This is a genomic window from Streptomyces coelicoflavus (assembly GCF_003112555.1).
Lineage (GTDB): Bacteria > Actinomycetota > Actinomycetes > Streptomycetales > Streptomycetaceae > Streptomyces > Streptomyces coelicoflavus.
Map to the genome: position 1 here is coordinate 1 of NZ_BEWB01000007.1, position 222,111 is coordinate 222,111.

217 protein-coding genes and 2 pseudogenes (1 of these 219 only partly in view) are annotated in these 222,111 nt (G+C 73.5%); 108 read left to right on the forward strand and 111 right to left on the reverse strand.

Annotated elements, in window-relative coordinates; translation table 11 throughout:
- Window positions 1–737, reverse strand: a pseudogene (locus Sco07f_RS17545) (tyrosine-type recombinase/integrase); the annotation flags it as partial.
- A gap of 183 nt (window positions 738–920) precedes the next feature.
- On the opposite strand from Sco07f_RS17545, the pseudogene Sco07f_RS17550 reads away from it, so the two are divergent.
- Window positions 921–1,091: pseudogene (locus Sco07f_RS17550) on the forward strand (pirin family protein); the annotation flags it as partial.
- A 212-nt stretch (window positions 1,092–1,303) separates the two neighbouring features.
- Here Sco07f_RS17550 and Sco07f_RS17555 read toward each other — a convergent pair.
- The 4 genes from Sco07f_RS17555 to Sco07f_RS17570 all read right to left on the reverse strand — a co-directional run bounded on the left by Sco07f_RS17555 (window position 1,304) and on the right by Sco07f_RS17570 (window position 4,768).
- Window positions 1,304–2,404, reverse strand: a complete 1,101-nt coding sequence (locus Sco07f_RS17555; RefSeq protein WP_108988371.1) for an ABC transporter ATP-binding protein — start codon at window positions 2,402–2,404, stop codon at window positions 1,304–1,306.
- The gene (locus tag Sco07f_RS17560) at window positions 2,401–3,267 is read right to left on the reverse strand and encodes an ABC transporter permease (RefSeq protein WP_108988372.1); all 867 of its coding nucleotides are present in this window, start codon (window positions 3,265–3,267) and stop codon (window positions 2,401–2,403) included. The genes Sco07f_RS17555 and Sco07f_RS17560 overlap by 4 nt, the downstream gene beginning before the upstream one ends.
- Complete coding sequence (gene modA, locus Sco07f_RS17565; RefSeq protein WP_108988373.1) at window positions 3,264–4,097, reverse strand: molybdate ABC transporter substrate-binding protein; 834 nt, start codon at window positions 4,095–4,097, stop codon at window positions 3,264–3,266. The genes Sco07f_RS17560 and modA overlap by 4 nt, the downstream gene beginning before the upstream one ends.
- A gap of 272 nt (window positions 4,098–4,369) precedes the next feature.
- Entirely contained in the window at window positions 4,370–4,768 is a 399-nt protein-coding gene (locus Sco07f_RS17570; RefSeq protein WP_007387333.1) for a hypothetical protein, read from the reverse strand.
- 239 nt (window positions 4,769–5,007) lie between these two features.
- Here Sco07f_RS17570 and Sco07f_RS17575 point away from each other — a divergent pair, with 239 nt between their 5' ends.
- A complete protein-coding gene (locus Sco07f_RS17575; RefSeq protein WP_108988374.1) occupies window positions 5,008–5,640 on the forward strand; it encodes a bifunctional 4-hydroxy-2-oxoglutarate aldolase/2-dehydro-3-deoxy-phosphogluconate aldolase in 633 nt (210 codons plus the stop codon).
- Complete coding sequence (locus Sco07f_RS17580; RefSeq protein WP_108988375.1) at window positions 5,637–6,692, forward strand: sugar kinase; 1,056 nt, start codon at window positions 5,637–5,639, stop codon at window positions 6,690–6,692. Before Sco07f_RS17575 ends, Sco07f_RS17580 begins: the two co-directional genes overlap by 4 nt.
- Here the strand turns inward: Sco07f_RS17580 and Sco07f_RS17585 are convergent.
- Both Sco07f_RS17585 and Sco07f_RS17590 read right to left on the reverse strand, forming a co-directional pair.
- Window positions 6,674–7,342 carry a fascin domain-containing protein gene (locus Sco07f_RS17585; protein ID WP_007389300.1) on the reverse strand — a complete coding sequence of 223 codons (669 nt, stop codon included), beginning with the start codon at window positions 7,340–7,342 and terminating at the stop codon, window positions 6,674–6,676. The two genes, Sco07f_RS17580 and Sco07f_RS17585, sit on opposite strands and share 19 nt — an antisense overlap.
- A 334-nt stretch (window positions 7,343–7,676) precedes the next feature.
- On the reverse strand, window positions 7,677–8,102 hold the full coding sequence (locus tag Sco07f_RS17590; RefSeq protein ID WP_007389301.1) for a hypothetical protein: 426 nt from the start codon (window positions 8,100–8,102) through the stop codon (window positions 7,677–7,679).
- Window positions 8,103–8,357: 255 nt separating this feature from the next.
- Between Sco07f_RS17590 and Sco07f_RS17595 the strand changes: the two genes are divergently transcribed.
- Entirely contained in the window at window positions 8,358–9,401 is a 1,044-nt protein-coding gene (locus Sco07f_RS17595) for a LacI family DNA-binding transcriptional regulator (protein WP_007389304.1), read from the forward strand.
- A gap of 73 nt (window positions 9,402–9,474) precedes the next feature.
- Here Sco07f_RS17595 and Sco07f_RS17600 read toward each other — a convergent pair whose 3' ends face one another.
- The 4 genes from Sco07f_RS17600 to Sco07f_RS17615 form a co-directional block, all read right to left on the reverse strand.
- Window positions 9,475–10,362: a carbohydrate ABC transporter permease gene (locus Sco07f_RS17600; protein WP_054101260.1), complete on the reverse strand. Its 888-nt coding sequence runs from the start codon at window positions 10,360–10,362 to the stop codon at window positions 9,475–9,477.
- The gene (locus Sco07f_RS17605) at window positions 10,352–11,314 is read right to left on the reverse strand and encodes a carbohydrate ABC transporter permease (protein WP_007389317.1); all 963 of its coding nucleotides are present in this window, start codon (window positions 11,312–11,314) and stop codon (window positions 10,352–10,354) included. Before Sco07f_RS17605 ends, Sco07f_RS17600 begins: the two co-directional genes overlap by 11 nt.
- Window positions 11,311–12,690 carry an ABC transporter substrate-binding protein gene (locus Sco07f_RS17610; RefSeq protein WP_108988376.1) on the reverse strand — a complete coding sequence of 460 codons (1,380 nt, stop codon included), beginning with the start codon at window positions 12,688–12,690 and terminating at the stop codon, window positions 11,311–11,313. The genes Sco07f_RS17605 and Sco07f_RS17610 overlap by 4 nt, the downstream gene beginning before the upstream one ends.
- Window positions 12,691–12,764: 74 nt before the next feature.
- On the reverse strand, window positions 12,765–13,856 hold the full coding sequence (locus tag Sco07f_RS17615; protein ID WP_108988377.1) for a glycoside hydrolase family 172 protein: 1,092 nt from the start codon (window positions 13,854–13,856) through the stop codon (window positions 12,765–12,767).
- A 283-nt stretch (window positions 13,857–14,139) separates the two neighbouring features.
- Here Sco07f_RS17615 and Sco07f_RS17620 point away from each other — a divergent pair, with 283 nt between their 5' ends.
- From Sco07f_RS17620 to Sco07f_RS17635, 4 genes are all read left to right on the forward strand, one after another.
- The gene (locus tag Sco07f_RS17620; RefSeq protein ID WP_087792735.1) at window positions 14,140–15,618 is read left to right on the forward strand and encodes an FGGY-family carbohydrate kinase; all 1,479 of its coding nucleotides are present in this window, start codon (window positions 14,140–14,142) and stop codon (window positions 15,616–15,618) included.
- A gap of 137 nt (window positions 15,619–15,755) precedes the next feature.
- Window positions 15,756–17,414 (forward strand): fucose isomerase, encoded by a 1,659-nt coding sequence (locus Sco07f_RS17625; RefSeq protein WP_108988378.1) that lies wholly within the window; start codon window positions 15,756–15,758, stop codon window positions 17,412–17,414.
- Between the two features lie 9 nt (window positions 17,415–17,423).
- On the forward strand, window positions 17,424–18,425 hold the full coding sequence (locus Sco07f_RS17630) for an NADPH:quinone reductase (protein WP_108988379.1): 1,002 nt from the start codon (window positions 17,424–17,426) through the stop codon (window positions 18,423–18,425).
- 84 nt (window positions 18,426–18,509) lie between these two features.
- The gene (locus Sco07f_RS17635; RefSeq protein ID WP_108988380.1) at window positions 18,510–18,968 is read left to right on the forward strand and encodes a VOC family protein; all 459 of its coding nucleotides are present in this window, start codon (window positions 18,510–18,512) and stop codon (window positions 18,966–18,968) included.
- 54 nt (window positions 18,969–19,022) lie between these two features.
- On the opposite strand, the gene Sco07f_RS17640 is transcribed toward Sco07f_RS17635, so the two are convergent.
- Window positions 19,023–19,826 carry a thioesterase family protein gene (locus tag Sco07f_RS17640; RefSeq protein WP_087788508.1) on the reverse strand — a complete coding sequence of 268 codons (804 nt, stop codon included), beginning with the start codon at window positions 19,824–19,826 and terminating at the stop codon, window positions 19,023–19,025.
- A gap of 182 nt (window positions 19,827–20,008) precedes the next feature.
- On the opposite strand from Sco07f_RS17640, the gene Sco07f_RS17645 reads away from it, so the two are divergent.
- Genes Sco07f_RS17645 through Sco07f_RS17655 form a run of 3 tightly spaced genes read left to right on the forward strand, consistent with a single transcriptional unit; the run spans window position 20,009 to window position 21,011 of the window.
- The gene (locus Sco07f_RS17645; RefSeq protein ID WP_108988381.1) at window positions 20,009–20,239 is read left to right on the forward strand and encodes a hypervirulence associated TUDOR domain-containing protein; all 231 of its coding nucleotides are present in this window, start codon (window positions 20,009–20,011) and stop codon (window positions 20,237–20,239) included.
- 6 nt (window positions 20,240–20,245) lie between these two features.
- Window positions 20,246–20,587: a DUF3140 domain-containing protein gene (locus Sco07f_RS17650; RefSeq protein WP_108988382.1), complete on the forward strand. Its 342-nt coding sequence runs from the start codon at window positions 20,246–20,248 to the stop codon at window positions 20,585–20,587.
- Window positions 20,580–21,011, forward strand: a complete 432-nt coding sequence (locus Sco07f_RS17655) for a hypothetical protein (RefSeq protein WP_108988383.1) — start codon at window positions 20,580–20,582, stop codon at window positions 21,009–21,011. Before Sco07f_RS17650 ends, Sco07f_RS17655 begins: the two co-directional genes overlap by 8 nt.
- 25 nt (window positions 21,012–21,036) lie before the next feature.
- Here Sco07f_RS17655 and Sco07f_RS17660 read toward each other — a convergent pair whose 3' ends face one another.
- The gene (locus Sco07f_RS17660) at window positions 21,037–22,413 is read right to left on the reverse strand and encodes a cryptochrome/photolyase family protein (RefSeq protein ID WP_108988384.1); all 1,377 of its coding nucleotides are present in this window, start codon (window positions 22,411–22,413) and stop codon (window positions 21,037–21,039) included.
- 553 nt (window positions 22,414–22,966) lie between these two features.
- The gene (locus Sco07f_RS17665; protein WP_108988385.1) at window positions 22,967–24,529 is read right to left on the reverse strand and encodes an SDR family oxidoreductase; all 1,563 of its coding nucleotides are present in this window, start codon (window positions 24,527–24,529) and stop codon (window positions 22,967–22,969) included.
- A 104-nt stretch (window positions 24,530–24,633) separates the two neighbouring features.
- Here Sco07f_RS17665 and Sco07f_RS17670 point away from each other — a divergent pair, with 104 nt between their 5' ends.
- Window positions 24,634–25,140, forward strand: a complete 507-nt coding sequence (locus Sco07f_RS17670; RefSeq protein WP_007389314.1) for a MarR family winged helix-turn-helix transcriptional regulator — start codon at window positions 24,634–24,636, stop codon at window positions 25,138–25,140.
- Between the two features lie 139 nt (window positions 25,141–25,279).
- The gene (locus tag Sco07f_RS17675) at window positions 25,280–27,394 is read left to right on the forward strand and encodes an MMPL family transporter (RefSeq protein ID WP_108988386.1); all 2,115 of its coding nucleotides are present in this window, start codon (window positions 25,280–25,282) and stop codon (window positions 27,392–27,394) included.
- A 54-nt stretch (window positions 27,395–27,448) separates the two neighbouring features.
- Here the strand turns inward: Sco07f_RS17675 and Sco07f_RS17680 are convergent, their stop codons facing one another.
- Both Sco07f_RS17680 and Sco07f_RS17685 read right to left on the reverse strand, forming a co-directional pair.
- Entirely contained in the window at window positions 27,449–27,874 is a 426-nt protein-coding gene (locus Sco07f_RS17680) for a PPOX class F420-dependent oxidoreductase (protein ID WP_087788502.1), read from the reverse strand.
- A 115-nt stretch (window positions 27,875–27,989) separates the two neighbouring features.
- On the reverse strand, window positions 27,990–28,202 hold the full coding sequence (locus Sco07f_RS17685) for a hypothetical protein (protein WP_087788501.1): 213 nt from the start codon (window positions 28,200–28,202) through the stop codon (window positions 27,990–27,992).
- Between the two features lie 214 nt (window positions 28,203–28,416).
- Between Sco07f_RS17685 and Sco07f_RS17690 the strand changes: the two genes are divergently transcribed.
- From Sco07f_RS17690 to Sco07f_RS17720, 7 genes are all read left to right on the forward strand, one after another.
- Complete coding sequence (locus tag Sco07f_RS17690; RefSeq protein WP_054101248.1) at window positions 28,417–29,418, forward strand: mechanosensitive ion channel family protein; 1,002 nt, start codon at window positions 28,417–28,419, stop codon at window positions 29,416–29,418.
- 139 nt (window positions 29,419–29,557) lie between these two features.
- The gene (locus Sco07f_RS17695) at window positions 29,558–30,208 is read left to right on the forward strand and encodes a class I SAM-dependent methyltransferase (RefSeq protein WP_108988387.1); all 651 of its coding nucleotides are present in this window, start codon (window positions 29,558–29,560) and stop codon (window positions 30,206–30,208) included.
- A 97-nt stretch (window positions 30,209–30,305) separates the two neighbouring features.
- Window positions 30,306–30,494: a hypothetical protein gene (locus tag Sco07f_RS17700; RefSeq protein ID WP_007390169.1), complete on the forward strand. Its 189-nt coding sequence runs from the start codon at window positions 30,306–30,308 to the stop codon at window positions 30,492–30,494.
- 20 nt (window positions 30,495–30,514) lie between these two features.
- On the forward strand, window positions 30,515–31,222 hold the full coding sequence (locus Sco07f_RS17705; RefSeq protein WP_108988388.1) for a hypothetical protein: 708 nt from the start codon (window positions 30,515–30,517) through the stop codon (window positions 31,220–31,222).
- Between the two features lie 41 nt (window positions 31,223–31,263).
- Window positions 31,264–32,241 (forward strand): DUF6895 family protein, encoded by a 978-nt coding sequence (locus Sco07f_RS17710; RefSeq protein WP_108988621.1) that lies wholly within the window; start codon window positions 31,264–31,266, stop codon window positions 32,239–32,241.
- Window positions 32,238–33,158 (forward strand): DUF6895 family protein, encoded by a 921-nt coding sequence (locus tag Sco07f_RS17715; protein WP_108988389.1) that lies wholly within the window; start codon window positions 32,238–32,240, stop codon window positions 33,156–33,158. The genes Sco07f_RS17710 and Sco07f_RS17715 overlap by 4 nt, the downstream gene beginning before the upstream one ends.
- Window positions 33,155–34,246 carry a serine hydrolase domain-containing protein gene (locus Sco07f_RS17720; protein ID WP_054101245.1) on the forward strand — a complete coding sequence of 364 codons (1,092 nt, stop codon included), beginning with the start codon at window positions 33,155–33,157 and terminating at the stop codon, window positions 34,244–34,246. The genes Sco07f_RS17715 and Sco07f_RS17720 overlap by 4 nt, the downstream gene beginning before the upstream one ends.
- 68 nt (window positions 34,247–34,314) lie before the next feature.
- On the opposite strand, the gene Sco07f_RS17725 is transcribed toward Sco07f_RS17720, so the two are convergent.
- The gene (locus Sco07f_RS17725) at window positions 34,315–35,691 is read right to left on the reverse strand and encodes an alpha-lytic protease prodomain-containing protein (protein ID WP_087788497.1); all 1,377 of its coding nucleotides are present in this window, start codon (window positions 35,689–35,691) and stop codon (window positions 34,315–34,317) included.
- Between the two features lie 199 nt (window positions 35,692–35,890).
- The gene (locus Sco07f_RS17730) at window positions 35,891–37,552 is read right to left on the reverse strand and encodes an alkaline phosphatase D family protein (RefSeq protein WP_108988390.1); all 1,662 of its coding nucleotides are present in this window, start codon (window positions 37,550–37,552) and stop codon (window positions 35,891–35,893) included.
- A 146-nt stretch (window positions 37,553–37,698) separates the two neighbouring features.
- Between Sco07f_RS17730 and Sco07f_RS17735 the strand changes: the two genes are divergently transcribed.
- Window positions 37,699–38,004 carry a hypothetical protein gene (locus Sco07f_RS17735; RefSeq protein WP_167468151.1) on the forward strand — a complete coding sequence of 102 codons (306 nt, stop codon included), beginning with the start codon at window positions 37,699–37,701 and terminating at the stop codon, window positions 38,002–38,004.
- Window positions 38,005–38,046: 42 nt separating this feature from the next.
- On the opposite strand, the gene Sco07f_RS17740 is transcribed toward Sco07f_RS17735, so the two are convergent.
- On the reverse strand, window positions 38,047–38,847 hold the full coding sequence (locus Sco07f_RS17740) for a class I SAM-dependent DNA methyltransferase (protein ID WP_108988392.1): 801 nt from the start codon (window positions 38,845–38,847) through the stop codon (window positions 38,047–38,049).
- Window positions 38,848–39,045: 198 nt separating this feature from the next.
- On the opposite strand from Sco07f_RS17740, the gene Sco07f_RS17745 reads away from it, so the two are divergent.
- The 3 genes from Sco07f_RS17745 to Sco07f_RS17755 all read left to right on the forward strand — a co-directional run bounded on the left by Sco07f_RS17745 (window position 39,046) and on the right by Sco07f_RS17755 (window position 41,151).
- The gene (locus Sco07f_RS17745; RefSeq protein ID WP_087788493.1) at window positions 39,046–39,726 is read left to right on the forward strand and encodes a helix-turn-helix transcriptional regulator; all 681 of its coding nucleotides are present in this window, start codon (window positions 39,046–39,048) and stop codon (window positions 39,724–39,726) included.
- An 8-nt stretch (window positions 39,727–39,734) separates the two neighbouring features.
- Window positions 39,735–40,712: a threonine/serine dehydratase family protein gene (locus Sco07f_RS17750; RefSeq protein ID WP_108988393.1), complete on the forward strand. Its 978-nt coding sequence runs from the start codon at window positions 39,735–39,737 to the stop codon at window positions 40,710–40,712.
- A gap of 79 nt (window positions 40,713–40,791) precedes the next feature.
- Window positions 40,792–41,151, forward strand: coding sequence for a cupin domain-containing protein (locus Sco07f_RS17755; RefSeq protein ID WP_007389344.1), 360 nt, complete (start codon window positions 40,792–40,794; stop codon window positions 41,149–41,151).
- Between the two features lie 73 nt (window positions 41,152–41,224).
- On the opposite strand, the gene Sco07f_RS17760 is transcribed toward Sco07f_RS17755, so the two are convergent.
- The 8 genes from Sco07f_RS17760 to rhaI form a co-directional block, all read right to left on the reverse strand.
- Window positions 41,225–42,535 (reverse strand): FtsX-like permease family protein, encoded by a 1,311-nt coding sequence (locus tag Sco07f_RS17760; RefSeq protein WP_108988394.1) that lies wholly within the window; start codon window positions 42,533–42,535, stop codon window positions 41,225–41,227.
- Window positions 42,536–42,538: 3 nt separating this feature from the next.
- The gene (locus tag Sco07f_RS17765; protein WP_007389335.1) at window positions 42,539–43,330 is read right to left on the reverse strand and encodes an ABC transporter ATP-binding protein; all 792 of its coding nucleotides are present in this window, start codon (window positions 43,328–43,330) and stop codon (window positions 42,539–42,541) included.
- Window positions 43,331–43,450: 120 nt separating this feature from the next.
- Window positions 43,451–44,098, reverse strand: coding sequence for a LutC/YkgG family protein (locus Sco07f_RS17770; protein ID WP_087788489.1), 648 nt, complete (start codon window positions 44,096–44,098; stop codon window positions 43,451–43,453).
- On the reverse strand, window positions 44,095–45,573 hold the full coding sequence (locus Sco07f_RS17775; RefSeq protein ID WP_007389337.1) for a lactate utilization protein B: 1,479 nt from the start codon (window positions 45,571–45,573) through the stop codon (window positions 44,095–44,097). The genes Sco07f_RS17770 and Sco07f_RS17775 overlap by 4 nt, the downstream gene beginning before the upstream one ends.
- Window positions 45,570–46,325 (reverse strand): (Fe-S)-binding protein, encoded by a 756-nt coding sequence (locus Sco07f_RS17780; protein ID WP_007389338.1) that lies wholly within the window; start codon window positions 46,323–46,325, stop codon window positions 45,570–45,572. Before Sco07f_RS17780 ends, Sco07f_RS17775 begins: the two co-directional genes overlap by 4 nt.
- Before the next feature lie 79 nt (window positions 46,326–46,404).
- Window positions 46,405–47,859 carry a rhamnulokinase gene (locus Sco07f_RS17785; protein WP_108988395.1) on the reverse strand — a complete coding sequence of 485 codons (1,455 nt, stop codon included), beginning with the start codon at window positions 47,857–47,859 and terminating at the stop codon, window positions 46,405–46,407.
- Window positions 47,856–49,895, reverse strand: a complete 2,040-nt coding sequence (locus Sco07f_RS17790) for a bifunctional aldolase/short-chain dehydrogenase (protein ID WP_108988396.1) — start codon at window positions 49,893–49,895, stop codon at window positions 47,856–47,858. Before Sco07f_RS17790 ends, Sco07f_RS17785 begins: the two co-directional genes overlap by 4 nt.
- 142 nt (window positions 49,896–50,037) lie before the next feature.
- Entirely contained in the window at window positions 50,038–51,198 is a 1,161-nt protein-coding gene (gene rhaI / locus Sco07f_RS17795) for an L-rhamnose isomerase (protein WP_108988397.1), read from the reverse strand.
- A 277-nt stretch (window positions 51,199–51,475) separates the two neighbouring features.
- Between rhaI and Sco07f_RS17800 the strand changes: the two genes are divergently transcribed.
- The 10 genes from Sco07f_RS17800 to Sco07f_RS17845 all read left to right on the forward strand — a co-directional run bounded on the left by Sco07f_RS17800 (window position 51,476) and on the right by Sco07f_RS17845 (window position 61,748).
- Window positions 51,476–52,993 (forward strand): sugar ABC transporter ATP-binding protein, encoded by a 1,518-nt coding sequence (locus Sco07f_RS17800; RefSeq protein ID WP_108988398.1) that lies wholly within the window; start codon window positions 51,476–51,478, stop codon window positions 52,991–52,993.
- Window positions 52,990–54,030 (forward strand): ABC transporter permease, encoded by a 1,041-nt coding sequence (locus Sco07f_RS17805; RefSeq protein ID WP_108988399.1) that lies wholly within the window; start codon window positions 52,990–52,992, stop codon window positions 54,028–54,030. Before Sco07f_RS17800 ends, Sco07f_RS17805 begins: the two co-directional genes overlap by 4 nt.
- Entirely contained in the window at window positions 54,023–55,036 is a 1,014-nt protein-coding gene (locus Sco07f_RS17810) for an ABC transporter permease (RefSeq protein ID WP_054101233.1), read from the forward strand. The genes Sco07f_RS17805 and Sco07f_RS17810 overlap by 8 nt, the downstream gene beginning before the upstream one ends.
- Before the next feature lie 40 nt (window positions 55,037–55,076).
- The gene (rhaS, locus tag Sco07f_RS17815; RefSeq protein ID WP_007389348.1) at window positions 55,077–56,159 is read left to right on the forward strand and encodes a rhamnose ABC transporter substrate-binding protein; all 1,083 of its coding nucleotides are present in this window, start codon (window positions 55,077–55,079) and stop codon (window positions 56,157–56,159) included.
- 60 nt (window positions 56,160–56,219) lie between these two features.
- Window positions 56,220–56,540 carry an L-rhamnose mutarotase gene (locus tag Sco07f_RS17820; protein WP_054101232.1) on the forward strand — a complete coding sequence of 107 codons (321 nt, stop codon included), beginning with the start codon at window positions 56,220–56,222 and terminating at the stop codon, window positions 56,538–56,540.
- Between the two features lie 87 nt (window positions 56,541–56,627).
- Window positions 56,628–57,653 (forward strand): LacI family DNA-binding transcriptional regulator, encoded by a 1,026-nt coding sequence (locus Sco07f_RS17825; RefSeq protein WP_108988400.1) that lies wholly within the window; start codon window positions 56,628–56,630, stop codon window positions 57,651–57,653.
- A 127-nt stretch (window positions 57,654–57,780) separates the two neighbouring features.
- Window positions 57,781–59,082, forward strand: coding sequence for an alpha/beta fold hydrolase (locus Sco07f_RS17830; protein WP_108988401.1), 1,302 nt, complete (start codon window positions 57,781–57,783; stop codon window positions 59,080–59,082).
- A gap of 55 nt (window positions 59,083–59,137) precedes the next feature.
- On the forward strand, window positions 59,138–59,881 hold the full coding sequence (locus tag Sco07f_RS17835; protein ID WP_007389327.1) for a PIG-L deacetylase family protein: 744 nt from the start codon (window positions 59,138–59,140) through the stop codon (window positions 59,879–59,881).
- Window positions 59,882–59,939: 58 nt separating this feature from the next.
- Window positions 59,940–60,842, forward strand: a complete 903-nt coding sequence (locus tag Sco07f_RS17840; RefSeq protein WP_244942067.1) for a sigma-70 family RNA polymerase sigma factor — start codon at window positions 59,940–59,942, stop codon at window positions 60,840–60,842.
- Between the two features lie 57 nt (window positions 60,843–60,899).
- Window positions 60,900–61,748 carry a pentapeptide repeat-containing protein gene (locus tag Sco07f_RS17845; RefSeq protein ID WP_007389329.1) on the forward strand — a complete coding sequence of 283 codons (849 nt, stop codon included), beginning with the start codon at window positions 60,900–60,902 and terminating at the stop codon, window positions 61,746–61,748.
- On the opposite strand, the gene Sco07f_RS17850 is transcribed toward Sco07f_RS17845, so the two are convergent.
- The gene (locus tag Sco07f_RS17850) at window positions 61,710–63,284 is read right to left on the reverse strand and encodes a cytochrome P450 (RefSeq protein ID WP_108988403.1); all 1,575 of its coding nucleotides are present in this window, start codon (window positions 63,282–63,284) and stop codon (window positions 61,710–61,712) included. The two genes, Sco07f_RS17845 and Sco07f_RS17850, sit on opposite strands and share 39 nt — an antisense overlap.
- Window positions 63,285–63,406: 122 nt before the next feature.
- Here Sco07f_RS17850 and Sco07f_RS17855 point away from each other — a divergent pair, with 122 nt between their 5' ends.
- Together Sco07f_RS17855 and Sco07f_RS17860 are read left to right on the forward strand one after the other, a co-directional pair.
- A complete protein-coding gene (locus Sco07f_RS17855; protein ID WP_007389330.1) occupies window positions 63,407–64,015 on the forward strand; it encodes a TetR/AcrR family transcriptional regulator in 609 nt (202 codons plus the stop codon).
- 108 nt (window positions 64,016–64,123) lie between these two features.
- Window positions 64,124–64,849 carry a DUF2470 domain-containing protein gene (locus tag Sco07f_RS17860; RefSeq protein WP_054101225.1) on the forward strand — a complete coding sequence of 242 codons (726 nt, stop codon included), beginning with the start codon at window positions 64,124–64,126 and terminating at the stop codon, window positions 64,847–64,849.
- On the opposite strand, the gene Sco07f_RS17865 is transcribed toward Sco07f_RS17860, so the two are convergent.
- From Sco07f_RS17865 to Sco07f_RS17880, 4 genes are all read right to left on the reverse strand, one after another.
- Entirely contained in the window at window positions 64,817–66,052 is a 1,236-nt protein-coding gene (locus tag Sco07f_RS17865) for a lactonase family protein (protein WP_087788481.1), read from the reverse strand. The genes Sco07f_RS17860 and Sco07f_RS17865 overlap by 33 nt on opposite strands.
- Before the next feature lie 30 nt (window positions 66,053–66,082).
- Window positions 66,083–67,135: a hypothetical protein gene (locus Sco07f_RS17870; protein WP_108988404.1), complete on the reverse strand. Its 1,053-nt coding sequence runs from the start codon at window positions 67,133–67,135 to the stop codon at window positions 66,083–66,085.
- Window positions 67,136–67,174: 39 nt separating this feature from the next.
- Window positions 67,175–68,431 carry an FUSC family protein gene (locus Sco07f_RS17875; protein ID WP_174855379.1) on the reverse strand — a complete coding sequence of 419 codons (1,257 nt, stop codon included), beginning with the start codon at window positions 68,429–68,431 and terminating at the stop codon, window positions 67,175–67,177.
- 105 nt (window positions 68,432–68,536) lie between these two features.
- Complete coding sequence (locus Sco07f_RS17880) at window positions 68,537–69,031, reverse strand: FBP domain-containing protein (protein WP_087788478.1); 495 nt, start codon at window positions 69,029–69,031, stop codon at window positions 68,537–68,539.
- Window positions 69,032–69,291: 260 nt separating this feature from the next.
- On the opposite strand from Sco07f_RS17880, the gene Sco07f_RS17885 reads away from it, so the two are divergent.
- Window positions 69,292–70,581, forward strand: a complete 1,290-nt coding sequence (locus Sco07f_RS17885; protein ID WP_087788477.1) for an ROK family transcriptional regulator — start codon at window positions 69,292–69,294, stop codon at window positions 70,579–70,581.
- 103 nt (window positions 70,582–70,684) lie between these two features.
- Window positions 70,685–70,993: a hypothetical protein gene (locus Sco07f_RS17890; RefSeq protein WP_087788476.1), complete on the forward strand. Its 309-nt coding sequence runs from the start codon at window positions 70,685–70,687 to the stop codon at window positions 70,991–70,993.
- 31 nt (window positions 70,994–71,024) lie between these two features.
- On the opposite strand, the gene Sco07f_RS17895 is transcribed toward Sco07f_RS17890, so the two are convergent.
- From Sco07f_RS17895 to Sco07f_RS17910, 4 genes are all read right to left on the reverse strand, one after another.
- A complete protein-coding gene (locus Sco07f_RS17895) occupies window positions 71,025–72,056 on the reverse strand; it encodes an SDR family oxidoreductase (RefSeq protein WP_007389363.1) in 1,032 nt (343 codons plus the stop codon).
- Between the two features lie 298 nt (window positions 72,057–72,354).
- The gene (locus tag Sco07f_RS17900; protein ID WP_174855380.1) at window positions 72,355–73,554 is read right to left on the reverse strand and encodes an FUSC family protein; all 1,200 of its coding nucleotides are present in this window, start codon (window positions 73,552–73,554) and stop codon (window positions 72,355–72,357) included.
- A gap of 76 nt (window positions 73,555–73,630) precedes the next feature.
- Window positions 73,631–74,287 (reverse strand): HAD family hydrolase, encoded by a 657-nt coding sequence (locus tag Sco07f_RS17905; RefSeq protein WP_054101219.1) that lies wholly within the window; start codon window positions 74,285–74,287, stop codon window positions 73,631–73,633.
- 51 nt (window positions 74,288–74,338) lie between these two features.
- Complete coding sequence (locus Sco07f_RS17910; protein ID WP_174855392.1) at window positions 74,339–75,370, reverse strand: PHP domain-containing protein; 1,032 nt, start codon at window positions 75,368–75,370, stop codon at window positions 74,339–74,341.
- 164 nt (window positions 75,371–75,534) lie between these two features.
- Here Sco07f_RS17910 and Sco07f_RS17915 point away from each other — a divergent pair, with 164 nt between their 5' ends.
- Window positions 75,535–75,771, forward strand: a complete 237-nt coding sequence (locus Sco07f_RS17915) for a hypothetical protein (RefSeq protein WP_007389380.1) — start codon at window positions 75,535–75,537, stop codon at window positions 75,769–75,771.
- 34 nt (window positions 75,772–75,805) lie between these two features.
- Here Sco07f_RS17915 and Sco07f_RS17920 read toward each other — a convergent pair whose 3' ends face one another.
- A complete protein-coding gene (locus tag Sco07f_RS17920) occupies window positions 75,806–77,071 on the reverse strand; it encodes a glycoside hydrolase family 16 protein (RefSeq protein WP_087788473.1) in 1,266 nt (421 codons plus the stop codon).
- Window positions 77,072–77,210: 139 nt separating this feature from the next.
- Entirely contained in the window at window positions 77,211–77,750 is a 540-nt protein-coding gene (locus Sco07f_RS17925) for a VanZ family protein (RefSeq protein WP_087788472.1), read from the reverse strand.
- Window positions 77,751–78,019: 269 nt separating this feature from the next.
- On the opposite strand from Sco07f_RS17925, the gene Sco07f_RS17930 reads away from it, so the two are divergent.
- Window positions 78,020–78,226, forward strand: a complete 207-nt coding sequence (locus Sco07f_RS17930) for a hypothetical protein (protein ID WP_108988406.1) — start codon at window positions 78,020–78,022, stop codon at window positions 78,224–78,226.
- Between the two features lie 25 nt (window positions 78,227–78,251).
- Here Sco07f_RS17930 and Sco07f_RS17935 read toward each other — a convergent pair whose 3' ends face one another.
- Window positions 78,252–78,935, reverse strand: coding sequence for a DUF4230 domain-containing protein (locus Sco07f_RS17935; RefSeq protein ID WP_108988407.1), 684 nt, complete (start codon window positions 78,933–78,935; stop codon window positions 78,252–78,254).
- Window positions 78,936–79,041: 106 nt separating this feature from the next.
- Window positions 79,042–80,910, reverse strand: coding sequence for a tetracycline resistance ribosomal protection protein Otr(A) (otr(A), locus tag Sco07f_RS17940; RefSeq protein WP_108988408.1), 1,869 nt, complete (start codon window positions 80,908–80,910; stop codon window positions 79,042–79,044).
- A 200-nt stretch (window positions 80,911–81,110) separates the two neighbouring features.
- On the opposite strand from otr(A), the gene Sco07f_RS17945 reads away from it, so the two are divergent.
- The gene (locus tag Sco07f_RS17945) at window positions 81,111–82,064 is read left to right on the forward strand and encodes a ribose-phosphate diphosphokinase (protein ID WP_007389382.1); all 954 of its coding nucleotides are present in this window, start codon (window positions 81,111–81,113) and stop codon (window positions 82,062–82,064) included.
- On the opposite strand, the gene Sco07f_RS17950 is transcribed toward Sco07f_RS17945, so the two are convergent.
- Together Sco07f_RS17950 and Sco07f_RS17955 are read right to left on the reverse strand one after the other, a co-directional pair.
- Window positions 82,030–82,416, reverse strand: coding sequence for an anti-sigma factor antagonist (locus tag Sco07f_RS17950; protein WP_054101214.1), 387 nt, complete (start codon window positions 82,414–82,416; stop codon window positions 82,030–82,032). The two genes, Sco07f_RS17945 and Sco07f_RS17950, sit on opposite strands and share 35 nt — an antisense overlap.
- A gap of 186 nt (window positions 82,417–82,602) precedes the next feature.
- Window positions 82,603–83,544 (reverse strand): NADP-dependent oxidoreductase, encoded by a 942-nt coding sequence (locus Sco07f_RS17955; protein ID WP_054101213.1) that lies wholly within the window; start codon window positions 83,542–83,544, stop codon window positions 82,603–82,605.
- Window positions 83,545–83,752: 208 nt separating this feature from the next.
- Between Sco07f_RS17955 and Sco07f_RS17960 the strand changes: the two genes are divergently transcribed.
- The gene (locus Sco07f_RS17960; protein ID WP_007389383.1) at window positions 83,753–84,148 is read left to right on the forward strand and encodes a VOC family protein; all 396 of its coding nucleotides are present in this window, start codon (window positions 83,753–83,755) and stop codon (window positions 84,146–84,148) included.
- 46 nt (window positions 84,149–84,194) lie between these two features.
- On the opposite strand, the gene Sco07f_RS17965 is transcribed toward Sco07f_RS17960, so the two are convergent.
- Together Sco07f_RS17965 and Sco07f_RS17970 are read right to left on the reverse strand one after the other, a co-directional pair.
- Window positions 84,195–84,506, reverse strand: a complete 312-nt coding sequence (locus Sco07f_RS17965; RefSeq protein WP_007389373.1) for a DUF4235 domain-containing protein — start codon at window positions 84,504–84,506, stop codon at window positions 84,195–84,197.
- Window positions 84,507–84,565: 59 nt separating this feature from the next.
- Complete coding sequence (locus tag Sco07f_RS17970; RefSeq protein ID WP_054101211.1) at window positions 84,566–85,591, reverse strand: glutathione S-transferase family protein; 1,026 nt, start codon at window positions 85,589–85,591, stop codon at window positions 84,566–84,568.
- 123 nt (window positions 85,592–85,714) lie between these two features.
- Between Sco07f_RS17970 and Sco07f_RS17975 the strand changes: the two genes are divergently transcribed.
- Window positions 85,715–86,731 carry a cation diffusion facilitator family transporter gene (locus Sco07f_RS17975; protein WP_108988409.1) on the forward strand — a complete coding sequence of 339 codons (1,017 nt, stop codon included), beginning with the start codon at window positions 85,715–85,717 and terminating at the stop codon, window positions 86,729–86,731.
- Window positions 86,732–86,795: 64 nt separating this feature from the next.
- Here the strand turns inward: Sco07f_RS17975 and Sco07f_RS17980 are convergent, their stop codons facing one another.
- Complete coding sequence (locus Sco07f_RS17980; protein WP_007389375.1) at window positions 86,796–87,245, reverse strand: nitroreductase family deazaflavin-dependent oxidoreductase; 450 nt, start codon at window positions 87,243–87,245, stop codon at window positions 86,796–86,798.
- A 311-nt stretch (window positions 87,246–87,556) separates the two neighbouring features.
- Between Sco07f_RS17980 and Sco07f_RS17985 the strand changes: the two genes are divergently transcribed.
- Together Sco07f_RS17985 and Sco07f_RS17990 are read left to right on the forward strand one after the other, a co-directional pair.
- Window positions 87,557–88,777 (forward strand): cytochrome P450, encoded by a 1,221-nt coding sequence (locus tag Sco07f_RS17985; RefSeq protein WP_108988410.1) that lies wholly within the window; start codon window positions 87,557–87,559, stop codon window positions 88,775–88,777.
- Between the two features lie 11 nt (window positions 88,778–88,788).
- Entirely contained in the window at window positions 88,789–88,989 is a 201-nt protein-coding gene (locus Sco07f_RS17990) for a ferredoxin (protein ID WP_007389386.1), read from the forward strand.
- Here Sco07f_RS17990 and Sco07f_RS17995 read toward each other — a convergent pair.
- Window positions 88,964–89,542 carry a TetR/AcrR family transcriptional regulator gene (locus Sco07f_RS17995; protein WP_108988411.1) on the reverse strand — a complete coding sequence of 193 codons (579 nt, stop codon included), beginning with the start codon at window positions 89,540–89,542 and terminating at the stop codon, window positions 88,964–88,966. The genes Sco07f_RS17990 and Sco07f_RS17995 overlap by 26 nt on opposite strands.
- A gap of 96 nt (window positions 89,543–89,638) precedes the next feature.
- Here Sco07f_RS17995 and Sco07f_RS18000 point away from each other — a divergent pair, with 96 nt between their 5' ends.
- The 3 genes from Sco07f_RS18000 (at window position 89,639) to Sco07f_RS18010 (ending at window position 91,681) form a co-directional block, all read left to right on the forward strand.
- Entirely contained in the window at window positions 89,639–90,076 is a 438-nt protein-coding gene (locus Sco07f_RS18000; protein ID WP_108988412.1) for a nuclear transport factor 2 family protein, read from the forward strand.
- A gap of 9 nt (window positions 90,077–90,085) precedes the next feature.
- Entirely contained in the window at window positions 90,086–90,634 is a 549-nt protein-coding gene (locus Sco07f_RS18005; protein ID WP_108988413.1) for a flavoprotein, read from the forward strand.
- Window positions 90,635–90,712: 78 nt separating this feature from the next.
- Window positions 90,713–91,681 (forward strand): aldo/keto reductase, encoded by a 969-nt coding sequence (locus tag Sco07f_RS18010; protein WP_108988414.1) that lies wholly within the window; start codon window positions 90,713–90,715, stop codon window positions 91,679–91,681.
- A 47-nt stretch (window positions 91,682–91,728) separates the two neighbouring features.
- On the opposite strand, the gene Sco07f_RS18015 is transcribed toward Sco07f_RS18010, so the two are convergent.
- Both Sco07f_RS18015 and Sco07f_RS18020 read right to left on the reverse strand, forming a co-directional pair.
- Window positions 91,729–92,397, reverse strand: a complete 669-nt coding sequence (locus Sco07f_RS18015) for a DUF4232 domain-containing protein (RefSeq protein ID WP_108988415.1) — start codon at window positions 92,395–92,397, stop codon at window positions 91,729–91,731.
- A gap of 152 nt (window positions 92,398–92,549) precedes the next feature.
- The gene (locus Sco07f_RS18020; protein WP_054101205.1) at window positions 92,550–94,931 is read right to left on the reverse strand and encodes a SpoIIE family protein phosphatase; all 2,382 of its coding nucleotides are present in this window, start codon (window positions 94,929–94,931) and stop codon (window positions 92,550–92,552) included.
- A 271-nt stretch (window positions 94,932–95,202) separates the two neighbouring features.
- Here Sco07f_RS18020 and Sco07f_RS18025 point away from each other — a divergent pair, with 271 nt between their 5' ends.
- From Sco07f_RS18025 to Sco07f_RS18035, 3 genes are all read left to right on the forward strand, one after another.
- On the forward strand, window positions 95,203–98,289 hold the full coding sequence (locus tag Sco07f_RS18025) for a glycoside hydrolase family 2 TIM barrel-domain containing protein (RefSeq protein ID WP_108988416.1): 3,087 nt from the start codon (window positions 95,203–95,205) through the stop codon (window positions 98,287–98,289).
- Window positions 98,290–98,456: 167 nt separating this feature from the next.
- Window positions 98,457–100,700: a cellulase gene (locus Sco07f_RS18030; RefSeq protein ID WP_054101203.1), complete on the forward strand. Its 2,244-nt coding sequence runs from the start codon at window positions 98,457–98,459 to the stop codon at window positions 100,698–100,700.
- Between the two features lie 369 nt (window positions 100,701–101,069).
- On the forward strand, window positions 101,070–102,671 hold the full coding sequence (locus Sco07f_RS18035; protein ID WP_108988417.1) for an RICIN domain-containing protein: 1,602 nt from the start codon (window positions 101,070–101,072) through the stop codon (window positions 102,669–102,671).
- A gap of 43 nt (window positions 102,672–102,714) precedes the next feature.
- Here the strand turns inward: Sco07f_RS18035 and Sco07f_RS18040 are convergent, their stop codons facing one another.
- A complete protein-coding gene (locus tag Sco07f_RS18040; RefSeq protein ID WP_108988418.1) occupies window positions 102,715–103,884 on the reverse strand; it encodes a lactate 2-monooxygenase in 1,170 nt (389 codons plus the stop codon).
- 359 nt (window positions 103,885–104,243) lie between these two features.
- On the opposite strand from Sco07f_RS18040, the gene Sco07f_RS18045 reads away from it, so the two are divergent.
- Window positions 104,244–104,678: a protease inhibitor gene (locus tag Sco07f_RS18045; RefSeq protein ID WP_087788454.1), complete on the forward strand. Its 435-nt coding sequence runs from the start codon at window positions 104,244–104,246 to the stop codon at window positions 104,676–104,678.
- A 144-nt stretch (window positions 104,679–104,822) separates the two neighbouring features.
- Here the strand turns inward: Sco07f_RS18045 and Sco07f_RS18050 are convergent, their stop codons facing one another.
- The 9 genes from Sco07f_RS18050 to Sco07f_RS18090 form a co-directional block, all read right to left on the reverse strand.
- Entirely contained in the window at window positions 104,823–105,020 is a 198-nt protein-coding gene (locus Sco07f_RS18050; RefSeq protein WP_054101373.1) for a CDGSH iron-sulfur domain-containing protein, read from the reverse strand.
- Window positions 105,021–105,141: 121 nt separating this feature from the next.
- A complete protein-coding gene (locus Sco07f_RS18055; protein WP_174855381.1) occupies window positions 105,142–105,786 on the reverse strand; it encodes a HemK2/MTQ2 family protein methyltransferase in 645 nt (214 codons plus the stop codon).
- A 30-nt stretch (window positions 105,787–105,816) separates the two neighbouring features.
- Entirely contained in the window at window positions 105,817–106,848 is a 1,032-nt protein-coding gene (locus Sco07f_RS18060) for an iron-containing redox enzyme family protein (RefSeq protein ID WP_007389392.1), read from the reverse strand.
- Between the two features lie 54 nt (window positions 106,849–106,902).
- Window positions 106,903–107,082 carry a hypothetical protein gene (locus Sco07f_RS18065; protein ID WP_007389393.1) on the reverse strand — a complete coding sequence of 60 codons (180 nt, stop codon included), beginning with the start codon at window positions 107,080–107,082 and terminating at the stop codon, window positions 106,903–106,905.
- A gap of 68 nt (window positions 107,083–107,150) precedes the next feature.
- Entirely contained in the window at window positions 107,151–108,161 is a 1,011-nt protein-coding gene (locus tag Sco07f_RS18070; RefSeq protein WP_108988420.1) for a Ppx/GppA family phosphatase, read from the reverse strand.
- A gap of 30 nt (window positions 108,162–108,191) precedes the next feature.
- Window positions 108,192–111,014, reverse strand: a complete 2,823-nt coding sequence (locus Sco07f_RS18075; protein WP_108988421.1) for an NHLP bacteriocin export ABC transporter permease/ATPase subunit — start codon at window positions 111,012–111,014, stop codon at window positions 108,192–108,194.
- A 1-nt stretch (window position 111,015) separates the two neighbouring features.
- Window positions 111,016–113,235 (reverse strand): NHLP family bacteriocin export ABC transporter peptidase/permease/ATPase subunit, encoded by a 2,220-nt coding sequence (locus Sco07f_RS18080; RefSeq protein WP_108988422.1) that lies wholly within the window; start codon window positions 113,233–113,235, stop codon window positions 111,016–111,018.
- Window positions 113,232–114,038, reverse strand: a complete 807-nt coding sequence (locus Sco07f_RS18085) for an HlyD family efflux transporter periplasmic adaptor subunit (protein WP_164141583.1) — start codon at window positions 114,036–114,038, stop codon at window positions 113,232–113,234. The genes Sco07f_RS18080 and Sco07f_RS18085 overlap by 4 nt, the downstream gene beginning before the upstream one ends.
- 170 nt (window positions 114,039–114,208) lie before the next feature.
- A complete protein-coding gene (locus Sco07f_RS18090; protein ID WP_007389398.1) occupies window positions 114,209–114,424 on the reverse strand; it encodes a hypothetical protein in 216 nt (71 codons plus the stop codon).
- Between the two features lie 606 nt (window positions 114,425–115,030).
- Between Sco07f_RS18090 and Sco07f_RS18095 the strand changes: the two genes are divergently transcribed.
- From Sco07f_RS18095 to Sco07f_RS18120, 6 genes are all read left to right on the forward strand, one after another.
- Window positions 115,031–116,323, forward strand: coding sequence for a S1 family peptidase (locus Sco07f_RS18095; protein WP_108988423.1), 1,293 nt, complete (start codon window positions 115,031–115,033; stop codon window positions 116,321–116,323).
- Between the two features lie 191 nt (window positions 116,324–116,514).
- Complete coding sequence (locus tag Sco07f_RS18100) at window positions 116,515–119,001, forward strand: SpoIIE family protein phosphatase (RefSeq protein WP_108988424.1); 2,487 nt, start codon at window positions 116,515–116,517, stop codon at window positions 118,999–119,001.
- A gap of 118 nt (window positions 119,002–119,119) precedes the next feature.
- Window positions 119,120–119,539: a CBS domain-containing protein gene (locus Sco07f_RS18105; RefSeq protein WP_108988425.1), complete on the forward strand. Its 420-nt coding sequence runs from the start codon at window positions 119,120–119,122 to the stop codon at window positions 119,537–119,539.
- Window positions 119,540–119,658: 119 nt separating this feature from the next.
- The gene (locus tag Sco07f_RS18110) at window positions 119,659–119,838 is read left to right on the forward strand and encodes a hypothetical protein (protein ID WP_007389406.1); all 180 of its coding nucleotides are present in this window, start codon (window positions 119,659–119,661) and stop codon (window positions 119,836–119,838) included.
- 184 nt (window positions 119,839–120,022) lie between these two features.
- The gene (gene rfbB / locus Sco07f_RS18115; RefSeq protein WP_108988426.1) at window positions 120,023–120,997 is read left to right on the forward strand and encodes a dTDP-glucose 4,6-dehydratase; all 975 of its coding nucleotides are present in this window, start codon (window positions 120,023–120,025) and stop codon (window positions 120,995–120,997) included.
- Between the two features lie 74 nt (window positions 120,998–121,071).
- On the forward strand, window positions 121,072–121,572 hold the full coding sequence (locus Sco07f_RS18120; RefSeq protein ID WP_007389408.1) for a metallophosphoesterase family protein: 501 nt from the start codon (window positions 121,072–121,074) through the stop codon (window positions 121,570–121,572).
- A gap of 242 nt (window positions 121,573–121,814) precedes the next feature.
- On the opposite strand, the gene Sco07f_RS18125 is transcribed toward Sco07f_RS18120, so the two are convergent.
- Window positions 121,815–123,068 (reverse strand): YncE family protein, encoded by a 1,254-nt coding sequence (locus tag Sco07f_RS18125; RefSeq protein WP_054101194.1) that lies wholly within the window; start codon window positions 123,066–123,068, stop codon window positions 121,815–121,817.
- Between the two features lie 212 nt (window positions 123,069–123,280).
- Here Sco07f_RS18125 and Sco07f_RS18130 point away from each other — a divergent pair, with 212 nt between their 5' ends.
- Complete coding sequence (locus tag Sco07f_RS18130; protein ID WP_108988427.1) at window positions 123,281–123,940, forward strand: TetR/AcrR family transcriptional regulator; 660 nt, start codon at window positions 123,281–123,283, stop codon at window positions 123,938–123,940.
- Between the two features lie 64 nt (window positions 123,941–124,004).
- On the opposite strand, the gene Sco07f_RS18135 is transcribed toward Sco07f_RS18130, so the two are convergent.
- A complete protein-coding gene (locus tag Sco07f_RS18135) occupies window positions 124,005–124,370 on the reverse strand; it encodes a nuclear transport factor 2 family protein (RefSeq protein WP_054101193.1) in 366 nt (121 codons plus the stop codon).
- A gap of 181 nt (window positions 124,371–124,551) precedes the next feature.
- Here Sco07f_RS18135 and Sco07f_RS18140 point away from each other — a divergent pair, with 181 nt between their 5' ends.
- Window positions 124,552–124,836 carry a hypothetical protein gene (locus Sco07f_RS18140; RefSeq protein WP_087788444.1) on the forward strand — a complete coding sequence of 95 codons (285 nt, stop codon included), beginning with the start codon at window positions 124,552–124,554 and terminating at the stop codon, window positions 124,834–124,836.
- A 6-nt stretch (window positions 124,837–124,842) separates the two neighbouring features.
- Here Sco07f_RS18140 and Sco07f_RS18145 read toward each other — a convergent pair whose 3' ends face one another.
- On the reverse strand, window positions 124,843–126,597 hold the full coding sequence (locus Sco07f_RS18145) for an ABC transporter ATP-binding protein (protein ID WP_108988428.1): 1,755 nt from the start codon (window positions 126,595–126,597) through the stop codon (window positions 124,843–124,845).
- Window positions 126,598–126,797: 200 nt separating this feature from the next.
- Here Sco07f_RS18145 and Sco07f_RS18150 point away from each other — a divergent pair, with 200 nt between their 5' ends.
- The 3 genes from Sco07f_RS18150 (at window position 126,798) to Sco07f_RS18160 (ending at window position 129,596) form a co-directional block, all read left to right on the forward strand.
- A complete protein-coding gene (locus tag Sco07f_RS18150; protein ID WP_007389411.1) occupies window positions 126,798–127,886 on the forward strand; it encodes an S-(hydroxymethyl)mycothiol dehydrogenase in 1,089 nt (362 codons plus the stop codon).
- Complete coding sequence (locus Sco07f_RS18155) at window positions 127,886–128,515, forward strand: MBL fold metallo-hydrolase (RefSeq protein WP_007389412.1); 630 nt, start codon at window positions 127,886–127,888, stop codon at window positions 128,513–128,515. The genes Sco07f_RS18150 and Sco07f_RS18155 overlap by 1 nt, the downstream gene beginning before the upstream one ends.
- A 154-nt stretch (window positions 128,516–128,669) precedes the next feature.
- Window positions 128,670–129,596: an SDR family oxidoreductase gene (locus tag Sco07f_RS18160; protein ID WP_007389413.1), complete on the forward strand. Its 927-nt coding sequence runs from the start codon at window positions 128,670–128,672 to the stop codon at window positions 129,594–129,596.
- Here the strand turns inward: Sco07f_RS18160 and Sco07f_RS18165 are convergent.
- Window positions 129,580–130,119 carry a hypothetical protein gene (locus Sco07f_RS18165; RefSeq protein ID WP_007389403.1) on the reverse strand — a complete coding sequence of 180 codons (540 nt, stop codon included), beginning with the start codon at window positions 130,117–130,119 and terminating at the stop codon, window positions 129,580–129,582. The two genes, Sco07f_RS18160 and Sco07f_RS18165, sit on opposite strands and share 17 nt — an antisense overlap.
- A 50-nt stretch (window positions 130,120–130,169) precedes the next feature.
- Between Sco07f_RS18165 and Sco07f_RS18170 the strand changes: the two genes are divergently transcribed.
- The 3 genes from Sco07f_RS18170 to Sco07f_RS18180 all read left to right on the forward strand — a co-directional run bounded on the left by Sco07f_RS18170 (window position 130,170) and on the right by Sco07f_RS18180 (window position 132,211).
- Entirely contained in the window at window positions 130,170–130,970 is an 801-nt protein-coding gene (locus Sco07f_RS18170) for an SDR family NAD(P)-dependent oxidoreductase (protein ID WP_108988429.1), read from the forward strand.
- Between the two features lie 163 nt (window positions 130,971–131,133).
- Window positions 131,134–131,829, forward strand: a complete 696-nt coding sequence (locus Sco07f_RS18175) for a L,D-transpeptidase family protein (protein WP_007389415.1) — start codon at window positions 131,134–131,136, stop codon at window positions 131,827–131,829.
- 196 nt (window positions 131,830–132,025) lie between these two features.
- Complete coding sequence (locus Sco07f_RS18180; RefSeq protein ID WP_007389416.1) at window positions 132,026–132,211, forward strand: hypothetical protein; 186 nt, start codon at window positions 132,026–132,028, stop codon at window positions 132,209–132,211.
- Between the two features lie 69 nt (window positions 132,212–132,280).
- On the opposite strand, the gene Sco07f_RS18185 is transcribed toward Sco07f_RS18180, so the two are convergent.
- A complete protein-coding gene (locus Sco07f_RS18185; protein ID WP_108988430.1) occupies window positions 132,281–133,639 on the reverse strand; it encodes a S1 family peptidase in 1,359 nt (452 codons plus the stop codon).
- A gap of 151 nt (window positions 133,640–133,790) precedes the next feature.
- On the opposite strand from Sco07f_RS18185, the gene Sco07f_RS18190 reads away from it, so the two are divergent.
- The gene (locus Sco07f_RS18190) at window positions 133,791–134,972 is read left to right on the forward strand and encodes a MalY/PatB family protein (protein WP_007390292.1); all 1,182 of its coding nucleotides are present in this window, start codon (window positions 133,791–133,793) and stop codon (window positions 134,970–134,972) included.
- A 114-nt stretch (window positions 134,973–135,086) separates the two neighbouring features.
- A complete protein-coding gene (locus tag Sco07f_RS18195) occupies window positions 135,087–135,494 on the forward strand; it encodes a PPOX class F420-dependent oxidoreductase (RefSeq protein WP_087788438.1) in 408 nt (135 codons plus the stop codon).
- A 7-nt stretch (window positions 135,495–135,501) separates the two neighbouring features.
- Here the strand turns inward: Sco07f_RS18195 and Sco07f_RS18200 are convergent, their stop codons facing one another.
- A complete protein-coding gene (locus tag Sco07f_RS18200; protein WP_007389417.1) occupies window positions 135,502–135,924 on the reverse strand; it encodes a Zn-ribbon domain-containing OB-fold protein in 423 nt (140 codons plus the stop codon).
- Between the two features lie 142 nt (window positions 135,925–136,066).
- The gene (locus Sco07f_RS18205) at window positions 136,067–136,792 is read right to left on the reverse strand and encodes a TetR family transcriptional regulator (RefSeq protein ID WP_108988431.1); all 726 of its coding nucleotides are present in this window, start codon (window positions 136,790–136,792) and stop codon (window positions 136,067–136,069) included.
- 130 nt (window positions 136,793–136,922) lie between these two features.
- Here Sco07f_RS18205 and Sco07f_RS18210 point away from each other — a divergent pair, with 130 nt between their 5' ends.
- Both Sco07f_RS18210 and Sco07f_RS18215 read left to right on the forward strand, forming a co-directional pair.
- Window positions 136,923–137,756: an ATP-grasp domain-containing protein gene (locus tag Sco07f_RS18210; protein WP_174855382.1), complete on the forward strand. Its 834-nt coding sequence runs from the start codon at window positions 136,923–136,925 to the stop codon at window positions 137,754–137,756.
- A 35-nt stretch (window positions 137,757–137,791) separates the two neighbouring features.
- On the forward strand, window positions 137,792–138,283 hold the full coding sequence (locus tag Sco07f_RS18215; RefSeq protein WP_108988433.1) for a flavin reductase family protein: 492 nt from the start codon (window positions 137,792–137,794) through the stop codon (window positions 138,281–138,283).
- A 14-nt stretch (window positions 138,284–138,297) separates the two neighbouring features.
- Here Sco07f_RS18215 and Sco07f_RS18220 read toward each other — a convergent pair whose 3' ends face one another.
- Entirely contained in the window at window positions 138,298–138,681 is a 384-nt protein-coding gene (locus Sco07f_RS18220) for a hypothetical protein (protein WP_174855383.1), read from the reverse strand.
- Between the two features lie 344 nt (window positions 138,682–139,025).
- Window positions 139,026–139,943, reverse strand: coding sequence for a MurR/RpiR family transcriptional regulator (locus Sco07f_RS18225; RefSeq protein WP_054101186.1), 918 nt, complete (start codon window positions 139,941–139,943; stop codon window positions 139,026–139,028).
- A gap of 204 nt (window positions 139,944–140,147) precedes the next feature.
- Between Sco07f_RS18225 and Sco07f_RS40145 the strand changes: the two genes are divergently transcribed.
- The gene (locus tag Sco07f_RS40145; RefSeq protein WP_167468136.1) at window positions 140,148–140,318 is read left to right on the forward strand and encodes a hypothetical protein; all 171 of its coding nucleotides are present in this window, start codon (window positions 140,148–140,150) and stop codon (window positions 140,316–140,318) included.
- A 5-nt stretch (window positions 140,319–140,323) separates the two neighbouring features.
- On the opposite strand, the gene Sco07f_RS18230 is transcribed toward Sco07f_RS40145, so the two are convergent.
- The gene (locus tag Sco07f_RS18230; RefSeq protein ID WP_108988434.1) at window positions 140,324–141,022 is read right to left on the reverse strand and encodes a nucleoside/nucleotide kinase family protein; all 699 of its coding nucleotides are present in this window, start codon (window positions 141,020–141,022) and stop codon (window positions 140,324–140,326) included.
- 53 nt (window positions 141,023–141,075) lie between these two features.
- On the opposite strand from Sco07f_RS18230, the gene Sco07f_RS18235 reads away from it, so the two are divergent.
- The 4 genes from Sco07f_RS18235 to Sco07f_RS18250 all read left to right on the forward strand — a co-directional run bounded on the left by Sco07f_RS18235 (window position 141,076) and on the right by Sco07f_RS18250 (window position 146,383).
- Window positions 141,076–141,816, forward strand: coding sequence for a beta-phosphoglucomutase family hydrolase (locus tag Sco07f_RS18235; protein WP_108988435.1), 741 nt, complete (start codon window positions 141,076–141,078; stop codon window positions 141,814–141,816).
- Complete coding sequence (locus Sco07f_RS18240) at window positions 141,813–144,191, forward strand: glycoside hydrolase family 65 protein (protein WP_087788432.1); 2,379 nt, start codon at window positions 141,813–141,815, stop codon at window positions 144,189–144,191. Before Sco07f_RS18235 ends, Sco07f_RS18240 begins: the two co-directional genes overlap by 4 nt.
- A gap of 147 nt (window positions 144,192–144,338) precedes the next feature.
- Window positions 144,339–145,832, forward strand: a complete 1,494-nt coding sequence (locus Sco07f_RS18245) for a hypothetical protein (protein ID WP_108988436.1) — start codon at window positions 144,339–144,341, stop codon at window positions 145,830–145,832.
- Window positions 145,833–145,906: 74 nt separating this feature from the next.
- Complete coding sequence (locus tag Sco07f_RS18250; RefSeq protein WP_007389433.1) at window positions 145,907–146,383, forward strand: DUF5709 domain-containing protein; 477 nt, start codon at window positions 145,907–145,909, stop codon at window positions 146,381–146,383.
- A 62-nt stretch (window positions 146,384–146,445) separates the two neighbouring features.
- Here the strand turns inward: Sco07f_RS18250 and Sco07f_RS18255 are convergent, their stop codons facing one another.
- The 3 genes from Sco07f_RS18255 to Sco07f_RS18265 form a co-directional block, all read right to left on the reverse strand.
- On the reverse strand, window positions 146,446–146,667 hold the full coding sequence (locus tag Sco07f_RS18255; protein WP_007389427.1) for a hypothetical protein: 222 nt from the start codon (window positions 146,665–146,667) through the stop codon (window positions 146,446–146,448).
- Window positions 146,668–146,813: 146 nt separating this feature from the next.
- Window positions 146,814–147,923: a PP2C family protein-serine/threonine phosphatase gene (locus Sco07f_RS18260; RefSeq protein WP_007389428.1), complete on the reverse strand. Its 1,110-nt coding sequence runs from the start codon at window positions 147,921–147,923 to the stop codon at window positions 146,814–146,816.
- An 80-nt stretch (window positions 147,924–148,003) separates the two neighbouring features.
- The gene (locus Sco07f_RS18265) at window positions 148,004–149,209 is read right to left on the reverse strand and encodes a glycoside hydrolase family 64 protein (RefSeq protein WP_087788430.1); all 1,206 of its coding nucleotides are present in this window, start codon (window positions 149,207–149,209) and stop codon (window positions 148,004–148,006) included.
- A 384-nt stretch (window positions 149,210–149,593) separates the two neighbouring features.
- Here Sco07f_RS18265 and Sco07f_RS18270 point away from each other — a divergent pair, with 384 nt between their 5' ends.
- Both Sco07f_RS18270 and Sco07f_RS18275 read left to right on the forward strand, forming a co-directional pair.
- On the forward strand, window positions 149,594–150,493 hold the full coding sequence (locus tag Sco07f_RS18270) for a GNAT family N-acetyltransferase (RefSeq protein WP_108988437.1): 900 nt from the start codon (window positions 149,594–149,596) through the stop codon (window positions 150,491–150,493).
- 106 nt (window positions 150,494–150,599) lie between these two features.
- The gene (locus tag Sco07f_RS18275; RefSeq protein ID WP_054101179.1) at window positions 150,600–150,962 is read left to right on the forward strand and encodes a hypothetical protein; all 363 of its coding nucleotides are present in this window, start codon (window positions 150,600–150,602) and stop codon (window positions 150,960–150,962) included.
- Window positions 150,963–150,966: 4 nt separating this feature from the next.
- On the opposite strand, the gene Sco07f_RS18280 is transcribed toward Sco07f_RS18275, so the two are convergent.
- Window positions 150,967–151,854, reverse strand: coding sequence for a Gfo/Idh/MocA family protein (locus Sco07f_RS18280; protein ID WP_108988438.1), 888 nt, complete (start codon window positions 151,852–151,854; stop codon window positions 150,967–150,969).
- Between the two features lie 381 nt (window positions 151,855–152,235).
- Between Sco07f_RS18280 and Sco07f_RS18285 the strand changes: the two genes are divergently transcribed.
- The 8 genes from Sco07f_RS18285 to Sco07f_RS18320 all read left to right on the forward strand — a co-directional run bounded on the left by Sco07f_RS18285 (window position 152,236) and on the right by Sco07f_RS18320 (window position 162,560).
- On the forward strand, window positions 152,236–155,049 hold the full coding sequence (locus Sco07f_RS18285; protein ID WP_108988439.1) for a LuxR C-terminal-related transcriptional regulator: 2,814 nt from the start codon (window positions 152,236–152,238) through the stop codon (window positions 155,047–155,049).
- A 120-nt stretch (window positions 155,050–155,169) separates the two neighbouring features.
- Complete coding sequence (locus tag Sco07f_RS18290; RefSeq protein ID WP_108988440.1) at window positions 155,170–156,453, forward strand: PucR family transcriptional regulator; 1,284 nt, start codon at window positions 155,170–155,172, stop codon at window positions 156,451–156,453.
- A gap of 217 nt (window positions 156,454–156,670) precedes the next feature.
- Complete coding sequence (locus Sco07f_RS18295; RefSeq protein WP_108988441.1) at window positions 156,671–157,462, forward strand: ABC transporter ATP-binding protein; 792 nt, start codon at window positions 156,671–156,673, stop codon at window positions 157,460–157,462.
- Window positions 157,459–158,268: an ABC transporter ATP-binding protein gene (locus Sco07f_RS18300; RefSeq protein WP_108988442.1), complete on the forward strand. Its 810-nt coding sequence runs from the start codon at window positions 157,459–157,461 to the stop codon at window positions 158,266–158,268. Before Sco07f_RS18295 ends, Sco07f_RS18300 begins: the two co-directional genes overlap by 4 nt.
- Window positions 158,265–159,164, forward strand: coding sequence for a branched-chain amino acid ABC transporter permease (locus tag Sco07f_RS18305; protein WP_007389447.1), 900 nt, complete (start codon window positions 158,265–158,267; stop codon window positions 159,162–159,164). Before Sco07f_RS18300 ends, Sco07f_RS18305 begins: the two co-directional genes overlap by 4 nt.
- Window positions 159,157–160,317 (forward strand): branched-chain amino acid ABC transporter permease, encoded by a 1,161-nt coding sequence (locus tag Sco07f_RS18310; RefSeq protein ID WP_108988443.1) that lies wholly within the window; start codon window positions 159,157–159,159, stop codon window positions 160,315–160,317. The genes Sco07f_RS18305 and Sco07f_RS18310 overlap by 8 nt, the downstream gene beginning before the upstream one ends.
- Window positions 160,314–161,594: an ABC transporter substrate-binding protein gene (locus tag Sco07f_RS18315; RefSeq protein WP_007389449.1), complete on the forward strand. Its 1,281-nt coding sequence runs from the start codon at window positions 160,314–160,316 to the stop codon at window positions 161,592–161,594. The genes Sco07f_RS18310 and Sco07f_RS18315 overlap by 4 nt, the downstream gene beginning before the upstream one ends.
- Before the next feature lie 147 nt (window positions 161,595–161,741).
- Window positions 161,742–162,560 (forward strand): SAM-dependent methyltransferase, encoded by an 819-nt coding sequence (locus Sco07f_RS18320; protein ID WP_007389450.1) that lies wholly within the window; start codon window positions 161,742–161,744, stop codon window positions 162,558–162,560.
- 109 nt (window positions 162,561–162,669) lie between these two features.
- Here the strand turns inward: Sco07f_RS18320 and Sco07f_RS18325 are convergent, their stop codons facing one another.
- Window positions 162,670–163,593, reverse strand: coding sequence for a helix-turn-helix domain-containing protein (locus tag Sco07f_RS18325; protein WP_108988444.1), 924 nt, complete (start codon window positions 163,591–163,593; stop codon window positions 162,670–162,672).
- Between the two features lie 193 nt (window positions 163,594–163,786).
- Complete coding sequence (locus Sco07f_RS18330) at window positions 163,787–164,014, reverse strand: DUF397 domain-containing protein (RefSeq protein ID WP_007389444.1); 228 nt, start codon at window positions 164,012–164,014, stop codon at window positions 163,787–163,789.
- Window positions 164,015–164,300: 286 nt separating this feature from the next.
- Here Sco07f_RS18330 and Sco07f_RS18335 point away from each other — a divergent pair, with 286 nt between their 5' ends.
- The 6 genes from Sco07f_RS18335 (at window position 164,301) to Sco07f_RS18360 (ending at window position 168,690) form a co-directional block, all read left to right on the forward strand.
- Window positions 164,301–164,774, forward strand: a complete 474-nt coding sequence (locus Sco07f_RS18335; RefSeq protein WP_239109794.1) for an ATP-binding protein — start codon at window positions 164,301–164,303, stop codon at window positions 164,772–164,774.
- 28 nt (window positions 164,775–164,802) lie between these two features.
- Complete coding sequence (locus Sco07f_RS18340) at window positions 164,803–165,351, forward strand: hypothetical protein (RefSeq protein ID WP_007389452.1); 549 nt, start codon at window positions 164,803–164,805, stop codon at window positions 165,349–165,351.
- A 160-nt stretch (window positions 165,352–165,511) separates the two neighbouring features.
- On the forward strand, window positions 165,512–167,281 hold the full coding sequence (locus Sco07f_RS18345; protein WP_108988445.1) for an ABC transporter ATP-binding protein: 1,770 nt from the start codon (window positions 165,512–165,514) through the stop codon (window positions 167,279–167,281).
- Between the two features lie 134 nt (window positions 167,282–167,415).
- The gene (locus Sco07f_RS18350; RefSeq protein WP_167468137.1) at window positions 167,416–167,676 is read left to right on the forward strand and encodes a DUF5133 domain-containing protein; all 261 of its coding nucleotides are present in this window, start codon (window positions 167,416–167,418) and stop codon (window positions 167,674–167,676) included.
- A 204-nt stretch (window positions 167,677–167,880) separates the two neighbouring features.
- Entirely contained in the window at window positions 167,881–168,366 is a 486-nt protein-coding gene (locus Sco07f_RS18355; protein ID WP_108988447.1) for a hypothetical protein, read from the forward strand.
- A 108-nt stretch (window positions 168,367–168,474) separates the two neighbouring features.
- The gene (locus Sco07f_RS18360) at window positions 168,475–168,690 is read left to right on the forward strand and encodes a hypothetical protein (RefSeq protein ID WP_054101167.1); all 216 of its coding nucleotides are present in this window, start codon (window positions 168,475–168,477) and stop codon (window positions 168,688–168,690) included.
- A 44-nt stretch (window positions 168,691–168,734) separates the two neighbouring features.
- On the opposite strand, the gene tgmB is transcribed toward Sco07f_RS18360, so the two are convergent.
- From tgmB to Sco07f_RS18375, 3 genes are all read right to left on the reverse strand, one after another.
- Window positions 168,735–169,724 (reverse strand): ATP-grasp ribosomal peptide maturase, encoded by a 990-nt coding sequence (gene tgmB, locus Sco07f_RS18365; RefSeq protein WP_108988448.1) that lies wholly within the window; start codon window positions 169,722–169,724, stop codon window positions 168,735–168,737.
- Between the two features lie 16 nt (window positions 169,725–169,740).
- Window positions 169,741–169,932, reverse strand: coding sequence for a putative ATP-grasp-modified RiPP (gene tgmA / locus Sco07f_RS18370; RefSeq protein WP_003978169.1), 192 nt, complete (start codon window positions 169,930–169,932; stop codon window positions 169,741–169,743).
- Window positions 169,933–170,050: 118 nt separating this feature from the next.
- Window positions 170,051–170,371 (reverse strand): DUF1232 domain-containing protein, encoded by a 321-nt coding sequence (locus Sco07f_RS18375; RefSeq protein WP_054101165.1) that lies wholly within the window; start codon window positions 170,369–170,371, stop codon window positions 170,051–170,053.
- A gap of 203 nt (window positions 170,372–170,574) precedes the next feature.
- Here Sco07f_RS18375 and Sco07f_RS40610 point away from each other — a divergent pair, with 203 nt between their 5' ends.
- Window positions 170,575–172,128, forward strand: a complete 1,554-nt coding sequence (locus Sco07f_RS40610; RefSeq protein ID WP_108988449.1) for a hypothetical protein — start codon at window positions 170,575–170,577, stop codon at window positions 172,126–172,128.
- 76 nt (window positions 172,129–172,204) lie between these two features.
- Here Sco07f_RS40610 and Sco07f_RS18385 read toward each other — a convergent pair whose 3' ends face one another.
- The 4 genes from Sco07f_RS18385 to Sco07f_RS18400 all read right to left on the reverse strand — a co-directional run bounded on the left by Sco07f_RS18385 (window position 172,205) and on the right by Sco07f_RS18400 (window position 177,292).
- On the reverse strand, window positions 172,205–174,334 hold the full coding sequence (locus Sco07f_RS18385; RefSeq protein ID WP_108988450.1) for a xanthine dehydrogenase family protein molybdopterin-binding subunit: 2,130 nt from the start codon (window positions 174,332–174,334) through the stop codon (window positions 172,205–172,207).
- A gap of 29 nt (window positions 174,335–174,363) precedes the next feature.
- Window positions 174,364–175,356, reverse strand: coding sequence for an FAD binding domain-containing protein (locus tag Sco07f_RS18390; RefSeq protein ID WP_108988451.1), 993 nt, complete (start codon window positions 175,354–175,356; stop codon window positions 174,364–174,366).
- A complete protein-coding gene (locus Sco07f_RS18395; protein ID WP_167468138.1) occupies window positions 175,353–175,916 on the reverse strand; it encodes a (2Fe-2S)-binding protein in 564 nt (187 codons plus the stop codon). Before Sco07f_RS18395 ends, Sco07f_RS18390 begins: the two co-directional genes overlap by 4 nt.
- Before the next feature lie 212 nt (window positions 175,917–176,128).
- The gene (locus Sco07f_RS18400) at window positions 176,129–177,292 is read right to left on the reverse strand and encodes a hypothetical protein (RefSeq protein WP_108988453.1); all 1,164 of its coding nucleotides are present in this window, start codon (window positions 177,290–177,292) and stop codon (window positions 176,129–176,131) included.
- Window positions 177,293–177,482: 190 nt separating this feature from the next.
- Between Sco07f_RS18400 and Sco07f_RS18405 the strand changes: the two genes are divergently transcribed.
- A complete protein-coding gene (locus Sco07f_RS18405) occupies window positions 177,483–178,277 on the forward strand; it encodes an SDR family NAD(P)-dependent oxidoreductase (protein WP_007389482.1) in 795 nt (264 codons plus the stop codon).
- 14 nt (window positions 178,278–178,291) lie between these two features.
- Here the strand turns inward: Sco07f_RS18405 and Sco07f_RS18410 are convergent, their stop codons facing one another.
- Window positions 178,292–179,362: a YihY/virulence factor BrkB family protein gene (locus Sco07f_RS18410; RefSeq protein ID WP_087788414.1), complete on the reverse strand. Its 1,071-nt coding sequence runs from the start codon at window positions 179,360–179,362 to the stop codon at window positions 178,292–178,294.
- Window positions 179,363–179,547: 185 nt separating this feature from the next.
- Between Sco07f_RS18410 and Sco07f_RS18415 the strand changes: the two genes are divergently transcribed.
- Genes Sco07f_RS18415 through Sco07f_RS18430 form a run of 4 tightly spaced genes read left to right on the forward strand, consistent with a single transcriptional unit; the run spans window position 179,548 to window position 181,727 of the window.
- A complete protein-coding gene (locus Sco07f_RS18415) occupies window positions 179,548–179,955 on the forward strand; it encodes a hypothetical protein (protein ID WP_007389483.1) in 408 nt (135 codons plus the stop codon).
- Window positions 179,952–180,737, forward strand: coding sequence for a hypothetical protein (locus Sco07f_RS18420; protein ID WP_174855384.1), 786 nt, complete (start codon window positions 179,952–179,954; stop codon window positions 180,735–180,737). The genes Sco07f_RS18415 and Sco07f_RS18420 overlap by 4 nt, the downstream gene beginning before the upstream one ends.
- Before the next feature lie 38 nt (window positions 180,738–180,775).
- Window positions 180,776–181,300, forward strand: a complete 525-nt coding sequence (locus Sco07f_RS18425) for a roadblock/LC7 domain-containing protein (protein ID WP_054101161.1) — start codon at window positions 180,776–180,778, stop codon at window positions 181,298–181,300.
- Window positions 181,301–181,352: 52 nt separating this feature from the next.
- On the forward strand, window positions 181,353–181,727 hold the full coding sequence (locus Sco07f_RS18430; protein WP_054101160.1) for a roadblock/LC7 domain-containing protein: 375 nt from the start codon (window positions 181,353–181,355) through the stop codon (window positions 181,725–181,727).
- Window positions 181,728–181,793: 66 nt separating this feature from the next.
- Here Sco07f_RS18430 and Sco07f_RS18435 read toward each other — a convergent pair whose 3' ends face one another.
- On the reverse strand, window positions 181,794–183,158 hold the full coding sequence (locus Sco07f_RS18435) for an FAD-dependent oxidoreductase (RefSeq protein ID WP_054101159.1): 1,365 nt from the start codon (window positions 183,156–183,158) through the stop codon (window positions 181,794–181,796).
- A 252-nt stretch (window positions 183,159–183,410) separates the two neighbouring features.
- On the opposite strand from Sco07f_RS18435, the gene Sco07f_RS18440 reads away from it, so the two are divergent.
- Window positions 183,411–184,880, forward strand: coding sequence for an MFS transporter (locus tag Sco07f_RS18440; protein ID WP_108988454.1), 1,470 nt, complete (start codon window positions 183,411–183,413; stop codon window positions 184,878–184,880).
- Between the two features lie 23 nt (window positions 184,881–184,903).
- Here Sco07f_RS18440 and Sco07f_RS18445 read toward each other — a convergent pair whose 3' ends face one another.
- Window positions 184,904–185,050 (reverse strand): hypothetical protein, encoded by a 147-nt coding sequence (locus tag Sco07f_RS18445; RefSeq protein ID WP_007389477.1) that lies wholly within the window; start codon window positions 185,048–185,050, stop codon window positions 184,904–184,906.
- Between the two features lie 154 nt (window positions 185,051–185,204).
- Here Sco07f_RS18445 and Sco07f_RS18450 point away from each other — a divergent pair, with 154 nt between their 5' ends.
- Window positions 185,205–185,378, forward strand: a complete 174-nt coding sequence (locus tag Sco07f_RS18450) for a CsbD family protein (protein ID WP_007389488.1) — start codon at window positions 185,205–185,207, stop codon at window positions 185,376–185,378.
- Between the two features lie 117 nt (window positions 185,379–185,495).
- Here the strand turns inward: Sco07f_RS18450 and csnA are convergent, their stop codons facing one another.
- The 3 genes from csnA to Sco07f_RS18465 all read right to left on the reverse strand — a co-directional run bounded on the left by csnA (window position 185,496) and on the right by Sco07f_RS18465 (window position 191,988).
- The gene (gene csnA, locus Sco07f_RS18455; protein ID WP_007389478.1) at window positions 185,496–186,338 is read right to left on the reverse strand and encodes a chitosanase CsnA; all 843 of its coding nucleotides are present in this window, start codon (window positions 186,336–186,338) and stop codon (window positions 185,496–185,498) included.
- A gap of 163 nt (window positions 186,339–186,501) precedes the next feature.
- Window positions 186,502–189,249 (reverse strand): SpoIIE family protein phosphatase, encoded by a 2,748-nt coding sequence (locus Sco07f_RS18460; protein WP_174855385.1) that lies wholly within the window; start codon window positions 189,247–189,249, stop codon window positions 186,502–186,504.
- A 120-nt stretch (window positions 189,250–189,369) separates the two neighbouring features.
- A complete protein-coding gene (locus tag Sco07f_RS18465) occupies window positions 189,370–191,988 on the reverse strand; it encodes a SpoIIE family protein phosphatase (protein WP_167468140.1) in 2,619 nt (872 codons plus the stop codon).
- A gap of 257 nt (window positions 191,989–192,245) precedes the next feature.
- Here Sco07f_RS18465 and Sco07f_RS18470 point away from each other — a divergent pair, with 257 nt between their 5' ends.
- Window positions 192,246–192,527, forward strand: a complete 282-nt coding sequence (locus Sco07f_RS18470) for a hypothetical protein (RefSeq protein ID WP_244942070.1) — start codon at window positions 192,246–192,248, stop codon at window positions 192,525–192,527.
- A 154-nt stretch (window positions 192,528–192,681) separates the two neighbouring features.
- Window positions 192,682–193,110: an ATP-binding protein gene (locus tag Sco07f_RS18475; protein ID WP_108988624.1), complete on the forward strand. Its 429-nt coding sequence runs from the start codon at window positions 192,682–192,684 to the stop codon at window positions 193,108–193,110.
- Between the two features lie 5 nt (window positions 193,111–193,115).
- Here the strand turns inward: Sco07f_RS18475 and Sco07f_RS18480 are convergent, their stop codons facing one another.
- Window positions 193,116–193,481 carry an STAS domain-containing protein gene (locus tag Sco07f_RS18480; RefSeq protein ID WP_087788410.1) on the reverse strand — a complete coding sequence of 122 codons (366 nt, stop codon included), beginning with the start codon at window positions 193,479–193,481 and terminating at the stop codon, window positions 193,116–193,118.
- A 172-nt stretch (window positions 193,482–193,653) separates the two neighbouring features.
- On the opposite strand from Sco07f_RS18480, the gene Sco07f_RS18485 reads away from it, so the two are divergent.
- On the forward strand, window positions 193,654–193,932 hold the full coding sequence (locus tag Sco07f_RS18485; protein WP_244942076.1) for a hypothetical protein: 279 nt from the start codon (window positions 193,654–193,656) through the stop codon (window positions 193,930–193,932).
- Window positions 193,933–194,058: 126 nt separating this feature from the next.
- On the opposite strand, the gene Sco07f_RS18490 is transcribed toward Sco07f_RS18485, so the two are convergent.
- Together Sco07f_RS18490 and Sco07f_RS18495 are read right to left on the reverse strand one after the other, a co-directional pair.
- A complete protein-coding gene (locus Sco07f_RS18490) occupies window positions 194,059–195,660 on the reverse strand; it encodes a glycerol-3-phosphate dehydrogenase/oxidase (protein ID WP_108988458.1) in 1,602 nt (533 codons plus the stop codon).
- Window positions 195,657–196,274, reverse strand: coding sequence for a TetR/AcrR family transcriptional regulator (locus Sco07f_RS18495; RefSeq protein WP_087788407.1), 618 nt, complete (start codon window positions 196,272–196,274; stop codon window positions 195,657–195,659). Before Sco07f_RS18495 ends, Sco07f_RS18490 begins: the two co-directional genes overlap by 4 nt.
- A 71-nt stretch (window positions 196,275–196,345) precedes the next feature.
- Between Sco07f_RS18495 and Sco07f_RS18500 the strand changes: the two genes are divergently transcribed.
- Both Sco07f_RS18500 and Sco07f_RS18505 read left to right on the forward strand, forming a co-directional pair.
- On the forward strand, window positions 196,346–197,944 hold the full coding sequence (locus tag Sco07f_RS18500; RefSeq protein ID WP_167468141.1) for an FAD-binding oxidoreductase: 1,599 nt from the start codon (window positions 196,346–196,348) through the stop codon (window positions 197,942–197,944).
- A gap of 72 nt (window positions 197,945–198,016) precedes the next feature.
- Entirely contained in the window at window positions 198,017–198,898 is an 882-nt protein-coding gene (locus tag Sco07f_RS18505; protein ID WP_108988459.1) for a diacylglycerol kinase family protein, read from the forward strand.
- 55 nt (window positions 198,899–198,953) lie between these two features.
- Here Sco07f_RS18505 and catB read toward each other — a convergent pair whose 3' ends face one another.
- From catB to Sco07f_RS18610, 21 genes are all read right to left on the reverse strand, one after another.
- The gene (catB, locus tag Sco07f_RS18510) at window positions 198,954–201,233 is read right to left on the reverse strand and encodes a catalase CatB (protein WP_108988461.1); all 2,280 of its coding nucleotides are present in this window, start codon (window positions 201,231–201,233) and stop codon (window positions 198,954–198,956) included.
- A 134-nt stretch (window positions 201,234–201,367) separates the two neighbouring features.
- Complete coding sequence (locus Sco07f_RS18515; RefSeq protein WP_108988463.1) at window positions 201,368–201,595, reverse strand: hypothetical protein; 228 nt, start codon at window positions 201,593–201,595, stop codon at window positions 201,368–201,370.
- A gap of 154 nt (window positions 201,596–201,749) precedes the next feature.
- Complete coding sequence (locus tag Sco07f_RS18520; RefSeq protein WP_108988464.1) at window positions 201,750–203,645, reverse strand: DUF2264 domain-containing protein; 1,896 nt, start codon at window positions 203,643–203,645, stop codon at window positions 201,750–201,752.
- Complete coding sequence (locus tag Sco07f_RS18525; RefSeq protein ID WP_108988466.1) at window positions 203,642–204,673, reverse strand: hydroxyacid dehydrogenase; 1,032 nt, start codon at window positions 204,671–204,673, stop codon at window positions 203,642–203,644. Before Sco07f_RS18525 ends, Sco07f_RS18520 begins: the two co-directional genes overlap by 4 nt.
- Entirely contained in the window at window positions 204,670–205,533 is an 864-nt protein-coding gene (locus Sco07f_RS18530) for a carbohydrate ABC transporter permease (protein WP_108988468.1), read from the reverse strand. The genes Sco07f_RS18525 and Sco07f_RS18530 overlap by 4 nt, the downstream gene beginning before the upstream one ends.
- The gene (locus Sco07f_RS18535) at window positions 205,530–206,516 is read right to left on the reverse strand and encodes a carbohydrate ABC transporter permease (RefSeq protein ID WP_108988470.1); all 987 of its coding nucleotides are present in this window, start codon (window positions 206,514–206,516) and stop codon (window positions 205,530–205,532) included. The genes Sco07f_RS18530 and Sco07f_RS18535 overlap by 4 nt, the downstream gene beginning before the upstream one ends.
- Window positions 206,517–206,542: 26 nt before the next feature.
- A complete protein-coding gene (locus tag Sco07f_RS18540; protein ID WP_108988472.1) occupies window positions 206,543–207,874 on the reverse strand; it encodes an ABC transporter substrate-binding protein in 1,332 nt (443 codons plus the stop codon).
- Window positions 207,875–207,999: 125 nt separating this feature from the next.
- Window positions 208,000–209,106 carry a substrate-binding domain-containing protein gene (locus Sco07f_RS18545; RefSeq protein ID WP_087788401.1) on the reverse strand — a complete coding sequence of 369 codons (1,107 nt, stop codon included), beginning with the start codon at window positions 209,104–209,106 and terminating at the stop codon, window positions 208,000–208,002.
- 107 nt (window positions 209,107–209,213) lie between these two features.
- Window positions 209,214–209,525 carry a gas vesicle protein K gene (locus Sco07f_RS18550; RefSeq protein ID WP_108988473.1) on the reverse strand — a complete coding sequence of 104 codons (312 nt, stop codon included), beginning with the start codon at window positions 209,523–209,525 and terminating at the stop codon, window positions 209,214–209,216.
- Entirely contained in the window at window positions 209,522–209,770 is a 249-nt protein-coding gene (locus tag Sco07f_RS18555; protein WP_016325204.1) for a gas vesicle protein, read from the reverse strand. The genes Sco07f_RS18550 and Sco07f_RS18555 overlap by 4 nt, the downstream gene beginning before the upstream one ends.
- A complete protein-coding gene (locus Sco07f_RS18560; protein WP_108988475.1) occupies window positions 209,767–210,615 on the reverse strand; it encodes a GvpL/GvpF family gas vesicle protein in 849 nt (282 codons plus the stop codon). Before Sco07f_RS18560 ends, Sco07f_RS18555 begins: the two co-directional genes overlap by 4 nt.
- Entirely contained in the window at window positions 210,612–210,956 is a 345-nt protein-coding gene (locus Sco07f_RS18565; protein WP_042822897.1) for a gas vesicle protein, read from the reverse strand. The genes Sco07f_RS18560 and Sco07f_RS18565 overlap by 4 nt, the downstream gene beginning before the upstream one ends.
- Window positions 210,957–210,980: 24 nt before the next feature.
- A complete protein-coding gene (locus Sco07f_RS18570) occupies window positions 210,981–211,865 on the reverse strand; it encodes an SRPBCC family protein (protein ID WP_108988477.1) in 885 nt (294 codons plus the stop codon).
- Window positions 211,862–212,422 carry a hypothetical protein gene (locus Sco07f_RS18575; protein ID WP_108988478.1) on the reverse strand — a complete coding sequence of 187 codons (561 nt, stop codon included), beginning with the start codon at window positions 212,420–212,422 and terminating at the stop codon, window positions 211,862–211,864. Before Sco07f_RS18575 ends, Sco07f_RS18570 begins: the two co-directional genes overlap by 4 nt.
- Complete coding sequence (locus Sco07f_RS18580) at window positions 212,419–212,697, reverse strand: gas vesicle protein GvpG (RefSeq protein WP_007389500.1); 279 nt, start codon at window positions 212,695–212,697, stop codon at window positions 212,419–212,421. Before Sco07f_RS18580 ends, Sco07f_RS18575 begins: the two co-directional genes overlap by 4 nt.
- 4 nt (window positions 212,698–212,701) lie before the next feature.
- Window positions 212,702–213,490 carry a GvpL/GvpF family gas vesicle protein gene (locus Sco07f_RS18585; protein WP_108988480.1) on the reverse strand — a complete coding sequence of 263 codons (789 nt, stop codon included), beginning with the start codon at window positions 213,488–213,490 and terminating at the stop codon, window positions 212,702–212,704.
- Window positions 213,487–214,014, reverse strand: coding sequence for a gas vesicle structural protein GvpA (locus Sco07f_RS18590; RefSeq protein WP_108988482.1), 528 nt, complete (start codon window positions 214,012–214,014; stop codon window positions 213,487–213,489). Before Sco07f_RS18590 ends, Sco07f_RS18585 begins: the two co-directional genes overlap by 4 nt.
- Before the next feature lie 36 nt (window positions 214,015–214,050).
- On the reverse strand, window positions 214,051–214,368 hold the full coding sequence (locus Sco07f_RS18595) for a gas vesicle protein GvpO (protein ID WP_108988484.1): 318 nt from the start codon (window positions 214,366–214,368) through the stop codon (window positions 214,051–214,053).
- 43 nt (window positions 214,369–214,411) lie between these two features.
- Window positions 214,412–215,065: a class I SAM-dependent methyltransferase gene (locus tag Sco07f_RS18600; protein WP_007389502.1), complete on the reverse strand. Its 654-nt coding sequence runs from the start codon at window positions 215,063–215,065 to the stop codon at window positions 214,412–214,414.
- A gap of 99 nt (window positions 215,066–215,164) precedes the next feature.
- On the reverse strand, window positions 215,165–215,980 hold the full coding sequence (locus Sco07f_RS18605; RefSeq protein ID WP_108988486.1) for an SDR family NAD(P)-dependent oxidoreductase: 816 nt from the start codon (window positions 215,978–215,980) through the stop codon (window positions 215,165–215,167).
- A gap of 70 nt (window positions 215,981–216,050) precedes the next feature.
- Complete coding sequence (locus Sco07f_RS18610; RefSeq protein WP_108988488.1) at window positions 216,051–216,698, reverse strand: TetR/AcrR family transcriptional regulator; 648 nt, start codon at window positions 216,696–216,698, stop codon at window positions 216,051–216,053.
- 114 nt (window positions 216,699–216,812) lie between these two features.
- On the opposite strand from Sco07f_RS18610, the gene Sco07f_RS18615 reads away from it, so the two are divergent.
- The 4 genes from Sco07f_RS18615 to Sco07f_RS18630 all read left to right on the forward strand — a co-directional run.
- Window positions 216,813–217,826, forward strand: coding sequence for a zinc-binding dehydrogenase (locus tag Sco07f_RS18615; protein WP_108988490.1), 1,014 nt, complete (start codon window positions 216,813–216,815; stop codon window positions 217,824–217,826).
- Between the two features lie 196 nt (window positions 217,827–218,022).
- Entirely contained in the window at window positions 218,023–220,059 is a 2,037-nt protein-coding gene (locus tag Sco07f_RS18620; protein ID WP_167468154.1) for a DUF1996 domain-containing protein, read from the forward strand.
- 239 nt (window positions 220,060–220,298) lie between these two features.
- Window positions 220,299–220,985, forward strand: a complete 687-nt coding sequence (locus Sco07f_RS18625) for a lytic polysaccharide monooxygenase auxiliary activity family 9 protein (protein WP_108988491.1) — start codon at window positions 220,299–220,301, stop codon at window positions 220,983–220,985.
- Window positions 220,986–221,118: 133 nt separating this feature from the next.
- A protein-coding gene (locus Sco07f_RS18630; RefSeq protein WP_108988493.1) for a tetratricopeptide repeat protein crosses the window boundary here: on the forward strand, window positions 221,119–222,111 show its 5' portion. Its footprint extends 705 nt past the window's final position; 993 of the gene's 1,698 nt are visible here — the first part of the coding sequence; the start codon lies at window positions 221,119–221,121; its stop codon lies beyond the right edge, outside the window.

Here is a 222,111-nt window from a genome sequence, read left to right on the forward strand (position 1 = left end):
TACCACTCGATGGTCTGGCGCACCCGTGCGGGCAGGGGCACGTCGCGGTATTCTCCCGGCTTGCGGTGCTTGAGCCGCTCGTACTGGCAGGTGGTCCGGTTGACCTGCTCGGTGATGCGGTAGACGTCGTCGGCGACGATGTTGTTGACGTTGACCGCGAATGCTTCGCCGTTGCGCATGCCGCAGCCGCTCATCAGGTCGGCGACCAGCAGGAAGCTGTCGTCGCCGGCGGTGCGTATCTGCCCCAGCTGTTCGGGTGAGGGGATCACCACCCGCTTGGGGTCGTACTGCGGCGGCTTGATCCCGGCGACCGGGTTGTCGTCGAACAGGCCCAGCCGGTTCGCGTCCAGCAGGATCGCCTTCAGCTTGTCGAAGCAATTGGCCTGCGCGGCCAGGCCGACGCCGTTGCGTTCCAGGGCCTGGAGGAAGCCCTCGACGACCTTGTGGTCGAAGGTGTTCACCCGCCGGCTGCCCAGCAGCGGCAGCAAATGAATGTTCAACAGCGACTCCAGGTGCACCACCGACGCCGGGCCGAGATCCCGCTGGCCGGCCTTCCACTCGACGGCGTACTCCTTGAACCGCATCGCCCCGTACTTCGCGACCCGGTCCGCCTTCGCCTGCCCCCGCGGCGCAGACTTCCTCGCGTTGTAGACCTCCGTCAAACGCGCGATCGCCTTGTCCTGGGTCGCAAACCCGGACTCCTTCACCTGCTTCCCGGCCGCCGACCGATACCGCACCTTGTACGCGTGCGGACACTTCGACCACCGCGACCGCGGATGCTCACACTCCTTGAAAAACGAACCCATCCCACGAACCAAGCCAGTGGCACTCACGGTTGCTGACCCTCCAGGACCGATGACGACAGTTTGCTCACCGTCGGCGATCCGGAACGCCGCTGACCTGCGCAAAGGTGTGCAGGATTAGCTATGTTCTGGAACTGGATCGGACGCTCCCAGGAGGAGATCGTGCAGGCCCGCCGGGACTGGATGGAAGGGACACGGTTCGGCGAGGTGAAGGGCTACGACGGGGCTCCACTGCCCGCCCCGGCGCTGCCGGCGGTGCCGTTGAAACCGCGAGGGAGGACGCGTTGACCTGCGGTGATGCGCCGGTTCTGCCGGCCGCTGGGGGACGGGTGGTCAGCTGTCCGCATTGCTTTTGACTCCCCTCTCGGCAAGCTCCTGAACAACTGGCTGACCTCAGGCTTGGCCGGAGGCCGCGTCTGGCGAGAAGGGCAACGCTTGCACCCGTCACGTCACATGCAAAGCCAAACGGGGACGACGTCCTACTCGTTCTGCCCGCCCGCTCAGTCGCGGTAGGCGTGGGTCTGCGTGGCCTTGACCGTGGCCCAGACGGTGGCGCCGGGGTGCAGGCCGAGTTCCGCGGCGGCGAGCGTGGTCAGGTCGGCGACGAGGGGGAGTTCGCCGGTGAGGTCCGCGCGGATCTGGTCGCCGTGGGTCTCGAGGCCCGCGACCTCGCAGTGCCAGACGTTGCGGGCGCTGGAGCCGGTGGGGCGGTCCCGGTGCAGGGTGACGGCGCTGGGCGGGAAGGCGACGAAGACCGGCCCGGTCAGTTCCTCGGTGGTCGTGATGGCGGGCCCGTCGTCGAGCCGTACCGCGTGGCCCTCGGCGCGGCCTCGGTAGAGGTTGAGGCCGACCAGGTGGGCGATGTAGTCGGTCCGCGGGCGGCGGGCGATGTGGGAGGGGGCGCCCTCCTGGACGACGTGTCCGTCCTCCACGACGACGAGGTGGTCGGCGAGGACCATGGCGTCCAGGGGGTCGTGCGTGACGAGTACGGCGACGGCCTCGAAGTCGGCCAGGTGGTGACGGAGTTGAGCGCGGACCTCGAGGCGGGTGCGGGCGTCGAGAGCGGCCAGCGGCTCGTCGAGGAGCAGCAGCCGGGGATGGGTGGCCAGGGCGCGGGCGAGGGCGACGCGCTGGGCCTGGCCGCCGGAGAGCCGGCGCGGTTTGGTGGCCGCGTGCTCGGCGAGACCCAGGCGTTCCAGCCACGCGGCGGCCTGTGCCCGCGCCTGCGCCTTGGCCGTGCCCCGGCAGCGTGGTCCGAAGGCGACGTTGTCGAGCGCGGTCAGGTGGGGGAAGAGTAGGTAGTCCTGGAAGACGACCCCGACCGGCCGGGACTCCGGCGGTGTACGGTCCAGCTCCACGCCGTCGAGCCGCAGGTGACCGTCCGTGAGGGGCACGAGGCCGGCCAGGGCGCGCAGGGCGGTGGTCTTGCCGGCGCCGTTGGGGCCGAGCAGCGCGACGACGTCGCCGGGTGCGGCGGTCAGCGCCACGTCGAGGCGGAAGCCGCCCCGCTCGACGACGAGCCGCGCGTCGAGGCCCCCGCCGGGCTCCGCGTCCCCGGCGGCCTGGTTCGTCTGCCCGGTGTTCTTCCCGGTGTCGGTCATGAGGTGGTCATCCAGCGGTCGCGCAGGCCGGCGAGTACGGCGATGGACACGGCCAGCAGGACCAGGCTGAGGGCGACGGCCGCCTGTGGGTCGCTCTGGAGGGCGAGGTAGACGGCCAGCGGCATGGTCTGGGTGCGGCCGGGGAAGTTGCCCGCGAAGGTGATCGTCGCCCCGAACTCGCCGAGCGCCCTGGCCCAGGCCAGGACGGCGCCGGCGGCGATGCCGGGCGCGATCAGGGGCAGCGTGACCCGGCGGAACGCGGTGAAGCGGGAGGCGCCGAGGGTGGTGGCCGCCTCCTCGTAGCGGGGGTCGGCGGCGCGCAGGGTGCCCTCGACGCTGATGACGAGGAACGGCATCGCCACGAACGCCTCCGCGAGGATCACCCCGGTGGTGGTGAACGGCAGCGTGATCCCGAACCACGAGTCCAGCCACTGCCCGACCACTCCGTTGCGGCCCAGCGCCATGAGCAGGGCGACACCGCCCACCACCGGCGGCAGCACCAGCGGCAGCGTCACCAGGGCCCGGACGAGACCGCGTCCCGGGAACTCCACCCGGGCCAGCAGCCAGGCCAGCGGGACGCCGATCACCATGCTCACCGCGGTCGCCGCCGTGGCGCAGATCAGCGACAGCCGCAGCGCCTGCCACACCTCGTCGCTGGTCAGCAGCTCCGGCATGCTCGACCAGGGGGCCCGGACCAGCAGCGCGAGGAGGGGGAGGACCAGGAAGACCAGGCCGATCAACGCGGGTACGAGCAGGGGCAGGGGAGCCCCGCCGCGCAGCCGGGTCCTCGACCGGACGCGGCGGCGCCACGGCCCGCCCGTGCGGGGGCCGGTGGCGGCACCGGACTTGAGCGGAGCGGTCACGGCGCGGTGAACCCGGCCTCGGTCAGGACCTGCCGGCCCTCGGCGGACCGCACCAGCTCGATGAACGCCCTGCCGGCGTCGGCGTTGGGGGCGTCCTTGAGCAGGGTGATCGGGTAGTCGTTGACGGCATCGGCCGACTCGGGGAACTCCACACCCTCCACCTTGTCACCGGCCGCCTGCACATCCGTCCTGTAGACGACCGCGGCGTCGGCCTCCTTGAGAACCACCTTGTTGAGCGCCGACTTCACGTCCTCCTCGTAGGAGACCGGAGTGAGCTTCAGGTCCGCGGCGGTCAGCGCCTTCTGGGCCGCCGCGCCGCACGGCACCGTCCTGTCGCACAGCACCACCTTCAGATCGTCCCCGGTGAGGTCCTTCAACGAGGCGATCTTGTCCGGGTTGCCGGGCGGGGTCGCGATCTCCAGCCGGTTGCGGACGAAGGTGGCCGGCGTGCCGGCGGCGGCATCGGCGTCCGTGACGACCTTCATGGTCCTGGGGCTGGCGGAGGCGAACACGTCGGCCGGTGCCCCGCTGGTGATACCCGCGGCGAGCGAATCGCTGCCGCCGAAGTTGAAGACGACCTCGGTGCCGGGGTGCCGCTCCTCGAAGTCCTTGCCCAGCTTGGTGAAGCTCTCGGTCAGCGAGGCCGCGGCGAACACGTTCACGGTCCCGGACGGCTTGTCCGGACCGCCTGCCGACGAGGCGCCGGACCCACCGCCGGAGTCCCCGTCCGAGGAGGAGCAGGCGCTCAGGGCCAGCAGCGCGGCGGCACCCGCGCCGGTCAGCCGCAGCATCCGGCGGGTCCGGCCGGTCCATCGCGCGCAACGGGTCATCACGGGTCCACTCCCTCGAGGTCCTCAACGGACGTACGCAGAGCATAGTGCCGCAGATGCGAGGCGAAAGTCTCCTGTCGCTTCGCATGAGCCGGATCTTGGATCCCATTGCATCGCATGTGCGTTTGTACGGTCAGGAGTGTCGGTCAGGAGTGTCGGTCAGGGTGTCGGTCGGGGGCTCGCGGGGCCCGAAGCGGACGTCCGACCGGTCCGCAACGCACGGCCGACCGGCCCGGCGGGTGAGCCGGACCGGTCGGTCCTCTTGCGTCGGATCAGTGGTGACCGTGCGGCCGCAGCCACTGCGGCCGGTGTCCGGCCGGGCGGCGGTGACCGGCCGGCTCGTTCCCCGCGGAGGTGCTGCCCCCTTCCTCCAGGCGGCCGGCCAGCACGTCACGCTCGGCGGTGGCCTGCCTGGCGGTCTCGCGGTCCCTGCGGCGCTTCTTGCCGCGGTGGCGCGCCAGCACCGTCCCGGCCAAGAGCATCCACATGCCCAGGCCGAAGATCAGGGTCAGGGCGATACCGCCGAGAAACGCCCCGAGGGTACTGATCGTGAAGGGGTCGCTCCCCAGCAGGGTCACGGTGTAGTCCGGACCGCCGGACAGGTTGTACGCGATCAGCAGGCCTGCGAAGGCGGCAGCGCCCGCCATGAGCAGGAGGCCCAGCACCAGCATGTCTCTCACCTCGTCGCACGTGGATGTCCTCCAACCGGGTCACCATCAGGAATGGGGCAAAACGCCCAACCTGGTTGCGATGCCGTCCAGGACGACAGGGCCGCCGCCACCCTCCGCGTCGGTGCCCCACCGGCCCCGGCCTCCGGACCGGGCGCGGTGGCGTTCTACCCTGGCCGCCGAGTGCCGCTGGGCGCCGACCGACCCGTAACCCCCGATCCCCCGGAGAAGGAGCCTCGCCCGTGGATCTGCGAGCCACCCTCGCCGCCCACCGCCTCGTCGCCATCGTGCGCGGGGACGACGCCGACGCCGCGCTGCGCACCGTACTGACCCTGGCCGAGGAGGGCGTGGAACTCATCGAGGTGTCGCTGACCGGCAAGGACGCCCTGCTGGTCATCGAACGGGCCAGAGCCGCCCTCGGACCCGGCCGGCCCCTGGGCGCCGGCACGGTCCTCACCGCCGACGACGCCGTGGCCGCCCACCGCGCCGGCGCCGACTTCGCCGTCACACCGGGCCTGGGGGAGGGCGTCGTGGCGGCCCGCGAGCAGGGCATGCCCGTCCTGGCCGGCGTCATGACCCCCACCGACGTGATCACCGCACGCACCCTCGGCGCCACCGCGCTGAAGATCTTCCCGGCGGCCCAGGCCGGTGGGCCCGCCTACGTCAAGGCCCTGCGCGGGCCCTTCCCGCACGAGATCCTCGTGCCCGTCGGCGGTGTCGACGAGGCCGCTGCCCGCGCCCACCTGGCGGCCGGCGCGACCGCGGTCGGCGTCGGTTCCCCGCTGATCGGCGACGCCGCGGACGGAGGCAGCCTCGACGCCCTCCGCGCCCGCGCCCGCGCCTTCCGCGCCGCCGTGGGGGAGGTCCGGCCGTGACCGGCGTGCGGCCCGTGTCCGAGGGCCACGACGCCACGGTGAGCGGCCGCGAGACCGCCGCCGATCCGGCCACGAGCCCCTGGCGGCCGCCGCGCGGACCCGTCGTGTGCCTCGGGGAGACCATGGCGGCCATGGCCCCGGCGCCGCCGCACTCGCTGGACGGCACGGAGTCACTGCTCGTGTCGGTGGCGGGGGCCGAGTCGAACGTGGCCATGTACCTCGCGGACCTTGGCCTGCCCGTCTCCTGGCTCTCGGCCGTCGGCGACGACGCGCTCGGCCGGCGGGTCCGGGCGGCCGTCGGACGGGCGGGCGTGGACGTCTCCGGTGTGCGCACCGACCCGGCACGGCCGACCGGCCTGCTCCTGAAGGACCCCGGCGCCGCCGGCACCCGCGTGCACTACTACCGCCGGGGCTCCGCGGCGTCGGCCCTCGGTCCCGACGTCCTGGACGACGAACGGTTCGACGGGGCCGCCCTCCTCCACCTGACCGGGGTCACCCCGGCCCTGTCCCCGTCCTGCCGGGCCCTGGTCGAACGGGCCCTGGACACCCCGCCGCGACGGCGCGCCCACGCCGTCAGCTTCGACGTCAACCACCGCCCCTCGCTGTGGCCCCCGGACACGGCCCCCGAGGTGCTCCGGGACCTCGCCGACCGTGCCGACATCGTCTTCGTCGGCCTGGACGAGGCCCAGGACCTGTGGGGCGCCGGCCTGACCGAGGCGGACGTCCGCGGGCTGCTGGGCCGCCCGCGGGTCCTCGTCGTCAAGGACGGCGGGCGGGGAGCCACCGCGTTCACCGAGCAGGAGGTGTGCACCGTGCCCGCCCTGGCCACGGAGGTCGTGGAGCCGGTCGGCGCGGGCGACGCGTTCGCCGCAGGCTTCCTCGCGGGACTGTGGCGCGGCACGGACCTCACCCGGGCCCTGCGCCTGGGTCACATCACCGCGGCCTCCGCGCTGAAGGTCGTGGGGGACCACGGACCCCTGCCCGACGAGGGCACCGTCGGTGCCCTGCTGGCCCTCGCCGAGCAGGACTGGCGTCAGGCGCCGATGTCGTAGAGCACGAACTGCTCCCACGAGCCCGAGACCTCGGCGGAGCGGGCGCGCAGCGCGTACTGGAGCGAGCCCGTGTAGCTGTTCTCCGTGGTCACGAAGAGGCCGTTCAGGGTGGACTGGAGCGCCCAGCGGTCAAGCGTCTCGTTGTAGTAGAGGACGAACCGCTCCCAGCCGCCCGCGCTCGTGGAGCGGGCGCGCAGAACGTTCTGGGCGCTGCCGGTGTAGTTCTTCTCCACCGCCACGTAGCGGTTGTTCGCCAGGGACCGCAGCGCGTACGTCTCGGTGGTCTCGTCCCACTCGAAGGCGTAGCTCTCCCAGGAGCCGCCGAACTCGGTCGAACGGGCACGCTGGACACCGGTGTTCGGCTCGGCGTAGTTCTTCTCGGTGGCCACGAAACGGTTGTTGCTGACCGACTGCACGGCCAGCAGCTCGGGCTCGGCGGCCGCGGTGGCGTCCCCGGCGGCGAGCGGGGCCCGACGGGCGTCCTTCTCCCCGGTGATCCGCGCCAGAGCGGTGGCGTCCACCGCCTCCCAGCCGGCCGGGACGGCCGCCGGCCGGTCGGCTTCGGGCGCCGCGACGGCGGTGGGAACGGTCAGCGCGGAGGCTGCCAGCAGGGCGCTCAGGGACAGCAGGACGGAGGTCGTACGTCGCACGGGAAATCCTCGGCTTTCGTCACACGGATACCGGGGCGGCGGGACGAGAATCCCGCGGGAATGGCAACCGGACATGACGGCGTCACCCCCGAATTTCTCCGCACCCCCCACAAGGCCGCGGTCGGCACCCCTCCCCGGGTGCCTCGGCAGCCGCCGCGCCGAATCGGCGAAGCGACTTCAGCATAGTGATGTTGAAGTGCGGACGGATACCGTTCCGCCCGCGATCGAGCGCTTCCGAACCGGAATTGCTCGGCATTACGGATTCCGTGGTCCGCCGTTAATTTCCCGGCAACGCGCCGTTACCGCGGCGGGCCGCCGCACCGGTCGGACGGGCTCAGCACGCCCTGCGCGTGGCTCCGTCGACGACGAACCCGACCCCGATGCCGAGCATCCAGGTGTCCTTCGCCAGGGCCGTACCCTCCTGGGTCGGGCGCAGGCTGCCTTCCTCGCGCATGCCCGGCGTGCGCAGGTACAGACCCACCAGCGCGGCCGAGAACGCGGTCAGGCCGATGCCCGCCACAGCCGTCGGAACGACCGGCAGAAGGAGTGCGGCGCCCAGCGTGATCTCACCCGCGGAAAGCAGTCGGAGGAAAGCCGTCGGCTGCATTCTGCCGAGGAACGGATATGTGTTCTTCGCCATTCCGTGCATCATGGCGGCGGTCTGCTCATCGGCTCCGCGCTTGCTCAGGCCGGAATTGAGAATGAAGGCCCCGGTGGCCAGTCGCGGGGCGACATGCCTGAGTTCGACGGGCAGACGCATGGGAACTCCTTGCGGTGTTTTCTGGGAACGGGCTCAGGCTACGGCGCGCGCCCACCCCGCGCAGTGCGGGCGTACAGGGTCTGCTCCGTTCGGGGCACGATGCTGTCCCGTCGCACAGGCGTCGCACGGGCGTCGCACAGGCCGTCGCACCCGCCGGGTTCCGGCAGGGCTCCGGCAGGGCGCGGGCGCCCCGTCTGCCGCTCGCCCGCTCCGGCAAAGGGTGAAATCCTTTTCAGACGCAGGTAGGGTGAGCAGGTGGACCTTACGCACAGTGAGAGGGCGCGGACGCAGGTGGTGACCATCCAGGACGTGGCGCGAGCCGCCGGAGTATCCCCGGCGACCGTCTCACGGGTCTTCAACGGCGGCAATGTCACCCCGGCACGGGCCCAGTCCGTGCAACAGGCGGCGGCGGCGCTCGGCTTCGCGCCCAACCGCCTCGCCCGGTCGCTGCGCAAACAGCGGTCCAGCGTGATCGCGCTGCTCATCCCGGACATCGAGAACCCGTTCTTCACCTCGCTCGCACGGGGCGTCGAGGACGCCGCGCAGCGCACCAGTCTCTCGGTGGTGCTGTGCAACTCCGACGAGGACACCGAGAAGGAGCGCCGCTACCTGGAGGTCGCGCTCGGCGAGCAGATGGCCGGCGTGATCGTGGCGGCGGCCTCCCAGGACGAGACGGACCTCGGCCCCCTGATCGCCCGGGGCGTCCCCGTCGTCGCCGTCGACCGCCGCCCCCGGGACGCGGAGGTGGACGCGGTCCGCCTCGACGACCGCCACGGCGGCGAGGCCGCCACCCGGCACCTGCTGCGGGCCGGGTACCGCAGGATCGCCTGCATCACCGGACCCCAGGGCGCCTCGACCTCCGAGGAGCGCCTGGCCGGCCACCGGGAGGCGCTGCGGGCGGCGGGTCCGGGCCGGGGCACGGACGACACCTACGTCCGCCACGCCGACTTCCGGGTCGAAGGGGGCCGGGCCGCGATGCGCGACCTCCTGTCGCTGCCCGAGCCGCCGGACGCCGTGTTCGTCGCCAACAACCTCATGACCATCGGCGTGCTCGACGCCCTGCGCGAGGCCGGGCTCACCCCGCCCGGCACCGGTGTCCTCTCCTTCGGCGACGTCCCGTGGGCCTCGCTGGTGCGGCCGTCCCTGTCGGCCGTGGAGCTGCCCTCGTACGAGCTGGGGCGTACGGCGGCCGACCTGCTGTTGCAGCGGATCGAGGGCGGCGCCGCGCCCCTGCAGACCGTGGTGCTGCGCACGACGCTCCAGGTCCGGGAGAGCACCGGCGGCCCGGCCGGCCGGTGAGGACACGGGAGCGGCGCCGCACCGGTCCCCTCGGCCGGTGCGGCGCCGCCCGGCACCGATGGAGTGTGTCCCGCTACTTGATGCCCGACGTCTTGATCGACTCGACGATCTGCCGCTGGAAGACGAAGAAGAGGATCAGCATGGGCAGCGCGGCCACCGTCGCCGCCGCCAGGATGTAGTTCCAGTTCGACGTGTACTGCGTCTGGAACGAGGCGATGCCCAGCTGGACCACCGTCAGGTCCTGGTCGCTGGTGGCGACCAGCGGCCAGACGAAGGCGTTCCAGTTGGCGAGGAAGAAGAAGATCGCCAGCGCGGAGAGGATCGGCCGGGACATCGGCAGCACGATGTTCCAGTAGACCCGCCAGTGGCCGCACCCGTCGATGACGGCCGCCTCCTCCAGCTCCTTGGGCAGCCCCAGGTAGAACTGGCGCAGCAGGAAGATGCCGAAGGCGTTGAAGATCGCCGGGATGATGAGGCCGGCGTAGCTGTCCAGCAGGCCCAGCTCGCGGGCGACCATGAACAGCGGGATCAGCACAACGGGCGCGGTGACCAGCAGGGTCGCGAAGATCGCGCCGAAGAGCTTCTCGCGGCCCGGGAAGCGCAGCCGGGCCAGGGCGTAGGCGGCCATCGAGTGGAAGAACAGGGCCGCGATCGTGATCACCGCGGAGATGAAGAAGCTGTTCCACAGGTAGCGCGCGAAGGGCACCTCCGTGAAGACGTACACGAAGTTGTCGAAGGTGAAGTCCGTCGGGATCAGCTTGCCGTCGGTGACGGTCTCGCGTGTCTTGAAGGACGACGTGAGCATCCACAGGACGGGCAGGACGCTGATCACGGACAGGACGACGGCCAGCGCGGTCAGCCCGGCGCGCGGGGTCAGCGGCCGGCGCCGGCCCGCCTCGGTGCCGGACCGTCCGGGGCCGCCGGGGCCGCCGGTCCCGGTCGTCAGGGTGTCACTGGCCATCGTCGAACCTCCCGCCTCTCGTGAACTTGAAGATCACCGCGGAGACGGCGACCATGATCAGCACCAGGAACGAGCCCATGGCCGACGCGTAGCCGTACTCACCGAACCCGAAGGCCTGCTGGTAGATGTAGAAGATCGCCAGCGACGTGCCGTTGGCGGGCCCGCCGTTGGTCAGGACGAAGATCAGGTCGAGGCCGCCGGTGATGGCCGCGACCGTGGACATCATCAGGACGAAGAAGCTGGTCGGGCGCAGCAGCGGCCAGGTGATGGAGCGGAACTGCCGCCACGGACCGGCGCCGTCGAGCTTCGCGGCCTCGTAGTACTCCTGGGGGATCTCCTGGAGACCCGACAGGAAGATGATCATGTAGTAGCCCATCATCACCCACACCATGACCGCGATGACGCAGCCGAGGGCGAGCGAGGGGCTGCCGAGCCAGGACTCGCCGTCCAGGCCGGCCGCCCGCATGGCCCGGTTGACCGCGCCGGTCTGCTCGTCCAGCAGGAACTTCCACAGCACGCCGACCACCACGAGGCTGATGACGTACGGCAGGAAGAGCGCCGTGCGGTAGACGCCCATGCCGGGCAGCTTCTGCTTGACCAGCAGGCCGAGGCCGAGGCTCACGCAGAACAGCACGGGCACGAGGATCACCACGTACAGGCCGGTGATCTTCATGGAGTCCCAGAAGAGCGGGTCGTTCATCATGCGCTCGTAGTTGCCGAGCCCGATCCACTCGTAGCTGCCGAAGCCGCTGACCTGGAAGAAGCTCAGCGCGACGGACAACACCATCGGGACGGCGACGAAGACCAGCAGCCCCAGGACGTCGGGGGCCAGGAAGAGCGCGGCGGCCAGCCACTCGCGGTGCCTGCGGCTGAGCCCGGGGCCTCTGGTCGAGGCCGGTGCCTGCGCCGGGGCCGCGGCGGCCCGGCGCTCCTTCGCGGCGACGCTGCTCATATCAGGCTCGCCCCCTTGTAGCTCTTGGTGTACGCGTCGATGGACCGGGTGGCCCGCTCGATCTCGCTCTCCACGCCGCGGCCGGCGAGCATGGTGCCCTGGATGGCGTCGGAGATCGCCTTGTAGACCACCGGGGGATAGCGCGGTTCGGCACGGCCCCCGGGGAAGATCTCGTCCTTGAAGCGGCGCATCACCTCGGCGTCGTAGCCGCCCTTGGCGGCGCCGCGCTCCAGGGCGCTGGCGCGGGGCGCCACGTCGGTCTTGGCCCGGACGCACCAGTCGACCATCCGGTCGATGGAGTCGTCCTTCATGGACCCGAGGGCCCAGACGCAGAACTCGGCCGCGACCTCGGGATTGCGGCCCTGCGCGTTGGCGCAGAAGGACCAGCCGCCCAGCGCGGTGACGTAGTCGCCGCCCGGGGGAGTGGGGAGCTTGAAGACGCCGTACGGGTAGTCGGGCGCGAACGCCTTGAAGCTGGCGACGTTCCAGATGCCCTGCTGCCACATGCCGACGTTGCCGCCCTTGAAGCCGCCGATCACGTCGCCCGCGGCGGGCACGGTGCGCGGGGCGATGCCGTGGCGCACGGCGTCCTGCCACAGCGTGAGGGCCTGACGGGTGCCCTTGGAGTCGAAGGCGACGCCGCCGCGCTCGTCCAGGACGTCGCCGCCGCCCTGCCACATCCACGGGTACCAGGTGAAGTTCTGGTAGTAGCCCGGGTTGGTCTCGAAGACGAGCCCGGCCGTGGTGCGGGAGCCCAGCTTGTCGCCGATGTCGAGCATCTGGTCCCAGGTGGTGGGGATGTCGGCCTCGGACAGGCCGGCCTTCTCCCACAGGCCCTGGGAGTAGAACATCGCCAGCGGCTCGACCTCCATGGGGAGGGCGTAGACCTTGCCGTCGACCTTGCGGCTGTCCAGGGCGGAGCCGAAGTCCTCGACGGCCGCCTTCTCCATGTGCGGGGTGAGGTCCTCCAGGACGCCCCCGTTGTAGTACCGCAGGAAGTCGCCGGGGGAGAGCATGAAGATGTCCGGGCCCTCGCCGGTGGCGAAGGCGGACGGCAGCTTGAAGCCGTTGAGGTAGGTGGGCTGCGGCAGGTAGACGAGGTCGATCTGCTGCTTGTGGGTGGCGTTCCACTTCCCGACCATGTCGGTGAACCACTTGGACTGCGCGTTGATCGCCGGGTCGGGCGAGCGCTGGGGTCCGTAGAAGTTCCAGAACTGGAGGTTGCCGCCCTTCGCCCGGGCCGTGCCGCAACCGGTGAGCAGGGCCGGGGCCGCGACCGCCGCGCCGGTGCCCGCCATGGCGGTGAGGAAGCGGCGGCGTGAGGTGCCGGCCGGGGACGGAGCCGGGTGCCCGGCTTCATTGCCGTGCTGGAGCATGCGTGCGCTCCTGTCGGGGTGGGATGGAGTCGGAGGTGGGACGCTGTGGGGGCGTGGGGAGAGGACGTGCGGGGTCAGTCGACCTCGAGCGTGAGCAGGTCCGGAGCGGCCGGACGGGACGCGCAGGCGGGTGCGTCCAGGTAGAACAGCGAGGTGCTCGCGATGTCGTCGCTGGTGTGCCGGTAGCGGTGCGGCAGCCCGTTGCCCTGGCCCGGACCGATGCCGAGGCTCTGCACGGTGACGCTCAGGTCCTCCGCGAAACGGACGGGGTCCAGGACGTGCCAGCGGTACATCCCGAACCGCTGCTGGCTGCGGTACAGCCCGTCCGGGCGCAGGATCTGGTTCAGACCGAGATACGGGGTGGTGTACGCGGTGTAGCCCTGCCCGGGGACGTCGAAGTTCCAGGCGCCGCCGAAGTAGTCCTCGGTGCCGGTGCCGCAGATCGTCGGGTACTCGTCGTCGCCGTCGAGATAGAACTTCAGCTCGCCCTCGCCCCACCAGCCGGGGCTGTTGACGCCCCACGCCAGGTACGTGCCCACGTAGCTGCCGGCGCCGGTGACGCCGTCGAGCAGGGTGTGCACCTCGCCGAACGGCACGGGGTGGCTGCGGCGCCACTGGGCGTGGAAGTAGGAGGCGTCCTCCTCGACCTCGTCCAGTTCGTAGTCCACCTGGTAGTACAGCGTGACCTTCTCGGCGGTCAGGTTCTCCAGGGTGATGCGCGCCTTGCGGCGGAAGGGCATCGGCCAGTACGCGTTGAAGCCGCCGTTGGGGTTGGCCGCGACGGGCACGGAGGAGACCTGGCTGAAGACGTTCCAGCCGTTGCAGAAGAAGTCGCCGAGCGGGACCTCCACGGCCGGGGTCTCCTCCCCCTCCCAGTACATCCGCAGCAGGGTGCCGCGCCAGGCGCCGTGCGGATCGGTGGTGCACCACAGGTGACGGATGGTGCCGGGGCCCTCGATGTCCGCGAGCACCGCCGTCTCGCCGGCGGCGATGTCGATGCTGGGGGAGATCTTCCAGCCCGGTCCGAGACGGCTCGCCGCCACGGCTCCGGTGCCCTCCGTGGCCCGGCCGCCGCCGGCCCTGGCGCCGGTGAAGTTCTCGGCGCTGATGGAGCGGCTCACGGCGCGCGTCCTGCGGGAGATGCCGTCGAGTCCAAAGGTCGTCATCGTGTCTTGCCCTCAAGGTGGAGTTGCGGAGCGCGCCGTGGGCCCGAGGGGGCGTCGTGGGCGCGGGGAGGACGGTACGCCGTCTTCGTGACGCCGTTCCGTTCCTGCATCCCTGAAATCCATTTCACCGAAACGTAGAGCGGCCTCCAAGGGGTGTCAAGAGGTGAGACGCCTGCGCGTTTCCGCGCCGCGTCCACCCCCTTTGACCCGGCCTTCTGCGGACAAGTCGCGTCATGTGCGCGCTCCCTTGACGCTGAAATCGATTTCTGCGAACGTGCTCGCCATGCCTCGCAACGCAGTCATCGGTGTGGACATCGGCACCTCGAGCAGCAAGGGCGTACTCGTCGGCCTCGACGGCACCCTGATCCGCTCGGCCGTACGGGAGCACACCCCCGCCAGGCCGGGTCCCGGCCGCTTCGAGATGGACGCCGCCGTCTGGTGGGACGAGTTCACCGCCCTCGCCCGCGAACTGGCCGCCCCCGGCGACGTCACCGTGACCGCCGTCGGCGTCAGCGGCATGGGGCCGTGCGTCCTGCTGACCGACGAACACGACACGCCGCTGCGCCCCGCCATCCTCTACGGCGTGGACACCCGCTCGGTCCGCCAGATCGAGCGCATCGAGGCCGGGCTCGGCGCGGACGAGATCATCCGCCGGGGCGGATCCGCCCTCACCACCCAGGCGGCCGGGCCCAAGATCGCCTGGATCGCCGACGAGGAGCCCGAGCACTACGCCCGCGCCCGCCGTCTCTACATGCCCAGCTCCTGGCTGGTCCGCAGGCTCACCGGCGCCTACGTCCTCGACCACCACTCGGCCAGCCAGTGCACGCCGCTCTACGACACCCATGCCCGCCAGTGGTACGCCCCCTGGGCCGCCGAGGTCGCCCCCGGCATCGAACTGCCGCCGCTGCGCTGGTCCGGCGAGACCGCGGGCACCCTCACTCCGGATGCCGCCCGGGAGACCGGCCTGCCCGCCGGCATCCCCGTCACCACCGGCACGATCGACGCCTGGGCGGAGGCCCTGAGCGTGGGCGCCCAGGGTACCGGCGACCTGATGCTGATGTACGGCACCACCATGTTCCTCGTCCACACCGTCCCGGAGCCCCTCACGAGCGAGTCCCTGTGGGGTACGGTCGGCGCCCTGCCCGGCACCCGCAACCTGGCCGGCGGCATGGCCACCTCCGGAGCGGTCACCAACTGGCTGCGGGACCTGTTCGCCGACGAGGACCACGCCGGCCTCACCCGCCGGGCGGCCGAGTCGGGGCCCGGCGCCAACGGCCTGCTGATGCTGCCGTACTTCTCCGGTGAACGCACGCCGGTCATGGACCCGGACGCCCGCGGCGTGATCGCCGGCCTGACGCTCTCCCACACCCGCGGCGACCTCTACCGGGCGGCCCTGGAGGCCACCGGCTTCGGCGTCCGGCACAACATCGAGGTGATCGAGGCGGCCGGCGGCGACATCCGCCGCGTGGTCGCCGTCGGCGGCGGCACGCAGGGCGACCTGTGGACGCAGATCGTCTCCGACATCACCGGCCGCCCGCAGGAGCTTCGCACCACCACCATCGGCGCGAGCTACGGCGGTGCGCTGCTGGCCGCCGGGCTCGTCCAGGACGTCTGTGTCGACGACTGGAACCCGGTGCGCGCCACGGTGACACCACGCCCCGAACACACCCGGCGCTACGACGACCTCTACGCCCTCTACCGGCGCCTCTACCCGGACACCTCGGACGTCGTCCACACCCTGGCGACGTTGCAGGACCGCTGACCGGCCGCCCCGCCGACCCACCCCTTCCGGGCACCGGCCGACTGCCCCGGGCCGTCGACCGGCCGCCCGGGCGCCGGGCACGACCCGCTCGGCCCCGCCGGCCCCCGCCGGCCGCACGCACAACCTACGGAGACCGCATGACCGCGTACACCCTGCCCGTGCTCCACGAGCCGCCGGCCGCCGAGCCGGCCACCGTCTACACCGTGACCAGCGGCGATCTCCGCCCCGCCGCCAACACCACGTGCTGGCCCACCCAGGAGAAGCTGGAGAAGGACCTCGCCGCCGCCGTCACCGCCCTCGGCCGGCAGGTGCGCCGCGGCCACCCGGTGGACGAGGCCAAGGGCCACGGGTTCATCGACAGCCAGCGCGCCGGCATCGAGGTCTTCAAGAACCTGCCCAAGGACGCCCCGCTGATCGTCGTCGAGGCCGTCTGGCAGTACAGCCACCACGTTCTCGCCGGGCTGCGCAGCCACCGGGGCCCGATTCTGGTCGTGGCGAACTGGAGCGGCGAGTTCCCGGGCCTGGTCGGCCTGCTGGGCCTGGCCGGCAGCCTCACCAAGGCGGGCGTCGACTACTCGGTGCTGTGGAGCCCCGACTTCACCGACGACTGGGCGCGCGAGGGCCTGCGCACCTGGCTGGAGACGGGCACCCTCACCCACGACACCGGCCACGTCCGGCCCCTGCCCCCGCTGCCCGAGGACGCCGAGACCGAACTGGGCACGGCCCTCGCCCGGCAGCTGCGCGCGGAGAAGGCGATCATCGGCGTCTTCGACGAGGGCTGCATGGGCATGTACAACGCCATCATCGACGACGAGTTCCTCAACCCCCTCGGGATCTACAAGGAACGCCTCTCGCAGAGCGCCCTGGTCGCGGAGATGAACAAGGTCTCCGACGAGGAGGCCCAGGCCGTCCGCACCTGGCTCGACGACGCCGGGATGACCTTCCACACCGGCACGGACGAGGCCACCGAACTCACCGACGCCCAGCTGCTCAGCCAGTTCAAGATGTACATCGCCGCGCTGCGCATCTCCGACGACTTCGGACTCGACGCGGTCGGCATCCAGTACCAGCAGGGCCTCAAGGACACCGTCCCTGCCAGCGACCTCGCCGAGGGCCTGCTCAACAACGTCCAGCGCCCGCCGGTGCGCAGCCGCGACGGTGCCCGCGAGCTGTACGCCGGCGCGCCGCTGCCGCACTTCAACGAGGTCGACGAGGGCGTCGCCGTCGACTCCCTGGTCACCAACCGCATCTGGACGGCGATGGGCCTCGACCCGGCGACCACGCTGCACGACATCCGCTGGGGCGAGGAGTACGACGGCCGGTTCGTCTGGGTCTTCGAGATCTCCGGCTCCGTCCCCGCCTCCCACCACGGCGGCTACGACAAGTCGTACAGCATGCGGCAGCCGCCGATGTTCTTCCCGCTCGGCGGCGGCACCCTCAGCGGTGTCTCCAAGCCCGGCGAGATCGTCTGGTCGCGCGTCTTCCTGATGGACGGCCGCCTCCACGTCGACCTCGGCCGCGCGAGCGCCGTCGAGCTGCCCGAGGAGGAGACGCGGCGCCGGCTGGACGCCACCAACCCGCAGTGGCCGATCATGCACGCGGTCCTGCACGGCGTCACCCGCGACCAGTTCATGGCCCGCCACCGCGCCAACCACCTCAACGTCGCCTACGCACCCGACGCGGCCACCGCCGACCGGGCGCTGCGCGCCAAGGCCGCCCTCTTCGCCGAGCTGGGCGTCGAGGTGCACCTGTGCGGGGACGTGGCGCTGCGGGACGCGGTACCGGACGGTTCGTAGCATGCACTCATGAACGGCACACTCCCCGACACGATGCGGGCGGCGTACATCGACGCCGTCGGACCGGCCGACGCCGTCCGGTACGGAGAACTCCCCGTGCCGGCCGTGGGACCCACGGACGTGCTCGTGCGGGTGGCGGCCGTCGCGGTGAACCCCGTGGACACCTTCGTGCGGTCCGGTGCGTACGCCACACCCCTCCCGACGCCCTTCGTCGTCGGCCGCGACCTGGTGGGCGAGGTCGCCGCGGCCGGGCCCGGCGTCGCCGGCTTCGGCGTCGGGCAGCGGGTGTGGTGCAACAGCCTCGGCCACGACGGCCGGCAGGGTTCCTTCGCCCGGTACGCGACGGTCGCCGCCGAACGCCTCTACGCGGCGCCGCCCGGTGTGGACACGGACCACCTCGTGGCGGCCGCCCACCCGGCGGCCTCCGCCTGGGTCGCACTCTTCCGGCACGGACGGCTGAGGGCGGGGGAGACCGTGTACGTCGGGGGCGGCGCCGGGAACGTGGGCGGTGCCGCCGTGGCCCTGGCCTCCCGGGCCGGGGCCCGTGTGGTCGCCACGGCGCGTGCGGAGGACGCCGGGACGGTGCGGGAGCTGGGCGCGGCCGAGGTCCTGGACCACCACGCCCCCGATCTCGCCGAGCGCGTGCGCCGGGCCGCTCCCGACGGCTACGACGTGCACCTGGACACGTCCGGGCACGGGGTGCTCGCCGACGCCGTGGACTCGCTGGCGCAAGGCGGGCGGCTGGTCGCGATGGTGGGCCTGGGCACCGGGCCCGCCGCCCTGCCGTTGAGCCGGCTCTACACCAGGGACGCGAGCATCGTCGGCTTCGCCATCAGCAACGCCACGACCGCCGACCTCGCCGAGGCGGCGCGGGGCGTCGTGGGCGTCCTCACCGGCACATCGTGGCGCCCGCGCATCGCCGACCGGCTGCCGCTGTCGATGACGGCCGAGGCCCACCGCAGGCTGGAGGCCGGCGAGGTGCGGGGGCGTCTCGTCCTCACGCCCTCTTGATCGTCTTTCCGGTCGGCCGGGCGCGGTCCATGATGGGCAGGTCGGAGAAACCGAAACCCGTCACAAGAGCGTGGGGGTCCAGGAATGCGCCGTGAAGACCTGCCGGCACCCGAAACGGGGCTGCTGCTCACCCACTTCCTCACCGTGGCCGACGTGCCGCGCTCGCGTGCCTTCTACTCCGAGGTGCTCGGCGGCGAGGTCGTGCTCGACGAGAACCCGTGCATCGTCAGGCTCGCGAACAGCTGGCTCATCATGAACCCGGGCGGCGGACCGACGCCCGACAAACCCGACGTCACCCTGCGCCCGCCGGACGATCCCGGCACGGCGACGAACTTCCTCAACATCCGGGTCGCCGACATCGAGCGCTGCCACCGCGAGTGGAGCGCGCTCGGCGCCGAGTTCCTCACCCCGCCGATCGACCGGAAGGCCGAACTCCGGTGCTATCTGCGCGACCCGGACGGCTACCTCATCGAGGTCGGCCAGGCCACCGGGCTGCTGGAGGGCATCCTCGCCGATCCGCCCGCGGGTCCGGGCCGGGGCTGACGCGTCCGGCGCGGGCACAGCGGGGCAGCAGGGCAGCTGGCCCAGCAGGGCGGCTCAGGGCTGCGGACGGACGGTCAGCAACTGCTGGGCGTGGCCTACGGGTCCGTCCAGGTCGTGCAGCACGGTGCTGGTGATGCCCTGCCCGGTGGGCCCGAAGACGACGGTGGTGTCCAGGCCGGTCCAGCGGCCCCGCGGGGCACGGTGCAGGTGCAGGGTCAGATCGACGTTCGGGAACATCCACTCCCGGGGCGACTGGCGCACCGCGATGCCGTTGGCCGTGTCGACCAGCGCGACGTAGGAGGCCAGTGGGCTCGCGCTCTCCCCGGCGACCAGATCGAGGCCGGTGGAGACCCAGGCGGTGGTGCGGCCGGGGGAGGGCGGGGCGAGCGGGCGTACGTCCAGGGAGGCGATGTAGCCGCCGGGCCACTCGGACTCCATCGGCCAGCGGGCGAGCGTGTCCGGCGCGGTGAGCCGGTCGGCGCCGCCCCCGGCGACGGCGCTCGTGTCCCCGTCCGCCAGCAGCCATGCCCTGGCCCGCGCCACCGACCGGTCCGCCATCAGCACGGTCGCCTCGACCAGCTCGATGGTGCGTCCCGGACGTATCGTCTCCACCCGTATCTCGCACTCGTCGAGGGCCGGGCGGCCCAGGATGTCGAAACTGATCCGGCTCAGTGACATGTCCGCCACGCCGGGACGGCCCGCCAGATGACGGTCGACGGCGTGCACGATCAGCCCCCCGAGCGGACTGAAGTGCTGTTCGTCCCGGCTCCACGCGCCGCCCGCGTGCGGGGTGGGCTTGTAGCGGTGCTCGTCGATCCGCTCGTAGTAGCTGTCCGGGGTCGCTGTGCTGGTGTTCAACGGGCTGCTCCTGGAACGACGGCGGTGCGGGGGCGGCGGGGGCGGGCCGGGACGGCGGCGCCGGGGCCGCGACCAGGATAGTTCGGCGGCGAATCGGACCCGGGCCCGAGTGGGGCGCCCTCGGCTGGGAACCCAGACGGTCCGAGGAGACCGAGGGGGAGCGCAGGCGAAGGAGCAGCGCGATGGCGAAGGACCGCGACGACGGCGAGCGCCTGAGGAAGGGCGACAAGGTCACCTGGAGCAGCCACGGCTCCCGCACCGAGGGCGAGGTGGAGAAGAAGATCACCGAGCGCACCGAGGCGGCGGGCCGCACCGTGGACGCCTCCTCCGACGACCCGCAGTACCAGGTCCGCAGCGACAGGTCGGGCAGGTCGGCGGTGCACAAGCCGTCCGCGCTGAAGAAGAAGAAGTGAGGTGACATGGACGGCGACGAGCAGGACGAGACCCGGGACGCGTTCCACGAGCTGGTGAACATGACACCGGCCGAGCTGGACAAGTGGCTCGACACCGACGAGTCCCGGGACGCCGGGCACCACCAGGACGGCGGCGAGTCCGTCGGGCACGCCTCCGGCCGCCGGATCGTCGGGATCCTGCGGAAGAAGGAGGGCGACCTCACCGACGACGACTACGAGCACATGCGGAAGGTCGTCGGGTACGTCCGCCGGCACCTGGCCCAGCGTCCGTCGGGCGACGTCCGGGACACCCGGTGGCGGCATTCGCTGATGAACTGGGGCCACGACCCCCTGGAGCGCCATGGATGACGACGCGCACCGGCGTCCCGAGGGCGTGAGCGACGCGACGGTCGAGGCCCTCGGGTCGCTGTCCAAGGCGCTGGAGACGACCGAGTGCGCCCGCGGCCACCTGTTCGCCTTCCACCAGTTCACCGGGTCGGCGGACTTCGAGCTCGACCGCGCGGTCCGGCTGCTGCGCGCCGCCGGACACGAGGACTGGGCGGAACGCGTCCGCACCGAGATCCTGGGCCGCAACGTCATCCCGGGCCACTGGACGTTCCAGATCGTCGAGGCGTACGACCGGACGTACTACCAGGCGTTCCGGGACCTGGAGCGAGACGCGGTGGCGCACCTCGCCGGGGGCCGCGGCCACCTGTACGAGGCGGAGCTGAAGGAGGCCCGACGGACCCGGAACCACCCGGACCACACGTCCCGCCCCGACAGCCCCGCCTGACGGCGGCGCGCGGCGCGTCCGGGGCTCAGTCGCGGCCCCGGGCCCGCTTGAAGCGGTCCAGACCCTCGGCGAGATCGACGATCGGGTCCGGACAGGCGCCGTACCCGGACCGCTCCTCCTTGGGCAACCGCCACGGCTCGTGCACGGAGCGGCCCTCCAGGCCGGCCAGCTCGGGTACCCAGCGCCGGACGTACGCCCCGTCGGGATCGAAGCGCCGCGCCTGGGTCGTGGGGTTGAGGACACGGTGCGGGCGGGTGTCGGTGCCGGTGCCCGCGGCCCACTGCCAGTTGAGCTGGTTGTTGGCCACGTCGCCGTCGGCGAGCAGCTCCAGGAAGTGCCGGGCGCCGACCCGCCAGTCCACGTACAGCGTCTTGGTGAGGAAGCTCGCGACGAGCAGGCGGCCGCGGTTGTGCATCCAGCCCTCGTGCCGCAGCTGGCGCATCGCGGCGTCCACGATCGGGTAGCCCGTGCGCCCCTCCTTCCACGCCGCGACGTCCGCCTCGGCCGCCGCCCCGGTGCGCCAGTGGTCGTGCCGGGTGCGGTAGTCGGCGGCCGCGGCGTGCGGGCGGGCGGCCAGCACCTGGTGGTGGAAGTCCCGCCAGGCCAGCTGCCGTACGAACGCCTCGGCGCCCGGGCCGCCCCTGCCGCGGGCCCGGTGGACCAGTTCGACGGGGGAGAGGGCGCCGAAGTGCAGGTCGGGGGAGAGCCGGGACGTCGCGTCCCCTGCCAGGTCGTCGTGGTGGTCCGCGTAGCCCGTGACGCCGCCGCGCAGCCAGGCCGTCATCCGCTTCCTGGCCTGCCGCTCCCCGCCGGCCGGCAGCCCCGGGGACAGTCCCGTCAGGCCCTTGCGGCCGGGCAGCCGCTCCGAGCCGACGCCGTCCGGGACCCGGACCCGGCGCGGGGCGGCCAGCGGCTCGCGGACGGAGTGCTCGCCCCAACGCCGGAAGTACGGTGTGAAGACCGCGAAGTGGTCGGAGGAGGCCGGGGTGACGGACCCCGGGGCCAGCACGGTCGTCACGGCGTCGTGGACGTGCAGCCGGCAGCCGCGCGCCTCGAGCGCGGAGCGCAGGAGTTCCTCGCGCCGGTGCGCGTGCGCGCTGACGTCGGCCGCCACGTGCACCTCGTCGGCCTCCGCCTCCCCGACCACCGCACACACCTGTCCGACCAGGTCGCCGGAGCGGACGACGAGCCGTCCGCCCCGGTCGCGCAGGCCCGCGTCCAGGTCCCGCAGGCAGTCGGCGAGCAGGGCGAGCCGGTTGGGCGCGGCGAAGCCGGCGGCGTCCACGGCACGGTCGCGGACGAACAGCGGCACCACGGCGGCGGACCGGTCGAGGGCCGCACGCAGCGGCGGATGGTCGTGCAGCCGCAGATCGCGGGTGAACAGGACGACCGACGTGGTCATGGCGCTCCTCGCAGCGGGTCCGGGCGACGCTACCGGACCACGCGACGCCCTCCCCGGGGACGCGCGGGACGCCGCCGCGCCGGGGAAGGACGGGAGGCGGGAAGGACGGACGGATACGACCGCGCGCTGCCCCCTGCCGGGCGACAGGCGACCCAGGGGGCCAGGCCCGCCGCGCCCTCGCTGCCGGTCCGGAGGCCGGGAAGCAGCGGCGGTCCGGGGCGAGGCGTGGGCGGGCGGCCCGGCCGGGCGGGTTCGGCGTTGCGCCGGTCCGGCGCATCGGACGGTGTCCGGGGGGCGTCGGCCCAGTACGGGCGCGCGGGGCGGAGCGGTGCGGCGCACCCGGACGGGACGCGGGCGCCCGCTCCTGGGTAGGGCGGTGGTGGTGGGCAGGTTCAGTGGCGGGGTGCCGTGACCCGGCCGGGCGGGCTGGGGAGGAGGCGGCGGTGCCGGTCGAGGCTGGGGCCGGGGCCGGGACCGCGAACGGTCACCCGGTACGGGGGTACAGGGCACCGGCCCGGGGCGACGGCGGCCCGGCGCGCGGTGTGCCGGTCGCTCACGGGGCAGGGGCGCCGTGGCCCCCGTCGGAGCCGCGCGGAGCGTGTGCGGCGGCGCGGGCGATGTTGCGGGCCATGCCGCCGAACACCACGGCGTGGAAGGGCGACACGCTCCACCAGTACGCCTGGCCCGCCAGTCCGTGGGGGTGGAACAGCGCCCGCTGGCGGTACCGCGTCCGCCCGGCGTCATCGGTCTCGGCGTGCATCTCCAGCCAGGCCAGCCCCGGCAGCCGCATCTCCGCGCGCAGCCGCAGCAGCCGGCCGGGGACGATCTCCTCCACCCGCCAGAAGTCCAGCGAGTCGCCGACCCGCAGCCGCGCGGCGTCCCGGCGGCCCCGGCGCAGGCCCACCCCGCCGGCCAGCCGGTCCAGCCACCCCCGTACCGCCCAGGCCAGGGGGAAGGAGTACCAGCCGTTGTCGCCGCCGATGCCCTCGATCACCCGCCACAGCGCGTCGGGCGGCGCGTCGACCGTCAGTGCGCGGTGGTCGGTGTAGAGGCTGCCGCCCGCCCAGTCGGGGTCGGTGGGCAGCGGATCGCTGGGCGCCCCCGGCACGGACGCGGACGACCAGCGGGTGCTGACCCGGGCCTCCCGCACCCGTTGCAGGGCGAGGCGCAGCGCCTCGTCGAAGCCGAGCGGGTATCCCGGCGGTGGCGGCACGTACCGGACGATGTCGTTCTCGCGGCACACCACCTCGTGCCGCAGCGACTCGGTGAGCGGGCGCGCGATGGCCGCCGGGACCGGTGTGACCAGCCCGACCCAGTGGCTGGACAGCCCGGGGGAGAGCATCGGCACCGGCAGGATCAGCCGCCGGGGCAGCTCGGCGACCTCCGCGTAGCGGACCATCATGTCGCGGTAGGTGAGGACGTCGGGCCCGCCGATGTCGAACGCCCGGGACACCTCGGCCGGCATGGTCGCGCTGCCGGCCAGGGCGCGCAGCACGTCCCGGACGGCGACCGGCTGGATCCGGGTGTGGACCCAGCTGGGCGTGACCATCACCGGCAGCCGCTCGGTGAGGTAGCGCAGCATCTCGAAGGAGGCCGACCCGGAGCCGATGACGACCGCCGCCCGCAGCACGGTCGTGGGCACGCCCGAGGCCAGCAGGATGCGGCCGACCTCGGCGCGGGAGCGCAGGTGCGGTGACAGGTCCCGTTCCGGCACCCCGGCCGGGGTCAGGCCGCCCAGATAGACGATGCGCCGCACCCCCGCCGCCTCGGCCCGCTCGGCGAAGGTGCGCGCCGCCCGCCGGTCGGTCTCCTCGAAGTCGTCGCCGCTGCCGAGCGCGTGCACCAGGTAGTAGGCGACGTCGACGCCCTTCATCGCCGCCGCCACCGAGTCGGCGTCCGTGACGTCCCCGCGCACCACCTCCGCCCTCCCCGCCCACGGATGGTCGCGCAGCTTGTGGGGGGAGCGGGCCAGGCACCGCACCCGGTGCCCGGCGTCGAGCAGTTCCGGCACGAGGCGGCCCCCGATGTACCCCGTCGCGCCGGTGACCAGGCAGCGCAGCCCCGCTCCGCCGCTCTCGTCGCTCGTCCGGTCGGGTCGTTCGCTTCCCTGGCTCATGGGGCTCCGTTGCTCGCGGGACAGTCGTCACCGTCACCCCTTCCCCCGGACGGGCCGCGGTGGACGCGTCCCGGCCCAGGTCGACCCTTCTATACGCTGATCGCGTGGCGACAGCGAACCAGCGCGGACAGCACGCGCACGAGCGGAGGACCGGCCCCGGCACCGAGGCGAGCGACCTGCACGTGCTCGCCGCACAGCTGCGGCGGATGAACGGCGAGATCAACCGTCTCGTGCACGGCTTCGCCGGCAGCCACGGCCTGCACGCCACGGACGTCCAGGCGCTCGCCGCGATCCTGGACGCGCGCGAGCCCATGACCCCCGGGCGGCTGCGCGAGCACCTGGGGCTGACCTCGGGTGCGGTGACGGCGTGCGTGGACCGGCTGGAGCGCGCGGGGCACGTGCGCCGGGTCCGGGAGAGCACCGACCGCAGGGTCGTCCACCTGCGCTACGTGCCCGAGGCCAAGGAGGCGGCCCGGCGGTACTTCCTGCCGCTGGCCGAGGCCGCCGCCGCCACCCGCTCGCGCTTCGACGACGACGAACTCGCGGTCGTGGTGCGCTTCCTGACGGCGATGAACGAGGACCTGCGGCTCGTGCGGTCGGACGAGCGCTGAGCATCACGGCGGTACCGCATACGGGGGAGTGACGGGGGCACACGCGGTGTGTCACGAGGGGAAAGTAACTCAATCATTGAGATTGTCTATGATCGAGTCACTTTCCCGTCGCCCCCGCAGCCCTGGAGACCCGCCACCGATGTCCACCCCCTCCCGACGGGCCCGTTGGCTCGTCCCCGCCGTTCTGCTCCTGATCTGGCTCGGCATCGGCGGAGCGCTCGGGCCGTACGCCGGAAAGCTCGGCGAGGTCGCCACCAACGACCGGGCCGCCTTCCTGCCCCGCAGCGCGGAGTCCACGCAGGTCATCGACGCCCAGAAGGCCTTCCAGCAGGACGAGACGCTCCCGGTGATCGTCGTGTGGACCGCCGACGGCGGCGGCTCCGTCACGGGCCACCGGTCCGCGGCCACCCGCTCCCTGACACCGCTGGAGGGCGAGCCGGGCGTAGTCGGCCAGGCGTCGCCCGCGCTGCCCTCCGAGGACGGCGAAGCCCTCCAGGCCGTCGTACAGGTCGAACCGGACCTCGGCGACGCGCTGCCCGACGTGCTGGCGCGGATCGGCGACGCGGCCGAACGGGTGCCCGGCACGCAGGCGCAGCTGGCCGGTCCCGCGGCCTCCCAGGCGGACCTCTCCGACGCCTTCTCCGGCATCGACGGGCTGCTGCTGGGCGTCGCGCTGATCACGGTGCTGGTGATCCTGCTGCTGGTCTACCGCAGCGTCCTGCTGCCCCTCGTCATCATCCTGGGCGCCGTCTTCGCCCTGGGCCTGGCCTGCGCGATCGTCTACGCGCTGGCCGAGCACGACGTCGTACGCGTGGACGGACAGGTCCAGGGCATCCTGTCCATCCTGGTCATCGGCGCCGCCACCGACTACGCGCTGCTGCTCACCGCCCGCTTCCGCGAGGAACTGGCCCGCCACCCGGACCGCTTCACCGCCGTACGCGCCGCCCTGCGGGCCTCCTGGAGTGCCGTCGTGGCCAGCGCGGCGACCGTCGCCCTCGCCCTGCTGGCGCTGCTGCTCAGCGACCTGACCAACAACCGCGCGCTCGGCCCCGTCGGCGCCATCGGCATCGTCTGCGCCGTGCTGAGCACGCTCACCTTCCTGCCCGCCGTCCTGGTCCTGCTCGGCCGGGCCGCGTACTGGCCCGCGAAGCCCGTACCGGCCGGCGATCCGGAGGCGGCCGGCGGACACCGGCTGTGGCACCGCGTCGCCGCACGGGTGGACCGGGCCCCGCGCCGCATCTGGGCGATCTCGCTGGCCGCGCTGCTCGCCTGCGCCGCCTTCGCGCCGACCCTGACCTCCAAGGGCGTGCCCCTGGACGAGATCTTCGTGAACGACACCCCGTCGGTCGCCGCGCAGCAGACCCTGGCCCGGCACTTCCCCGGCGGTTCCGGAAATCCGGCGGTGATCATCGCCGAGGCCGACCGTCTCGACCCGGTCCTCGCGGCCGCCCGCGACACCCGCGGCGTCGCCTCCGCCGCCGCGGTGACCGCCTCCGGACGTCCCGGCGGGGGTGAGCCCAAGGTGGTCGACGGACGGGTGCGGATCGACGCGACGCTCGAGGCGCCGGCCGACAGCGACGCCGCCAAGAGCGCCGTGGCCCGCCTCAGGACGGCCGTCCACGAGGTACCCGGCGCGGACGCCCTCGTCGGCGGCTACACCGCCCAGCAGTACGACACCCAGCGCACCGCCGAGCACGACCGCACGCTCATCGTGCCCGTGGTCCTCGCCATCATCCTGGTCATCCTGATCGCCCTGCTGCGCTCGCTGCTGATGCCGGTGCTGCTGGTGGCGACCGTGGCGCTGAACTTCGTGGCCACCCTGGGCGTCTCCGAGCTGGTCTTCACCCACGTCTTCGGCTTCAGCGGCACGGACGCCTCCGTCCCGCTGTACGGCTTCGTCTTCCTGGTCGCGCTCGGCGTGGACTACAACATCTTCCTCATGTCCCGGGTGCGGCAGGAGTCCCTGCACCACGGGGTGCGGGAGGGCATCCTGCGCGGTCTGACGGCCACCGGCGGCGTGATCACCTCGGCCGGGGTCGTCCTCGCCGCCACCTTCGCCGCGCTCGGGGTGATCCCCCTCGCCTTCCTGGTGCAGATCGCGTTCATCGTGGCCTTCGGCGTCCTGCTGGACACGCTGGTGGTGCGCTCGCTGCTGGTCCCGGCGCTCGCCCGCGACATCGGCGCCGTCGCCTGGTGGCCGGGGAGGCTCGGGCGCCGGACCGGGGCGGGCAGGGGCGACACCCCCGTGAGGTGACGCTCCCGTGAGGTGACGCCCTCGTGAGGGGTGACGCCCCGCCCGCCGGGCGCGTCACGCGTCCGGACGTCCCGCCGGGGGCCGCACCGTGCCGAGGAAACGCCGTACGGCGATCTCGATGACGACCCGCTCCGGATTCGCCCGGGGCTGCCGGTAGCGGGCGGCGTACCGGGACTCCGCGTCGCGGACCGCCGCGGCGTCGTCCCGTACGGACGCGACGCCCTCCAGCGTGGACCAGTACCTGCCCTCCACCTGGCCCACGGCGACGACCGCTCCGGGTGCCCGCCGCACGTTGCGGGCCTTCGTGGTGTCCCGGCTCGTGATGACCCGCGCGGTGCGGGTGGCGTGGTCGTACGTCACCCCGACCGGGACCAGGTGCGGCGTCCCGTCGGCCCGCGGCGTCGACAGGAAGCAGATCCGGCGCTCCTGCCAGAACCGGACGAACTCGTCGTCCGCGTCGTGCCGTTCCCCGGTGTCCATCCGCTCTCCTCACCCGCGCAGCCTGCGTTCCCTCCGGAACAGCATCGCCCGGCGGGCCGGACGCCCGCTCGGCGGGGTCCGGGCGGTGGGCTCCGGAGGGCGGCGGCGGCCCGGTTCAGGCGGCGTCCCGGTCGGCCGCGTGGGCCTCGCCCGGTTCCGGGCGCGGGCCGGGGGAGCGGTGGTCCCGGCCGCCGGGGAGCAGGCGCAGATGCCGCCGTCGCGCGTGCCGGGGCGGCCCGGGATCACCGAACAGCCGGTCCTCCAGGTACGTCATGGTGAACAGCAACAGCCCCAGCCCGGGCAGTAGTAGGACGGCAACGGTAACCACGCCGCAAGTCCCCCTCCGCTGTGGACGACTCCCTGCGGGTGCCCCGGCCGGGCCCGGTGATGAGGAGGCCGGGAGTGAAGATGCCGCAACCGTCGGACATAAGGGGCAACCGGCGGAACGGGTGACACGTGCGCGGGGTCATGTTCGTGTCGCGCGTGGGTAGGGGGCTCCCTCGGCAGACAAGTCGTCCCCGAGGAACGGAGCAGCCGAGCCGATGTCGCACACCCTCCCGCCCGCCGAACCGGCGACCACCCCGCAACTGGCGGCCTCGTGGTCGGACTGGATCGGCGACCACACCACGTCACTGATCGGGATACCGCTGCGCATCGCGCTCATCGTCGTGATCCTGCTCGTGCTGCGCATGGTGGCGAAGCGGGCGATCACCCGGGTCGTCCAGCGGGTCCTGGAACCGTCGGCGGGCGAGACCGAACGCAGCCGCCCCCGCAGGCAGGCCCGCGGCGCCGCCGTCCTGCACCGAGACCGGTCCCGGGCCCGGCAGCGCCGCGAACAACGGGCCCGCACCATCGGCTCGGTGCTCAGCAGCGCCGTGACCATCGTGCTCTTCATGGTGGGCGTGGCCATGGTCCTCGACCAGGTCGGCATCGCCCTCGGCCCGCTGCTGGCCAGTGCGGGGGTGGTCGGCCTGGCCATCGGTTTCGGTGCCCAGAGCCTGGTCGCGGACTACCTGTCCGGGCTGCTCATCATGGTCGAGGACCAGTACGGCGTCGGCGACTCGGTCGACCTCGGCGAGGCCGTCGGCGAGGTGGAGCACGTCGGCCTGCGCCTGACCCATGTGCGCGACCTCAACGGCGGCCTGTGGCACATCCGCAACGGCGAGATCCTGCGCGTCCGCAACGACAGCCAGGAGTGGGCCCGCGCCGTCCTGGACGTCGCCGTGTCCCACGACGCGAACCTCGACACCGTCTACCGCGTCCTGGAGGACGCCGGCCGCGCGCTGCGCGAGGAGCCGGACTTCGCGGACGTCCTGCTCGAGGACCCGGCGGTGTGGGGCGTGCAGTCCCTGGACGCCGACGGGATGCTGGTGCGCCTCGCGGTCAAGACCGTGCCGCTCCAGCAGTGGGGCGTCACCCGGGAGCTGCGCCGCCGGGTCAAGGAGGCGCTGGACGAAGCGGGCGTCGAGATCCCCTTCCCGCGGCGGACGGTGTGGCTGCGGACCGAGGACCCGCAGGACGAGAAGCAGGCCCTGACGCGCTGAGGGGCCGGCCGCTGGCACCGGGATTTGCCGGACCGGCAAACATCTTTGGCGCCTCCCGACCCGCCGGGGCAGCCTGCACGCGGGGCGCGCGACCGTCGCGCCCCGCGTGCAGACGACCGCGCCCGCCTCAGGAGGCACCATGACCGACATCCCCGCGCCGGCCCCCGCCGCGGAGTTCTGGGAAGCCCGCTACCGCGACACCGGCCGCGTCTGGAGCGGGCGCCCCAACGAGTTGCTGGTCCACGAGGCGGGCGACCTCGCCCCGGGCACCGCGCTCGACCTCGGCTGCGGCGAAGGGGCGGACGCCGTGTGGCTGGCCTCGCGCGGCTGGCGGGTCACCGGCGCCGACATCTCCGCCACCGCCCTCGCGCGCGCCGCCGGACACGCCGCCGAGGCCGGGGTCGGCGACCGCGTCGCCTGGGAACGCCACGAGCTGGGCCCCTCGTTCCCGGCGGGCTCCTTCGACCTGGTGAGCGCCCACTACCTGCAGTCCCCGGCCGAGCTCGACCAGCAGGCGGTGCTGCGCGCCGCCGCGGGGGCCGTGGCTCCCGGCGGCACCCTGCTGATCGTGATGCACGCCGGCTGGCCCTCGTGGCAGACCGAGCCGCCCTTCGACGCCGTCTTCCCCACCCTGGACGGCCTCCTCGCCGAACTCGCCCTGCCCGAGGGGGAGTGGAGCGTCGAGACCCGCCGTACCGCCCGGCGGCCGAGCGTCTCGCCCGAGGGGGTCGAGGGCTTCCGCGAGGACCATGTGTGGTGCCTGAGGCGAGACGCCGTTTTTGTTGAATGAGTTACCTCTCGAGAAATTTGTGATGGAAGGCATGTTCTGGGACTTATCGGACACCCTTGGGTGTGAAGGCCTTTGGCTACCAGAGGGAGATGGTGAAATGCCTTCCAAGGACAAGGTGCTCGAGGAAGTCACCCGCACCGAGAACATCGACATCGACGCGGCACTCGACCCCGCCGAGCCCGACGGAGTCTTCCGCGACAGCCGCGAGTGCGCCGCGCTCGCCCTGCAGTCCGGAGGTACCAACCTCCTGCTCTCGCCGCCGACCCCGCGCCCGAAGAAGGGCTGACGGACCGACGGGAGAATCAGATGGAGCAGTCGAGCACATCGGCCCTCCTGCAGGGAACGGTGCTTGACCTCGCTTCCGACGTGGTCTCCGCTCTTCGGAGCGGAGACCACGTGCGAGCGGGGAGCACCCTGACGGGAGGCGGCGCCGGTGAGGGCGTCGCGCGTGCCGCGGTACGTGTCCTGGGCGCCGACACCCTGCTGCCCAGCGTCCTGCTGGGCGTTCCGCCCGGCCCCGGACAACTCGCCGTGTTCAAGGACGCGGTGGCGGCCCACCCGCCGCGCGACGACGCGGCACCCGCCGTCGTGTGGAGCCACTGGGCCATGACCCGCGCCCTGCGCCGGACCGGACCGTCCCCGGACGGCCCGCCCTCCGACGGCACGGGCGCCGAACCCGACGCCCGCTGGCTCGACGGCGCCGGCTGGCAGTTCCTGACCCACCAGCTCGCCGTCCTCGCCCCGCTCGCGCTTCCTGGCGAGGAGTGCGCCGTGACCCGCGTGGCGCGGGGCCGGCCCGTGGACGTCGCCCGCGGCTTCGTACGGGCGGTGCGCCGCCGCGACTGGCAGCAGGCGGCCGGGGCCGGGCGCTGGCTCACACTCCTGGACGGGGTGCCCGACACCCTCGGACTCGAGGCCGGGCTGGACTTCGTACGCCTCATGGGCGGCTCCGACCCGCGGGTGGCCCTCCAGCTGGAGGCGGCACGGCTGATGCCGGCCGCAGTCCTCCTGTGAGCGGCCGGGACGCGAGCGTGCGCGACGCGCGCGTCCGTGACGTGAGCGTCCGCGGCGTCGAGGAGGCCGCGCTGGCCTGGGTGTGGGCCCACCGCGACCGCTTCGCGCTCGGCGAGGACGCGCTGGCGGCCGACGGCCAGGTCAACCGGACGTGGAAACCCCTGGGCGAGCTGACCCAGGTCTGCGCCTCCGTGGCCCGGTGCACCCCGCCGGACGACCCGCTGCACACCCGCGTGAGCGAACTGCTGGACTTCGCCTGGCAGCAGACCCACCGCGGCGAGCTCTTCCCGCTCATGCAGTCGCTGGAGCCCTTCGCCACCTACCCGCTGGAGGTGTACGCGGCCTTCGCCTCGGCCGGACTGCGGCACCCCGGCTACGAGGCGTCCGCCGCGGTGGTGGCCCGCACCCGCGGCTGGCGGCTGACCGAGCAGTACCCCACCCGCCGCCTCGGCGTGCTCGAGGCGGAGCGGCGCAGCGGCATCCCCCCGCACGGCGGAGTGCCGCAGGCGACGGACCGCACCTGGCTGGGCGGCCTGCCGGAACCCTGGACCTTCGAACGCGCGGCCGGTTACGCGCTCACCCACGTCGTGTTCCACCTCACCGACTGGGGAAGCACCGCACGGGGCGTGCCGGCCGACCTCGCGGAGTACCTGCTGCACTGGCTGCCGCCCTGGCTGGACACCTGCCTGGACGCCCGGATGTACGACCTGAGCTGCGAGCTGCTCGCGGTCGCGGCGAGCCTGCCGCGCCCCCCGGAGCAGGCACTCCTGGAGGACGCCTGGCAGCGTGTCGCGGCCGCCCAGAGAGGCTCCGGCGCGATCCCCGAGGAGGGCGCCGCCCAGGACGCCGCCGGACCGGATCCGGGACCGGACCCCTACGACTTCACCGACTGCTACCACTCCACCCTGATGGCCGCGTTCGCGGCGGCCCTCACCACGGCGGCGACGGCACCCCCACCGGACGTACGGCACGCCGCACCCCTCGGCGGACAGCACGCCGGACAAGGAGCGCCGGGATGACGGACACCCGCCTGATCCACCGCGTCGGAGCCGGTGCCCTGGAGTGGCTGTGGGCCCACCGTGACGGATTCCGCCTCGAACCGGACGTGGACCCCGAGATCGGCTTCCTGGAACGCTTCAAGCCGATCGGCGAACTCGCCCTGATCTGCAAGGTGCTCTTCCGCGAGGGCGTCGCCGGCTCCAGGCAGGCCCAGCTCGCGCGCCAACTGCTCGACCACACCTGGCGGGAGACCCTCGACGGGGGGCGCATGCTGGTGCGCGGGCAGCGCGTCGAGCCCTTCTCGCCCGCTCCCTTCGAGGTCTACCTGCCGTTCAAGGAGCTGGGCTACAGCCAGCCCGAGATCGAACACGCCACGGTCCTCAACCACCGGCTGGACAGCTGGGCCCGGTTCCCGGTGACCCCCACCCGCCGCCTCGGCCTGTCCGCCTTCCAGCGCCGCTTCGGCCTGTCCGCCCGGCCGCCCGAGGCCGACCTGGTCGCCACCACCTGGCTCGCCGGCACCCCCGAGCCGTGGACGGTCGAGGGCCACACCGCGTACGACATCACGCACACCGTCTTCCACCTCACCGACTGGGGCGAGAACCCGGGCGGGCTGCCGCCCGACGTCGCCGACTACCTCGCCACCTGGCTACCGGTCTGGATCGACGACTGGCTCGACCTCGAGCGCTGGGACCTGCTCGGCGAACTCCTCGTCGTGGACGCCTGCCTGCCCCGGCCCACCCTCGACGAGGCCGCCTGGCGGGGCTTCGCCGCCGCGCAGCAGCCCGACGGCGCCATGCCCGCCGTACGCACGATGCCCGAGGGCACACCCGACGCGGTGTTCGACGTGGTCTACCACCCGACCCTGGTCGCCGCCTTCGCCTCCCTGCTCGCCACCTCCCGCGCCCTCTCCGAGCTGGCGCACTCCGCGTCATGACGGGCCGTCGCTCGCCCTGGCCGGACGTCGCCGCCGACGAAGACGCCCCGGACGCGGCCGCCCCGCCGGAGTTGGCACCGGCCGACGAGGCGGCGCTGCGCGAGCGGCTGGCCGGGGCGGTGGCGGCCTCCGACGCCCCCGACGTCGTCTTCGCCGTGTCCCGGCACGGCCGACGCACCCTGTGCAGCGGCGGTACCGCCCCGCCCCCCGACGTCCCCCGCGAGGACCTGCGCTACGAGACCGGGTCGGCGTCCAAGACGTTCACCGCGCTGCTGCTCACGCGCCTGATCCGGCGCGGCGTGCTCACCGGCGGCGAGACGGCCGCCGGCTGCCTGGCCCCCGGCACGAAGGCCGGCCCGCACCCCGTCACGCTCGCCCACCTCATCACCCACACCTCGGGACTGCCCGCCCTGCCGGCCGACTTCGTGCGCCGGGGCCTGCCCGCCTGGCGCACCAACCCGTACGCCCGGTACTCCGCCGAGCGGCTGACCGACACCTTCCTGCGCCACACCCCCAGGCACCGCCCCGGAACCCGCTGGCACTACTCCAACTACGGCGTCTCCGTGCTCGGCCACGCCGTCGCCGCGACCGTCGGCACCGCCTGGGAGGACCTGATCACCGGGCAGGTGCTGCGGGCCCTCGGCCTCAGCGGTACGGCCCTGCGCGCCGAGGGCCCGGGGACCGACGCGGTGGGTCACCGCAAGGACGGCCGCACCCCCGTCCCGGCCTTCGACGCGGGCGGCTTCCAGGCGGCGGGAGCCGTCCGGTCCACCCCGAACGACCTGCTCACCTTTCTCGAGGCCCACCTGGACCCGGCCCGCTCACCGGCCGCCGGCGCGCTGCGGGCGGTGCGGGTGCCGGTGCTGCGGCGGGGTGCGGGCCACCGGCACGTGCACACCGTGGGGTGGTTCCGGCACCCCACGGACGGCGGGCCGATGTACTTCCACAGCGGCGCCACGCTGGGCCAGCAGGCGTTCCTGGGCTTCCGGCCCGACACGGACACCGCCCTGGCCGCGGTGTGCACCCGGCGGTTCCGCGCCCGGGACCCGTTCATCGCCACCGCCTACGCGCTCCTCGCGGAGGGATAGGGACACGCGTGGGCGCGGGGCCGCGTCGAGCGGCCCCGCGCCGGGCGCCGGAAGAAGCCCTCCGTCCGTCAGACCCGCTGCCACAGGGCCGGCGTGCTCGCCGGTGAGCCGGCGCCCTGTGCCTGGTGGCTCTGGAGACAGCGGTACCGCACACCGTCGAAGGACACGGTGGTGCCGACCTGGTAGACCCGGCCCGCGGCCCACGCGTCCGCCGCCGCGTTGTCCTGCGGCGCGGGTGTCCCGGACGCGGCGGAGGTGGTCTTCAGCGTGAGGCCGAAGTCGCTGAGCAGCGGATTGATCGGCTGGTAGAAGGTCGTCCCGCCGTTCGTGCAGTCGCCCGAACCGCCGGACGTGGTGCCCTGCGCCTGGGTGCCCGACACGAAGGGGCCGCCGGAGTCGCCGGGCTCGGCGCACACCGTCGTCTGCGTCAGCCCGTCGACGGTGCCCTCCGGGTAGGTGACGCTCGTGTCGTGCTGCTGGACCGTCCCGCAGTGCCAGCCGGTGGTCGAGCCGGAACGGCACACCGAGGCCCCCACGAGCGCCTCCACCGACCCGGCGATCTGGATCTTCTCGCCGTCCTGCGCCTTGACGTCCGGCGTCGCGGTCCAGTCGGAGTTGACACCCACCCAGGCCATGTCCTTGCCGGGGAAGGTCGAGGCCTGGAAGGTGCCCTGGGCGGCCTCGTTGAACCCGGTGGTGGTGGCGCCCGGGTCGCCGCAGTGCCCGGCCGTGGCGAAGCCCTGCTGGTCGTCCTTGGTGACGGAGAAGCCGATGGAGCAGCGGGCCTGGCCGTCGATGTAGTAGGCGTCTCCGCCGACCAGGTCCTCCAGCACCCGGGGCTGGTCCGGCGAGACGCGGACGGCCACGTCCCGGCCCGACACCCCGGAGGCCGCGAGGAACGCGGTCGCGGCCGACTCGCTGGTGGCCTGGACGGTGACCCGGTTGGTCTTCACGTCGACGTACCAGACCGGCGTCTGCCGGGTCCGGGTCCGCACGGCGGCGGCGTCCAGCTTCTCCTTGACCGCGCGCAGCTCGGCCAGGTTCCTGCCGACGACGGCCGCCTCGGCGCCCTGTGCCTCGATGGCCGCGGTGTCCGCGGCGTCGGTGGTGGCGACGGTCAGCTCGGCCGAGGTCGCGCCGCTCACCCAGGCCCCGGCGAAGCGGTCGCCCAGCGTGTTGCGCAGCATGCCCGCGCGGGTGCCCGCCTCCGCCTCGTTGACCAGCCGGGCCGCCGCCTGTCCCGGCGCCAGCCGCAGGTCGCGCTCCATCGCGCTCAGCATGCGCGCCGGGGCCGCGGCGGCGTCGGGCGTGCGGGCCACGGCGGGCCGAGGTGCCGGGGCGGGCGGCGGTGCGGCCGACGCGGCCGAGGGGAGTGCGGTCAGGACCAGGGCGCCGAGCGCGGTGAGGGCTGCGCGGCGGCTGCGCGCGGCATGTCTGCCGACCATGCGATGTGCCTCCTTCGAGTGCTGTGCGAGACAGCGGTGTTCGGTGGGCGCACCGTGGGTCACGGTGCGCCGGCGGCGAAGTCACAGGCCTTGCCGCAAAGATCCGCGGCGATGCCCGGCCCGGGTCCGTTTCGCGCTATGGGGGACGCCGTGGGTGGCATGTGCAGTACGCGGACGCCCCGCGGCGGCGCGGCCGGGATCAGGCGGGTTTCAGTCCCGGCTCGCCCGCCTCGGTGACGAAGGACGCGGCGGTGGTGACGGGAGCGCCGGGCGCGCTGATGGCGGAGACCGTCCTGAAGTCCAGGTGGGCCGCCTCGCGGCCGAGTTCGGCCCGGACGTAGCCGCGCTTGCCGTTGTAGAACTTCATGTGCGGGTTGGCCCGCATGTACAGGTCCCAGTTGGCGGGTTTCTCCACGCCGTCCCGGCCGCTGGCCACCGAGGTGCAGGTGACCTCGGTGCCGACGGTGGCGGACGCCGGGTCGTCGAAGTCCTCCTTGACGTCGAGCGCGTAGCCCACGTGCACGTCGCCGGTGAGGATCAGCCAGTTGTCGACCCCGGCGGCCTTCGCCCCGGCGACCACCCGGTCGCGCGAGGCCCGGTAGCCGTCCCAGGCGTCCATGGAGAGCGCGGCGTCGGCGGTCGTGTCGAACTTGCGCTGCGAGAAGCACACCTGCTGGGGCATCACGTTCCACAGGGCGGTCGAGCCCTTCCAGCCGTCGAGCAGCCACTGCTCCTGCGCGGCGCCGGTGATGGTGCGCGCCGGGTCGTCCGACTCGGCCCCCGGGGCGTGCGGCCGGTCGTCGTAGGCCTGGTCGGAGCGGTACTGGCGGGTGTCGAGGATGTCGAACTGGGCGAGCGCGCCCCAGTGCAGCCGGCGGTACAGCCGGGCGTCGGGGCCCTGCGGCAGCTGGGCGGCGCGCAGCGGCTGGTTCTCCCAGTACGCGCGGTACGCGGCGGCCCGGCGCAGCAGGAACTCGGACGGCGGGATGTCGTTCTCCGGGGTGCTGCCCGCGTAGTTGTTCTCCGTCTCGTGGTCGTCCCAGGCGACGACGAACGGATGCCGGGCGTGCGCGGCCCGCAGGTCCTCGTCGGTCTTGTACAGCGAGTAGCGCAGGCGGTAGTCCGCGAGGGTCATCGTCTCCCGGTTGAACACGTCGGGCAGCGTGACATCGGTGTAGTGGCGCTCTCCGCCCGCGGAGTTCACCGCGTACTCGTACAGGTAGTCACCGAGGTGGAACACCACGTCCACGTCGTCCTGGGCGACATGGCGGAGCACGGTGTAGTAGCCGTCCATGTAGGCCTGGCAGGCGACCGCCGCGAGCTTCAGCGACGAGACGGCGCCGTCCGCCGCGGGCGCGGTGCGGGTGCGGCCCGCCGGGCTGAGCCAGGCCCCGGCGCGGAACCGGTAGTAGTAGACCGTCCCGGGGAGCAGACCCTTCACGTCGACGTGGACGCTGTGGTTGTACTCGGCGTGGGCGTCGGCGGTGCCCCGGAAGAGGACACCCGCGAAGTACTCGTCCAGGGCCACCTCCCACTCGACCGTGACCCGCTCCGTGCCCATCCCGCCGTCCTCCAGGAACGGTTCGGGCGCCAGCCTGGTCCACAGCAGCACCGAGTCCGGCAGCGGATCACCGGAGGCGACCCCGAGGGTGAAGGGGTCCTTGCTGATCCGGGCGGAGCGTTCGGGGGCCGCGACCGCGCCGCGGGCCGGCAGGTTGGTGGTGAAGGCGAGGGCGGCGGCAGCCGCGGTCACGGTGAGGAAGCGCCGGCGGCCGAGGTGCCGGACGGCGGCGCCCATCACGGCGTCGTGCGGGGAGAAGGCGTGCTCGGCCAGTGCGCTGGGACGGCCCGTGGGCGCCATCTGGTTGTCCTCTCGTACAACGGGGCGATGCGCGGACCCCGCATGCTAAGCAGACAAAACGCTTTAAACGGGCAGGGCTTGCGGAGTGATCACACAGGAGGAGGTACGCGCGTGTGGGCGCGGCACCCGCGGGGCACCCGGAGGCCATGGCCAGGACACGGCGCTACGACGTGGCGGCCTCCGGCCGCCGGTGGGACGAGGACGACGGCCGTTGGCTGCCGGCCGGCGAGGTGCACGCGTGGGAACAGGGCAGGAACGAGACGGTGTGCGGGCTGTCGCTCCACCGCTCGCGGCTCTCCCGGTTCGCCGGAGTCACCTGGACCGACGTGCTGCCGGAGTCCGGCGGCGCCGCCGACGCCGTCCGCCGGGTCTGTCCCCGCTGCGCCGCCGCGGCCGGCCGCCGGGGAGCGGACTCCCGGCCCACCTGGCGACGCGTCGACCCGCGCCCGTAGGGGCCGGACGCGCGGTCCGGCCCCTGATCGCGGTCGGGCGGCCTACGCGGGCAGCGGCGAGCGGCTCACCCGGATCTTGGACTGGCCGTGCGGCCGCTTCTCCCAGTCCTCCATGAACCGCGCGTGCAGACCGTGCTGGGCGGCGAGCGTGAGCAGGGTGTCCGTGCGGTAGTAGAAGTCCTCGCGGAGCACCTGGTGCTCGGTGCCCTCCGTCCGGTCGAAGGTGAAGTCGAAGAACCCCGTGTCGGTCAGGACGCGGCCGACGTGCGCGAGGCACTCGTCGATGACGCCCAGCGGCGAGTGCGAGAAGACGCTGTGCGCGTGGACGACGTCGAAGTGGCCGTCGGGCAGGAACTCCAGCCGCAGGTCCCCGGTGATGGTCAGGTGGGGCAGCTTCGCCTGGAGCCCGCGCTCGGTCAGGGTCTGCTTGGCGGCGATCAGGATGTCCGGCGAGATGTCGACGCCGTAGTAGTGACCGGTGTCGAGGTGCTCGATGAACCGCCAGCCGCCGCGCAGGTTGCCGCAGCCGATGTCGAGCATGCGGTGCCCGGGGCGCAGCCCGTGCTCGACCAGGTAGTCGAACTGCATCTGTCCGAGCGCCAGCCAGCGGTCGTGGGTCCGGCTGCCGACCGCGGCCTCGGGGTTGCGCCGGGTGTCGGAGGCCATCACCGCCCGGTAGTAGCCGACGTGATCGCGGTGCTTGATCCGCAGCCACGCGTCGCGTCCGGCCCGGCGGACGTAGGGGCCGACGCGCCCGGGGTGGCGCAGCGCGTACCCGGCCTTGTGGGTGAGCGCGGCGCGGTTGTCGCGCAGCTTCTTGGGGGACTTGGCGTCCTTGGGCATGGGGGACGACCTCCGTACGAGTGACTCGGACACTGGTGGGCCTCGTAGTAGCGGGAGACATACCCCTGCCGGGTCGTGCCCTCCCGCAACTCCCGGCCGGAGGGGGAGGCGCACTCCGGCAGAACCTGCCCCCGTCGATGCCGAGCAGTGTCGAACTTGGACTTCTGGTCCAGAGGCTGGACGTGTAGTCTGAGTGAGATGAACGAACCCGCACTGGACGCCGAACGCGACGCCGTCCTCGCCGCACTGCGCCCCGTCGTCGACGGGATCGCCGCGACGTTCGGACCGGTCTGCGAGGCGGTGCTCCACGACTACCGGCACCCCGAGCACTCGGTCGTGGCCGTCGCCGGATCCGTGACCGGACGGACGGTGGGCGGCGCGATGAGCGAGATCGGCATGCGCGTGCTGGCCCGCGGCGACGAGGCACGCGACGAGCTGAACTACGTCACGCGCACGGCCGAGGGCAAGCTGCTCAAGTCCTCCACCATGGTGCTGCGCGACTCCACGGGTGCCGTCTTCGGTGCCCTGTGCGTCAACCTGGACGTCACGGCCGTCGACCGGGCCCACGCCCTGCTCGGAGCCCTCGCCGGCACCGCCCGGACCCCCGCCGAAGTCCCGGCGACCACCTTCGGCGACGACATCGACGCCGTGGTCGACGCCATCGTGGACGACCACCCGCTGCGCCGGGACACCAGCTGGGCGGCGCTGGACCGCGAGCGGCGCCTGGAGCTGTTCCGCGACCTCGACGGGCGCGGTGTGTTCGCCGTACGCCGCTCGGTCGAGCACGTCGCCGCCCGGCTCGGCATCTCCCGCGCCTCCGCCTACCACTACCTCTCCCAGGCCCGCGCCGTCCCCGGCCCGGCCGCCGACACCCCCTGAGGACCCCCGTGCCGACCACCACCCCGCCCGTCACCCTCGACGACGTCCGCTCGGCCGCCGCCCGCATCGAGGGCGTCGCACACCGCACCCCCGTGCTTCGCTCGCGCACCCTGGACGCCCTCGTCGGCGCCGAGGTCCTCCTCAAGTGCGAGAACCTCCAGCGGGTCGGCGCCTTCAAGTTCCGAGGCGCCTACAACGCGGCCTCCCGTCTCACGCCGGAGCAGCTGGCCCGGGGCATCGCCGCCTACTCCTCGGGCAACCACGCCCAGGCCGTCGCCCTCGCCGCACGCGAGCTGGGCACCACCGCCGTGATCGTCATGCCCGAGGACGCGCCGCCCTCCAAACGGGACGCCACCGCCGGCTACGGCGCCGAGATCGTCACCTACGACCGCTACACCGGCGACCGCGCGACCATCGCCGAGGCCCTGGCCGCCGACCGGGGCCTGACCCTGATCCCGCCGTACGAGCACCCGCACGTCATCGCGGGCCAGGGCACCGCCGCCCTCGAACTGGTCGAGGAGACCGGGGAGCTGGACGCGCTGGTCGCACCGGTCGGCGGCGGCGGACTGATCGCCGGGAGCGCCACCGCGGTCAAGGCCCTGCACCCCGGCACCCGGGTGATCGGCGTCGAACCGGAGGCCGGCGACGACACCCGGCGCTCCCTGGCGGCCGGCCGGCGCGTCACCGTGCCCGTGCCCCGCACCATCGCCGACGGCCAGGCGGTGCCCACCCCCGGCGAGCTGACGTTCTCCGTCAACCGGAGGCTCCTCGACGGGGTGATGCTGGTCTCCGACGACGAGATCCGGCACGCGATGCGGTTCGCGTTCGAACGGCTGAAGACCGTCCTCGAACCCAGCGGCGCCACCCCGCTGGCCGCCCTCCTGAGCGGCCGGATCGACAACCTGCCCCACCGCGTCGGCGTGATCCTCTCCGGCGGCAACGTGGATGCCGCCCGCTTCGCCGAACTCTGCGGCGGACCCCGCTGACGACGGGCGTCCCCCGGATGGCGCCGCCGAGTTGACAGGCGGACGATGGAGTGGTGGGGCCAGGGAAAGGAGGAGCGTCATGCTGGAGGCAAAGACGCTCGACAAGCCGGACGAGCGGCGCGACTTCCCGCGCGGGCACATCGAGGCCGTGCACATGGAAGGGCTCGACTTCGCCGTCGCCACCTTCGAACCGGGCTGGCGCTGGTCGGAGTCCGTGGCACCGATCGCCGGCACCGACAGCTGCATGATCCACCACAACTGCTACGTGGTCGAGGGACGCATGCACGTCCGCATGGACGACGGCACCGAGAGCGAGGTGGGCCCCGGCGACGTCTTCGTCTGCTCGCCCGGCCACGACGCCTGGGTCGTGGGCGACGGACAGTGCGTCGTGTACGACTTCGCCGGCAGCATGGCGAAGGAGTACGCCAAGGCCGACTGACTGGAGGTCCGGAAGGCAGGGAGGGGAGAGGGGGCGACCGCAGTGGCGGTCGCCCCCTCTCCCCTCCCGCCGGTCACGCGGCCGCCGCCACCGCCCCCACCGCCGGTGTACGCAGCACCCGCCGCGCCGTGCCCAGGCTCGTCCCCAGCGTCGCCGCCGCCGACACCGCCACCATCGCCAGCCACACCCCGAGGAACTGGTCCGGCAGCACCGCGTCGGTGCGGACCACCGTGAACGGCACCACACCGGCCAGCGCCGCCACCGTGCCGAAGAACACCCCGGTCACCGTGAGGACGACACCCTCGGCGGCCACCACACCCAGCACCTGTCCCGGCGTCGCCCCCGCCAGCCGCTGTTGACCGAATTCACGCGAGCGGTACGTGGTCGCCGCGTACAGCGAGTTGACCAGCATCACGCACACGAACACCGCGATGATGCCGACCACCGTGAGGTTCAGCGTCTCCAGGTTTTTCGCGTCGACCGACTTCACCAGGCCCGAGGCCTTCACCGCGTCGCTCTCCACGGCCTGCATCGTCACCGTCGCCGTCGACACGGCGGTGAACATGATCAACGACACCAGGATCCCGGCCAGCTGATCCGCCCGCCGGCGCAGGTTCCGCACCGCCAGCCATCCGCTCGCGCCGCTCAGCGGCAGCCCGGCGAGGACGCCCTTCAGCAGCCGCGGCGACAGCAGCGCGAAACCGACCGAGAGGAGGATCGCCCCGTAGGCCGGCGCCGCCATCAGCGCCTCGTCCGTCGCGGAGAACAGGAAGGTGGAGCAGGCTCCGAGGGCCCCGGTGACCAGTGCCGCATACGCCAGGAACCGCTTGGCCCCGGCCCGCTCCCGGCGGCCCCGCGTCACCCGCCGTACCGACAGGAACGCGGCGCCCGCGGCGGCCAGCAGGGTGATGTCCACGCCGCTCAGCAGGGCGACGGGCCCGAAGGAGTAGTCCACGGACCGCGCCACCTGGCCGCTGTCCTGGAACAGGTCGAGCAGCGCCCGTCCGCCGAGCATCGCCGGGCCGATCGCCAGCGCCGCGCCCACCAGGGCCACGGCCACCGCCTCACCCACGACCATCCGCTTGATCTGCGCCGGGGTCGCCCCCGAGCAGCGCAGCAGCTCCAGTTCGGCGGTGCGCTGACGCACGTTGACCGTCAGCGTCGAGGCCACCGCGAAGAACACCAGCAGGGTCCCGTAGCCGCCGACGACTCCCGCCGCCGTGCCCAGCGTCTCCGAGCTGACCGGGTCGACGCCGTCCTGCCCGGCGGTGTCGTGCATCGAGTTGAACGTCATGATGATCGCCGCCCCCAGGAAGGCGGACAGCAGCGTCGCGAGGAACCGTCCGGGACGCCGCCGGATCGACCGCAGAGCCAGTACGAACATCGCTCACACCCCCGCCGGCACGTCGTCGCCCAGGTGCGCGAGGCGCTCCGCCACCGCGTCCGGGGTCGGCGCGTCCATCCGCCCCGCCGGCCGGCCGTCGGCGAGGAAGACCACGGAGTCCGCGTACGAGGCGGCGAGCGGGTCGTGCGTCACCATCACCACGGTCCGCCCGTGCACCCGCACCGCCTCCTGGAGCAGCAGCAGCACCTGCCGGGCGCTGCGCGTGTCCAGGGCGCCCGTCGGCTCGTCCGCGAAGATCACCCGCGGCTCGGTGACCAGGGCCCGCGCGATCGCCACCCGCTGCCGCTGACCGCCGGAGAGCTGGTCGGGGCGGTGGCCGAGGCGGTCCCCGAGGCCGACCGACGTCAGGATCTCCCGCGCCCGCCTCCGGTCGACGCGCCGCCCGGCCAGCTTGAGCGGCAGCACCGTGTTCTGCGCGACGGTCAGCGTCTCCAGCAGGTTGTACTGCTGGAACACGAAACCGACCCGGCCGCGCCGGAACTTCGTCAGCTCCGCCTCGCCGCCCCCCGTCAGCTCCTTGCCGTCCACGCACACGATGCCGCTGTCCGGCCGGTCGAGTCCCGCCGCGCACTGGAGCAGCGTGGACTTGCCCGACCCCGACGGCCCCATGATCGCGGTGAACGTGCCGCGTCCCAGGCTCAGCGTCACACCGTCCAGAGCGGTCACGGCGTTCTCCGCCGAGCCGTACGTCCGGGTCACCTTGACGAGCCGGAGGGCCTCGGGGGCGGGGCCCGGGTCGTGGGTGCCTCGTGCGCCGGAGCGAAACATGGTCATCACCTTCCGTGCGGCCCGCCCGGTGCGGTGCCTCGTGGAAGACGCTACGGAGACCGGGGCCGGACCACACTGGGCGCAGGGCCCGTATCCGGGGGTGTACTCAGCGACACCCCGGCCGCGCTACGAGCCGCTCAGCAGCACCACCTCCAGGGTGCGCGGACCGTGCACCCCCTCGACCCGGTCCAGCTCGATGTCACTGGTCGCGGACGGACCGGAGATCCACGTCAACGGCCGGGCCGGGTCCAGGCGCTCGAGCGCCTGCGGGACCGAGGCGACCACCTGGTCCGGCACCCGTACGACACAGATGTGGTGGTCCGGCACCAGGGTGATGCGGCGGCGGCCCTGGTCGGGGGAGCCGTCCAGGACGATGGTGCCGGTCTCGGCGACGGCCACGGCGCAGCCGGTGACCACGCTGTCGACCCGGTCGAGTTCCGGCGGGGTGCTCGCCGCACGGTCCTGGACGCGGGTCGCGTCGACCGCCTTCAGCCAGTTCGGCGGCAGCCCCGGGGGCACCGCCACGCTCTGCGAGCCGTGTGCCGCCAGAAGCCGCGTCAGCAGTTCGGGCAACTGCCCGTCCGCGCACCGGTGCACGATCGCCCGGTAGTCCGCCAGGTTCTCGGCGAGGAGATCCACCGTCTCCGGGACGGAACGCCGCCCGTGCTCGCGCAGATAGTCCCGGGCGACGGCCTCCTCGTAGGGCCGCGCGTCGCCCGGCACGTCCGCCAGCGCCCGCCGCACCCGGCCCAGGACGCGTTCCCTGCTGCTCACTTCGCTCCGCCCTTTCCGCCGTGCGTGCGCTGCCACCAGTCCCGGAACGGCTCCGCGGGCACCGCCGGCAGGTCCCGGCTGCCGCTCCACGCCCGGCCGGGGCCCGGCAGGGTGCGCGGATGCAGACGCCGGGTGCGCGAGGCCAGCCGCTGTCCGGTCCGCAGCGCGCCCGGGTGGGTGAACGCCCACTGCGCCGCCCGCATCGCCGCCCGCTCGGCCGCGTGCCCCCTGGCGGGCTTCAGGACGACCCGGTTGCCGTCGCGGACCGCGGGCCCGCCCTGCACCACCCGCTCCCGCAGGTGCACCAGCACCTCGGGGATGTCGATGGCGACCGGGCACACCTCGTAGCAGGCCCCGCACAGCGAGGACGCGTACGGCAGCGACGCGTCGATCTCGCTGCCGGTGCCCCGCAGTTGCGGGCTGAGGATGGCGCCGATCGGACCCGGGTACACCGAACCGTAGGCATGGCCGCCGGCCCGCTCGTACACCGGGCAGACGTTCAGGCAGGCCGAGCAGCGGATGCAGCGCAGCGCCTGGCGGCCGACCTCGTCGGCGAGGGTGTCGGTGCGGCCGTTGTCCAGCAGGACCAGGTGGAAGGCGCGCGGACCGTCCTCGTCGGTGGTCCCGGTCCACATCGACGTGTACGGGTTCATGCGCTCGGCCGTCGAGGAACGGGGGAGGGTCTGCAGGAACACCTCCAGGTCCTGCCACCGCGGCACGATCTTCTCGATGCCGACGACCGAGATCAGCGTCTCGGGCAGGGTCAGGCACATCCGCCCGTTGCCCTCGGACTCCACCACCACCAGCGTGCCGGTCTCGGCGACCACGAAGTTGGCGCCGGAGACACCGACCTTCGCCCGCAGGAACTTCTCCCGCAGGTGCAGGCGGGCCGCCTCCGCGAGTTCGGCGGGCGTGTCGGTCAGTCCCTCGGGTGCCGGACGGCCCCACTCGCTCATCTCGGAGCGGAAGATGTCCCGGATCTCACCCCGGTTGCGGTGGATGGCCGGGACCAGGATGTGCGAGGGCCGGTCCTTGCCCAACTGCACGATCAGCTCGGCGAGATCGGTCTCGTAGGCGTGGATGCCCCGGGCCTCCAGCGCCTCGTTGAGGGCGATCTCCTGCGTCGCCATCGACTTGACCTTGACGACCTCCGACTCGCCGGTCTCCTCGACCAGCCGGGCGACGATCTCGTTGGCCTCGTCCGCGTCGGCGGCCCAGTGCACGGTCCCGCCCGCGGCCGTGACCGTCTCCTCCACCTGCACCAGGTACCGGTCGAGGTGGCGCAGTGTGTGGTCCTTGATCTGCTTTCCGGCCTCGCGCAGCGCCGCCCAGTCGTCCAGTTCGGCGACGGCGCGGGCCCGCTTGTCCCGGATGGTGCGGGTGGCATGGCGCAGATTGGAGCGCAGCGTCCTGTCGCCCACGGCCTCCCGTGCCGCGACGGGAAAGGCCGGCATTCCCACGAACGTCCCGCTCATACGGCCTCCTCCTCCCGGGTGCTTGCCAGGATCTCCGCGATGTGCACCGGACGCATGCCCGTGCGCAGCCGCGCCATGGTCCCGCCGATGTGCATCAGGCAGGAGTTGTCGGCGGCGCACAGCACGTCCGCGCCGGTCGACTCGGCGTTGCGGACCTTGTCCGCGCCCATCGCCGCCGACACGTCGGGGTTCTTCACGGCGAAGGTGCCGCCGAAGCCGCAGCACTCCTCGGCGCCCGGCAGCGCCACCAGTTCCAGCCCCTTCACCGCCTCCAGCAGCCGCCGGGGCCGGTCGCCCAGGCCCAGGCTGCGCAGGCCGTGACAGGTCGGGTGGTACGTCACCGTGTGCGGGTAGTACGCCCCCACGTCGGTCACCCCCAGCACGTCCACGAGGAACTCCGTCAGCTCGTACGTCTTCGGCACCACCGGCGCCAGCGTGGCCGCGAGCGTGTCCCCGCGCCCCTCCGCGCGCGCCCGCTCGCCCATCCTCGGATACAGCTCCCGCACCATCGCGCCGCACGAACCCGAGGGCGTCACGATCGCGTCGTAGCCCGCGAACACGTCGGCGAAGCGGCGGGCCAGCGGCTCGGCCTCGTGCCGGTAACCGGTGTTGTAGTGGGCCTGACCGCAACAGGTCTGGGCCATGGGGAAGTCGACGTCGACGCCCAGCCGGGTCAGCAGCTTCACCACGGCCCTGCCGGTGTCCGGATAGAGCGTGTCGTTGACGCAGGTCAGGAACAGGGCGACACGCATCGCGGCTCCTCGTGTCCGATCGTCGGGCGCATGCCCAGAGCAGGGTAGTCGTCGGGGTGGAGGGTGGGGGAGACCCGGTTCACCGGTCGGCGAGTCGGGCTTCGGCCGCCCGCCAGCGCGCCGTGTCGCCGCGCGGTTCGTAGCGGGTCAACGACTGGGTGCGCGCCAGCAGTCGGCGCATCCCGGCGAGGTCGCCGACCAGCCCGTGGGCGCGGGCCTGCACGAGGACGTTGCCGAGCGCGGCGGCCTCCGCCGGCCCCGCCACCACCGGCAGCCCGCAGGCGTCGGCGGTCAGCTGGCACAGCAGCGCGTTGCGGGTGCCGCCGCCGACCACGTGCACGACGTCGACCGGATGCCCGGCGAGCCGCTGCGCCTCCTCGACGGCCGCGCGGTGGGCCAGCGCCAGCGAGTCGAGGATGCACCGGGTCACCTCGGCGGGAGTTTCGGGCACCGGCTGCCCCGAGGCGCGGCACGCCTCGGCGATCCGCTCCGGCATCCGCCCCGGCGCCAGGAACGCCGCGTCACCCGCGTCCACCACCGACCGCAGCTCCGGAACACGCGCCGCCGCGAGCAGCAGCTCACCCAGATCCGGGTCGCCCCAGGCCCGTACGCACTCCTGGAGCAGCCACAGACCCATGATGTTGCGCAGGTAGCGGACCGTGCCGTCCAGCCCCAGCTCGTTGGTGAAGTTGGCGGCCCGGCTCTCCTCCGTCAGCACGGGAGCGGTCAGTTCGAGACCGGCCAGCGACCAGGTGCCGGTGCAGATGTACGCGAACCGCTCGTCCGAGGCCGGTACGGCGGCCACCGCCGAGGCGGTGTCGTGCGAAGCGACCGCCGTCACCGGCACGGGCCCCGCCAGCCCCGTCTCCTCCAGCACCTGCGGCCGCAGCAGCCCCGCCGCGTCACCGGGCCGGCGCAGCGGCGCGAACAGGCCGAGGTCGATCCCCAGCCGGTCCGCCACCTCCCGCGACCAGTCCCGGGTGCGGGGGTCGATCAGCTGGGTGGTGGAGGCGTTGGTCAGCTCCGTGCCCTGCTCACCGGTCAGCCAGTAGGTCAGCAGGTCGGGGACGAGCAACAGCCGCCGGGCCGCCGCGAACTGGGCCGTGCCCCGGGCCGCGACCAGCTGGTACAGGGTGTTGAAGGGCGCGTACTGCAACCCCGTCGCCGCGTACAGCTCCCCGGCGGGCAGCGAGGCCCACACCTGCTCCGCGACCCCCTCCGTGCGGGCGTCGCGGTAGTGCACGGGGTTGCCGAGCAGCGCCCAGTCCGCGTCCAGCAGTCCGTGGTCGACGGCCCAGCCGTCCACACCGACCGAGTCCACCGGACCCGCCGCCCGCAGCCCGTCCAGCACACCGGCGTACAGCGCGAGGACGTCCCAGCGCAGCCCCTCGGGCGTACGGACCGGCCGGTTGGGGAAGCGGTGCGCCTCCGTCAGTTCCAGCCGGTCGGCGCCCACGCGGCCGACCATGACGCGCCCGCTGGACGCGCCGAGGTCGACCGCGGCGTACGCCTTGGCGCCGATGGCGGTGCTCATCGCAGGAACGCCGCGGCGACGCCGGCGTCGACCGGTACGTGCAGGCCGGTGGTGTGCGTCAGGTCGCCGCCGGTCAGCGCGAACACCGCGTTGGCGACGTGCTCGGGCAGTACCTCGCGCTTGAGCAGCGTCCGCTGCGCGTAGAACTCGCCCAGCTTCTCCTCCGGCACGCCGTACACGGCCGCGCGCTGGGCGCCCCAGCCGCCCGCGAAGATCCCGGAACCCCGCACCACGCCGTCGGGGTTGACGCCGTTGACCCGGATGCCGTGCTCGCCCAGCTCGGCGGCGAGCAGGCGCACCTGGTGGGCCTGGTCGGCCTTGGTGGCGGAGTAGGCGATGTTGTTCGGGCCGGCGAACACGGCGTTCTTCGACGCGATGTAGACGATGTCGCCACCCAGCTCCTGCGCGGTCATCACCCGGGCCGCCTCGCGCGAGACGAGGAAGGAGCCGCGGGCCATGATGTCGTGCTGGAGGTCCCAGTCCTTCGCGGTGGTCTCCAGCAGCGGCTTGGAGATGGAGATCCCCGCGTTGTTGACCACCAGGTCCACCCCGCCGAAGGCGAGCACGGCGGCGCTGAACGCCTCGGCGATCTGCTCCTCGGAGGTGACGTCGACACTCACGGCGACGGCCTTGTCGTCCCCGCCCAGCTCCTCGGCGACCGCCGCCGCGTTCTCGGCGTTCAGGTCGGCCACGACCACACAGGCGCCCTCGTCGACCAGTCGCCGCGCGATCGCCTTCCCGATCCCGCTGCCCGCGCCGGTCACGAGCGCGACACGGGTGGCCAGCGGCTTGGGCTTCGGCATCCGCCGGAGCTTGGCCTCCTCCAGCGCCCAGTACTCGATGCGGAACTTCTCCGACTCCTCGATCGGCGCGTACGTCGACACCGCCTCGGCCCCGCGCATCACGTTGATCGCGTTGACGTAGAACTCGCCGGCCACCCGGGCGGTCTGCTTGTCCTTGCCGAAGCTGAACATGCCGACCCCCGGCACCAGCACGATCGCCGGGTCGGCGCCGCGCAGGGCGGGGGAGTCCGGCTCCGCGTGCCGCTCGTAGTAGGCGGCGTACTCCTCGCGGTAGGCCGCGTGCAGTTCCTTGAGCCGGGCGACCGCCTCTTCCAGCGGTGCGGACGGCGCCACATCCAGGACCAGCGGCCGCACCTTCGTCCGCAGGAAGTGGTCCGGGCAGGAGGTGCCGAGCGCGGCGAGTCGCGGGTGCTCGGCGCGCGCGAGGAAGTCGAGCACCACGTCCGCGTCGGTGAAGTGCCCGACCTGCGGCCGGTCCCGGGAGGCCAGCCCGCGCACGTACGGCGCCAGCGCGGCCGCCCGTTCCCGCCGCTCGGCCTCGGGCAGCGCCTCGTACCCCTCGATCACCGCACCGAAGGGCTCCGCCTTCCCGCGCTCGGCCAGGAAGGCCTCGGCGGTGCGGATGATGTGCAGGGAGTTGCGCTCGCACTCCTCGGAGGTGTCGCCCCACGCGGTGATGCCGTGCCCGCCGAGCACACAGCCGATGGCCCGCGGGTTGTCCTCCTTGACCGCCGCGATGTCCAGCCCGAGCTGGAAACCGGGCCGCCGCCACGGCACCCACACCACGGTGTCGCCGAAGCACTCGGCGGTCAGCTTCTCGCCGTCCGCCGCGCAGGCCAGGGCGATCCCGGAGTCGGGGTGGAGGTGGTCTACGTGCTCGGCCCCGACGAGCCCGTGCATCGCCGTGTCGATCGAGGGCGCGGCGCCGCCCTTGCCGTGCAGGCAGTAGTCGAAGGCGGCGACCATCTCGTCCTCGCGCTCGACGCCCGGGTAAACGTCCTTGAGCGCCCGCATCCGGTCCAGCCGCAGCACGGCGAGCCCGCCCTCGGTGAGCGTCCCGAGGTCCCCGCCGGACCCCTTGACCCACATCAGCTCCACCTCACCCCCGGTGACGGGATCGGTCCCGGTGCCCTTGGCGGAGGCGTTGCCGCCGGCGTAGTTGGTGTTGCGCGGATCGGCACCGAGCCGATGGGAACGGGCGAGGAGGGCGGCGGCTGAGGGGTGGGTACCCATGTCTGGCAGTCCTTTTCAACGAGGGCGGAGAGCAGAGCCCCGGCAAGGGGCGCGGGGCTGTATCTATTTGCGGCTCTGCCGCGCGGGCGCGACCAGCCACATACGGCCCGCAGCCCGCGAACGACAGAAACCCGGCAGACGCCTACGCCCCCCACCCGGCCTGCTGCCCACCGACCCGCTCGGCGACAACCTTCTCCGCCCACCCGCAGGAGCGATACGCCTTCATGGGCTCGGGGTCCAGCCCCGACTCCTCCCGCACCTCCCGAAGAAGCGGACGCACGTCCGTGTTGTACGCGTCCATCAACACCGCGTTGGCCTCCAGCACGTCCCCCGAACGCTGCGCGGCAGCCAGCGCCGGACCGTCGACCAGCAGCGCCTTCGCCGTGGCCTCCTGCACGTTCATCACCGACCGGATGATGGCCGGAATCTTCGCCTCGATGTTGTGGCACTGGTCGAGCATGAACGCGACGTCGGACGTGAACCCGCCCCCGCGCACCACCTCGTACATGATCCGGAACAGCTGGAACGGGTCGGCCGCGCCCACCATCAGGTCGTCGTCGGCGTAGAACCGCGAGTTGAAGTCGAACCCGCCGAGCTTCCCTTCCCGCAGCAGCGTCGCCACGATGAACTCGATGTTGGTGCCCGGTGCGTGGTGCCCCGTGTCGACGACGACCTGTGCCTTCTCGCCCAGCTTCAGACAGTGCGCGTAGGCCGTGCCCCAGTCCGGCACGTCCGTCGTGTAGAACGCCGGCTCGAAGAGCTTGTACTCGAGGAGCATCCGCTGCCCCTCGCCGAGTCGCTCGTACACCTCGGCCAGCCCCTCGGCCAGCCGGTCCTGGCGGGAGCGGATGTCGTCCTGGCCGGGGTAGTTCGTGCCGTCGGCGAACCACAGCTTCAGGTCGCGCGACCCGGTGGCGTCCATGATGTCGACGCACTCCAGCAGGTGGTCGACGGCCTTCCTGCGCACCGCCGCGTCGGGGTGGCAGATGCTGCCCAGCTTGTAGTCGTCGTCCTGGAAGGTGTTGGAGTTGATCGCGCCGATCCGCACGCCCCGCTTCTCGGCGTGCGCCGCCAGCGCGGCATAGTCCTCGACCTTGTCCCAGGGGATGTGCAGGGCCACGGTCGGGGCCACGCCGGTGAACTCGTGCACCTTCGCCGCGTCGTCCAGCTTCTCGAACGGGTCGCGGGGGACACCGGCCTGGGCGAACACCTTGAAGCGGGTGCCCGAGTTGCCGTACGCCCACGACGGCGTCTCGACGGCCTGGGTCTTGAGCGCGGCTTTCACCGCGGCGAGCTCGGTCACTTCGGCGCTCCTGTGGCATCGGGTCGTGGCCTGCTGCGGGTACGACCATGTGTGAAACGATTCAGAACGCGAAGTTATGAGCCGCTCGAAGGGGTGTCAACCCTTCCGGCCGCCCCGGCTGTCCGTGACTCGGTCGTGACCTTCGGGGATCGAAATTTTTTCGACCCGGAACCATTGACGTGACATGGCCTCGCTGCCTAACGTCCCCGGCAACCAAGTTGAAACCTTTCACGACGCCGCGAGGGCCGTCCCGCCCGGCGTCGTCGAGGAGCCCCCAATGACCCACCCGTCCGACACGGGTTCGGCCCCGGTTCTGGCGCTCAGGGACGTCTCCAAGTCCTTCGGCGCGGTCCGTGCGCTGCGGGACGTCTCCCTGGACCTGTTCCCCGGTGAGGTGCACGCCCTCGCCGGCGAGAACGGCGCCGGGAAGTCGACCCTCATCAAGACGCTGGCCGGAGTGCACCGGCCGGACGCCGGCCAGGTGCTGCTCGACGGAGCGCCGGTCGTGTTCCACGGTCCCCGCGACGCCCGCGACGCCGGCATCGCCGTGATCTACCAGGAGCCCACCCTCTTTCCCGATCTGTCGATCGCCGAGAACATCTTCATGGGCCGCCAGCCGCGCCGCGCCCTCGGCCGCATCGACCACAGGGCGACCCGCGAGGCCACCGCCGCACTCATGCTCCGTCTCGGAGTCGAACTCGACCCGGACCGGCCCGCGCGCGGCCTGTCCATCGCGGACCAGCAGATCGTGGAGATCGCCAAGGCGCTCTCCTTCGACGCCCGCGTCCTGATCATGGACGAGCCGACCGCCGCCCTCACCGGCAGCGAGGTGGCCCGGCTCTTCGGCGTGGTGCGCACCCTGCGCGAACAGGGCGCCGCGGTGCTGTTCATCTCCCACCGCCTCGAGGAGATCTTCAGCATCTGCGAGCGGGTCACCACCCTGCGCGACGGCGCCTGGATCGCCGGCGAGCCCCTGGCGGGCATGACCGAGGACGACCTGGTGCGCCGCATGGTCGGCCGCGACCTCGACGAGCTGTACCCCAAGCAGGAGGTCACCCCCGGCGAGAAGGCCCTCTGCGTGCGCAGGCTGACCCGCGAGGGCGTCTTCACCGACGTCTCCTTCGAGGTGCGGCGCGGCGAGATCGTCGCCCTCGCCGGACTCGTCGGCGCCGGACGCACCGAGGTCGCCCGCGCCGTCTTCGGCGTCGACCGCTGGGACGCCGGGGAGGTCGAGGTCGACGGCAAGCCGCTCGTCAACGGTGCCCCCTCCACCGCCATGGCCGCCGGGCTCGCCCTCGTCCCGGAGGACCGCCGTGCCCAGGGCCTGGTGATGGACATGTCCATCGAGCGCAACATCGGCCTCACCGGCCTGCGCACGACCGTGCGGGCCGGCCTCGTGGACCGCGGCGCCGAACGCAGCCGCTCCCTCGACTGGGCGGTCAAGCTCCAGGTCAAGTACGCCCGCATCGCCGACACCGTCGCCACCCTCTCGGGCGGCAACCAGCAGAAGGTCGTCCTCGCCAAGTGGCTGGCCACCGGCCCCAAGGTGCTGATCGTCGACGAGCCCACCCGCGGCATCGACGTCGGCACCAAGGCCGAGGTGCACCGGCTCCTTTCGCAGCTCGCCGCCGACGGCGTGGCCGTCCTGATGATCTCCTCCGACCTGCCCGAGGTCCTGGGCATGGCCGACCGGGTCCTGGTCATGCACGAGGGCCGGCTGACCGCCGAGATCGCCCGCACCGACGCCACCGAGGAGACCGTGATGGCCGCAGCCACGGGGAGGGCCGCCGCATGACGGTCACCGCACCCGAGAAGGCCCCCGCGGCCGACGTGCCCAGGGCGGGCGCCACCCGGCTGGTGGACCGCATCTTCAAGATGCGCGAACTGGCCATCCTGCTCGTCTTCCTGGTGATGATCGCCGTCACCCAGGCCGGCAACAGCGAGTTCCTGTCCGAGCAGGGCATCAAGGACCTCCTGCTGAACGCGACCATCCTGGTCCTGGTCGCCACCGGGCAGTCCCTGGTCGTCATCACCCGCAACGTCGACCTGTCCGTCGGCTCCACCCTCGGCATCAGCGCCTTCGCCGCCGGCGTCTGCCTCCAGGACGGCGGCAACCCCGTCGTCGCCGTACTGCTCGCAGTGCTGACGGGCATCGGCTTCGGCCTCCTCAACGGCCTGCTGGTCAGCCTCGGCCAGGTGCCGGCCCTGGTCGTCACCCTCGGCACCCTCTACATCATCCGCGGCATCGACTCCATCTGGGTGGGCTCCCGGCAGATCACCGCGGCCGACCTGCCCGGCGGCTTCGTCGACTTCGGTTCCGGCGGCATCTCCGCCGTGCCCTGGCTGGCCCTGATCGCCCTCGCGGTGCTCGTCGCCACGGCGTACTACCTCAAGCACTTCGGCAGCGGACGCGAGCTGTACGTCCTCGGCTCCAACCCCGAGGCCGCCCGGCTGGCCGGCATCCCCGTCCGCAAGCGGATCCTCGCCGCCTACACCTTCTGCGGCGCCCTCGCCGGACTCGCCGGAGCCCTCTACCTCGCCCGGTTCGGCAACGTCGACTCCGGCACCGGCAACGGCTACGAACTGACCGTCGTCAGCGCCGTGGTGGTCGGCGGCGTCGTCTTCACCGGCGGCTCCGGCAGCGTCTACGGCGCGGCCCTCGGCGCGCTGCTGCTGACCTCGATCAACAGCGTGCTGCCCGCCCTCGGCGTCAGCTCCGTGTGGGTGCTGGCCATCAACGGCATCCTGCTCATCCTCGCCATCGCCGTCGACCGGATCGTCGCGCTGCGCGTGGCCAACGCCCTGAAGAAGAGGAACGCCCGCCATGGCTGACACCTCCCTGACGCGCGCCGTCCGCTGGGACACGGTCGTCGGTGCCCTGCTCGTGGTCGTCCTGCTGCTCTCCTTCGGCTTCGTCGACGGGTTCGGCAACGCCCTCAACCTGTCCTTCCTGATCGGCAACACGCTGCCGATCGCGCTCATCGCCCTGCCGATGACGCTGCTGGTCGTCTCCGGCGAGATCGACCTGTCGGTCGCCTCCACCGCGGGCCTGTCCGGCGCGGTGATGGGCGCCCTGTGGAACCAGGGCATGACCATCGAGACGATCATCCCGATATGCCTGCTGCTCGGCGTGGTCTGCGGTCTGGTCAACGGCCTGCTGGTCACCCGCCTCGGACTGCCCTCCCTCGCCGTCACCATCGGCACCATGGCCGCCTACCGGGGCATCGCGCAGATCGTGCTCGGCTCCGACGCGGTCACCGACTTCCCCGCGCAGTACCTGGACTTCGCGGCCGGACGCATCGACGGCACCTTCGTCCCCTACGCCTTCCTGCCGTTCCTCGTGCTGCTGGCCGTCGCCGTCGTCGCCCTGCACGCCATGCCGTTCGGCCGGTCGCTGTTCGCCATCGGGGCCAGCGAGGAGGCCGCGCGGTTCGCCGGCATCCGCGTCAAGCGGCAGAAACTGGTCCTGTTCACGCTGACCGGCCTGATGTCCTCCCTCACCGGCGTCTTCTGGGCCCTGCACTACGCCAGCGCCCGCTACGACAACGCCACCGGCCTCGAACTGTCCGTCGTCGCCGCCGTACTCCTGGGCGGCATCGACTTCGACGGCGGCAAGGGCACGCTCGGCGGGGCGATCGCGGGCGTGTTCCTGCTCGGCGCGCTCCAGAACGTCATGAGCCTCCAGGACGTCTCCGCCCAGTCGCAGATCGTCGTCACCGGCGTCCTGCTCGTCCTCTCCGTGCTCGGCCCCCGCGTCGCACGGCAGATCTCCCTCGCGAGGGCCGGACGCGGGGCGGCACCGACGCCCCCGTCCAAGGCGCCCGCCCCCACTCCGTAACGCCGTCCCCGGCTCCGTCCACCCTCGTAAGGAACCCACCATGCGCAAGTCGTCCATCCGCCGTACCTGCGCGGCCCTCGCCGCCGTCACCTCCCTCGCCCTGGCGGCCACCGCCTGCGGCGGCACCACGAAGGAGGACGTCAAGGACGAGGGCGGCAAGGCCGCCGCGGCGGGCAAGGCCGACCCGAACGCCGAGACGAAGAAGGGGCTGACCGTCGGCTTCCTGCCCAAGCAGGTCAACAACCCCTACTTCACCGTTGCCGACAAGGGCGGCGAGAAGGCCCTCAAGGAGCTGGGCTCCAGCTACAAGGAGGTCGGCACCTCCAGCGGCACCGACACCGCCGGCCAGGTCTCCTACGTCAACACGCTCACCCAGCAGCAGGTCGACGCCATCGCCGTCTCCGCGCAGGACCCCGGCGCGCTGTGCACCGCGCTCAAGCAGGCGATGAAGAACGACATCAAGATCGTCACCTACGACTCGGACACCAACCCCGAGTGCCGCAACGCCTTCATCTCGCAGGCATCCTCCGACGACATCGGCCGCACCCAGGTGCAGCAGATGGCCGAGCAGATCGGCAACAAGGGCGAGATCGCGATCCTGTCCGCCGCGCAGACCGCGACGAACCAGAACGCCTGGATCGAGATCATGAAGGACGAGCTGAAGGACCCGAAGTACAAGGACATCAAGCTGGTCAAGGTCGCCTACGGCGACGACGACGCCCAGAAGTCCTTCCAGCAGACCCAGGGCCTGCTCCAGGAGCACCCGAACCTGAAGGGGATCATCTCCCCGACCACCGTCGGCATCAAGGCCGCCGCCCAGTACCTGTCCGGCTCCAAGTACAAGGGCAAGGTCAAGCTGACCGGCCTCGGCACCCCCAACGACATGCGCAAGTACGTCAAGAACGGCACCGTCGAGGCGTTCGAGCTGTGGGACCCGGCCAAGCTCGGCGAGCTGGCCGCGCGCACCGCCGTCGCCCTCGCCTCCGGGCAGATCACCGGCAAGGAGGGCGAGACCTTCGAGGCCGGCGCCATGGGCGAGTACACCATCGGCAAGGACGGTGTGATCAACCTCGGCAAGCCGACCGTGTTCACCGCCGACAACGTCGACCAGTTCGACTTCTAGACCCCGTCCTTGACCCCGTCCTTCGTACAGCCCTCACCCCTCGTACGGGAGCGGCACTTCATGCAGCGCGTCTGTTTCCTGCTCAAGGTCCGAAGGGACCGCATCGCGGAGTACCGCGAACGCCACGCCGCGGTGTGGCCGGAGATGTGCGAGGCACTCTCCGCCACCGGCTGGCACAACTACTCGCTCTTCCTGCGTGACGACGGCCTGCTCGTCGGCTACCTGGAGACCGAGGACTTCGCCGCCGCCCGGTCCGGCATGGAGGCCACCGAGGTCAACGCCCGCTGGCAGGCGGAGATGGGCCCGCTGTTCGAGTCCCTCGACGGGGCCCGTCCCGACGAGGCGATGAAGCCCCTCACCGAGGTGTTCCACCTCGCCTGACGGGGGCCCTGCCGGGGCGGCCCGGGTACTGTGTGAAGGTCCCACGGCCGCCCCCCACCCCCACCCGACCTCGGAGGTCCCTGCCCGATGGCCCATTCCGTGGGTATCAAGGACGTCGCCCGCGCCGCCGGAGTTTCCGTGGGCACGGTCTCCAACGTCATCAACCGCCCCGACACCGTCGCGACCGAGACCCGCGCCCGGGTGCTGTCCGCGATCGACCGGCTGGGCTACGTCCGCAGCGAGTCCGCGCGCCAGCTGCGCGCCGGACGCAGCCGCATCATGGGGCTCCTCGTCCTGGACATGGGCAACCCCTTCTTCGTCGACGTCGCCCGCGGTGCCGAGCGGGCCGCCCGCGAGGCCGGGCTCGGCGTGATGGTCTGCAACAGCGCGCAGAACGCGGGGGAGGAGGCCGAGTACCTCTCGCTCTTCGCCGAACAGCGGGTCCGGGGCGTCCTGCTCACCCCCGCCGACGCCACCGGCCGCAACATCGAGGGCTTCCGGCGCCACCACATCCCCTTCGTGCTGGTCGACCGGGTCGCCGAGGGCACCACCGAGTGCTCGGTCTCCGTCGACGACGTCGCCGGCGGCGCGCTGGCCGTGCGCCACCTCGTGGACGCCGGACACCGTTCCATCGCCTACGTCAGCGGCCCGCCCGGCCTCAACCAGGTGCGCGACCGCCGCACCGGCGCCCTCGCCGCGCTCGCCGAGGCCGGGCTCGGCCCCGACGCGCTGCGCGAACTGCCCACCGAACGCCTCGACGTCGCCGCGGGCCGGGACGCCGGCGCCCGCCTGCTGGGCCTCGCCGACCGGCCGACCGCCGTCTTCTGCGCCAACGACCTGCTCGCCCTCGGCGTCCTCCAGGCCATGTACGCCGCCGGGATCGGCGTCCCCGACGACCTCGCGATCGTGGGCTACGACGACATCGAGTTCGCCGCCGCCGCGGCCGTCCCGCTCACCTCCGTGCGCCAGCCCGCCGTCACCATGGGCGCCATGGCCGCCGAGCTGCTCCTGGAGGAGACCGAGCTGGAGGGCACGGACCGGACCCACCCGCACCGCCGGGTCGTCCTCCAGCCCGAACTGGTGGTGCGGCGCTCCAGCCTCGCGGCCCGCTGAGCAGCCGTTCAGTAGTCCCGGCAGTACGATTTCATGATCCCGGGGGTCGGCGGCCGCAGGACCGTGTGCTGAACTGGGACCCGGCCGAAAGAACCGGCCGCCACATCCGTCCGCCCCGGGAGACCCCTTGAGCGTCAGCTACCGCCAGCCAGGCGTCGTGCTCACCGACCGCCGTTTCACCGTGCCCCTCGACCACGCCGACCCCACGGGGGAGACGATCGAGCTGTACGCCCGCGAGGCCGTCGCGAGCGACAAGGCCGACCAGGACCTGCCCTGGCTGATCTACCTCCAGGGCGGCCCCGGCGGCAAGGCGGACCGTTTCGTCGGCCGCCCCGGCTGGTTCGGCCGGGCCCTCCAGGAGTACCGCGTCCTGCTCCTGGACCAGCGCGGCACCGGCGCCTCCACCCCGGCCAGTCGCCAGACCCTCCCGCTGCGCGGCGGCCCCGCCGAACAGGCCGACTACCTGGCCCACTTCCGCGCCGACGCCATCGTCCGGGACTGCGAGGCCATCCGCCCCCAGGTCACCGGCGGAGCCCCCTGGACCGTCCTCGGCCAGAGCTTCGGCGGCTTCTGCACCGTCGCCTACCTCTCGCTGGCCCCCGAGGGCCTGAGCGCCGCCCTGATCACCGGCGGCCTGCCCTCCCTGGACGCACACGCGGACGACGTCTACCGGGCCGCCTACCCCCGTATCGAGCGCAAGGTCGCCGCGCACTACGCCCGCTATCCGCAGGACGTCGAGCGCGCCCGGCGCATCGCCGACCACCTCCTCACCCACGACGTGGTCCTGCCGAACGGCTACCGCCTCACCGTGGAGGCCTTCCAGTCCCTCGGCATCATGCTCGGCAGCGGAGAGGGCAGCCACCGGCTGCACTTCCTCCTGGAGGACGCCTTCGTCCGCACCCCGGGCGGACACGAACTCTCCGACGCCTTCCAGGAGCAGGCGCAGGGCCTGCTGTCGTACGCCGGCCGCCCGCTGTACGCCCTGGTCCACGAGGCCATCTACGGCCAGGACGCCCGGCCCACCGACTGGTCCGCCGAGCGGGTGCGCGCCGAGTTCCCGCGCTTCGACGCCGCCAAGGCCCTCGCGGGCGACGAACCGCTGCTCTTCACCGGCGAGACCATCCACCCCTGGATGTTCGACTGCGACCCGTCCCTGCGCCCGCTGCGCGAGACGGCCGAACTGCTCGCCGCCCGCACCGACTGGACGCCGCAGTACGACCCGGCCCGCCTCGCCGCCAACGAGGTCCCGGCCGCCGCGGTCGTCTACCACGACGACATGTACGTCGACACCGCCCACTCGCTGACCACCGCCCGCGCGATCCGGGGCCTGCGCACCTGGGTCACCGACGAGTTCGAGCACGACGGCGTACGGGCCGGCGGCCCCCGCGTCCTGGACCGGCTGCTCGCGCTCGCCCGCGACGAGACGTGAGGGACGCGGCCTGAAACCGCGGTGGGGCGCCGGTGGCGCGGGTTAGTGTGCGGGCATGACGGAGCCGACGATCACGCAACTGGAGCCCATGCCCGGCGACTGGCGCCGCGCCCTCGCCGTCGTCGCCCACCCCGACGACCTGGAGTACGGCTGCTCGGCGGCGATCGCGTCCTGGACCGACGAGGGCCGCGAGGTCGCCTACGTGCTCGCGACCCGGGGCGAGGCGGGCATCGACACGCTGCCGCCCGCCGAGTGCGCCCCGCTGCGCGAGCGGGAGCAGCGGGCCAGCGCCGCCGTCGTCGGGGTGAGCGAGGTGGAGTTCCTCGACCACCGGGACGGCGTCGTCGAATACGGCACCGCGCTGCGCCGCGACATCGCCGCCGCGATCCGCCGGCACCGGCCCGAACTGGTCATCACCATGAACCACCGGGACACCTGGGGCGGAGTCGCCTGGAACACCCCGGACCACGTCGCCGTCGGCCGCGCCACGCTCGACGCGGCGGCCGACGCGGGCAACCGGTGGATCTTCCCGGAGCTGACCGAGCAGGGCCTCGCACCGTGGAACGGGGTGCGCTGGGTCGCGGTCGCCGGCTCCTCCTCGCCCACCCACGCCGTGGACGCCACCCCGGGCCTCGAGCGCGCGGTGCGCTCGCTGCTGGAGCACCGCACGTACATCGAGGTGCTGACCGAGGAGGACCCGGAGACGTACGTGCGCGGATTCCTCACCGGCTTCGCCCGGGCCGCCGGCGAGCGGTTCGGCGGGAAGCCGGCCGTGACCTTCGAAGTCTTCGGACGGTAGCGGCATGGCGGGGGAGCGGGGTGTGCGAGTGGGGCACGAGGCGCGAGGGGAACGGGACATGCGGGGACAGCAGCGGCTCGCGGAGCGCTTCGAGGAGCACCGGGGGCAGCTGAAGGCGGTGGCCTACCGCATGCTCGGCTCACTGGCCGAGGCGGAGGACGCCGTCCAGGAGGCCTGGCTGCGGCTCGACCGCTCCGGCGAGGACCGCATCGACAACCTCGGCGCCTGGCTGACCACCGTGACCGGCCGGATCTGCCTGGACCTGCTGCGCTCCCGCACCGCGCGCCGCGAGGAGCCGATGACCGAGGGCTTCGACACCTTCGTGCCGGACCCCGTGCTGCGGGCGCTGCCCCGGACGGACCCGGAGGCGGAGGCGATGCACACCGACTCGGTGGGCATCGCCCTGCTCGTCGTCCTCGAGACGCTGGAACCGGCAGAGCGGCTGGCGTTCGTCCTGCACGACATGTTCGCCGTGCCCTTCGACGACATCGCGCCGGTCGTCGAGCGCAGCCCCGCCGCCACCAGGCAGCTCGCCAGCCGGGCCCGGCGCCGGGTGCGCGACGCGACCCCCGCCGCCGAACCGGACCTCGGCCGGCAGCGCCGGGCGGTCGAGGCGTTCCTCGCCGCGAGCCGGGCCGGCGACTTCGAGGCCCTGGTGTCCGTCCTGCACCCGGACGTGGTGCTGCGGGCCGACGCCGGTGCACTGGCCCGGGGCGTGGCGGCGTCGAAGACGGTCCGGGGGGCGCGGACGGTCGCCACCGGGGCGTTCCACTTCCGCCACCTCGCCGGGCTCGCCCACGTCGTCCTGGTCAGCGGCGCGGTGGGCACCGTCGCCGTGTCCGAGGGGCAGCCGCGGTCGGTCACCTACGTCACCGTCGCCGACGGGCTCATCACGGGTCTGTACATCCTGTCCGACCCCGAGCGGCTCGCCCGTCTCGACCTGTCCGCGCTGGAGGTCTGACCGGCCGCACGGGGCCGACCCCGGGGCCGCGCGCCGACGGCCCGTATCCTCGACGACATGCGAGAACACACGGCGGACCGGACGGACACACCGGCCCCGGCGGAACTGCGCGGCGACTGCGGGAGCTGCTTCGGACTGTGCTGCGTGGCCCTGCCCTTCGCCCGCTCCGCGGACTTCGCGGTCGACAAGGACGCCGGCACACCCTGCGCCAACCTCCGCACCGACCACCGTTGCGGCATCCACGCGACGCTGCGGGAACGCGGCTTCAGCGGCTGCACGGTCTACGACTGCTTCGGCGCCGGGCAGCGGGTCTCGCAGGTCACCTTCGGCGGCGTGGACTGGCGCGGCGGCCCGCCGGAGCGCGGGCGCGGCATGTTCGACGTGTTCCCGGTCGTCCGCCAGCTGCACGAGCTGCTCTGGTACCTGACCGAGGCACTGACCCTGCCGGCCGCCCGCCCGCTCCACGCCGACCTGCGCCGGACCCTCGCCGACACCGAACGCCTCGCCGGGGGGACCCCCGGGGAACTGGCCGCCCTCGACGTGGCCGCACACCGGCAGCGTGTCAACGTGCTTCTGCTGCGCACCAGCGAGCTGGTCCGGGCCGGCGCCCGGGGCCGCAAGAAGAACCGCCGCAACGCCGACCTGATGGGCGCCCGGCTGAGAGGCGCCGACCTGGCCGGCGCCGATCTGCGCGGGGCCTACCTCATCGCCGCCGACCTCACCGGCGCCGACCTGCGGGGCGCCGACCTGATCGGCGCGGACCTGCGCGACGCCGAGCTGACCGACGCGGACCTGACGGGCGCCTTCTTCCTGACCCAGCCGCAGGTCAACGCGGCCCGAGGCGGCCCCGGCACCAGGCTGCCGGACTCAGTCACCCGCCCGGTGCACTGGACAGCGGGAGGCTGAGCCCGCGTTCCCGGCGTCCTGTTCCCCTGCCGCCCCGGCGTCGTCCGGGTGGGACGGGGAGGACGCCGGGGCGGCGGTGCGCCGGGCCAGGTGCAGCCGCAGCCCCTCCGGCATCAGCGTCAGCCGCTCGGCCACCCGCAGCCGGTATCCGGGGTCCGGCCGCAACTCGTAGCGGCGCAGCAGCAACCCGAGGACCAGCGTCGCCTCGTGCAGCGCGAACTGCCGCCCGATGCACGCCCGCGCCCCCGTCCCGAACGGCTTGAACGTGTGCGGGGCACGCGCGCGTACGGCCTTCGCGTCGAAGCGGTCCGGGTCGAACCGCTCGGCGTCCGGGCCCCACACCTCGGGATCGCGGTGCAGCATGCCCGTGAGCACCAGCGCCCAGGCCCCGGGCCGCATCGGGTACGCGCCGCCGAGCAGCGTGTCCTCGCGGGCCTCCCGTGCGAAGGCGGGCGCGGTCGGCCACAGCCGCAGCGACTCGTCGAGCACCCGGCGCACGTGGCGCAGCTTGGCCACCTGCTCGTAGCCCGGCGCCTCGGTGTCGCCCCACACCCGGTCCACCTCGGCACGGGCCCGGGCCGCCACGTCGGGGTGCTGGGCGAGGTAGTGCAGTGCGAAGGAGAGCGCGCCCGAGGTCGTCTCGTGCCCGGCGACGAGGAAGGTGATGACCTGCCGGCGCACGTTCTCCGGCGACAGCCGCTCACCGGTCCGCGGGTGGACCGTCTCCAGCATCCGGTCGAGCAGGTCGCCGACCCCGCCCCCGCCGCCGCCGCCGGTTGACCGGCGTTCGCGGACGAGGTCGTCGACCGTGCGGTTGAGGTAGGCGATGTCGGCGGCGTTGCGGCGGCTCGCGTCGCGCAGCAGCCAGGGGGCGAGCGGCGCGGGCACCGTGTTCCGGCGCTGCGCGTAGCCGAGCGTGCCCACCATCGCGGTGACGAAGGGGTGGGGGCGGGCGCGTTCGAAGGAGCCGAAGTCGTGCCCGAAACCGGTGCGCGCGATGGTCTCCAGCGTCAGCTTGGTCATGTCGCCGGGCACGTCCACCGCCCGGCCCGACGCCTCGGCCAGATCCCAGTGGCCGGTGAGCCGCGCGGCCACGTCCAGCATCATCACGTGGTACCCGGCCATGGCCTCGCGGCTGAACCCGGGCGCCAGCACGTCGTGCGCGAGCTGCCAGTTGGGCTCGTGGTTGTACGCCGTGAACAGCCCGTCCCCGGCGACCGGCCGCAGGTTGGCCACGCCCAGGCCCACGTGCTTGGCGAACCGCGTCTCGTCCGCCAGGTCGGCGGCGAGGGAGGCGCCCCACACGAACACGAACTCCTTGCCGAAGACCCGCCGCCGGAAGATCGGCCCCAGCCGCCGCGCGTAGCGCAGCGAGTCCTGCATCGGGGTGCGCCGGCTCGCGCCCACCACGTCACCGAGCAGCGGCAGCCGGTACGGCGGGTGCGGGATGCGGTGCAGCTCCGGCCAGCCCAGCTCGGCACTGCGGAAGCCCTTCGGCAGTCCGTCCCGGGCCGGTTCCCTCGCTGTCTGGGCCATGACGCGATCTCCCTTGACGCAGCGGCGTGTTGCACGAGCCGAGGCGAGCGTGTTGTACATGGATTCAATAACGCGGCCCAGTCTCGTCCCGTTGTTGAACCGGCGTCAAGTAAGGTGCGGGCATGGCCGCGAACCAGGGCGCGCGCACCCGCCGCCGGCTCAGCACCGCCGAGCGCCGGGAGCAGCTGCTCTCGGTGGGCGCGCGGCTGTTCTCGGACAGTCCCTACGACGAGGTGTGGATCGAGCAGGTCGCCGAGATCGCCGGGGTCTCCCGCGGGCTGCTGTACCACTACTTCCCGAACAAGCGGGACTTCTTCGCGGCGGTCGTCGAGCGGGAGAGCGAGCGCATGCTGCGGATGACGGCGGCCGTGCCCGGCGTCCCGGTCCGCGAGCAGCTCACCGCGGGCCTCGACGCGTACCTGGAGTACGTCCGGGCCCACGCGCACGGCTACCGCGCCTTCCACCGCGCCGACGCGACCGGCGACCGGGCCGTGCGCCAGGTCTACCGGCGGGCGCTGGCTGCGCAGGAGCGGCAGATCCTCGCCGCCCTGTCCGCCGACCCCGAGTTCGGTCCGGCCGTCGAGGAACGCGGCGACGTACGGCTGGCGGTGCGCGGCTGGCTGGCCTTCACCACCGCCGTCTGCCTGGAGTGGCTGCGGGATCCGGAACCCGCCCGCGAGCAGGTGCGCGACCTGTGCGCACGGGCGCTGTTGGGGGCCATCGCGCCCTGACGCGGCGTGTCCGGATCGCGGCTCGAACCGGTGTCGTGGTTGGCGCGCTCCCCGATCTCCGATAGGTTAGGTGAGCCTTACCTAATGAATTGCCGAACGGAGGTTGGGATGGGTGACACCCACGCCTGGACGGCCGCGCCGGCCGCGGCGGAGCAGGCCCGGTCCGTGCTCGCCGCCGCGTGGTCCTGCGCGGTGACCGCGGAGGGCGGCCGCGAGGAGCTCGTCGGCGCGCACACCGTCACCGACGACGGCCGGGTGCTCCTGCACGTGCCCGAGGACAGCGCGCTGCTCGCCGCGGCGCTGTGCGCGCCCCGGGGGGAGCCGTCCGCCGTGCTGGAGTTCGCCGACGTGGCGCCCGTCCCGGTGCGGAGCCGGATCAGGGCCCGGCTCTGGCTCGCCGGCCGGCTGGCCGTGGAGGACGGTCACCTGGCCTTCCGCCCCACCCGTGCGGTGCTGCGGCGCCCCTCCGGTGCCGTGGTCGTCGACGTCGACGAGTTCACCGCCGCCGCGCCCGACCCGCTGGCCCTGGCCGAGGCGCGGCTGCTGACCCACCTCGCCGACTGCCACGACGACGCCGTCCAGCGGCTGACCCGGCTCGTCGACCCGGACAGCCTGCACGGAGCGGTCCGGGTGCGGCCGCTCGCCGTCGACCGGCACGGACTCACCCTGCGCATCGAACGCGTCCGTGACCACGGCGACGTACGCCTGCCCTTCCACGCGCCGGCCGACGAGATCGCGCAGCTCACCGAGCGGGTGCACGTGCTCCTCGCGCAGGCGGGCACCGTCTCCTGCCCCCGGGCCCTACAACGGCAGCGCGCAGACGGCGACGGGTGACGCGAACGGCCTGCCCGCGGTGCGCAGTTCGCCACCGTCCTCGCTCACGCGGAAGGCGCTGACGCTGCCGGAGCGCTGGTTGGCCGCGAACAGCAGTGCGCCGTCCGGGGAGAAGGCGATCTGCCGGGGGAAGTCGCCGCCCACCGGCACCGTGCCGAGGAACCGCAGCCGGGCGCCCGCCGCCTCCACCGCGTACCGGCTCAGGCTGTTGTGCCCCCGGTTGGCGAGGAAGGCGTACGCGCCGTCGGACGTGACCAGGAACTGCGCGGGGTAGTTGGGGCCCGACCCCGGGCCCGGCTCCGCCCCGGTGGACTGCGCCTCGCCCACCGTCAGCCGTCCCGTCTCCGGGGCGTACGCGCAGACCGCGACGGTGTTGTCGACCTCGTTGGCGAGATAGGCGTGGCGCCCGCCGGGGTGGAAGGCGAGGTGCCGGGGCCCGGCGCCCGGCCGGGTCCGGGCCCGCGCGACCTCCGAAAGGGTCCCCGCGTCCTCGTCCAGTCGGTAGGTGTACACGGTGTCCGTACCGAGGTCCACCGCGAGGACGTGGTTCCCGTCCGGGCCGGTGACGACCTGGTGGGCGTGCGGCCCCCGCTGTCCGGGACCCGGCGGCGGATCGGAGTGCGTGACCAGGCCGGTACGCTCCCCGAGCGCGCCTGAGGCGCCGATCGGGTGCACGGCGACGCTGCCCGAGCCGTAGTTGGCGCTGAACAGCCAGCGTCCGCCCGGATGCACGGACAGATGGCAGGGTGCCGCGCCGCCGGTGCTCCGGCTGCCCAGCACCCTGCGGTCCGACAGCCGGACCGCGGTCACGGCACCGTCCTCGCGCTCGTTCACCGCGTACAGGGTGCGGCCGTCGGGGTGCACGGCCAGGTACGAGGGATCGTCGACCTCGGCGAGGAGACCGCGGCCGGTGACCCGGCCCGTGCCCGGGTCGTACTCGGCGAGCCCGACGCCCTCGCCGCCGCCCTCGGCGGAGGTGTAGGTGCCGAGGAGGAGGGGGCGCGGTCCGGCGGACCGCCGCTGTCTGCCCGGCGCACCGCTGCTCGCCCCGGGCGCGGTGCCCGCGGCGGCCGGCCCGTCCGGTCCGCCGTCCGGCTCCGCCGGTCCACCACAGGCCGCCGCCGCGGGAAGCGCCGCTGCGGCGGTGGCGGTCCGTGCGAGGAGCGCCAAGAAGTGCCGCCTGTTCGAACTGTCGCGGTTCATGACGCCCGCCCGCCCTCCCGTGCCGGTCCTCTACCAGTCCCCGTCCTGCACCGGACGGCCCGGGGTGTCCCCGAGGGGGTGGACCTGGTGGGGCGCGGGGGCCTGCCACGGCTCGTGGTCGTCCCCGATCCAGTCCCCGACCGGCTTGACGTCCTGGAGCGGCCCGGTGGGCGCGAGGTCGTGGGCGTCCTGGTCGTAGTAGTCGTACCAGGGCAGACCGGCCCGGGTGTACGCCGCCCGGTCCACGGGGGACGGCGGCGGCGCCTCCCCGGTGATGCGGCGCCACTCCGGCGGCGTCACCAGGTGCACGAAGACCCGCCCGGCCGGCCGCTCGGCCCAGTCCGTCGGCGGCCGTTGGTCGCGGTACACCTCCTGGCGCATGGAACCGCCGACGCCGAGCCCCATGGCCGGTGTGGACCGGCGCCGGACCGTCCCGCCGTAGCCCGGGGCCCCGCCCGGCGCGGCCGGTGCCGCCGCCGGTGCCGGAGCTCCGAAGGCCCCGCCCGGACGGGCTCCCCGGGGGGCCGACTCCCGGCGGCGCCGCTCCTCCTCGCGCCAGCGCAGCAGCTCGGGGGCGCTCAGGGTGAACGCCTGCAACTGGACGCCTCCCCAGACCTCCGCACCGGTGACCTGGCCCTCGACGGTCGCCCCCGTGCCGAGCGGCACCGCCACGAACTGACGGACCGTGCCGGACCCGGAGTTGATGCCGTCCAGCCAGGGCTGGCGGGGGAGGACCACGTAGTTCTGCGGGTCGCGCGACAGCCGGTCGCTCCACGGCCTGCCCGAGACCGCGCACACCTTGCCCACCCCCACCTGGAGGGCGGCGGGTTCCCGCGTGCCCGCGAAGCTCAGCCACATGGCCTCACGCAGATACACCGGCAGCATCACACCCCCGCGCGCACGCCACTCCTCGGGCACGGTGTCCGCGTAGTCGGCGACCCGGCGGACCGGGAACTCGCCGAGACCCGGCGGCAGCGGATGCGTCCCCGTCTCGGGAAGCCGGAGCGTGCGTACGAAACGCACCGACGCACCGCCCGGCAGCGACAGCCGGTTCCCGTCGATCCGCACACTGGTCTCGGTCATCCGAAGGCCCCTCATTCGCCGTGAACCGTTCCTCGTCCCTCAAGAGGAACGCCGGGCGGCGGTGCCGCGGTTCCGCCGGCGCAGCCGGGCCCGTGCCCGGTCCCGCAACCGGGTCAGCCGCGGCATGCGTTCGCGCTGCTCGCGCGTGTGGCGGTCCAGCTCCTCCAAGAGCCGGCGGGAGCGGTGCTCGGTGTCCATCTCGTCGATGATCCGGTTCACCTCGGCCAGCACCGCGCCCCGCAGCTGCCACTGCCTCGCGTCCCGCCGGACCTCGTCGAGGAGCAGGCCGGCCAGCCGGTCCCGGGTGACCGCGGCCTGGCGCAGCTCGGCGGCCAGCCGCTCCTCCGCGGACTCGGCGTTCTCACTCGCGTTGCTCGTGACCAGCACCGAGAAGCTCACCACGGCGTCGGCGATCTCGGACAGCAGCTCCTGGACGGCGGCCCCCGTCTCCGGTGCGAACAGCGGTTCCGGCTCCCGCTCCTTGGCCAGGTCGGTGAAGCTGCGCGCGAGGACCCGCATGACCACCGTGCAGATCTCCAGGGTGTCCAGACCGGTGCGCAGCACGACCCGGTGCAGCAGCCCCTCGCGCACCCGGGGGTTGAACCGCAGGCTGTCCTCGGCCTGGCGGAGGTCCTCGTCCACCTCGCCGATGTCGTGGTCGAGCCGGCGCGCCTCGTGCAGCCGGGCCGCCGCCTCGTGGAACGGCATGCTGCCGGCGGCCTCCTCGCCCATGCGCAACAGCAGTTGGCGCACCTGCCTGGCCAGCCCCACGACGGACTCACCGGCCTGCTCCACCCACACCGGAGGCGCCAGGATCAGATTGAAGACCAGACCCACGATCGCCCCGACCAGGGTCTCGACCACCCGGGCCCACGCCAGGCTCCCGTGCGAGGTGACGCCGAGCACCAGCATCGCGCTGATCGCCACCTCGGCGGTGAACTCCTCGGCGCGCACCAGATGCCCCACACCCAGCGCCGCCAGGATGATCAGGCCCAGGCTCCACCAGCTCAGTCCGACCAACTGGCTGAAGGCGATGGCGACCAGAACACCGGCGACCACCGCGTTCACCCGGCGGAAACTCATCTTCAGCGTGGCGTACAGGGTGACCTGGACGACCAGCAGGGCGGTCAGCGGCGCGGTGAGCGGTGGCGCCGACTTGTCGGGGGTCAGCCGTACCGCGATGACATAGGCGATCGATGCCGCGGCGGCGGAGCGAAAGGCCTGGACCACCCTGGGGTCCCTCAGCCACTTCACCCGCCGCAGCGCCGCCCTCGCGGCATCCAGCACATCCCGCATCCTCGGGCTGTTCCCTTCCGCAGGCGCCTCGAACGTGTCCGATCAGGACGGTAGCCGGACGCGGGCGGCCGGGCCCCTCTCACGCGCCGTGCGCCGCCGGACGGGTCAGCCGGTCACCTTGGCGACGAACGCGGACAGATTGCCCAGCGTACGGGCGATCTGCTCCTCCAGGGTGAGGCTCTCCTCGAACCGGCCCCCGCCCTCCGGCACCTTCCTGCCCCGCAGATAGAGGGGACAGGCGAGATCCGTGCACATGTAGAGGCCGACCGAGTTGCCCTCCCGGCCGGCCGCCCCCGCCTTGCGCGCCGTCATCAGCGACACACCGCCCCGCGGATGGGTGGTCAGGCAGAGCCCGCACATGCTGCGCTGGAGGAAGCCGCTCCGGGACTGCTGGAACCGCAGCGCCACACCGGCGAGCCGTCCGCCCTGTTCGGCGACCAGATAGCTGCGGTCGGGCGCCCCGGGATCCCGCCAGCCGAAGAAGTCGAGATCGTCCCAGGGGCGCTCGTCGAGGTCACGGGGAACGGCCAGGCGCTTGGCCTCGCCCTTCGAGCAGTTGATGAAGGAGGTGCGGATGTCCCGCTCGTCGAGTGCTCTCATGGGAGCCTCCCCTTGGTCGAAAAGGTCGGTCGGTGCCGGTCGGTGCCGGTCGGTGCCGGTCGGGTCGGTCCAAGGCGGTCGGTCCGGCCGGCTGTCCTAGTGCCTCTAGGTTTTCGCCTAGCTTAAATAGGCTACGAGCCGGGCCGCCACCGGATTTCCGGGCGCGCGAGTTCATAGCATGAATTAAGAGTGAAGGGAAGTCGCGGGCGGCTGTCCCGCAGAGGTATGTTGCAGACCGGGCACAGCAGGGGAGGAGCCACATGGCGGGGCGGAACGGGCGCACGGTGCGCGACCTCAGGAGGGCCAACCGCACGGCCGTGCTCCAGCGGCTCTACTTCGACGGACCGCTCAGCCGGTTCGAACTGGGCCCGGCCACCGGCCTCAGCTCCGGTTCCGTCAGCAACGTGGTCGCCGACCTGGTCGCCGACGGACTGGTGGAGGAGGCCGGCAGCGTCGACTCCGACGGCGGCCGGCCCCGCACCCTGCTGCGCGTGGCCCCCGCCAGTGGCCACATGATCGGCGTGGACGTCGGCGAGACCCGGGTACGGGTCGAACTCTTCGACCTGACGCTCACCGAACTCGCCCGCGCCGAACGCCCGCTCGCCCAGCAGCGCTACGACGTCGACGTCATCGTCGGACACATCCGCGACGGCATCGCCGAGGTACTGGCCGCGGCCGGACTCCCGGCCGAACGGCTGCTCGGCGCCGGGATCGGCGTCCCCGGCATCGTCGAGCACACCGCCGACCGGGGGGCCGTGGTGCACGGCCAGACCATCGGCTGGGACGCGGTTCCGCTGGAGGCCCGCTTGCGCGCCGGATCCCCGCTGCCCGACACCGTCCCGTACCTCATCGACAACGGTGCCAAGACCCTCGGCCAGGCCGAGATGTGGTTCGGCGCGGGACGCGGCGCGCGCAACGCGGTGGTGGTGCTCTTCGGCTCCGGGGTCGGCGCCAGCCTCGTCACTCCCGACGTCGAGCAGGGCCGGGCGGTCGAATGGGGGCACCTGACGGTCCGGGTCAGGGGACGCCGCTGCCGCTGCGGCGCACTCGGCTGCCTGGAGGCGTACGCGGGCGCCGAGTCACTGCTGGCCCGCTGGCGGGAGGAGGGCGGCCGGGTTCCGGAGGGCACCGACGAGGAGACCGCGCTCACCGCGCTGCTCGCCGCCGCCCACCCGTCCGGCGACGAGGGTGCCGACCCGGTCGCGCTCGCCGTCCTGGAGGAGACCGCGGAGTACCTGGGCGCGGGCCTGTCCGACCTGATCAACCTCTTCCAGCCCGAGCGCATCCTCATCGGCGGCTGGGCCGGCCTCCAGCTCGGCACCCGCTTCCTGCCCGCCGTACGCCGCCACGCCGTGTCGTACGCGCTGCGTCATCCCGCCAGGAAGGTGACGGTCGACCTCGGGCGGCTCGGTCCCGACGCCGTCACCGTCGGCGCCGCGATCCTCCCCCTGGCCGACTTCTTCGCGCGCGGCGGCAGGCGCCCCGAGCCGGCCCCCGAGTACCCGGTCCCGGCCTGGCGCACCGCGCTCGAGGAGCGGGCACCGCACTGAGGTTTCGCCGGTCACCGGGGAGGTACCCGACGCCGCTCCGAGGGCCGTCGGACGACTGCCGGACGGCCCCGGACGAACGGAGCACCACGGGAAGGAGCGCGTCGTGTCCGACCACCGCCAGGAAGGCCCGGGTGAGAACGGTGCCCCCGTCCCGCGCGACATGCCTGACCAGCAGGCCGGGGACCACGACGACCCGTGGGAGGCGGCCTCGCCCACCCGCGAGCAGCGCGAGCACCGGCAGGGCCCGGCGGGCGAAGAGCCCGAGGCCGACGGGGACGCCGCCGGCGACGCGGAGACCGGGCCCGCGACCGACGTGCCCGACACCGACGAGGCGGGCACGGGCCGGCAGGGCGCGCCGCACTCGGGTGCCGTGCACCCCGAGCACCCGGTGCCCGACGAGTCCTCCGGCTGAGACGAGTCCGGTCGGCTGAACGGCCGGGGGCTCAGCCGACCTTCCGCCCCCGCATCGGCTCCGTGTCCGCCCCCGCGCCCTGCCGCAACCCCCGCAGGAACTCCTCCAGCACCTCCGTGGACGTACGCGTCGCGCGCCAGCCGAGCTCCACCCGCGCCCGCGTGCAGTCCATGATCGGCAGCCGCAGTACCGCGTCGAAGAGGTGGGGCGAGGCCGGCAGCAGCCGCAGCCCCCACGCGGCGGCGATCGCCGAGCGGGCCGCGGTGCGCGGCAGCCGCACGGGACGCACCCCGACCAGCTCACCCAGCAGCTCGGCGTCCACCGGCGGCTCGGCCGCCAGGTTGAACGCTCCCCGCGCGGTCCCGGAACGCACGGCCAGCCGGTAGGCGCCGGCCGCGTCGTCCGTGTGCAGGGCCTGCACCCGCAGCCCCGGGATGTCCGGCAGGAACGGGAGCCGCTCCGGACGGGCCGCCGGACCCGGCAGGAAGCGGCCGCCGAAGATCCGGCGCTGTTCGCTGGCCGACTCCCGCTTGAAGAGGAAGGCCGGCCGCATCCGCACCACCCGGATCCCCGGATGGTCGCGCTCGAAGGTGTCCAGGGCCCGTTCCAGATAGGCCTTCTCCCGGCAGTAGGCCGCGTCCGGCCAGCCGTGCGTCGGCCACGACTCGTCCACCGCGTGGTTCTTGGGCCCCGGCGAGTACGCGCCGACCGACGAGGCGTGCACCAGCGCCGGCACTCCGGCCGCGGCCACCGCCTCGAAGACCCGGAGGGAGCCGAGTACGTTCGTGCGCCAGGTCGTCGCCGGATCGTGCGTCGGCTGGAACGCCCAGGCCAGATGGACCACGGCGTCGGCGCCGGCGAAGTGGCCGGTCAGGTCGGTCTGCTCCGAGGCGAGGTCGACCGCGGCCCACTCGGTCTTCGCGGGCGACCACTCGGGGACGCGCCGGGCCAGCCCCAGTACGGACCCCACCTCCGGATCCCCGGAGAGGAGCCGGACCACGCTGGTGCCCACGTTCCCCGTGGCGCCCGTGACCACGATCCTGCTGCCCGTTGTGCTGCTCACGCTGTGCTCCTCTCGGCGGCCTGCCGGTGCGGAGGGCACCGGGTACCCGCCGCCCGGGAGGTGCACGCGCAAGAGGAAGCCCCGACCGCGACGGGGGAATCACGGCCGGGGCGGCTCGATGCGGATACGGATGGCGGTCGCCTCTCGGCGAAAGGCTCCACAGGGCTTCAGCCGAACGATCGTCCCTGTGGGCAATAGGTGAGGCCCGGGGACACTGTCCCATCCGTACCCACGCCGTGTTCAACGGCGAACGACCGGCCGGTGTTCCGCCGTCTGTCGCGGTTTGGGGTGATGTGGGTCACCGGTCGGTGGGCTCGGCGGGCTCGGGCACGATCTCGGCCCACAGGTTCTCCGCCTGCAACAGCAAGGTGCCCAGGACCGCGGTCCGCGCGGCCTCCTGCCCGGCGTGCTCCCGCAGCCCTTCCTGCAACCGCCGGTGCAGTTCCTCCATCGTCTCCTCGGCGGCCGCCTCCGTGTCGCCGCCGGCCGGCCGGCCCACCATCCGGTCCGCCTCGGCGTGGCAGGCGTCGCCGATGAGCCGCAGCAGGCGGGCGTACAGGTCGAGCACCGGCCCCTCGGGCGGGGTGGGCGTCCGTTGCTCGTCGGCCGCGACGGCCAGTGTCCGGGTCAGCGCCGTGAGGTTCCCGGTGACCCGGCTCCACCGCTGGTCCTCGCCCTCCGGCGGGACGGCGGTGGGCGCCCGGTGCAGCTTGCGCAGCGGACGCGAGGTGAGACGCAGGCTCTCCCGGCTCCAGGACCGGGCCGACTCCAGGGCCTCCAGCCGCCGCTGGAGCCGCGCGGCATCGCTCGACCAGCCGGCCGCGCTCTGCGCGTCCCAGTGGGTCTCCCGCAGGTCGGCGGCGACGGCGCACAGGAGGTCGCCCGACTCCCGCGCCAGCGCCGCGAGGTTCTCCCGCACGTCCCTCAGATGGATCGGCGGCAGCACCAGGGCGTTGACGGCCACCCCGATGACCGCGCCGAGCGCCGCCTGCCCCACCCGGTGGCCGACCGCGGCGGCCGACACCGCCGTGCCGGAGGCCAGGACGAACACCGCCGTGGTGGCCGCGTAGACGCCCTGGAGGCCGAAGCGGGACCAGTTCGCCACCAGCATCAGCAGCGGCAGGGACAGTGCCAGCGCCCCCGTGGTGTCCTCGGCGACGGCCTGTGCCGCCGACGCCACCAGGGTCCCCACGCAGATCGCCGCGAACTGCTGCCCGGCCTGCCGCACCGAGCTGTAGACGGTGGCCTGCACGAGGACGAGCGCCACCCACGGCGCCATCAGCGCCATCGGGTCGCCCAGCCACACCCCCGCCACGGCCCAGGCGATCAGGGCGGCGCCCGCTGCCTTCAGCGACTGCACCACCAGGTCGCGTTCCCGCCCCGGTCCCCGCCAGGCGGCTCGCACGGCCCGCCCGACGGCCCGCGCCTCCCACCACACCGCGGCCACCGGCCGCCTTCCCCGGAATGCTTCCCGGAGGCCGTGGAACGCAGCGGTCATGCGGTGCCGGCCGTCCGTCCGGCGGGCGGACACGTCCGGGGGCGGAACGTCTCGCAGGAGGGTACGGATCCGCTGCTCATGCGAACGGGCTCCCGTGCAGGGAGGCCAGCAGGTCGGCCGGGTCGGCGTAGACCGCCCGGGCGCCCGCCTCCTCCAGGTCGGCGCGGGGCAGACCGCCGCACAGCACGCCCACGCAGCGCACCCCGGCCCGGCTGCCCGCACGCATGTCCCACACGGTGTCGCCGACGAAGACGGACCGCTCGGCCGGTACGCCGGCCAGTTCCAGGGCGTGCTCGACCGGCTCCGGAGCGGGCTTTCCCGCGGACACGTCGTCGGCACTGGCGGTGGCGCCGATCGCGTCGTCCGCGTCGATCGCCCGTCGCAGCGCGCCCAGCTCCGCACCGCCCGCCGAGGTGGCGAGAACCACCTGCCAGCCGTCACCGGCCAGGCGGCGCAGCAGGTCCCCGGCGCCCGGCAGGGCGGGCAGCCGGTCGAAGTACTGGCCGTAGAGGGCCTTGTGGGCGGCGCTCAGCCCGGCGTCCTGGTCCGTGTCCCGGTCCTCGCCCAGCAGATGGGCGATCAGGTCGGTGGAGGCGAGCCCCACCGCCCGGTGGATCGCGTGCATCGGCACCCGGTGACCGGCCTGCCGGAACGCCTCCCACCAGGTGGTCACATGCAGGTGATTGGTGTCGACGAGGGTTCCGTCGACGTCGAACACGGCCGCCCGTTCCATGCGCTGTCCCCTTCCGGTCCGTGGAGCGCGGATCGACGCGCGGGTACCACGTCAGCGCCCAGCCACTCCGGACGGTGTACGGCCCTCGCGGGTCCAGGCCAGCAGCTCGTCCAGGGACCACGTGGTGACCACCCGCTCCGGCGGCACCCCGCACTCCTCGGCCCGTGCGCACCCGTGGATCTGCCAGTCCAGCTGACCGGGCGCGTGCGCGTCCGTGTCCACCGAGAACAGCACGCCGGCCGCCACCGCCCGGCGCAGCAGCCGCCGCGGCGGGTCGAGCCGCTCCGGGCGGCTGTTGATCTCCACGGCCGTACCGGACTCCGCGCAGGCGGCGAAGACCTCGTCCGCGTCGAACTCCGACTCGGGCCGCCCCCGCCCGGTCAGCAGCCGGCCGGTGCAGTGGCCGAGCACGTCCGCGTGCGGGTCGCGGACGGCGGCGACCATCCGGCGGGTCATCGAGCGGGCGTCCATCCGCAGCTTGGAGTGGACCGACACCACCACCACGTCGAGCCGTTCCAGCAGCTCCGGCTCCTGGTCGAGTGAGCCGTCGTCGAGGATGTCGCACTCGATGCCGGTCAGCAGCCGGAAGGGCGCCCAGGTCGCGTTGAGTTCCGCCAGCACGTCCAACTGCTCGCGCAGCCGTGCGGGGGAGAGCCCGCGGGCCACCGTCAGCCGCGGCGAGTGGTCGGTCAGGGCCGCCCACTCGTGTCCGAGCGCCGCAGCGGTCCGGCCCATCTCCTCGATCGGGCTGCCGCCGTCGGACCAGTCCGAGTGCAGGTGGCAGTCGCCGCGCAACAGCCCCCGCAGCTCTTCGCCGCCCCGGGCGAGCGGGGTGTCCGCCTCGTCCTCCAGCTTCGCGAGGTACCCGGGCACCTGCCCGTCCAGCGCCTCGCGCGCCACCTGTGCGGTCTTGGGTCCGACACCCTTGAGCGACTCCAGCGAGCCGGCCCGCTCGCGCAGCTCGGCGGCCGGCAGCCCACCGAGCACGCCCGCCGCGGTGCGGAAGGCGCGGACGCGGTACGTCGGCGCCTGGGTCCGCTCCAGGAGGAACGCGATCCGCTCCAGCGCCTCGACGGGGTCCATCGCCACCTCCTCGTCCGGCCTCGACCGGCCCTCCCACCGGTCCTCACCCGGCATGTCCAGGGTTCCCTAGAGCAGCGGGACCCGCACCACGAGCCGGGCGCCCCGTGCCCCTGCCGGGCCGGGACGGTTCCTCGCTCCCACGGGTTCCGGCCTACCCTCGATGCATGACCGAGATCGACAGCCCGCACATCGGCAATCCGCGGATCCTCGTCCTCGGGGTGCACCCGGGCCCGCCCCCGTTCCGGATCGTGGAAATCGATGGCCAGGTGGTCGGTGAGGCCAGGGCCGTCACCGACGTCCTGGAGGCCGCCGCCGCCTTCGGCATCACCGTCCACGACCTGGACGACCCGGAGGTCGTCCGCTGGGTGGGCGGGGACAAGTTCACCTGGACCGCCCACTAGGACGCGTCCGGCCCGCCCCGCCCGGTGCGGGGTGTCAGCCGACGGTCCACTTCTGGTTGGCGGCGCCCGTGCAGGTCCAGATCTGCAGCCGGGTGCCGTTGGCCGAGTTGTTCCCGGTGACGTCGAGGCACTTGTCGGCCTGGGGATTGACGATGTCGTGCGCGGCGGTGACGACCCATCGCTGGGCGGCGCTGCCGTTGCAGTCCCACAGCTGGACGAGCGTGCCGTCCGCCGTGCCGCCGGCGTTGACGTCCAGGCACTTGCCGAGCGCCTGGATCGTGCCGTCGGAGCCCACCGTCCACCGCTGGGCCGCGGTGCCGTTGCAGTCGTAGAGCTGTACGGGGGTGCCGTTGGCGGTGTTCGCCGCGGCGACGTCCACGCACTTGCCGGCCAGGCCCCGGATCGCGCCGCCGGCGGGCGCGTCGCCCGTCGTCACCGAGACGTGGTCGACGACCAGGGTCTGCGGGAAGACCGTGGAGCCGTCCGGGTCGCCCGGCCAGTAGCCGCCGACCGCCAGGTTGAGGATCAGGAAGTACGGCTTGTTGAACACCCACTGCTTCCCGCCCAGGTCGGCCGGGGTGCGCCGCTGGTAGACGTTGCCGTCCACCGACCACGTGATCGAGTCCGGCGCCCAGTCGACGGCGAAGGTGTGGAAGGCGTCCGCGAAGGCCTGGCCGCCCGGCAGGGTGTAGCCGGCGCCGATGCCGCCGGAGCCGGAGTAGCCGGGGCCGTGGATGGTGCCGTGCACGGTGGAGGGCTCGAAGCCGACGTTCTCCATGATGTCGATCTCGCCGGAGTCGGGCCAGTTCACCGGGGTGCCCAGCATCCAGAAGGCCGGCCACATGCCCTGCCCGCGCGGCACCTTCATCCGCGCCTCGACGTGCCCGTACTGCGCCGTGAACTTGCCCGAGGTGTTCAGCCGGGCGGAGGTGTACTGGCAGGTGCCGTACCAGCACTGGTAGTTGGCGGGATTCTCCTTGCGGGCGGTGATGACCAGGTGGCCCTGGCCGTCCAGGGCGGCGTTCTTGTTGCCCGAGGTGTAGTACTGCCGTTCGTGGTTGTTGACGTTGTCGCCGGTCTCGATCTGCCACTTCGAGGAGTCGACGGCGGCGCCGGCCGGGCCGTCGAAGGTGTCGGAGAAGGCCACGGCGGCGGCCGCGGAGGACGAGGCGCCGGCGGCCCCGGCGGCCCGGGAGTCGTCGGGTTCCGCCTGGGCGGAGCCGGTCACGAGGGATGCGGCCAGCCCGGCGGACAGGGCGGCGGCGAGGAGGCATCTGCGGAGCAGGCGTGGGCGGGCCACGGCTCTCCCTTCCGTACGGCGCCCCGCGGGGCGCCGACCGAGGTGGGGGGGTGGGGATGTCGCCTCTTTATTCAAGTAGTGAGATAAGGGCCGGTCAATACCTTGGTACGGACCAGCTTGGACCGGGTGGACGCCGCACTCAGGTACGCGCCCCGCGCGCGTGCACCGTGCGGCTCATCCGCCGGCCGAGAAGCAGGTAACCGACCAGCGCACCGCTCGTGTTGAGGATGACGTCGTCGACGTCGAAGGCCCGCCCGGTGACCAGGGCACCCTGGGCGAACTCCACCAGCAGCATCACGACGGCCGTCAGCAGCAGTACGCGCAGCACCCCGCGCGTACGCGGCGCGACGACCGGGACCAGCACGCCGAACGGCACTCCGAGCAGAATGTTCCCGCCGATCTGCTTGACCGCGTCGCGCAGCGCGGGCTGGTCCAGATAGGCCCTCAGTGAGCGCCCCGGGTGCAGGTTGGTGTGCGTCAGGGCCTCGGACGCGGGGGAGGGGTGCAGCGTCAGCCGCGCCAGCACCACCGCGAACGCCACCATGAAGACGAACGCGCACGCCGTCGCCAGCAGCCGCAACGGCAGGGCGAGCGCGTGCCGCTCGCGACGGTCGGTCTCCCGCGTCTTGGCGGCGCGGGCGCGCGGCCACAGACGCAGCCCTGAGGCGGCACGAGCCATGTCGGTCCTCCAGTCGTCAACTTCCCCGCGTGGTAGGGCGGTTACCCGCCGAACCGCCGAGGATGCCCGGCGAACGGGTACGGCCGGCCGCACCCGTTCGGGCCCGCCGGCCCGCTCTCCCGCAGCCGGTCTCCCCTCGCCCGGCCGGGGCACTCCGGCCGGTGAGAGCAACAAGGGCGGCACAAGGGGCATCCGGGGCGTGACGTACCGGGCCCGGCCGTGCGGGGCCGCGGAGGTGGCGTGTGAAAGGCCGTAGGACACTCCTCGAGGTGGCCGAGGTGGCCGAGGTGGCCGAGGTGGCCGAGGTGGCCGAGGTGGCCGCGGTGGCCGCGGTGGTCGAGGTGGCCGCCTGGTGGGTCCCGCTCGCGGCGCTCTGGCTGGTCCTCGCCGGCACCGTCGACCCCCTGGAACACGCCGTGAGCGAGGCCACCACCGTCGGGCCGGTCCACACCTCGGTGCACTGGACGCCCCTGTGAGCCGGACCGTGCCCGCCGGCCCGGCTCACGTCCCGTACGTCACCCGCACCCGCTCGAACCCGAGGGAGGTCAGCAGCCCTCGGAGCATGGCGGTGGTGTTGCTCTCGGCACGCGCCTTCAGCTCACTGTCCTTCGCCGCCTCACCGATGTGCCGGGCCGCGAGCTTCTGCACCGCCTGCTCGCCGTTCGGGTTGTCCGAGAACAGGTCACCGAGCCGGTCGAGCAGCCCGCGCTGCTTGGAGACCGCGTAGGACCGGTCCGGGTCGAGGGCGGGCTCGCCCAGCGCGGCGTGCGGCAGCCGCAGCGTCGCCGACGTCCGCCCCTCGTCGACCGTCACGTCGTCCTCGCCCACCTTCCCGAGGTCGACGTAGGCGTCGACGGTGCCCGCCCCGACGTACAGGGTGCGGGTGCCGCGGATCGCGTCGGGCAGGAACCTGGCGTCCTTCTCCAGGTCCACCACGACCTGGAAGTTGCCGGACGCGGCGTCGTAACGGCTGATGTCCTGCACGGACTCCAGCAGCGCGGGACCCGAACGGTCCCGCGTCTCGGAGCCGAACAGGTCCTTCAGCCCCGGCAGGACACTCAGCCGCAGCCCCACGAACAGCACGACGAGCACCGCTGTCAGCACGGTCAGCGCCTTGGCCCAGCCGGGCATGCGCCACGCGGGCCGCTGGACGGAACCGGTGGGCTTCTTGACGGGAGTCGTCATGGCGACGGCCCTCCTTCCTACTGACCCGGATGCCCCCCATCTCCCGTACCAGACCGAGCAGTTGAAGCGCGGCACACGAAGAGGGGGCGGGGCGTACGGCGGCGGCTCAGCGCCCCGGCTTCAGCGGACGGTCCGCGGACGGGCGCGAGGACCAGACGGCCTCCCCGCGTGTGAGCCCCGGCAGCCGCAACTCGGCCTCCCGCGCCCGCCGGGCGGGCAGCTCGCCGGTGACGGTCCACGCCGGGTCGCCGCCCGTCGTGCCGGTGAAGTCCGCGCCCAGCGACGCCAGGAGGGCCGTCACGGCAGCCAGCGCGTCCGGCGGCACCTCCGCCTCGAAGGCGAGGTACGGCTCGTACAGCACGGTCCCGGCCCGGGCGAGGGCGCGGCGCAGCACGATCGGCGTCAGCCCGCGGAAGTCGGCGGCCGTGCTGAGCGGCGAGCTGAAGCCGGAACGGATCAGCGTCACCCGGTAGTCGGTGACCGCGGCGCCGGCCGGCCCGGTCAGCAGCGTGGCGTGGACCGTCTCCTCGACCGCCTGGTGGAAGGCGCGGGGCAGCGCGCCGAGTTCCGTCTCGTACCCGAACACCCCGCCCGAACCGTACGGCCCCGGCTCGACGCGCAGTCCGACCGTCGCCCAGTAGCGGGTGCGGTCGAGCCACGGCATCTCCTCCGCGGCCTCGCCGGTGCCGGCCGGGCGCTCCAGGAACCGGACGCGGCCCGGCGTGAACTCCGCCTCGATGCCGAACTCCTCGGCCAGCGTCGCCGCGAGCACCTCCATCTGGACCTCGCCGTACAGGAGCAGCGCGGTGGCGCCGGAAGCCGCCGGGCGGGCGTGCAGCAGCGGATCCTGATCGGCCAGCGCCAGCAGGGCGGAGCGCAGCGGCGCCGCCTGCTCCGGACGCACCGCCCGGACCAGCGTCTGCAGGGTCGGCGGCGCGAACTGCGGTGCGCGGTCGGCCGGCTCGCCGAGCCGGTCGCCGACGCGCAGGCCCCCCGGCACCGTCAGCGCGGCGATGTTCCCGGCGGTGAGCGTGGCGTCCCCGCCGACCACGTCGAGGCGGGTCACCCGGCCGGAGACCTCGGTGCGCCGCCCGTCGGACTCGCGCCGCAGGAACGTCAGCCGCCGGCGCGGACGCACCTCACCGTCGTAGAGCCTCAGGTAGGCCGTGCGCTCGCCGGTGGGTCCGGGGCGCACGGCGAAGACCGTCCCGCGCGGTTCCGTGGCCCCGGCCGTGCCCTGCGCGGCGGCCGGGACCAGCGTGACCAGGCCCTCGACCAGCTCCGCGACGCCCTGCCCGCCGAGCGCGGAGCCGTGGAACAGCGGGTGGAAGGAGCCGTCGGCGGTACGCGCGGCGAGGGCGGCGGCCACCTGCCCCGCGGTCGGCTCGGGGCCGTCCACCAGCGCGGCCAGGATGCCCGGGTCGACCTCGGCGAGCGCCTCCGCGGTCCCTCCGTCGGGCGCGCGCCGCACGACCAGGGCGCCCTTGGTGCCCGCGCCCGTCACCCCGGTCAGCGGTGCGACGTGCGGCGTCAGCAGGCGCCGTACGTCCTCGAGCAGCGCGTCGGTGCGCGCGCCGGGCCGGTCGATCTTGTTGACGAACACGAGGGTGGGCAGCCGCAGCCGGCGCAGGGTGCGCATGAGGACGCGGGTCCGCGCCTGGACGCCCTCGACGGCGGACAGCAGCAGCACCGCGCCGTCGAGCACCTCCAGGGCCCGCTCGACCTCCGCGACGAAGTCGGAGTGTCCCGGGGTGTCGATCAGGTTGACCCGCGTGTCACCGACCGTGAAGGCGGCGACGGCGGAGCGGACGGTGATGCCGCGGCGGCGCTCGATGCCGCCGTCGTCGGTGACGGTGTCGCCGGTGTCGACGGCGCCGAGCCGGTCGACGGCACCGTGGTCGAACAGGAGCCGTTCGGTGAGGCTGGTCTTACCGGCGTCGACGTGGGCCAGGATGCCGATGTTCAGGGTGCGCATGCGTGGAGGAGTCCTCGAAAGCCGTGGGCCGGAAGGGGCGCTGGGGGTTTCCGAGGAGTCGGCGCATGCGGGGGTCCTGACGTGAGGAGGGCGGGCGGAGCACGGACGGCGACATCATCGCGGGTGCCCCCCGGGGGGTGGCAACAGGATTTCCGTAAGCTGGGGACCCCGGCCGGACAGGATCACACGAGGAGCGGTCCGTGCGAGACATCGCCGTGTTCAGCGGTAGTGCCCACCCCGAGCTGGCCGAGGAGGTCTGCGCCCAGCTGGGTGTGCCGCTCAGCCCCACCCGGGTCAGCCGGTTCGCCAACGACTGCCTCGAGGTGCAGCTCATGGCCAACTGCCGCGAGCGGGACGTGTTCCTCGTCCAGCCGCTGGTCACACCGGTCCAGGAACACCTCGTCGAGCTGCTGATGATGTGCGACGCGGCCCGCGGGGCGTCGGCCGGCCGCATCACCGTGGTCATGCCGCACTACTCCTACGCCCGCTCCGACAAGAAGGACGCCCCGCGCATCTCGCTGGGCGGGCGCCTGGTGGCCGACCTGCTGGTGGCCGCGGGAGCGAGCCGGGTCCTCGCCATGACCCTGCACTCGCCCCAGGTGCACGGCTTCTTCTCCGTCCCGGTCGACCACCTGCACGCGCTGCGGGAACTCGCCGCGCACTTCCGCCAGTACGACCTCTCCCGCGCCACCGTCGTCTCGCCGGACCTGGGCAACGCCAAGGAGGCCGCCGCGTTCGCCCGGATGCTCGGCGCCCAGGTGGCGGCCGGGGCGAAACAGCGGTACGCCGACGACCGGGTCAGCATCAGCTCGGTGATCGGGGACGTCGCCGGGCGGGACGTCATCGTCCTCGACGACGAGATCGCCAAGGGCAGCACGGTGCTGGAACTCCTCGACCGGCTGCGGGAGGCGGGCCCGCGCACCGTCCGCGTCGCCTGCACGCACGGCCTGTTCGCGGCCGGTGCGCTCGGCCGGCTCAGCGAACAGCCGGACGTGCTGGAGATCGTGTGCACCAACACCGTGCCGGTGCCGGTGGACGACCACACGGACAAGCTGCGGATCCTGTCCATCGCCCCGGCGCTCGCCGAGGCGGTGCGACGCATCCACAACGGCGAGTCGGTCAGTGCCCTGTTCGACGCCCGCCCGGCCGGCTGACGCCGAGGGCCTCCTCCAGGGTCGGGCGCGGTGGCAGCAGCCGCCCCAGGCCGGTGATCCGCAGCATGCGCAGGGTCAGCGGGTGGGCGCACACCAGGTGCACCTGCCCGCCCTGTTCGAGTACCTGGCTGCGGGCCCGGTACAGCAGGCGCAGACCTGAGCAGTCGAAGAACTCGACGCCGCCGAGGTCCAGGACCACCCGGGCGCCGGGACGCCGTGTCTCCCGGTCCAGGTGCGGGGTGATCTCCGCCGCCGAGGCGATGTCGATCTCGCCCCGGAACTCCAGCACCGTGTGCCCCCGGTGACGGCGCACACGGATGTGCCGGGTGGGCGACGCCGATTCCTGCCGCACGAACCTTGCCTCCAGCCTGTCGCAGCCCGTTCCGGCCTGCTCCCGGGGGCTCAACTACCCAGTCCGCTCGGAAAGTTACCCCGATCGAGCGAGTTTGAGCATGTTCGATTGACATATGTCATTGAAATCTCACGCCCAGGCCCCCACCCACGCGGCCGGCGGGCCGCGGGCCGGTGGGCCGGACCGTCAGTCGACCACGAGGACGAGCTTGCCCGTCGTGCGACCGGTCTCGCCCTGCGCGTGCGCCCGCGCCGCCTCCGCGAGCGGGAACGTGCCCGCGATCGTGGCCCGCAACTTCCCCGACTCGACCAGGCGGGCGACCTCCTCCATACCGGCCCGGTCGGCGTCCACCAGCATCCGCACCGCCCGTACGCCCAGCCGCTCGGCCTCCTCGAAGAACTCGTCCGAGCCGACCGGCAGGATCGACACCACGACCCCGCCCGGACGCAGCACCCGCAGGGACCGCAGCGACGTGTCGCCGCCGATCGTGTCCAGCACGACGTCGACGTCCTTCACGGTCTCGGCGAAGTCCGTCTCCCGGTAGTCCACGGTCTCGTCCGCCCCGAGCGAGCGCAGGAACTCGTGCTTGCCCGCGCTGGCGGTACCGATCACGTACGCGCCCCGGGCCTTGGCGATCTGCACCGCCACATGGCCCACACCGCCCGCCGCCGCGTGGACGAGCACCCGTTGCCCCGGCCGCACGTCCGCGCGCTCCACCAGGGCGTGCCACGCCGTCAGCGACACCAGGGGGAGCGCGCCGGCCTGGACGTGGTCGATCCCGGCCGGCTTGTGGGTGAAGGCACGCGCCGGAGCGGTGACGTACTCCGCGTGGGAACCGTGGCCGAACGGGTAGGACAGCATGCCGAAGACCTCGTCGCCCGGCCGGAACGCGGCGACGCCGATCCCCACCGACTCCACCACGCCCGACACGTCCCACCCGAGGACGAACGGCGGCTCGCCGAGGAAGCCACCGTTCGCCCGGTGCTTCCAGTCGGTCGGGTTCACCCCGGCGGCACGCACTCGGACCAGCACCTCGTTCGGGCGCGGCTCGGGGCGCTCGAGCCGTACCTCCTTGAGGACCTCGGGACCTCCGAGTACGTCCTGACTGATGGCGCGCATGGTGTTCATCGGGACCTCGCAACTGCGGGAGGGGACGGCGGACACGGACTGCAACCTCCGACGTGATCGTGCCATTCCCCGCGCGGTCCGGCACCCAGGGAGCCGCCGGGCAGCGACGCCCGGGGCGGCCCGCGACTGATCCGGCCGGGCCGGGATATGCGCAAGGCAGGGGGCACCGGGGCACGACGCCCCACGCCCGGAATCCTTCGGAGGAGACATGGCACTGGTCAACGCGGGCGTCGTGGTGCTCGACTGCGCCGAACCCGAGCGGCTCGCCGAGTTCTACAAGGGGCTGCTGGGCGCGGAGGAGAGCGACGTGAGCGCCAACCGCATCGAGATCGAGGGACCCCGCGGCTTCCGCATGGCCTTCCGGCGGGACGTGAACGCCACCCCGCCGAGCTGGCCGCGCCCGGAGAACTCCCTCCAGGTCCACCTCGACTTCGTGGTGGCGGACCTGGACGAGGCCGAACGCGTGATCGTGGGGCTCGGCGGGCGTCCGGTGGAGGCGAAGGACCCGGCCGGCGCGCACGAGGAGCGCGGCTTCTCCGACCCGGCCGGGCACTCCTTCACCCTCCGCCACGCCCTCGCGCCGACGGCACCGAAACAGGGCTAGGACCTGGCGGACCCGTCCACGGGCGTCGGTCCCGCATCCATGGGCGTCAGTCCCGGCCGCCCTTGTCGGGGACCGGCCAACTGCCGGTGGAGCGCTGGATGACCTTGGCGCCCGTGCGGTCCACGGCGCTGCGCACCGCGGCGAAGATGGCGCCCTGGATCGCCGCGGCCAGCAGGATCTCGCCCCAGCCGCGGTCCGGGTCCAGGGCGTCGGGCGCGTCGTCCTCGTGCCGGATGACCTTCCAGGTCTTCTGGAACGTCATGCCGGCCAGCGTGCCGCCCAGCCAGCCGAGCGCGAACCCGACGGGCTTGTAGGCGAGGGGGAGCTTCTTCTTCTTTTTCTTCGCCGTCTTCGCCATGGGAATCTCCTTGGCCTCGTGCGTACTGAACGGTGGTGTGCCTCGGTGTGACTCAGGGGTCAGGGCCTGCCCCGTACCGGTACCTGCTCGTCGGTCCGGGCCGGTCCGGGCGGGGTGCCGTCGCCGAACGGACGGCCGCCCAGCTCCTGCCGGTGGTGCGGCGTGAGCCAGCCGGTCAGGTCCGGGCCCATCGGGACGATGCCGGTCGGGTTGATGCCGGTGTGCACCTGGTAGTAGTGGCGTTTGATGTGGTCGAAGTCGACGGTGTCCCCGAATCCGGGCGTCTGGAACAGGTCGCGGACGTACCCCCACAGCACCGGGTTCTCGGTCAGCTTCCAGCGGTTGCACTTGAAGTGGCCGTGGTAGACCGCGTCGAAGCGGACCAGCGTGGTGAACAGCCGGATGTCCGCCTCCGTGATGGTGTCACCGACCAGGTAGCGCCGCCGTTCCAGCCGGGGCGTCAGCTGCTCCAGCCGGCGGAACACCCCCGCGCACGCGGCCTCGTACTCCTCCTGGCCGGTGGCGAAACCCGCCCGGTACACGCCGTTGTTGACGTCCTCGTAGACCCCCGCCATCACCTCGTCGATCTCGTCGCGTAGGGCCTGCGGGTACAGGTCCGGCGCACCCGGCCGGTGCAGGGCGGTCCACTCGGTCGCGAGGTCGAGGGTGAGCTGCTGGTAGTCGTTGGTGACCAGCGCCCCGCTCGGGACGTCCACGACCGCGGGCACGCTCACCCCGCCCGGATAGCCGGTCTCGCGCCGGTCGTAGGCCTCGCTGAGGTAGCGGATGCCGAGGACGGGGTCCCGGCCGTCCGGGTCGAGCGTGAACCGCCAGCTGCGGTCGTCCTGGATCGGGTCGGCGACCGCGAGGGACAGGGCGTCCTCCAGACCGAGCAGCCGCCGGGAGACCAGGGCCCGGCTCGCCCACGGACAGGCGCGGCTCACCACCAGCCGGTAGCGCCCGGCCTCCACCGGCCAGCCGTCCCGGCCGTCCGCCGTGATCCGGTCCGCGAAGTGGCTCCGGGACCGTTTGAACGCCTTCTTCCCGTAGCCGCTGTTTCCAGGGGTCCCGTCGTCACCGCTCATGGACCTGCCCTTCCGATGTCCGCTGTCTGTCTGTCCGCTGTATCTGTCCGTTGTCCGGGTGTCCCTGTGTAGGCGTTCCCCGTTTTCGCCCGTCGGCACTGGTGGCCACCCGCAAGGCGGGGTGTGAGTCGCGTCGGCCGGGGCAGTCGGGGCTTCGTGAGTGGGACGGACGGGGAAGAGAAGCCGGGCCGGAAGGCCGACCGCAGGACGCGCGTCACCGTACTGGTCGCACTGGCGGCCAACCTGGTGATCGCCGTCGCCAAGGCCGTCGGCGGGTTCGTCGCGGGATCGCCCGCACTGCTGTCGGAGGCGGCACACTCGGTCGCGGACAGCATGAACGAGATCTTCCTCCTCGCCGCCCTGCGCCGCAGCCGCCGGCCCGCCGACCGGAAGCATCCCTTCGGCTACGGGAAGGAGCGATTCTTCTGGTCGCTCCTCGCGGCCGTCGGCATCTTCGTCATGGGCGGCTGCTTCTCCTTCTTCCAAGGCGTCGAGGCCCTGCGCAACGGAGCGGACGAGAGCCTCAGCGGCTACGTGGCGGGTCTGGTCGTGCTCGGCATCGCCCTGCTGGCGGAGGGCGGCTCCCTCCTTCGGGCCCTGCACCAGGTACGGGGCCAGGGCGGGCTCGGCGACGGGATGCGCGACCCGGCGTTGCGCACGGTCGTGGCGGAGGACGGCACCGCGGTGCTCGGTGTCAGCCTCGCCATGACCGGCATGGCGCTGCATTTGGCCACCGGGCAGGTGGTGTGGGAGGCCTGCGCCTCGCTCGCCATCGGCGCACTGCTCGTCTACGTGGCCTACCGGCTGGGCCGCGAGGCCCGCGACCAGCTGATCGGCGAGGCCGCCGACCCCGAGGCCAGCGGCCGGATCCGGGCGCTGCTGCGGGCCCAGCCGGAGATCGACAGCGTCGAGGCGCTGTTCACCATGAAGACCGGCCTCGACTCCGCCCTGGTGGCCGCCCGCGTCGATCTCGTGCCGGGCCTGGACAGCGAACGGGTGGAGGAGGTGGCGATGCGCATCAAGAGGTCGATCCGGCGCACCGTCCCCGAGGCGCGGCAGGTCTTCCTCGACGTCACGGACCGGCCCGCGCGGGAGGCGGCGGAAAGCCCCGCCGCGACGGGGGAACGCGGCGGGGCCTGAACGACACTTTCCCGGCGATCGCCGGTCCATGCACACCGATCCGGGGAACTTCGGCGGGCCGGGTTCAGCCCGCGTCGGCCGGCTCCAGGACGAAGACGGGAATCTCCCGGTCCGTCTTCTCCTGGTAGTCGGAGTACGGCGGAAACGCCGCGACCGCGCGCTCCCACCACTCGGCCTTCTCCGCGCCGGTGACCTCACGGGCCGTCATGTCCCGCCTCACCGGGCCGTCCTGGAGTTCCACCCGAGGGTCGGAGATCACGTTGAAGTACCAGACCGGGTGCTTGGGGGCCCCGCCCAGGGAGGCGACCGCGGCGTAACGGCCCTCGTGCTCGACGCGCATCAGCGGCGTCTTGCGCACCTTGCCGCTCCGCGCGCCCCGGGTGGTCAGCACGATCACCGGCAGACCGGTGTCCCTCAGGGTCGTGCCCTCGGTGCCGCCCGAGCTCTCGTACAGTTCGACCTGTTCGCGCACCCACTGCGTCGGGCTGGGTTCGTACTCGCCGTCAAGAGGCATGTGCATCCGTCCGTGTTCGTCGTGACGTGAGGCCGGCGGACCGGCGCGTTCCCATCCTTACCGCATCCCGCCCCCCGGAACCCCGTGCCGCTCGGCCAGTCACGGGGCGCGATCCGGGCCGCGGAAGGCCGCGATCACGCCACGCGCGTCGTGGCGGAGACCGGCACGGAAGGGGCCCACCACCCCTGGAGCGGTGTTCCCCGGCCAGTCTGCCCCCGCCACCGATCTGGCCGAACTTGCCGTCGCCCCATAGGTGCCCCAGGCATCTAATGAAGATCGATCCGACGCACTCCTCGTCTGCGAGGTCTTCCATGACGGACACCGACACGACGACGAACACCCACCCGGCAGCCCCCGTCGCCTTCCCGCAGGACCGGACCTGTCCCTACCAGCCGCCCGCCGCCTACGACCCGCTGCGTGCCGCCCGCCCGCTGGCCAGGGTCACGCTCTTCGACGGCCGTCCGGCCTGGCTGGTGACGGGCCACGCCGCCGCCCGCCGGCTGCTGGCCGACCAGCGCCTGTCGACCGACCGCACCCGCGACGGCTTCCCCGCCACCTCGGCGCGCCTGGCCGCCGTACGCGGGCGCAAGACCGCCCTGCTCGGCGTCGACGACCCCGAACACCGCACCCAGCGCAGGATGGTGCTGCCGGAGTTCACCCTGCGGCGTGCCGCAGCGCTCCGCCCGCACATCCGGCGGATCGTCGGCGAACGGCTCGACGCGATGGTCGCGCAGGGCCCGCCCGCCGACCTGGTGACGGCCTTCGCGCTGCCCGTGCCCTCGATGGTGATCTGCGCGCTGCTCGGAGTCCCCTACGCCGACCACGACTTCTTCGAGGAGCAGTCCCGCCGGCTGCTGCGCGGCCCCCTGCCCGCCGACACCATGGACGCCCGCGACCGACTGGAGGAGTACCTGGGCGAGTTGGTCGACCGCAAGCGGACGGCCCCCGGCGACGGCCTCCTGGACGACCTGGTCCGGCGGCAACGGGACGAGGGCGGGATCGACCGGGAGCAGCTGGTCGCGTTCGCGGTGATCCTGCTGGTCGCGGGGCACGAGACGACCGCCAACATGATCTCGCTGGGCACCTACACCCTCCTGACCAACCCCGGGGCGCTGGCCGAACTGCGCGCGGATCCCGCCCTGCTGCCCGGCGCCGTGGAGGAGCTGATGCGCGTCCTGTCGATCGCGGACGGGCTGCTGCGGATGGCCACCGAGGACATCGAGGTGGACGGGCAGACAGTCCGGGCCGGCGACGCGGTCGTCTTCTCGACCTCCGTCATCAACCGGGACGAGTCCGTCTACCCCGACCCGGACGCCCTCGACTGGCACCGCCCCGCCCGCCACCACGTCGCCTTCGGATTCGGCATCCACCAGTGCCTCGGCCAGAACCTGGCCCGCGCCGAACTGGAGATCGCCCTGCACACCCTCTTCGACCGGCTGCCCACGCTGCGCCTGGCCGCCCCGGCCGACGAGATCCCCTTCAAACCCGGCGACACGATCCAGGGGATGCTGGAACTCCCCGTGACCTGGTAGGAGGCCCGTACATGCGGATCGGCATCGACAAGGACACCTGCATCGGCGCGGGCCAGTGCGCCCTGACCGCCCCCGACGTCTTCACCCAGGACGACGACGGCTACAGCACCCTGCGCCCCGGCCGGGAGGACGGCGGGGGAAGCGCCCTGGTGCGGGAGGCGGCCCGGGCGTGCCCCGTGGGCGCGATCACCGTGTCGGAGCGGGTGGGCTGACCCCGGCCGCGCCCAGCAGCACCCGTGCCGCGTCCCGTGCCTGACGCGCGGGCTCGGTACCGCCCGTCACGCCCGCCGTCACCATGGCGCCCTCCGCCAGCAGGAACAGCTGCCCGCCCAGCGCGGCGGGCAGTCCCGCGCCGGCCGCCAGAGTGTCGAGGAAGGCGCGGAACGCCGCCTTGTGCGCCCGCACCCGCTCCGCCACGGCGGGTGAGGCGGGGCCGAGTTCGCCGTAGGCGTTGATCCAGGCGCAGCCGCGGAAACCGGGCTCCGCGAACCACACGCCGAGCCAGTCGAACACGGCCAGGACGCGCGCTGCCGGTTCCTCGTACCGGTCGACGTACTCCGCCAGCCGCCCCCGCCAGCGCACGTCGCGCCGGTCCAGACAGGCCACGACGAGCCGCTCCTTGGCCGGGAAGAGCTGGTACAGGCGCTTGAGCGAGACGCCGGAGGCGCCGCGGACCTCGTCCATGCCCACCGCCCGCACACCCCGCGCGTAGAAGAGCTCCTCCGCCGCGTCCAGCGCCCGCTCCCGGGCGACATCGCTGTCCATGGAGACCTCTTCCTTGACCGGAGAACGTGCGTTCTCCTACGGTAGCAGTTCAGCGGAGAACGCTCGTTCTCCGCTGCCGCACCTGGAGGATCAGCCATGACGACGACCGACCGGCCGCCCCTGCCGCCGTTCACCCGCGAGACCGCCGAACGCAAGGTGCGGGCCGCCGAGGACGCCTGGAACACCCGCGACCCGCACCAGGTCGCCCTCGCCTACTCCGAGGACTCGGTCTGGCGCAACCGCGACGCCTTCCTCACCGGCCGCGCCGCCATCGTCGAGTTCCTGACCGCCAAGTGGGAGCGCGAGCGGCAGTACGCGCTGCGCAAGGACCTGTGGGCCTTCGACGGCAACCGCATCGCCGTCCGCTTCCAGTACGAGTCCCAGGACGCGGACGGCCAGTGGTGGCGCTCCTACGGCAACGAGCTGTGGGAGTTCGACGAGCACGGCCTGATGACCCGGCGCGAGGCGAGCATCAACGACGTGCCCATCGAGGAGGAGGACCGGCGCATCCACGGCCCGAGGCCCGCCCAGTAGGGTTCCGGGATGAGCGACCGGCATGGAAGCGGCAGGGCCGCACGACCCTTCCTCTACGTCGTCGTCTGCGCCGCGGGCGTGGCCGAGGACGTCGGCGAGCTGATCGACGCGGCGCGGGAACGTGGCTGGGAGACCGGGGTCATGGCGACACCGGTCGCCATGGGCGGCTTCTTCGACGTGGCCGACGTCGAGGCGCGCACCGGCCGCCCGGTCCGCTCGGCCTGGCGTACGCCCGGCGATCCGCGGCCCTTCCCGGCGCCCGACGCCGTCGTGGTCGCGCCCGCCACCTTCAACACGGTCAACAAGTGGGCCGCGGGCCTGGCCGACACCCTCGCCGTGGCCACCCTGTGCGAGGCGACCGGCCTCGGTGTCCCCGTCGCCGTCCTGCCGTGCGTGGCGGACGCACTGGCCGCCCACCCGGCGTACGGGGAGAGCCTGGACAGGCTGCGCGGCATGGGCGTGCGCTTCGGCGACCCGTACACCGGCGAGGCGGGGGAGGGCGGCGGCCGCCCCGGGTTCGGCTGGGAGAGGGCCCTGGACCTGCTCGAACGGCCCTGACCCGGACGGGGTTCGAGCCCGCACGAAGACGTACGCTCGCCCTGGTAACGATCACCGGCGAAGACAGGAGCGGCAACGATGCAGTACGTGAAGCTCGGTTCGACGGGCCTGGACGTCTCGCGGATCTGCCTGGGCTGCATGACCTACGGCGTTCCCGGCCGCGGCACGCACGAGTGGACCCTCGACGAAGAGGCCTCGCGCCCGCTGATCCGGCAGGCGCTGGAGGCCGGCATCACCTTCTTCGACACGGCCAACGTCTACTCCGACGGCACCAGCGAGGAGATCGTGGGCAAGGCCCTCGCCGACTTCGCCCGCCGCGACGACATCGTGCTCGCGACCAAGGTGAACGGCCGGATGCGGCCCGGTCCCAACGGCGCCGGACTGTCCCGCAAGGCGATCATGACCGAGATCGACCACAGCCTGCGACGCCTGGGCACCGACTACGTCGACCTCTACCAGATCCACCGCTTCGACCCGCACACCCCGGTCGAGGAGACGATGGAGGCCCTGCACGACCTGGTGAAGGCGGGCAAGGTCCGCTACATCGGGGCCAGTTCGATGTACGCCTGGCAGTTCTCCAAGATGCAGTACACCGCCGAGCGGCACGGCTGGACGAAGTTCGTGTCCATGCAGAACCACTACAACCTGGTCTACCGCGAGGAGGAGCGCGAGATGCTGCCGCTCTGCGCGGACCAGGGCGTCGGCGTGCTGCCCTGGAGTCCGCTGGCCCGTGGCCGCCTCACCCGCGACTGGGACACCGCCACCGGGCGCAGTGCCACCGACACCTTCGGCAGCACCCTCTACCAGGAGGGCGACCGCGCCGTGGTGGAGGCCGTTACCCGCATCGCCGGGGAGCGCGGCGTCCCGCGCGCCCAGGTGGCTCTGGCCTGGCTGCTGCACCAGGACACGGTGACCGCGCCCATCGTCGGAGCCTCCCGGCCGGGCCACCTCGAGGACGCCGTGGCGGCGGTCGAACTGACGCTCACCGAGAAGGAGACCGAGGAACTGGAGCGGCCCTACGCGCCGCACCCGATCGCCGGTCACTGAGCACGGGACCGGGACGGCCGGGCACCGGTGCCCGTGGGACCGGCGTCTCAGGGACCGGTGCCCGCCTCCAGGGCGGTGACGTGCACCGACGATTCGTTCCCGCCGACCGGGACCTCACCGGCCGTCCACTTCACCTCGAGGGGCTCGCGCTCGTCCGGCGGGGTGACGAGCAGCGCCGCCGGAGTGGCCGTACGGGCGCCGCTGATCTGCGGGCTGGAGAAGGACAGGCCGGCCCACGCGCTCTCGCCCGGCGTCAGCGTGACCGTCAGGGGGGAGCCCGGCGCGCGCTCGGGGTCGGGGCCGAGCTGCTTGCCGGACGCGTCCACGAAGGCGGCGCCCGGATAGCCGTACACCGTGCAGGTGCGCTCCGAGGCGTTGGTCAGCACCACCGGGAAGTTGCGCTGACCGGCCCCCGGGTCCACGCGGCCGACGGCGGCCCGCAGTTCGGAGGTGTGGCAGCGGCCGTCGGTGCGCGCGGAGGCGGAGGCCGAGCCCGCGGTGTCACTGGGCGCGGCGCCGACCGCCGGGGCGGTGTCGCCGGGCGTCGCGGTGCCACGGCCCGGGTCCGCGCTGCTGCTGTGGGGGGCGGCCCTGCTGGGCTCCGGTGTTCCGCTCGACGTGGCGCTCTCGCTGCCGCAGGCGGTCACCAGACCGAGCAGTGCGACCGCGCTCGCGAGCAGGGCCGTCCGGCGGACCGGCTGGGACGTGTCAGCCATCGCGTCTCCACACTCCCGTCAGGTTCTCGCACCCGGTCCCTCGGAGGGCGGCACCGTGTGCTCCGTCCTGTCGAGTGTCCCGTCCCGCGCTCCGGGAAACGAGGGGGCACACGCGGGGACGGAGCGGGGCACCGGAGCGGGGCGGGCCCGGCTCACTCCGCGTCGTCGAGCAGTCCCAGTTCCGCCCAGATCGTCTTGCCCTCGGTCGTGTGCCGGCTGCCCCAGCGCTGGGTGAGCTGGGCCACGAGGAGCAGGCCGCGCCCGCCCTCGTCCCAGGTCCTGGCCCGGCGCAGGTGCGGAGCGGTGTGGCTGGTGTCGGAGACCTCGCAGATCAGCGTGGCCGTGTCGTGGATCAGCCGGAGCCGGATCGGCGGGGAGCCGTACCGGATGGCGTTGGTGACCAGCTCGCTGACGACCAGCTCGGCGGTGAACGTCGCCTCCAGCAGGTTCCAGTCGGAGAGCCGGTCGAGGACCTGCTTGCGCACCGGTGCGACCAGCGCCGGATCGGCGGGGATGTCCCAGGTGGCGACCTGCCCGGCGGGCAGTCCCCGGGTCCGGGCCAGCAGCAGGGCCACGTCGTCGGCGGCGTCGCCCGAGGGCAGGAGGGTGTGCAGTACGCGGTCGCAGGCGGCGTCCAGGGAGTCGGCGGGGGCGGCCAGCGCCTCGCGCAGCAGTGCCTGGCCGGCGTCGGTGTCCCGGTCCCGGCTCTCCACCAGGCCGTCGGTGTAGAGCGCCAGCACGCTGCCCTCGCGCAGCTCCATCTCGGCCGACTCGAACGGCAGCCCGCCCACGCCCAGCGGTGGCCCGGAGGGCAGTGCGACCAGCTCGGGCGGCCCGTCCGGCGGGATCAGCACGGGCGCCGGGTGCCCGGCCCGGGCCATGGAGCAGTGCCGCGACACCGGGTCGTAGACCACGTACAGACACGTCGCGCCGACCTCGCCCGCCCGGTCGTCGCCGGATTCCTCGGACAGTCGCACTACCAGGTCGTCGAGGTGGGTGAGCAGCTCGTCGGGCGTCAGGTCGATGTCGGCGAGGGTGCGCACGGCGGTGCGCAGCCGGCCCATGGTGGCCGAGGCCGGGATGCCGTGCCCCACGACGTCCCCGGCGACCATGGCGACGCGCATCCCGGACAGCGGGATGACGTCGAACCAGTCGCCGCCGACGCCCGAGCGGGCCGCCGGAAGGTAGCGGGAGGCCGCCTGCACCGCGGCCGTGGGCGGCAGCCACCGGGGCAGCAGGCTGCGCTGGAGGGTCAGGGTGGCCTCGCGCTCCCGCGAGTAGCGGCGGGCGTTGTCGATGCAGACGGCGGCGCGGGCGCTGACCTCCTCGGCCAGCAGCACGTCGTCGTGCGTGAACGGGTCGGGACGCCGGAAGCGGGTGAAGACCGCGACGCCGAGGGTGGTGCCGCGGGCCTGGAGCGGCACCGACATCGTGGAGTGGATGCCGTACTCCTCCACCCGGCGCAGGCGGACGGGGTCCCACCGCAGCCAGCGTTCGAGGTCGCCGTAGGCCACCGAGGCCACGATCGCCTGCCCCGAGAGCAGGCACTCGGCCTGGGGCGAGCCGGCCGGGTAGACGTCCAGCCGCCCGGTCTCGGCCACCGTCTGCGGGCAGTCCTCCGTGACCGACCGGTGCGCCGTGCGGCGCAGGCCGACCGGCGGCTCGACCACGGTGGCCGGTTCACCGCCGTGCTCCCACGGGTCCAGCAGGTCGACGCTGACGAAGTCGGCGAGCGCGGGCACGCAGACGTCCGCCAGCTCCTGCGCCGTCCGGGTGACGTCGAGGGTGGTGCCGATGCGCACACTGGCCTCGTTGACCAGTTGCAGCCGCTCCCGGGCGCGGTGCTGCTCCGTGAAGTCGTGGGCGCTCACACACACGCCGCACACCCGGCCGTCGGCGTCGGTGAGCGGTGCGATCCGCGCGTTCCACGCGTGGGCGCGGCTCTCGCCGACCGCCTTGAGGCGGGTCTGCATGTCGTGCCGGCGGCCGGTGGCGAGCACGCGCCGCATCCGCCGTTCCAGCTCCGCGTTCTGCGGCCGGTCGCCGAAGTCGGTGGCCCGCAGCCCGCGCACGCGGTCGGGCGGCAGCCCCATCAGGCGTGCCATGGCGTCGTTGACCCCGCGCAGCAGGAGCCGGTCGTCGAAGATCATCATGGCGCAGGGCGACTGGGTGAGGGCGGCTCTGACCAGCGGGTCGTCCTCCGGCCGGGGACCGGATTCCAGCGGGGTGACGGCGAGCCACGTGGCGGGGGCGCCGTCCGAGGCCGGCCGGCGGTGCGCGAGCACCCACACCGACACGGTGTGCCCGTCGCGGTGCCGCAGCGCCAGGGTGCCGTTCCACCGGTCGTCGTCGCTCCCGGGAGGTGTGCCGTCGCGGTCGTCCGCGAGCAGGTCCGCGGCGGGCCGCCCGACGACCTCGGCGGCCGGGTGGCCGAGCAGCAGACGCGCGCCCTCGTTCCACTCCCGCAGGGTGCCGGAGCCGTCGACGACGGCGCGGGCCGTGGCGGCATCGTCGAACGGGTTGACCGGACTCATCGTCGCCACTCCATTGCGCACACCCACAGTGATCAGCGCGTCACCTGCTTCCCAGCCTAGTGGGTTCGCGTCCCGCGCGGACCCGAACCCACCGGGCCCACGGAGCCCGGCCGCCGCGCCCGTCACCGGACGGTCCGGGCGGCACACCGCAGAAAGTGCTTTCCGTGCCCTTGACGGGCGCGTATGGCCCGACGTCAGAATCTGTTTGTTCGCGATTGCTTGTGAGTGCTTCTGATTTTTTCGGATGGGGGAGAGATGAGGGAGACCAGCCATGACGGTCACGCGTAGATCGGTTCTGATCGCCTCCGCCGCCACGCCCGCGGCCCACATGGCGTTCGCCGCCCCCTCGGCGTGGGCATCGGACGCCACCGGCGGCGGCGCGGGCCGCAGCACCGTCGCCCTGCGCGACGGCTGGCGCTTCCGGCTGATCGACCCCGACGGCGCGGCCGAGGACACCACGGACGCCGCCGACCCCGCCCACGACGACTCGGCGTGGCGCGAGGTCGCCGTCCCGCACGACTGGAGCATCGAGCAGACGCCCACCACCGAGCACGGCACCACCAGCGGCACCGGCTTCCTGCCGGGCGGCCTCGGCTGGTACCGCCTCGCCTTCACGCTGCCGCGGGCGTTCGCGGGGAAGCGGATCTCGGTCGAGTTCGACGGCGTGTACATGGACGCCCGCATCCACTGCAACGGCCGGGAGGTGGGCCACCACCCCTACGGCTACACCGGTTTCGCCCTCGACCTCACCGACCTGGTGCACACCGACGGCCGCACCGAGAACGTCCTCGCGGTCCAGGTGCGCAACCGGCTGCCCAGCAGCCGCTGGTACTCCGGCAGCGGCATCTACCGCGAGGCCCGCCTCGTCGTCACCGAACCGGTGCACGTGTCGCGCTGGGGCACCTACGTCACCACGCCCCGGGTGGGCGAGGACAGCGCGGTCGTCCGGGTGGAGACGTCGGTGGCGAACGCCTCGGGCACCGCGCGCGAGGTCGAGATCCGCTCGACGGTCGAGGACGCCGACGGCCGCACCGTAGCCCGCACCGCCTCCAGGGCGGACGTCGCCGACACCGCCACCGAGACCCACGAACTCACCGTCCGGCACCCGCGGCGGTGGGACTTCGCGAGCCCGCACCGCTACACCCTGCACACCGAACTGCGCGTCGGCGGCCGGACCGTGGACACCTTCCGCACCCCGTTCGGCATCCGCACCTTCCACGTCGACCCCGACGAGGGCTTCCACCTCAACGGCAGGTACGCCAAGATCAAGGGCGTCGACCTGCACCACGACCTCGGCGCACTCGGCGCCGCCGTCAGCGTCGACGCGATCCGCCGCCAGATGACCCTCATGAAGTCGATGGGCGTCAACGCCTTCCGCACCTCCCACAACCCGCCCTCGCCCGAGATGATCGAGATCTGCGAGGAGCTGGGCATCATCATGCTGGTCGAGGCCTTCGACTGCTGGCGCACCGGCAAGAACCGCTACGACTACGGCCGGTTCTTCGACGAGTGGTGCGAGCGGGACGCCACCGAGATGGTGCTCGCGGCCCGCAACTCGCCCGCCGTCGTCATGTGGTCCATCGGCAACGAGGTACCCGACTCCACCGCCACCGCCGGACTCGCCATGGCCGACCGGATCATCGACGCCATCCGCGCCGCCGACGCCACCCGCCCCCTGGTCATCGGCTCCGACAAATACCGCCGGCTGCCCGCCAAGGGCTCCGCGGCCGACCTGATGCTGGCCAAGCTGGACGGGCTCGGCCTCAACTACAACACCGCCAAGTCGGTGGACGACCTGCACGCGGCCTACCCGCACCTGTTCCTCTTCGAGTCCGAGTCGTCCTCCGAGACCTCCACGCGCGGCACCTACCAGGAACCGGAGCACCTGAACACCGGCGAGAACCACACGCCGGGTGGGCGGGCCACCTCGTCCTACGACAACAACCTCGCCTCCTGGACGATGAGCGGCGAGTACGGCCACAAGAAGGACCGGGACCGCAGGTGGTTCGCCGGGCAGTTCCTGTGGTCCGGCATCGACTACATCGGGGAGCCCACGCCGTACGACGTCTTCCCGGTCAAGGCGTCGTTCTTCGGAGCGGTCGACACGGCCGGGTTCCCGAAGGACATGTACCACCTGTTCCGCAGCCAGTGGACGGACGAGCCCATGGTCCACCTGCTGCCGACGACGTGGAACCACCGCGAGGGCGACACCGTCGAGGTCTGGGCCTACACCAACGTCGACACCGTGGAGCTGTACCTGAACGGGAGGTCCCTCGGTACCCGGCGCTTCGACCGCAAGAAGACCGTCGACGGCCGGACCTACCTGGAGACCACCGAGGCCACCGGCGACGACAAGACCTTCACCGACGGCCCCTACCCCGGCAGTTACACCAGCCCCAACGGCAGCGCGGGCAAGCTGCACCTGACCTGGAGGGTGCCCTTCGAGGCGGGCGAGCTGAAGGCCGTCGCCCGGCGCGGCGGCAGGGCGGTCGCCACCGACGTCCTGCGCACCGCACGGGCACCGCACGCCCTGCGCCTCACCCCGGACCGCGAGTCCGTCGCCGCCGACGGGCGTTCCCTGCTCTTCGTGACCGCCGAGGTGGTCGACCGGCACGGAGTGGTGGTGCCCGGCGCCGAGCACCTGATCTCCTTCGACGTGGCGGGCGGCTCGCTCGCCGGACTCGACAACGGCCGCCAGGAGAGCGCCGAACGCTACCAGTCCCGTACCCGCACCGCCTTCCACGGCAAGGCGCTCGCCATCGTCAGGTCGGGCACCCGGCCGGGCACGGTACGGGTGACGGCGCGTGCGGACGGGCTGCGCACGGACACGGCGACGGTGCGCGCCCGCCGGGCCGGGGACCGGGCGACCACACCCGCGCCGGAGTTCCGCCCCGGGCACCCGGCGCCCGTGGACCACCCGCACGCGGACGCGAGCTACTCCGGCCGGCCCGACACCCTGCCCGCCGCCGCGCTGGACGGCGACCCGGCCACCGGCTGGTCCAACGGCTTCCACAAGGCGGCCACCGCGCTGCTGCCCGCCTTCGACGGCGCGCGCGCCGAGGACTGGATCTCGGTCGACCACGGGCGCACGCGCTCCTACGACCGGGTCGAGGTCTCCTTCACCGTGGACGAGGGCCACAGCCTGCCCGCGTCCCTCGCGGTGGACGTCTGGGACGGCCGTGCCTGGCGTGCTGCCACGGAGGTGCGGACCGAGTGGGCCACCGCCTCCGACGCGCCCACGGTCATCGGCTTCCGTCCGCTGCGCGGGTCCCGGATCCGTCTCACGCTGACCAGCCGTCACCCCGGCGAGGCGCGGGGAGCGGTCCGGGTCAGCCGCCTGGAGGCACCCGCCGCCTGAACCGCCGTACCACGGTCCGGACGGGAACCGGTCGGGAACCGGTCGGGAAAACCGGTCCCGTCCGGACCGTTGACGGCATGTCATGTCTGCCACAAGCATGGCCTGCGACCGCATTTGGGAGCGCTCCCATTCCCGTGTGAGCGCCACCTCCCCCGAGGAGCCCGGACGTGAAAAGACGCAGAACCGCGCTCGTCTCCCTGACGGCCCTGCTGGCGGCGGCCGTCACCGCGCTGCCCGCCGCCCCGGCCGGCGCCGAGGAGACCGAGCAGGTCAGGAACGGCACCTTCGACAACGGCACGGACTCCTGGTGGACGAGCAGCAACGTCACCGCCGCCGTGACCGACGGCCGGCTGTGCGCCGACGCACCCGGCGGCACCACCAACCGCTGGGACGCGGCCCTCGGCCAGAACGACGTCACCCTGGTCGCGGGGGAGTCGTACAAGTTCTCCTTCACCGCCACCGGTACGCCCGCCGACCACGTGGTCCGGGCGATCGTCGGCCTTTCGGTGTCCCCGTACGACACCTACTTCGAGGTCAGCCCGCAGCTGAGCGTCTCGGGCAACACCTACTCGTACACCTTCACCTCGCCCGTCGACACCGCCCAGGGGCAGGTCGGTTTCCAGCTCGGCGGCACGCCCGACGCCTGGCGGTTCTGCGTGGACGACGTGTCCCTGCTGGGCGGCGTGGCACCGGAGCCGTACGTGCCGGACACCGGGCCGCGGGTACGGGTCAACCAGGTCGCCTACCTGCCGTCGGGACCGAAGAACGCCACCCTCGTCACCGACGCGACCTCGCGCCTGCGCTGGCAGCTGAAGAACGACGGCGGACGGGTCGTCGCCCACGGCTGGAGCAAGCCGCGCGGCGTCGACGCCTCCTCCGGGCAGAACGTGCACTCCATCGACTTCGGCCGCTACAAGAAGCGCGGCGAGGGCTACACGCTCGTCGCCGACGGCGAGACCAGCCGCCCGTTCGACATCGGCACGGCCGCCTACGAACGGCTGCGCCTGGACTCGGCGAAGTACTACTACACGCAGCGCAGCGGCGTCGCCATCAGCGACGAACTCCGCCCGGGCTACGGCCGCCCGGCCGGACACGTGGGCACGGCACCCAACCAGGGCGACACCGAGGTGCCCTGCCAGCCCGGCGTGTGCGACTACACCCTCGACGTCTCCGGCGGCTGGTACGACGCCGGCGACCACGGCAAGTACGTCGTCAACGGCGGCATCTCCACCTGGGAGCTGCTGAGCACCTACGAGCGCTCGCTGCACGCCCGCACCGGTGAGCCGCGCAAACTCGGCGACGGGTCGCTCGACATCCCCGAGAGCGGCAACAGGGTGCCGGACATCCTCGACGAGGCCCGCTGGGAGCTGGACTTCCTGCTGAAGATGCAGGTGCCGGACGGGCAGCCGCTGGCCGGGATGGCGCACCACAAGATCCATGACGAGCAGTGGACCGGGCTGCCGCTGCTGCCGAGCGACGACCCGCAGAAGCGCGAGCTGCACCCGCCGACCACCGCGGCCACCCTCAACCTGGCGGCGACGGCAGCGCAGGCCGCCCGCCTGTACCGCCCCTACGACCGGGAGTTCGCCGCCAAGGCGCTCGACGCGGCCCGGACCGCCTGGAAGGCGGCGCTCGACCACCCGGACCTGCTCGCCGACGAGAGCGACGGCATCGGTGGCGGCGCCTACCCGGACAACGAGGTCGCCGACGAGTTCTACTGGGCCGCGGCCGAGCTGTACCTGACGACGGGGGAGCGGGACTTCAAGGAGTACGTGCTGAACTCCCCGGTCCACACCGCCGACATCTTCGGCCCGATCGGCTTCGACTGGGCGCGCACCGCGGCCGCCGCCCGCCTCGACCTGGCGACCGTGCCCAGCCGGCTCCCCGGCCGGGACCACGTCCGCCGCTCCGTCGTCCGGGGCGCCGACGGCTACCTGGCCACGCTGAAGGCACACCCCTACGGCATGCCCTACGCCCCCGACGGCAACGTCTACGACTGGGGCTCCAGCCACCAGATCCTCAACAACGCGGTCGTCATCGCCACCGCCTACGACATCACCGGCGGTTCCAAGTACCGTGACGGCGCCGTCCAGAGCATGGACTACATCCTCGGCCGCAACGCGCTGAACATGTCGTACGTCACCGGGTACGGCGAGGCCAACGCCCACAACCAGCACAGCCGCTGGTACGCCCACCAGCTCGACCCGACCCTGCCCGCGCCGCCCGACGGCACCCTGTCCGGCGGCCCCAACTCGAGCATCCAGGACCCCTACGCGCAGAGCAAACTCCAGGGCTGCGTCGGTCAGTTCTGCTTCATCGACGACATCCAGTCCTGGTCGACCAACGAGCACACCATCAACTGGAACGCCGCACTGGCCCGGATGGCCTCCTTCGTGGCGGACCAGGGCTGACCAGATGACCGGCTGACCGGCGAACCGGCCGGCTCCGCCGCCGCCCCCGTCGAGGGCCGCACCGCTTCCGCTCGAGAGAATGCGGAAAGCCGGTGCGGCCCTCTTGCCGTGCCGGGGATTCTGACCTTCTTTCAAAGGCGGCCGAGGTTGCCCGGTCGCCTTGTTGACCATGAGTGGTTTGTGCGAGAGTGAAGCACCCGTGCGGGGGGTAAAGGCCGGGTCTCGCACGCGCTTTGACGGGCCGGGTCCGATTTCGCCATGGCGAATTCACACCTCCCGCGCGCTGCCCAAGAGGTACACACCAATCCGTGGGTCCTTTTCGGCGCTCCGAACTTCTGAGTCACCTGCGCGTGGGAAGGAAACATCTCAGTGCCCACCCCCCACCCTCCCCGGCCCGTTCGACCGCCCTCCGGCGGGGACCACGGGGAGTCCGACGAGTTGCTGGCCGCGCGGCTCCGGGACGGTCCGCAGAGCGAGGCCGCCCGGACCGCCGCGCTGCTGATGGCCCGCCACTGGCAGCCCGCGCACGACTACGCGACCATCTGTCTCGCCACGTCGGCCGAGGTCACCGCCATGGTCACGGCCGCCGCCTGGCAGCGGGTGCTGGCCCGCCTCGCCCAGGGCGAACCGGCCACCGCGCTGCGCCCGCGCCTGCTGGTGGCCGTGCGCGACACGGTCCGTCAGTGGTCCGCGGACGACGCGATATCCGCGGTGCTGCCGCAGCTGCTCAAACCCGCGGGCGGGCGCGGTATGCGGGCCGCGAAGTCACTGACTCCGGAAAACCGCACGCTGGCCGCCCGGGCATTCGCCTCTCTTCCCGGACCGGCCCGTTGTTTGCTGTGGCACACGGAAGTTGAAGGGGAGTCCATAACCGTCCCGGCCGGTCTGCTCGGCATGGACACCGACACCGCGTCGGCCACTCTCGAACAAGCGCGTGAGAAATTCCGCGAGGGTTGTCTGGACGCCCACCGGCAGCTCGCGCCGAGCCAGGAGTGCCGCTTCCAGGGCCGGCTGCTCGATGTCCCGATCCGTCGGGGCGGTGCCCTGCTGCCGGACGTCCGCAAGCATCTGGCGGACTGCCGTCACTGCCGGCACGCGGCCGACCAACTCGGTCACTTCGAGAGAGAGCTGGGCACCCTGATCGCCGAGGCCGTACTCGGCTGGGGCGCCCGGCGCTATCTCGACTCGCGTCCGGCGCGTGCGACGCTCGGCGCCCTGGCCAAGGGCGCCGCCCGGCACCGCGGCTCACGCCCCGGGCTGCTGGCCCGGATCCCCGTTCCCGTGCGCAGGAGGCCGGGCCCGCCGCGCTCGGGCCGGTCGGTGCTCAGGCAGGTCGGCGCCGCCTCCGCCGGAGTGCTCGCCATCGTGCTGGTGGTGAGCGTGTGGTCCTACGACGGCGGTGGCGCCGACCCGGCCGCCTCCACCAGCGCCGTCGACGGCGAGACCTCCGCGACGAGCCGCCCGAAACCGCCCGGCGCGGCCGGCCTGCCCACGTCCGCCGACCGCACCCGGCTGCGCAACGTCGCCGCCGGTCTCTGCCTCGACGTACGGGGCGAGCCCAGGGCCGGAGCGGGGGCCCGGCTGGCCGAGTGCTCCGAGGCGTGGACCCAGCAGTGGACCCACGAGGACGACGGGCTGCTGCGCAGCGTCGCCGATCCCGGGCTGTGTCTGGACTCGCGGGCGGACGCCGGCGTCGTCATTCTCGGTACCTGCGCCGACAAGGGCACCGGGCGCGGCGACGACGTGCGCTACGACCGCACCGAGGAGGGTGAACTGGTGCCCCGCGGGCAGAGGATGCTCGCGCTCGCCACCACCACCCGCGCCCCGGACGCGGACATCGTCGTCAAGGTGCACGACGGTTCCGACGACCAGCGCTGGCGCGACGAACCGGTGCCGGAGGCCGAGGGCTCCCTGTCGATCGCCCGCACCGACGCCCCGGGCGCGCGAGCCGTGGATCTGTCCGGCGGCTGAGGGAACCCGCACCTTCCGGGGGGACGGCGCCGCCGCCGTCCCCTCACGCCGGGTCCTCGACGAGGTCGGCGCGCCCCGGCGTGGCCGGTGAGGCGTGCCCGGACAGGGCCAGCGTGAGGTCGAGTTCGGCGAGCAGGCAGCGGATCACGTGCTCCACGCCGGCCTGGCCGTCCAGGCCGAGCCCGTAGGCGTAGGGGCGGCCCAGCAGCACCGCACGCGCGCCGAGCGCCAGGGCCTTGAAGACGTCGTCGCCGGTGCGGACACCGCTGTCGAACAGCACGGTCAGGCGGTCGCCGACCGCGTCCACCACCCGAGGCAGGGCGTCGGCCGCCGCGACGGAACCGGCCACCTGACGGCCGCCGTGGTTGGACACCACCACACCGTCCATCCCGGCGTCGGCGGCGAGCCGCGCGTCGTCGGGGTGCAGGACGCCCTTGAGGACGATCGGACCGTCCCAGTTCTCCCGCAGGAAGGCCAGGTCGGGCCAGGACTTGGCGGGATCCGAGAACATGCCGACGAAATGCATCACCGCCGCGTTCGGGTCCTCGTGCACGGGCTTGGCCAGACCTGCCTGGAACGCGGGGTCGGAGAAGTAGTTGGCGGTGCCCACCCCGTGCAGGAACGGCAGGTAGGCCTGGTCGAGGTCGCGCGGGCGCCACGACAGCAGCGGCGTGTCCAGCGTGACGAACAGCGCCGTGTACCCGGCCGCCCGGGCGCGGTTCAGGAAACTGCGGGCCACCTCGCGGTCCTTCGGCCAGTACAGCTGGAACCAGCGCTCGGCGTCGCCCATCGCCTCGGCGACCTGCTCCATGGGTGTGCTGGAGGCGGAGGACAGGATGTACGGGACACCCTGCGAGGCGGCGGCCCGGGCGGCGGCGGACTCCGCGTCCGGATGCATGATCGACAGGACGCCGACCGGCGCCAGCGCCAGCGGTGCGGGCAGAGCGCGGCCCAGCACCTCGACGCGCAGGTCGCGCTCGTGCACGTCCCGCAGCATGCGCGGGACGATCCGGCGCCTGGCCAGCGCCGCCCGGTTGGCGCGGGCGGTGCTGCCGTCCCCCGCGCTGCCCGCGACGTATCCGAAGGGGCCGGGGCCCAGACGCCGTTCGGTGAGCTCCTCCAGCCGGGTCAGGTCGGTGGGCAGCCGCGGCACCGCGCCCGTCATGCCGTTCAGGTAGATCTCGTACTGGAAGTCCGCCCAGTGCTTCGGCATCCCACGTCCGCCTCTCGTCGTCGAGCTCGCGCTGCGGGCACCATACCCGTGGGTATGCCGGGGGCGGCCGTCAGGGTCGGCGGGCCTGTTTCGGGGGTGTTTCCGGCCTATTGGCGAACGTGTGGATCACGCCATTCGGCCAGTTCTGTTCTCAATAATCGATCAAGAAACGCCCAGTTCCGGACTTGGAACGTTCTAACTCCGTAACTTCACGCCACTGATTGAATACCCAAGGTTACCGAAATCCATGGGGTCGAGATGAGTTTCGGTGCCGGACTCGGCAGACTCGCGCTCGCCGTTCCCGGCACCGACCGAGCCGGACCGGCACCACCCTCGAAACGAGCGGAAGGATGCACACAATGCGGAACACCGCGCGCTGGGCAGCGACTCTGGGCCTGACGGCCACCGCCGTCTGCGGGCCCCTCGCCGGGGCTTCTCTCGCCTCCCCGGCCACCGCCCCCGCGTCGCTCTACGCCCCCTCGGCCCTGGTGCTGACCGTGGGGCACGGAGAGAGCGCTGCCACCGCCGCACCCCTGCGCGCGGTCACCCTGACCTGCGCCCCGACCGCCTCCGGCACCCACCCGGCGGCCGGCGCGGCCTGCGCCGAACTGCGCGCCGCGCACGGCGACCCGGGCGCCCTGGCCGCCGAGGACTCGGTGATGTGCACCCGGGAGTACGCCCCCGTGGTCGTCACCGTCGACGGGGTCTGGCAGGGCCGGCGCCTCTCCTACGAACGCACCTTCGCGAACGAGTGCGTGAAGAACGCGGGCAGCGCGAGCGTCTTCACGTTCTGAGGGACCGGGACCGCGGGACCGTGCGGAGTGACCGTCCGCTCGCCACTGGGGAGTGCGAGCGGACGCCGTACGGGTCCCGCGGGCCCGCACCGGGGACGGCGGACGGAGTGGGGCCGTCCGCCGTCCTCCCGAACGCCGGGCCGGTCACTCCCTGGTGGCCGGCCCGTCATCCGTCCCGGACGACCGGGCGCGGTGGCTGGTGTCGCACCAGGGGAAGCGCCGGCTGCGACGACAGGTGCACAGCGCGACCCGGAAACGGTCGGAGGACACCGTCGTCCCGTCCTCCAGCTCCACCTCCACCGGCCCCTCCACCAGGAGCGGCCCCCGGCGCTGGACCTTGATCCGGCGCGGGGCCCGGGGCGCGCCCGGCGGGTCGGACGGGGACGGTGTGCCGGACGGGTGCTGCGGGCCGGACGGGGGCGGTGCGCCGGACGGGTGCCGCGGGTCGGACGGGTGCTGCGGGTCAGACGGGGAGTTCGGCACGGACGACCACCAGCTCCTCCTCGTACGCGGCCCGGGGCAGCAGCCCGCGCTGCCGCAGCCAGCGCTCCCGGCCGCGCACCACGGGACCGAACGCGATCCGACGGCGCCGGGTCACCGCGGCCTTCAGGCCCGCCTCGCGCAGCAGCGCCTCGGTCCTCGCGGGATCGCTGAGCGCCGACTGCACGAGCAGCAGCACACCCCCGGGGCGCAGCAGCCGGGGCACCTCCAGGCAGATCCGGTCCAGGACCATGCGGCCGTCGTGACCCGCGTCCCAGGCCCGGGCGGCACCGCGCGGCGGGCGGCCGGCGGCGGGCGCCGGTACGTACGGCGGGTTGGCCAGCACCAGGTCGAACGACTCACCGCGTACGGGCGTGAACAGGTTGCCGTGCCGGACGCGGATCCGCAGCCCGGCCCTGGCGGCGTTGAGCCGCGCGGCACACACCGCGCGCCACGACACGTCAACCGCGGTCACCCGGCCGCCCCGCAACGCCGCCGCCAGGGCGAGGGCGCCCGTGCCGGTGCCCACGTCGAGGACGGCCGCGCCCGGCGGGAGCGGCTCGTCGGACAGCGCCCCGGCCAGCAGGGCGGTGTCCTCCTGAGGGGCGTACACGCCCGGTAGCACCATGAAATTCACGGACCCCAGGTACCCCGGTCGTCACGAGATATGAGCACTTCCCGCACGCGGGGGCGGTGCGGCCGGCAGCGGTGTGCGCAGCGACGACCGCCCCGCCCTCCAGTCGGCCAGCAGCCGGGCGCCGAAGCGGTCCTCGAGGTGCCCGGTGGCGTCGATGCCGAACACGACGTCCGCCGCCAGCTGCGGTTCCTGCTCCAGCAGCCCGTCGATCACCTCGTGCCGCACGATCTGCTCGTGCACCGCGTCGGCCTCGACGTGCTCGTCGTAGAAGTGCTCGGCGGCCGGTCCGGCACCGGTGCGGCGCATCGCCTCGGCGAGCCGCCGGGAACCGGGCGACGAGGTGATCTCCACCGCCGCGAAATGCCCCACCAGCGCGCCGCGCAGGGACCGGTGCAGCCCGAACAGGGACATCATGTTCACCGTGGCCAGGCACTCGGCCGAGGCCGCGTCCAGATGGGCCCCGTACGTCGTGTCCAGGCCCAGATCGGTCATCAGGCCGGCGAACAGGCGGGCGTGCACCCGGTCGGCGCGGCCGCCGCCGTACTCGTCGAACTCCACCGCCGCCATCGCCGCCTTCGAGCGGCCCCACAGCCGCGGCAGCACCCAGGCGTGCGGGTCGGCCTCCTTGAGGTGGTACAGGGAGCGCTGGGCCGCGTACTCGCGCAGTTGCCACAACTCGCCCTCGTCCCGCAGGAAGTGGCTCACACCCTCACCGTGGACGGGTTCGACGAGCAGCGCCCCGACCGCGTCCGCCACGCTCGCGTGGACGGGGGTGTCGGCCCGCAGGGCGGCCAGGAAGCGCCGCTCCAGCGCGGCCCGGACGCCCAGCAGGTCCGGGTCCCACTCGAGGTCGGGGCAGACGCCCGCGAATCCGCGGTAGTGCAGCTCGTAGCACTGGTACAGGGCGAGTTGCAGGTCGTCGCCGTACGCCGGCGCCACGGCGACGGTCTCGGGGGCCGGCAGCGGGCCCGTCCCGCGCAGCCGGGCACCGACGGCCTCGGAGACCGGTCCCCGGGGCGCCGGCAGCTGTGGTCCTTCACGGTCGTACTCCATGCGCCGCGAGTACCCGGACACCGCCGCGGCACCCGGGCCGCGCGGAGCGGCGCGTCACTCGCCGTCGGCGTCCTTCTGGGCGCCGGTGTTCGGAGACGTGGCGTCGCCCGCCTCGCCCCGGTGCTCGCCCTCGTCCGACTCCGCGTCGCGGGGCCTGGACTCCGCGATCTCGCGCAGCACCTCCTCGACGGCGGTCTCGGGCTGCTTGTGGTCGTGCTCGCCGTTCCTGGACACGAGGTCCTCCTTCTCGCTTCTCGTCGTGCGGTTCGTGCCGGGTCGTGCGGTACGCGTGTCCGGTCGGTTCAGTGCGACGCCGACGCCAGGCGCAGCGGCACCGGTGCCGGGGTCGCGGCCTCGTCGCTGTGGCGGACCGTCTCCGCCCACCAGGACGGGCCGTCCTCGATGTGGCGCAGCAGGATGCCCTCCCGGATCGCCCAGGGGCACAGCGTCACCGACTCGAGACCGGTCAGCTTCATCGCCGTGTGCCCCACGACGGCGCCGGCCAGACTCTGCGCGGAGCGCGGTGCGGAGATGCCGGGCAGCCGGGCCCGCTCGGCGGCGGACAGCGCGGCCAGCCGGCCGACCGCGTCCCCGAGGTCCGAGCAGAGCATCCGCCGCTCCGTGAACGGCCCGTGCCGGCCGGGCGGGGCACCGCACAGCCGGCCCAGCTGCTGGAAGGTCCGCGAGGTGGCCACGGCGGTCCGCGGCCCCTCCCAGCGGATCCGCGCCGCCACGTCCCGCAGCTGGTGGCGGACCCTGCGACGCAACGCCCTGACCTGGTCCGGCGACGCCGGGTCCCGGCCGCCGGCCAGGAACTCGTGGGTCAGCCGGGCCGCCCCCAGCGGCAGGGACGCCACGAAGCCGGGCAGCCGGCCACGCCCGAACGCGACCTCCAGCGAACCGCCGCCTATGTCCAGCAGCGCGAGCGGTCCCGCCCGCCAGCCCATCCAGCGCCGGGCCCCGAGGAACGTCAGCTCCGCCTCCACCTCGCCCGGCAGGGTGCACAGCGGGACGCCGGTGCGGGCGTGGACGGTGCGCAGCACCTCACGCCGGTTCGGCGCGGCGCGCACCACCGCGGTCGCGAAGGCCAGCGGGCCCGACGCCCCCCACCGGTCTGCGGTCCTGCTCGCGTCGGCGACCGCCTCGACGAGCCGCTCCACAGCCTCCTCGGGGACCGCTCCGCCCGGCGGGACCTGCTCCGACAGCCGCAGCCGCCACTTCGCGGTGTGCACCGGCAGCGGAACGCCGCCCTCGGCGTCCGCCACCATGAGCCGGACCGTGTTCGACCCCACATCCACCACGCTGGTACGCATGAGGGCAACAGGTACCCATTCGAGCGCCGATCAGGCCAGCTGCCGCCGCACCAGCTCGTGCAGCCGGCCGCCCGTGTCGGCGAGCAGCTCGGCCGGCGGGCCCTGCTGGGCGACCCTGCCGTCCTCCATCACGATCACGCGGTCGGCGTCCAGCACCGTGGACAGCCGGTGCGCGATCACCACGCGGGTGGCGTTCAGGGCCTTGGTGGACTCGATCACCGTGCGCTGCGTCTCGTTGTCCAGCGCACTGGTCGCCTCGTCGAAGAAGAGGATGCGCGGCCGGCGGATCAGCGCCTGCGCGATCATCAGCCGCTGCCGCTGGCCCCCGGAGACCGCGCCGCTGCCCGACACGATGGTGTGCAGGCCCATCGGCATCCGCTTGATGTCCTCCGCGAGCCCCGCCATCCCGGCCGCCGCCATCGCCTCCTCCGGCGTGTACGGCTCGGTGCCGCAGATGACGTCCAGGATCGAGCCGGTGAACGGCTGCGCGTGCTGAAGCACCACCCCGCACTGCCTGCGCACCGCAGACTGGTCCAGCGCGGCCAGGTCCTGACCGTCGTACAGGACACTGCCCGACAGCGGCCGGTCGAAGCCGATCAGCAGCCTCAGCAGCGTGGACTTGCCGCAGCCGCTGGGGCCGACGACCGCGACGAACTCGCCGGGGCGCACGTCGAAGGAGACGTCGTCCAGGACCAGCGGACCGTCGTCCGTGTACCGGAACGACAGCCGGCGCGCCTCGATCGCCCCCGACAGCGGCCCCGGCCGGGTGCTCGCCGTCCGCACCTCGGGCGTGGCGTCCAGAACCGGCCTGATCTCCTCGAACAGCGGCAGCGCCGCCACCCCCGACACGAACGCGCCGGTCAGCTGGGTGACCGAGGTCAGCAGCATCGTCGCCGACGCGTTGAAGGTGAGGAACTCCGCCGCCGACATCGAACCGCGTGCCGGACCGGCGAGCAGCATGAACATCAGCAGCGTGCACAGCGGCAGGTACACCGCGCCGAGGACCGCGTTCAGGTTCTTGATCCGCCCCGCCCGCCGTTGCAGCTCCCGGCTGTGCGCGAACCGTTCCGCCCACGCCGCGTAGGCGTAGTTCTCGGCCGCCGCCACCCGCAGCTTGGGCAGCCCGCGCAGGGTCTGGAACGCCTGGTTGTTCAGCTTGTTGGTGAGCTTGACCAGCCGCCGCTGCCAGCGCACCTGCCACAGCCCGAGCGCCAGGAACACCCCGGCGACGACCACCAGCATGCCGATCGCCGCGAGCGCCATCGGCACGCTGAACCACAGCAGCAGAACCAGGTTCACCGCCCCGACGGTCACCGACTGGGCCACCGTCGGACCGACCCCCGCGAGGAGTCTGCGGATCGCGCTGATGCCCATGGCCGCGCTCGCCAGCTCACCGGTGGAACGCCCGGTGAAGAACTTGGTCGGCAGCCGCAGCAGCCGGTCCCACACCGCGGGCTGGAGCGTCGCCTCGATCCGGCCCTCCAGACGCAGGATGGTCAGGTTCTGCAACAGCATGAAGGCCGCCGCGACGACGCTGCTCAGCATCACCGCGAGGCACACCTGCACGATCAGCCCGGTCTGCGCCTTCGGCACGAACTCGCCGAGCACCTTGCCCGTCGCGACCGGCACCAACGCGCCGAGTCCGACCGTCACCAGACCGGCGAGCAGCAGACCGGTCAGGTCCCGGCGCGTGCCCGTCAGGCAGAACCGCAGCAGCCGCAGCGGACTGAGCCGGCGCTCCGGCAGCGGACGGTAGAACATCACCGCGCGCGGCTCGAACTCCCCGGCGTTCGCCTTCTCCACCGGCGTCTCGCGTCCGGTCGCCGGATGCACGGCCACATAACCGCCGCGCCGCCACAGCAGCGCCACCGGCGCCCCCGACAGGGTGCGGTGCCCGACCAGCGGCCCGACGTCGTCGCGCCACCAGCGGTCCTCCAGCCGTACGGACCTGGTGCGGACGCGTGAGGCGAGCGCGATGCGCTCGACGGGATCGAGCCGGTCGCTCTCCGTGCCGCTGCGGGCCGGCTCGGCCAGCGGGATCCCGGCGGCGCGGGCGACCAGCGCGCAGGCCGCGTGGGTGGCGTCGGCGTCCGCGGCCGTCGTGCGCTGCGCCGACCGCTTGCCGATGGAGGCCAGCAGCGTCCGGTCGGCCTGCGCGCGCACCGCCTCACCGGCCTTGATGCCGGCCGCGGTGCGGGTTTCGTGGGTGCGCTCCAGCTGCTCGATCCAGCGGTCCAGGGTGGTGAGCAGCCGGTACTGCTGGTCGACCATGGACTGCCACAGCGCCGGGTCCATCAGCAGGTCGGCGGCCGCCTCCTCGCCGTACACCGCCCCGTACTGCACGCTGCCCGGCGGCACCTGCATCCAGAACACGTCGTCGTCGGTGGGGGCGTCGGCCCGCTCGCCGGCCATCGGCGCCTGGAAGAGGACGGTCAGACCCCGGCCCACGCCGAGGGCGAGGGCGTACTCCAGGGGGCTCGTCGTCGGCGGCACGTACTGCGGGTTGCCGTACGCGTCGTACGACCACGTCTGGGTGTGCGCCGGCTGGTACAGCTCGCGCAGCCCGATGCGGTGCACGACGCAGTCCCGCAACGGACGCGCCACCAGCGCGTGCTGCGGCCCGGTGACCGGCCCGAGCAGCACCGAGCCCGCCTCCAGGCGCCCCAGGTGGTGCCAGTGGCCCTGCTCCGCCGCGTCCACCGCGAACAGGTCCACCGCGCCGGACACCACGAGCCACAGCACCTGCGGCCCCTCCAGGTCGAGCCGGTTGAACCCGGCGCAGTCGACACGGGTGCCCAGTGCGCCGAGCGCCCCGAGGACGAGGTCGCCCTGTCCTTCCTGCACGGTCGTCATCTCACCGCTCCCTGACCAGCGCCGCGTACGCGCCGCCGTGTGCCACCAGCTCCGCGTGCCGCCCGCGCTCCACGACCGTGCCGTGCTCCAGGACGACGATCTCGTCGCTGTCCCGCACGGTGCTGAGCCGGTGCGCGATCACCACGCAGGCGCAGCCGCGCCGGCGCAGGTTGTCCATGACCACCAGCTCGGTCTCCGCGTCCAGCGCGCTGGTCACCTCGTCCAGGACCAGGATGCTCGGCCGGCGCACCAGCGCCCGCGCGATCTCCAGGCGCTGGCGCTGCCCGCCGGAGAAGTTGCGGCCGTCCTGCTCGACCGGGCTGTGGATGCCGCCCGGCCTGCGCATCACCACGTCGTACAGCGCGGCGTCCTTCAGCGCGTCCACCACGGCGTCGTCCGGGACCGACGGGTCCCACAGCGCCACGTTGTCGCGCACCGACCCCTCGAACAGGAACACGTCCTGGTCGACGAAGGAGACCGAGGACGCCAGCGCCCCGCGCGGGATGTCGTCGAGCCGCTGCCCGTCGACGCGGATCACCCCGTCCCAGGGCGCGTACAGGCCCGAGATCAGCCGCGACACCGTCGACTTGCCGCTGCCCGAACCGCCCACCAGCGCCACCTGCTGCCCCGGCCCGACGGTCAGGTCGAAACCGGACAGCAACGGCTTGTCGAGCGGGTTGTAGCCGAAGGAGACGTTCTGCAACTCGACGTGACCGTGCAGCCTGCGCGTGGAGTCGCCGGCGGGACGGTCGTAGAGGGGGTCAGCCCGGAAGTTCTCCACGTCCTTCAGCCGGGCCACGTCGGCCGCGAAGTCCTGGATGCGGCCCGCGACACCGTTCAGCCGGGTCAGCGGGGCGGTGAAGCGGACCACCAGCGCCTGGAAGGCGACCAGCAGCCCGACCGAGATGTGCCCCTCGACCGCGCGCATGCCGCCGATCCACAGGATCAGCCCGCTGTTCAGCGTCGCGAGCGTCGGCGCGACCACGCCGAGCCAGGCACTGGGCACCCCGAGCCGCTGCTGCTCCTCCAGTGTGGTGGCGTGCTGGCCGGCCCACTTGCGGAAGTAGCCGTCCTCGCCGCCGGTCGCCTTCATCGTCTCGATCAGCTGGAGGCCGGTGTACGCGGTGTTGGTCAGCCGCGCGGTGTCCGCCCGCAGCTTCGCCGTACGGGTCGCGCGCAGCCGGATGACGACCCGCATCGCGAGGATGTTGAGCAGTGCCACACCGACGCCGACGAAGGTGAGCTGCGGATCGTAGGTGTACAGCAGCACGGCGTACAGGACGACCACGATCGCGTCCACGCCGGCGGCGGCGAGGTCGCGGGCCAGCGTCTCGGCGACCGCGTCGTTCGACTGGAGGCGCTGCACCAGGTCGGCGGGGCTGCGCTGGGAGAAGAAGGTCACCGGCAGGCGCAGCAGGTGCCGCAGGAAACGGGCACTGGAGAGGGTGGAGGAGATGATGCGGCCGTGCAGCAGATTGGCCTGTTGCAGCCAGGTCAGCACCACCGTGAGCAGCACACAGGCCCCCATCGACGCGAACAGCACGCCGAGCAGCGAGGTCTGCCCCCCGATCAGGAACATGTCGATGTAGGTGCGGCTGAGCGCGGGCACCGCCGCGCCGACCCCCACCAGGAGGAGGCTCGCCAGCACGGCGGCGGGCAGCGTGCCCGCGGTCCCGCGCAGCCGGGCGGGCATCGCGCCGAGCACACCGGGCTTGCGGCCGCCGCGGGTGAAGCCGTCCCCGGGCTCCATGGTCAGCACCACACCGGTGAAGGAGCCGTCGAAGTCCTCCAGGGACACGAAACGGCGGCCCTTGCCCGGGTCGTTGATGAACACCCCGCGCCGCCCGAACCGGCGGCCCATGCCGTCGTAGACGACGTAGTGGTTGAACTCCCAGAAGAGGATGGCCGGTGCCGTCACCTCGGCGAGGGCGGCCAGGTCCATCTGCATGCCCTTGGCGGTGAACCCGTAGCTCCGGGCGGCCTTCAGCAAGTTGCTCGCCCGGGAGCCGTCGCGGGAGACGCCGCAGGCGATCCGCAGCTCCTCCAGCGGGACGTGGCGGCCGTAGTGCCCCAGCACCATGGCGAGGGAGGCGGCACCGCACTCCACGGCCTCCATCTGGAGCACCGTGGGCGTGCGGACGGTCTTCGCGCGGCTCTTCGGCACGCTGCGCCTCGGCGGGGCGGCGCGGCGCCTGCCCCGGGTCTCCTGTGCGGTGCTCACGGCAGCAGCCAATCGACGGGACGCTGGTCGGCCAGCCGGATCGAGCCCGAGGCCAGGGTCATGGAGGTCAGTTCGAACGGCGGTCCGTCGGCCGAGGACCACTCGTAGCCGCTCTTCGTGGATGTGGAGGTCTCCAGCCGCACCGTCACGGCCACCGGCCTGCCGTCCTCGGTGAACTGCTCGCCGAGCGCGCTGTCCCCGAGGAACGCGCCGATCGTCTGCGCCGACTGGGCCGAGCGGTCCACGGACTTCACCTCGCCGTGCAGCACGCCGTACTGCTGGGACGGCACCGACTGCACGGTCAGGTCGACGGAGGCGTGCGCGGGGATGGCGGCGGCGTTCTCGGCGGGGACGTACACGGTGGCGTAGAGGGGGTCGTCGGCGTGGGCGACCTTCTCCACCGAGGCGACGTTCGCGCCGGTACTGATGATCTGCCCGACGGTGGCCGCCAGCGCGCTGACCCGGCCGGCGTCGACGGTGCGGACCACGGTCTCGCCCTCGGCGGTACGGACCTTGAGCACGGGGGCGTCGGCCCCCAGCCGCTGACCCGGGCGGGCGAGGACCGCGGTGACCTGCCCGGAGACGGGACTCTGCAGGAGGTAACTGCCCTGCCCGTGGGTGAGGACGGCGGGCGCGGAGACGGTGGAGGTCACCGAGCCGCCCACCGCCCACACGGACGCGGCGGCCATCGCGACGACGGTCACGGACAGCACCAGCCAGCCCTGGGGACGGGCGAAACGCACCGGGAGATCGAGCTCTTCCGGTGACTGGAGTTTGGAGAGGGCCTGTTGGCGGAACTGCACGGCTGACGTATCCAGGGCTTGATGAGAGCGGCCGCAGACGGGGAACGGCCGGAGAGCGAGACCGGCCGGGGACCGTGAAGGGCCGGGGACCGCGAACGGCCGGGGATCGTGAACGGCCGAAAAGTCCCGGAGCCTGGACGGCTCCGGGACTCAGCGACGCAAGGACGCGATCAGAGACCGGCGACCAGGCCCGTGACCGGGGCGGTGTTGAGGCCGGTGGCACCCTCGACCGTGCCGACGACCGTGTTGACCAGGCCGGAGACCGGGGCGATGCCGTCCACCAGGCCGGTGACGGTGCCGACGGCGTTCACGTTCAGGCCGCCGGAGACGTTGTCGAGGTCGGCGTCGGAGATCTCGACGGTCTCAACCTGGGGGGTGGAGTTCATGTGGGAACTTCCCTTCGTATAGCCATTTTCACAAGGGGGGAGCGGCCCCCTCTGGGGACAGATGACGGCCGCGACCGCGGGCACCGGGCGCCCGTTTCCAGAGCCCTCCGCGGCCCCCGCGGTGCGATGGATCAAAGCACGGGGCCGGTCCGGGCTTCCAATCAATCACCCCTCCCACCAGCGCACTTGCGACGCCCAGGCACCCAAGCGTGCAGGAGCGCGCACGCCTTCGCGGCGACTTCTTCACACGGTGGGCGAGATCGGCCCGTGCGATCCCTTGCCCGCGCGGAGGCGATTGGGACACTCCGGCCCCAAAGGCGTAGGGGCCGCCGCGGGCTTGTGCAGATGCGCCGACCGGGGTGACCGGGTTGGGCATTCGGTGTGCAGATTCGCTGAAGCGCTCATTCCGCTCGGCGGCCGGAACGCTGCGTCGCCGGGTGAACGCGGAGGGTGCCGAGGGGTGGCGTGAAACGGTCTGCGCCGGGGTGCGACCGGGCGGCCCGTCTGAACACCCCGCCCGGCCCGTGCGTACCAACAGCCGTCCAGGCGCCCCCAACAGCTGCCGGACCGGCGGGCACCAACCCCGGTCCCAGGAGGTCGAGCAGATTGAGTCACAAGCGAATCCCGAAGCGCAGGGCCGCGATGGCGGCGGGCGGTGTGGTCGCGCTCGGCGCGGCCGCGATCCTGCTGCCGAACGCCAACGCCTCGCAGGACGGCGGCTCCTCGGACGAGGCCGCCGCGGCGCCCAGGACCCTCAAGTCGGCGGACGCCTCGGATCTCGCCACACGGCTCGCCGGCCTGCTCGGCGACACCTTCGCAGGCTCCTACTACGACTCCGGCGCGCAGCGGCTCGTCGTCAACGTCGTCCCCGGCGAGGACGACCAGGTCGTCGCGCGGGCGAAGCAGGCGGGCGCGGAGGTCCGCGAGGTCGACAACAGCATGGGTGAACTGCGCAGCGGAGCCCGGACCCTGAAGTCCGAGGCGAGCATCCCCGGCACGTCGTGGGCGATCGACCCGCGCACCAACAAGATCCTGGTGACTGCCGACAGCACCGTCACCGGCGACCGGTGGGACCGCCTGGAGTCCACCGTGCAGAGCCTCGGCTCCGGCATGGCGACGGTGCGGAAGTCCGCAGGCACCTTCAAGACCTTCGCCTCGGGCGGCGACGCGATCTTCGGCGGCGGAGCGCGCTGCTCGCTCGGCTTCAACGTCACCGCGGGCGACGGCTCGCCCGCCTTCCTGACGGCCGGTCACTGCGGCGTCGCGGCCGACCAGTGGTCCGACGCACAGGGCGGGCAGCCGATCGCCACCGTCGACCAGGCCGTCTTCCCCGGCGAGGGTGACTTCGCACTCGTGAAGTACGACGACCCGGCCACCGAGGCCCCGAGCGAGGTGAACCTCGGCGACCAGACCCTGCCGATCAGCCGGGCCGCCGAGGCCGCGGTCGGCCAGGAGGTCTTCCGGATGGGCAGCACGACCGGACTGGCCGACGGTCAGGTCCTCGGCCTGGACGCCACCGTCAACTACCCCGAGGGCACCGTCACCGGCCTCATACAGACCGACGTCTGCGCCGAGCCGGGCGACAGCGGCGGGTCCCTGTTCACGCGGGACGGCCTCGCGATCGGCCTGACCTCCGGCGGCAGCGGCGACTGCACGGTCGGCGGCGAGACCTTCTTCCAGCCGGTCACCACCGCCCTGGAGGCGGTCGGCGCCACCCTCGGGGACACCGGTGCCGGTGCCGGTGCCGGGGGCGCGGGCGGTGCGGGCGCCGGGGGCGGTGACGCGGGCGACGGTGCGGGCGCGGGTGCCGGAGACGCGGGTGACGCCGGTGCCGGTGCCGGGGACGCGGGTGAGGGCGCGGGCGTCGGCGGCGACGACGGCGCGGGGCCGACGGGCTGACGGACGTCCCCGGACCGCCGCCCCGGCCCTCGACGGGAGGGGCGGCGGTCCACACCGTGCCACGGCGACGCGCGTCCGCCCCGTGCCCGCCGGCAGGGCTCCGCCCGCACCCGTCCGGCGGCGCGAAGCGCCTGTGGTGAGCCCCCGATGTGCCCCGGAACGCCGGTAGCCGATCCGTAGGGGCTGCGCACATGTCCCATAAGCGCTGTAATGGCGACGTGGTCGAAGAGGGCACTGCGGAACGCGGACCGAGGGCGCTGCGTGCCGAGGGTGCCCTGAAGGCGATCGCGGCAGCCCAGGGGCCGGAGGAGCGGCTGCGCGGCATCCTCGAGCAGACGCTGGTCTTCGCGGGCGCCTCCCTGGCCGCGCTCTACACGCCCGGCGACGACCGCGACCTGCTCTGCCTGGTCGCGTCGGCCGGTGTGCCGCGCACCCTGTACGGCGTCCGCGACAGCTATCCCGCGGAGGGCGGCTCCCCGGTCGCCGACGCCCACCGCGCGGGCGGGACGGTGTGGATCGGACCGGAGGAGTTCGCCGGATCGGCGGAGTCCCGGCACGTGCCGTCCAGCGGCTTCTCGCTGGCCGTCCTGCCGGTGCGCGGGGACGGCGGCGGCTGCCTGCTCGTCCTGACCGAGCGCCCGGGCGGATTCGACGCGGACGACCGCGAGTGCCTCGGACTGATCGCCGAGGCCGTGACCTGCCCCGCCCCGGCCGAGGCCGTCGGCACCCCGGAGTCCGGTGCCCTCCAGCCGGACGCGTTCACCCTGGCCATGGACACCGGCCGCGCGGAGGTCGGCGACGGCATCCTGCGCCTGTTCGGCCTCGCGCCCGGGGAATTCGACGGCAAGGTCGAGACACTGCTCGGCCTCACCGTGCCGGAGGACCTGCCGTCGCTGATGTCGGTGACCGAGTCCGACCACATGACGATCGGCGAGCGCGAGCTGGAGTTCCGGGTGCTCCAGCCCACCGGCCCGCCGAAGTGGCTGCGGCTCAGCGGACGCCTGCTGCCCGGTGGCGACGGCCGGCCCGCCCGCCTGGTGGGGACCGTCGCCGACGCCTCCACCCTGCGCCCGGACGTGACCGACGTCGCCCGAGTCCAGCGGCTCGCCGCCGCGCTCGCCACCGCCGGGACCGTCCGGGACGTCAGCCAGGCCGTCGTCGCCGCCCTGCGCAGACCGCTCAGGGCCGACCGGATCGCGCTGGCCGAGCTGGAGAACGACCGGCTCGTCGTCACCGTCCTCGACCCGCCCGACCCCGAGTCCTGGCCCGAGCTGTGGCGCCTGGAATGGCGCACCGAGTGGCCGGACGCACCGGTACGGGCCATGCCCACCCTCGCCGCCGCGCTGCGCGAGGGACGCGCCAGGATCTGGCCCGCCGGCACCGGCGACCTGGAGCCGGCCCTCGCCGACGTCGGCCCCGGCGGCCTCGCCGTACTGCCGCTGCCCGCCGGCGGACGCGTGGCCGGTGCCTGCCTGATCGGCTGGGACGCTCCGCACGACTTCGGCCCCGACGAACGCGCCCTGCTCACCGCCTCCGCCGGCCTGGCCGGGCAGGCCCTGATGCGCGCCCACGCCTTCGACGCCGAGCACGAACTGGTCGGCATGCTCCAGCGCCAGCTGCTGCCGCGCCGGCTGCCCAAACTGCCCGGCGCGGTCGCCGTCGCCCGCTACCTGCCCAGCACGGCCGGACTCGAGCTGGGCGGCGACTGGTACGACGTGATCCCGCTGCCCGACCACCACGTCGCCCTCGTCATCGGCGACGTCCAGGGACACAGCGCCGGCGCGGCCACCCTCATGGGCCAGATGCGCACCGCCCTGCGCGCCTACGCCGTCGAGGGACATCCGCCGGACGTGGTGGTCTCCCACGCCAACCGGCTGCTCACCGGCATGGAGACCGACCTCTTCGCCACCTGCGTCTACGTCGACCTCGACATGGAGGAGGGCTCCGCCTGGTGCGTGCGGGCGGGGCACCTGCCGCCGGTGCTGCGCCACCCCGACGGCAGCACCGAGATCGCGGAGGTGGAGGGCGGCCCGCCGCTCGGCGTGGTGACGCAGGCCGACTTCCCGATGAGCCCGCTGCGGCTGCGCCCCGGCACGCTGATCGCCCTCACCACGGACGGCCTCGTGGAGACGCCGGAGTCCGACATCGACGAGGGGATGGACCGGTTCGCGCACGCGCTGGCCGTCTCCGCCCCGGGCCACCTCGGGCTCGTCGCCGACGCCCTGCTCGGCAACGCCCGCCGCAACGACGACGTCGCCCTGCTGCTGGTGCGCTACGACGGCATGGCCCTGCGCCCGCTGCGGGAGAGCTGGTCGGTGTGGCGGCTGCCCGAGGCCGTGCGGCACGCCCGCCGCTTCACCCGGCGCACCCTGCGCTCCTGGGGCGTGCCGGACGACGTCGTCGACGGCGTCCTGCTGATCGTCTCCGAGCTGGTCACCAACGCCCTGGTGCACACCGACGGCAAGGTGCGGCTCGACCTCACCCTGATCAGCGGCAGGCTGCGCGTCGCGGTCGCCGACGCCTCGCCGCGTACGCCCGTCAAACCGACCAGCATCGGCTGGGAGGCCACCGGCGGACGCGGCATCCTCCTGGTCGAGGCGATGTCGGCGACCTGGGGGACGCTGCCGGTCAGCGGGGGCAAGCAGGTGTGGAGCGAGATCCCGGTGGGCGGCGCCTGACCAGGTCCCGCGCCGGGTCCGGCCGTCACCGCGGTCGCCGGGGTGCGGGCGGCGTGACGCCGGGTACCCGCACGGTCGCACCGCGAGTGAGCGGTCCGGGAGAACCGAGGAGTACCCCATGACCCAGTACGTCCGCGACATCATGACCGGCGACCCGGTGACCGTCGAGCCGCTGACCTCCGTCACGGAGGTGGCCCGCATCATGCGGGACCGTGACCTCGGCGCCGTCCTGGTCACGGAAGGCGACCGGCTGCGCGGCCTGGTCACCGACCGTGACCTGGTGGTCCGGTCGCTCGCCGAGGGCGGTGACCCGGAGCAGACCACCGTGGCCGGGGCGTGCAGCGACGCCATGGTGACCGTACGGTCGGACGAGGAGCTGGGCCACGTCGTCGAGCTGATGCGCGAGCACGCGGTGCGCCGGGTCCCGGTCGTCGACGACGGCCACCCGGTCGGCATCGTCTCCCTCGGCGACCTGGCCATGGAGCGCGATCCTGAGTCGGCACTGGGCGACATCAGCGTGGCCCGGCCGAACCCGTAGGCGCCGCGGGACCCGTGCGGGCCCGGGTTTCACGGCGTCCCGGCCGGGGACCCGGCAGGGCGAGCGCGTCAGGCGCGGAACCAGAAGGACGAGCAGGACCAGAAGGAAGATGATGCCTCGTGACCACGGAGACCAGCGGCAAACCCGCTGTCCGTCGGCTGGAGACCGGGTGGTCGAAGGCCCGCCGGCTGCGGAGCAGGGGCGTGATGCGCACCTGCGTGCCGGCCGTAGAGGACGGCAGCGCCACCCGCGCACCGCAACCGGGCCAGGAGTCGAACATCGTCCGGGGCGAGGACTGAGCGAGCCCCGAGGGTGGTGACACCGCCCAGCGCGCCGGCCTTGGTGCCGGCGCGGTGCGCGTTCCGGGCCGGTGACGGGCGGCGAAGCACCGACCGGTAGCGTCGCAGGCACTCCGCACCACCGCACCGCACTCCGCACCACCGCACCGCTCCGCCCCGACCGCAGCAAGGCACTGAACCGCGCATGAACATCCTGGTCACCGGCGCCGCCGGATTCATCGGCTCCCGGTACGTCCGGACGCTCCTCGCCGCCGACGGGCCGGGGGCACCGCGGATCACCGTCCTGGACTCGCTGACCTACGCCGGGACCACCGCCAACCTCGAGATCGGCCACCCCCGGCTGGAGTTCGTGCACGGTGACATCCGCGACGCGGCGCTCGTCGACAGGCTGACCGCCGAGGCGGACCAGGTGGTGCACTTCGCCGCCGAGTCCCACGTGGACCGCTCGATCCACGCCGCGTCCGACTTCGTCCTGACGAACGTCGTCGGCACCCAGAACCTGCTGGACGCCGCCCTGCGCCACGGCGTGGGGCCCTTCGTACACGTCTCCACCGACGAGGTCTACGGCTCCCTGGAGTCCGGCTCGGCGACCGAGGAGCATCCGCTGCGGCCGAGTTCCCCCTACGCCGCGTCGAAGGCGTCGGGCGACCTGCTGGCCCTCGCCTGCCACCGCACCCACGGCCTCGACGTACGGGTGACCCGGTGCTCCAACAACTACGGCCCGCACCAGTTCCCCGAGAAGCTCGTGCCGCTGTTCGTCACCCACCTCCTGGACGGCCGCCGGGTCCCGCTGTACGGGGACGGACGCAACGTCCGCGACTGGCTGCACGTCGACGACCACTGCCTGGGCGTCGACCTCGTACGCACCCGGGGCCGGGCCGGTGAGGTCTACAACATCGGCGGCGGCACGGAGCTGAGCAACCGCGAACTCACCGGCCTGCTCCTGGACGCCTGCGGCGCGGGCCCGGACCGCATCACGTACGTCGAGGACCGCAAGGGCCACGACCTGCGCTACGCGGTCGACTGGACCAAGGCCCGTGAGGAGCTGGGCTACCGCCCGCGGCGCGACTTCGCCGCCGGCCTGGCGGAGACCGTCGCCTGGTACCGGGACAACCGGTCCTGGTGGGAGCCGCTCAAGCGGCGCACCGACGTGGTCTGACGTCGAGGCCGTTGCCGGACCGGCACCGTCCGGCCGAGACCGCACCGCGTCACCTGCGGATTAAAATGGACCGGGTGCGTCTGCTGATCACGTCCGACACCCACCTGCCCAAGCGTGCGAAGGAACTGCCGGCGCCGCTGCTGGCGGAACTCCCGCGCGCCGACGTCGTCGTGCACGCGGGGGACTGGGTCGACACGGCCACCCTCGACCTGCTGGAGAGCCGCAGCCGCCGCCTCGTCGGGGTGTACGGCAACAATGACGGACCCGCACTGCGCGCCCGGCTGCCCGAAGTGGCGTACGCGGACCTGGGCGGCCTGCGCCTCGGCGTCGTGCACGAGACCGGCGCCGCCAAGGGACGGGAGGCGCGCTGCGCCGCCCGCTTCCCCGACCTGGACGTCCTCGTCTTCGGACACAGCCACATCCCCTGGGACACCACCGCCGCCACCGGTCTGCGGCTGCTCAACCCGGGCTCGCCCACGGACCGTCGCCGTCAGCCGTACCGCACCTACATGACCGGCACGGTCGCCGACGGCCGGCTCGGGAACGTCGAGCTGCACCGGCTGCCGCCGCGCTGAGCGCGGGCGGCAGGAGAGGCGGGCGGCGCCCCTGAGGACGCCGCCCGGTGCGGACCGGGCCGCTCCGTGTCGGAGGAAGCGGCCCGGGCGCTTCTTCTGGAGTGCGCTGTCACGGACCTCCTTCCGGGGGTGGTGCTGTCGAGGGCATGCATGCCTCGTCCGTTGCCGGGCGACTACCCCTGTCGGGCCCGTTCACACACGCGGGCGAGGACGACATTCCGGGCGCCTGCCGCACGGCCGCCTCAGCGGGCCGACGGACCCGACCAGTCCGCCGCCACACGGCCGACGCGCACCCGCTGCGGGTGGTCGCCCACGGGGACGGACACCGACTTCTCCCCGGTGGCGAAGTCGATGGCGGTGACCCGGTCGGCGCCGCTCTCGGAGACCACGCAGTGCCTGCCGTCGCCGCTGACCGTGGCCCAGTACGGCTTGGCGACGGGCACCAGCGGCCCCTCCTGGAGCGTGCCGCGGTCGACGACCGTCGCGTAGTCGTCCATCGTGCCCGCGACGCAGATCTTGGTGCCGTCCGGGCTCATGGACAGGCCGTGGTGCCGCGAGTCGTTGACCCAGGTGGTGCGGTCCTCACTCGTGGCGGGGTTCTTCGGCAGGGTCTTGGTCCGGGTGATCCGGTCGGTGGCGACGTCGTACTCGAAGAAGCCGTTGAAGAAGGAGACCTGGAAGTACAGCTTGGACTCGTCGGGCGAGAAGACCGCGGGCCGCACCGCGTCCGAGTGGTCGCCCAGGCCGATCGCGTCGAGCCGCTCGCGCATGTCGACGACCCTGACCCGCTCGTACGTCGTCGCGTCCACGATCGTGATGCGCCGGTCGCCCTTCGTCCAGTCGAGCCAGGGCGCGTCGAGCGCGGTGTTCACCTCGCCGATGGACATGTTCCAGATGTACTTGCCGTCGCCGGTGAAGATGTTCTCGTGCGGCTTGTCGCCGGTGGCGAACGAGCCGACCTGCTCACCGGTCTCGATGTCCAGGACGTGCACGGTGTTCGAGGTCGACGCCGACACCGCGACCCGGGTGCCGTCGGGGGAGACCGCCATGTGGTCGGAGCGGTAACCCGACACCGGGAAGCGCCAGTTGATGTCGCCGGTGGCGAGGTCGACGGAGACCACGTCGGCGAAGCTCGGCCGGGAGACGACCACCGAGGCGCCGTCCGGAGTCGAGTACATGTCGTCGACGAGCTGGTCGTGGCCCTCGCCGACGCCGTTGCGGATGGCCTGGAAGTAGATCCACTTGATCGGATCGGCGTTGATCTCCGCCATCCGCTCCGCCCGGTCCGGGACGACGTCGATCCGGCCGATCCGAGCGAAGTCGCCGGTGGACCGGATGACGTCCGCGGTGCCGTCCCAGTTGTTGCCGACGAACATCACCTCGCGCAGGTCGGCGCGAGACCCGGGTGCGGCCGAGGCGGTGGCGGCCGGGGCGGCGAGGGTGAGTGCGAGGGCGGCGGCGACGGCGCCGAGGTGCCTGGTCGTGAACGCGGGCATGCTGCTCTCCTCCGGCAGGGGGCGTGGTGTGGGGGTGCTGGAGCGAAAGGGTGCTGGAGCACTGGAGCACTGGAGCGCGCAATCTGAACACAGCCGCTTTCAGAGTGAACTTACTGCAAAGTAAGGAAAGAGCGCCCTTCTCCACAAGGCCGCGGACACGACAAAATCGTCGGAACGGCGGAGAGTTGACGACGCGGAGGGAGGGGGAGCGGGTGACGGGCAGGCTCAGGGCGCCGACGGGCCGCTACGGCGGCAAGTCGGCCGCGCAGCGCCAGGCCGAGCGCCGCCGGCGCTTCCTCGACGCGGCCCTCCAGCTGTTCGGCGACACCCCCGGCTACCGGGCCACCACGGTGGCCGCCCTCAGCGAGGCCGCCGGGCTGTCCACCCGGCAGTTCTACGAGGAGTTCCACACCCTGGAGGACGTGCTCGCCGCGCTCCACCTCCAGGTCAACGACTGGGCCGAGGCGGCCGTCCGCACCGCCGCCGCCCGCACCCGCGACCTGCCGCTCCCCGACCGCGCCGCCGCGATCTTCCGCGCCTACGCCGGCAACGTCACCGCCGATCCACGCCGGGTCCGCATCACCTTCGTGGAGATCATCGGCGTCAGTCCGCGCCTGGAGGAGCAGCGGCTGGCCCGCCGCGCACGCTGGGTCGACCTCATCCGCGCCGAGGCCCACACGGCCGTCCTGCGCGGGGAAGCGGCACACCGCGACTACCGGCTCGCAGCCACGGCGTTCATCGGCGGGGTCAACGGCCTGCTGCACGACTACAGCGCCGGGTGGGTGGACGCGACCCTCGACGAGGTCGTCGACGAACTGGTCGGCCAGCTCCTGGCCGTCCTGCGCCCACCCGGCCCGCGCCCCGCGGGCTGACCGGATCCGTCCCGGGACCAGGACCGTGCGCTGCCGGACCCGGTCGTCGAAGGTCCCGGACTGACTACTCGTCCCAGGCCTGGATCATGGTCTGCTCGACGATCTCGCCGTCCCGCAGCGACAGCATCGACTCGGCGAGGACCCGCACGCCGTCCGGGTAGGTGCACTCCTCGGTGAACGCGGCCTGGTCGCCCTGGACGACGCAGCGCGCCATCCGGTGGGTCATGTCACGGCTGTAGACGTCGTCGAGCATCTCGGCGATCTCGTCCCGGCCGTGCAGGACCTTGGGGCGGCTCGGCTGGTCGTACCGGTCGACGATGCGGACCTCCGCGTCCCGCGCGTACAGCGACAACAGCGGCGCCGCCGTCTCCCCTTCGATGCCCCGGCGCAGTGCTTCGGTGTCGAAGCCGGGGCCTGCCGTGGTGCTCATGACGACCTCCTTCGGATGCCGAAGGCCGCGGCCCGGAGCCGGAACGGGCCGTCTCGACCCTCTCCCTTCGAGCTTCCTCCGTCCCGGCGCCCATGGCAACGGCGACCGGGACACTGGTCCTCACGGGTGAGCGCGGGCGCCCGCCCGTGTCCGGGCCCGGCCCGCCCGCGTTGCTCAGCACATGATCTCAACACGACGTATCGTCGCCGTTGTCGGGCTCGCCGCCGGTGTCACCGGTCTCGCCGCCCCGATGGCGAGCGCGGCAGGCGGGAGCCCGCTGGGCACGGAGAAGCTCAGCGTGACGAACACCCTCGACACACTCGCGGTCGGTGACATGCCCGCCGAGGACCGGGCGCGGATGCCGCTCCCGTCCCAGCAGCTGAGCCGGTTGCAGGACCTGCGGCAGCTCCAGCAGGTCACCGGCCTGGTCTCGCCCGTCTTCGGAGTCGTCCCCGCCGTGGGCTGACGCCCGTCAGCCGCCGGTCGCCAGGAACTGGGTGGCCGCCAGCTCCGCGTACAGCGGATCGGCGGTCACCAGTTCCCGGTGTGTGCCGACCGCGCGGACCCGCCCCGCGTCCATCACCACGATCCGGTCGGCCGTCGTCACCGTCGACAACCGGTGCGCGACGACCAGCACCGTGGTCGTCCGGGCCACCTCCGTCACGGTGTCGCGCAGCGCGGCCTCGTTGACCGCGTCCAGCTGCGAGGTCGCCTCGTCGAGCAGCAGCAGCCGGGGACGGCGCAGCAGTGCCCGGGCGATGGCCACCCGCTGACGCTCGCCCCCCGACAGCTTGGTGCCGCGGTGGCCGACCAGTGTCTCCAGCCCGTTCGGCAGCCGTTCCACCAGACCGTCGAGACGCGTCGTCTTCAGCACGGTGGTGAGGGCGCCCTCGTCCGCCTCCGGATGGCCCAGCAGCAGATTGTCCCGCAGCGAACCGGACAGCACCGGGGCGTCCTGCTCCACGTAACCGATCGCGGCCCGCAGCGCGGCCAGTTCCCACTCCCCGAGGCTCCGGCCGTCCAGCGTGATCTCCCCGGAAACCGGGTCGTAGAACCGCTCGATCAGGGAGAAGACCGTGGTCTTGCCCGCGCCGGACGGGCCGACGAACGCCGTCATCCCCCGGGCCGGCACCTCGAAGCTCACCCCGTGATGGATGTACGGCGCATCGTCGGAATAGCGGAAGCGGACGTCGCGGAAGGCCACGGACGCCGGCTGCTCACCGGGAGAGGGCAGCGGGACCGACCGGGCCGGCGGCTCCGCGGGCAGGCGCAGCGCGTCCTGGATCCGGCCCAGCGCCGCACGGCCCGTCTGGTACTGCGTGATCGCGCCCACGACCTGCTGGATCGGGGACATCAGATAGAAGACGAACAGCAGGAACGCGACCAGCGTGCCCACGTCGATCGCCCCCGTCGCCACCCGGGCACCGCCCACCGCGAGTACCGTGATGAAGGCGCTCTGCATCGCCAGCCCCGCCGTGTTGCCCGCGGCCGCCGACCACTTGGCGGCGCGCACACTCTGCCGCCAGGACTCCTCGGCGGCCTCGTGCAGCGTCCGCTCCTCCCGGGGTTCCGCACCCGACGCCTTCACCGTGCGCAGCGCCCCGAGGATGCGCTCCAGCGCGGCGCCCATCACCCCCACCGCGTCCTGCGCCTGCCGGCTCGCGCGGTTGATGCGGGGCACGATCAGACCGAGCACCGTGCCCGCCCCCACGACCACCGCCAGCGTCACCCCGAGCAGCACCGGATCGACGACGCCCATCATCACCAGCGTCGCCACCAGCGTGAGCCCGCCGGTGCCGAGGCCGATGAGGGAGTCGGTGGTGACCTCGCGCAGCAGGGTCGTGTCGGAGGTGATCCGGGCCATCAGATCACCGGGCTCGGTGCGGTCCACCGCCGTGATGCGCAGCCGCAGCAGATACGACGCCAGGGTCCGCCGCGCCCCGAGCACCACCGACTCCGCGGTGCGCCGCAGCACGTACGAACCCAGCGCGCCCAGCGCCGTGTTCGCGACCACCAGACCCGACATGGCCAGCAGCGCCCCGGTGATGGCCCGGTCGTGCGACAGGTCGTCGATCAGCTCCCGCGCCACCAGCGGCAGCAACAGCCCCGTCGCGCCGGTGACCAGGGAGAGCAGGGCGCCCGCGAACAGGGCCGTGCGATGCGGCCGTACGTAGGACAGCAGCAGCCGCCAGGCTGGTGTACCGGTCTCCGGCTCTGCGGTGGTCACGTCGCTCCTTCGGCACGTGGACGGGGCACTCAGGCTACGTCGGCGCCCGGCCGCCCGGACCGCCGGTGTACGGGTGCCCGTGCCGCCGGCGCCCCGGCGGCCGGCCGCACCCCGAGAACCGCCCTGTCACCTGCCCGTTTCCGATCACCAGCGCGTAGGGTCTGGGGGAACGTTGAACGGCCGAGGAAGGGGTCAGGAGCATGGCGCAGGAAGTACGCGGTGTGATCGCGCCGGGCAAGGACGAGCCGGTACGGATCGAGACGATCGTCGTGCCGGACCCCGGCCCGGGCGAGGCCGTGGTCAAGATCCAGGCCTGCGGGGTGTGCCACACCGACCTGCACTACAAGCAGGGCGGCATCAACGACGAGTTCCCCTTCCTGCTCGGGCACGAGGCCGCGGGCGTGGTCGAGTCGGTCGGCGCCGGTGTCACCGACGTCGCCCCCGGCGACTTCGTGATCCTCAACTGGCGTGCCGTCTGCGGCAAGTGCCGGGCCTGTCTGCGCGGCCGGCCCTGGTACTGCTTCGACACCCACAACGCCGAGCAGAAGATGACCCTGGCCTCGACCGGCCAGGAACTCTCCCCGGCCCTCGGCATCGGCGCCTTCGCCGAGAAGACCCTGGTCGCCGCCGGACAGTGCACCAAGGTCGACCCGGGCGTCTCCGCCGAGGTGGCCGGACTCCTCGGCTGCGGCGTGATGGCCGGCATCGGCGCCGCCATCAACACCGGCAACGTCGGCCGCGGGGACTCCGTCGCCGTCATCGGCTGCGGCGGCGTCGGCGACGCGGCGATCGCCGGGTCCTTCCTGGCGGGCGCGTCGAAGGTCATCGCCGTGGACATCGACGACCGCAAGCTGGAGACCGCCCGCTCCATGGGCGCCACCCACACCGTCAACTCCCGCGAGACCGACCCCGTCGAGGCGATCCGCGAACTGACCGGCGGCTTCGGCGCCGACGTCGTCATCGAGGCCGTCGGCCGCCCGGAGACCTACCGGCAGGCGTTCTACGCCCGCGACCTGGCCGGCACCGTCGTCCTCGTCGGCGTCCCGACCCCCGAGATGAAACTGGAGCTGCCGCTCCTGGACGTGTTCGGCCGCGGCGGCTCGCTCAAGTCGTCCTGGTACGGCGACTGCCTGCCCTCCCGCGACTTCCCGATGCTGATCGACCTCCACCTCCAGGGCCGCCTGGACCTCGGCAAGTTCGTCACCGAGACCATCCGCCTCGACCAGGTGGAGCAGGCCTTCGACCGCATGCACGGCGGCGACGTGCTGCGCTCGGTGGTGGTGCTCTGATGGCCCCCCGCATCGAACGCCTCGTCACCTCGGGACAGTTCAGCCTCGACGGCGGCACCTGGGACGTCGACAACAACGTCTGGCTCGTCGGCGACGACCACGAGGTCGTCGTCATCGACGCCGCCCACGACGCCGACGCCATCGCCGAAGCCGTCGGGGACCGGCGGCTCACCGCCATCGTGTGCACCCACGCCCACAACGACCACGTCAATGCCGCGCCCGCGCTCGCCGAGCGCACCGGCGCCACCATCTGGCTGCACCGCGACGACCTGCCTCTGTGGCGGCAGACCCACCCCGACCGGGACCCGGACGCCTGGCTGACCGACGACCTCGTCATCGAGGCCGCCGGCGCCGACCTGACCGTCCTGCACACCCCGGGCCACGCACCCGGCGCGGTCTGCCTCCACGACCCGGGCCTCGGCACCGTCTTCACCGGCGACACCCTGTTCCAGGGCGGTCCCGGCGCGACCGGCCGCTCCTACTCCCACTTCCCGACGATCATCGACTCGATCCGGGACAAGCTCCTGGTCCTCCCGCCCGAGACGGAGGTCCGCACCGGGCACGGCGACTCCACGACCATCGGCGCCGAGGCCCCGCACCTGGAGGAGTGGATCAAGCGCGGACACTGACCCGCCCGGGGCGGTCCGCCCCCGCGACCGCCCCGGACACGCGCGGTAAAGGTGACAGAAGATGTCCGGCTTCCGAGGCACCCTCGAACACGACATCGCCCGCGCGGGACATGTACCCGTGCGGGACGTGAGGGAGAGGGAACGGAAGCCGGACATGACAGGATCACCGAAGGGTCCGCTGGCGGGCAGGGTCGCACTGGTCGCCGGGGCGACCCGCGGCGCGGGACGGGGCATCGCCGTCGAACTGGGCGCGGCCGGCGCCACCGTCTACGTCACCGGCCGCAGCACCCGCGCCCGGCGCTCGGAGTACGACCGCCCCGAGACCGTCGAGGACACCGCCGACCTGGTCACCGAGGCGGGCGGCCACGGCATCGCCGTACCCGTCGACCACCTTGACCCGGCACAGGTCGCCGGCCTCGTCGACCGCATCGCCAGCGAACAGGCCCGCCTCGACGTCCTGGTCAACGACATCTGGGGCGGCGAGCACCTCTTCGAGTGGGACAGCCCCGTCTGGGAGCACGACCTCGACAACGGCCTGAGGCTCCTGCGGCTCGCCGTCGAGACCCACGCCGTCACCAGCCACCACGCCCTGCCGCTGCTGCTGCGCCGCCCCGGCGGACTGGTCGTCGAGGTCACCGACGGCACCGACGCCTACAACCGCGACCACTACCGCAACTCGTTCTTCTACGACCTCGCCAAGACATCCGTCCTGCGCATGGCCTTCTCCCTCGGTCACGAACTGGGACCCCGCGGGGCGACGGCGGTCGCGGTGACCCCCGGATGGCTGCGCTCGGAGATGATGCTCGACCATTTCGGCGTACGCGAGGAGAACTGGCGCGACGCCCTCGACCGCGTCCCTCACTTCGCCATCTCCGAGACGCCCCGCTACGTCGGCCGCGCGATCACCGCCCTCGCAGCCGACCCGGGCGTGGCACGCTTCAACGGCCAGTCGCTCTCCAGTGGCGGCCTCGCCCAGGAGTACGGCTTCACCGACCTCGACGGCAGCCGCCCGGACGCCTGGCGCTACCTCGTCGAGGTCCAGGACCCGGACAAGCCCGCCGACGTCACGGGGTATCGCTGAGCGTCGGCAGGGGCAGGCGGGCGGAATGACCGGTGGGCAGACCCAGGTCGGCGCGTACGGCGGCGTAGTAGTCCGCCCGCGCGACGCGCTGCCGTTCGAGGAGGTCCCGCCACGCCTGCCGATCGCGGGTCCCGTCGCGGACGAGCCGCTCCATGTCCATGAGGACGACGACCCAGGCCCGGGCCTTCTCCACCACCTCGGGGCTGCCCAGCAGGAGCAGGGCCTCCCAGTAGGGGTCGCGGGCCGCCGTGGCCTCGGCCATCGAGACGTCGGCCTCCCGGGGCGGCAGCGGATGCGGGTGCGGATCCAGGCCGAGGGCGGACGCCCCTCGGTAGGCCAGGGTCACGGACGTCTTCACCGCCCGCGCGTAGTCCGCGTACGCCGTGAACCGCCGCTCCTGCCAGTGGGCCTCCCGTTCCCGCCGGTGTCGTGCCCGGTCACCGCGGACCACGGCGAGGTAGGAACCGAGCGCGCCGATGACGACGCCTATCAGCGCGGGGAGTTGCTGCAAGAACGCGGACATGGCCGCACGGTATCCGCCCCCGTGATCGTCGCGGTACTACCGTCTGGCCCATGACGGACACCAGGCGTTTCACCGACCACACGGCACTCGTGACGGGCGCGGCCCGGGGCATCGGCGCGGCCACCGCACGCCGGCTCGCCACGGAGGGGGCCCGGGTGCTGCTGACCGACGTGGACCTCGACGCGGCGCGGCGCACGGCGGCACACCTGACGGAACAGGGGCTGACCGTCGAGGCGTTCGCCTGCGACGTGCGGGACCGGGCGTCCGTCGAGGCGTCCGTCGCCCACGCGGTGGACACCTTCGGCGGGCTGGACGTGCTGGTCAACAACGCCTACGCCTGCACGCCCGACGTCCCGCTCTTCGAGGACGAGCCGGACGAGGCCTGGGCCCGCGACCTCGACGTCACCCTCACCGGTGCCTACCGCTGCTGCCGGGCCGCGCTGCCCCACCTCGCCGCCTCCGGGCGCGGCGCGATCGTCGGCATCGGCTCCGTCAACGGGGTCCAGGACTTCGGAAACCACGCCTACAGCGCCGCCAAGGCCGGGCTCGCCTCGCTGACCCGCACCCTCGCCGGACACGCGGCCCCACGCGGTGTCCGGGTCAACCTCGTGACGCCGGGCACCGTGCGCACCACGGCCTGGGAGGGGCGGGACGAGGAGCTCTCGGCGGTGCGGGGGCTCTATCCGCTGGGCCGGGTCGGCGAGCCCGAGGACATCGCGGCGGCCGTCGCCTTCCTCGCCTCGCACGACGCCTCCTGGATCACCGGAACCACCCTCGTCGTCGACGGCGGTCTGACCGCGGTCAACACGGGCTTCCGGCAGGCCGTGCGGGAGCTGGACGAAACGGACTGACCGGACCCGTGGGCAAGGGCCGCCCGGTGGCCCTTGTCACTGTTTCGTCGCGGCGGCGGGCGGTGCGCAACCAAAGCCGCCGGACGGCGGTCTAGCAGGCCGGGATCGCACGAAGGCGACCCTCCACTCGGCGCACCGCCTCGACGCGAAAGGCACGACGGCCATGGGGGACATACGCAGAAGGGGAGCCGTCGCTCTCGGACTCACCGCACTGGTGGCACCGCTCACACTCGCGCTCACGGCGGCACCCGCCCAGGCCGCGAGCTGCACCGCGAAGGCGGGTCCGTACCAGAAGAAGGTGGAGAAGTTCCTCGGCCGCAAGGCCGACGGCAAGCAGTCCACCGCCGACTGCAAGGCCATCCGTGCCTTCCAGACGAAGCACGGCATCACGCCCGACGCCGGCTACGCGGGGCCCATCACGTGGGGGGTGATGGACCTCATGACGAAGCAGAAGGCCGTGGGGAAGAACCCGAACAGGTCCGGCAAGTGCCCGACCAACAAGGGCCGTATCGCCTGCGTCGACCTCAGCCTCCAGCTGAGCTGGATCCAGGACGGCAGGAAGCTGGTGTACGGGCCGGTCCCGGTGCGCACCGGGCGCGACGGCTACGAGACCCGCACCGGTCTGAAGAAGGTCTACTGGCGCAACATCGACCACGTCTCGACGATCTACCACGTGCCGATGCCCTACAGCCAGTTCTTCGACGGGGGCCAGGCCTTCCACTCCGTGGGCGTCAGCATGTGGAACCCGCCGGGTTCGCACGGCTGCGTCAACATGAGGAAGGCCGACGCCAAGAAGTACTGGTCGCTGCTGAAGAAGGGCGACGACGTCTACGTGTACGGCCGCAAGCCGGGCACCTGACGGACGGGGGCGCCCGGCTCGCGCCGCGGCGCCCCACCGCCCGGGGCGAGGCGGGCCGTGTGCGGCAGGACACATCCGGTGGGAACTAACTCGCCCGTGGGTCTTGACAGATGGGAAGATCGACGTGATCAGTAACACGGTCCGATATGTCCGCTTGGCTCGTGATTACTCACATCGTCTTCACGTCGGGCGCCGTATGCTTCACATCATGTCCACCACTGTTGAACCCTCCTCCGAGCGATCGGCTGCCGAGGTCAACGAGGAGATCCGGGCCCTGTGGCTCCGGTCGGGCGGGACACTGAGCGTCGAGCAGCGCGCGGAGTACCAGCGGCTCGTCATGGAGTGGGCCAACGCGGCCCCGGAGCCCGCCACCGCCGCCTGAGCGGCGCGTCCGGGACTTCTCGCCCCCGGCCTGTCGGCATCCACGGGCCGGCCCTCGTACCGGCCCGGGTCAGTTCCACGTCGCCGAGTACTGCCGCCGGTAGGCCTTGCGGTCCTGTTCCGTCCGGATCCACCGTGTGGCCACCAGCGCCACCAGACTGCCCGCGACCACCAGCAGTCCCGGGCCCACGTTCCGGCGGTCCGTGAGCCGGGCGAGCAGGGGGGTGCCGCCGGCGCCGGTCGCCGGGGCCGACGCTCCCGCACCCGAAGCTCCCGCCCCCGCGGCACCCGTCGCCGGGGGCGCCGACGTACCCGCCGCGGCACCGTCCCGGCCGGAGACGACGAGCCGGACCCCCAGCGCCGCCATGGCCTCCGGCAGCGGCTGGAAGAACGTCGTACCGCCCTTGGCGCAGTCACCGCTGCCGCCCGACGTCACGCCGAGCGCGACGCCCTCGGAGAACATCGGTCCGCCGCTGTCCCCGGGTTCGGCGCACACATCCGTCTCGATGAGGCCGGTGACCGTCCCCTCCGGATAGTTGACCGTCGCGTCCAGCGCCGTCACCCGGCCTTCCCGCAGCCCGCTGGTGCTCCCGCTGCGGAACACCCGCTGCCCGACCGCGGGCTCACCCGTCCCCGTGATCCGTACGCCCTTGCCGCCGCCGACCGCCACCACGTCGGCGGCGTCCCCCGCCTTGCCGCCCGCGTACTCGACCAGCGAGAAGTCGTCCCCGGGGAAGCTCCCGGCGACCGTCCTGCCGATCCGACGGTCCCCCTTGCCGTCACCGAACCAGACGGAACCCGTCGGCCCGCAGTGGCCGGCGGTCAGGATGAAATCGCTCGTGCCGTCGGTCACGTTGAACCCCGCCGAGCAGCGTCCCGCCGTGGACAGGATCGGCTCCGCCCCGTTCAGGCGGGTGGTGAACACGCCCTCGGTGCGCTCCATGCGCACGAACCCGCCGATCCCCTCCGCGACACCCGTCAGCCGCGACCAGTCGGCCCCGGAGACCGTGCGGTCACCGCGCACCACCACCTCGTTCGACCGGTAGTCCAGCGCCCACGCCGTACCGGGCACCCGGGGTGCCGAACGCAGCGTCGCGGCCGCCGACCTCAGCTCGGTCATACTGTGCCGGACCTCCTTCGCCGTGGCGCCGGCCCGGCGCACCGCCTCGGCCGTGGACCCGTCCGTCACCGCGACGACCGGCCGCCCGTCGGCATCGACCCAGTGACCCGCCGTACGGTCTCCGCCCAGCCGGGCCACGAGACCGGCACCGGCGCCGGACGCGGTCTGTGCGAGGGTGCGCGGCGCGGCGGACGGGCCGGGGGGTTCGCCGGCCACCGCCCGGGTGACCATCGTCCCCCCGAGCAGCAGCCCGCCGACGGCCGCCAGCCTTGCCGCTCGCCGGACGATGCGTCGTCGTGCGTGCCTCATGCGTGTGCTCCCGAACCCGACCGCGCGGCGTCGCCGCCGCGGGGGCCTCCGGACGTCGAGCGCCCTCCTCCCTTACGGCGGCGGGTGCCACGGTGTTCACCGGCCCGGCGTCCTGTTCCCCCGTCCCGCCACGGCGTCCTATCTTGGGCCCATGACCAGCATCCCGCGGGACCCGTCCGGTGAGCCGAACCCCCTGCACGCGCTCGGCCTGGAGCAACTCCGCCGCCGTACGAGCATGAAGTGGCGCACCTACCCCGCGGACGTACTGCCGCTGTGGGTGGCCGAGATGGACGTGCCGCTCGCCGGGCCCGTCGTGCGCGCCGTCACCGACGCCATGGAACTCGGCGACACCGGCTACCCCGTCGGCACCGCCTACGCCGAGGCCCTCGCCGCCTTCGCCGGGAAGCGGTGGGGCTGGGACGACCTGGCCGTGGAGCGCACGGCGATCGTGCCCGACGTGATGCTGGGCGTCGTCGAGATGCTCAAACTGGTCACGGAGCCGGGCGATCCGGTGATCGTCAACCCGCCGGTGTACCCGCCGTTCTACGAGTTCGTCACCCACCTGGACCGGCGTGTCGTCGAGGCACCGCTCGGACCGGACCTGCGGCTCGACCTCGGGGTGCTGGAGGAGACGTTCCGGCGGGCCGTCGCGGGCGGCGGCCGGGCGGCCTTCCTGCTGTGCAGCCCGCACAACCCCACCGGCACCGTGCACACCGCCGACGAACTGGCCGCCGTCGCCGCCCTCGCCGAGCGGTACGGCGTCCGGGTCGTCGCCGACGAGATCCACGCGCCGGTCGTCACCGCCCCCGGCGCGCGGTTCGTGCCCTACCTGAGCGTGCCCGGCGCCGAGCGCGGCCTCGCGCTGATGTCGGCGTCCAAGGGCTGGAACCTGGCCGGCCTCAAGGCGGCCCTGGCACTCGCCGGGCCCGGGGCCGCCGCGGACCTGGCCCGGATGCCCGAGGAGGTCGGACACGGGCCGAGCCATATCGGCATCCTCGCCCACACCGCCGCCCTGCGCGACGGAACCGCCTGGCTGGACGCCGTGCTCGCCGGGCTCGACGAGAACCGGCGGCTGCTCACCGGCCTGCTCGCGGAGCGGCTGCCCGGGGTCGTCCACCGTCCCGGGGAGGCGACCTACCTCGCCTGGCTCGACTGCCGCGCCCTGGGTCTGGGCGACGACCCGGCGGAGGTCTTCCTGGACCGGGGCCGGGTGGCGCTCAGCTCCGGCATCCCCTTCGGCAGCGGCGGGGCAGGTCACGTACGGCTGAACCTGGCCACCTCGCCCGAGGTGCTCACGGAGGCGGTGCGGCGGATGGCGGCGGCCCTGGGCTGAGGGGCGGGGCAGTGGGCCGGTACGCGTCCCGGGCGCAGGCGCCTGGGACGCCCGCACGCGCCAGGGCCCGCACGCGCCAGGGCCCTTACGCGTACGGGTCTAGACTTCCGGACCATGGACGACGACGCGTCTCTGGACCGGCTCGGCTCCGGCAAGTACCTGCTGGTCACGACCTACCGCAAGAACGGCACTCCGGTCGCCACCCCGGTGTGGGTCGTGCGGGACGGCGACGCGCTCGGCGTCTGGACGGTGGCCGACTCCTGGAAGGTCAAGCGCGTCCGCAACCGTGCCGACGTCCTGGTGGGCCCCTGTGACGTGCGCGGCAGGCCGAAGGGCGACCAGGTCCCGGGGACGGCGGAGATCTGCGACCCCGCCACCACGGCCCGCTACCGCAAGCTCCTGGTCCGCAAGTACGGCGTGGTCGGTCTGCTCACCCTTCTCGGCAGCAGGCTGCGCCGGGGGCTCGACGGCACCGTGGGGATCCGCGTCACGCTGACGCCGGGACCGGCCGCCGGGAGCTGACCGGCTCTCAGGTCCAGGCCCGGTACGGCTCGTCGACCAGCTGGAAGACCGGCTCGCCCCGCACGGGGTCCTTGGCCGTGGACAGCCGCACCCGGTCACCGCTGTGGATGCCGATGAGCGGGCCCATGACCCGGCCGCGCAGCACGAAGCCCTCGGCCATCTCGATGAGGGAGACGTTGCGCGCGGCGGGGGTGTTCCGGTGCACCACGGTGGCGTGGCGCACCGTCCCGGTGCCCTCGCTCCGTTCCGTCCGCAGCTCGCTGCCGCGGCAGACCGGGCACAGCACCCGGTGGTACATGGCGGTGCCGCACCAGGTGCAGCGCTGGTAGAAGACGGCCTCGGTGTCCGAGGCCTGGCCCTTGGCTCCCCGGTCGAGCAGGCCCGTCGCGGGGCCGGCCGCCTGCTGAGCGACGTTTCCTGAGTGGTACACGCTGGTCAACTCCCTGCACTCGGGCCGGAATCCCGCGTGCGCGGTCACCGGGCACGCGTGTGCGCGGCTCACCGTGCCACCGTGCACGCACCACAGCGTATGGCACTGAGTGTCACGCGTAAAGGCACTCGGTACCCTGGATTCAGAATGCGGACTCGATCTCCCGCAGTACCTGCCACAGGGGCGTCCCGCGGCGCGCGGCCACGACCACCACGTCCTCGGGCGCCTCGCCGCGCGGCGGCACCGGCACGTCGCCGAACGCGGACTGCGCGAACGCCAGCGCGTGGTCCACCGCGGCACCCGCGTCCTCGCGTCCCTCGGAACGCAGCCAGGACCGCAGGGCGTTGTTGTGCGCCGCGACCACCGCGGCGGCGATCACGTCGGCGCGCAGGATCCCGTCCGGGCGTCCGCCCAGCCGCCCGCGCAGGTACTCGGCGAGGGCGCGCTCGTAGCGCCACACCACCGACAACTCGTAGGCGCGCAGCCCGGGGACCTTCTTGGTGAGGTGGTACCGCTGCACGGAGAACGCCGGGTTCTCGGCGTACATGCGCAGCACGAGCCGCGCCGCGTCGCACACCTGCCGCACCGGGTCGGCGTCCTCCGGGGACCGGGCCAGGAACGCCTTCATGTCGGCCAGGCACCGCTCGTGGTCGGGGAAGACCACGTCCTCCTTCGACGGGAAGTACCGGAAGAAGGACCGCCGTCCGACGCCGGCGAGGGCGACGATGTCGTCCACCGTGGTCTGTTCGTACCCGCGCTCCAGGAACAGCCGGAACGCCGCCGCGACCAGGGCGTCCCGCATCGGCGGCCGGACCTGTGCCGCGTCCGTCCCGTCCCCGCGGCGGGACGCCGCACTGCTGGTGCTCATGGAGGGGAACGTAGCAGCCCGGCGAGGTCGATGGCACTCAGTGCAGGCCAAGGAGGGAACTGAGTGCACCCGCCGGCGCGTCGGGCCGGTCGCATACGATCACTTCCGGTCAGCCCCGGAGGAGTCCCGCATGCCGTTCACCCGCCCCCGCATCCTGTACGTCACCGACCTGGGCTACCGGGCGCGCGGGCGGCGCTACTGCGACGAGGACATCTTCCTCACCTCCCGCCTGCGCGAGGAGTTCGACCTGGCCCTGTGCCATCCCCGGGACGCCGCCGCGCTGCTGGACGCCTTCGACGCCGTAGTCGTCCGCAACAGCGGTCCCGTGCAGGAGTACAAGGCCGCCTACGACGCCTTCCGCGAGCGCGCGGCCGAGTGCGGAACGCGGGTCTACAACCAGCTCACCGGCCGGGCGGACATGCTCGGCAAGCAGTACCTGCTCGACCTGACCGCGGCGGGGTTCCCGGTCATCCCCACCGTCGACCGTGCCGGGGACCTGCACCTGCTGCCGGCCGCCGAGGAGTACGTCGTCAAGCCCAGGCTCGGCGCTGACTCGGCGGGCCTGCGGATCGTTCCCGCGGGCCGCGTGCCAGAGGCGATGGGCGGCGCCGGGGACCTCCTCGTCCAGCCGCGCGTCGACTTCGCCTACGAGGTCTCCTTCTACTTCGTCGACCACGACTACCAGTACGCCCTCCACGCCCCGCACCCCGACCGCCGATGGCAGCTGGAGCCGTACGACGCCACCGTGGCCGACCTCGGCTTCGCGCGGCGGTTCGTCGAGTGGAACGGCGTCGACCACGGCATCCAGCGCGTCGACGCCTGCCGGGCGCCCGACGGCGAGCTGCTGCTGGTCGAACTGGAGGACCTCAACCCCTACCTGTCCCTGGACGCCCTCGACGAGCCGGCCCGCGACGCCTTCGTCGCCGCCCTGCGCACGGCCCTGCGCCGCCTGCTCGCCACCTGAGCGTTCCCGTTCCCGGGGCGGCCGAGCCGCCTACGATGGCCGCCATGGACGTGTTCCTGGACCGGCTCGACCCGGACATGTGCGTCGTCACGGCCGCCGCGGGCGGGAAGCGGGCCGGCTGCCTGGTCGGTTTCTCCTCGCAGTGCTCCATCCGGCCCGTGCGGTACGCCGTCTGGATCTCCGACGTCAACCGGACCTTCCGCGTCGCACGCTTGGCCGACGTCCTGGCCGTGCACCTGCTCGCCCGCGACCAGCGGGAGACGGCGGAGCTGTTCGGCGGGCGCAGCGGCGACGACGTGGACAAGTTCCGGCGGGTCCGCTGGCGGGAGGCGTACGGCGGGGCCGTCGTACTGGAGGACGCCGAGGCGTGGTTCGTCGGCCGGGTCGTGGAGCGGACCCCGGGGGGCGACCACGTCGGTTTCGTCCTCGAGCCGGTCGAGTGGGGCGGGCGGGGGAGGACCGCCGGGAGGCCGCTGCTGCGGCTCGCCGACGCCCGCACCATCCGGCCGGGGCATCCGGTGGACTGAGCCGCGCCGGCCGGTCAGCGCGCGGCGGCACCCCGCTCGGCCAGCGCCTCGGTGACCGCCCGCACACTGCGCGCGATGTGCTGCAACTGGAGGACCTCCGCTGCGTACAGCTTGATGGTGTGCTCGATGGCCGCCTCGTGCAGGCCCAGCCGCGGCAGGTCCGCACGGGCGGTCTGCAACGCGGTGCGGGCCACCCGGATCTCGTGCTCGACCTGGATCTGCGCGTGCCGGGCGAGCAGCACCGGGTGCCGGATCAGGGCCGGGTAGCCGGCGTAGCGCGCCGGCACCAGCTCGCGCAGCCATCGGGTGGCAGAGCGTTCCCAGTCGTAGCTGCCGGGGGACTTGACCTGGCAGGGCCAGTCCGGGCTGAGGCGCGTGGTCGTCAGGGTCATGATCATCGCTTCCGGGAGTGCGGCGTCGACGGGGTGGGCGACGGGTGGGGGCGGTCCCGGTCCAGGGGACGACCGGGACCGCCGCGGGCGCTCGCTCAGGCGATGCCCGACCGGAACACCCGGTGCGCCCCAGCGGGTAGGAATGCGGCGGGCCGAGGTGTTCGCGGCAGGTGCGGACGCGTTCCGGGGCGGCCGGGTCGCGATCCGTGAGCAGTATTTATATATGCCATCTGGTTTGCAAGACGTATGAAAACATTCATGCCTGCTTTGACGGGGATGGCCCCCCTCTGCGCCGACCAATTGCGGCCGCGGCGGGCCCGCGAGGCGCCCGGCTCGCCCGGCCCGCCCGGTCAGTCCCGCAGGAAGAACTGGTGCTGGTCCGCGACCTGCTCGTACTCCTCGAGCCGGGCCTGGGTCCGCTCGGGGTCCGCGTCGGTCATGGCCTGGAGCAGCGCCGCGCACATCACGCCCGGTGCCGCGTAGGAGTCGAAGACGAGCCGGGACCCCGTGCCCGTGGCGAAGGTGACGTCGGCCTCGTCCACGACCGGACCGAGCGCCAGGTCGGTGATCAGCGCCACCTTCAGCCCGGCACCGCGTGCCACCCGCACGGCGCCCAGCGTCTCGTGGGCGTGCCGGGGCATGGAGAAGGCCAGCACCCAGGTGCCGCCCGCCTCCCGGGACTGGAGCAGCGCGTCGTAGGCGACGGTGCCGCCCCGGGTCACCAGCCGCACGTCGGGATGGACGCGGCGGGCCGCGTAGGCGAAGTACTCGGCGAGCGAGACGGAGATGCGCAGGCCGAGGACGGTCAGCGGCGCGGACGCCGCCAGCTTGCGGCCGACGTCGATCACCCGGTCCGCGTCGGCGAAGTCGCGCCGAAGGTTCTCCAGGTTCTCGATCTCGGCGTCCACGGCCGCCTGGAGTTCGTTGCCCCGGTTCTCCTCGGCCGGGGAGCCGCCCCGGCCGCCCAGCGCGATCGCCTGGAGCTGCTCCCGCAGCGCGGGGTAACCGCTGAAGCCGACCGCCGAGGCGAACCGCGTCACCGACGGCTGGCTCACACCCACCCGGTCGGCCAGGTCGGTGATCGACAGGAACGCCGCCTCGGTGAGGTGCTCGATGAGGTACTGCGCGATGCGGCGCTGTCCCGGGGAGAGGCGGGGCCGGTCGAACAGCGTCCTGAGCCGGGACGTGGGGGAGAGCTCCGACTTCGGGGCCGCCCGTCCCGAGGTGATCGCCGACGCCTGGGCACGTGCCTGCTGCGGCGATGGCACGGGTGCGCCTCCTTTGTCTCCCATGTCTCCCACGGGGGTCAACATAGCTCACCCCCCGTGCCCGGCAGGGCGGACCACCGCGCCCGGAGCCGGGCCCGCGCCGCCCCGCCGGACAACCCCGCGCCCCGGACGTGGATAGCACCGCGTCCCCCGGGAACCCGCCGTCTCGGAAGGACCCGCAGACACGGACGAGGAGCCGACGTCATGACCGTCCCGGAAGAGAACCGGCCGAAGACCGACACCACCGACGACGTTCTCGAGCAGCCCCCGGGCCGGCCTGAGGGCGAGCCCCGCCCGCCCGGCGGCACCGGCCGGACCCTGCGCGAGGCCCTCGAGGAGGCGCACGTCCGCCCCGACGACTTCGACGAGAAGTGACCGCTTCAGACCGGCGTTGAGGGCGCCGGTCCCGGCGCGCACGGTGGCGGGCCCGTCATCGCGTCCGCCGGCACCACCAAATCGGCCCGGTGCCGGGTCGCGGCGACCAGCTCGGCGTTGCGCCGGTCGGGCCCGAGCGCCCACGCGGCCGCGTCGGCGGGGGACTTGCCGAAGCGCTCGTGCCGTGCCACCAGCCGCCGGACGCGCTCCGTCTCCTCCAGCTCGCAGAACCACACCTCGTCGAGTCGGGGCCGCACCCGCGCCCAGGCCCCGGTGTCCAGCAGCAGGTAGTTGCCCTCCGTCACGACCAGCCGTGCGGCGGGCGGCACCGGCAGGGCCCCGGCGACCGGCTGCTCCAGCACCCGCTCGAAACCGGGCGCGTACACGATGTCGCCGCCCGTCCCCGCACGCTCCTCGCGCAGCCGCTCCAGCAGCGCCGCGTACCCGGCGGCGTCGAAGGTGTCCGGCGCGCCCTTGCGGTCCCGGCGGCCCAGCCGGTCCAGTTCGGCGTCGGCGAGGTGGAAGCCGTCCATCGGCACGTGCGCCACCCACGGCTCGCCGCTGCCGTTCAGCTCCCGCACCAGGTGCGCGGCGAGTGTGGACTTCCCCGACCCGGGAGAGCCCGCGATACCGAGGATCGCGCGCCGTCCGTCCCTGGGGAGGCGGCGGGCGCGGGTGAGCAGGTCGTCGAACGTCAGCGGCACATCCCACAGTGTGTCACCCGATCGGACCCGCCCCCGCGGGGAACTGTGGGGGTATGACGACACAGCTCGGGCTACCCGACGACATCCAGGCCTGCCTCTTCGACCTCGACGGGGTCGTCACCAGGACGGCGGTGGTGCACGCCGCAGCCTGGAAGGCGACCTTCGACGCCTTCCTGCGCGAGCGGGACGGCGCGGACTTCCGCCCCTTCACCGACTCCGACTACGACCAGTACGTCGACGGCCGCCCCCGCGCCGGCGGCGTCCGCTCCTTCCTCGCCTCCCGCGGCGTCGAACTGCCCGAGGGCACCCCCGACGACCCCCCGGACGCGCAGACCGTCAACGGCGTCGGCAACCGCAAGAACGAACTCCTCCTGGAGAAGATCCGCACCGACGGCGTGGAACCCTACGAGGGCACGCTGCGCTACATCGACGCCGTCCGCGCCGCCGGTCTCGCCACCGCCATCGTCTCCTCCAGCGCCAACACCCGGGACGTGCTGCGCTCCATCGACGCCGAGCGGCTGTTCGACGTGCGGATCGACGGCGTGGTGGCCAGGGAACGGAAGCTGCCCGGCAAACCACACCCCGACACCTTCCTCGCCGCCGCCCGGGACCTCGGCGTCGAGGCCGCCCGCGCCGCCGTCTTCGAGGACGCGCTGGCCGGCATGGACGCGGGCCGCTCCGGGCACTTCGGCTACGTCGTCGGCGTCGACCGCGTCGGCCAGACCGACGCCCTCTACGCCCACGGCGCCGACCGCGTCGTCAAGGACCTCGCCGAGCTGGGAGGCCACGCGTGATCACCAACCGGACGTACACCGTGGAGCCCTGGCGGGTGCGCGAGACCGCCCTCAACCTCGACCTCCTCGCGCAGAGCGAGTCCGTCTTCGCCCTGTCCAACGGGCACGTCGGCTGGCGCGGCAACCTCGACGAGGGCGAACCGCACGGCCTGCCCGGCAGCTACCTCAACGGCGTCTACGAACTCCACCCGCTGCCCTACGCCGAGGCGGGCTACGGCTACCCCGAGTCGGGCCAGACCGCCATCAACGTCACCAACGGCAAGCTGCTGCGGCTGCTGGTCGACGACGAGCCCTTCGACCTGCGCTACGGGCGGCTCGGCAAGCACGAGCGGACCCTGGACCTCAGGCGCGGCGTCCTCGAGCGGACCTGCGAGTGGACCTCCCCGGCCGGCACGACCGTCCGGGTGCGCTCCACCCGCCTGGTCTCCCTCACCCAGCGCGCCATCGCCGCCGTGGAGTACGAGGTCGAACCCGTCGACAGCCGCACCCGGGTGGTCATCCAGTCGGAGCTGGTCACCAACGAGAGCCTGCCCTCCGCCGACGGCGACCCGAGGACCGCCAAGGCGCTCCAGTCCCCACTGGAGCCGGAGGAGGACCTGGCCATGGGGTCGCGGCTGCGGCTGGTCCACCGCACCCGGCGCAGCGGCCTGCGGGTCGCCGTGGCCGCCGACCACGTCGTCGACGCCCCCGGCGAGATCACCACCAGCAGCGAGAGCAACGCCGACGTGTCCCGCCTCACCATCACCTCCGTCCTGGACCCGGGGCAGCGGCTGCGGGTGCAGAAGACCGTCGCCCACGGCTGGTCGGGCGCCCGCTCCCGGCCCGCGATGAGCGACCAGGTGGAGGCGGCGCTGGCCGCCGCCGCACACGGCGGCTGGGACGGGCTCGTGGCCGAACAGCGGGACTACCTCGACGACTTCTGGGCCCGCGCGGACGTCGAGGTGCACGGCGACGAGGAGATCCAGCAGGCCGTCCGCTTCGCCCTGTTCCACGTGCTTCAGGCCGGGGCCCGCGCCGAGCAGCGCGCGATTCCGGCCAAGGGACTGACCGGTTCCGGATACGACGGCCACGCGTTCTGGGACACCGAGATGTTCGTGCTGCCCCTGCTCACCTACACCGCGCCCAAGGCCGTCGCCGAGGCGCTGCGCTGGCGGCAGGCCACCCTGCCCGCCGCCCGCGACCGCGCCGCCCAGCTCGGGCTGCGCGGCGCCGCCTTCCCGTGGCGGACCATCGACGGCTCGGAGGGCTCCGCGTACTGGCCGGCCGGCACGGCCGCCTTCCACGTGGCCGCCGACATCGCCCACGCCGCGGTGCGCTACACGGCGGCCACCGGCGACATCGACTTCGAACGCGAGACCGCCCTGGAACTCCTGGTGGAGACCGCCCGGTTGTGGCGCTCCCTGGGCCACCACGACCACCACGGCGTCTTCCACATCGACGGCATCACCGGACCGGACGAGTACAGCGCCGTCGTCGACGACAACACGTACACCAACCTGATGGCGCGCGCCAACCTCCTCGCCGCCGCCGACGTGTGCGAACGCCACCCGGAGGAGGCGACCCGGCTCGGCGTCGACGAGGAGGAGAGCGCCGCCTGGCGGGACGCCGCCGAGGCCGTGCACATCCCGTACAACGAGGAGATCGGCGTCCACGAGCAGCACGCCGGCTTCACCCGCCACCAGCGCTGGGACTTCGCACGCACAGGCGCCGACCAGTACCCGCTGATGCTGCACTTCCCCTACTTCGACATCTACCGCAAACAGGTGATCAAGCAGTCCGACCTGGTGCTGGCCATGTACACCTGCGGCAGCTGGTTCGACGCCCACTGCGACGACGACCAGATGGCCGCGAACTTCGCCTACTACGAGCCGCTGACCGTACGGGACTCCTCCCTGTCCGCCTGCTGCCAGGCCGTCGTCGCCGCCCAGACGGGACATCTGCGGCTGGCCTACGACTACGCCACCGAGGCCGCCCTGATGGACCTCGCGGACCTGGAGCACAACACCCGCGACGGACTCCACATCGCCTCGCTGGCCGGTACGTGGATGGCGCTGGTCGCCGGGTTCGGCGGCACCCGGCGGGACGGCGACAGCCTGCGCTTCACGCCCCGCCTGCCCGAGAAGTTCAGCCGCCTCGCCTTCCGGCTCCAGTTCCGGGGCCGGTGCCTTCAGGTGGAGATCGGCCCCGACCGGGCGTCGTACTCGCTGCTGGGCGGACCGCCCCTGACGATCCATCACCACGGCACCGAGGTGCACGTGAACGGAGACGGGCCCGTTACGCTCGGCATCACCGCGCCGAAGTGGCGGCCCACGCCCGAACAGCCCCCGCACCGCCGGCCGGGCGTCGGCGACCGTTCGGTCCCCGGCGACGGATGAGACCCGGCGACTGGCCGAGTTCCGTCCTGTGCTTCAGGGGCACGCGGGTTAGTTTGATCATGTTTTCCGGGAATCCGGGCTCCCGCCACGGGCGGCAGGAGGTGAGGGACGAGCTGCCCCGCGACGTGCGGGGGTGAAAGGTGCACGATGACCGACGGCGTGAACGCCACCCTTGTCGACGGACGGAGGGGCACGGCGGCGAAGGCGTCCGGCACCCCGCGGCGATGGCGCGGCGCCAGGCCCGTAGCGGCGGTGGCCGCGGCCTTCACCCTGGTCCAACTGGTCCTCGTCCACCCCTCGATGGGGCTCGGCTGGGACGAGATCGTGTACACCAGCCAGGTCACCACGCACCACCCCGCCGCCTTCTTCAGCGCGCCGCGCTCCCGCGGAGTCTCCCTGCTGGTGGCACCCGTCGCCTCCTGGTCGGCCTCCACCGAACTCCTGCGCGTCTACCTCGCCGTGCTCTCGGGCCTGGGCCTGTACCTCGCCCTGCGCGCATGGCAGGGCCTGTTCCCGGCCCGGGTCCTCGCCACCGGTGGCGCGTTCCTCGCCACGCTGTGGGTGACCCTCTTCTACGGTCCGCAGGCCATGCCCAACTACTGGGTCGGGATCGGCGCCCTCACCACCGTGGGCTGCACCCTGCGGGCGCTGGGCGCCGGTGAGCCCCGGGGGCGCTCCGTCCGGGGCGCGCTGTGGGGAGCGGCCGCCGGAGCCGTGCTGATGGCACTGATGCGGCCCACCGACGCCGTCTGGGTGGCCGTGCCCCTGCTGGTCCTGGTCCTCGTACGCCGCCACTGGCCGCTGCTGCTCGCCCTCGCGGGCGGCCTGGCGGTCGGGGGAGGGGAGTGGGTGGTCGAGGCGTACGCCTGGTACGGCGGGCTCGGGGAGCGGCTGGAGCGTGCCTCCGAGATCCAGGGCGGCCTCGGCTGGAACATCGCCGTCGACGACCAGATGCGCAGCCTCGGCGGACGGGGACTGTGCCGGCCGTGCACCGGATCCATGCCGCACCCGGTCGTCACCCTGTGGTGGCTGCTCCTCCCGGTCGTCGCCGCCGTCGGCGCGGTCGTCGCGCTCCGGGCCCGCCGCGCCACCGCGACACTGGTCCCCCTCGCCTGCGCCGTCACGGCCGCGGCGCCGTACCTGTTCATGATCGGCTACGCGGCGCCCCGCTTCCTCCAGCCCGCCTACGCCCTGCTCGCCCTCCCGGTCGCCGACGCGCTGTGGCACCTGGCCGGGGCGGGGCGCGACCGCCGGCGTCCGGTCGCCGCGACCCTGGTCGCGCTCGCGGTGGCCGGGCATCTGGCGGTCCAGTTCTCGGTCCTCATGGGCACCGTGAACCGCAACGTCGACAGCCGCGAGGACTGGGCCCGCGTCGCCGACGAACTGCACCGGCTCGGGGTCCGCCCGCCCTGTCTGCTCACCGGCCACGAGTCCATCCCGATCGGCTACTACACCGGCTGCTCCTCCGGCTCCACCAGCGGCAACAACGAGAACACCACCGTCGCCGAGATCCTGGACACCGCCCGGCGGATCCCGGTCGCCGCCATCACCGGACCCGGCGGCACCCCGCCGGCCCACACCCGCGGCTGGACGCCCCACCGCATCACCGACCTGGAGATCCGGGTGGCGCCCCCGGGTTAGAGATCGCGTATCGGGAAACGCGAACCCGGACAGCGGGACCACCGAGCCGACGCGAGCGCGAGAGGGAGGCAGCGATGGGCACCGACCCGATGGCCGACGACGCCTACCAGCCCACCGGCAGCAACGAGGAGCAGGAGGACGCCGCGCCCCTCGACCTCCAGGACGCCCTCGACGAGCGGACGTACGACGACACCCTCGACGAGGGCTACTCCCCGCCGGAGAAGCCCCTGGGGGTGACCAAGCACGGCACCACGGCCGCCGAACAGCACGAGGGCGAGACCCTCGACGAACGGCTGGCCGAGGAGGTGCCCGACGTGTCGGCGCCCGACGGGGACGGTGTGGGCGACGAGCCCGGGGGCGAGGGCGAACCGGTCGACCCGGAGGCGGGCACCGACCGCTCGGGCCGCCTGGTCGCCCCCGACGAAGGCGTACGCGAGGACACGACCAAGGAGACGGTCGCGCAGGACGTCGGCGTCGACGGCGGAGCCGCGGGCGCCGAGGAGGCCGCGGTGCACGTGGTGGAGGACGAGACGGAGCTGCCCGAGTCCTAGGACCGGCGGCACGCGGGGAGCCCCCGGCCGGAGCGGTGCGTCCGGTCGGGGGCTCCCCGCGGTCAGGGCAGCAGCTTGTCGAGGGCCGAGGGGCCCTCCTCGGCCAGCTTGCGCCTGGCCCACTCCAGGTTCTGCGGGGTGACGTCCCGGCCGGCCGCCAGGACGAGGTCCTCCGGGGACACCTCCGTGCCGGTGCGGGCGTGGAGCAGGTCGTCCGGGGTGGCGCGGTCGTCCCCCGGACCGGCTTCGGAGGGTCGGGAGGCGTCGGGCTGTGACGTCGACATGATCAGTGCTCCTCGGATCCGGATCGCTGCTTCGGTGCCGTGCTGTTGTCGGTCCCGAATATCCCGATAACACCATTCAATGCGGAACCGGCCCGCGCATCCGGAGCGCCGACGCAGGGGCCCGGTCCGACGTGCCCCGAGGACGGTCACCGTCCGGCCGGCGGCGAGGGAGTGAGCACGAGCATCGTCACGTCGTCCTGCACGTCCGGGCAGAAGCGCACCAGATCCGCCCAGACCAGGTCCGGGAGCACGGCCGGGTCCTCGCCCGCGAGGGTGCCCAGCCGCTCGGCCAGCGGGTAGAACGCGCCGCTGCCGTCCCTCGCCTCGACCACCCCGTCGGAGGCGAGGAAGAGCCGGTCGCCCGGGCGCAGCGACACCGTGCACGCCTCGATCGCCCCGGCGTCCGCGAGGCCCAGCCCGAGCGGTGTCCACGGCGACACCTCGAGCTCCGTGGCGTCCGCACCCCGCAGCAGCAGGGGCGGCGGGTTGCCGCACACCACGACCCGCACCTCCAGACCGTCGGCGGAGAACTCCAGCAGCGCGGCCGTCGCGAACAGCTCGGCGTGCCGCGCGTCCGCCGAGTCCACCAGCAGCCTGCGGTCGAGCCGCCCCGCCACCGACGCCAGGTCCGGCTGGTCGAGCACCGCCTCGCGGAACGCCCCCAGCAGCGAGGCGACCGTCGACACCGCCGACAGGCCGTGCCCCTGCACGTCCCCCGTCACGGCCCGTACGCCGAAGGGACCGTCCCGCACGTCGAAGAAGTCGCCCCCGACCAGTGTCCCGCGCTGCGCCGCCCGGTACAGTCCCGTGCAGCGCACCGCCCCGACCCGCTCGGGCAGCGGGGGAGCGACGGCGCGCTGAGCGGCCTCGGCGACCGTGCGCTCCAGCCCCAGCTGGGCGTCCCGGCGACTGCGTACGAAGGACACGAAGACGCTGAGCACGGCGACGAAGACGATGGTCAGCAGGTCGGCGTCGCCGGGCCGGTCGAGCTGGAGCGCCGGGATGTGCAGGAGCGCGATCACCACACCGCCCAGCAGGGCGGTCGCCAGCGGACCGTACGACAGGACCGCCAGCGGCGGGATGGCGCCCAGCAGGAAGCCGATCTCCAGCGGCTCGTGACTGAGCAGGGTGGCCGCGAAGATCGCCACGACGAGGGCCGGCGGGAGCACCCGGACCCAGCGGGGCGGCGGCGCCCCGCTCAGCCAGCTCCGCCGGTCCTCGCCCCGACGCGGTGACAGGGCGGGCACCTTTCGCACACCACCACGCTCCTACGCCGGCGCACCGCCCGCACGCGGAGAGCCGGGGGCGGACGGTGCGGGCGGGGCGACGGGCGGGCTCAGAGGGCGCCGAGCGTCAGCCGGAACCCGGTGGGCGCCGTGTCCTGGATGTACGAGGCGAAGTCGGCCACGTCGTCGAAGGCGAAGCCGTACGCCCTGCCGTCCTCGGTGGCCGCGTGCACCGCCCTGGAGTAGTGGTTGGTCAGCGCGGTCCGGTAGAACGTGGCGGGGTCGGTCGTGGGCTGGTCGGCCGAGGAGACCAGCGTGGAGCGGTTGAAGCCCGCGCCGAGGACCGCGGCGACCGGGCCGGTCGTGCCGTCGTTGGGGGCGGCGAGGCTGCCGTCGCAGAAGAGCACGTCCCGGGTGGACGGCCTGGCGAAGGACACCTGGGCGGGCCCGTCGAAGGCCAGCCGGTCCCCGCGCACCCGGCCGGTGAAGGTCCCGGCGTTGGTGGTGATCCTCAGGTCCTTGCCGGTGTACGTGCTCCACACCTCGTCGATGTACGGGGCGAGGTAGTCCTTCGGGAACAGACCGGCGTCCAGCCCGTGGCCGGGTGCGATCACGCGGGTGTCGTCCACGACCAGCGGCGCGAACTCCTCCACCTTCCGCACCGCGTCGAAGACGGCGGCCCGGCCGCCCGCACGTACGGTGCCGGTCGTCTGGTCCTTTGCGCCGGTCAGCCGGATGCCGAGCGGCACACTGAACATGTCGACCATGGTGGTGTTGCAGAACATCCCGGAGGAGTTGTACGTGAACTCCGCGCAGTCGTGCAGCACCCCGTAGTTGGGGTCGGACTCGACCCAGCCCGCCGGGTACTGGAGCGCGGCGTTGCCCGCGCCGTCCGTGACGACCTTGAACTTCAGCTTCCCGCCGAGGGACACGTAGATCCGGCCGGAGAGGTGGGGCAGGTTCAGCTCGGTCTCGCCGCTGCCGGCGAGGTCGATCGCGTAGTCGGTGTAGCCGTCGGCGCCGTTGTCGGAGAGGGCCACGGGTGCCACGGTGCCGTCGGGGGTGACCCGCACCTGGCGGCCGTCCACGTTGCCGACGATGTAGACGTGCACGTCGCCGTTGCCGAAGGAGCCGGTGCCGTTGACGATCGTCAGTGGCAGGCCGCCGGCCGCCCTGGCCTTCGGGGCCTCGTCCGAGCCGGCCTCCGCGAGGGCGTGCGGGGCGACGGCGGCGGCGACCGGGGCGGCCACGGCCATGCCGCCGAGGGCGACGAGGAGCTTGCGGCGGGCGAGCGGACGCTGGTGACGAGGGGTCATGTGGGGGGTCTCCAGAGTGATCGGGGCACGACCGTGCGGCGGTGAGGTTCTGAGAGCGCTCTCACGATGTGCGCCGATGGTACGCAGCACGGATGAGCCGGCCAACCGGCTCCGCGCGGCCCCAAAGGCGTTGTCCCAGCTGGGACTTGGGGTGGCCGCTTCGTGCGCGGGAACGCTTAACCGCCGATTAAGGTCCGTTTAATCCGCACCCGAAAAGCAGTCGCCGGACCCGCCCGGCGTCGCATAGCCTGTGTCCGACGCCCCGAGACCGACGGAAGGAGGGCAGTGCCGTGCAGTTCACCTCACCTTCGCGCTCCCTCCCCGTTGTCCCGGCGTACCTCGACTGACCGGGAGCGCACCACACCTGCATTTCCCGGAGGAACCGTGACCGATCTGGTCATCCGCGCGCTCGACGCGAGCGACGCCCATCTCTTCGACACCCTGCCCGACCCGCTGGACGCCCGTGAGGGCCACCGGCGCACCCGCCACCGCCCCGACTGGAAGCGGGTCGCCCTGCGCGACGGCACCGTCGTCGCCCGGGCCGCCTGGTGGGGCGGCCCCGACGACACCGAACCCGTCACCGTCAACTGGTTCGACGTGGCCGAGGGCGAGGAGGAAGCCGGGGCCGAACTCCTGCGCACCGCGCCCTGGCAGGTCGAACTCGAACTGAACCCGCCCGGCACCTGGCGCGAGGACGCCGCCGTGCGCACCGCCACCGAGGCGCGCTACGCCGCCGCGCGGGCGGCCGGGTACGAACTCCTCGTCGAACGCTTCCTGTACCGGTGGACCCCCGAGTGCGGGCTCCCCGAGCGGCCCGGCCGGCTCGACTTCCGCCCCGAGGCCGACGACGCGGTGTTCTTCGACGCCCTGCGCCGCATCCACTCCGCCACCCTCGACGCCCACGCGTTGATGGACATCGCGGAGGGCGGACTCGACCGGGCCGCACAATCGGAGCTGGACTTCTTCCACTGGTGCCCGTCACCGCGGGAGTGGTGGCAGCTGGCGTACACCTCGCGGGGCGAACTCGCGGGCATCCACATCCCCGCGCACAACCCGTCCGGCCCGTGCGTCGGCTTCATCGGCGTCCTGCCGGAGCACCGCGGGCGCGGATACGCCTACGACCTGCTGGCCGAGTGCACCCATTTCCTGGCCGAGCGGGGTGCGGAGTTCGTGTCCGCTGCGACGGACCGGGGGAACCACCCCATGGCCGCGAACTTCGCCAAGGCCGGTTACCCGGTCGTGCGGGAACGGATCAACTTCCGTCCCGCGACGGTCGCGCGCTGACCGGACCGGGCCGGACCGGGCCGGGGCGACTCCGGCCCGGTCCGGGCGGCAGGTGGCATGCTGGCCCCGCACGGGTGATCATCGGCGCGGGTCCGGCGGAGGCGACATGGGGTTCGAGGGCGAGACCTGGCACGTGCGCGGGGCGCCCGGCACCGGGGAGCGTGCCGAAGCCGGCGCGGAGATCGGGGAGATCCTGATCGAGGACGCCGACTTCCCCTGGCTGTCGGGGCGCTTCCGGGCCGGCCCGGCCTACGGCGCCGTACGGGACCTGTTCGCCCGCGAACTCGCCCTCGCGGAACGGGACGGTGCCGGGCCGGAGTGGGAGACGGTCTACGCCGAGATCGAACGACGGGTCCGGCTGGTGTCGCCCGACGGTCCGGTCGCCGAGTTCCTGCTGCACATCGAGGGCGACCGGGCCTGGTTCCGGTGGAGCGACGAACCCTTCGAGCGGGAGCGGACCGACGGCTGAGCGGTCACTCCCGGTCGGCCAGCAGGGCCTCGGCCTCGGCGAGGACCTCGGTCACCCGCAGCCCGAACGCGGCGTCGCACGGATGCGGGCGCCCGCCGCCGGCGGCGGTGAGCAGCGCGTCCGCGGCCCGGCGCAGGGCGGGCACCGGACCCTCGGTGGTCTCCGGGAGCAGCGTCACGCCGGCCCGGCCGCGCAGCTCCACCGTGGCACCCGCCGCGGCGGGCGGCGCGGTCAGGCTGAGCGTGAGCGTGCTGGACGCCCCGCCCGCGTGGTCGAGCACCAGATGGACGGTGTCCCCGGGGCCCGGCGCGGCCGCCGCCACCCGCCGGGCGTCGCCGAGGACCGGCAGCAGTACGGACAGGGCGTGCGGCCCCACGTCCCACAGGGCGCCCTTCTCCCGCCGCCACGGCGAATCGGCGAACGGGCTGTCGCCGTCGCCGAACACGGCGCCGAGCCACTGCGCCCGCGCGGTGAACCAGCCGCCCCTCGCGCCCTGTTCGGTGATCCACGCCCCGGTCTCGGGCTGGAACCGGGTGGTGAAGAAGACCACCGAGGCCACGCCCGCCGCACGCACCGCCTCCGCGACCGCCCGCCCCTGCGCCACCGTCGGCGCGAGCGGCTTGTCGAGCAGCAGGTGGCGTCCGGCCCGCGCCGCGCGCACCGCCAGGTCGGCCTGCACGGCCGGAGGCAGCGCGACGGCTACGGCCTCCACGTCGGCCAGCAGGGCGTCGACGTCGTCGTAGGCGCGCGTGCCGTGCCGCTTCGCCAGTTCCTCGGCGGCATCCGGGCGGCGGCCCCACACCCCCGTGAACTCCAGCCCGTCGTGGGCCGCCAGCGCGGGGGCGTGGGCCATGTCCGCCCAGGGGCCGGTGCCGAGCAGTCCGATGCGCATGCCGTCGCCTCTCCACGGTGCGGGCCCCCGTACGGGGCCCGCCGACGTCCTCCATGAGGCCGGTGAGCCACAGCCCGGCCGATGCCGAGCGTGCCACACCCGCAGGGGCCGGGACAGGGTGGAGGGCACCGGGGCCCGGCGAGACCTCGCGCACACCGCTGACATCTCACGGGCGCCCCAGGGCGGGGGGCCGGAGACACCTCGTGGCCGTCGCCGGTTCGCTGTGCCGCCGCACCACGCCCGCCGGGGCGGGTTGGGCGCCGGCACAGTGCGCGGGCCGCGTACACGGCGCAGCACCGCAGGTGACAGGGCCGAAGTCGCGGCGGAGCGGCGCGGACGGGTGCCTTCCGCCTCCGGTTACGCGTGCGTAGCCTCCCGGGAATGACCGGAGAGACGACCGTACGACCGGCCGTGCGGATCCACGGCCGCGGCGCGCAACGGAAGGCGCTGCGCGCGCTGTTGGACGGGCTGCAGACCCAGTGCGGCCGGCTCCTGCTGACCGGCGAACCCGGGCTGGGCCGGACCACGCTGCTCCAGTGGGCCGCCCGCTCCTTCCGGGCCGGTCCCGTACTCCACCTCGGCCCGGCCCCGGACCCGGACGACGCGACCGGCACGGCCGGGCAGCTGCTGGACACCCTTCGGGCGGCGGCCGGCGGGTCCCCGCTGCTCGTGTGCGTGGACGACGCGCACCTGTGGAACGAGCCCGCCCGGACCGCACTCGTCCACGTGGCGGAGCACCTGAGCGGCGCCGGGCGGGTCGGTCTGCTCCTGTCCGTCGCCGCGGACCGCGCCGTCGCCCCGGACTTCGCCCGCCTGCCCGTGGTCCGACTGGACCCGCTGGCACCGCAGCGGGTAGCCGCCCTGCTCGACGACATGACCGACGGCGCCGCCGCCCCGGCCGTTCGCGAGCAGCTCCTGGCCGAGGCGGAGGGCAACCCGGCGCTCCTCGTCGCCCTGGTGCGCAGGCTGTCCCCGGCCGAGCTGCGCGGACACCGGCCCCTGCCCGGCCCGCTGGCGGACGCCCCCGCCCTCGCGGAGGCCGCGGGCGGGGCGCCGACCGGCCCGAACGCCCACGCGCGGGACCTGTTGCTGACGGTGGCGGCGGCTGTGCGGGCCTCGGACGGGCCGGACGTCGACGCGGGCCTGGTTCGTGCGGCGCTGCGGCGTCTGCGGCCGGCGCCGGAGCCCGGCACCCACCCGGAACCCCTGCCCGCGCAGCTCGCCCTGGCCGGCGACCGGCTCCGCTTCCACAGCCCGCTCGTCCGCCGCACGGTGTACGCCACCGCCGCGCCGGACCCGCGCCGCGCCGTGCACCGGGCGTTGGCCGACGCGCTGGAGAGCGGCGGCCACCGGCTCCCGGAACTGCTGCACCGGTCCTGGTCCCTGAGCGGCCCGGCGCCGGCCCCCGCGCAGGCCGAGCGGCTCGCGGCGGTGGCGGCCGACGGCACGGTGCCGGCCTCGCACCTGCTGCGCGCGACGGCGTACGCCCGCGCCGCCGAGCTGACGGCCGACGGCGCGGGCCGGGCGGAGCGGTACACCGCCGCGGCCGGACAGGCACTGCTCGCGGGGCGCCCGGAACAGGCCCGCCCGCTCCTCGTCGCCGCACGGCGCCACAGCGCGCCCGCCGCCGTGCGAGGCCGTGCCGAACTGGTGCGCGGACTCGTCGAACTGCGGGACGGCCCGGTCGGCGACGCCCACCAGTCCCTGCTGCTGGCCGCCTCCCTGCTCGCCGCGGACGCGCCCGCCGACGCCGCGACCGCCGCCATGGCCGCCGCCGACGCGGCCTGGGCGGCGGGCGACCTGCCCGCGTGTCTGGCCACCCTCGCCGCCGCACCACCGCCGGGCGCCACGGCCGCAGCCCCGGACCACGGGCCGCCGGGGGCGTACGAACGGGAGGAGTCCCTTGAACGGCACGGTCGTACCGCCGCGCACGCGGTGGCCGCCGTGTCCGACCACCGCGCCGGTATGCGGGCGCTGCTCGAAGGACGGCTCGACCGGGCGGGCGCACCGCTCGGGCAGGTGGTGGAGCGGGGCAGGACGGAGCACCGGCCCGAGCCGCTGCTGCGCTCGGCGGCGGCCGCGCTGCTGCTCGGCGACGTCGACGCGGCCCGCGGCGCCGGAGCCCGGGCCCTGGCCGCCGCCCGGCAGCTCGGGTCGGAGATGCTGGAGCCGCGGGCACTGGAGTACCTCGCCTACGCCGAACTGCGCGCCGGCCGGCACCCACAGGCCCGCGCCCACGCGGAGGAGGGGCTGCGAGCGGCACTGCGGTCCGGGCAGCGGAACACGGCGGCGCACCACCGGGCGGTACTGGCCCTCGCCGCTTCGATCGAGGAGGAGCCGGACGTCGTCGCCGGGCACGTCGCGGCCGCGCTGGACACGGCCAGACGGCACGGGCTGGCCCAGGCGGCCACCCTCGCCCAGTGGGCGGCGGCCCGCGCCGACCTCGGCCGGGGACGTGCGTTCGACGCCGCGGACCGGCTCGGACTCCTCGTCCTGCCGGGGCCGGGGCGGGGCCACTTCGCGGTGTGGCGGCTGGCCGTGCCCTGCTTCGTGGAGGCCGCGGTCCTCGCCGGACGTATGGAGGACGCCCGCGAGGCCCTCACGGACCTCGCCGGCTGGGCGGCGTTCGGCGCCGACCCGCAGGCCGCCGCCCAACTGGCCCGCTGCCGCGCGCTCCTCGCCCCGCCGGACCGCGCCGACGACCTCTACCGGCGCGCGCTCGCCCGGCACGACGAGGCGGGCGGCGACTTCGAGCGGGCCCGCACCGCACTGCTGTACGGCAAGTGGCTGCGCCGGCGCCGCAGACCGCGCGAGGCCCGCGGCCGCCTCGGTGCCGCGCTGGCCGGCTTCGAGCGCTGCGGCGCCGGCGTGTGGGCCGCCCAGGCACGCGACGAACTGCGCGCCCTCGGCGCCACCGCGCACGTCACCCGTGCCGGAACGCCGACCCGCCTCTCCGGTCTGACCCCGCAGCAGCTGCGCATCGCGCGGCACGTCGCCGAGGGCGCCACCAACCGCGAGGTCGCGCTGACCCTCGCGGTGAGCACCCGCACCGTCGACTACCACCTCCGCAAGGTGTTCGCCGCGCTCGGTGTCCGGTCCCGCCTCGAGCTGGCCCGCGTGGTCGGGCAGGCGGAACAGGCCGGGGAGGCCCGGCGGCCGGCCGGTCACCACGAAAAGACCGGTGCACAACCCTAGGGACCGACCGGACGGTATGTCATCCTTCGGGGCAGGACGAGTCAGGGGGCGGACCCGTCGCGGCGGGACGGACCGTCGCGGGCCGGCGCCCCCGCAAGCCCTGCCCTGGGGAGGACCGCGATGCAGCACGCCGTACGGTCACGAGCAGCGATCCGCACCGGGCTGACGCCCGTTCCACGCCCGCGGACACCCGGCGTCACGTCGTTGATCGACGCCGACGCCCTGCGTGTCCTGCACCGGGCCGCCCGCACCCTGCTCGACGACCTGCCCGACCTGACCGACCGCCTGGTGGCCCTGCTGGAGGAGCAGGAGCCCGCCTACCGGGCCGCCGTCACGAAGGACCCCACCGCCACCTGGCAGGAGGCCCACCGCTCCCTGCGGCACAGCGTGGCCTCGCTGCTCGACCCGCGCGGCGCCCGCGACGCGGCCCGCCGCTGCTCCTGGCGGATCGGCGCCGCCCGCGCCGAACAAGGGCTCCCGCTGGACGCCCTGCTGCACGCGTTCCGCCTGGGCGGCTCACTGGTGTGGCAGCGGCTGGTCGAGGAGACGTCCAGGGCCGCCCCCGAGGACGTGCGGCTCCTCGTGCACGTGGCCGCCGACGTGTGGAACTTCGTCGACGAGCACTGCACCCTCGTCGCGGACGCCTACCGGCAGACCGAGTGGCAGATCGGCCGGCGCCGCGAGAACCGGGCCCGGCTGCTGGCCGCCGGCCTCCTCGACGGCACCGGCCGCATCGCCGACCTGCCCGAGGCCGCCCGGGCCCTCGACCTGCCCGAACAGGGCCGCTACGTCGTCGTCGCGCTCACCGGCGGGCCCCCGGCCCGCGCCGACGCCGCCCGCGCCGCCGCCGTACCGCCCGGAGCCCGGGTGCACTGGCACGCCGGGCCCGAGGTCGACTACGGCATCGTCCTGGTCGGAGCCCGCGAAGGGCTCACGGAACCGGCGCAGCCCGGGGGCGCGTCCCGGGCCCCCCTCCCGGGCCTGCGGATCGGCATCGGCAGCCCGGTCGACGGGCTCGCCGCCGTCGGCGAGGCCCGCGGGCTCGCGGACACGGCCCTGGGCATCTGCCCCGCGGCAGGCGGCACGGTACGGCTGTCCGACCAGCTCCCCGCCGCACTGGTCGTCTCCAGTCCCGAGCTGGGCCGGGCCCTCGCCGAGAAGGTCCTCGGCCCCCTGCTCCGCCTGGAGCCCGCCGACCGAGAGGTGCTGCTGGACACCCTCACGACGTGGCTGGAGTGCGACGGTTCGGCCCAGCGCGCCGGCGAGCGCCTCTACTGCCACCGCAACACGGTCCTCAACCGCCTCCGCCGCTGCGAACAGCTCACCGGCCGCTCCCTGGCCCGTCCGGCCGACGTCGTCGAGTTCAGCCTGGCCCTCACCGCCCGCCGCGTCCTGCCCGACTGAGGCACCCGCCACGTCGACCCGCGAAGCCGCCCCGGCGTCCCGTCGGACGCCGCCCCGCCCCGCCCGTCTGGGCATCCGCACAGACTCACCCGCCCCGGACTGGGACCTTGCAGCGACCCGGCCCGGCACCCCTGTACGGCCACCCCGCCCCGTGCTGTCGTGAGCTCCCCCCATTCACCCGTCACCGTGCCTTCCGGCACGGTCCCAAGGAGCCGCGATGCCCGCAGCACCACCGGACGGCGCGCCCGCGCTGCACGTCGAGAGCCTCGACGTGACGTACGGGCGCGCACTGTCCGCCCTCCGCTCCGTGTCCCTGACCGTCCCGCACGGCGCCGTCGTCGCCCTGCTCGGAGCCAACGGCGCCGGCAAGACGACGCTGCTGCGGGCCGTCTCGGGCACCCTGCGCCTGCACCGCGGCGCGATCACGGCCGGCCGCGTCCGCTACGGCGACACGGTCCTGGACGGCCGGGACCCGGTCGCCGCCGTACGCGCCGGAGTCGTCCAGGTGCCCGAGGGCAGGCGGGTCTTCGCCGGACTCACCGTCGACGAGAACCTCCGGGCCGGCGGACTCGGCCTGAACCGTCGGGCCCCGGCCCAGGTCCGCGAGGCCCGGGAGCGGCTCTTCACCCTGTTCCCCAGGCTCGCCGAGCGCACCCGCCAGGCCGCCGGTCTGCTGTCCGGCGGCGAGCAGCAGATGCTGGCCATCGGCCGCGCCCTGATGGCCGCCCCCCGCCTGCTCCTCCTGGACGAGCCCTCGCTCGGGCTCGCCCCGATGATGGTCGACCGCATCGCCGAGGTCGTCCGGGAGATCAACGCCCAGGGCACCGCCGTACTCCTCGTCGAACAGAACGCGGGGATGGCCCTGTCGCTCGCCGAGCACGCGTACGTCCTGGAGGTCGGCGAGATCGGGCTGTACGGCGACGCCGCCGAACTCGCGCGCACGGACGCCGTACGCCGCCTCTACCTGGGCGAGACCGGCACCGGCACCGAAGGCAAGGGGGCCGCGTGAGCACCCCCGCCGCCCCCGCCGCCGCACCGCCCCCGCTCGACGTGCGCGGCGTCACCGTGCGCTTCGCCGGACTCCTCGCCCTCGACGACGTCTCCTTCACCGTCGCCCCCGGCACCGTGCACGCCGTCATCGGCCCCAACGGCGCCGGAAAGTCCACCTGCTTCAACGTCCTGTCCGGCCTGTACCGCCCCAGCGCCGGCACCGTACGGCTCGGCGCCGCCGAACTGACCCGGCTCGCCCCGCACCGCATCGCCGCCCTCGGCGTCGCCCGCACCTTCCAGAACATCGTCACCACCCAGGGCACCGTCGCCGACAACCTGATGCTCGGCCGGCACGCCCTGTCCCACGCCGGCTTCGCGGCCAGCGCCCTGCGCCTGCCGCGCGCCCTGCGCGAACAGCGCGCCCACCTCGCCAAGGCCCGCGAGATCGCCGAACTCATCGGCCTGGGCGCCCACTTCGACTCCCCCGTCGCGCTGCTGTCCTACGGCGACCGCAAACGCGTCGAACTCGCCCGCGCCCTGTGTCTGGAGCCCCGTGTCCTGCTGCTCGACGAACCCGTGGCCGGCATGAACGCCGCCGAACGCACCCGGATGACCGGGGTGATAGAGGAGATCCGCGCCGAACTCGGCCTGTCCGTCGTGCTGGTCGAGCACGACATGGGCCTGGTCATGCGGCTCGCCGACGAGGTCACCGTCCTCGACTTCGGCCGGGCCATCGCCCACGGCACCCCCGACGAGGTCCGGCGCGACCCCGAGGTGCTCCGCGCCTACCTCGGCACCGCCGGCGCGGGGGAGGACGCGGCATGACCGGCTTCCTGGACAGCCTGCTGAACGGACTCGCCCTCGGCTCCGTCTACGCCCTGATCGCCCTCGGCTTCGTCACCATCTTCAAGGCCTCCGGCGTCCTGAGCTTCACCCACGGCTCCCTGCTCCTGCTCGGCGGGTACCTCGTCGCCGTCCTGCACGACGACATCGGCTTCGCCGGGGCACTCGCCGTCGCGGTGCTCGTGACCGCGGCCGTGGCGGGGGCACTGGACCGGCTGGTGCTGCAACGCGTCGGCGGGACCGACCCGCACGCCGCCCACGTCCAGACCATCGTCACCATCGGCGTCGACATCGTCCTGGTCACCGACCTCGCCCGGCGCATCGGCGGCGACCTGCTGCCGCTCGGCGACCCCTGGGGCTCCGCCGTGACCGACCTCGGCCCGGTGACCGTGGCCGACAGCCGCGTCGCCGCCATCCTGGTGTCCGCCGTCGCCATCGGCGGGGCCTTCGCCCTCTTCCGGTTCACGCCCTGGGGCCTGTCGCTGCGCGCGGCGGCGGAGGACCGCGAGGCCGCCGCACTCATGGGTGTACGCCTCACCCGCGTACGCACCGCCGCCTGGTGCCTGGCCGGCGCCCTGGCCGCCCTCGCCGCCGTCTTCCTGGTCGCGTTCCCGGCACCCGGCCTCGAGCGCACCACCGGGCAGATCGCGCTGAAGGCCTTCCCGGCCGCCATCCTCGGCGGCATGACCTCCCCGGTCGGCGCCCTGGTCGGCAGCATGCTGATCGGCCTCACCGAGGCGTTCGTCGCCGGCTACCAGTCCGACCTGCACGTCCTCGGCGAGGGCTTCGGCGACGTCGCCCCGTACGCCGTGATGGTGCTCGTCCTGCTGGTGCGCCCCGCCGGACTCTTCGCGGCGAAGGGAGCGGCCCGTGTCTGACCCGCGCACCCTCCTCCTCAAGCGGGGCCCGCTCCTGCTGGTCGCCCTGCTCCTGTGCGCCCTGCCCTTCTACCTGGACGCCTTCTGGCTGCGCATCGGCCTGTTCTCCATGGCCGCGGCCATCGGCGCCGTCGGACTGGGCCTGCTCAGCGGAACCGCCGGGCAGCTCTCCCTCGGACACGCCTTCTTCCTCGCCGTCGGCGCCTACGGCTACGTCTGGCTGGCGGGCGAGCCGGGCCCCGGCCTGCCGCCCGCCGTGGCCCTCGTCCTCGCCGTACTCCTCGCCGGGGCGGCGGGCGGGCTGTTCAGCCCCGTCGCCGGACGTGTGAAGGGCATCTACCTCGGGGTGGCCACCCTCGCCCTGGTCTTCCTCGGCCACCACGTCCTGCTCACCGCGGACTCCGTCACCGGCGGCTTCAACGGCCGCTCGGTGCCGCCGCTGGAGCTGGGCGGCTTCACCTTCGCCGAGTCGGATCCGGAACTGACCGTCCTGGGCGTGCCGTTCGGTGCCGAGGAACGGCTCTGGTACCTGGGCCTCGTGCTGTTCGCCGTCACCTGGTTCACCGCGCGCGGACTGCTGCGCGGACGTCCCGGACGGGCCCTGGTGGCACTGCGCGACAGCGAGACCGCGGCGTCCGTGATGGGCGTGCACGTGGCCCGGTACCGCTCGGCCGCGTTCGTCGTCTCGTCCATGTACGCGGGCCTCGCCGGCGCCCTGCTCGCCCTGTCCTTCCGCCGCGTGGTGCCCGACTACTTCTCCCTCGCCCTCTCCGTCGACTACCTCGCCATGATCGTCATCGGCGGCCTCGGCTCGGTGGCCGGAGCCACCGCCGGAGCCGTCTTCGTCACCGCGCTGCCCCTGCTGATGACCCGCTACGCCGACCAGCTGCCCCTGGTGGCGACGCCGGGGTCCGGCGGCGGCTCGATCGGCCCGACCGAGGCGTCCCGCTACCTCTACGGCGCGGCGATCGTCCTGATCCTCCTCTTCGCCCCCGACGGCCTGCACGGACTGGCCCGCCGCACCCGGGCCCGCCTGTCCCGCCGCCCGTCCGTCACCGGCCCGCACGGTTCCGGGCCCTCGCCCGCACCCGAGCGGGCCGGCTCCGACGCCGCTTCCGACACCCCCGCACGAGCCAAGGAGCACACCCCGTGAACGTCACGCACCCCAGGCCCCGCACCGCCCGGACCGCCGCCCTGGCCGCGGCACTGGCCGCCGTGCTGCTCGCGGGCACCGCATGCAGCTCCAAGGCGGACGGCGGAAGCACCGACGACGCCGCCGACGGCGTCAAGGCCGGACCCGGAGTCAGCGAGAAGACCATCAGACTCGGCGCCCTGACCGACCTCACCGGCCCCTACGCCACCCTCGGCAAGAGCATCGTGCAGGCCCAGCAGATGTGGGCCGACGAGACCAACGCCGCGGGCGGCATCTGCGGACGCGAGGTCGAGATCGTCGTCAAGGACCACGGCTACGACGTGCAGAAGGCGGTCACCGCCTACGCCGACATCGCCCCCGACGTCGTCGCACTGCCCCAGGTCATCGGCTCCCCGGTGGTGGCCGCCCTGCTCGACGACATCGAGCGGGACCACATGCTGACCTTCCCGCAGGCCTGGGCGGCCAGCCTGCTCGGCCGGGACTCCGTCCAGGTCCTCGGCACCACCTACGACCTCGACATGATCGCCGCCGTCGACTTCCTCACCCGCACCAAGAAGCTCGCCAAGGGCGACACCATCGGCCACGTCTACTTCGAGGGCGACTACGGCGCCAACGCGCTGGAGGGCTCCCAGTGGGCCGCCGAGCAGGCGGGGATGAAGGTCGCCGGGCAGAAGATCAAGGCCACGGACACCGACCTGACGGCACAGGTGTCCGCGCTGAGCAAGGCCGGGGCCAAGGCGATCCTGATCAGCGCGGGCCCCGCCCAGACCGCCTCCCTCGCCGGCGTGGCCGCCGCCCGCGGTCTGAAGGTGCCGATCGTCAGCAGCGCGCCCGGCTACGCGCCGCAGCTGCTGAAGACGCCCGCGGCGGCGGCGCTGGAAGCCATGGTGCACGTGGTGAGTGCCGCACCGGCGGTCAGCTCCGACCTGCCGGGCGTCAAGAAAATGGTCGCCTCCTACCAGAAGGCGTACCCGGGTGAGCCGGTCGACTCCGGGGTGCTCTCCGGATACAACGCCGCCCAACTGACCGGCGCCGACCTGAAGAAGGCCTGCGAGGGCGGCAGCCTCACCAGGGAGGACGTGGTCAAGGCGCACCGCTCGCAGAAGAACGCCGACACCGGCCTCGGCACCCCGCAGAACTTCACCTACGTGACCGCGCCGGCCAGCCGGTCCACGTACGTGCTGAAGCCCGACGCCAAGGCGGTCGGCGGCCTGGTCGGTGTGGAGGAGGCCCACAAGGCGCCCGGAGTCGACGCCTACCTGGCCGGACGCGGCTGAACCGATCGAGTGGCCGTCAACTGGACCGCTTGACAAGCTATTTGACGGCCACTTGATCCGGCCCCTGGTTTGGCTGACCACTAGGTCTTTAAGATGTACTGTCTGTCATGCCAGTCCAGTTGGCGCCCGTACGGAGCTGGGGGAACGATGCAAGCCGACAAGCAGCTGTCCACGGAGATCGACGCCAACGTGCCAACAGCGGCACGTATGTACGACTTCTATCTGGGCGGCAAGGACAACTACGCGGCCGACCGGGCCGCCGTCGGCGAACTCGACAAGGTCGTCCCCAGCACGCGCCGGCTGGCGCTGAACAACCGGCGCTTCCTTCAGCGGGTCGTCCGCGTCCTCGTCGAGGACTACGGCATCCGCCAGTTCCTGGACCACGGCTCCGGCCTGCCCACCCAGGACAACGTGCACCAGGTCGCCCAGCGGGTCGCCCCCGAAGCCCGCGTCGTCTACGTCGACAACGACCCGATGGTGCTGGTCCACGGCCGGGCGCTGCTCGACCAGAACGACCAGACCGCCGTCATACACGCCGACATGCGTGCGACGGAGCAGATCTTCTCCCACCCGGACACCCAGCGTCTGATCGACTTCTCGCAGCCGGTCGCCGTCCTGTTCAACTCGGTGTTCCACTGCATCCCGGACAGCGACACCGACGGCCCCGAGGCGGTCGTCCGCCGGGTGACCGAGCGGCTCGCGCCCGGCAGCTTCGCCGTGATGTGCCAGCTGGTCAGCGAGGACCCCGAGGTGCGGAAGTTCGTCACGGACTTCATGGACACGGCGACGCAGGGCCACTGGGGCCGGGTGCGCGAACCCAAGGACGTCGAGGCGCTCTTCGACGGTATGGACATCCTCGAGCCGGGGCTCGTGGAGGTCTCGACCTGGCGCCCGGACACCGAGGTGGCGCCGCGTCAGCTCACCGACGAGTGGATCGAGTTCGGCGGGCTGGGACGCCTGCGCTGAGCCCGGGCCGGCACGACGGACAGCACGAGGGGCCACACACGACGTGTGTGGCCCCTCGTTTCCGTCGTCTCGTTTCCGTCGTCCGGCCCCCGGTGCCGTGGCCGCTTCCCTACCGGTCGGCGGCGTAGCGCGTCGCCATCGTCTCGCGCAGCCGGTCCAGTGACTCGCGCGGCGTCAGCGCCTCGTCGGCCAGCCGGTCCAGCGCGACCCGGTACTGCTCGGTCTCGTCCCGGTCCTCGAGGAAGTTGGCGCTTCCGATGTGCTCCAGGTAGACCACGTCGGGCAGGTCGGCGCCGCCGAAACGCAGATAGGTGACGGGGATCGCGGGCGCCGACGCGTTCGTCACGTCCAGCGGCACGATCTGCAACGTCACATGGGGCTCCTTCGCCATCGTGACGAGATGGTCCAGCTGCTCGCGCATGACCTCGCGACTGCCCAGCACGCGCAGCAGCACGGACTCGTCGATGATGGCCCACAGCTGAGGCGCGTCGGCGCGGCCGAGCAACTCCGCCCGGCGCTTGCGCAGTTCGACGCGTCGCCGGACCTCGCCCGCGGGCGCGTTGGGCAGCCCGCGCTCGACCACGGCCGCGGTGTAGGCCTCGGTCTGGAGCAGACCGGGGACATACTGGATCTCGAAGGTACGGATGGTCGCCGCGGCCTCCTGAAGGCCGACCAGACGGTCGAACCACTCGGGCATCAGGCGCTTGTCGTACCGCTGCCACCAACCCGGTTCACCGGCCCGGCGCAACAGCTTGAGCAGGACCGAGGCCTCGTAGGCGTCGGTGCCGTACCGCTCGAGGAGCGCACGGACGTCGTGCTCCGTCGGGGGGTTGCGGCCCTTGCCCGACTCGATGCGCGAGAGCTTCGCACCGCTGAAGCCCACGGCGCGGGCGGCCTGGTCCTGGGAGAGGCCGGCGTCCTCGCGGAAGCCCGCCAGCTGGACGCCGACGAGCATCTTCAGCAGGGTAGGAGCCGGCTCGGCCCGGTCCAGATAGGGCTCGAGACGGGAGATGCGATGCGACGCGGCGGACATCCTGACTCCCAGCAGACCGGCAGACTTGAAGGAAAGACTATCTCATCCCCTCGGCGCCCGCCGCATCCGCCTGTAGAAATCGGGTAGTTGGGCTCCGCTTCCGGGCCGTCAGCCCCGCCGCCGCGTCGTGTCGTCCTCCGCGGCCGTCGCGCCTCGGCGGCCGCCGCGCCGCGCCGCCCCGCGACAAGCCGCCCTACAGCAAGTGGTCGAACTCGCCGTCCTTCGCCCCGGCCAGGAAGGCGGCCACCTCCGCGGGGGTGTAGACGAGCGCGGGGCCGTCCGGATAGCGGGAGTTGCGCATCGCGATGCCCCCGTCCACGAGGGCCACCTCCACGCAGTTGCCCTCGGCGTTGCTGTGCCGGCTCTTCTTCCAGGAGGCGTCCAACAAGCTGGCCTGCACTCCGTTGCACACTGGTGGCACCGCGGTCTCCTTGCTGTTCGGGGGGAGCGGACCGGGCCGTGCCGGTCCCCGAGCGCCCCCATCCGACTTTTTTCGCGCAATTTCTCGTGCAATTGCACGCGAGCGCTCTAAGCGTGGATAATAGCTGTGGCGTCAACCCCCCGGTTGAGGTCCCGATCTGACGTCGCATCAGGGAGATGCTGTGCCGTCACCTGCGCATCCAACGCTCCGGTCGCCCGGCGAACCCGTGTCGGAGGAAGGCGCGGCGAGCCGCCCGGGAGGCCTCCCGCGCCCGGCGCGAGAGGCCATGGGCCGGACCGGTCTGCCGCTGCCGGCTCCGTACACGGGACGTTCCGTCCTCGGCGGTGGGCCGGCCTCCGCCGTGCTGCGTGTCGCCTGCAGCGGGGAGGGGTTCGCCCGGGCCCGGGTCTTCACACGGGACACCCTGCGCGGGTGGTCGCTCGAGCACCGTGGTGACGACGCGGTCCTCGTGGTCACCGAACTCGTCTCCAACGCCGTGACGCACGCGGTGCCGTCGGCCGCGGCCGACGCGCCGGAGGTCAGGCTCGGGCTCGCGCTGAGCCCGGCCCGGCTGACGCTGAGCGTCTCCGACCCCGGGGACGACGGACCCGTGTTCAACCCGTCCGACGGCTCCGCACTCCGGGAGCACGGGCGCGGCCTGTGCATCGTCGACGCCCTCGCCGAGGAGTGGGGCTGGTCCCCGCGCCCTCCGGCGGGCAAGACGGTATGGGCCGCGTTGTCGATCCGCCCCCTCACCTGACCCGACTGCCGCGGAAGGGCCCCACACCATGCGCAGCGCTCCGACACCCGAGCCGAGCATCCAGCGCACCGACCGTCACGTGCCGCCGCCCGGCTCGCCCCGCACCGCCGCCCTGCTGGCGGGCCTCGACGGTGTGCCCTGGAGCGACATCCAGGACTCCACCGGCTCCGCGGCGGCCATTCCCCGGCTGCTGCGCAAGGTCGCCCGGGGTGACGCCGAAACCGCCCGAGCCGCCCTCGGGGACCTGCGCAAGCGCATCTGCCAGTACGGCTTCGTCGTCGAGCAGGCGACCGCCGCGACCGTCCCCTTTCTGTGGGAGCTGGCGCAGCGGCCCCAGGTGAGCTGCCGGGCGCAGATCATCCAGCTGCTCAAGAACATCGCCGACGCCCGGCAGTGGGAGACCACGGCCACCGCTTACCCCAAGCTGCTCAACCACCGGGAGAACCCGGTGGCCTGGGAGCGCGCGGCGAGGCAGGCCGTCCGCGCCCGGCGGGACGGCCTCGAGCGGCTGCTGGCCGAGGACGACACCGAGATCACGCGGGCCACCACCGAACTCGCCCGCACCCTCCGGGACTGAGACCCGCACACCCGCCGGACCGGGACCCGCGCCCTCCACGGGGGAGAAGGCGCGGGTCCCTTCCAAGGCGCGGAACGGTGTGGCGCACTCCCGGCCGACGGGGTAGGAAAGCGCGGGAAGCAAGCGCTTTCCCCACTCGGTCACCAGGAGGACCACGCCGATGGCGTCGCCGCCCGAAAAGCCGCTCGATCACCGCTACCGGGGCGAACACCCGATACGCACGCTCGTCTACCTGTTCCGCGCCGACCGCCGCCGACTGGCCGGCGCGGTCGCCGTCTTCACCGTCAAGCACAGCCCGGTCTGGCTGCTGCCCCTCGTCACCGCCGCCATCATCGACACCGTGGTCCAGCACGGTCCGATCACCGACCTGTGGACCAGCACCGGGCTCATCATGTTCATCCTGGTGGTCAACTACCCGCTGCACCTGCTCTACGTGCGCCTTCTGTACGGCAGCGTCCGCCGCATGGGCACCGCCCTGCGCTCCGCGCTGTGCACGCGCATGCAGCAGCTCTCCATCGGCTACCACTCGCGGGTCAGCGCGGGCGTCCTCCAGGCCAAGGTCGTCCGGGACGTGGAGACGGTGGAACAGATGGTGCAGCAGACCGCCGAGACCGGGCTCGGCGCGTTCACCGTGCTCACCGGCGGCCTCGTCATCATCGCCGTGCGCACCCCGGAGTTCCTGCCCGTCTTCCTCGTCGTGGTCCCCGCCGCCTCCCTCCTCGTGGCCCGGCTCCGCGCCCGGCTGCGCACCCACAACGAGCACTTCCGCCACGAGGTCGAGACCCTGTCCTCCCGGGTCACCGAGATGACCCGCCTCATCCCGGTCACCCGCGCCCACGGCCTGGAGGGCAAGGCGCTGCGCCGCATGGACGGCACCCTGGACCGGCTGCTGACCTCCGGCATGCGCCTGGACCTGGTCAACGGCCGCTTCGGTTCGCTGTCCTGGGTGGTGCTCAACGTGGTCGGCGTCCTGGTACTCGCGGGCGCCGCGCTCATCTCGTACTACGACGTCTGGGGAGTCACCGCGGGCGACGTCGTCATGCTCAGCGCCTTCCTGACCACCCTCACCAACTCCACGACGACGCTGGCGGGCCTCGCCCCCGTCATCACCAAGGGACTCGAGTCCGTCCGCTCGGTCGGCGAGGTGCTCCAGGCCCCCGAACTCGAGGACAACGCGGGCAAGAAGGAGCTGGCCTATCTGCGCGGCGCCGTCACCTTCGAGGGCGTCGGGCACCTCTACGAGAGCGACGGGCGGCCGGCGGTCGAGGACTTCACCCTCGCCGTCCAACCCGGCGAGACCATAGCCCTGGTCGGCGCGTCCGGTGCCGGCAAGTCCACCGTCCTCAACCTGGTGATCGGCTTCCTGCGGCCGACCTCGGGGCGGCTGCTGCTCGACGGCACCGACATGAACACCATCGACCTGCGCACGTACCGGCGTTTCGTCTCGGTGGTGCCGCAGGAGTCCATCCTGTTCGACGGCACCGTCCGGGAGAACGTCGCCTACGGCATGGACGAGGCCGACGAGGAGACGGTGCGCGCCGCCCTGCGCGACGCCAACGCCCTGGAGTTCGTCGACCGGCTGCCGCGAGGGCTGGACACCCTGGTCGGGGAACACGGGGCACGGCTGTCCGGCGGGCAGCGCCAGCGGCTGGCCATCGCCCGGGCGCTGATCCGGGACCCCCGGGTGCTCGTCCTCGACGAGGCCACCTCGGCGCTGGACACCCGCTCCGAGGCGCTGGTCCAGCAGGCGCTGGCCCGGCTGCTGCGCGGGCGCACCACGTTCGTCGTGGCGCACCGGCTGTCCACCGTGCGGGGTGCGGACCGGATCGTGGTGATGGGCGAGGGCCGGGTCCTGGAGACCGGCACCCACGAGGAACTCCTCGCCGGGGGAGGGGCGTACACCGCGCTGCACAGCGGTCAGGTCGCCTGACGGTGTCGTCCTCTCATGGTGTCGGTCGGACAGGAAGAGACGGGATCTGGTCAATTGCGAGCATGAGTGCGCGGGATGCGACTGGTTCGGCTGGGTTCGGGCATACGCAGCGAAAACCGAGAGAGGGGCGCTTCGTGCTCGAACCGGACCCGAAGGTCGTCAGGGAGTTGCTGACGCGGTACGCGTCACTGCGGATCGCTCAGGCGGAGAGGGAGCGGCCGGAGGCGGCGCGCGAACTGGCGGACGTCAGTTACACACTGTGCGTGATGATGGCGACGACCGCCGTCCACGACGCGGTGGCGAAGGCGGACGCGCTGCTGCTCGCCAAGGGGCGCGCGCAGGAAGCCGGGTCGCTGACCACGGACGGGGACAGCGGCCTGTCGCTGGCCGTGTGAACACCGCCGCACCGCACGGCCCGTGCCGTGGGGGGAACCGGCCCGCCGGTCCCCACCACGGCACGGGCACCCGGGAGCCTTGAGGGAGGCACTGGCGAGAATCCGTTGGAAGCTGTCGTTTGCGCCACTGGGCGGCCGCTCGACGGCTTCCTACCGTGGGATTCGATCACCGCTTCGCCCGAACTGCCTCCCGGAGCCCGACCGATGACCAAGTTCCTGCTGTCCCTTCACGTCCTGGCGGCCATCCTCGCCGTCGGACCCGTCACCGTGGCGGCCAGCATGTTCCCGGCGGCCGTCCGCCGGGTGCCGGTGGCCGTGACCGCCGGGGGAGGGGACGGCGCGGGTGTGTGGGACGTGGGCACCGTCCGGCTGCTGCACCGCATCTGCCGGGTCTACGCCGGTCTCGGCATCGCGGTGCCGGTCCTCGGATTCGCCACCGCCGCCTCGATGGGCGTCCTGGGCGACGCCTGGCTCGTCGCGTCCATCACCCTCACCGCGGTCGCCGCGGGACTCCTGGCCGCCTTCGTCCTGCCGCGTCAGGAGGAACTCCTGGAACAGCTGACCGACCGGCAGCCCGTCGAACGGGCCCTGACGGCGCGGCTGGCCATGTTCACCGGGGTGTTCAACCTGCTGTGGGCCACGGTGACCGTGCTCATGATCGTGCGGCCCGGCTCCACCACCGGCGCCTGAAGGGCCGTTCACATCCTGGCGGAATGCGCACCCCCGCGTGAACGGGCGCCTAGACTGCTCAGTCGCGCCTCCGTGCGGGGGCGGACGACACGAAAGGCACGTTGACGGGTGTTCCAGGATTCCCCCATCTACGACCGACTCGTCGCCGAACGCGGTGACGTCCCCGACCAGGTGCGGCGGGACGCCGAGCGTGTGAACAGGGAACTGGAGGTGGTGATGCGTCCGCTGCGCGCCCCCGGGCACCTGCCCGGCGCCGAACGCCAGCCGTCCCCCGGCGCCGGCTGGCAGCGCACCGCCCTACTGCCCGGCCCGCGCCCGCGCTGACGCAAGGCCGCCTCGGGGGACGGCCCGCGACGGAGGGCCCGGTCTCACCCGACCGCGGCCGTGCCCGGGCCGCCGGACGTCTCCACCGTGTCCGCGAGGCCGGGCCGGGCCAGCCACTCGGCGATGGTGCGGGCGATCGGCTGGCCCGTGTCCACCTCGACGAAGCCGAACTGCCCCGACTGGTTGCACTCGAGGAACCACCAGGTGCCGTCGCCGTCCTCGGCGAAGTCCAGAGCGCCGTAGGCCAGTCCGGCCCCCCGCAGATAGGCCCGGACCCCCTCGGCGACGCGCGGCGGCACCTCGGCCGGCCGCCACGGCCCGCCCGACGCCGTGAAGCGGACGTCGACCTCTTCGGGGTCCAGGCTCCCGAGGACCGTTTTGCGGGCGGCCAGCAACTCCTCGCCGACGACCGTCAGCCGGATGTCGGCACGCTTGGCGACCCGGCGTTGCAGCAGCGTCGGGCCGTGCGCGACGGCGGAGAAGTCCGCCTCGGGCGGCACCCGGCTGGTCGGCACCGCCAGGGGTGGATCCTGCGGATGGGCGCCCGAGACGGGCTTGACCACCAGGTCCGGGTAGCGCTCCGCGAACTCGCGGGCCGCCCGGGGAAACGTCGTGATCAGCGTCGCCGGCACGGGCAGCCCGCACTGCTGGGCCAGACGCAGTTGCCAGGGCTTGTACCTGGCCCGGTGCGCGGCGTCGGGCTGGTTCATCCAGCGCGCCCCGGAACCGCGGAGCATGCCGTACAGCGCCTGTCCGGACTCCTCGGTCAGCCATGGGGACGGTTCGGCGGCCCGGGTGGCCGCGCCGCCCGGCCTGCGCACCCACACGGACCGCAGCCCGCCGATGCTCACCAGGCGTCCCCCCGAGGACAGATGGCCCCGGAAGGAGCCGTGCACGAACTCGCCGGACAGCGCGACGGAATCGGTGAGGTCGGCGGGGTCCAGCCGGACCACCGGTACGCCCGACGCGTTCAGGTGCACCACCACCATGTCCGCGGTGACGTCCTCTTCACTGGTCAGGATCAACACGGTCATTCTCGGCGGCCCGTGTTCAGTCGTCGAAGTGAGTCTTCGACCCCGCGGTGGAGGTCGTGGTCCCCAACTCTCTCAGCAGCGCGTGGTCACAGGCGGCCACCCGCCCGTCGAGGAGCACGTTCAACTGCAGCCCGGAGTCGTAGACGTACGGAGTGGTGGCTTCCAACTCCACTGCCGGCCGTGCGTAGTTGAGCGCGAACGGTTGCATCGTCTCTCCCTAGTCGGTGCTGCGCCGATCAGACGACGGCCCTTTGCGCCGCCGTCTGGTCCGCCGACTTCCTTCGGCTTCCAGAGACTTATACGAATCGAACGGGTGATTGGTTTCCTTACGCTGCGTAGTCACCGGGCGGGCCGGTGGTCCGCCGCCGGTCCGGGACCCCGCGCCGGCCGCCGGTCCGGCCGCGCGTGGAGCGCAGAGCGAGCAGCAGCACGCCGACGTCGTCGAGGTAGACGGGGTCGGGCAGCAGGTCCGCCGGAAGCACCAGGTAGAGGACCGCGCCCCAGAAGACCCAGCGCGGCCCCGTGGGAAGTCCGGCCCGCCTGAGGTCCCGCCGGGCGCGGACCAGGCGCACCAGCACGGCGACCGCCGCCGCGAGGACGATCGCCGCGAGCAGCACCGCCACGACGATCACTGTGGTCGTATCCACATGCCCCTCCTACGGCGCGCGGTACGCGCCTCCCTGTCCGGATGCCCGCTCGCGACGGCGGCAAGACCGCGGGGCGGGGTCTCTCATCCCTGTGGCCCACCGGAGTGGCACGGCGCGGTGGACGTGCCTAGTAATGGCAGCACGCATCGCGAGTCGCATGTCGGGGACGCAGGGCGGCCGCACCCCCACCACACGGAGAGATCATGACCACCGGCTCTTCATCACCCCGCTCGCCCGAGTACGCCATATCCGCCTTGGACCTGCCCACCGGCGAGACGACCACGACCACCGGAACGGCGCGGCCGCCCGGCACGGATCCCGGTGCCGGGCCCCTGGCCGAGCGGCCCCCCGCCGAGCGGGACGACGACATGTGGGACGTCGACTTCGACGACGCCGACCTCCCCGAACTCGAACCCGACCCGGCCCTCCCCGTTTCCGGCCCCGACGACCCCGAAGGCCCCGAAGGCCCCGAGGGACCCGGCTCCGGTCCCCGCCACCTCGACGCCGACGCACACTCCTACGCGGACGCCCAGGACGGAGCGGTGCGGACGTACGGTGACCCCGTGGGCGACCTGGTGCGCGCCGCCGTGGCCGACCGGCCGCTGGAGGAGGTCGTCGACCTGATCACGACGATGGAGCAGTCGCCCCAGTACGCGCAGGCCACGATCGACGCCCTCCGCGCGGTCGGCGTGAACCGGTCCGTCGAGGACGTCACCCGGCTGGTCGGGCTGCTGACCCGGCCGCCGCGCCACTCCGACAGCGCGGACGAGGCCATCCGGGCCGCGGCGGAATGCCGCTCCGTGGAGGACGTGACCCGTCTGATGGCGCTGCTGCACCGCACACCGCTGGAACCGCACTGCGGGCAGGAGGCAGTGCGGGCCGCCGCCACCGGCCGGCCTGTCGAGGAACTCGTCGAACTGATCGGCCGGCTCGCCGAGGACGGACACGTACGCCCGGAACGGCCCGACGCCCGGCGGTTGCGGGCCGCGCAGGAGACGTCCGACGAGGACGGCGGACGGGAGCCCGCCGGCGCGTTCACCGCGGCGGACCGCCGCGGCCGCGAACGCCGCAGGCCACGCCCGTTCCGCCGGGGACGCGACCGCGACGAGTCCCGCGCGGCGCACGACCGCGACGGAGCCCGCGCGGCGCGCGAGCGCGACCAGGCCCGTCAGGCACGTGCGGCGCGTGACCGCGACGAGGTCCGCGGCGCGCGCGACCGTGACGGGGTCCGCGGCGCGCGCGACCGTGACGGGGTTCGTAGCACGCGCGACCGTGACAGGGCCCGTACCGCGCGCGACCGCGAACAGGCCCGTGCGGCCCGGCGGGCGGCACGGGGCCCGGCCTGGCCCGCCTGGCTCACCGTCGCGGTCCTGGCCGGGTGCGGCGTGGCCTACTTCCCGCTGCACCGCGGTGACGCCTCCGCGCAGGCCTACGGCACGGCCCTCGGCCTGTCGGCGCTCTGCCTGGTGCTGGCCCTGTTGCTGACGGTGCGGCCGGTCGTGGCTCTGCTGGCCGCCGCGGTCGTCGGCCCGGCGGCGCTGGCCGCGGCCAAGCTCTACGGCAGCGCCACCCCCTCGGCGCGGGTCTCCCCGGTCACGGACCTCACCCTGGCCCCCACCTGGATCGCGGTCGCGGTGGCCGTGGTCGCCTCGCTCGTCGCGCTGACGGCGCTGTGCGTACGGGTGGCCGCGCCGGCCGCGGCACGGCGCAGGCCCGCTCGCCGGGTCGCCGTGGCGAGCCGCACCGTCGCGGACTGAGCGCCGACCGCCCCAGTACGCCGAACACGACGTGGTCCGCGCCGGAAGCTCGTCCGGCGCGGACCACGCGCCCGTCTCAGACCCCCAGCATGCCCGCGGGATGCTCGTGTTCGAGCAGAGCGGTGAGCACCCGGTCCGGGGTGAGGGGCAGTTCGCGGAAACGGATGCCGGTCGCGTGATGGACGGCGTTGCCGACGGCCGCCGCCGAGCCCACGATCCCGATCTCGCCGATCCCCTTGCTGCCCATCGGGTTGAGGTGCGCGTCCTGCTCGTCGACCCAGTGTGCCTCCAGGTTCGCCACGTCGGCGTGCGCGGGCACGTGGTACGACGCCAGGTCGCGCTCGACGAAGTCCCCGAACACCGGGTCCATCGTGCTGTCCTCGGTCAACGCCATGCCCAGGCCCATCGTCAGGCCCCCGATGAACTGCGAGCGGGCCGTACGGGCGTTGAGGATGCGCCCGGCGGCGAAGACGCCAAGCAGCCGCCTCACCCGCACCTCACCGGAAACGGTGTCCACGGTCACCTCGGCGAAGTGCGCGCCGAACGCGTGCCGGGCGTAGGGGCTCTCGGCATCCGCCGTGCCGGAGGTGTCCGCCTCGGCGGTGATCCCCTCGTCGGGCAGAGGCCCCGAGTGTTCCGCCAGCCGGCCGGCCAGCCGGGCGCACGCCTCGTGCACGGCCGACCCCCAGGACGCGGTGCCCGAGGAGCCGCCGGCCATCGGGGCGAACCCGATGCCGCTGTCGGCGACCTCGATCCGCACCCGGTCCAGCGGGGCGCCCAGCGCGTCGGCCGCGACCTGCGCGAGCACCGTGCGGGCGCCCGTACCGATGTCGGTGGCGTTGACCCGCACCAGGAAGCCGCCGTCCGGCAGGGCCCGGGCGGCGGCGACGCACGGGGAGACCAGCACCGGGTAGGTGGCCGAGGCCACCCCGCTGCCGATCAGCAGGGGCCCGTCCGTCCGGGAGCGGGGGCGGGGGTCGCGGTCCTCCCAGCCGAAGCGCCGGGCGCCCTCGCGCAGACACTCCACCAGGTGCCTGCTGCTGAACGGCTTTCCGCTGTCCGGCTCCGTCTCCGGTTCGTTGCGGATCCGCAGCTCCACCGGGTCGACACCGAGCTCGGCGGCCAGTTCGTCCATCGCGGACTCGAGGGCGTACATGCCGGGACACTCGCCCGGGGCGCGCATCCAGGAGGGTGTGGGCACGTCCAGCGCCGCCACGCGGTGGGCCGTGCGCAGCGCGGGGGTGCCGTACATGACGCGGGCGGGGACCGCGGCCTGCTCCACGAACTCCTTCACCCGCGAGGTGTGCGTCGTCACCTCGTGCACGAGGGAGGTGAGCCGGCCGTCGGTGTCCGCGCCCAGCCGCAGCCGGTGCAGGGTCGGCGCGCGGTGCCCGACGACGGCGGGCAGGTAGCGACGCGGCAGTGCGACGGTCACCCGGCGTCCGGTCTCGCGCGCCGCCATGGCGGCCAGCACCACCTCGGGCCGCGGTGTGCCCTTCGAGCCGAAACCGCCGCCCACGTGCTCGGCGCGCACCGTGATCCGGTCCTCGGGCAGCCCGAACATGCGCGCCAGTTCCTTCTGCACGGCCGTGGTGCCCTGGCTGGAGGAGTGCACGGTCAGCCGGTCGCCGTCCCAGTGCGCCGTGCTGGTGTGCGGCTCCATGGGGTGGTTGTGCAGCGGCGGCACCGAGTACGCGACGTCCACCCGGGTCGCCGAGGAGGCGAGCGCCCCGTCCGGGTCGCCGTGCTTCGTGACGGCCGCGAAGCCCCCGTTGGCGGACTCGGGGACGTACGCACCGGGGTGCGAGGCGGTGAGTGTCACGTCGTGGGGCTCGGTCTCGTAGGTGACCCGGACGGCCGCGGCGCCGGCGCGGGCCGCCTCCAGCGTCTCGGCCACCACCAGGCCCACGAACCAGCCCCGGTGCGGGACGTGCGGCCCCTGGAGCACCGCCAGGGTCGGGTCGTCGGGCTCGCCGAGGCGGGACGCGTTCTCGTGCGTGAGCACCGCGAGTACGCCGGGCAGCGCGAGCGCCGGCGCGGAGTCGACGCCGGTCACCCGGCCCCGCGCGACCGTCGCGGGCACCGGCCACGCCTGGGCGCGGCCCGGCGCGTCGAACTCGGCGGCGTACCGGGCGGTGCCGGTGACCTTCTCCCGCCCCTCCCGGCGCTCGACCGGAGCGCCCAGGACGGCATCGGTGGCGGTCATGGAGTCCTCCTCGTGGACACCGGGGTCCGTCAGGTCGTGGCCGGCGGGGCGAGCCGGCCCAGTACGTCCAGGGCCAGCCGGCGGGCCAGCGGCACCTTGTAGGCGTTGTCCCGCAGCGGTTCGGCCGCGGCCAGTTCCAGGTCGACGGCGTGTTCGAACGCCGCCGTGGTGGGCGCCGCGCCCACCAGCGCGTCCTCGGCCCGCCGCGCCCGCCAGGGCCGGTGCGCCAGCGCGCCGAAGGCGATCCCGGCCCGCTCCACCACCCCGTCCGACAGGTGCAGCACGACGGCGACGGAGGCCAGCGCGAAGGCGTACGACGCCCGGTCGCGGGCCTTGCGGTACGCCGAGGGCAGCCCGGCGGTGGCCGCGGGCAGGAGCACCCCGGTGATCAGCTCGCCGGGGTGGATCTCCGTGTCCCGCTCCGGGTGCATGCCGGGCAGCCGGTGGAAGTCGGCGGCGGGCACGCTCCGGCCGCCCTCGGGACCGTGCAGCTCCACCCGCGCGTCGAGCGCGGCCAGCGCGACCGCCATGTCCGACGGGTGGGTGGCGATGCACTGGTCGGAGTGGCCCAGTACGGCATGGTCGCGGTGCAGGCCCTCCAGCGCGCCGCAGCCGGTGCCGGGCTCCCGCTTGTTGCAGGGCTTGGACACGTCCTGGAAGTAGGGGCACCGGGTGCGTTGCAGCAGGTTGCCGCCGGTGGTGGCGGCGTTGCGCAACTGCCCGGAGGCGCCGGCCAGCAGTGCCTGGGACAGCGCGGGGTAGCGGTCGCGGACGGCGGGGTGGGCCGCGAGGTCGCTGTTGCGGACCATGGCCCCGGCCCGCAGCGCGCCGTCGGGCAGCTCCTCCACGGTGTCCAGCGGCAGCCGGGACACGTCGACGAGCGCGGCCGGCGTCTCCACACCCAGCTTCATCAGGTCGACGAGGTTGGTGCCGCCGCCGAGGTAACGGGCGCCGGGGTGGGAGGCGTAGGCGTCGGTGGCCTCCTCGACGCTGCCCGCGCGTACGTAGGCGAAGGACCTCACGGGATCACGTCCTCGACCGCGTCGGCGATGTGCGGATAGGCACCGCACCGGCACAGGTTGCCGCTCAGCCGCTCCCGGATCTCCTCGCGGCTCAGCGCGACCGGTTCCCCGGAGGGCGTCGCCGGATCGGTGACGTGGGACGGGTGACCGGCCGCGGCCTCGGCGAGCGCCCCGACCGCGGAGCAGATCTGGCCCGGCGTGCAGTACCCGCACTGGAAGGCGTCACGGTCCAGGAAGGCCCGCTGCACCGGGTGCAGCTCCTCGCCGTCCCCGGCCAGGCCCTCGACGGTGGTGATCTCGCAGCCGTCCAGGGCGACCGCGAACAGCAGGCAGCTGTTGACCCGCCGCCCGTCGACCAGGACCGTGCAGGCGCCGCACTGCCCGTGGTCGCAGCCCTTCTTGGCTCCCGCGAGCCCGAGATCCTCCCGCAGGAGGTCCAGCAGGACGCGGCGGTGGTCGACGGTGAGGGTGTGCGGCTTGCCGTTGACGCGGAGCGTCGTCTCCGAGCGGGAGGAGTCCGGTGGGCGGGTGGCGGGGGCGCTCTCGTGCTGGCTGTCCATGGCGTCGCTGACCTTCCGGGACGGGCCGTGCCTGTGCCGTCCGCGTATCCACCCCGCACCGGATGACACGTGAGGGTGCCCTCAGCGGCCTGTCGTCCCGCCCCTCGGGGACGACGATTCGTGGCTGCGACCGGCTGCGACCGGCTGCGACCGGGGTGGGCGGTGCGCGACCTGATGTTTGCACCGCCTCGCCGGCCCCGGGGGCGCCGCGGTCAGTCGTCCGTCCGCGGCGGTTCCGTCTCGGTGCGGCCGTCCGGCCCGGCGGTCCGCGGTGCGCGTCCGGCGCCACGGAACCGTTCCAGGGTGCGGGTCAGTCCCCGCAGCGGCGACGCCGGTGGCTCTGCCGGTGCCGGCCGGGCCGGGGCGGCACCGGCGGACTCCCGGTACACGGCGAGGGCCTCGGCCGCCCGTTCCGCCGCCTCCCGGTACAGATCGCGGGACTGGGTCATCGCCTCGAGCGCCTCGGCGTACATCGCCACCAGCTTGCGCTCGCGCTCCAGTTCCTCCTGAAGCGTCAGCAGCCGCCAGTCCTCCCGCAGCGAGCCGAGCGCGGCCACCGCGTCGTCGGGCAGCGGCCTGTCGAGCGCGTCGAAGGACGTCACCGCGGCCATCAGCGCGGTGGGCTCGGAGCCGTCCAGGAAGACGGTGCGGACCGAGAAGTCACCGGCGGCGTACTCGGCCGGCGCGGGCGTGCCGGGCAGCACCACGGCACCGCCGCGGGGCACCTGGACGCCGAAGTCCTCCAGCGCCCAGTTCACCACCCGCAGCTGCTGCGGCGCGGCGCGGTGCTCGACCACCCGGTGCCGCAGACCGGGCGGCAGCCACTGGACGAGGGGAACCCGGCCGCGGTGGTCCGGGGTCATCGCCTCGTGCACCACGACGTGGATGTTCCACGGGCTGCGCCCGGCCTCCTTGAGCAGCCTGCGTACGGCCTTGTCGTCGTCCGGGAGGGTGTTGGTGCCCCGCAGCCGCAGCCCCGTGGCGGCGTCCCGGTCCCACGTGACGTCCGGGTCGTCCGGCCAGAACACGGTGGCGGGCGAGGGCCAGGAAAGGTCCCAGGCCGCCTCCGCCTCCGCGAGCAGCGTCCACTCCTGTCCGCCCGCCGAGGCCGGCTCCAGGATCAGCCTGGCCCGCACGGTCACGGCCCCGGGCGTCTTCCAGCGCGCCTCGAAGATCCGCGGGCCGGGCGCCCCGGCGGTCCCGGACCCGGCCGCCGGCTCGTCGGGCGGCTCCAGGAAGTCGTCGACGACGTGGTCGTCCTTGAGTCGCTGCAGCGTCTGCCGGACGGTGTCCTCGGCCGCGGAGCCGACATGGCGGCCGCGAGCGGCCCACAGCGTGGGCGGAAACGTGGGGCGGGCGGTGGAAGAGGTCGGCATGGGTCCATCGGGCAGCAGGGGCACGGACGTAGGCAAGTATTGTCGCCGCAGGTCAGCCGAGAGCACCGGGGGTCCGCCGACCGGGCGTGCCGCGACGCGGCGCACGGTGCGGCCGGCCGGGGCACGGGTGCGTCGTGGGCGAGGGTGGGCAGGAGCAACCCGACCGTACGGCATGAGAAGGAGCGACCTGATGAACCTCGACCTCGGCGGACGCACCGCACTGGTGACGGGATCCTCGCAGGGCATCGGGGCGGCGATCGCCGCGGGGCTGGCCGGGGCCGGCGCCACCGTGGGGGTCAACGGACGCGACGCCGGCCGCCTGGAGGAGAGCGTCGGGAAACTGCGGGACGAGGTGCCGGACGGCGTGTTCGTGCCGGTCGCGGCCGACCTCGGCACCGAGGAGGGCGCCGGGCGGGCCCTGGAGGCACTGCCCGACGTGGACATCCTCGTGAACAACCTCGGCGTCTTCGGCGCCGCGCCCGCGCTGGAGATCAGCGACGACGAGTGGCGCCGCTACTTCGAGATCAACGTCCTCGCGGGCGTCAGGCTGACGCGCGCCCATCTCCCCCGGATGAGGGACCGCGGCTGGGGCCGGGTGCTGTACATCGCGAGTGACTCGGCCGTCGTGATCCCGGCCGAGATGATCCACTACGGCGTCTCCAAGACGGCCCTGCTCGGCGTCGGCCGCGGCTTCGCCAAGGAGGCCGCCGGCAGCGGGGTCACGGTGAACTGCGTCATCGCGGGCCCCACCCACACCGAGGGCGTCGAGGACTTCGTGTACCAGCTGGTCGACCGCGACCTGCCCTGGGACGAGGCACAGCGCGTCTTCATGCGCGAACACCGGCCGCAGTCGCTGCTCCAGCGGCTGATCGAACCGGAGGAGATCGCCAACCTGGTGGTGTACCTCAGCTCGCCCCTCGCGTCCGCCACCACCGGCGCGGCCGTCCGGGTGGACGGCGGATACGTCGACTCGATCCTGCCGTAGCGTTCCCCGGGGCCTCACTCGTCCCCCGCCGCGCGCCGCCGGTCCGCCTCGTTCCAGGCCCGCGTGTCGCGCGGTTCCACGTACGGCTCCTCCTCGGGCGGGTGGCCGCCGTCGATGACCCGCTGCCGGGCCAGCTCCGCGTCGAACTCCAGACCGAGCAGGATCGCCAGGTTCGTGACCCACAGCCAGACGAGGAAGACGATCACACCGGCCAGGGTGCCGTACGTCTTGTTGTACGAGCCGAAGTTGGCCACGTAGAAGGCGAATCCGGCGGAGGCGAGCAGCCAGATCAGCAGCGCGACCAGACTGCCGGGGGAGATCCACTTGAAGCCCTTCACCCGGGCGTTCGGCGCGGCCCAGTAGAGGATCGCGATCATGAAGGTGACCAGCAGGACCAGCACCGGCCACTTGGCGATCGACCACACCGTCAGCGCGGTGTCGCCGACGCCGAGCGCGGTGCCCGCCTGCCGGGCCAGGCTCCCCGTGAAGACCACGATGAGCGCGCTGACCACCGCGAGCACGAGCAGCACCACGGTCAGGGCCACCCGCAGCGGCAGCACCTTCCAGACCGGGCGCCCCTCGGGCATGTCGTACACCGCGTTGGCGGCCCGGATGAACGCGGCGACGTAGCCGGACGCCGACCAGACGGCACCCACCAGGCCGACCACCGCCAGCGCGGAGCCCAGGCCCGCCTTGGCCTGCAACTGCTCCACCGCGTTCGTGATCACGTCCCGCGCGGAACCCGGCGCGAGCTTCTGGATGTTGTCCAGGACCTCCTGGGTCGCGGACGCCCCGGCGATGCCGAGCAGCGACACCAGCACCAGCAGGGCCGGGAACAGCGCCAGGATCCCGTAGTAGGTCAGGGCGGCGGCACGGTCGGTCAACTCGTCGTCCTTGAACTCGGCGAGCACCCGCCGCAGCAGCGCGGACCATGAACGTCCGGGCAGCTCGGTGGGGGAGTCCGGGGCGGCGTTCTCGGTGGCGGCGTCCGGACCGTAGTCCGCGTCCGCCCCCGCCTCAGCCGGTTCTTCCGCCGGTGCGTCCTTCGTGTGCTTCCCGCGTCGGGGGAGATGCAGTCGGGCCATGCACCCCGGGTTGCCCGTCCGGGCCGGGGCACGCGCCGGTTCCCCGGACCGGCCCGAACATCGCAGTATGCCGCAGCGCGGGCACGTTCCTCTGGAAAATGCCAAAGCGCTCACCGGATGCGTGCACTTTCCGTAGTGTCGTCGTCACGTTCGCGGTACAGCCGTGCAGGGGGAGGGGATCCGGCGTGCCCGGAATCGACGAGAGTCTGCTGGAAGCCATGCGGCTGCCCGGTGCGCGCGGGGCGTCGCTGGTCGACTGGATCAGCGGGCTCGCTCTCGGCGCCGTCGGCGACGCTCCGGGCGGCGACTGGGAGGCGACGGCCGCGGAGACGGCGGAGCTGGGCCGGCACGTCGCGGAGAGCGGCTCCCTGGCGGCGGCCGGTACGGCGGGCGACACCCTGGAGCCCGGCAAGGAACCCCCGGTGGAGGACCTGATCGCCACCACCGGCGACGCCTATCACCTGCTCCGGTTCGTCAGCACCCCGTTCGACAGCACCGTCTTCCTGCACCTGTGGCTCGACCGCAACGACGGAAACCTCGCTCTGGCCCGCATCCGGCTGGCCGAGATGGCCGACCGGCTGGTACTCGGATGACCCGGGTGACGACCACCTGGACCGCGCACGAGACGACGGCGGACGCCCTCGGCGCCCTCGCGCGCGAAGGAGCCACCGGCGCCCTGTCGGGGGAGCGGGGCATCGTCTACCTCAAGGCGGGCCGCGTCGTGCACGTGGAGTCGGCCTTCACGCCCGACCTCGGCGCGCTGCTCACCCGCAGTGGCGCGGTCCCGCCGGACGGCTGGTGGGAGGCGGTCGACCGGGGCGGCACACAGCACCGGGTCGGCCACCGGCTCGTGGACGGCGGCAGCCTCGCCGCCGGCGCGCTGGAGGTCTGCCACCTGGGCGCGCTGTTCGACGCCGCGTACTTCGTCCTGGCCCACGACACCCGGGCACAGCGCTTCCGGCCGGGCGCGGTGCACTGGCTCGGCGCGGTCCGTTCCGTGCCGGTGGACGTCGTCGTACGCGAGTCCGGGCGCCGGCGCGCCCTGCTGGACCGCATCTGGCCCGATTCCGCCATCGACACCCTCCCGCTGACCCGGGTGCCGGGCGCCGGGGCCGACGTCCTGCCCGTGCGGCGCGGCCGCACCCTGACGCAGGTCGACGGCGTCCGCACCGCCGCGGAGATCGCCTCGGCGCTCGCCTGCCGCACGTATCACACGCTGGTCGAACTGCGCCGCCTGGCCGCCGACGGCCTCGTCCGCGTCGCGCCGGCCGCTGCCCCGCCCCCGCGGTCCGGAGCGGAACCGCCGGCGGTCGTGTGGGACGACCCCGACACGGCCCTGCTGCGACGGCTCCGAGACGCCTTGGAGGCCCTGTGATCCGCGCGCGCCGCAGGCGCGACGAAAGGAGACTGCTCATGGCCGTCGAGAGCGACGTCCTGGACGAACTGCACCGGCTGCGCAACCGCGTCCCCCAGCTGACGGGGTCGCTCGCGGCCACCGTGGACGGGCTCGTCCTGGCCCACGACGCGCCGGGCACCGAACCCGAGGGGCTCGCCGCGCTCACCGCGGCCGCCCTCGGCGTCGCACACCGCACGGCCGAGGCCACCGCGCGCGGCGGATTCCGCGAACTGCTGCTGCGCGGGGCCGACGGCTACGTCGCCACCTACGCCGCCGGTCCGGCCGCCGTGCTCACCCTGCTCGCCGACGGCCGGGTCAATGTGGGCCGCCTCCATCTGGAGGGCCGGCGCAGCGGCGCGCGGATCGGGGAGCTGGTCGCCGCCGGTCTCGGACCGGAACGCGGCCGCGCCCGGACCGCCGAACCCGTCACGGCGCTGCCCGCACAGACGGCCCGTCCCATCGGCACCCTCCCGGTGCGCACCCCGCAGCGCCCCGCCCACGAGCCCACCCCCCGGGCCGGCGGCCACCACCGGCCGACCTGAACCACCCCTCGCGTACCGCTCGCACACCGATCACGTCCGGAAAGGAACCACCATGGCCAACCTGGAGACCTCGCTCAAGGAATGCCTCAGCTCCATCGACGGAGCCACCGCCGTCGCGCTGGTCGACTACACCAGCGGCATGGCGCTCGGCACCCTGGGCGGCGGCAAGGACTTCAACCTGGAGGTCGCCGCCGCGGGCAACACCGACGTCGTGCGGTCCAAACTGCGCACGATGGAGCACCTCGGTCTCAAGGACGAGATCGAGGACATCCTGATCACGCTGGGCACCCAGTACCACATGATCCGCCTGCTCAAGGGCCGCGGCGGCAACGGGCTGTTCCTCTATCTGGTGCTGGACGCGAACCGCGCCAACCTGGCGATGGCCCGCCACCAGCTGCGCCGGATCGAGGGGGATCTGGAGGTCTGAACCCGGCGGTGACACGTCCGGCACCGGCCGCCCCGCGAGGAGGCGGCCGGTGCCGGACACCGCGGCTCAGGCGCCGCTCTCCCGGAGCATGTCCTCGCGCTCCACGTACTTCACGCGCTCGCGCCCCTGCGGCTCGCCCTGCGCCTTCTCCGCGGCGTCGAGCCGGTACCAGCCGTCCCAGGTGGTGTAGCGGACGTTCCGCTCGGCGAGGAAGGCGTCCACCGCCTCCGGAGCGGGCGAGGCGGGCGTCTGGAGACGGCCGTTCGCGTAGTCGTCCAGCAGGTTCGACACCGTCTCGTTGGCGTCGCCCTTGGTGTGGCCGATCAGACCGACCGGGCCGCGCCGGATCCAGCCGGTGACGTACGTCGACTGAAGGTGCTCGCCGGACTCCTGGACGACCCGGCCGCCCACGTCCGGGACCGTGCCCGAGTCGATGTCCCAGGGCAGCTTGGGGAGCTGGTCGGAGAGGTAGCCGACGGCACGGTAGACCGCCCGGACGTCCCAGTCCTTGAACTCGCCGGTGCCCTTGACGTTGCCCGTGCCGTCCAGTTCGGTGCGCTCGGTGCGCAGGCCGACCACCCTGCCGTCCTCGCCGAGGATCTCCGAGGGCGACTCGAAGAAGTGCAGGAACAGCTTGTGCGGCCGGTCGCCGACGTCGCGGATCGCCCAGTTCTCCAGGGTCTTGGCGACCATGTCGGCCTGCTTGTTGCCGCGCCGGGTCGCGATCGAGCCCTCGTCGTAGTCGATGTCCTCGGGGTCGACGATCACCTCGATGTTGGGGGAGTGGTCCAGCTCCCGCAGCTCCATCGGGCTGAACTTCGCCTGTGCCGGGCCGCGGCGGCCGAAGACGTGGACCTCCAGCGCCTTGTTGGCCTTCAGACCCTCGTACACGTTCGGCGGGATCTCGGTGGGCAGCAGCTCGTCGGCGGTCTTGGCGAGGACGCGCGCGATGTCCAGGGCGACGTTGCCGACTCCGAGGACGGCGACCTTCTCCGCCTCCAGCGGCCAGGTGCGCGGGAAGTCGGGGTGCCCGTCGTACCAGGCGACGAAGTCGGCCGCGCCGTACGAGCCGTCGAGGTCGATGCCGGGGACGGACATGTCCCGGTCCGCCGTGGCGCCGGTGGCGAAGATCACACCGTCGTAGAAGGCGCGCAGGTCGTCCAGGCTGACGTCGCTCGGGTAGTTCACGTTGCCGAAGAGGCGGATCTGCGGCTTGTCGAGCACCTGGTGCAGGGCCGTGATGATGCCCTTGATGCGCGGGTGGTCGGGCGCGACGCCGTACCGGATGAGTCCGAACGGGGCGGGCATGCGCTCGAAGATGTCGATGGAAACACCGGGGTCGGCGGCCACTTGGGACTTGAGCAGGGCGTCAGCGGCGTAGATCCCGGCCGGGCCGGATCCGACGATGGCCACCCGCAGTGGGCGTGGCATGTTCAGGTTCCCTTCGAGCGGTAACAGATCGACTCTCGGGGAAGCCTAAGCTAAGGCAAGCCTAAGTCGGTACGCGGGTCCGGTCTATGAGGTCATAAGTACACCTTATGGGATCTCATGGTTCGGGTTTGGGTGTCGTTCGGTGGCCCGGGCCGAGTCCGGACCGCGCCCGGTGTTTGAAGCCCCGGTCACGGGTGACGCAGGCGTGGGGCGGAGTGGCGCGTCCCGTGCAGCCTCACGAGGGGAGCCCGTGTGCGGCGTCCGGACGACGAACCCGATCCCGACCGGTGGCGGGCCCTGTGGGTCACCCTGGTCGCCGGTTTCATGACCCTGCTGGACGTGACGATCGTCGCCGTGGCCCTGCCCTCCATGCAGGAAGGTCTGCACACCTCGCCGGCGGCCGTGCAGTGGGTCGTCTCCGGATACGCGCTGGCGTTCGCCCTGAGCCTGGTGACCGCGGGACGGATAGGCGACGCGTTCGGCAGGCGCCGCGTCTTCCTCGTCGCCCTGGCCGCCTTCGTCCTGTTCAGCGCCGCCGCCGGCGCCGCGCCCGGCATCGGACTGCTGGTCGCCGCGCGGCTCGCCCAGGGTGTGGCCGCGGGCAGCCTGGCGCCGCAGAACTCGGCCCTCATCCAGCAGTTGTTCAGGGGCGCGGAACGCGGGCGCGCCTTCGGACTCTTCGGCGCCACCGTGGGAGTCTCCAGCGCCGTGGGACCGGTCGTCGGCGGTCTGATCCTCGCGCTGGCGGGGCCCGAGGGCTGGCGGTGGATCTTCTACGTGAACGTGCCGGTCGGCCTGGTCGCCCTGCTGCTCGGCTTCCGTCTGCTGCCCCGGGTGGCGCCCGGCGGCCGGGGACGGCTCGACCCGGTCGGCGTGGCGCTCCTCGGCGCCGGAATCCTGGCGCTGATGCTGCCGCTGGTCCTCGCGGAGGGCGGCGGCCTGACCAAGGTGTGGTGGCTGTTCCCGGCGGGGGCGCTGGTCCTGGCCGCCTTCGCGCGGTGGGAGCGCCGCGTCGCCCGCCGGGGCGGCCAGCCGCTGCTGGAACCGGGGCTGCTCACCGAGACCCGCGGCTACGCCACCGGCGCCGGGCTGGGGGCCCTGTACTTCGTCGGCTTCAGCGGGGTGTGGATCGTCTTCGCGCTCTTCTTCCAGAACGGCCTGGGCTACTCACCCCTGATGTCCGGCCTCGCGGTGACCCCGTTCGCCGTGGGCTCGGCCGTCGCGGCCGCCGTGGCGGGCCGGCTGGTGGAACGGCTGGGGCGGCTGCTGACCGTCTGGGGTCTGGTCGCCGTCATGGTGGGTCTCGGTACGACCGCGCTGCTGCTGTGGCTCGCGCCCTCCGGTCCGGCCGCCTGGCTCGCCGTGCCGGCCCTGCTGCTCGGCGGACTGGGCAGCGGCTGCGTGATCTCCCCGAACATCACCATGACGCTGCGCGACGTGCCGGTGCGGATGGCGGGCGCGGCCGGGGGTGCCCTGCAGACGGGCCAGCGGCTGGGCGGCGCCGTGGGCACGGCCGCGCTGCCGGGGCTGTTCTACCTGACGCTGAACGCCACCCACGACGACTACCACGAGGCCGTGGCCCTCTCGGTGGGCACCGGTGTCGCCGCCATGCTCTGCGCGCTGGCCGTCGCCGTCCGCGACTGGCACCGGGACCGCCCCGGGAAGGACCGGGAATGCCCGCCGGAGACGTCCCACAGCCACACGCACGCCGGTCAGGGCTGACCGCCCCGCCGGCCCCCGGGCGCTCAGCGCCGCTTGCCGAACCTGCGCAGCATCTGCTGGGCCTGCGCGCGGCGGCGCGGGTCCGCGGCGGCCCGCCGCACCTGCTCGGCCGCCCGGCGGCCCTGCGGGCTGCGTGCGAACTGCTTGATCCGGTCCAGTACTCCGGCCATGACGGTCCTCCGAGTCGACGACGTACTGCCTTGCCGGTGCTCGTACCCGCTGCCCCGCCGGACACCCCTGCCGGGCGTTCGCACGTTTGGACCCGCCGCACCGGGCGACCCGCCGGGCAGGACATCGCAAGCCAACGCCGAGAGGTGAACCACTGTGGCCGGCAACCAGAAGTCCAGGGCCAGGATGGAGCAGGCCAAGGGAAAGGCCAAGGAAGCGGCCGGCCGGGCCGTCGGCAACGAGCGGATGACGGCCGAGGGCCGCGCCGCGCAGTCCAAGGGCGACGCCCGGCAGGCCAAGGAGAAGGGCAAGGACGCGTTCCGGCACTGACACCGGAACGGACCGTGCGGCACACGGGCCGCGGAACCCGGCACACGGCCGGTTCCGCGGCCCGCGTCGTGCCCGGCGGCCCGGGGAAGGGGTGGCGGCCTCACCGAGGCCGCGGGGTCAGCCGATGTGGTAGGCGTCCCCGTACACGTGCCAGTCCAGCGGCGGCTCGAGATCGAGGTTGCCCTCGTTCAGGAAGACGCGCTGGGCCGTGTCGACCCGGCTGGTGTCGCTGTGCGCCTCCTCCTGCCGCATGGCCCACACCCGCTCGTCGAGGAAGGCGTGCAGGTAGGCGACCTCGTCCCCGCCCTGGGCCGGCGGCCGGGCCCGGCCGAGGGCGCGCTCCCGGATGCTGCCGAAGCCGAGGCCGCCGCCCTCGCCGTGCATGACCATCGCGTCGTAGTACGCGAATTGCCCCAGCGTCCGCAGCCCGTCGTCCTTGCCGCGGCGTACGGCCGGGTCGAAGTAGACGCGGTCGCGCTCGTCGTCCTGCGCCCGGCGGAACTCCGGGTCCCCGTCGGCGGCCCGGCGCCAGTCGTCCGGGAAGCCGGGGTCGAGGCCGTCGTGCGAGTCCGAGCCGTCCACCCGGCGCAGCGCCGGCAGATAGGGCGCGAGGACGTTGCCCGGGCTGCGCTCGGCGTACAGCTCCACCAGGTCGAGCATGTCGCCGGTGCCGGAGCAGAAGCCGATGATGCCTGCGGTGTAGCCGCGGCCGTCACCGATGTCCTCGATGTACCGGTACTGCGCCTTCCAGTCGAGCGAGGAGTTCTCCGCGCTCGACACCAGCTGCATGGCGATCTCCTTCTTCGCCGGGTCGTCGAGCCCCGTCGCGCGCGCGGACGCCGCCGCGGCCCGCGAGGGGGTGAGAAGGGGGACTGTCGCCAGGGACGCGCATGCCATGGCGATCACGGTACGGCGCGAGGGGCCTGCGGGGCGCGCCGGGTCGGGGAAGGGGTGCCTCACGGAATCTCCAGACGGGGTGGGGGGTTGGGAGTGCCGGGCACTGATAGGAAAGTTTCCTACCAGATATGCGGCGCACTGCACACCCGTCCCGCACGACATTGGTACGGACCGAGGGCGACCGGGCCCCCGCGCCCCCTCCGGAAGGCGGCCGCTCCGGCACCCGTCAGGGCACCGGCTGCTCCGCCCAGATGACCTTGCCGGCCGGCGTGTAGCGGGTGCCCCAGCGCTCGGCGAGCTGCGCGACCAGGAACAGGCCGCGTCCGCCCTCGTCCGTCATGGCCGCGTAGCGCAGATGGGGCGAGGTGCTGCTGCTGTCGAACACCTCGCAGATCAGGCTGCGGTCGCGCAGCATCCGGACGTGGACGGTCTCGCCGCCGTACCGGATCGCGTTGGTGACCAGTTCGCTGAGGATCAGCTCGGTGGTGAACGCCAGCTCGTCCAGGCCCCACTCGCCCAGCCGCCGGGTGACCTGGGAGCGCACCTCGCCGACCGCCGCCGGATCGTTCGGGACCTCCCACTCCGCGACCTGGTCCGGGCCCAGCGTCCGGGTGCGGGCGACCAGCAGCGCGATGTCGTCGCCCGGCCGGTCCGGGAGCCGGGCGTCCAGAACGGTGCGGCAGGTCTCCTCGGGCGTCTCGCCGGCCGTCTCCAGGGCCCGGCGCAGCTGCTCCAGACCGACGTCGATGTCGTGCACGCGGTCCTCGACCAGCCCGTCGGTGTACAGCACGAGCCGGCTGCCCTCGGCCAGCCGCAGTTCCGTCGTCTCGAACGGGAGGCCGCCCAGGCCCAGCGGCGGTCCCGCGGGCACCTCCGGGAACTCCACGGTGCCGTCGGGCCCGATCAGGGCCGGCGGCGGATGGCCCGCCCGGGCGATCACACAGGAGCCGGCCACCGGGTCGTAGATCGCGTAGAGACAGGTCGCGCCGGTCACCGGGGCGGTGCTGTCGTCGGTCGCCTCGTCCTGGTCGATCCGGCCGACCAGCTCGTCCAGGAGGCCGAGCAGCTCGTCGGGCGGCAGGTCGAGGGCGGTGAAGTTGTGCACCGCCGTCCGCAGCCGGCCCATGGTGGCCGCGGCGTGCAGCCCGTGCCCGACGACGTCGCCGACGACGAGCGCGACCCGGGCCCCGGACAGCGGCAGCACGTCGAACCAGTCCCCGCCGACCCCCGCCTGCGCGGGCAGGTAGCGGTAGGCGACGTCCAGGGCGTTCTGATCGGGCAGCCTGCGGGGCAGCAGACTGCGCTGGAGGGTCACCGCCATGCTGTGCTCGCGGGTGTAGCGGCGCGCGTTGTCGATGGAGACCGCGGCCCGCGCGACCAGCTCCTCGCCGAGTGCCAGCTCGTCCTCGTCGAACGGCTCGGGCTTGGCCGCCCGCCAGAAACTCACCACCCCGAGCACCAGCGTGCCCGCGCGCAACGGAACGGTGATCAGCGAGTGGACGCCGTACTCCACCACCTGGGCGGAACGCTCGTAGTCCTGCGCCTGCCAGCCGGGGGCCTCGCCGAGGCGCGGCTCCAGGACGGCCCGGCCGCTGATCAGCGTGCGGCCCTGCGGGGAGGAGTCCACGTAGCGGATCGGCCGGCCCACGGGATAGAGCGGGACCTCCTCGCTGACACCGCTGCGCGCGGTACGGCGCAACGGTGTCGCGCTGTCCGGCTGACCGCCGGCCAGCACGGTGTCGAACAGGTCCACGGTGACGTAGTCCGCGAACCGGGGCACGGCCAGCTCGCCCAGTTCCTCCGCGGTGCGGGTGACGTCCAGGCTGGTGCCGATGCCCACTCCGGCCGCGTACAGGATGTCCAGGCGCTCCCGGGCGGTCTCCGCCCGGCCGGACAGGGCCCGCAGCTCGGTGGAGTCGCGCAGGGTCGCGACGCAGCCGGCCGGGCCGCCCCGTACGTCCGTGGGCCGCTGGTTGATGGCCAGCAGCCGGTTCTTGACCAGGTGCACCTCGTCGGTGGCGGCCTGGCCGGAGGCCAGCAGCTGGGCCAGGTCGGACGGCAGGCCGAGGGCGCCGACGTGCCGGCCCTCGGCGTCGGGCGGCAGGGCGAGCAGCCGCCGTGCCTCGTCGTTGGCCAGGAGCAGCCTGCCCTCGCCGCCGACGATGAGTACGCCCTCACGCACGCTGTGCAGGACCGCGTCGTGGTGTTCGTACATCCGGGTCATCTCGTGCGGTCCCAGGCCGTGCGTCTGCCGCAGCAGCCGCCGGCTCACCAGGGCCGTGCCCCCCGTCGCCAGGGCCAGTCCGACGGCCGCCGCGATCAGTACGAGGGGCAGCTGGCGGTCGGCGACCCCGCCCACGTTCTCCGTGGTGATGCCGGCCGAGACCAGGCCCACCACCTTCCCGTCGGGGGCCTTCACGGGCACGACGGCCTGGACCAGCGGGCCGAGGGTGCCCTCGATCTCCTCGGTCACCGTCTTCCCGGCCAGCGCGGGGGCGATGTTCCCGACGAACTTCTTGCCGATGCGGTCCGGTTTGGGATGCGTGTAGCGGATGCCGTCGGGGTTGGTGACGACGACGAAGTCCACGTCCGTTGCCTTGCGCACCGTCTCGGCGCGGGGCTGGAGCACCGCCGTGGGGTCGGGGCTGCGCAGCGCCTCGAGGATGCCGGGGGAGTTGGCGAACGTCGCGGCCACGGCGACGGACCGGTTGCGGGCCTCCACCGTGCTGTCGTGCCGCACCTGGAGCACCAGCGCGACCGCCGCGGCCACCACGAGCAGCAGCACGATGACCACGTTCATCACGAAGACCTGGCCGGCCACGCTGCGTCCGGACAGCGCCGAGCGCAGCGCCGAGGCGGGCCGCCCCGCGTCCGCTCCCCGCCGTGACCGGTCCGCGTCCTGCCGGTGTCGGGCGTGCGGGCCGCCGGGACGACGGGGTGACCGTTCTCCCGATCGACCCATCAGTCGGACCATGTGCTCATGTCTACACTGCCGGGCCGCCGGAGGCGAGGGGCACCCCCCGTGACGCGGCGGACCGCGGACGGGGTGCCGTCCCGTCCCCACCGGGCGTCTCCGGGGCGTCCGCCACCGCCCTCAGCCGGGGCTCCCGGGGCGGGCGCGCCGGGTGGCGAGCAGCAGGGCGATGTCGTCGGGACGGTCCGTGGTGTGGCGGGCGGTCACCACGATCCGGTCCGCGACGCCCGCGAGCGAACGGCTCCCCGGCCGCGGGGCGGGCGCTCCGGCCCGGGCCAGCGCGAGGCGCAGGGCGGTGATCCCGTCGTCGATGTCGGTGCCGGGCCGCTCCACGAGACCGTCCGTGTAGAGGGCGAGGACGGCTCCGGGCTCGATCCGGAACTCGCTCAGCGGGTAGGGCGCGCACGGGTCCACGCCGAGCACCACCCCGCCGGGCAGGTCGAGGGTCTCGGTGCGTCCGTCCGGGTGGCGCAGCAGCGGAGGAGGGTGTCCCGCGCGGGCCGCGCGGGCCCGTCCGGTGGCCGGGTCGAGCCGGATGTAGCAGCAGCTCGCGAAGAGGCCCGGGTCCAGATCGGCCAGCAGGTGGTTGACGCCGCTCATCACCTCGTCGGGCGGACGGTCGCCGAGGGCGAAGGCGCGTACGGCACTGCGCAGTTGCCCCATGGTGGCCGCGGCCTGCACGCCGTGCCCCTGGACGTCCCCGATGACCAGGGCCATCCCGTCCCCGGAGGCCACCACGTCGTACCAGTCGCCGCCCACCTCCATGCCCTGGGTGCCGGGCAGATAGCGGCCCGCCGTCTCGAGGAGCGGGTGCGAGGGCAGCCGCCGGGGCAGCAGCACCTCCTGAAGGCCGCGGGCGAGCGCGGTCTCGGACTCGTAGCGCCGGGCCTTCTCCATGGCGTGGGCGATGAGCCCGGCGAGGGCGGTGAGCACGGTGCGTTCCTCGGCGCTGAAGCTCCGGGACCGGTCGAAGCCGAGGATGCAGGAACCGACCGGGCGCCCGGAGGCGATCAGCGGCAGGAAGGCGCGGGCGCCCTCCGTGGCGTCCAGCGGGATGCCCGGGTACGCCGAGGCCAGTGCCTGCATCGTGTCGAAGAAGAGCGGCCGGCCGCTGGTCAGCGTCTCCACCCCGGGCAGCCGGGCGTCCAGCGGCACCCCTTCGAACGGGGCGAGGAAGCCGGGCGGGAAGCCCGTCTCCCAGGCCAGGTGCAGATGGCGGTCCTGGAGCAGGTAGATGGCGAGCCGGCGGCCGCCGAACGCCGACAGCAGCTCCCGTACGACCACGGCGGACACCTGGCGGGCGGTGACCGCCTCGGTGAGGGCCACGGCCAGGACGATCGGGCGGTACTCCGGTGCCGTCGCGGCGACCGGAGGCGCCGGGTCGCCCGGCTCGGTCCCGGAGGACGCGTCCAGCGTCGGGGTCTCCCCGGGCTCCGGGGTCGCCCCGGCTCCGTCGGCTTCCGGCCCGCCGTGCCCGGGGGCGAGGCCGGCGGACGCGTCGGCCACCCGGTTGGCCGGGCGGAGCGTGGCCGTCAGGAAGTCCGGCCCGGGGTACACGCAGACGGCGAGCCAGTCACCCTCGTAGGGCCGCGGCGTGGTGCGGCGGCCGGTGTCGGCCGGCCGCCGGACGTGGAAGCGGACCGGTTCCGGGGAGAGCAGGGCGCCGCGCAGGTGGTCCTCGTAGGCGGCCTGGTCCAGCCAGGGCACGGCCTCCCACAGCGAGCGGCCGAGCAGCGCGGCCCGCGGCCGGCCCAGCAACCGGGCGGCGCGGGGGTTGGCGTAGACGACGGTGCCGAGGCGGTCCACGCACAGGACGCCCTCCGGCAGCAGGTCGGCCGCGGCGTCGGCCACGGCGCCGTCGAAGGGGTCGCGGACGGCGCCGCGCACCGGCCCGCCGGCGGGTGGTGCGGACCGGGGCCGCCACAGCTCCACCATGCGCAGCGCACCGTCCGCGGTGCGCACGTACAGGGGAAGCCGGGGTGCACTGCCCGCGGCGGTCTCCCGCAGCGCCGCGGTGATCCGGTGCCCGTCGTCGGGGGCCAGGGCGCCGGTGAGCGTCCCGAGTGCCGTCGGAACTCCGGCGGCCTCGGCCGGGACGCCGAGCAGGGCGCACAGCGGCTCGTCGAGGGTGACGGTGCCGGTGTCCGGCTCCCAGCCGAAACTTCCGGCGCGCCCCGGACGCCGCCCCGAGGCGGGTGGCCGCACACACAGCGGCTCCCCCTCCCAGGCGACCGGCGGCGCGTCCCGGCCGGCGTCCAGCCGCTCCAGGGCCGCGCCCAGATCCTGCGCCAGGCCCGCCACCCGGTCCACGCCCTCCAGCACGTCGGCGGCATGCGGGGCGGAGGGACGCAGGACGGTCAGCACACCGTACGTCCGGCTCGCGCCGGCGACCGGCACGTACAGGGACCCGAACGGGAACGGCAGACCGGCCGCGAACTGCGGGTACCGGCGCATGGTCTCGGCGGCGTTGGGCAGCACCACGCGGACGCCCAGCCGGTAGGCGTCGGCGGCCGGGAACGGGCTGTCGGCGTGCAGGCGCCACCAGGGGCGGAACAGCGGGCCGGGCAGTCCGGCGAGGACGGCGAGCCGCAGCAGGCCGGGGGTGGGGGAGCGCAGGTACACGCCGCCCACACGGCCCTCGGCCGCGCCGATCGCCCGTGTGGACGCGTCGATCAGCAGTGCCGTCAGCCGTCCGGGCATCCGGTCGGTCTGCGCGGCGTCCTCGGCGCCTGTGTTCATCGGTCCCACCTCGTCCGTGCGCCGCCACGCGGGTGACACAGCAAGAATGCGCCTCCTTCGACGGGGCGCGCACGCGGTCGGGGCGCACGGGTGAGCGTGACGCGTGGTGACGGGGCGTTGACCTCGCGGACGGGAGTCCGTAATCTCCTCCGCGACATTCGGAAAGCAGTCCGAAACTTTCGGCCCTCCAGGGCGGGATGCGGCGGCTTCCGCCCTTCCGGACGGCCTCCACGCACCGATTCAGGGAACGGGATGACGTGAGCATGATGTTGAGACGCCTGTCGAGAGCGGCCGCCGCCGGTCTCGTGGCCGCCGCCGCGCTGACGGCCGCGGCCCACTCCGTCGAAGCCGCCGACACGCTGCGGTCCGCGGCGGCCGGCCAGGGCCGCTGCTTCGGCACCGCGGTGGCGGCGGACCACCTCGGCGAGGCCGACTGCGCCGCCCCGCCGGACCGCGGGTTCGGCTCGGTGACGCCCGAGGAGCGAGACGGAGTGGGACACCGGACGTGCGCGACGAGCGAACGCCCCATCAGGACTTGATCGCGCACGGGCCGGAGGCGAGACGTGTCCGAAAAGCGGCGCGTCCAGTGGAAGTTGGGGCAAACGGATCGTCGGGAGCGCCCCGGTGCGTATCGTGAGAGCCGGGGACCTTCGCTCCCTCCACTCGGCCCCGGACCGGACGGTGAGGCTCGGCATGAATCCGGCGCACGGACCCGGCACCGCGGACGGCTCCGTCGTGTCCGCGGTGGTGGAGTTCAGGGGCGGCTCCGCGATGATCCCCGCCTCCCGGGACGTCGTGCACGGCTTCGCCGCGCGCCTCGCCGAGCGTGGAGTGCCCCTGGGGGACGCCTTTGTGGACGCCGCCCGTCTGGTCGCGAGCGAACTGGTGACGAACGCGCTGCGGCACGCACCCGGCCCCTGCCGGCTGGAGCTGACCCTGGTGGACGACCGCGTGGAGATCGCGGTGTCGGACACCGGGGACGCGTTTCCCACCTTCCTGCCCCACGACCCCGTGCGGGTCGGCAAGCACGGGCTGGAGATAGTGACGCGGCTGTGCGACGAGGTCATCACCAAGCCGCACCCGACGGGGAAGACGGTGTACGCGAGCCTGCCGCTGACCTGAGCCGGTCAGCCGGCCAGGGCCTGCTCCACACTCGGGTAGCAGGGGATGAGCGCGTCCACGCCCACCAGCCGCAGCACGCGTTCGACGGCGTCACGCGGTGCGGCGAGCCGGAACCAGACGCCGCGGGACTCGGCGGCCCGGTGCGCGCAGATCAGTACGTTGATGCCGCTGGAGTCCAGGAATGCCACCTCGCCGAAGTCCACCACCGTGCCCGGCGCCGACTCCACCGAGGCCAGCAGGACCTCGCGCAGCGGACCGCTGCCGTCCAGATCGACCTCTCCGGCGAGGATCACGAGGCTGACGCCGTCGCCCGTGGTGGTACGGGTGATCAGCAGCCGCTCCGGTAGCGCCGTCCCCTCGGTCTCCGCCACGCCGCCCCGCCTCTCGTGTGTGCCGCACGTGCCCGGCAGCCGTCGGTGGCTTGATGTTAAGTCCCTTCGCCGCCCGCGTGGACCACCCGGGCGGACCGGAACGCGTCGGCCGGAGCGGCCGTGCCGGGTTCGACGCGCGCGACGGCGCCGCTCTGACTACGGTCGAAGTGTGGTGGCACACACATTCGAGGAGCTCGTGCACAAGCGCCGCGCGGCGGACCTGGCACAGCACCGGGTCGAGGAGCTGCGCGACTCGTACGGGCCGCCCATGGAGCATCGGTGGACCCCGCGGCAGTCGCACACCTACGAGACGGCCGTACGGGCCTGGCGCGACCTGGACCGGGACGCGCGGACCGCGATGACGGAGTACGTCAAGGAGGGAGGCCGGTCCCGGCACAAGATCGAGGCGAAACTCCGCAGGGCCGTCCAGCAGGACGACCGCGACACCTGACCGGGCGGGCGCCCGTCCCCGGGCCGCCCGCCGTACCGGCCGGCACCGCTCGGCCGCCCCGCCCGGCTCGACGCCCCAGCCCGCGAGCCGGGCGGCCGGCGTGCGGGCGGGGACACGGGGTCGGCTTCAGCGCCAGTCCGCCGTGACCTCGCCGATCCCGCCGGTCTCTGCGACCAGGTCGCGCACCGCGCCCAGGGCGGCCGCACGGTCCTCGGGGACCAGGCCGATGCGGGTGCGCCGGTCGAGCAGGTCGGCCTCGTCGAGGGCGCCCTCGTGCCGCAGGGCCCACACCAGTTCCGCCCCGGTGACGGGGTGGTCCGGCAGCACGCGTTCGGCGAGGCGGGGATCGTGGTCGGCGAGGGCCTGGACCGCCGGGGCCTCGGTGCCGTAGTGCCGTACCAGGCGACGCGGTGCCCGCACCCGGCCCAGGGCCTGCGGGGAGGCGGCTCCGACCAGGGGCAGCGCGGCGGTGGGTGACGCTCCGGCGGCGAGGCCCCTGGCGGCGACGGCGGCGTCCACGGCGTCCTCGGCCATGCGCCGGTACGTGGTGAGCTTGCCGCCGACCACGGTGATCACGCCCTCGGACGAGGTCAGTACGGCGTGCCGGCGCGAGACGTCCGCCGTGCGGGGCCCGGCGCCGGGCCGGTCCGAGGCGGTGGTGTCGAGCAGGGGGCGCAGGCCCGCGAAGGCGCCGACCACGTCGTCGCGGTGGACCGGCACGTCCAGTACCGAGCCGAGCACGTCGAGCAGGAAGCCGACGTCGGTCTCGGGCACCTCCGGCACGTCCGGGACGTCCCCGTCCACGGGCTCGTCGGTGAGACCGACGTAGACCCGGCCGTCGCCCTGGGGCAGGACGAGGACGAAGCGGTTGGTCTCGCCGGGGATCGGCACGTGCAGGCCGGCCGGGAGCGGGCCGAGGTGCGCGGAGCGCAGGACGAGGTGGGTGCCGCGGGAGGGGCGGATCCGGATGCCGTCCACGAGGTCGCCGGCCCACACCCCGGAGGCGTTGACCACCGCGCGGGCCCGTATCACGCCCTCCTCGCCGGTCAGCTCGTCGCGCACGCGGGCGCCCGACCCGGTCAGCTCCAGGGCCCTGACCCGGGTCAGGATCCGCGCTCCGCGGGCCGCCGCGGTCCGGGCCAGCGCCGTCACCAGGCGGGCGTCGTCGGTGAGCCGGCCGTCCCAGGACAGCAGGCCGCCGCGCAGCCGGTCCGGGCGCAGCGCGGGCGCGAGATGGCGGGTCTCCACGGCGGACAGGCGCCGCGGCGCGGGCAGCGTGGCCCGCGCGGTGCGCGCCGCGAGCCGCAGGGTGTCGCCGGCCCGGAACCCGGCCCACGCCAGCGCCCCCTGGCCCCGGGAGACCAGCGGGGTGAGCGGCAGGACGAAGGGCTGGGCACGCACCAGGTGGGGCGCCGTGCGCTCCATCAGCACCCCGCGCTCCACCGCGCTCTCGTGGGCGACGTCCAGCTGGGCGGAGGCGAGGTAGCGCAGGCCGCCGTGGATGAGCTTGGAACTCCAGCGGGAGGTGCCGAAGGCCAGGTCGTGGGCGTCCACGGCGGCGACGCTCAGGCCCCGGGCGGCGGCGTCCAGCGCGGCACCGGCGCCGGTCGCGCCGAGACCGACGACCAGGACGTCCACGACGGGGCCGCCGACGGTGCCGGCCAGCTCGCGCGAGCGCCGTGCGGCGGACAGGGAGGCCCCGGCGGCGGGGCGGTCGACGGGGCTCATGGCGTGAGGGTCCTTTCCAGGATGGTGCGCAGCTCCCCGAGGAGGGCCGCGGAGGTCAGCTCGGCGTCGTCCTCGTCGGCCATGGTCCGCAGCGACAGGGCGAAGGACTGGACGACCAGCAGCACCGACCGGGCCTGCCGTCCGGTGTGCGCCTCGCGCACCGAACCGTCGGCGTGGCCCTGTGCGAGTGCGTCGGCCAGCAACTCGAGAAGCGCCTCCTGGCTCGCCCCGCGCCGGTCCAGGACGTAGGGCAGGAGCAGTTCGGGGTCGACGTCGACGATCTTGCCGAAGAGCGGGTGGGCGCGGAACGTCTCCACCCCGGCCACCAGGCCCTCGACCATCCGCGAGCGGACGTCGGTGTCCACGCCCGGCTCGGGGAGGGCGCCGGTGGCGACCGCGAGCCATTCGCGGGTCATCAGGTCGCCGACCAGGGACCGCACGTCCGGCCAGCGCCGGTACAGCGTCATCCGGGAGACGCCGGCGCGGCGGGCGACGTCGGTCATCGTCGTACGGCGCACCCCGACGGCCATCACGCAGTCGCGCACCGCGTCCAGCACGGTGTCGTTGTCCGAGGGGGCCTGCCTGTTCGAGTGGTTGTGACGGTTGGGCGTCATGTGTCACAGTGTAACGCCTAGCGGGGTGATGCGGACGGCGTCCCCCGAAGCGACCGTGAGGACGACAGGCGATGGACATGCTGTGGAACGGCTGGGGCGACCCGGCCAGGGCGACGGCACTGCCCGACACGGTGACCGGACTGCTGCGCGAGCTGCTCGGCGTCAAACCCCGCGCATGCGCCGCGCTCCCGCTGGCGGAGGTCGACGTACCGGAGTCACCGCTGGGCGAGGCCGCCCGAAGCACCCTGGCTCTCGCCGTCGGGGGCCGCGGGGAGGACGTGCGCACGGACGCCGAGAGCCGCATCCGGCACACCCGCGGCAAGTCCACCCCCGACCTGCTGCGGATGCGGACCGGCGACACCGCCGACACCCCGGCCGCCGTCGTCCTGCCCGACAGCCACGATGAGGTCCTCGCCGTGCTGGCCGCCTGCGCGGAGCACCGCCTGGCCCTCGTCCCCTTCGGCGGCGGCACCTCCGTCGTCGGCGGACTCGCCCCCGGCCGCGAGGGCGCGTTCGTCGCCCTCGACCTGCGCCGCATGAACCGCCTGCTCGACCTCGACGAGGTCTCCCGCACCGCCACCCTCCAGCCCGGCCTGCGCGCCCCCGAGGCCGAGGCGCTGCTCGCCGAGCACGGCTACACCCTCGGCCACTTCCCCCAGTCCTACGAGTGGGCCACCATCGGCGGCTTCGCCGCGACCCGCTCCAGCGGACAGGCCTCCGCCGGGTACGGCCGCTTCGACGAGATGGTCCTCGGCCTCACCCTCGCCACCCCCGAGGGCACCCTCGACACGGGCCGCGCCCCGCGCTCGGCCGCCGGACCCGACCTGCGCCAGCTCGTCCTCGGCTCGGAAGGCGCCTTCGGCGTCATCACCTCCGTCACCGTGCGGGTGCGGCCCGTACCGCGGGCCCGCCGCTACGAGGGCTGGCGCTTCGCCTCCTTCGACGAGGGCGCCGCGGCCCTGCGCCGGCTCGCCCAGGACGGCCCCCGGCCGACGGTGCTGCGGCTGTCCGACGAGACCGAGACCCTGATCGGCCTCGCCCAGCCCGACGCCATCGGAGCCTCACTGGAGCAGCAGGACGCCGGCTGCCTCGCGGTCGTCGGCTTCGAGGGCACCGAGGAGGACACCGCCCACCGCCGCGAGGGCGCCGCCGCCGTCCTGCGCGAGAGCGGCGGCACCTTCGCCGGTGACGAACCGGGGGAGCGCTGGGCCCACGGCCGCTACTCGGCGCCGTACCTGCGCGACTCGCTGCTCGACGCCGGCGCGCTCGCCGAGACCCTGGAGACCGCGGCCTACTGGTCCCGCCTCCCCGCCCTCTACTCCGCCGTCCGCGAGGCGCTGACCGCCACGCTCACCGAGGCCGGCACCCCGCCCCTGGTCATGTGCCACATCTCGCACGTCTACGAGAACGGCGCCTCCCTCTACTTCACGGTCGTCTCCGCCCAGGGCGAGGACGCCGTGGCGCACTGGACCCGGGCCAAGCACGCCGCCAACGAGGCGATCCTCGCCGCCGGCGGCACCATCACCCACCACCACGCGGTCGGCACCGACCACCGCGACTGGTACGTCCGGGAGGCGGGCCCCCTCGGTGTCGAGGCGCTGCGCGCCGTCAAGCGGAGCCTCGACCCCGCCGGGCTGCTCAGCCCGGGCGTCCTGCTGCCCGCGGACTGACCCCGCCCGGCCGAGCGCCCCCACCCCGTGAGACAACAGTCCGGCACCACCCGTCAGCCCGGAGGCACATCGATGCGACAGTTCACCGCCGTCGTCAACCCCACCGCGGGCGGCGCCACCTCGGCCGCCGCTCTCCTCGGTGTGGCCCGGCTGCTGCGGGAGGCCGGGGCGGAGCTGGAGACCGAGTACAGCCACAGCCTCGCCCACGCCCGCGAACTCGCCCGGCGGGCCGGGGCGTCGGGGCGGGTGGTGCTCGCCGTCGGCGGTGACGGCATGGCGGGCGGCATCGGCGGCGCCCTCAGCGGAACCGGCGCCGTGCTCGGCCTGGTCCCGGCCGGCCGCGGCAACGACTTCGCCCGCGCCCTGAGGCTGCCCACCGAGCCGGCCGCCCTGGCCGAGGTGCTGCTGCACGGCGCCCCCCGCCCCGTCGACACCATCGAGGTCACCTCGGCCGTCCACGACCGCACCGTCGTCCTCGGCAGCGTGTACGCGGGTGTCGACGCGCTCGCCAACCGGCACGCCAACCACGCTCGGCTGCTGCGCGGCGCCGCCTCCTACTACGCAGGGGCGGTGCGGGCCGTGGCGGGCTGGCGTGCGGCGGGCTACCGGGTCACGGTCGACGGCGAGGAGCACGCCTTCCGCGGCTACACGGTGGTGGCGGCCAACTCCGGCTACTACGGCTTCAACCGCCTCGTCGCCCCCTCCGCCCGGGTGGACGACGGCCTGCTGGACGTGGTGATGATCTCCGACGCCCCGCGGCGGCTGTTCTTCGCCCTGATGAACGAACTCTCCACGGGCGCCCACGTCCACCGGCCCCAAGTACGCGTCCTGCGCGGCCGGGAGGTCCGCATCGAGGCGGACCGGGCGATACCCTACGGCGCCGACGGCGAGGTCGAGGCCGTCGTACCCGTCACCGCGAAGGTGCTGCCCGGAGCGCTGCGCGTCCTGTGCTGAACGGGCCGTGGGGCCGGGCGTCCAGATCGGTGCCCCGGCCCCACGGCCCGGTGGTTCAGCCCCGCGGTGTGGTGAAGCGTTCCCACACCCGGTGCGAGCCCATCAGCTCCGTGACCTGCTCCAGGGCCGCGGTGCCGGAGTCGGCGACGATCACACCCGGCGCGTCGGCGGGCACCCCCGACGCCTCGAGCGCCGGAGTGCCGCCGGCCCAGACGCCGATCGCCTTGCCGTGCCGGAACGCCTCCGACAGCAGCAGACTCACCCGCGGGTCGATCGTTCCCGGCCCCGCGGGCGCCGGTCCCGCCTTGTAGTCCCGCGGGGTGTAGGCGTCGCCGCCCATGTCCGGCGTCCCCGCGATCAGCACCGCGTCGAACTCCACCGACCGCGCGGTGACATAGCTGCGCTGCACGGTCAGCGCGGCGTCGCCGGAGCCGAGGGTGCCGCCCGTCGGCGCCACCACCAGCGGCACCATCCCGGCGTTGAGCACCGCCTCCCGTACCGCGCCCACGCCCTCCAGGTCGGCTCCGCCGGTCACGATGCCGACGACCCGGCCGTCCAGCGGCCAGACGCCGCCCACCTGGGACAGCGCCGGGCTCGGCTCGACGTCGGCCGGCGGGACGGTCGGCTCCGGGGCGGGCAGGCCGAGGCCCTCGGCGACCCCCGCGCACAGCTCGGGGTCGATGTTGGCCAGCACCTGGAGCGTCCGCTCCCGGATCGCCTGCTCGTAGCACTTGCCCAGCTCGAAGGTGTAGGCGCCGACGATGTGCTCGCGCTCCACCGGGCTCATGCTCAGCCAGAAGCGGCGCGGCTGGCTGAAGTGGTCCGCGAACGACTCCGGAGCCTCCCGCATCTTCTTCGACTCCGGCACCCGCACCGGCGCCTCGACGAACGCGCCCATGTCCGCACCCGCGGTGAACGGGCAGCCGCCGTCGAGGGAGTTGGGCCGGTAGGGCGCCACGCCCCGGTGCACGGCGCTCTGGTGCATGCCGTCGCGCAGCATGTCGTTGACCGGCGCCTGCGGCCGGTTGATCGGCAGCTGCGGGAAGTTGGGGCCGCCCAGGCGGGTGATCTGCGTGTCCAGGTACGAGAACAGCCGCCCCGCGAGCAGCGGGTCGTCGGTGACGTCGATGCCCGGCACCAGGTGCCCGACGTGGAAGGCGACCTGCTCGGTCTCGGCGAAGTAGTTGGACGGGTTGCGGTTCAGGGTCAGCAGCCCGACCGGCTGCACCGGCGCCAGCTCCTCGGGCACGAAGTTGGTCGGGTCCAGCAGGTCGATGCCCTCGAAGGTCTGCTCCGGGTTGTCGGGGAAGGTCTGGATGCCCAGCTCCCACTGCGGGTACGCGCCCGCCTCGATGGCGTCCGCGAGGTCCCGGCGGTGGAAGTCCGGGTCGACGCCGTTGATCAGCTGCGCCTCGTCCCACACCAGCGAGTGCACGCCCAGCTTGGGCTTCCAGTGGAACTTCACCAGCGTCGTGGCGCCCTCGGCGTTCACCAGCCGGAAGGTGTGGACGCCGAAGCCCTCCATCATCCGGAAGGAGCGCGGGATGCCCCGGTCGCCCATGAAGAAGATGGTGTGGTTCGTCGCCTCGGTGTGCAGCGAGACGAAGTCCCAGAAGGTGTCGTGGGCGCTCTGCGCCTGCGGGATCTCCCGGTCCGGGTGCGGCTTCGCCGCGTGCACGACGTCCGGGAACTTGATGGCGTCCTGGATGAAGAAGACCGGGATGTTGTTGCCGACCAGGTCGAAGACGCCCTCGCTGGTGTAGAACTTGGTCGCGAACCCGCGGGTGTCCCGCACGGTGTCCGACGACCCGCGCGAGCCGACCACCGTGGAGAAGCGCGTGAAGACCGGCGTCTCCACGTCGGCGGCCAGGAACCCGGCCTTGGTCACCGAGGCCGCGGTGCCGTAGCTCTGGAAGACACCGTGCGCGCCCGCGCCCCGGGCGTGCACCACGCGCTCCGGGATGCGCTCGTGGTCGAAGTGCATGACCTTCTCGCGCAGGTGATGGTCCTGAAGCAGGACGGGACCGCGCGGACCGGCCTTCAGCGAGTGGTCGGTGTCGTACAGCCGGGTCCCCTGGGCGTCCGTCAGATAGCTGCCGGACTGCGCCACCCTGGCCTGGTCCGCTCCCGTGGGCTGTCCGGTCGGTGACACCGTGTCCGGGCCGGTCTGGTCCGGCTTCGGCGGCAGCGGCTCGCGGGGCTCGGTGGGTTCGGCGACGGGGGGCGACTCGGGACCCGGCCTGCCGGGGATCCCGTCCGGCGGTCCGCCGGCCTCGCCGTGCAGGCCCTCGGTCACCTTGCGGACTGCTCGCTTGAGGGGATTGGCCTCGCTCATCGGCCGTTCTCCGTTTCTGTGCGGGCCGCTGCACGCGCCCGGTCGTGTTGGGTACCGACTGCCGTGGTGGGCCGTGACCGCGTACCCAGCGTCCGGGACTCAAGGCATGGCCGCGAGGAACGGAGGCGGTGGGCTCAGGTGATGGTCTGTCCGTCGTGGAGGCCGCCCCGGCAGACCGTCGTGAAGGAGCCGGTCCCGTCCCCGTCCGCCGAAATGATGATCACTCCGCCGCCCTGGACGCACTCGGTCGCCGTCACCTCGCCCGGCAGGTCCGGGACGCGGAACACCGCGGCCTCCGCTCCGGCGGCGCACAGGGCCCACACGGCCAGTGCCGCGATCACGGTGCACGACGACTTGCGCATGGAGACGGCTCCTTCTCACGGGTGCCGTTCCAGCCTCACCGGCCCGGGCACGCCACGCCACCGGGGGCGTGCGTGCGGGGGAGCGCGTACGGCTCAGGGCCCCGACCGCGGCCGCGGATCGGAGCCCTCGAAGTGCCGCCGTACCGGTACCGGACTAAGCGTCCGTGTGCGTCACCTCCACCGGCCCGAACGAGACCCGGGTGCGGGCGCCGTCGGCCGCCCAGACGACCTCCACGGCGTCCTCTCCGGGCACCACCTCCGTCACCGCCCCGGCCACCGGCACGCTCACCGGTTCACCGGTCAGCACGGCCAGGCCGACGTGCACGGAGGTGCCGCCCGCCGCGCCGGACAGCCGGGGCAGCTCGGCCCACGGCACGTACGCGGTGCCCTGCGGGGCGCGCACGGTCTCCGCCCCGGACTCCCAGCCGTACAGGCCGTGCAGCACGGAAGTGAGGGAATCCTCGGGGCCGGTGGCCCACCCGGTGTGCGTGACCCTGGCCCCGGGCGGCGCCCCGACGACCCGGTGCACCCGCAGCTCGTACGGCCCCCGGGCCACCGTCACGCTCTCCACCCGCAGCCCCGGCACCATCGGCGGCCCGGTCACGAAGACGGGCCGGTGCCAGGAGGCCGCCCAGCCCCAGCCCTCGCCCCCTCCCGCGCCCAGCGGACGGACCCGGCGCCGCACGCTGGACCGGCCGTTCACCTCGACCGACAGGTGGTTGTCCGCGATGTTCTCCCGCGCCGTGGGACCCGTCCGGGTCGAGTAGGCCTGCCGGCCGTAGTGCGGGTCGTCCTCGGCCGCCGACTCGCCCTCGTGCGGGCGGACATGGTCGCTGCCGTGGTTGTGCAGCCGTACGATCCCGTCGGCGCGGGTCGACTGCACCAGCAGCCCCGGCGCGGGCAGCGCCAGGACCCGGTCGGCCTCCTCCACCGGCGCCGCCTCCTCCGGCGCCGTCCACAGCGGGTGGCCGGCCGGGGCGAGCAGCGAGACGAACGCCTTCGACGCCCAGTACGGGGAGGCCGGACCCGAGTACGGCTGCAGGGTCGCCTCGTGCGGGCCGTACCAGCCGAGGCTCAGCAACCCCTCGTCGGTCACCGCCCCCCGGTCCACGAAGTACCGCAGGCTGCCGCTGGCCAGCCGCCGCGAGGCCCCCGGCGTCAGCGGGGTGTGCCCGGTCAGCGCGCCCAGGGCGACGGCCGCCGACGCGGCGAAGCGGTAGGTGAGGGAACGGCCGAAGTGCAGCGGCGCTCCGTCGGCCCCGAACATCAGGGCGAAGCCGTCGAGGTGGGCGCGGAGCCGGTCCCCGTAGCGGGAGAGGGCGTCGGTGTCGCCGCCGAGGTGGGCGTCGAGCACCGGGTAGAGGTGCAGCGCCCAGCCGTTGTAGTGGTCGAAGGCGCGCCCGTCGCCGTCGGCGTACCAGCCCCCGCCCCGGTACCAGCCCTCCATCAGCTCCAGCGCACGCTCCCGGGCCGCGGCCGTCTCGGCGTCGCCCCGGCCGACCGACTCCAGGAACCCGGCGACCGTGTACGGGAACAGGTACCAGTTGTTCGGCGCCGGCACGTGCCGCAGCGCCCCGCGCAGCCACTCCTCCACCCGGTCCTGCACCCCGGCGTCGAGATGCTTCCACAGCCACGGCGCGGTCAGCCGCAGCCCCAGCGCCACCGACGCCGACTCCACCATGGGCTGGCCCTGCACGTCGTGGTCGAGGATCAGCGGCCAGGACTCGGCGTCGTCGCGGCCGGGGGAGCGGGTGCCCGAGGCGAGGCCCTCCGCGTAGCGGTCCAGCCAGCCGTGCGGGTCCGCGCCGTCCGCCCCCGCGACGCGGAAGCCCGCCGCGAGGAAGGTCCGCGCGAAGCCCTCCAGGCCGTCGGAGCGCACCCCCGAGCGCGAGGGCCGCCCCGGCAGGTCCAGCAGGGCGCGGCCCGGGGTGCTCCAGCGCCACGCGGCCCACAGCAGCCCGTCCGCGACGGCCTCCCAGTGGGCACGGGTGTAACCGGTGTACGGGCTCGACGCACGGTCCTCGGTGGGCAGTTCGAACGGGATGCTCATGCCAGGAACGCCAGCCTTTCGCGTCGTACGGGGTGGAGGAAGCCGGACCCGGTGGCCCAGCGGGTGGTCTCGGCGAGCGCGAGGTCGGCGAGACGGCGCCACTCGTTGCCCTCGGAACCTGCCAGGTGCGGGGTGATCAGGGCGTGCTCGCAGTCCCACAGCGGGTGGTCCGGGGGCAGCGCCTCGGGGTCGGTGACGTCCAGGACGGCCCGGATGCGGCCCGCGAGCACGGCGTCGGTGAGCGCCTCCTGGTCGATCACCGCCCCGCGGGAGGTGTTGATCAGCACCGCGTCGGCGGGCATCGCGTCGATCAGCGGACGGCTCACCAGACCACGGGTCGTCGGCAGCAGCGGGGTGTGCACGCTGACCGTGTCGCAGCGCGCGAACAGCTCGGGCAGCGACACGCTCTCCACGCCGAGTCCGGCGGCCTCCGCGTCGTCGACGTACGGGTCGTGCAGCAGGACCCGTACGTCGTGCGGCCGCAGCAGTTCGACGACCCGGCGGCCGATCAGCGAGGCCGACAGGATGCCGACCGTGCGGTGGTAGTTGCCGACGCCGCGCGGGGTGCGCAGCCAGTTGCCGCGCGTCCGGGCCGCCCGGAAGTCGCGGGCCCGCTCCAGCACCCGCTTGCCGCTCAGCAGGATCATGCCGAGCGTGTACTCGGCCACCGGCAGCGCGTTGGCGGCGGCGGCCGAGGAGACCTCGACGCCCCGCTCCCAGCACGCGTCGGTGACGTGCCCGCGGACACTGCCCGCCGTGTGCACCACGGCCCGCAGCCGGGGCGCCGCCCGCAGCACGTCCGCGTCCAGCGGCGGACAGCCCCATCCGGTGATCAGCAGCTCCACGTCCGCCAGCACGGATCTCGCCCGCGCCGTCGTCAGGTCGTCCAGCACCGGGAACGGCGCGAGGTCGCAGACCCGGCGGAACGCGGCGAGGGACTGGGGGTCGAGGACGGCCGAGGCGGCGTCCGGGGACATGGCCACGGCGGCACGGGGCCGGTGGCCGGGTCCGGGGGCGTGCACGGTCACTTGACGGCTCCGGCGGTCAGGCCGCTGCGCCAGAAACGCTGGAGCAGCACGAAGGCGAGGATGAGCGGCAGTACGGCGAGCAGCGAGCCCATGATCACCACGGGGTAGTACTCGGGCGACACGGACGCCGAACTGTTCCACTGGTACAGGCCGAGACTGACGGGATACAGGTCCTGGTCGGACAGCATCACCATGGGCAGGAAGAAGTTGTTCCAGATCGCGGTCAGCTGGAAGAGGAAAACGGTGATCAGACCGGGTCCGAGCATCCTGAGCGCCACCCGCGCGTACGTGGTCAGCTCCCCGGCCCCGTCCACGCGCGCCGCCTCCAGCACCTCGTCGGGCACGTAGCCCCGCGCGAAGATCCGCCCGAGGTAGACGCCGAACGGATTGAACAGCACCGGGATGAACACCGCCCAGAAGGTGTTGACCAGGCCGGCCTCGGAGGCCATCAGGTACAGCGGCAGCGCGAGCACCGTCTGCGGCACCATGACCGCCGCGAGCACCAGGCCGAACAGCTTCTCCTTGTGCCGGAAGCCGTACTTGTCGAAGGCGTAGCCGCAGGCCACGCTCACCAGCGCGCCCACGGCCGCCCCGATCACGGCGTACAGCAGGCTGTTGACGTACCAGCGGCCGTACAGCCCGCCGTCCATGGCGAACAGGTCCTTGAGGTTCTGGAGGAAGGAGAAGTCGCTCAGGGACAGCAGGTCGCTGCTGAACAGCGCGTCGCGGTTCTTGGCCGACGCGAGCACCAGCCACAGCACCGGCAGCAGCGTGTAGAGGACGGAGACGGCGACGACCACGTTGACCGTCGCGCGGCCCAGCAGCCTGGGGCGGAGCAGGGGACTGCCGGCGGCGCTCATCGGGCCTCCTCGGAGTCGGCGCGGCTGGTGAAGCGGGTGACGCCGTACGACAGGGCGATGGTGCACACCAGCAGGACGACCGAGGCGGCCGCCGCGAGGCTGTAGTTGTTGCGGGTGAAGGCCGCGTCGTAGATGTACATGCTGGGCGAGAACCGCGAGTTGATCATCGGCGATGACTGGCTGAGCAGCATCGGCTCGGTGAAGAGCTGGAGGGCCCAGATCAGGGTGAAGATCGCCACCATCACGATGGAGGCCCGCACCAGCGGCGTCTTGACCTGGAGCGCCGTGCGCACCGGCCCGGCGCCGTCGACGACGGACGCCTCGATCACCTCGCGCGGCACGGCCTGGAGGGCGGCGTAGAAGACGACCATGTTGTAGCCGAGGTTGCTCCACAGGGCGATGTTCACGATGGACGGGACCACCGTGTGCACGCCCAGGAAGTCGATCGTGATGTCGCCCTTCGCGAACAGCTCGATGACCGGGCTGATGCCGGGCGTGTACAGGTACAGCCAGATCAGCGCGGCGATGATGCCGGGCACCGCGTGCGGCAGGAACAGACCGAGCTGGGCGAAGGCGCGCAGCCGCACCACGCCGGAGTCGAGGAGCAGGGCGAGGGCGAGCGCGCCGACGACCATCAGCGGGATGTAGATGAGGCAGTACAGGGCGACCGTGCCGAGCCCGCCGAGGAAGGTGGGGTCGGTGAGGACGGCCGCGTAGGAGCGCAGGCCGACGAAGACGGTGCGTTCGGGGCCGAAGCCGAGCCCGGGCTGGTCGTCGCTGAAGAAGCTGAGGTAGACGGCGGTGCCGACGGGGATCAGGAAGACGGTGACCAGCAGGGCGAAGAACGGCGTCATGAGGACGCCGGCGGCGGTCAGTTGACGGCGCTTGGCCGCTCTGCGGGCGCGCTGGCCCGAGTCGGAGGGTGCCGGTGAGGCGGCGCGGGCGGCGCCGGCCGGCACCCGTGCGTGGGTGGTCGTGGTCATGGGTGTGTCACCTGCCTTTCGTCGGCTCAGGTGCTGTGCTGGGTGGTGGACAGGCCGAGGGCCCTGAGGTCGGGCATGGTGCCCTCCTGCGCGCTGCGCAGCGATTCGACGAGGCTGCCCTGGCCGCCGCCGACCCGGGCGAAGGAGTCCTGCATGACCTTCTGGGTGGCGCTCATCCGCGGGCCCCAGAGCCACTGGTCGCCGATCTTCTCGGCCTCCTGCTCGAACAGGGTGTAGATGTCCTGGCCGCCGTAGTACGAGCGGTCGAAGGCCTCGCGGCCCACCGCGACCAGGCCGGGCGCGGCCGGGTACTGGCTGCTGGTGCCGCTGGAGAGCCGGGCGCGCAGGGAGTCGGGGTGGGAGACCTGCCACTCGATGAACTCCATCGCGGCCTCCGGGTGCCTGCTGTCCTCGGTGATCGCGAAGGTCGACCCGCCGTGCGTGCCGGTCGAGGGGCGGCCGGTGTCCCACTGCGGCATCGGCGCGATCCGCCACTGGCCCTTCTGCCCGGGCCGTGCGTTCATCTGCGCACCGGCGTCCCAGGCGCCGCTGAGCCGGGTGAGGACCAGGCCGTTGCCGATCTGTGCGTCGGACTGCCTGCTCTCGACGGCGTTCATGAAGACGTCGTCCCGGTCGATCAGCCCCTGCCAGTACTCGGCAACGCGTCGTGAGGGAGCGTCGGCGAGCGAGACGTTCCAGGCGCCCTTCGAGGTGTCGAACCACTGGGCGCCCGCCTGCCAGGCGTAGCAGGCGAACTGCGTCATCCCGTCGGTGGGGAAGAGCGCCAGCCGGCGGTCGGGTGCCTCGCGACGCACCGTCGCGGCCTGCTCGGCGAACTCGTCCCAGGTGCGGGCGGCTTCGAGCCCGTGGCGGTCGAACAGGTCGGCGCGGTAGTGCATCACCATGGGCTCGACGTCCAGCGGCACGGCGAACACCCGGCGTTCGAAGGTGGTCAGGCCGAGCGCCTGCGGCAGCAGCTTGCGGCGCAGGCCGTCGCTCATCAGATCGGTGATGTCGCGGGCGACGCCGTCGATGGCGAACCCCGGCACCTGCGGGTATTCGAGAGTGGCGACGTCGGGCGCGTTCCCGGCCCGCGCGGCGTTGCTGAGCTTGGCGTAGCCGCCCTGCCCGCCGGAGGGGATCTGCTGGAACTCCACCTGGACCGTGCGGTGGGTGCGGTTGAACGCGTCGACCACTTCCTGGCTGCCGCGCAGGGCGGACCAGAAGGTGATGCGGGTGGTGGTGCCCGTGCGGGCCGACGATGCGCCGTTCCCCCCGCTGCAGGCGCTCGCGGCTCCTGCAAGGGGTAGGGCGGTCATCGCGGCGAGCACGGAGCGACGGCTGGGTCGTCCGGGCATGGCGCCTCCGCGGCTCCTGCGGGTCCGCGCGGGTGCGGACACGACTCTTCGAGACACCGGAATCCTGAACGCCCCGCCCCAAACGGTCAATAGATCGATCAGAAGAAAATTAAACGCTCAAACGCTCATTCGTCGAGCGGTTCGGTCAACGGGTCCGTCGATCCCCGCACCATCAGCCGCGGCAGCAGCTCGATCCGCCGGCCCGGCTGCCGGCCCCCGGGTGCCTCGGCCAGCCGCTGGAGCAGCAGCTCCGCCGCCGCGTGCCCGACCTCCGCCTTCGGCGGGGACACGGCCGTCAGCGCGGGCGAGGCGAGACCGGCCACCACATCGTCGTACGCGACCACCGAGCAGTCCTCCGGCACCCGCACCCCCTCCTCCGCGAGCCGCTGGACCACCATCAGGGCGTCCACGTCGCCGTGCAGCACCATCGCGGTGGCACCCACCTTGCGCATCAGCGCCGACGGTTCGGCCGTCTCGTCCGCCGAGTACGGCCCGTCGGCCCCGGCCTCCGGTGCGACCAGCGTCCACGCCCACCGCTCCACCAGGGGATGCGCCCCGGCGATCTCCGTGAAGGCGGCACGCAGCGAACGGGCCGTGGGGCTGTCGTGCCGGGTGGCGACCACGATCCGCCGGTGCCCGAGCCCCACCAGGTGCTCCACCGCGAGGTGCGCGCCGTACCAGTGGTCGGAGCAGACCGAGTCCAGGGCGTGCAGCGCGCTGCCGCGCCACGGGCGGCGCTCCATCAGCACCGTCGGCACGCCGATCCCGGCCAGCCACTCGTGGTCGGCCTCCTCGTCGGTCCGGCCCCGCCAGCGCGGGGCGATCAGCAGCCCGTCCGCGCCGTCCGACAGGGCACGCTCCACCAGTGGCCGCTCGGCACCGGACGCCTGCGGCGCGAGGTGCAGGGCCATGCGCACCCCGGCCCGCTCCAGGACCGTGCGCGCCCCGTGCAGCGTCTCGGTGAGGTAGGAGTGCCGTACGGGGACCACCACGGCCACCCGGTCGCCGCCCGCCGGGACCGGATCGTGGGCCGTCTCCTGGGCCGGCAGCGTCGACCGCACCACTCCGTGACCGCGGCTCAGCCTGCCCTCGCGCGTCAGCTCCTCGACGTCGCGGCGCACGGTGACCACCGAGACCTGCAACTCGTCGGCGAGGTCGCGCACCCGCGCGGTACCGCGCGCCTGGACCGCCGCCAGTATCCGCTGGCGCCTGAGATCGACCGGCTCCCGCATCAGGGCTCCCCACCCGAGAATGTTCGTTTGAGCGATTCCGCGTCATCATAACGATCGCTCGCGTCGGGCGCCGCCGTGCCGGGTGCCGGGTGCCGGATTCCTGTGTCCTACGGTTCCGGGTCCGAGAGGAGGGGGCCCAGCGGGCCCAGGTCGAGATTGAGGTCGGAGCGGCTCAGTCCGTGCTGGGCGCACAGGTCGTCCATGCGCTCGTCGAGCAGCATGAGCGCCGTGCCGAGCCGGTCCTCCTGCTCCGCGCTCAGCGTCCCCTCGTCGAAGCGGCGCACGGCCTGGCGCTCCATGAGCTGGCGCAGCAGCTCCACCACGGTCAGGACCAGCGCGGCCAGGTCGTTGGTGACCCGCTCGGGATCCAGGTCGAGGGCATGGGCGGTCCGGGCGGCGCGGGTCCGGGGCGCCGTCACAGCGGCCCGCTGTCCGGCCAGGGGGCGGGCACCCGCTCGTTCACCGACGACAGCAGGGCGTGCAGGGAGATCCGCACCAACGGCACGTCCGCGACGGCCAGCACCAGGTCGCCGCTGACCACGACACCGGTCGCCAGCACCCGGTCCAGCAGGTCCACCAGGGGCACCCCGACCGGTGCGTACGGCTCCGGGCCGCCCCAGGGCACGGGCGCCGGGCCCGGCGTACGGGCGTCCGGGACGGTCATGCGGGGACCTCCTGGTCCGGGCCGGCCTGCGGGTCCTCGTCCCAGCGGGCGAAGGAGTACGGGATCCACGGACCCGAGGCGTCCACCCGTACCGCCGGACGCCGGCCGTCGGCGGTGAGCCGCCCCAGTACCTCGGCGAAGGCGGTACGCCGCGCGTCCTCCACCAGGTAGGCGACGTTGAGCAGTTGCGGTGCGCGTCGTCCGGTCAGCCGCTCGCTCTGCGGACGGTGCCGTGTCGCGGCCACCGCGTACCGCCGCAGCTCCGCGTCGACGGCCTCCGCCTCGGCCAGCGCCCTGTCGTGGGCGCCCCGGCGGTCACGCCGTCGTGCGCTGATCCGGCTGAGGTAGGCGCGGCCCCCGGCGCCGGAGCCGGTGCCGGCACCCGCTCCGGTGTCCGTGGCGGGCTCGGGCGGGGCCTCGGCGGCGTGCACCTTCACCGCCCACTCCGTGCGGTCCCGGAGGCGGTCGAGCAGCGTGTTGAGCACCGGCTGCCGGGCGGCCACCGCCCGCGCCGCGGTCAGGTCGCCGCGGTACAGGGTCGCCATCGGCAGCGGCACGACGGGCCCCCGCCCGGCCGCGGCCTCCACGCCCCGGTGATGGGCACGCGCGCAGCGCTCCAGGTCGTCGGGCCGGTTGAGGCGTTCCGTCAGCGCCTCCGCGTCGAACAGGGCCGCGGGGACGTCCTGAACGACCAGGCACAGGTCGCCCGCGCTCAGGACACGCAGCGGACCGCCCTCCTCGTGCCCCCTCGCCGCGGCCAGAGCGGCCGGGTCCGGCGGGGTGCGGGTGACGGCGAAGGCACAGACGACGTCGGGGGTCGCCGGTCCGGCGGCGGCCGTGCTCATCGCACGGCTCCCGTCGTCTCCCCGGCGGCCCCCTCCAGGGCGTCGAGGCGCTCCCGCAGCCGCGCGTTCTCCTCCGCGAGCGCGTCCCGCGCCGCCCGGGACGACAGCGCGGGATCCGTCTCCCACCAGTCGATGCCGGCCTTCTTCGCGGTGTCCACCGAGGCGATGAACAACCGCAGACGGATCGTCAGCAGCTCGATGTCGAGCAGGTCGATCTTGATGTCGCCGGCGATGACGATGCCCTTGTCGAGGACGCGTTCGAGGAGGTCGGCCAGGCTGCCGGAGGGGGGCCCGTAGGGCTCGGTACCCGGGCCCGGGTACGGGTGGTCGAGGTCGGTCACCGCGTACGCCCCGCGGCAGCGTCGTCAGCGACGCGGGCGGGCACGCCGGTCGTCCTCGTCGTCGTACTCGTCGGCATACGGCTCCTCCTCGTCGTCGTCGTCCTCGTACTCGTCCTCTGAGTCCTCGTCACCGTCGTCGTTTTCGTCGTCTTCGTCCTCGTACTCGGACTCGTCCGGTTCCTCGGCGTTCTCCTCCTCTTCCAGCGCTTCCTCGTGGCTCTTGACGACCTCGCCGTCGCGGATCTCGCCGCGCCAGCCCTCGACCTCCTCCTCGTCGGCCAGTGTCACGTGCCGCGCGAAGTGCTTGAGGTCCAGCCGCAGCCGGCGTCCCTGCGCGCGCCAGAGGTTGCCGGTCTTCTCGAAGAAGCCCGCCGGGTAGTACTCGACGACCACGACGACCCGGGTCAGCCGGGGCGCCAGCTCGTGGAAGCTGACCACCCCGTTGGTACTGCCCTTGGCGCCCTCGGAGGTCCAGGTGATGCGCTGGTCGGGGATCTGCTCCTGGACGGTCGCCTTCCAGCTGCGCGTCGAGAAGGCGATCTTGGCCGTCCAGTCCGAGGTCACCTCGTCGTGGGGACTGACGCTCTGGACACCCTTGGTGAAGCCGCTGAAGTCCTGGAGCTGCGTCCACTGGTCGTAGACGGTGCGCAGGGGGACGCCGATGTCGACGGTCTCCATGATGTGTGTCGCCTTGACGCTGCCGCCGCCGCTGCCCCTGGAACCACCGCCGCCGCCGTTCTTGGAGTCACCCCCGCCGGCCGACTCGGTCAGGCGGTCGGTCAGGGAACCGACCCGTTCCCCCGCCCTGCCGAGAAGTCCGTGACCCGCGGCGGAGAGGTAGCCGCCGAGCGCGTCCTTGAGATCACCGAGGGGAGAGGGGCCGTCGTCGCCCTGCCTGCCGGGGCTCATGCGCGCCCACCCCCGCGCCCGGCGCCCCGGACCACCGTCCGCTGCGCCGGTCCGGCCGTCTTCCTGGCGGCAGTCTTCTTGGCCGCCTTCTTCGCGGGCGGCGCGTCCTTGCGCGGCGGAGCCTTCTTGGCCGCCTTCTTCGCCGTCTTCCGGGGCGGCGCGGGCCGCCGGTCCTCCTCGCGGTCCTCCTCCTCGAAGTAGGCGTCCTCGTCCCAGGTGTCGTCGCGGCCGTCGTCCGGTCGGCCCTCGTCGGTGAGCGCGTCCGTACGGTCGCGGAGGTTGTCCGCGAGGCTGGTGAGGCGGCGGTTCGCCGCGGCGGTGACGGCCGCGCGTCCGGCGGTCAGCAGCTCGCCCCTGACCTGGTCGGTCAGCTCCTGGAACTGCGGCGTCCGCTGTAGGCCGCCGAGCCCCTGGCCGAGGACCTGGCCGGGGGAGAGGCCGACGCGTCTGCCCACGAGGTAGGAGCCGACCGCGAAGGCCAGCTTGGCCTTCCTGGTGCGCCCCAGGAGGTATCCGCCCGCCACGGCAGCCGCCATGGCCGTCCTGCTGTCGTTCATACGTGTCGTCTCCGCGCTGGATTCGTGGTGGTGGTACGGCCGGTGGGCCGGGCCGGGCGTTCGAGAAGGGTGAGCAGGCGCTCCTCCTCCCGCTCGAAGGCCGCCTCGTCGATGGCGCCCTCGTCCAGGGCCCGGTTGAGCGCGGCCAGCCGCGCTTGTACGGCGCGCGGGTCGTGCGCCTGGCGCCGGGCCTCCTGGAGCAGGTGGTCGGCGATCCACGCCGTGCCGCGCACCGGAGCGAGGGGCAGCAGGAGGAGTCCGCTCACGATGCCCATGCGGTCACCGGCCGGCCGGCGGTGCGGGGCGCGGGTCGACGAAGCTGTAGCAGGGCAGCGGTCCGGTCACGCTGAGGGCCAGCCGGTCGCCGCAGGCCCGGGCCCGCTCCGCCACCGCTGCCCTGAACCGCGCCTCGTCGGCCGAGCGCAGCAGGAACGAGGCGCTGAGGACCTGCTCGTCGTCGGTCGCGCCCTGCACCGTCCGCACGGCGAGCGGCGCCAGTCGGTCGACGACCTCCCGGGCGGCGCGCCGTGCCTCGCGGCGGACACCGAGGGCGATCGCCTCGCCGAGCCGGACGTTGGCCTCGTAGTCCGGGCGTCGCCGGGTCCGCAGGGCCAGGGTCCGCAGTCCGTCGTCGCGGCGCACCAGGTCGGCGAAGTGGCCGGGGACCACCGTCCCCTTGACGTTGAGTTCCACGCATCCGCGTACGCCGTCGAGCTGCCGCGTCAAGTGCGCCGCGTCGGAGCGCAGTTGGGCGATGAGCGTGTCGGTCCGGGGGCTGAGGACCGCGAACCGCATGGGCAGCACCGGCCCCTGCGCCGCCAGTTCGTCCAGGACGGCCTGGTGGGCCAGCAGGTCGCGGCGCCGGGGCCGGAGCCGCGGGGGCGCGTCCGACACCGCGGCGCACAGCCCGGACTCGGTCAGCAGCCCGACCGGGGAGCCGTCGACACCGGGGGAGCGGGGCACACGGACGCCGGCCGGGGTGATGCCGTAGACGTACAGGGCCTTGAGGGCGGCCGCTGGCCCGGGGGCGGCGGCGGACTCGGGGGCGGTGGTGGCGGGCGCGGTCATCGGTCCTCCTCCTCGGTGCGCCGGCGGGGGCGGGCTCGGGGTCGGTCGTCCTCGTCGCGGGGGCGTGCGGCGGTCCTGCCGCGGGGCCGCTGCGCGCTCCGGGTGCGCTCCGTGCGTTCGCGGGGCCGGAGCTCCGTCTCCTCGGGCTCCTCCGCCTCCTCGTCGTGCGCGGGCTCGTGCTCGGGCGCGAGGACGTCGCGCACCTTGTCGGTCAGCGAGCGCGCCGTACGCCGGGCGCCCGCCCTGCCCACGGTCTTGGCGACCGGACTGCCGAACATCTCGGGCACGGTCTTGGAGCGCACGTCGTGCTCCAGGTCCAGCCGGTTGCAGGCCTCGGCGAACCGCAGATAGGTGTCGACGCTCGCGACCACGATGCGGGCGTCCACCTTGAGGATCTCGATGCCGACCAGGGAGACGCGCACGAAGACGTCGATGACCATGCCGCGGTCGAGGATGAGTTCGAGGACGTCGTAGAGGGTTCCGGCGCGGGGCGCGCAGACGACCTCGTCGTCGTAGGTGATCATGCGGTGGTCCTTCCGGGTGCGGCCCTCACGGTCCGCTCACTGGTCCTGGGCACCACGCCGGTAGCGCGCGATCCTGCGGTACTGGATCAGGTCGCCCGCCGGGTTCAGCCCGACCTCGTAGGTGGCGAGCAGGCTGGTGGTGTCGGGGATGCGCGCGACCTCGAGCACGTCCACGTTGACGATCCAGCCGCCGTCCTCGCCCCGGCACACCGCGGAGACCCCTTCGAGGTGGTGCCCGATCAGCTCGGACAGGGCGTCGGCGGCGTGCCGTGCGGCGTCGCGGGCGTCCCGCACACCCCGCTCGCGCGTGGCCGTGGAGGTGGTGCGGCGCCGTCGCTCGCCAGGTTCTGTCATGCTGCCCACTCTGACCGTGGGACCCCGGTCCGCGCGTGCGCAGTTACCCCATCCGGGGCTGCCCCGTGCGCCGGCAGTGCAGGAAGAGGTGCGGCTCCGGGCGGGCGTCCGGGTGGGCCGGGGTGAACATCGACGCCTCCTGCGCCAGCACCTCCAGGCCCGCGTCCTCGGCCAGGTCGATCAGGTCCTGCGCGGGGAAGCTGGTCACGCGCACCGGCTGGCCCATGAAGGTGGCGTCGACCCCGTCCACGTCCAGCGGCACGGTGGCCAGGACCAGGTAGCCCTCCGGCCGGAGCAACCGCGCCAGTCGCCGTACGAGATCCCGCTGCTCCCGGCGGTCCAGCTGGAGCAGTGAGAAGTACACGCAGACGGCGTCGAACGAGCCGTCCGCGAGCGGTACGTCACGGACGTCGGCGCACTGGAAGGTGGCGGCCGGCACCTGCTGCGCGGCCAGCTGCACCATGACGGGGGAGACGTCGATGCCCAGCACCACGTGCCCGGCGTTCGCGAGGGTCTCCGCGGTGGGCCGTCCCGTGCCGCTGCCCACGTCCAGCACCCGGCTGCCCGGCGCCAGCCGTGCCAGCAGCCACTCCAGCGAGCGGCGGTGCGTCCTCGACCCGGCGAACGCCTTCTCGTACTCGGCGCCCAGCGCGTCGAAGGCGGCGGCGGCCCGCGGGCGTTCCCGGTCGTCGGTCACGGCGTTCCCTCCGGTGCGGTGAGCCGGTGCCCGGGCATCGTTCCACCGGGAACGGGCCGCCGACAAGGGGCCCTTCGGGCGACGGTGCCACGGGGGGCGCTAGCGGTCCGCATCCCGCGCGTCCCGGGCGTCCCGCGCCGTCCCCGGTTCGGCCATCCGGCGGTGCACCGCGGCCTTGACACGGTCCGGCAGCACCTTGTCCGCCACTCCCTGGGCCTTGGTCTTCGCCGAGCCGGTGACCAGCTTCCCGCGGCCCTTCATGACCGCGTCGAACGCCTGCCGGGCGACCTGCGCCGGGTCGTCCTTCGGCATGGTGCCGACCTTGGTGTCCGTCATGCCGGCCCGCCGGAAGAAGTCCGTCTCCGTCGGCCCCGGCATGAAGGAGGTGACGGTGACACCGGTGTCCCCGACCTCTTCCTGCAACGCCTGCGCGAAGGACTGGACGAACGACTTCGACGCGTTGTAGACCGACTGGAAGGAGCCCGGCATCGTCGCCGCGACCGAGGACGTGAACATGAGCCGCCCCACCCCGCGGGCCACCATGTCCCGCAGGAGGGGTTTGGCGAGCCGCACGGTCGAGGTCACGTTGAGGTCGATGACGGACTGGTCGTCGGCGAGGTCGGTGTCGACGAAGGCGCCGCCCTGCCCCACCCCGGCGTTGAGGGCCGCCACGTCCACCGCGAGCCCGGTCAGGGCGGCGACCAGGTGGTCCACGCCGTCGGGGTTCCTGAGGTCCGCGCGCACGGCCCGTACCTCCACGCCGGTCTCCCGCAGCCGCTGGGCGGCGTGCTCCAGCCGTTCGTCCTCGGCGTTGACCACGAGGTCGTATCCGTGTTCCGCGAACAGCGCGGCGAGTTCGTACCCGATGCCGCTGGACGCCCCGGTGACCAGGGCGAGCGGCCTGCTGCCGTCCATGGTTCCTCCGTCCTCGGCGCACCCGCGCCCCTGACGACCGCCGGGTGCCCCGATCCGGGTCCTCGCATCATCACGGTCCGGGACCGGCCCGACCGCTCGCCCCGGACGGGCCCCGTCCGGGGCCGGGTCCGCCGGCCCGTGGGCGGGCCCCGTCCAGGGCCAGGTCCACCAGCCCCCGTACGAGCTGGTCGTCCAGCGGCGCCCCGCTGAGCAGCACCCGCACGAACAGCGGACCGCTGACCGCTTCGATCAGCAGTCCGGGATCGGTGTCCGCGGCCAGTTCGCCCCGCTCGGCGCCGCGCCGGACCATCACGACGGCGCGGTCGAGACGCTCGCTCCAGTAGGGTCCGCGGCGGTCCTCCAGGGAGTCGTCGTGCTCGACGCTCAGCCGCAGCAGCGCCCGGCCCTGCGGGGTGGCGAGGAGCCGGGCCAGGGCGGAGAAGAACGCCAGCAGGTCGTCCCGCACCCGTCCGGTGTCCGGGACCGGCAGCGCGGCGTCCAGCTCCGTGGTCAGCGCGTCCAGGATCAGGTTCTCGCGGGTGCCCCACCGCCGGTACACGGAGGTCTCGTGCACTCCGGCCGCCCGGGCCACGGCGCCGACCGTCGCGCCCGCCAGACCCTCGCGCGACAGCAGGTCCACGGCGGCGGCCAGCACCGCCCGCCGCATCCGCTCCCCACGGCGGCGCAGGGGCGGGGCGACGGGTTCCGGTGAGCTCATCGGCCCAGCGTAAAGCAAGTCGCCCTGCGTTGGGTGTACGGTTAACGCAAGTCGACCTGCGATGGACCGCTGGGGACCGTCCCGGGGTCGCCGCCGCACCGAGGAGGTCCTGTCATGGCGCAGATGCTCGCCGCCCGCCTGCACGTCCCGAGCCGCACCCTGCGACTCGAGGAGGTGCCCCGCCCGCAGCCCGGGCCGGGGGAGGTGCTGGTCAAGGTCGAGGCGGCCGGTGTGTGCCTGTCCGACGTGCACCTCATCGACGGCACCCTCACCCCGCTGCTCCTCCGGGGCGACACGGTCACCCTCGGCCACGAGGTCTCAGGCACCGTCGCCGAGACCGGCGCGGGCGTCACCGCCTGGTCGCCCGGGCAGCGGGTCGTGCTGCACGCCGGCGAGGCGCGGGACGGCGTCACCTACACCCGCGGTGTCGACTACGACGGCGGCTGGGCCGAGTACGCCCTGTCCGCCGCCGACGCCATGACCCCGCTGCCCGACACCATCCCCTTCGAGCAGGGCGCGATCATTCCGGACGCCGTGTCCACCCCGTGGGGCGCGATCACCGAGACCGGCGCGGTCCGGCCCGCCGAGGCGGTCGGCGTGTGGGGCGTCGGCGGCCTCGGCGTCCACGCGGTGCAGTTGCTCCGGGCGATCGGCGCCTGCCCCGTCGTGGCCGTCGACCCGAACCCGGTCGCCCGCGAACGCGCCCTGGCCGCCGGAGCCGACCTCGCCCTGGACTCCGCCGATCCCGAGCTGCGGCAGACGGTCCGCGCGGCCACCGGTGGCGCGGGGCTGGCCGCCGCCTTCGACTTCGCGGGCGTGCCGCCCGTGCGCGAGCAGGCGGTCTCCGTCCTCGCGCCCAAGGGGCGGCTCGTCCTGGTGGGTCTGACCGACAAGCCGCTCACCGTCACGGACGGCACCCGCTTCAGCTATCTCCAGCAGCGGGTCCTCGGCCACTACGGTTCCGACATGCCGGTGGCGCTGCCCCAGCTCCTGCGGCTGATCCAGGGCGGCCGCCTCGACTTCTCCGGTTCGGTCAGCGGGGTGCTGCCGCTCGCCGAGGCCGCCGAAGCGGTCGCCCGCCTCGAGAAGAAGCAGGGCGACCCGATCCGGCTGGTGCTGCGCCCGTGAGGTGAGGGAAAGCCGAGAAGTCCCGCGGTGGTTGAACGCTCCGGCCCCCGGTTCCGTATGGAGCCGGGGGCATTTCATGTCCGAGTCCGTCACGACACAGGAGCACGCCTTGGGACACAACAGGCGCAGACGCCCGACCGGGGCGCGGCGCGCGACCTTCGGAGCGGTGGCGCTGATACTGGGAGGCAGCGGCCTGGTGGCCGTCAACGTCTTCGCCTCCGCGACCGAGTCCGGCAACGCCGCCGTTCCCCTGGGCAGTTCCGGTGTCGCGGCCACCGTCGACTGCCCGGACCCGACCGAGCGGCTCACGGCCGTCCCGGAGCGGGCCAGGCCGGAGGTCGACAAGGAACTCGCCCACCTCGACGGGCAGATCGCCGCCGCGTACGCCGGGCTCCAGGAGGCCGCCCGCACCGCGGACGACGGCACCCTCGACGAGGCCGCGATCCTGGACCCGCTGAAGAAGGAGCGCGCGGCGACGCTCGAACGCATCGCCGCCGCCATCGACAAGGCCGGCGACCGCCCCGAGGGCCTGGACACCCTGGCCGAGTGCACCCTGCGCCGCACCGAGATCGCGTCGGCGGACGCGGGGAGCGGCAGCCCGGACCGGCAGGGGGAGGGGAAGGACCAGGAACAGGGCCAGGACCAGGACCAGGGCCAGAAGCAGGAGGACGGCAAGGGGGCGGCGTCCGGCGACGGGCAGCAGCAGTCGGGCAACGGCGGGCAGGCGGGCAACGGCCCCGTGGCGGCGGACTACGTGGACATCGAGTCCGTCCGGCCCAACGTCGTGCGGGCGCCCCTCCGGAAGAAGGCGTCGACCGGTTCCTTCGCCACCAGCTGCGGCGTCAACGCCGAGGGCCTGTTCAACTCGGACAACCTGATCGCCGCCCCCGGCGTCGGCAACGGCGCCCACCACTTCCACGACTACGTCGGCAACCAGGCCAACGACGCCTTCGCCAGCGACGAGGACCTGGCCGCCGGCGACACGAGCTGCGCCGACCAGGGCGACAAGTCCTCGTACTACTGGCCCGTGCTGCGGCTCCAGAACGGCACCGCCGAACAGGACGCCCAGTCACCGGGCGGCGGCGTCGAGGGCAACGCGGGCGAGATCGTCACGCCGGCCGAGGTGACCCTGACGTTCGAGGGCAACGAGCGCGGCAAGGTCACCGGGATGCCGCGGCTGCTGCGCATCATCACCGGCGACGCCAAGGCGTTCGTCAACGGCGACACCAACGCGAACGCATCCTGGAGCTGCACCGGCTTCGAGGACCGGCAGCTGAAGGACAAGTACCCGCTCTGCCCCTCGGGCAGCGACGTGGTGCGCACCTTCACCTTCCAGAGCTGCTGGGACGGCCGCAACATCGACAGCGCCAACCACCGCACCCACATGGCCTTCGCCGCCGCCGACGGCAGCTGCCCCGAAGGGTTCCGGGCCGTTCCGCGGCTGGTGCAACGGGTCGTGTACGACGTGGCCGCGCCCAGCCTGGAGGACGGGGGCAGGACCGTCCCGCTGTTCGCCGTGGACTCCTTCCCCGAGCAGCTGCACAAGCCGGTCACCGACCACAGCGACTTCATCAACGTCTTCGACGAGGACCTGATGCGCGAGATGGTCGAGTGCATCAACTCCGGCCGGGAGTGCGGTCCGGAGACGCCCCCGGGCGCCGAGCCGGGCGAGGGCGGGGAACAGCCGGGCGGCAACGGCGACGGGCAGACCGCCGAGCCCCCGGCCGAGCAGACCGCCACGGCCTCGGCACCCGCGGACACCGGCCAGGACGGCCAAGACGGCCAGGACGGCCGGCCGGGCGGAGAGGACGACGGGAAGAACCCCGGTCAGGACGAGAGCCAGAACGACGGCCAGAACGACGGGCAGCCCGGCGCCGACGAGACCGCACCCCCGGCCGCCGAGTCCGAGGGCACCGAGGCCTCCGCGAGCGCCGAGCCCAGGGCCGCGACGACGGCGGCCGAGGCCCCGGACGACGCGACCGGCGCCGTGGCCGCACCCGAGAAGACCGGCGACGCCGGAAACACCGGAGACAACGGGGACTCCGGAAGCGCCGGGGACGGTGGCGCCGGTGCCGGTGCCGGTGCCGGAGCCGGTTCGGCGCCCGAACCACAGGCGCAGGGCGGGCTCGCCGAGACGGGCTCCGGGCTCGGCCTGTGGCCCGCGGCGGTCGGCGGCGTGCTCTTCGCCGGCGGATGTGTCCTGCTGGTCCGTTCCAGGCGGCGTGCTATGTGACACCAGTGGCAGCGGCATGACGACGGGTGGGCGGGGTCCTCTTTCCCCGCCCACCCGTCGGGCCGGGGCACGTCGAGCACACCGAACACGCCACCGCGCGGCGGGAACTGTCTCATTCAGGGTGTTGCCAATCTCGCCACCCGGGCGCAGCCTGGTCTCCGACCGGCCTTTGGGAGCGCTCCCACCCGCTCGGTCGGAGCCTTGCCCCGCACCGTCCCCCCACCGGAAAGAAGGACTCCATGGATTGTCATGAGCGCGCCAACAATGCGCCCGCCGGAAGGACCCGCCGGGCGACGACCCTCGCCCTCAGCACCCTGACCGCGGCCCTGCTCACCCTGATCCCCTGGAGCGGCACCGCCGTCGCCCACGGCTCGGTCGTCGACCCCGCCTCCCGCAACTACGGCTGCTGGGAGCGCTGGGGCGACGACTTCCAGAACCCCGCCATGGCGGACGAGGACCCCATGTGCTGGCAGGCGTGGCAGGACGACCCCAACGCCATGTGGAACTGGAACGGCCTCTACCGCAACGGCTCGGCCGGCAACTTCGAGGCCGTCGTGCCCGACGGGCAGCTGTGCAGCGGCGGCCGCACGGAGAGCGGACGCTACAACTCCCTCGACGCCGTGGGTCCCTGGCAGACCACCGACGTCACCGACGACTTCACCGTCAAGCTGTACGACCAGGCCAGCCACGGCGCCGACTACTTCCAGGTCTACGTCACCAAGCAGGGCTTCGACCCCGCAACCCAGGCCCTGACCTGGGACAGCCTCCAGCAGGTGGCGCGGACGGGCAGTTATGCGCCCAGCCAGAACTACGAGATCCCGGTGAGCACCTCCGGACTGAGCGGCCGGCACGTCGTCTACACGATCTGGCAGGCGTCGCACATGGACCAGACGTACTTCCTGTGCAGCGACGTCGACTTCGGCTGACCCGCGCCACTCCCGTCCCCCCACCCCCGCCGGGCGCGCCGCGTCCGGCGGGGACACCGGTCGGGGCACGGCTCGGTACGACCGTGGGCCGAAGTGCCCGTCGACCGTTCCCGGGTGCGGTATACGTCCCCTCATGGACTACTACGACCTGGGTGGCCACGGCCGCCCGGTGACGACCTCGTCGCCCGAGGCCCAGCGGTGGTTCGACCGCGGGCTGGTGTGGACGTACGCCTTCCACCACGAGGAGGCCGTCGTGTGCTTCGAGGCCGCCGTCGCGGCCGACCCGGACTGCGCCATGGCCCACTGGGGCATCGCCCACGCCCTCGGCCCCAACTACAACAAGCCGTGGGAGGCCTTCGACGCCGAGGAACTGACCCGGACGGTCGACCGCACCCACGCCGCCGTCGAACGCGCACACGACCTGGCCGGCCGGGCCGACCCCGTCGAACGCGCCCTGATCGGGGCCCTGCGGGCCCGCTACCCCCGGGCGAGCGCCGTCGAGGACTGCTCGGTCTGGAACGAGCCGTACGCCGACGGCATGCGCGCCGTGTACGAACTGGCCCCCGACGACCTGGACGTGGCCGCCCTCTACGCGGACGCCCTGATGAACCTGACGCCCTGGCGGCTGTGGGACCTGCGCACCGGACGGCCCGCCGAGGGGGCGCGCACCCTGACGGCGAAGACGGTGCTCGACCGGGCCCTCGCCGCCGACGGCGGCCGCGACCACCCCGGCCTCCTGCACCTCTACATCCACCTGATGGAGATGTCCCCCACCCCGGAGGCGGCCCTCACCGTCGCCGGCCGGCTGCGCGGCCTGGTCCCCGACGCGGGTCACCTCCAGCACATGCCGTCGCACCTCGAAGTGCTGTGCGGCGACTACCGCCGCGTGGTGACGGACAACGAGGCCGCGATCACCGCCGACGAGAAGTACCGCGCGCGGTCGGGGGCGATGAACTTCTACACCCTCTACCGCTCGCACAACTACCACTTCAGGATCTACGGCGCGATGTTCCTGGGCCAGTACGAGGTCGCCCTCGACACCGCGGCCCGCCTCGAGGCGTCCGTTCCCGAGGAACTGCTGCGGGTGGAGAGCCCGCCCATGGCCGACTGGCTCGAGGCGTTCTTG

Coding starts and splice junctions, on each gene's coding strand:
- Sco07f_RS17555 (WP_108988371.1), bottom strand. CDS start 2,404: ATGACCGACACCGGGAAGAACACCGGGCAGACGAACCAGGCCGCCGGG.
- modA (WP_108988373.1), bottom strand. CDS start 4,097: ATGACCCGTTGCGCGCGATGGACCGGCCGGACCCGCCGGATGCTGCGG.
- Sco07f_RS17570 (WP_007387333.1), bottom strand. CDS start 4,768: ATGCTGGTGCTGGGCCTCCTGCTCATGGCGGGCGCTGCCGCCTTCGCA.
- Sco07f_RS17590 (WP_007389301.1), bottom strand. CDS start 8,102: ATGCGTCTGCCCGTCGAACTCAGGCATGTCGCCCCGCGACTGGCCACC.
- Sco07f_RS17600 (WP_054101260.1), bottom strand. CDS start 10,362: ATGGCCAGTGACACCCTGACGACCGGGACCGGCGGCCCCGGCGGCCCC.
- Sco07f_RS17605 (WP_007389317.1), bottom strand. CDS start 11,314: ATGAGCAGCGTCGCCGCGAAGGAGCGCCGGGCCGCCGCGGCCCCGGCG.
- Sco07f_RS17610 (WP_108988376.1), bottom strand. CDS start 12,690: ATGCTCCAGCACGGCAATGAAGCCGGGCACCCGGCTCCGTCCCCGGCC.
- Sco07f_RS17615 (WP_108988377.1), bottom strand. CDS start 13,856: ATGACGACCTTTGGACTCGACGGCATCTCCCGCAGGACGCGCGCCGTG.
- Sco07f_RS17620 (WP_087792735.1), top strand. CDS start 14,140: ATGCCTCGCAACGCAGTCATCGGTGTGGACATCGGCACCTCGAGCAGC.
- Sco07f_RS17625 (WP_108988378.1), top strand. CDS start 15,756: ATGACCGCGTACACCCTGCCCGTGCTCCACGAGCCGCCGGCCGCCGAG.
- Sco07f_RS17630 (WP_108988379.1), top strand. CDS start 17,424: ATGAACGGCACACTCCCCGACACGATGCGGGCGGCGTACATCGACGCC.
- Sco07f_RS17635 (WP_108988380.1), top strand. CDS start 18,510: ATGCGCCGTGAAGACCTGCCGGCACCCGAAACGGGGCTGCTGCTCACC.
- Sco07f_RS17645 (WP_108988381.1), top strand. CDS start 20,009: ATGGCGAAGGACCGCGACGACGGCGAGCGCCTGAGGAAGGGCGACAAG.
- Sco07f_RS17650 (WP_108988382.1), top strand. CDS start 20,246: ATGGACGGCGACGAGCAGGACGAGACCCGGGACGCGTTCCACGAGCTG.
- Sco07f_RS17655 (WP_108988383.1), top strand. CDS start 20,580: ATGGATGACGACGCGCACCGGCGTCCCGAGGGCGTGAGCGACGCGACG.
- Sco07f_RS17660 (WP_108988384.1), bottom strand. CDS start 22,413: ATGACCACGTCGGTCGTCCTGTTCACCCGCGATCTGCGGCTGCACGAC.
- Sco07f_RS17665 (WP_108988385.1), bottom strand. CDS start 24,529: ATGAGCCAGGGAAGCGAACGACCCGACCGGACGAGCGACGAGAGCGGC.
- Sco07f_RS17675 (WP_108988386.1), top strand. CDS start 25,280: ATGTCCACCCCCTCCCGACGGGCCCGTTGGCTCGTCCCCGCCGTTCTG.
- Sco07f_RS17680 (WP_087788502.1), bottom strand. CDS start 27,874: ATGGACACCGGGGAACGGCACGACGCGGACGACGAGTTCGTCCGGTTC.
- Sco07f_RS17690 (WP_054101248.1), top strand. CDS start 28,417: ATGTCGCACACCCTCCCGCCCGCCGAACCGGCGACCACCCCGCAACTG.
- Sco07f_RS17695 (WP_108988387.1), top strand. CDS start 29,558: ATGACCGACATCCCCGCGCCGGCCCCCGCCGCGGAGTTCTGGGAAGCC.
- Sco07f_RS17700 (WP_007390169.1), top strand. CDS start 30,306: ATGCCTTCCAAGGACAAGGTGCTCGAGGAAGTCACCCGCACCGAGAAC.
- Sco07f_RS17705 (WP_108988388.1), top strand. CDS start 30,515: ATGGAGCAGTCGAGCACATCGGCCCTCCTGCAGGGAACGGTGCTTGAC.
- Sco07f_RS17715 (WP_108988389.1), top strand. CDS start 32,238: ATGACGGACACCCGCCTGATCCACCGCGTCGGAGCCGGTGCCCTGGAG.
- Sco07f_RS17720 (WP_054101245.1), top strand. CDS start 33,155: ATGACGGGCCGTCGCTCGCCCTGGCCGGACGTCGCCGCCGACGAAGAC.
- Sco07f_RS17725 (WP_087788497.1), bottom strand. CDS start 35,691: ATGGTCGGCAGACATGCCGCGCGCAGCCGCCGCGCAGCCCTCACCGCG.
- Sco07f_RS17730 (WP_108988390.1), bottom strand. CDS start 37,552: ATGGCGCCCACGGGCCGTCCCAGCGCACTGGCCGAGCACGCCTTCTCC.
- Sco07f_RS17735 (WP_167468151.1), top strand. CDS start 37,699: ATGGCCAGGACACGGCGCTACGACGTGGCGGCCTCCGGCCGCCGGTGG.
- Sco07f_RS17740 (WP_108988392.1), bottom strand. CDS start 38,847: ATGCCCAAGGACGCCAAGTCCCCCAAGAAGCTGCGCGACAACCGCGCC.
- Sco07f_RS17745 (WP_087788493.1), top strand. CDS start 39,046: ATGAACGAACCCGCACTGGACGCCGAACGCGACGCCGTCCTCGCCGCA.
- Sco07f_RS17755 (WP_007389344.1), top strand. CDS start 40,792: ATGCTGGAGGCAAAGACGCTCGACAAGCCGGACGAGCGGCGCGACTTC.
- Sco07f_RS17760 (WP_108988394.1), bottom strand. CDS start 42,535: ATGTTCGTACTGGCTCTGCGGTCGATCCGGCGGCGTCCCGGACGGTTC.
- Sco07f_RS17765 (WP_007389335.1), bottom strand. CDS start 43,330: ATGACCATGTTTCGCTCCGGCGCACGAGGCACCCACGACCCGGGCCCC.
- Sco07f_RS17775 (WP_007389337.1), bottom strand. CDS start 45,573: ATGAGCGGGACGTTCGTGGGAATGCCGGCCTTTCCCGTCGCGGCACGG.
- Sco07f_RS17780 (WP_007389338.1), bottom strand. CDS start 46,325: ATGCGTGTCGCCCTGTTCCTGACCTGCGTCAACGACACGCTCTATCCG.
- Sco07f_RS17785 (WP_108988395.1), bottom strand. CDS start 47,859: ATGAGCACCGCCATCGGCGCCAAGGCGTACGCCGCGGTCGACCTCGGC.
- Sco07f_RS17790 (WP_108988396.1), bottom strand. CDS start 49,895: ATGGGTACCCACCCCTCAGCCGCCGCCCTCCTCGCCCGTTCCCATCGG.
- Sco07f_RS17800 (WP_108988398.1), top strand. CDS start 51,476: ATGACCCACCCGTCCGACACGGGTTCGGCCCCGGTTCTGGCGCTCAGG.
- Sco07f_RS17805 (WP_108988399.1), top strand. CDS start 52,990: ATGACGGTCACCGCACCCGAGAAGGCCCCCGCGGCCGACGTGCCCAGG.
- Sco07f_RS17810 (WP_054101233.1), top strand. CDS start 54,023: ATGGCTGACACCTCCCTGACGCGCGCCGTCCGCTGGGACACGGTCGTC.
- rhaS (WP_007389348.1), top strand. CDS start 55,077: ATGCGCAAGTCGTCCATCCGCCGTACCTGCGCGGCCCTCGCCGCCGTC.
- Sco07f_RS17820 (WP_054101232.1), top strand. CDS start 56,220: ATGCAGCGCGTCTGTTTCCTGCTCAAGGTCCGAAGGGACCGCATCGCG.
- Sco07f_RS17825 (WP_108988400.1), top strand. CDS start 56,628: ATGGCCCATTCCGTGGGTATCAAGGACGTCGCCCGCGCCGCCGGAGTT.
- Sco07f_RS17835 (WP_007389327.1), top strand. CDS start 59,138: ATGACGGAGCCGACGATCACGCAACTGGAGCCCATGCCCGGCGACTGG.
- Sco07f_RS17840 (WP_244942067.1), top strand. CDS start 59,940: ATGCGGGGACAGCAGCGGCTCGCGGAGCGCTTCGAGGAGCACCGGGGG.
- Sco07f_RS17845 (WP_007389329.1), top strand. CDS start 60,900: ATGCGAGAACACACGGCGGACCGGACGGACACACCGGCCCCGGCGGAA.
- Sco07f_RS17850 (WP_108988403.1), bottom strand. CDS start 63,284: ATGGCCCAGACAGCGAGGGAACCGGCCCGGGACGGACTGCCGAAGGGC.
- Sco07f_RS17855 (WP_007389330.1), top strand. CDS start 63,407: ATGGCCGCGAACCAGGGCGCGCGCACCCGCCGCCGGCTCAGCACCGCC.
- Sco07f_RS17860 (WP_054101225.1), top strand. CDS start 64,124: ATGGGTGACACCCACGCCTGGACGGCCGCGCCGGCCGCGGCGGAGCAG.
- Sco07f_RS17865 (WP_087788481.1), bottom strand. CDS start 66,052: ATGAACCGCGACAGTTCGAACAGGCGGCACTTCTTGGCGCTCCTCGCA.
- Sco07f_RS17870 (WP_108988404.1), bottom strand. CDS start 67,135: ATGACCGAGACCAGTGTGCGGATCGACGGGAACCGGCTGTCGCTGCCG.
- Sco07f_RS17875 (WP_174855379.1), bottom strand. CDS start 68,431: ATGCGGGATGTGCTGGATGCCGCGAGGGCGGCGCTGCGGCGGGTGAAG.
- Sco07f_RS17880 (WP_087788478.1), bottom strand. CDS start 69,031: ATGAGAGCACTCGACGAGCGGGACATCCGCACCTCCTTCATCAACTGC.
- Sco07f_RS17885 (WP_087788477.1), top strand. CDS start 69,292: ATGGCGGGGCGGAACGGGCGCACGGTGCGCGACCTCAGGAGGGCCAAC.
- Sco07f_RS17900 (WP_174855380.1), bottom strand. CDS start 73,554: ATGACCGCTGCGTTCCACGGCCTCCGGGAAGCATTCCGGGGAAGGCGG.
- Sco07f_RS17905 (WP_054101219.1), bottom strand. CDS start 74,287: ATGGAACGGGCGGCCGTGTTCGACGTCGACGGAACCCTCGTCGACACC.
- Sco07f_RS17910 (WP_174855392.1), bottom strand. CDS start 75,370: ATGGACCCCGTCGAGGCGCTGGAGCGGATCGCGTTCCTCCTGGAGCGG.
- Sco07f_RS17915 (WP_007389380.1), top strand. CDS start 75,535: ATGACCGAGATCGACAGCCCGCACATCGGCAATCCGCGGATCCTCGTC.
- Sco07f_RS17925 (WP_087788472.1), bottom strand. CDS start 77,750: ATGGCTCGTGCCGCCTCAGGGCTGCGTCTGTGGCCGCGCGCCCGCGCC.
- Sco07f_RS17935 (WP_108988407.1), bottom strand. CDS start 78,935: ATGACGACTCCCGTCAAGAAGCCCACCGGTTCCGTCCAGCGGCCCGCG.
- Sco07f_RS17955 (WP_054101213.1), bottom strand. CDS start 83,544: ATGAACACCATGCGCGCCATCAGTCAGGACGTACTCGGAGGTCCCGAG.
- Sco07f_RS17960 (WP_007389383.1), top strand. CDS start 83,753: ATGGCACTGGTCAACGCGGGCGTCGTGGTGCTCGACTGCGCCGAACCC.
- Sco07f_RS17965 (WP_007389373.1), bottom strand. CDS start 84,506: ATGGCGAAGACGGCGAAGAAAAAGAAGAAGAAGCTCCCCCTCGCCTAC.
- Sco07f_RS17970 (WP_054101211.1), bottom strand. CDS start 85,591: ATGAGCGGTGACGACGGGACCCCTGGAAACAGCGGCTACGGGAAGAAG.
- Sco07f_RS17980 (WP_007389375.1), bottom strand. CDS start 87,245: ATGCCTCTTGACGGCGAGTACGAACCCAGCCCGACGCAGTGGGTGCGC.
- Sco07f_RS17985 (WP_108988410.1), top strand. CDS start 87,557: ATGACGGACACCGACACGACGACGAACACCCACCCGGCAGCCCCCGTC.
- Sco07f_RS17990 (WP_007389386.1), top strand. CDS start 88,789: ATGCGGATCGGCATCGACAAGGACACCTGCATCGGCGCGGGCCAGTGC.
- Sco07f_RS17995 (WP_108988411.1), bottom strand. CDS start 89,542: ATGGACAGCGATGTCGCCCGGGAGCGGGCGCTGGACGCGGCGGAGGAG.
- Sco07f_RS18000 (WP_108988412.1), top strand. CDS start 89,639: ATGACGACGACCGACCGGCCGCCCCTGCCGCCGTTCACCCGCGAGACC.
- Sco07f_RS18005 (WP_108988413.1), top strand. CDS start 90,086: ATGAGCGACCGGCATGGAAGCGGCAGGGCCGCACGACCCTTCCTCTAC.
- Sco07f_RS18010 (WP_108988414.1), top strand. CDS start 90,713: ATGCAGTACGTGAAGCTCGGTTCGACGGGCCTGGACGTCTCGCGGATC.
- Sco07f_RS18015 (WP_108988415.1), bottom strand. CDS start 92,397: ATGGCTGACACGTCCCAGCCGGTCCGCCGGACGGCCCTGCTCGCGAGC.
- Sco07f_RS18020 (WP_054101205.1), bottom strand. CDS start 94,931: ATGAGTCCGGTCAACCCGTTCGACGATGCCGCCACGGCCCGCGCCGTC.
- Sco07f_RS18025 (WP_108988416.1), top strand. CDS start 95,203: ATGACGGTCACGCGTAGATCGGTTCTGATCGCCTCCGCCGCCACGCCC.
- Sco07f_RS18040 (WP_108988418.1), bottom strand. CDS start 103,884: ATGCCGAAGCACTGGGCGGACTTCCAGTACGAGATCTACCTGAACGGC.
- Sco07f_RS18045 (WP_087788454.1), top strand. CDS start 104,244: ATGCGGAACACCGCGCGCTGGGCAGCGACTCTGGGCCTGACGGCCACC.
- Sco07f_RS18055 (WP_174855381.1), bottom strand. CDS start 105,786: ATGGTGCTACCGGGCGTGTACGCCCCTCAGGAGGACACCGCCCTGCTG.
- Sco07f_RS18060 (WP_007389392.1), bottom strand. CDS start 106,848: ATGGAGTACGACCGTGAAGGACCACAGCTGCCGGCGCCCCGGGGACCG.
- Sco07f_RS18070 (WP_108988420.1), bottom strand. CDS start 108,161: ATGCGTACCAGCGTGGTGGATGTGGGGTCGAACACGGTCCGGCTCATG.
- Sco07f_RS18075 (WP_108988421.1), bottom strand. CDS start 111,014: ATGACGACCGTGCAGGAAGGACAGGGCGACCTCGTCCTCGGGGCGCTC.
- Sco07f_RS18090 (WP_007389398.1), bottom strand. CDS start 114,424: ATGAACTCCACCCCCCAGGTTGAGACCGTCGAGATCTCCGACGCCGAC.
- Sco07f_RS18100 (WP_108988424.1), top strand. CDS start 116,515: ATGTCCCATAAGCGCTGTAATGGCGACGTGGTCGAAGAGGGCACTGCG.
- Sco07f_RS18105 (WP_108988425.1), top strand. CDS start 119,120: ATGACCCAGTACGTCCGCGACATCATGACCGGCGACCCGGTGACCGTC.
- rfbB (WP_108988426.1), top strand. CDS start 120,023: ATGAACATCCTGGTCACCGGCGCCGCCGGATTCATCGGCTCCCGGTAC.
- Sco07f_RS18125 (WP_054101194.1), bottom strand. CDS start 123,068: ATGCCCGCGTTCACGACCAGGCACCTCGGCGCCGTCGCCGCCGCCCTC.
- Sco07f_RS18135 (WP_054101193.1), bottom strand. CDS start 124,370: ATGAGCACCACGGCAGGCCCCGGCTTCGACACCGAAGCACTGCGCCGG.
- Sco07f_RS18140 (WP_087788444.1), top strand. CDS start 124,552: ATGATCTCAACACGACGTATCGTCGCCGTTGTCGGGCTCGCCGCCGGT.
- Sco07f_RS18150 (WP_007389411.1), top strand. CDS start 126,798: ATGGCGCAGGAAGTACGCGGTGTGATCGCGCCGGGCAAGGACGAGCCG.
- Sco07f_RS18155 (WP_007389412.1), top strand. CDS start 127,886: ATGGCCCCCCGCATCGAACGCCTCGTCACCTCGGGACAGTTCAGCCTC.
- Sco07f_RS18160 (WP_007389413.1), top strand. CDS start 128,670: ATGACAGGATCACCGAAGGGTCCGCTGGCGGGCAGGGTCGCACTGGTC.
- Sco07f_RS18165 (WP_007389403.1), bottom strand. CDS start 130,119: ATGTCCGCGTTCTTGCAGCAACTCCCCGCGCTGATAGGCGTCGTCATC.
- Sco07f_RS18170 (WP_108988429.1), top strand. CDS start 130,170: ATGACGGACACCAGGCGTTTCACCGACCACACGGCACTCGTGACGGGC.
- Sco07f_RS18175 (WP_007389415.1), top strand. CDS start 131,134: ATGGGGGACATACGCAGAAGGGGAGCCGTCGCTCTCGGACTCACCGCA.
- Sco07f_RS18180 (WP_007389416.1), top strand. CDS start 132,026: ATGCTTCACATCATGTCCACCACTGTTGAACCCTCCTCCGAGCGATCG.
- Sco07f_RS18185 (WP_108988430.1), bottom strand. CDS start 133,639: ATGAGGCACGCACGACGACGCATCGTCCGGCGAGCGGCAAGGCTGGCG.
- Sco07f_RS18190 (WP_007390292.1), top strand. CDS start 133,791: ATGACCAGCATCCCGCGGGACCCGTCCGGTGAGCCGAACCCCCTGCAC.
- Sco07f_RS18195 (WP_087788438.1), top strand. CDS start 135,087: ATGGACGACGACGCGTCTCTGGACCGGCTCGGCTCCGGCAAGTACCTG.
- Sco07f_RS18205 (WP_108988431.1), bottom strand. CDS start 136,792: ATGAGCACCAGCAGTGCGGCGTCCCGCCGCGGGGACGGGACGGACGCG.
- Sco07f_RS18210 (WP_174855382.1), top strand. CDS start 136,923: ATGCCGTTCACCCGCCCCCGCATCCTGTACGTCACCGACCTGGGCTAC.
- Sco07f_RS18215 (WP_108988433.1), top strand. CDS start 137,792: ATGGCCGCCATGGACGTGTTCCTGGACCGGCTCGACCCGGACATGTGC.
- Sco07f_RS18220 (WP_174855383.1), bottom strand. CDS start 138,681: ATGATCATGACCCTGACGACCACGCGCCTCAGCCCGGACTGGCCCTGC.
- Sco07f_RS40145 (WP_167468136.1), top strand. CDS start 140,148: ATGACCGTCCCGGAAGAGAACCGGCCGAAGACCGACACCACCGACGAC.
- Sco07f_RS18235 (WP_108988435.1), top strand. CDS start 141,076: ATGACGACACAGCTCGGGCTACCCGACGACATCCAGGCCTGCCTCTTC.
- Sco07f_RS18245 (WP_108988436.1), top strand. CDS start 144,339: ATGACCGACGGCGTGAACGCCACCCTTGTCGACGGACGGAGGGGCACG.
- Sco07f_RS18250 (WP_007389433.1), top strand. CDS start 145,907: ATGGGCACCGACCCGATGGCCGACGACGCCTACCAGCCCACCGGCAGC.
- Sco07f_RS18255 (WP_007389427.1), bottom strand. CDS start 146,667: ATGTCGACGTCACAGCCCGACGCCTCCCGACCCTCCGAAGCCGGTCCG.
- Sco07f_RS18265 (WP_087788430.1), bottom strand. CDS start 149,209: ATGACCCCTCGTCACCAGCGTCCGCTCGCCCGCCGCAAGCTCCTCGTC.
- Sco07f_RS18275 (WP_054101179.1), top strand. CDS start 150,600: ATGGGGTTCGAGGGCGAGACCTGGCACGTGCGCGGGGCGCCCGGCACC.
- Sco07f_RS18280 (WP_108988438.1), bottom strand. CDS start 151,854: ATGCGCATCGGACTGCTCGGCACCGGCCCCTGGGCGGACATGGCCCAC.
- Sco07f_RS18285 (WP_108988439.1), top strand. CDS start 152,236: ATGACCGGAGAGACGACCGTACGACCGGCCGTGCGGATCCACGGCCGC.
- Sco07f_RS18290 (WP_108988440.1), top strand. CDS start 155,170: ATGCAGCACGCCGTACGGTCACGAGCAGCGATCCGCACCGGGCTGACG.
- Sco07f_RS18295 (WP_108988441.1), top strand. CDS start 156,671: ATGCCCGCAGCACCACCGGACGGCGCGCCCGCGCTGCACGTCGAGAGC.
- Sco07f_RS18305 (WP_007389447.1), top strand. CDS start 158,265: ATGACCGGCTTCCTGGACAGCCTGCTGAACGGACTCGCCCTCGGCTCC.
- Sco07f_RS18320 (WP_007389450.1), top strand. CDS start 161,742: ATGCAAGCCGACAAGCAGCTGTCCACGGAGATCGACGCCAACGTGCCA.
- Sco07f_RS18325 (WP_108988444.1), bottom strand. CDS start 163,593: ATGTCCGCCGCGTCGCATCGCATCTCCCGTCTCGAGCCCTATCTGGAC.
- Sco07f_RS18335 (WP_239109794.1), top strand. CDS start 164,301: ATGGGCCGGACCGGTCTGCCGCTGCCGGCTCCGTACACGGGACGTTCC.
- Sco07f_RS18340 (WP_007389452.1), top strand. CDS start 164,803: ATGCGCAGCGCTCCGACACCCGAGCCGAGCATCCAGCGCACCGACCGT.
- Sco07f_RS18345 (WP_108988445.1), top strand. CDS start 165,512: ATGGCGTCGCCGCCCGAAAAGCCGCTCGATCACCGCTACCGGGGCGAA.
- Sco07f_RS18355 (WP_108988447.1), top strand. CDS start 167,881: ATGACCAAGTTCCTGCTGTCCCTTCACGTCCTGGCGGCCATCCTCGCC.
- tgmB (WP_108988448.1), bottom strand. CDS start 169,724: ATGACCGTGTTGATCCTGACCAGTGAAGAGGACGTCACCGCGGACATG.
- tgmA (WP_003978169.1), bottom strand. CDS start 169,932: ATGCAACCGTTCGCGCTCAACTACGCACGGCCGGCAGTGGAGTTGGAA.
- Sco07f_RS40610 (WP_108988449.1), top strand. CDS start 170,575: ATGACCACCGGCTCTTCATCACCCCGCTCGCCCGAGTACGCCATATCC.
- Sco07f_RS18385 (WP_108988450.1), bottom strand. CDS start 174,334: ATGACCGCCACCGATGCCGTCCTGGGCGCTCCGGTCGAGCGCCGGGAG.
- Sco07f_RS18395 (WP_167468138.1), bottom strand. CDS start 175,916: ATGGACAGCCAGCACGAGAGCGCCCCCGCCACCCGCCCACCGGACTCC.
- Sco07f_RS18400 (WP_108988453.1), bottom strand. CDS start 177,292: ATGCCGACCTCTTCCACCGCCCGCCCCACGTTTCCGCCCACGCTGTGG.
- Sco07f_RS18405 (WP_007389482.1), top strand. CDS start 177,483: ATGAACCTCGACCTCGGCGGACGCACCGCACTGGTGACGGGATCCTCG.
- Sco07f_RS18410 (WP_087788414.1), bottom strand. CDS start 179,362: ATGGCCCGACTGCATCTCCCCCGACGCGGGAAGCACACGAAGGACGCA.
- Sco07f_RS18420 (WP_174855384.1), top strand. CDS start 179,952: ATGACCCGGGTGACGACCACCTGGACCGCGCACGAGACGACGGCGGAC.
- Sco07f_RS18425 (WP_054101161.1), top strand. CDS start 180,776: ATGGCCGTCGAGAGCGACGTCCTGGACGAACTGCACCGGCTGCGCAAC.
- Sco07f_RS18430 (WP_054101160.1), top strand. CDS start 181,353: ATGGCCAACCTGGAGACCTCGCTCAAGGAATGCCTCAGCTCCATCGAC.
- Sco07f_RS18435 (WP_054101159.1), bottom strand. CDS start 183,158: ATGCCACGCCCACTGCGGGTGGCCATCGTCGGATCCGGCCCGGCCGGG.
- Sco07f_RS18445 (WP_007389477.1), bottom strand. CDS start 185,050: ATGGCCGGAGTACTGGACCGGATCAAGCAGTTCGCACGCAGCCCGCAG.
- Sco07f_RS18460 (WP_174855385.1), bottom strand. CDS start 189,249: ATGGTCCGACTGATGGGTCGATCGGGAGAACGGTCACCCCGTCGTCCC.
- Sco07f_RS18465 (WP_167468140.1), bottom strand. CDS start 191,988: ATGAACACAGGCGCCGAGGACGCCGCGCAGACCGACCGGATGCCCGGA.
- Sco07f_RS18475 (WP_108988624.1), top strand. CDS start 192,682: ATGAATCCGGCGCACGGACCCGGCACCGCGGACGGCTCCGTCGTGTCC.
- Sco07f_RS18490 (WP_108988458.1), bottom strand. CDS start 195,660: ATGAGCCCCGTCGACCGCCCCGCCGCCGGGGCCTCCCTGTCCGCCGCA.
- Sco07f_RS18495 (WP_087788407.1), bottom strand. CDS start 196,274: ATGACGCCCAACCGTCACAACCACTCGAACAGGCAGGCCCCCTCGGAC.
- Sco07f_RS18500 (WP_167468141.1), top strand. CDS start 196,346: ATGGACATGCTGTGGAACGGCTGGGGCGACCCGGCCAGGGCGACGGCA.
- Sco07f_RS18505 (WP_108988459.1), top strand. CDS start 198,017: ATGCGACAGTTCACCGCCGTCGTCAACCCCACCGCGGGCGGCGCCACC.
- catB (WP_108988461.1), bottom strand. CDS start 201,233: ATGAGCGAGGCCAATCCCCTCAAGCGAGCAGTCCGCAAGGTGACCGAG.
- Sco07f_RS18515 (WP_108988463.1), bottom strand. CDS start 201,595: ATGCGCAAGTCGTCGTGCACCGTGATCGCGGCACTGGCCGTGTGGGCC.
- Sco07f_RS18520 (WP_108988464.1), bottom strand. CDS start 203,645: ATGAGCATCCCGTTCGAACTGCCCACCGAGGACCGTGCGTCGAGCCCG.
- Sco07f_RS18530 (WP_108988468.1), bottom strand. CDS start 205,533: ATGAGCGCCGCCGGCAGTCCCCTGCTCCGCCCCAGGCTGCTGGGCCGC.
- Sco07f_RS18535 (WP_108988470.1), bottom strand. CDS start 206,516: ATGACCACGACCACCCACGCACGGGTGCCGGCCGGCGCCGCCCGCGCC.
- Sco07f_RS18540 (WP_108988472.1), bottom strand. CDS start 207,874: ATGCCCGGACGACCCAGCCGTCGCTCCGTGCTCGCCGCGATGACCGCC.
- Sco07f_RS18545 (WP_087788401.1), bottom strand. CDS start 209,106: ATGCGGGAGCCGGTCGATCTCAGGCGCCAGCGGATACTGGCGGCGGTC.
- Sco07f_RS18555 (WP_016325204.1), bottom strand. CDS start 209,770: ATGACCGTCCCGGACGCCCGTACGCCGGGCCCGGCGCCCGTGCCCTGG.
- Sco07f_RS18560 (WP_108988475.1), bottom strand. CDS start 210,615: ATGAGCACGGCCGCCGCCGGACCGGCGACCCCCGACGTCGTCTGTGCC.
- Sco07f_RS18570 (WP_108988477.1), bottom strand. CDS start 211,865: ATGAGCCCCGGCAGGCAGGGCGACGACGGCCCCTCTCCCCTCGGTGAT.
- Sco07f_RS18575 (WP_108988478.1), bottom strand. CDS start 212,422: ATGAACGACAGCAGGACGGCCATGGCGGCTGCCGTGGCGGGCGGATAC.
- Sco07f_RS18580 (WP_007389500.1), bottom strand. CDS start 212,697: ATGGGCATCGTGAGCGGACTCCTCCTGCTGCCCCTCGCTCCGGTGCGC.
- Sco07f_RS18585 (WP_108988480.1), bottom strand. CDS start 213,490: ATGACCGCGCCCGCCACCACCGCCCCCGAGTCCGCCGCCGCCCCCGGG.
- Sco07f_RS18590 (WP_108988482.1), bottom strand. CDS start 214,014: ATGATCACCTACGACGACGAGGTCGTCTGCGCGCCCCGCGCCGGAACC.
- Sco07f_RS18595 (WP_108988484.1), bottom strand. CDS start 214,368: ATGACAGAACCTGGCGAGCGACGGCGCCGCACCACCTCCACGGCCACG.
- Sco07f_RS18605 (WP_108988486.1), bottom strand. CDS start 215,980: ATGGACGGCAGCAGGCCGCTCGCCCTGGTCACCGGGGCGTCCAGCGGC.
- Sco07f_RS18610 (WP_108988488.1), bottom strand. CDS start 216,698: ATGAGCTCACCGGAACCCGTCGCCCCGCCCCTGCGCCGCCGTGGGGAG.
- Sco07f_RS18615 (WP_108988490.1), top strand. CDS start 216,813: ATGGCGCAGATGCTCGCCGCCCGCCTGCACGTCCCGAGCCGCACCCTG.
- Sco07f_RS18625 (WP_108988491.1), top strand. CDS start 220,299: ATGGATTGTCATGAGCGCGCCAACAATGCGCCCGCCGGAAGGACCCGC.